Source organism: Neobacillus pocheonensis (assembly GCF_050477905.1).
GTDB lineage: Bacteria > Bacillota > Bacilli > Bacillales > Cytobacillaceae > Neobacillus > Neobacillus pocheonensis_A.
On record NZ_JBCNAD010000008.1, the window covers coordinates 1 to 230,686 of the forward strand.

General features: G+C 38.7%; 223 protein-coding genes, 11 tRNA genes, 3 pseudogenes and 1 riboswitch (1 of these 238 cut by a window edge). Of the genes and pseudogenes, 180 read left to right on the top strand and 57 right to left on the bottom strand.

Annotated features, from left to right (window positions below; all coding sequences use genetic code 11):
* The first annotated feature begins 31 nt into the window (after positions 1 to 31).
* From ABES02_RS04450 to ABES02_RS04500, 11 genes are all read left to right on the top strand, one after another.
* Positions 32 to 104, top strand: a tRNA-Thr gene (locus ABES02_RS04450).
* A 12-nt stretch (positions 105 to 116) separates the two neighbouring features.
* Positions 117 to 201: transfer RNA gene (locus ABES02_RS04455), tRNA-Leu, on the top strand.
* Between the two features lie 34 nt (positions 202 to 235).
* Positions 236 to 310, top strand: a tRNA-Gly gene (locus ABES02_RS04460).
* Positions 311 to 315: 5 nt separating this feature from the next.
* Positions 316 to 404, top strand: a tRNA-Leu gene (locus tag ABES02_RS04465).
* A gap of 36 nt (positions 405 to 440) precedes the next feature.
* Positions 441 to 517 (top strand) — tRNA-Pro (locus ABES02_RS04470).
* Between the two features lie 22 nt (positions 518 to 539).
* Positions 540 to 615 (top strand) — tRNA-Ala (locus tag ABES02_RS04475).
* A gap of 18 nt (positions 616 to 633) precedes the next feature.
* Positions 634 to 710, top strand: a tRNA-Met gene (locus ABES02_RS04480).
* An 18-nt stretch (positions 711 to 728) separates the two neighbouring features.
* Positions 729 to 821: transfer RNA gene (locus ABES02_RS04485), tRNA-Ser, on the top strand.
* A 15-nt stretch (positions 822 to 836) separates the two neighbouring features.
* Positions 837 to 921, top strand: a tRNA-Tyr gene (locus ABES02_RS04490).
* 3 nt (positions 922 to 924) lie between these two features.
* Positions 925 to 995: transfer RNA gene (locus tag ABES02_RS04495), tRNA-Trp, on the top strand.
* Between the two features lie 12 nt (positions 996 to 1,007).
* A tRNA-Leu gene (locus ABES02_RS04500) sits at positions 1,008 to 1,089 on the top strand.
* 453 nt (positions 1,090 to 1,542) lie between these two features.
* Here ABES02_RS04500 and ABES02_RS04505 read toward each other — a convergent pair.
* Positions 1,543 to 2,364: a Cof-type HAD-IIB family hydrolase gene (locus tag ABES02_RS04505; RefSeq protein WP_430131332.1), complete on the bottom strand. Its 822-nt coding sequence runs from the start codon at positions 2,362 to 2,364 to the stop codon at positions 1,543 to 1,545.
* A gap of 153 nt (positions 2,365 to 2,517) precedes the next feature.
* Positions 2,518 to 2,787: a hypothetical protein gene (locus ABES02_RS04510; protein ID WP_430131335.1), complete on the bottom strand. Its 270-nt coding sequence runs from the start codon at positions 2,785 to 2,787 to the stop codon at positions 2,518 to 2,520.
* A gap of 240 nt (positions 2,788 to 3,027) precedes the next feature.
* Between ABES02_RS04510 and ABES02_RS04515 the strand changes: the two genes are divergently transcribed.
* The 12 genes from ABES02_RS04515 (at position 3,028) to ABES02_RS04570 (ending at position 19,482) form a co-directional block, all read left to right on the top strand.
* Positions 3,028 to 4,281 (top strand): esterase/lipase family protein, encoded by a 1,254-nt coding sequence (locus ABES02_RS04515; RefSeq protein WP_430131338.1) that lies wholly within the window; start codon positions 3,028 to 3,030, stop codon positions 4,279 to 4,281.
* Positions 4,282 to 4,486: 205 nt separating this feature from the next.
* Positions 4,487 to 5,296 (top strand): Fpg/Nei family DNA glycosylase, encoded by an 810-nt coding sequence (locus ABES02_RS04520; protein ID WP_430131341.1) that lies wholly within the window; start codon positions 4,487 to 4,489, stop codon positions 5,294 to 5,296.
* Between the two features lie 202 nt (positions 5,297 to 5,498).
* On the top strand, positions 5,499 to 6,140 hold the full coding sequence (locus ABES02_RS04525; protein ID WP_430131344.1) for a helix-turn-helix transcriptional regulator: 642 nt from the start codon (positions 5,499 to 5,501) through the stop codon (positions 6,138 to 6,140).
* Positions 6,141 to 6,157: 17 nt separating this feature from the next.
* The gene (locus ABES02_RS04530) at positions 6,158 to 6,973 is read left to right on the top strand and encodes a pyruvate, water dikinase regulatory protein (RefSeq protein WP_430131346.1); all 816 of its coding nucleotides are present in this window, start codon (positions 6,158 to 6,160) and stop codon (positions 6,971 to 6,973) included.
* 2 nt (positions 6,974 to 6,975) lie between these two features.
* Positions 6,976 to 9,645: a pyruvate, phosphate dikinase gene (gene ppdK, locus ABES02_RS04535; protein WP_430131349.1), complete on the top strand. Its 2,670-nt coding sequence runs from the start codon at positions 6,976 to 6,978 to the stop codon at positions 9,643 to 9,645.
* A gap of 107 nt (positions 9,646 to 9,752) precedes the next feature.
* On the top strand, positions 9,753 to 9,944 hold the full coding sequence (locus tag ABES02_RS04540; protein ID WP_430131352.1) for a YbxH family protein: 192 nt from the start codon (positions 9,753 to 9,755) through the stop codon (positions 9,942 to 9,944).
* 99 nt (positions 9,945 to 10,043) lie between these two features.
* Entirely contained in the window at positions 10,044 to 10,133 is a 90-nt protein-coding gene (locus ABES02_RS04545; protein WP_373463196.1) for a putative holin-like toxin, read from the top strand.
* Between the two features lie 190 nt (positions 10,134 to 10,323).
* Positions 10,324 to 12,894, top strand: coding sequence for a DEAD/DEAH box helicase (locus ABES02_RS04550; RefSeq protein ID WP_430131355.1), 2,571 nt, complete (start codon positions 10,324 to 10,326; stop codon positions 12,892 to 12,894).
* A 147-nt stretch (positions 12,895 to 13,041) separates the two neighbouring features.
* Positions 13,042 to 14,388: a 3' terminal RNA ribose 2'-O-methyltransferase Hen1 gene (locus ABES02_RS04555; RefSeq protein WP_430131358.1), complete on the top strand. Its 1,347-nt coding sequence runs from the start codon at positions 13,042 to 13,044 to the stop codon at positions 14,386 to 14,388.
* Between the two features lie 2 nt (positions 14,389 to 14,390).
* On the top strand, positions 14,391 to 16,985 hold the full coding sequence (locus ABES02_RS04560; protein WP_430131360.1) for a polynucleotide kinase-phosphatase: 2,595 nt from the start codon (positions 14,391 to 14,393) through the stop codon (positions 16,983 to 16,985).
* A gap of 245 nt (positions 16,986 to 17,230) precedes the next feature.
* Positions 17,231 to 18,664 carry a D-alanyl-D-alanine carboxypeptidase/D-alanyl-D-alanine endopeptidase gene (gene dacB, locus ABES02_RS04565; protein WP_430132357.1) on the top strand — a complete coding sequence of 478 codons (1,434 nt, stop codon included), beginning with the start codon at positions 17,231 to 17,233 and terminating at the stop codon, positions 18,662 to 18,664.
* 89 nt (positions 18,665 to 18,753) lie between these two features.
* Entirely contained in the window at positions 18,754 to 19,482 is a 729-nt protein-coding gene (locus tag ABES02_RS04570; protein ID WP_430131362.1) for a CBS domain-containing protein, read from the top strand.
* A gap of 38 nt (positions 19,483 to 19,520) precedes the next feature.
* Here the strand turns inward: ABES02_RS04570 and ABES02_RS04575 are convergent, their stop codons facing one another.
* Positions 19,521 to 20,246: a hypothetical protein gene (locus ABES02_RS04575; protein WP_430131365.1), complete on the bottom strand. Its 726-nt coding sequence runs from the start codon at positions 20,244 to 20,246 to the stop codon at positions 19,521 to 19,523.
* 171 nt (positions 20,247 to 20,417) lie between these two features.
* Between ABES02_RS04575 and ABES02_RS04580 the strand changes: the two genes are divergently transcribed.
* The 3 genes from ABES02_RS04580 to ABES02_RS04590 all read left to right on the top strand — a co-directional run bounded on the left by ABES02_RS04580 (position 20,418) and on the right by ABES02_RS04590 (position 26,815).
* Positions 20,418 to 23,426, top strand: coding sequence for a PD-(D/E)XK nuclease family protein (locus ABES02_RS04580; RefSeq protein ID WP_430131368.1), 3,009 nt, complete (start codon positions 20,418 to 20,420; stop codon positions 23,424 to 23,426).
* On the top strand, positions 23,419 to 26,619 hold the full coding sequence (locus tag ABES02_RS04585; protein ID WP_430131371.1) for a UvrD-helicase domain-containing protein: 3,201 nt from the start codon (positions 23,419 to 23,421) through the stop codon (positions 26,617 to 26,619). Before ABES02_RS04580 ends, ABES02_RS04585 begins: the two co-directional genes overlap by 8 nt.
* Positions 26,620 to 26,716: 97 nt before the next feature.
* On the top strand, positions 26,717 to 26,815 hold the full coding sequence (locus ABES02_RS04590; protein ID WP_430131374.1) for a putative holin-like toxin: 99 nt from the start codon (positions 26,717 to 26,719) through the stop codon (positions 26,813 to 26,815).
* 151 nt (positions 26,816 to 26,966) lie between these two features.
* On the opposite strand, the gene ABES02_RS04595 is transcribed toward ABES02_RS04590, so the two are convergent.
* Together ABES02_RS04595 and ABES02_RS04600 are read right to left on the bottom strand one after the other, a co-directional pair.
* Positions 26,967 to 27,470 carry an SRPBCC family protein gene (locus ABES02_RS04595; RefSeq protein ID WP_430131377.1) on the bottom strand — a complete coding sequence of 168 codons (504 nt, stop codon included), beginning with the start codon at positions 27,468 to 27,470 and terminating at the stop codon, positions 26,967 to 26,969.
* A 112-nt stretch (positions 27,471 to 27,582) separates the two neighbouring features.
* Entirely contained in the window at positions 27,583 to 28,383 is an 801-nt protein-coding gene (locus tag ABES02_RS04600) for a GNAT family N-acetyltransferase (protein WP_430131380.1), read from the bottom strand.
* Between the two features lie 200 nt (positions 28,384 to 28,583).
* Between ABES02_RS04600 and eutL the strand changes: the two genes are divergently transcribed.
* The 6 genes and pseudogenes from eutL (at position 28,584) to eutC (ending at position 33,891) form a co-directional block, all read left to right on the top strand.
* Positions 28,584 to 29,237 carry an ethanolamine utilization microcompartment protein EutL gene (gene eutL, locus ABES02_RS04605; protein WP_430131382.1) on the top strand — a complete coding sequence of 218 codons (654 nt, stop codon included), beginning with the start codon at positions 28,584 to 28,586 and terminating at the stop codon, positions 29,235 to 29,237.
* Between the two features lie 50 nt (positions 29,238 to 29,287).
* Complete coding sequence (gene eutS, locus ABES02_RS04610) at positions 29,288 to 29,629, top strand: ethanolamine utilization microcompartment protein EutS (RefSeq protein WP_430131385.1); 342 nt, start codon at positions 29,288 to 29,290, stop codon at positions 29,627 to 29,629.
* Positions 29,626 to 30,066, top strand: a complete 441-nt coding sequence (locus tag ABES02_RS04615; RefSeq protein ID WP_430131388.1) for a EutP/PduV family microcompartment system protein — start codon at positions 29,626 to 29,628, stop codon at positions 30,064 to 30,066. Before eutS ends, ABES02_RS04615 begins: the two co-directional genes overlap by 4 nt.
* Positions 30,067 to 30,219: 153 nt before the next feature.
* The gene (locus ABES02_RS04620) at positions 30,220 to 31,632 is read left to right on the top strand and encodes an ethanolamine ammonia-lyase reactivating factor EutA (protein ID WP_430131391.1); all 1,413 of its coding nucleotides are present in this window, start codon (positions 30,220 to 30,222) and stop codon (positions 31,630 to 31,632) included.
* 18 nt (positions 31,633 to 31,650) lie between these two features.
* Positions 31,651 to 33,011, top strand: a pseudogene (locus tag ABES02_RS04625) (ethanolamine ammonia-lyase subunit EutB).
* Between the two features lie 16 nt (positions 33,012 to 33,027).
* Positions 33,028 to 33,891: an ethanolamine ammonia-lyase subunit EutC gene (gene eutC, locus ABES02_RS04630; protein ID WP_430131393.1), complete on the top strand. Its 864-nt coding sequence runs from the start codon at positions 33,028 to 33,030 to the stop codon at positions 33,889 to 33,891.
* Positions 33,892 to 33,976: 85 nt separating this feature from the next.
* On the opposite strand, the gene ABES02_RS04635 is transcribed toward eutC, so the two are convergent.
* Positions 33,977 to 34,627: a glycoside hydrolase domain-containing protein gene (locus tag ABES02_RS04635; RefSeq protein WP_430131396.1), complete on the bottom strand. Its 651-nt coding sequence runs from the start codon at positions 34,625 to 34,627 to the stop codon at positions 33,977 to 33,979.
* Positions 34,628 to 34,759: 132 nt separating this feature from the next.
* Between ABES02_RS04635 and ABES02_RS04640 the strand changes: the two genes are divergently transcribed.
* Positions 34,760 to 35,482 (top strand): DsbA family oxidoreductase, encoded by a 723-nt coding sequence (locus ABES02_RS04640; RefSeq protein ID WP_430131399.1) that lies wholly within the window; start codon positions 34,760 to 34,762, stop codon positions 35,480 to 35,482.
* 246 nt (positions 35,483 to 35,728) lie between these two features.
* On the opposite strand, the gene ABES02_RS04645 is transcribed toward ABES02_RS04640, so the two are convergent.
* The gene (locus ABES02_RS04645) at positions 35,729 to 35,974 is read right to left on the bottom strand and encodes a hypothetical protein (RefSeq protein ID WP_430132388.1); all 246 of its coding nucleotides are present in this window, start codon (positions 35,972 to 35,974) and stop codon (positions 35,729 to 35,731) included.
* Between the two features lies 1 nt (position 35,975).
* Positions 35,976 to 36,026, bottom strand: a pseudogene (locus ABES02_RS04650) (hypothetical protein); the annotation flags it as partial.
* Positions 36,027 to 36,228: 202 nt separating this feature from the next.
* Between ABES02_RS04650 and ABES02_RS04655 the strand changes: the two are divergent.
* From ABES02_RS04655 to ABES02_RS04670, 4 genes are all read left to right on the top strand, one after another.
* On the top strand, positions 36,229 to 37,320 hold the full coding sequence (locus ABES02_RS04655) for a CotH kinase family protein (RefSeq protein ID WP_430131402.1): 1,092 nt from the start codon (positions 36,229 to 36,231) through the stop codon (positions 37,318 to 37,320).
* Positions 37,321 to 37,548: 228 nt separating this feature from the next.
* The gene (locus tag ABES02_RS04660; protein ID WP_430131405.1) at positions 37,549 to 37,716 is read left to right on the top strand and encodes a hypothetical protein; all 168 of its coding nucleotides are present in this window, start codon (positions 37,549 to 37,551) and stop codon (positions 37,714 to 37,716) included.
* A gap of 29 nt (positions 37,717 to 37,745) precedes the next feature.
* The gene (locus tag ABES02_RS04665; RefSeq protein ID WP_430131408.1) at positions 37,746 to 38,093 is read left to right on the top strand and encodes a YkgJ family cysteine cluster protein; all 348 of its coding nucleotides are present in this window, start codon (positions 37,746 to 37,748) and stop codon (positions 38,091 to 38,093) included.
* A gap of 97 nt (positions 38,094 to 38,190) precedes the next feature.
* On the top strand, positions 38,191 to 39,117 hold the full coding sequence (locus tag ABES02_RS04670) for an alpha/beta hydrolase (protein WP_430131411.1): 927 nt from the start codon (positions 38,191 to 38,193) through the stop codon (positions 39,115 to 39,117).
* A 92-nt stretch (positions 39,118 to 39,209) separates the two neighbouring features.
* Here the strand turns inward: ABES02_RS04670 and ABES02_RS04675 are convergent, their stop codons facing one another.
* On the bottom strand, positions 39,210 to 39,842 hold the full coding sequence (locus tag ABES02_RS04675; protein WP_430131414.1) for a diguanylate cyclase domain-containing protein: 633 nt from the start codon (positions 39,840 to 39,842) through the stop codon (positions 39,210 to 39,212).
* On the opposite strand from ABES02_RS04675, the pseudogene ABES02_RS04680 reads away from it, so the two are divergent.
* Positions 39,798 to 40,022: pseudogene (locus tag ABES02_RS04680) on the top strand (PAS domain-containing protein); the annotation flags it as partial. The gene ABES02_RS04675 and the pseudogene ABES02_RS04680 sit on opposite strands and share 45 nt — an antisense overlap.
* A gap of 91 nt (positions 40,023 to 40,113) precedes the next feature.
* Complete coding sequence (locus ABES02_RS04685; protein ID WP_430131417.1) at positions 40,114 to 40,896, top strand: HAD family hydrolase; 783 nt, start codon at positions 40,114 to 40,116, stop codon at positions 40,894 to 40,896.
* Positions 40,897 to 40,929: 33 nt separating this feature from the next.
* On the opposite strand, the gene ABES02_RS04690 is transcribed toward ABES02_RS04685, so the two are convergent.
* The 3 genes from ABES02_RS04690 to ABES02_RS04700 all read right to left on the bottom strand — a co-directional run bounded on the left by ABES02_RS04690 (position 40,930) and on the right by ABES02_RS04700 (position 43,594).
* On the bottom strand, positions 40,930 to 42,117 hold the full coding sequence (locus ABES02_RS04690) for an MFS transporter (protein ID WP_430131420.1): 1,188 nt from the start codon (positions 42,115 to 42,117) through the stop codon (positions 40,930 to 40,932).
* Positions 42,118 to 42,286: 169 nt separating this feature from the next.
* On the bottom strand, positions 42,287 to 43,054 hold the full coding sequence (locus ABES02_RS04695) for a sulfite exporter TauE/SafE family protein (RefSeq protein ID WP_430131423.1): 768 nt from the start codon (positions 43,052 to 43,054) through the stop codon (positions 42,287 to 42,289).
* Between the two features lie 147 nt (positions 43,055 to 43,201).
* Entirely contained in the window at positions 43,202 to 43,594 is a 393-nt protein-coding gene (locus ABES02_RS04700) for an SET domain-containing protein (RefSeq protein WP_430132359.1), read from the bottom strand.
* 168 nt (positions 43,595 to 43,762) lie between these two features.
* Here ABES02_RS04700 and ABES02_RS04705 point away from each other — a divergent pair, with 168 nt between their 5' ends.
* A complete protein-coding gene (locus tag ABES02_RS04705) occupies positions 43,763 to 44,728 on the top strand; it encodes a quinone oxidoreductase family protein (protein WP_430131426.1) in 966 nt (321 codons plus the stop codon).
* 82 nt (positions 44,729 to 44,810) lie between these two features.
* Here the strand turns inward: ABES02_RS04705 and dapA are convergent, their stop codons facing one another.
* On the bottom strand, positions 44,811 to 45,692 hold the full coding sequence (gene dapA / locus ABES02_RS04710; protein ID WP_430131428.1) for a 4-hydroxy-tetrahydrodipicolinate synthase: 882 nt from the start codon (positions 45,690 to 45,692) through the stop codon (positions 44,811 to 44,813).
* Positions 45,693 to 45,820: 128 nt separating this feature from the next.
* Positions 45,821 to 46,001, bottom strand: a riboswitch (Lysine riboswitch).
* A 177-nt stretch (positions 46,002 to 46,178) separates the two neighbouring features.
* Between dapA and ABES02_RS04715 the strand changes: the two genes are divergently transcribed.
* The 4 genes from ABES02_RS04715 to hpt are packed head-to-tail and all read left to right on the top strand — an operon-like array spanning position 46,179 to position 50,394.
* A complete protein-coding gene (locus ABES02_RS04715) occupies positions 46,179 to 47,264 on the top strand; it encodes a GerAB/ArcD/ProY family transporter (protein ID WP_430132361.1) in 1,086 nt (361 codons plus the stop codon).
* The gene (locus tag ABES02_RS04720; protein WP_430131431.1) at positions 47,230 to 48,690 is read left to right on the top strand and encodes a spore germination protein; all 1,461 of its coding nucleotides are present in this window, start codon (positions 47,230 to 47,232) and stop codon (positions 48,688 to 48,690) included. The genes ABES02_RS04715 and ABES02_RS04720 overlap by 35 nt, the downstream gene beginning before the upstream one ends.
* A complete protein-coding gene (locus tag ABES02_RS04725) occupies positions 48,687 to 49,841 on the top strand; it encodes a Ger(x)C family spore germination protein (RefSeq protein WP_430131434.1) in 1,155 nt (384 codons plus the stop codon). The genes ABES02_RS04720 and ABES02_RS04725 overlap by 4 nt, the downstream gene beginning before the upstream one ends.
* A 25-nt stretch (positions 49,842 to 49,866) precedes the next feature.
* The gene (gene hpt / locus ABES02_RS04730) at positions 49,867 to 50,394 is read left to right on the top strand and encodes a hypoxanthine phosphoribosyltransferase (RefSeq protein WP_430131437.1); all 528 of its coding nucleotides are present in this window, start codon (positions 49,867 to 49,869) and stop codon (positions 50,392 to 50,394) included.
* Between the two features lie 60 nt (positions 50,395 to 50,454).
* Here hpt and ABES02_RS04735 read toward each other — a convergent pair whose 3' ends face one another.
* Positions 50,455 to 51,276, bottom strand: coding sequence for an HAD family hydrolase (locus ABES02_RS04735; protein ID WP_430131440.1), 822 nt, complete (start codon positions 51,274 to 51,276; stop codon positions 50,455 to 50,457).
* A gap of 310 nt (positions 51,277 to 51,586) precedes the next feature.
* Here ABES02_RS04735 and ABES02_RS04740 point away from each other — a divergent pair, with 310 nt between their 5' ends.
* The 12 genes from ABES02_RS04740 (at position 51,587) to ABES02_RS04795 (ending at position 63,559) form a co-directional block, all read left to right on the top strand.
* A complete protein-coding gene (locus tag ABES02_RS04740) occupies positions 51,587 to 52,519 on the top strand; it encodes a D-2-hydroxyacid dehydrogenase (protein ID WP_430131443.1) in 933 nt (310 codons plus the stop codon).
* A gap of 109 nt (positions 52,520 to 52,628) precedes the next feature.
* Positions 52,629 to 52,754, top strand: a complete 126-nt coding sequence (locus ABES02_RS04745; protein WP_430131445.1) for a hypothetical protein — start codon at positions 52,629 to 52,631, stop codon at positions 52,752 to 52,754.
* A gap of 412 nt (positions 52,755 to 53,166) precedes the next feature.
* A complete protein-coding gene (locus ABES02_RS04750) occupies positions 53,167 to 54,360 on the top strand; it encodes a glucose-1-phosphate adenylyltransferase (protein WP_430131448.1) in 1,194 nt (397 codons plus the stop codon).
* A 129-nt stretch (positions 54,361 to 54,489) separates the two neighbouring features.
* Positions 54,490 to 55,389, top strand: coding sequence for a formyltetrahydrofolate deformylase (purU, locus tag ABES02_RS04755; protein ID WP_430131451.1), 900 nt, complete (start codon positions 54,490 to 54,492; stop codon positions 55,387 to 55,389).
* 218 nt (positions 55,390 to 55,607) lie between these two features.
* A complete protein-coding gene (locus ABES02_RS04760) occupies positions 55,608 to 55,970 on the top strand; it encodes a DUF3147 family protein (RefSeq protein ID WP_430131454.1) in 363 nt (120 codons plus the stop codon).
* 15 nt (positions 55,971 to 55,985) lie between these two features.
* Positions 55,986 to 56,396, top strand: coding sequence for a DUF3147 family protein (locus tag ABES02_RS04765; protein WP_430131457.1), 411 nt, complete (start codon positions 55,986 to 55,988; stop codon positions 56,394 to 56,396).
* A 157-nt stretch (positions 56,397 to 56,553) separates the two neighbouring features.
* Positions 56,554 to 57,828 (top strand): serine dehydratase subunit alpha family protein, encoded by a 1,275-nt coding sequence (locus ABES02_RS04770; protein ID WP_430131460.1) that lies wholly within the window; start codon positions 56,554 to 56,556, stop codon positions 57,826 to 57,828.
* 116 nt (positions 57,829 to 57,944) lie between these two features.
* Positions 57,945 to 59,087: a hypothetical protein gene (locus tag ABES02_RS04775; protein WP_430131463.1), complete on the top strand. Its 1,143-nt coding sequence runs from the start codon at positions 57,945 to 57,947 to the stop codon at positions 59,085 to 59,087.
* 76 nt (positions 59,088 to 59,163) lie between these two features.
* Positions 59,164 to 60,144, top strand: a complete 981-nt coding sequence (locus ABES02_RS04780; RefSeq protein ID WP_430131465.1) for an aldo/keto reductase — start codon at positions 59,164 to 59,166, stop codon at positions 60,142 to 60,144.
* A 138-nt stretch (positions 60,145 to 60,282) separates the two neighbouring features.
* A complete protein-coding gene (locus ABES02_RS04785) occupies positions 60,283 to 61,386 on the top strand; it encodes a threonine aldolase family protein (protein WP_430131468.1) in 1,104 nt (367 codons plus the stop codon).
* A 194-nt stretch (positions 61,387 to 61,580) separates the two neighbouring features.
* Complete coding sequence (locus ABES02_RS04790; RefSeq protein WP_430131471.1) at positions 61,581 to 63,173, top strand: long-chain-fatty-acid--CoA ligase; 1,593 nt, start codon at positions 61,581 to 61,583, stop codon at positions 63,171 to 63,173.
* A 116-nt stretch (positions 63,174 to 63,289) separates the two neighbouring features.
* Positions 63,290 to 63,559 carry a CGCGG family rSAM-modified RiPP protein gene (locus ABES02_RS04795; RefSeq protein ID WP_430131474.1) on the top strand — a complete coding sequence of 90 codons (270 nt, stop codon included), beginning with the start codon at positions 63,290 to 63,292 and terminating at the stop codon, positions 63,557 to 63,559.
* 137 nt (positions 63,560 to 63,696) lie between these two features.
* Here the strand turns inward: ABES02_RS04795 and ABES02_RS04800 are convergent, their stop codons facing one another.
* A complete protein-coding gene (locus tag ABES02_RS04800) occupies positions 63,697 to 64,089 on the bottom strand; it encodes a hypothetical protein (RefSeq protein ID WP_430131477.1) in 393 nt (130 codons plus the stop codon).
* Between the two features lie 202 nt (positions 64,090 to 64,291).
* On the opposite strand from ABES02_RS04800, the gene ABES02_RS04805 reads away from it, so the two are divergent.
* From ABES02_RS04805 to ABES02_RS04820, 4 genes are all read left to right on the top strand, one after another.
* Positions 64,292 to 64,633, top strand: a complete 342-nt coding sequence (locus ABES02_RS04805) for a flagellar basal body rod protein (protein ID WP_430131479.1) — start codon at positions 64,292 to 64,294, stop codon at positions 64,631 to 64,633.
* Between the two features lie 23 nt (positions 64,634 to 64,656).
* Positions 64,657 to 65,304: a PspA/IM30 family protein gene (locus ABES02_RS04810; RefSeq protein WP_430131481.1), complete on the top strand. Its 648-nt coding sequence runs from the start codon at positions 64,657 to 64,659 to the stop codon at positions 65,302 to 65,304.
* Positions 65,305 to 65,773: 469 nt separating this feature from the next.
* A complete protein-coding gene (locus ABES02_RS04815) occupies positions 65,774 to 65,968 on the top strand; it encodes a hypothetical protein (RefSeq protein ID WP_430131484.1) in 195 nt (64 codons plus the stop codon).
* A gap of 138 nt (positions 65,969 to 66,106) precedes the next feature.
* On the top strand, positions 66,107 to 67,543 hold the full coding sequence (locus ABES02_RS04820; protein WP_430131487.1) for a PLP-dependent aminotransferase family protein: 1,437 nt from the start codon (positions 66,107 to 66,109) through the stop codon (positions 67,541 to 67,543).
* Positions 67,544 to 67,583: 40 nt separating this feature from the next.
* Here ABES02_RS04820 and ABES02_RS04825 read toward each other — a convergent pair whose 3' ends face one another.
* Both ABES02_RS04825 and ABES02_RS04830 read right to left on the bottom strand, forming a co-directional pair.
* The gene (locus tag ABES02_RS04825; protein WP_430131490.1) at positions 67,584 to 68,117 is read right to left on the bottom strand and encodes a GNAT family N-acetyltransferase; all 534 of its coding nucleotides are present in this window, start codon (positions 68,115 to 68,117) and stop codon (positions 67,584 to 67,586) included.
* A gap of 18 nt (positions 68,118 to 68,135) precedes the next feature.
* Positions 68,136 to 68,915 (bottom strand): Cof-type HAD-IIB family hydrolase, encoded by a 780-nt coding sequence (locus tag ABES02_RS04830; protein WP_430131493.1) that lies wholly within the window; start codon positions 68,913 to 68,915, stop codon positions 68,136 to 68,138.
* A gap of 284 nt (positions 68,916 to 69,199) precedes the next feature.
* On the opposite strand from ABES02_RS04830, the gene ABES02_RS04835 reads away from it, so the two are divergent.
* Positions 69,200 to 70,936, top strand: coding sequence for a putative bifunctional diguanylate cyclase/phosphodiesterase (locus ABES02_RS04835; RefSeq protein ID WP_430131496.1), 1,737 nt, complete (start codon positions 69,200 to 69,202; stop codon positions 70,934 to 70,936).
* A 52-nt stretch (positions 70,937 to 70,988) separates the two neighbouring features.
* On the opposite strand, the gene ABES02_RS04840 is transcribed toward ABES02_RS04835, so the two are convergent.
* Positions 70,989 to 71,309, bottom strand: a complete 321-nt coding sequence (locus ABES02_RS04840; RefSeq protein WP_430131499.1) for a hypothetical protein — start codon at positions 71,307 to 71,309, stop codon at positions 70,989 to 70,991.
* Positions 71,310 to 71,587: 278 nt separating this feature from the next.
* On the opposite strand from ABES02_RS04840, the gene ABES02_RS04845 reads away from it, so the two are divergent.
* Positions 71,588 to 71,893, top strand: coding sequence for a BC1872 family protein (locus ABES02_RS04845; RefSeq protein WP_430131502.1), 306 nt, complete (start codon positions 71,588 to 71,590; stop codon positions 71,891 to 71,893).
* 25 nt (positions 71,894 to 71,918) lie between these two features.
* Complete coding sequence (locus ABES02_RS04850) at positions 71,919 to 72,650, top strand: gamma-glutamyl-gamma-aminobutyrate hydrolase family protein (RefSeq protein ID WP_430131504.1); 732 nt, start codon at positions 71,919 to 71,921, stop codon at positions 72,648 to 72,650.
* A 44-nt stretch (positions 72,651 to 72,694) separates the two neighbouring features.
* Here ABES02_RS04850 and ABES02_RS04855 read toward each other — a convergent pair whose 3' ends face one another.
* A complete protein-coding gene (locus ABES02_RS04855; protein WP_430131507.1) occupies positions 72,695 to 73,495 on the bottom strand; it encodes a S1C family serine protease in 801 nt (266 codons plus the stop codon).
* 136 nt (positions 73,496 to 73,631) lie between these two features.
* Between ABES02_RS04855 and ABES02_RS04860 the strand changes: the two genes are divergently transcribed.
* The 4 genes from ABES02_RS04860 (at position 73,632) to ABES02_RS04875 (ending at position 77,216) form a co-directional block, all read left to right on the top strand.
* On the top strand, positions 73,632 to 75,425 hold the full coding sequence (locus ABES02_RS04860; protein WP_430131510.1) for a S9 family peptidase: 1,794 nt from the start codon (positions 73,632 to 73,634) through the stop codon (positions 75,423 to 75,425).
* A gap of 76 nt (positions 75,426 to 75,501) precedes the next feature.
* On the top strand, positions 75,502 to 75,681 hold the full coding sequence (locus tag ABES02_RS04865) for a DUF2187 family protein (protein ID WP_430131513.1): 180 nt from the start codon (positions 75,502 to 75,504) through the stop codon (positions 75,679 to 75,681).
* A 134-nt stretch (positions 75,682 to 75,815) separates the two neighbouring features.
* Positions 75,816 to 76,931 (top strand): cysteine desulfurase family protein, encoded by a 1,116-nt coding sequence (locus ABES02_RS04870; protein ID WP_430131516.1) that lies wholly within the window; start codon positions 75,816 to 75,818, stop codon positions 76,929 to 76,931.
* Positions 76,932 to 76,946: 15 nt separating this feature from the next.
* On the top strand, positions 76,947 to 77,216 hold the full coding sequence (locus tag ABES02_RS04875) for a hypothetical protein (protein WP_430131518.1): 270 nt from the start codon (positions 76,947 to 76,949) through the stop codon (positions 77,214 to 77,216).
* Between the two features lie 59 nt (positions 77,217 to 77,275).
* On the opposite strand, the gene ABES02_RS04880 is transcribed toward ABES02_RS04875, so the two are convergent.
* From ABES02_RS04880 to ABES02_RS04890, 3 genes are all read right to left on the bottom strand, one after another.
* Positions 77,276 to 78,037: a YoaK family protein gene (locus ABES02_RS04880; protein ID WP_430131520.1), complete on the bottom strand. Its 762-nt coding sequence runs from the start codon at positions 78,035 to 78,037 to the stop codon at positions 77,276 to 77,278.
* Positions 78,038 to 78,138: 101 nt separating this feature from the next.
* On the bottom strand, positions 78,139 to 78,285 hold the full coding sequence (locus ABES02_RS04885) for a hypothetical protein (protein WP_430131522.1): 147 nt from the start codon (positions 78,283 to 78,285) through the stop codon (positions 78,139 to 78,141).
* A 184-nt stretch (positions 78,286 to 78,469) separates the two neighbouring features.
* On the bottom strand, positions 78,470 to 79,315 hold the full coding sequence (locus ABES02_RS04890; protein WP_430131524.1) for an EcsC family protein: 846 nt from the start codon (positions 79,313 to 79,315) through the stop codon (positions 78,470 to 78,472).
* 200 nt (positions 79,316 to 79,515) lie between these two features.
* On the opposite strand from ABES02_RS04890, the gene ABES02_RS04895 reads away from it, so the two are divergent.
* The 3 genes from ABES02_RS04895 (at position 79,516) to ABES02_RS04905 (ending at position 81,323) form a co-directional block, all read left to right on the top strand.
* A complete protein-coding gene (locus ABES02_RS04895) occupies positions 79,516 to 79,686 on the top strand; it encodes a hypothetical protein (RefSeq protein WP_430131527.1) in 171 nt (56 codons plus the stop codon).
* Between the two features lie 118 nt (positions 79,687 to 79,804).
* Positions 79,805 to 80,185, top strand: a complete 381-nt coding sequence (locus ABES02_RS04900) for a GntR family transcriptional regulator (protein ID WP_430131531.1) — start codon at positions 79,805 to 79,807, stop codon at positions 80,183 to 80,185.
* A 43-nt stretch (positions 80,186 to 80,228) separates the two neighbouring features.
* On the top strand, positions 80,229 to 81,323 hold the full coding sequence (locus ABES02_RS04905) for a DUF1648 domain-containing protein (protein ID WP_430131534.1): 1,095 nt from the start codon (positions 80,229 to 80,231) through the stop codon (positions 81,321 to 81,323).
* A 50-nt stretch (positions 81,324 to 81,373) separates the two neighbouring features.
* On the opposite strand, the gene ABES02_RS04910 is transcribed toward ABES02_RS04905, so the two are convergent.
* Both ABES02_RS04910 and ABES02_RS04915 read right to left on the bottom strand, forming a co-directional pair.
* Positions 81,374 to 81,856: a DUF2231 domain-containing protein gene (locus tag ABES02_RS04910; RefSeq protein WP_430131536.1), complete on the bottom strand. Its 483-nt coding sequence runs from the start codon at positions 81,854 to 81,856 to the stop codon at positions 81,374 to 81,376.
* A gap of 298 nt (positions 81,857 to 82,154) precedes the next feature.
* Positions 82,155 to 82,751 (bottom strand): hypothetical protein, encoded by a 597-nt coding sequence (locus ABES02_RS04915; RefSeq protein WP_430131539.1) that lies wholly within the window; start codon positions 82,749 to 82,751, stop codon positions 82,155 to 82,157.
* A gap of 311 nt (positions 82,752 to 83,062) precedes the next feature.
* Here ABES02_RS04915 and ABES02_RS04920 point away from each other — a divergent pair, with 311 nt between their 5' ends.
* Together ABES02_RS04920 and ABES02_RS04925 are read left to right on the top strand one after the other, a co-directional pair.
* Positions 83,063 to 83,512: a YfmQ family protein gene (locus ABES02_RS04920; protein ID WP_430131542.1), complete on the top strand. Its 450-nt coding sequence runs from the start codon at positions 83,063 to 83,065 to the stop codon at positions 83,510 to 83,512.
* A gap of 216 nt (positions 83,513 to 83,728) precedes the next feature.
* Positions 83,729 to 84,394: an AraC family transcriptional regulator gene (locus ABES02_RS04925; protein WP_430131545.1), complete on the top strand. Its 666-nt coding sequence runs from the start codon at positions 83,729 to 83,731 to the stop codon at positions 84,392 to 84,394.
* Positions 84,395 to 84,450: 56 nt separating this feature from the next.
* Here the strand turns inward: ABES02_RS04925 and ABES02_RS04930 are convergent, their stop codons facing one another.
* Positions 84,451 to 85,278, bottom strand: a complete 828-nt coding sequence (locus tag ABES02_RS04930) for a GNAT family N-acetyltransferase (RefSeq protein WP_430131547.1) — start codon at positions 85,276 to 85,278, stop codon at positions 84,451 to 84,453.
* A 325-nt stretch (positions 85,279 to 85,603) separates the two neighbouring features.
* On the opposite strand from ABES02_RS04930, the gene ABES02_RS04935 reads away from it, so the two are divergent.
* The 10 genes from ABES02_RS04935 to ABES02_RS04980 all read left to right on the top strand — a co-directional run bounded on the left by ABES02_RS04935 (position 85,604) and on the right by ABES02_RS04980 (position 97,965).
* On the top strand, positions 85,604 to 87,028 hold the full coding sequence (locus ABES02_RS04935; RefSeq protein ID WP_430131550.1) for a sigma-54 interaction domain-containing protein: 1,425 nt from the start codon (positions 85,604 to 85,606) through the stop codon (positions 87,026 to 87,028).
* Between the two features lie 240 nt (positions 87,029 to 87,268).
* The gene (locus ABES02_RS04940) at positions 87,269 to 88,033 is read left to right on the top strand and encodes an SDR family NAD(P)-dependent oxidoreductase (protein WP_430131553.1); all 765 of its coding nucleotides are present in this window, start codon (positions 87,269 to 87,271) and stop codon (positions 88,031 to 88,033) included.
* Between the two features lie 25 nt (positions 88,034 to 88,058).
* Entirely contained in the window at positions 88,059 to 89,648 is a 1,590-nt protein-coding gene (locus tag ABES02_RS04945) for a class I adenylate-forming enzyme family protein (protein ID WP_430131556.1), read from the top strand.
* A 31-nt stretch (positions 89,649 to 89,679) separates the two neighbouring features.
* Complete coding sequence (locus ABES02_RS04950; RefSeq protein ID WP_430131559.1) at positions 89,680 to 91,005, top strand: MFS transporter; 1,326 nt, start codon at positions 89,680 to 89,682, stop codon at positions 91,003 to 91,005.
* Positions 91,006 to 91,053: 48 nt separating this feature from the next.
* The gene (locus ABES02_RS04955; RefSeq protein WP_430131562.1) at positions 91,054 to 91,605 is read left to right on the top strand and encodes a polyhydroxyalkanoate biosynthesis repressor PhaR; all 552 of its coding nucleotides are present in this window, start codon (positions 91,054 to 91,056) and stop codon (positions 91,603 to 91,605) included.
* Between the two features lie 20 nt (positions 91,606 to 91,625).
* Complete coding sequence (locus tag ABES02_RS04960) at positions 91,626 to 92,663, top strand: alpha/beta fold hydrolase (protein WP_430131565.1); 1,038 nt, start codon at positions 91,626 to 91,628, stop codon at positions 92,661 to 92,663.
* A gap of 69 nt (positions 92,664 to 92,732) precedes the next feature.
* Positions 92,733 to 93,917, top strand: a complete 1,185-nt coding sequence (locus ABES02_RS04965) for a M20 family metallopeptidase (RefSeq protein WP_430131568.1) — start codon at positions 92,733 to 92,735, stop codon at positions 93,915 to 93,917.
* 382 nt (positions 93,918 to 94,299) lie between these two features.
* Positions 94,300 to 95,730 carry an amidase gene (locus ABES02_RS04970; protein ID WP_430131570.1) on the top strand — a complete coding sequence of 477 codons (1,431 nt, stop codon included), beginning with the start codon at positions 94,300 to 94,302 and terminating at the stop codon, positions 95,728 to 95,730.
* Positions 95,731 to 95,740: 10 nt separating this feature from the next.
* A complete protein-coding gene (locus ABES02_RS04975; protein ID WP_430131573.1) occupies positions 95,741 to 97,465 on the top strand; it encodes a CocE/NonD family hydrolase in 1,725 nt (574 codons plus the stop codon).
* Between the two features lie 95 nt (positions 97,466 to 97,560).
* Positions 97,561 to 97,965, top strand: a complete 405-nt coding sequence (locus ABES02_RS04980) for a hypothetical protein (RefSeq protein WP_430131576.1) — start codon at positions 97,561 to 97,563, stop codon at positions 97,963 to 97,965.
* A 65-nt stretch (positions 97,966 to 98,030) separates the two neighbouring features.
* On the opposite strand, the gene ABES02_RS04985 is transcribed toward ABES02_RS04980, so the two are convergent.
* Positions 98,031 to 98,669, bottom strand: coding sequence for a cell wall hydrolase (locus ABES02_RS04985; RefSeq protein ID WP_430131579.1), 639 nt, complete (start codon positions 98,667 to 98,669; stop codon positions 98,031 to 98,033).
* Positions 98,670 to 98,950: 281 nt separating this feature from the next.
* Positions 98,951 to 99,157 carry a hypothetical protein gene (locus ABES02_RS04990; protein WP_430131582.1) on the bottom strand — a complete coding sequence of 69 codons (207 nt, stop codon included), beginning with the start codon at positions 99,155 to 99,157 and terminating at the stop codon, positions 98,951 to 98,953.
* A gap of 187 nt (positions 99,158 to 99,344) precedes the next feature.
* Here ABES02_RS04990 and ABES02_RS04995 point away from each other — a divergent pair, with 187 nt between their 5' ends.
* Complete coding sequence (locus tag ABES02_RS04995) at positions 99,345 to 100,295, top strand: ribose-phosphate diphosphokinase (RefSeq protein WP_430131584.1); 951 nt, start codon at positions 99,345 to 99,347, stop codon at positions 100,293 to 100,295.
* Positions 100,296 to 100,333: 38 nt separating this feature from the next.
* Here the strand turns inward: ABES02_RS04995 and uvsE are convergent, their stop codons facing one another.
* Both uvsE and ABES02_RS05005 read right to left on the bottom strand, forming a co-directional pair.
* On the bottom strand, positions 100,334 to 101,299 hold the full coding sequence (gene uvsE / locus ABES02_RS05000) for a UV DNA damage repair endonuclease UvsE (RefSeq protein WP_430131586.1): 966 nt from the start codon (positions 101,297 to 101,299) through the stop codon (positions 100,334 to 100,336).
* A gap of 124 nt (positions 101,300 to 101,423) precedes the next feature.
* The gene (locus ABES02_RS05005; protein WP_430131589.1) at positions 101,424 to 101,570 is read right to left on the bottom strand and encodes a hypothetical protein; all 147 of its coding nucleotides are present in this window, start codon (positions 101,568 to 101,570) and stop codon (positions 101,424 to 101,426) included.
* A gap of 210 nt (positions 101,571 to 101,780) precedes the next feature.
* Here ABES02_RS05005 and ABES02_RS05010 point away from each other — a divergent pair, with 210 nt between their 5' ends.
* The 5 genes from ABES02_RS05010 (at position 101,781) to ABES02_RS05030 (ending at position 105,777) form a co-directional block, all read left to right on the top strand.
* Positions 101,781 to 102,497, top strand: coding sequence for a TIGR02206 family membrane protein (locus tag ABES02_RS05010; RefSeq protein WP_430131592.1), 717 nt, complete (start codon positions 101,781 to 101,783; stop codon positions 102,495 to 102,497).
* Between the two features lie 158 nt (positions 102,498 to 102,655).
* Positions 102,656 to 103,492, top strand: a complete 837-nt coding sequence (gene ypfJ, locus ABES02_RS05015; protein WP_430131595.1) for a KPN_02809 family neutral zinc metallopeptidase — start codon at positions 102,656 to 102,658, stop codon at positions 103,490 to 103,492.
* Between the two features lie 132 nt (positions 103,493 to 103,624).
* On the top strand, positions 103,625 to 104,053 hold the full coding sequence (locus ABES02_RS05020) for an SRPBCC family protein (RefSeq protein WP_430131598.1): 429 nt from the start codon (positions 103,625 to 103,627) through the stop codon (positions 104,051 to 104,053).
* 546 nt (positions 104,054 to 104,599) lie between these two features.
* The gene (locus ABES02_RS05025) at positions 104,600 to 105,427 is read left to right on the top strand and encodes a formate/nitrite transporter family protein (RefSeq protein ID WP_430131601.1); all 828 of its coding nucleotides are present in this window, start codon (positions 104,600 to 104,602) and stop codon (positions 105,425 to 105,427) included.
* Positions 105,428 to 105,582: 155 nt separating this feature from the next.
* Complete coding sequence (locus ABES02_RS05030) at positions 105,583 to 105,777, top strand: YwbE family protein (RefSeq protein ID WP_430131604.1); 195 nt, start codon at positions 105,583 to 105,585, stop codon at positions 105,775 to 105,777.
* Between the two features lie 81 nt (positions 105,778 to 105,858).
* Here ABES02_RS05030 and ABES02_RS05035 read toward each other — a convergent pair whose 3' ends face one another.
* The gene (locus ABES02_RS05035; RefSeq protein ID WP_430131607.1) at positions 105,859 to 106,113 is read right to left on the bottom strand and encodes a hypothetical protein; all 255 of its coding nucleotides are present in this window, start codon (positions 106,111 to 106,113) and stop codon (positions 105,859 to 105,861) included.
* Between the two features lie 139 nt (positions 106,114 to 106,252).
* Positions 106,253 to 107,350, bottom strand: coding sequence for a 3-phosphoserine/phosphohydroxythreonine transaminase (gene serC / locus ABES02_RS05040; protein WP_430131610.1), 1,098 nt, complete (start codon positions 107,348 to 107,350; stop codon positions 106,253 to 106,255).
* A gap of 239 nt (positions 107,351 to 107,589) precedes the next feature.
* On the opposite strand from serC, the gene ABES02_RS05045 reads away from it, so the two are divergent.
* Together ABES02_RS05045 and ABES02_RS05050 are read left to right on the top strand one after the other, a co-directional pair.
* Positions 107,590 to 107,727 carry a hypothetical protein gene (locus ABES02_RS05045; RefSeq protein ID WP_430131613.1) on the top strand — a complete coding sequence of 46 codons (138 nt, stop codon included), beginning with the start codon at positions 107,590 to 107,592 and terminating at the stop codon, positions 107,725 to 107,727.
* Complete coding sequence (locus ABES02_RS05050; protein WP_430131616.1) at positions 107,724 to 108,335, top strand: hypothetical protein; 612 nt, start codon at positions 107,724 to 107,726, stop codon at positions 108,333 to 108,335. Before ABES02_RS05045 ends, ABES02_RS05050 begins: the two co-directional genes overlap by 4 nt.
* A gap of 229 nt (positions 108,336 to 108,564) precedes the next feature.
* Here the strand turns inward: ABES02_RS05050 and ABES02_RS05055 are convergent, their stop codons facing one another.
* Positions 108,565 to 108,783 (bottom strand): hypothetical protein, encoded by a 219-nt coding sequence (locus ABES02_RS05055; RefSeq protein ID WP_430131619.1) that lies wholly within the window; start codon positions 108,781 to 108,783, stop codon positions 108,565 to 108,567.
* A gap of 204 nt (positions 108,784 to 108,987) precedes the next feature.
* Complete coding sequence (locus tag ABES02_RS05060) at positions 108,988 to 109,491, bottom strand: N-acetyltransferase family protein (protein WP_430131622.1); 504 nt, start codon at positions 109,489 to 109,491, stop codon at positions 108,988 to 108,990.
* Positions 109,492 to 109,868: 377 nt separating this feature from the next.
* On the opposite strand from ABES02_RS05060, the gene ABES02_RS05065 reads away from it, so the two are divergent.
* Together ABES02_RS05065 and ABES02_RS05070 are read left to right on the top strand one after the other, a co-directional pair.
* Positions 109,869 to 110,438 carry a class I SAM-dependent methyltransferase gene (locus ABES02_RS05065; protein WP_430131624.1) on the top strand — a complete coding sequence of 190 codons (570 nt, stop codon included), beginning with the start codon at positions 109,869 to 109,871 and terminating at the stop codon, positions 110,436 to 110,438.
* A gap of 106 nt (positions 110,439 to 110,544) precedes the next feature.
* Positions 110,545 to 111,045 carry a hypothetical protein gene (locus tag ABES02_RS05070; protein ID WP_430131627.1) on the top strand — a complete coding sequence of 167 codons (501 nt, stop codon included), beginning with the start codon at positions 110,545 to 110,547 and terminating at the stop codon, positions 111,043 to 111,045.
* Between the two features lie 34 nt (positions 111,046 to 111,079).
* Here the strand turns inward: ABES02_RS05070 and ABES02_RS05075 are convergent, their stop codons facing one another.
* Positions 111,080 to 113,392 carry a thiamine pyrophosphate-dependent enzyme gene (locus tag ABES02_RS05075; RefSeq protein WP_430131631.1) on the bottom strand — a complete coding sequence of 771 codons (2,313 nt, stop codon included), beginning with the start codon at positions 113,390 to 113,392 and terminating at the stop codon, positions 111,080 to 111,082.
* An 18-nt stretch (positions 113,393 to 113,410) separates the two neighbouring features.
* Complete coding sequence (locus tag ABES02_RS05080) at positions 113,411 to 114,421, bottom strand: 2-oxoacid:acceptor oxidoreductase family protein (protein ID WP_430131634.1); 1,011 nt, start codon at positions 114,419 to 114,421, stop codon at positions 113,411 to 113,413.
* Positions 114,422 to 114,766: 345 nt separating this feature from the next.
* On the opposite strand from ABES02_RS05080, the gene ABES02_RS05085 reads away from it, so the two are divergent.
* The 7 genes from ABES02_RS05085 (at position 114,767) to ABES02_RS05115 (ending at position 120,120) form a co-directional block, all read left to right on the top strand.
* Positions 114,767 to 115,342, top strand: a complete 576-nt coding sequence (locus tag ABES02_RS05085) for a hypothetical protein (protein WP_430131637.1) — start codon at positions 114,767 to 114,769, stop codon at positions 115,340 to 115,342.
* 338 nt (positions 115,343 to 115,680) lie between these two features.
* Positions 115,681 to 116,982, top strand: a complete 1,302-nt coding sequence (locus ABES02_RS05090) for an MFS transporter (RefSeq protein WP_430131640.1) — start codon at positions 115,681 to 115,683, stop codon at positions 116,980 to 116,982.
* Positions 116,983 to 117,060: 78 nt separating this feature from the next.
* Positions 117,061 to 117,993 carry an aldo/keto reductase gene (locus ABES02_RS05095; RefSeq protein ID WP_430131642.1) on the top strand — a complete coding sequence of 311 codons (933 nt, stop codon included), beginning with the start codon at positions 117,061 to 117,063 and terminating at the stop codon, positions 117,991 to 117,993.
* A 197-nt stretch (positions 117,994 to 118,190) separates the two neighbouring features.
* Complete coding sequence (locus ABES02_RS05100; protein ID WP_430131644.1) at positions 118,191 to 118,571, top strand: hypothetical protein; 381 nt, start codon at positions 118,191 to 118,193, stop codon at positions 118,569 to 118,571.
* Positions 118,561 to 119,040, top strand: a complete 480-nt coding sequence (locus tag ABES02_RS05105; protein WP_430131647.1) for an aminodeoxychorismate lyase — start codon at positions 118,561 to 118,563, stop codon at positions 119,038 to 119,040. Before ABES02_RS05100 ends, ABES02_RS05105 begins: the two co-directional genes overlap by 11 nt.
* A gap of 263 nt (positions 119,041 to 119,303) precedes the next feature.
* A complete protein-coding gene (locus ABES02_RS05110) occupies positions 119,304 to 119,477 on the top strand; it encodes a hypothetical protein (RefSeq protein ID WP_430131650.1) in 174 nt (57 codons plus the stop codon).
* Between the two features lie 103 nt (positions 119,478 to 119,580).
* A complete protein-coding gene (locus ABES02_RS05115) occupies positions 119,581 to 120,120 on the top strand; it encodes an NADPH-dependent FMN reductase (protein WP_430131653.1) in 540 nt (179 codons plus the stop codon).
* Between the two features lie 56 nt (positions 120,121 to 120,176).
* Here ABES02_RS05115 and ABES02_RS05120 read toward each other — a convergent pair whose 3' ends face one another.
* From ABES02_RS05120 to ABES02_RS05130, 3 genes are all read right to left on the bottom strand, one after another.
* Positions 120,177 to 121,031 (bottom strand): aldo/keto reductase, encoded by an 855-nt coding sequence (locus ABES02_RS05120; RefSeq protein WP_430131656.1) that lies wholly within the window; start codon positions 121,029 to 121,031, stop codon positions 120,177 to 120,179.
* A 91-nt stretch (positions 121,032 to 121,122) separates the two neighbouring features.
* Positions 121,123 to 122,274, bottom strand: a complete 1,152-nt coding sequence (locus ABES02_RS05125; RefSeq protein ID WP_430131659.1) for an SLC13 family permease — start codon at positions 122,272 to 122,274, stop codon at positions 121,123 to 121,125.
* Positions 122,275 to 122,402: 128 nt separating this feature from the next.
* A complete protein-coding gene (locus ABES02_RS05130; RefSeq protein ID WP_430131662.1) occupies positions 122,403 to 122,831 on the bottom strand; it encodes a GNAT family N-acetyltransferase in 429 nt (142 codons plus the stop codon).
* Positions 122,832 to 122,948: 117 nt separating this feature from the next.
* Here ABES02_RS05130 and ABES02_RS05135 point away from each other — a divergent pair, with 117 nt between their 5' ends.
* Entirely contained in the window at positions 122,949 to 124,352 is a 1,404-nt protein-coding gene (locus ABES02_RS05135; RefSeq protein ID WP_430131664.1) for a PLP-dependent aminotransferase family protein, read from the top strand.
* 25 nt (positions 124,353 to 124,377) lie between these two features.
* On the opposite strand, the gene ABES02_RS05140 is transcribed toward ABES02_RS05135, so the two are convergent.
* Positions 124,378 to 125,214 (bottom strand): SDR family oxidoreductase, encoded by an 837-nt coding sequence (locus ABES02_RS05140; protein WP_430131667.1) that lies wholly within the window; start codon positions 125,212 to 125,214, stop codon positions 124,378 to 124,380.
* Positions 125,215 to 125,339: 125 nt separating this feature from the next.
* Entirely contained in the window at positions 125,340 to 125,534 is a 195-nt protein-coding gene (locus ABES02_RS05145; RefSeq protein ID WP_430131670.1) for a small, acid-soluble spore protein, alpha/beta type, read from the bottom strand.
* A gap of 157 nt (positions 125,535 to 125,691) precedes the next feature.
* Here ABES02_RS05145 and ABES02_RS05150 point away from each other — a divergent pair, with 157 nt between their 5' ends.
* Positions 125,692 to 126,258 (top strand): hypothetical protein, encoded by a 567-nt coding sequence (locus ABES02_RS05150; protein ID WP_430131673.1) that lies wholly within the window; start codon positions 125,692 to 125,694, stop codon positions 126,256 to 126,258.
* A 2-nt stretch (positions 126,259 to 126,260) separates the two neighbouring features.
* Here ABES02_RS05150 and ABES02_RS05155 read toward each other — a convergent pair whose 3' ends face one another.
* Positions 126,261 to 127,853 (bottom strand): acetolactate synthase large subunit, encoded by a 1,593-nt coding sequence (locus ABES02_RS05155; protein ID WP_430131677.1) that lies wholly within the window; start codon positions 127,851 to 127,853, stop codon positions 126,261 to 126,263.
* 91 nt (positions 127,854 to 127,944) lie between these two features.
* Here ABES02_RS05155 and ABES02_RS05160 point away from each other — a divergent pair, with 91 nt between their 5' ends.
* On the top strand, positions 127,945 to 128,565 hold the full coding sequence (locus tag ABES02_RS05160) for a hypothetical protein (RefSeq protein WP_430131680.1): 621 nt from the start codon (positions 127,945 to 127,947) through the stop codon (positions 128,563 to 128,565).
* A 37-nt stretch (positions 128,566 to 128,602) separates the two neighbouring features.
* Here the strand turns inward: ABES02_RS05160 and ABES02_RS05165 are convergent, their stop codons facing one another.
* Entirely contained in the window at positions 128,603 to 129,736 is a 1,134-nt protein-coding gene (locus tag ABES02_RS05165; protein WP_430131683.1) for a CAP domain-containing protein, read from the bottom strand.
* 281 nt (positions 129,737 to 130,017) lie between these two features.
* Here ABES02_RS05165 and ABES02_RS05170 point away from each other — a divergent pair, with 281 nt between their 5' ends.
* On the top strand, positions 130,018 to 132,201 hold the full coding sequence (locus ABES02_RS05170) for a malate synthase G (protein ID WP_430131686.1): 2,184 nt from the start codon (positions 130,018 to 130,020) through the stop codon (positions 132,199 to 132,201).
* A gap of 113 nt (positions 132,202 to 132,314) precedes the next feature.
* Entirely contained in the window at positions 132,315 to 133,865 is a 1,551-nt protein-coding gene (locus tag ABES02_RS05175; protein WP_430131689.1) for an NAD(P)H-hydrate dehydratase, read from the top strand.
* Between the two features lie 355 nt (positions 133,866 to 134,220).
* On the opposite strand, the gene ABES02_RS05180 is transcribed toward ABES02_RS05175, so the two are convergent.
* Positions 134,221 to 134,625, bottom strand: a complete 405-nt coding sequence (locus ABES02_RS05180) for a DUF2243 domain-containing protein (protein ID WP_430131691.1) — start codon at positions 134,623 to 134,625, stop codon at positions 134,221 to 134,223.
* Positions 134,626 to 134,738: 113 nt separating this feature from the next.
* Here ABES02_RS05180 and ABES02_RS05185 point away from each other — a divergent pair, with 113 nt between their 5' ends.
* The 11 genes from ABES02_RS05185 (at position 134,739) to ABES02_RS05235 (ending at position 147,535) form a co-directional block, all read left to right on the top strand.
* Positions 134,739 to 135,650 (top strand): carbohydrate kinase family protein, encoded by a 912-nt coding sequence (locus tag ABES02_RS05185; RefSeq protein ID WP_430131694.1) that lies wholly within the window; start codon positions 134,739 to 134,741, stop codon positions 135,648 to 135,650.
* Positions 135,651 to 135,932: 282 nt separating this feature from the next.
* Positions 135,933 to 137,060: an NAD(P)/FAD-dependent oxidoreductase gene (locus ABES02_RS05190; RefSeq protein ID WP_430131697.1), complete on the top strand. Its 1,128-nt coding sequence runs from the start codon at positions 135,933 to 135,935 to the stop codon at positions 137,058 to 137,060.
* Positions 137,061 to 137,218: 158 nt separating this feature from the next.
* The gene (locus ABES02_RS05195) at positions 137,219 to 137,587 is read left to right on the top strand and encodes a hypothetical protein (RefSeq protein ID WP_430131700.1); all 369 of its coding nucleotides are present in this window, start codon (positions 137,219 to 137,221) and stop codon (positions 137,585 to 137,587) included.
* Between the two features lie 134 nt (positions 137,588 to 137,721).
* Positions 137,722 to 138,351: a DUF2238 domain-containing protein gene (locus ABES02_RS05200; RefSeq protein ID WP_430131703.1), complete on the top strand. Its 630-nt coding sequence runs from the start codon at positions 137,722 to 137,724 to the stop codon at positions 138,349 to 138,351.
* Between the two features lie 56 nt (positions 138,352 to 138,407).
* Positions 138,408 to 139,127, top strand: a complete 720-nt coding sequence (locus ABES02_RS05205; RefSeq protein ID WP_430131706.1) for a TIGR02206 family membrane protein — start codon at positions 138,408 to 138,410, stop codon at positions 139,125 to 139,127.
* Between the two features lie 366 nt (positions 139,128 to 139,493).
* Complete coding sequence (locus ABES02_RS05210) at positions 139,494 to 141,026, top strand: NCS1 family nucleobase:cation symporter-1 (RefSeq protein WP_430131709.1); 1,533 nt, start codon at positions 139,494 to 139,496, stop codon at positions 141,024 to 141,026.
* 106 nt (positions 141,027 to 141,132) lie between these two features.
* Positions 141,133 to 142,662 carry a DUF4145 domain-containing protein gene (locus ABES02_RS05215; RefSeq protein ID WP_430131712.1) on the top strand — a complete coding sequence of 510 codons (1,530 nt, stop codon included), beginning with the start codon at positions 141,133 to 141,135 and terminating at the stop codon, positions 142,660 to 142,662.
* A gap of 20 nt (positions 142,663 to 142,682) precedes the next feature.
* On the top strand, positions 142,683 to 143,681 hold the full coding sequence (locus tag ABES02_RS05220) for an asparaginase (protein WP_430131715.1): 999 nt from the start codon (positions 142,683 to 142,685) through the stop codon (positions 143,679 to 143,681).
* 255 nt (positions 143,682 to 143,936) lie between these two features.
* On the top strand, positions 143,937 to 144,164 hold the full coding sequence (locus ABES02_RS05225) for a hypothetical protein (protein WP_430131718.1): 228 nt from the start codon (positions 143,937 to 143,939) through the stop codon (positions 144,162 to 144,164).
* A 68-nt stretch (positions 144,165 to 144,232) separates the two neighbouring features.
* On the top strand, positions 144,233 to 146,839 hold the full coding sequence (gene adhE, locus ABES02_RS05230) for a bifunctional acetaldehyde-CoA/alcohol dehydrogenase (RefSeq protein ID WP_430131721.1): 2,607 nt from the start codon (positions 144,233 to 144,235) through the stop codon (positions 146,837 to 146,839).
* A 54-nt stretch (positions 146,840 to 146,893) separates the two neighbouring features.
* On the top strand, positions 146,894 to 147,535 hold the full coding sequence (locus ABES02_RS05235; RefSeq protein WP_430131724.1) for a hypothetical protein: 642 nt from the start codon (positions 146,894 to 146,896) through the stop codon (positions 147,533 to 147,535).
* Between the two features lie 305 nt (positions 147,536 to 147,840).
* Here the strand turns inward: ABES02_RS05235 and ABES02_RS05240 are convergent, their stop codons facing one another.
* Positions 147,841 to 149,418: a phytoene desaturase family protein gene (locus ABES02_RS05240; protein ID WP_430131727.1), complete on the bottom strand. Its 1,578-nt coding sequence runs from the start codon at positions 149,416 to 149,418 to the stop codon at positions 147,841 to 147,843.
* Positions 149,419 to 149,589: 171 nt separating this feature from the next.
* Between ABES02_RS05240 and ABES02_RS05245 the strand changes: the two genes are divergently transcribed.
* From ABES02_RS05245 to ABES02_RS05260, 4 genes are all read left to right on the top strand, one after another.
* Positions 149,590 to 149,730 carry a hypothetical protein gene (locus tag ABES02_RS05245; RefSeq protein WP_430131730.1) on the top strand — a complete coding sequence of 47 codons (141 nt, stop codon included), beginning with the start codon at positions 149,590 to 149,592 and terminating at the stop codon, positions 149,728 to 149,730.
* A 190-nt stretch (positions 149,731 to 149,920) separates the two neighbouring features.
* Positions 149,921 to 151,099, top strand: a complete 1,179-nt coding sequence (locus ABES02_RS05250; RefSeq protein WP_430131733.1) for an MFS transporter — start codon at positions 149,921 to 149,923, stop codon at positions 151,097 to 151,099.
* Between the two features lie 114 nt (positions 151,100 to 151,213).
* The gene (locus ABES02_RS05255) at positions 151,214 to 151,717 is read left to right on the top strand and encodes a DinB family protein (protein WP_430131735.1); all 504 of its coding nucleotides are present in this window, start codon (positions 151,214 to 151,216) and stop codon (positions 151,715 to 151,717) included.
* A 119-nt stretch (positions 151,718 to 151,836) separates the two neighbouring features.
* Positions 151,837 to 152,511: an NUDIX hydrolase gene (locus ABES02_RS05260; RefSeq protein ID WP_430131737.1), complete on the top strand. Its 675-nt coding sequence runs from the start codon at positions 151,837 to 151,839 to the stop codon at positions 152,509 to 152,511.
* Here ABES02_RS05260 and ABES02_RS05265 read toward each other — a convergent pair.
* Both ABES02_RS05265 and ABES02_RS05270 read right to left on the bottom strand, forming a co-directional pair.
* The gene (locus tag ABES02_RS05265; protein ID WP_430131740.1) at positions 152,500 to 153,321 is read right to left on the bottom strand and encodes an MBL fold metallo-hydrolase; all 822 of its coding nucleotides are present in this window, start codon (positions 153,319 to 153,321) and stop codon (positions 152,500 to 152,502) included. The two genes, ABES02_RS05260 and ABES02_RS05265, sit on opposite strands and share 12 nt — an antisense overlap.
* A gap of 129 nt (positions 153,322 to 153,450) precedes the next feature.
* Complete coding sequence (locus ABES02_RS05270) at positions 153,451 to 154,341, bottom strand: LysR family transcriptional regulator (protein ID WP_430131743.1); 891 nt, start codon at positions 154,339 to 154,341, stop codon at positions 153,451 to 153,453.
* Positions 154,342 to 154,575: 234 nt separating this feature from the next.
* Here ABES02_RS05270 and ABES02_RS05275 point away from each other — a divergent pair, with 234 nt between their 5' ends.
* Positions 154,576 to 156,387 (top strand): assimilatory sulfite reductase (NADPH) flavoprotein subunit, encoded by a 1,812-nt coding sequence (locus ABES02_RS05275; RefSeq protein WP_430131746.1) that lies wholly within the window; start codon positions 154,576 to 154,578, stop codon positions 156,385 to 156,387.
* Between the two features lie 27 nt (positions 156,388 to 156,414).
* Positions 156,415 to 158,133: an assimilatory sulfite reductase (NADPH) hemoprotein subunit gene (gene cysI / locus ABES02_RS05280; RefSeq protein ID WP_430131750.1), complete on the top strand. Its 1,719-nt coding sequence runs from the start codon at positions 156,415 to 156,417 to the stop codon at positions 158,131 to 158,133.
* A 64-nt stretch (positions 158,134 to 158,197) separates the two neighbouring features.
* On the opposite strand, the gene ABES02_RS05285 is transcribed toward cysI, so the two are convergent.
* A complete protein-coding gene (locus ABES02_RS05285; RefSeq protein WP_430131753.1) occupies positions 158,198 to 158,608 on the bottom strand; it encodes a hypothetical protein in 411 nt (136 codons plus the stop codon).
* A gap of 299 nt (positions 158,609 to 158,907) precedes the next feature.
* Between ABES02_RS05285 and ABES02_RS05290 the strand changes: the two genes are divergently transcribed.
* From ABES02_RS05290 to ABES02_RS05310, 5 genes are all read left to right on the top strand, one after another.
* Complete coding sequence (locus ABES02_RS05290) at positions 158,908 to 160,389, top strand: DHA2 family efflux MFS transporter permease subunit (protein WP_430132363.1); 1,482 nt, start codon at positions 158,908 to 158,910, stop codon at positions 160,387 to 160,389.
* Between the two features lie 206 nt (positions 160,390 to 160,595).
* Positions 160,596 to 161,783, top strand: coding sequence for a PLP-dependent aminotransferase family protein (locus tag ABES02_RS05295; RefSeq protein ID WP_430131756.1), 1,188 nt, complete (start codon positions 160,596 to 160,598; stop codon positions 161,781 to 161,783).
* Between the two features lie 79 nt (positions 161,784 to 161,862).
* Positions 161,863 to 162,360 (top strand): hypothetical protein, encoded by a 498-nt coding sequence (locus ABES02_RS05300; protein WP_430131759.1) that lies wholly within the window; start codon positions 161,863 to 161,865, stop codon positions 162,358 to 162,360.
* Between the two features lie 225 nt (positions 162,361 to 162,585).
* Complete coding sequence (gene yyaC / locus ABES02_RS05305) at positions 162,586 to 163,203, top strand: spore protease YyaC (RefSeq protein ID WP_430131762.1); 618 nt, start codon at positions 162,586 to 162,588, stop codon at positions 163,201 to 163,203.
* 77 nt (positions 163,204 to 163,280) lie between these two features.
* The gene (locus ABES02_RS05310; RefSeq protein WP_430131765.1) at positions 163,281 to 163,964 is read left to right on the top strand and encodes a GntR family transcriptional regulator; all 684 of its coding nucleotides are present in this window, start codon (positions 163,281 to 163,283) and stop codon (positions 163,962 to 163,964) included.
* Positions 163,965 to 164,020: 56 nt separating this feature from the next.
* Here the strand turns inward: ABES02_RS05310 and nadX are convergent, their stop codons facing one another.
* Positions 164,021 to 164,827, bottom strand: a complete 807-nt coding sequence (gene nadX / locus ABES02_RS05315) for an aspartate dehydrogenase (protein WP_430131767.1) — start codon at positions 164,825 to 164,827, stop codon at positions 164,021 to 164,023.
* A gap of 584 nt (positions 164,828 to 165,411) precedes the next feature.
* Here nadX and ABES02_RS05320 point away from each other — a divergent pair.
* Positions 165,412 to 166,854, top strand: coding sequence for a hypothetical protein (locus ABES02_RS05320; protein ID WP_430131770.1), 1,443 nt, complete (start codon positions 165,412 to 165,414; stop codon positions 166,852 to 166,854).
* A 151-nt stretch (positions 166,855 to 167,005) separates the two neighbouring features.
* On the top strand, positions 167,006 to 167,695 hold the full coding sequence (locus ABES02_RS05325) for an NAD(P)-binding domain-containing protein (RefSeq protein ID WP_430131773.1): 690 nt from the start codon (positions 167,006 to 167,008) through the stop codon (positions 167,693 to 167,695).
* 35 nt (positions 167,696 to 167,730) lie between these two features.
* Here the strand turns inward: ABES02_RS05325 and ABES02_RS05330 are convergent, their stop codons facing one another.
* Both ABES02_RS05330 and ABES02_RS05335 read right to left on the bottom strand, forming a co-directional pair.
* Positions 167,731 to 169,119, bottom strand: a complete 1,389-nt coding sequence (locus ABES02_RS05330; RefSeq protein WP_430131776.1) for a hypothetical protein — start codon at positions 169,117 to 169,119, stop codon at positions 167,731 to 167,733.
* Positions 169,120 to 169,506: 387 nt separating this feature from the next.
* Entirely contained in the window at positions 169,507 to 169,842 is a 336-nt protein-coding gene (locus ABES02_RS05335; protein WP_430131779.1) for a hypothetical protein, read from the bottom strand.
* A 258-nt stretch (positions 169,843 to 170,100) separates the two neighbouring features.
* Here ABES02_RS05335 and ABES02_RS05340 point away from each other — a divergent pair, with 258 nt between their 5' ends.
* From ABES02_RS05340 to ABES02_RS05400, 13 genes are all read left to right on the top strand, one after another.
* Entirely contained in the window at positions 170,101 to 170,433 is a 333-nt protein-coding gene (locus tag ABES02_RS05340; protein ID WP_430131782.1) for a 2Fe-2S iron-sulfur cluster-binding protein, read from the top strand.
* Between the two features lie 60 nt (positions 170,434 to 170,493).
* Positions 170,494 to 171,261: a creatininase family protein gene (locus ABES02_RS05345; RefSeq protein ID WP_430131785.1), complete on the top strand. Its 768-nt coding sequence runs from the start codon at positions 170,494 to 170,496 to the stop codon at positions 171,259 to 171,261.
* Between the two features lie 266 nt (positions 171,262 to 171,527).
* The gene (locus tag ABES02_RS05350) at positions 171,528 to 172,259 is read left to right on the top strand and encodes a TenA family transcriptional regulator (RefSeq protein WP_430131787.1); all 732 of its coding nucleotides are present in this window, start codon (positions 171,528 to 171,530) and stop codon (positions 172,257 to 172,259) included.
* Between the two features lie 124 nt (positions 172,260 to 172,383).
* Positions 172,384 to 173,862, top strand: a complete 1,479-nt coding sequence (locus tag ABES02_RS05355; RefSeq protein WP_430131789.1) for an aldehyde dehydrogenase family protein — start codon at positions 172,384 to 172,386, stop codon at positions 173,860 to 173,862.
* 22 nt (positions 173,863 to 173,884) lie between these two features.
* Positions 173,885 to 174,364, top strand: coding sequence for a GlcG/HbpS family heme-binding protein (locus ABES02_RS05360; protein WP_430131792.1), 480 nt, complete (start codon positions 173,885 to 173,887; stop codon positions 174,362 to 174,364).
* Between the two features lie 68 nt (positions 174,365 to 174,432).
* A complete protein-coding gene (locus ABES02_RS05365) occupies positions 174,433 to 175,059 on the top strand; it encodes a chromate transporter (protein ID WP_430131795.1) in 627 nt (208 codons plus the stop codon).
* A complete protein-coding gene (locus ABES02_RS05370) occupies positions 175,056 to 175,589 on the top strand; it encodes a chromate transporter (RefSeq protein WP_430131798.1) in 534 nt (177 codons plus the stop codon). The genes ABES02_RS05365 and ABES02_RS05370 overlap by 4 nt, the downstream gene beginning before the upstream one ends.
* Before the next feature lie 31 nt (positions 175,590 to 175,620).
* A complete protein-coding gene (locus ABES02_RS05375; RefSeq protein WP_430131802.1) occupies positions 175,621 to 176,325 on the top strand; it encodes a GntR family transcriptional regulator in 705 nt (234 codons plus the stop codon).
* Positions 176,326 to 176,483: 158 nt separating this feature from the next.
* On the top strand, positions 176,484 to 176,834 hold the full coding sequence (locus ABES02_RS05380) for a 2Fe-2S iron-sulfur cluster-binding protein (protein WP_430131805.1): 351 nt from the start codon (positions 176,484 to 176,486) through the stop codon (positions 176,832 to 176,834).
* A gap of 426 nt (positions 176,835 to 177,260) precedes the next feature.
* The gene (ftsZ, locus tag ABES02_RS05385) at positions 177,261 to 178,439 is read left to right on the top strand and encodes a cell division protein FtsZ (protein ID WP_430131808.1); all 1,179 of its coding nucleotides are present in this window, start codon (positions 177,261 to 177,263) and stop codon (positions 178,437 to 178,439) included.
* 418 nt (positions 178,440 to 178,857) lie between these two features.
* Positions 178,858 to 179,841, top strand: coding sequence for a proline dehydrogenase family protein (locus ABES02_RS05390; protein ID WP_430131811.1), 984 nt, complete (start codon positions 178,858 to 178,860; stop codon positions 179,839 to 179,841).
* A 341-nt stretch (positions 179,842 to 180,182) separates the two neighbouring features.
* Positions 180,183 to 181,181, top strand: a complete 999-nt coding sequence (locus tag ABES02_RS05395) for a VanW family protein (protein ID WP_430132365.1) — start codon at positions 180,183 to 180,185, stop codon at positions 181,179 to 181,181.
* Between the two features lie 133 nt (positions 181,182 to 181,314).
* Positions 181,315 to 183,054: a bifunctional metallophosphatase/5'-nucleotidase gene (locus ABES02_RS05400; protein WP_430131814.1), complete on the top strand. Its 1,740-nt coding sequence runs from the start codon at positions 181,315 to 181,317 to the stop codon at positions 183,052 to 183,054.
* Positions 183,055 to 183,128: 74 nt separating this feature from the next.
* On the opposite strand, the gene ABES02_RS05405 is transcribed toward ABES02_RS05400, so the two are convergent.
* Both ABES02_RS05405 and ABES02_RS05410 read right to left on the bottom strand, forming a co-directional pair.
* On the bottom strand, positions 183,129 to 184,178 hold the full coding sequence (locus ABES02_RS05405; RefSeq protein ID WP_430131816.1) for a sulfite oxidase: 1,050 nt from the start codon (positions 184,176 to 184,178) through the stop codon (positions 183,129 to 183,131).
* 137 nt (positions 184,179 to 184,315) lie between these two features.
* A complete protein-coding gene (locus ABES02_RS05410; protein ID WP_430131818.1) occupies positions 184,316 to 185,998 on the bottom strand; it encodes a hypothetical protein in 1,683 nt (560 codons plus the stop codon).
* Between the two features lie 220 nt (positions 185,999 to 186,218).
* Here ABES02_RS05410 and ABES02_RS05415 point away from each other — a divergent pair, with 220 nt between their 5' ends.
* From ABES02_RS05415 to ABES02_RS05440, 6 genes are all read left to right on the top strand, one after another.
* Positions 186,219 to 187,631 (top strand): sigma-54 interaction domain-containing protein, encoded by a 1,413-nt coding sequence (locus ABES02_RS05415; RefSeq protein WP_430131821.1) that lies wholly within the window; start codon positions 186,219 to 186,221, stop codon positions 187,629 to 187,631.
* A 267-nt stretch (positions 187,632 to 187,898) separates the two neighbouring features.
* Positions 187,899 to 188,996 carry an iron-containing alcohol dehydrogenase family protein gene (locus ABES02_RS05420; protein WP_430131825.1) on the top strand — a complete coding sequence of 366 codons (1,098 nt, stop codon included), beginning with the start codon at positions 187,899 to 187,901 and terminating at the stop codon, positions 188,994 to 188,996.
* 22 nt (positions 188,997 to 189,018) lie between these two features.
* Entirely contained in the window at positions 189,019 to 190,011 is a 993-nt protein-coding gene (locus tag ABES02_RS05425; protein WP_430131827.1) for an ABC transporter substrate-binding protein, read from the top strand.
* Positions 190,012 to 190,108: 97 nt separating this feature from the next.
* Positions 190,109 to 190,906: an ABC transporter permease gene (locus tag ABES02_RS05430; RefSeq protein ID WP_430131830.1), complete on the top strand. Its 798-nt coding sequence runs from the start codon at positions 190,109 to 190,111 to the stop codon at positions 190,904 to 190,906.
* A 1-nt stretch (position 190,907) separates the two neighbouring features.
* Complete coding sequence (locus tag ABES02_RS05435) at positions 190,908 to 191,741, top strand: ABC transporter ATP-binding protein (RefSeq protein WP_430132367.1); 834 nt, start codon at positions 190,908 to 190,910, stop codon at positions 191,739 to 191,741.
* A gap of 37 nt (positions 191,742 to 191,778) precedes the next feature.
* Positions 191,779 to 193,104 carry an aspartate aminotransferase family protein gene (locus ABES02_RS05440; RefSeq protein ID WP_430131833.1) on the top strand — a complete coding sequence of 442 codons (1,326 nt, stop codon included), beginning with the start codon at positions 191,779 to 191,781 and terminating at the stop codon, positions 193,102 to 193,104.
* Positions 193,105 to 193,150: 46 nt separating this feature from the next.
* Here ABES02_RS05440 and pepF read toward each other — a convergent pair whose 3' ends face one another.
* On the bottom strand, positions 193,151 to 194,965 hold the full coding sequence (gene pepF / locus ABES02_RS05445) for an oligoendopeptidase F (protein WP_430131836.1): 1,815 nt from the start codon (positions 194,963 to 194,965) through the stop codon (positions 193,151 to 193,153).
* Positions 194,966 to 195,200: 235 nt separating this feature from the next.
* Here pepF and ABES02_RS05450 point away from each other — a divergent pair, with 235 nt between their 5' ends.
* The 4 genes from ABES02_RS05450 (at position 195,201) to ABES02_RS05465 (ending at position 198,146) form a co-directional block, all read left to right on the top strand.
* Positions 195,201 to 195,581: a CidA/LrgA family protein gene (locus tag ABES02_RS05450; RefSeq protein WP_430131838.1), complete on the top strand. Its 381-nt coding sequence runs from the start codon at positions 195,201 to 195,203 to the stop codon at positions 195,579 to 195,581.
* Positions 195,562 to 196,254 carry an LrgB family protein gene (locus ABES02_RS05455; protein ID WP_430131841.1) on the top strand — a complete coding sequence of 231 codons (693 nt, stop codon included), beginning with the start codon at positions 195,562 to 195,564 and terminating at the stop codon, positions 196,252 to 196,254. The genes ABES02_RS05450 and ABES02_RS05455 overlap by 20 nt, the downstream gene beginning before the upstream one ends.
* Positions 196,255 to 196,475: 221 nt before the next feature.
* Positions 196,476 to 197,633 (top strand): lactate 2-monooxygenase, encoded by a 1,158-nt coding sequence (locus ABES02_RS05460; protein WP_430131844.1) that lies wholly within the window; start codon positions 196,476 to 196,478, stop codon positions 197,631 to 197,633.
* 30 nt (positions 197,634 to 197,663) lie between these two features.
* Positions 197,664 to 198,146 (top strand): PaaI family thioesterase, encoded by a 483-nt coding sequence (locus ABES02_RS05465; protein WP_430131847.1) that lies wholly within the window; start codon positions 197,664 to 197,666, stop codon positions 198,144 to 198,146.
* Positions 198,147 to 198,206: 60 nt separating this feature from the next.
* On the opposite strand, the gene ABES02_RS05470 is transcribed toward ABES02_RS05465, so the two are convergent.
* A complete protein-coding gene (locus ABES02_RS05470; RefSeq protein ID WP_430131851.1) occupies positions 198,207 to 199,100 on the bottom strand; it encodes a TetR/AcrR family transcriptional regulator in 894 nt (297 codons plus the stop codon).
* A gap of 185 nt (positions 199,101 to 199,285) precedes the next feature.
* Between ABES02_RS05470 and ABES02_RS05475 the strand changes: the two genes are divergently transcribed.
* The 5 genes from ABES02_RS05475 (at position 199,286) to ABES02_RS05495 (ending at position 207,090) form a co-directional block, all read left to right on the top strand.
* A complete protein-coding gene (locus tag ABES02_RS05475; RefSeq protein WP_430131854.1) occupies positions 199,286 to 200,815 on the top strand; it encodes a DHA2 family efflux MFS transporter permease subunit in 1,530 nt (509 codons plus the stop codon).
* 322 nt (positions 200,816 to 201,137) lie between these two features.
* Complete coding sequence (locus ABES02_RS05480) at positions 201,138 to 204,995, top strand: fibronectin type III domain-containing protein (RefSeq protein ID WP_430131857.1); 3,858 nt, start codon at positions 201,138 to 201,140, stop codon at positions 204,993 to 204,995.
* Positions 204,996 to 205,097: 102 nt separating this feature from the next.
* Positions 205,098 to 205,607, top strand: a complete 510-nt coding sequence (locus ABES02_RS05485; protein ID WP_430131860.1) for a hypothetical protein — start codon at positions 205,098 to 205,100, stop codon at positions 205,605 to 205,607.
* A gap of 138 nt (positions 205,608 to 205,745) precedes the next feature.
* A complete protein-coding gene (locus ABES02_RS05490) occupies positions 205,746 to 206,216 on the top strand; it encodes a branched-chain amino acid aminotransferase (RefSeq protein WP_430131863.1) in 471 nt (156 codons plus the stop codon).
* A gap of 106 nt (positions 206,217 to 206,322) precedes the next feature.
* Entirely contained in the window at positions 206,323 to 207,090 is a 768-nt protein-coding gene (locus tag ABES02_RS05495) for a cobalamin-binding protein (RefSeq protein WP_430131866.1), read from the top strand.
* Between the two features lie 207 nt (positions 207,091 to 207,297).
* Here the strand turns inward: ABES02_RS05495 and ABES02_RS05500 are convergent, their stop codons facing one another.
* Positions 207,298 to 207,594, bottom strand: coding sequence for a hypothetical protein (locus tag ABES02_RS05500; protein ID WP_430131868.1), 297 nt, complete (start codon positions 207,592 to 207,594; stop codon positions 207,298 to 207,300).
* A gap of 159 nt (positions 207,595 to 207,753) precedes the next feature.
* On the opposite strand from ABES02_RS05500, the gene ABES02_RS05505 reads away from it, so the two are divergent.
* From ABES02_RS05505 to ABES02_RS05620, 24 genes are all read left to right on the top strand, one after another.
* The gene (locus ABES02_RS05505) at positions 207,754 to 208,428 is read left to right on the top strand and encodes an oxidoreductase (protein ID WP_430131870.1); all 675 of its coding nucleotides are present in this window, start codon (positions 207,754 to 207,756) and stop codon (positions 208,426 to 208,428) included.
* 15 nt (positions 208,429 to 208,443) lie between these two features.
* Positions 208,444 to 209,256 (top strand): uroporphyrinogen-III synthase, encoded by an 813-nt coding sequence (locus ABES02_RS05510; RefSeq protein ID WP_430131873.1) that lies wholly within the window; start codon positions 208,444 to 208,446, stop codon positions 209,254 to 209,256.
* Between the two features lie 503 nt (positions 209,257 to 209,759).
* A complete protein-coding gene (locus tag ABES02_RS05515; protein ID WP_430132369.1) occupies positions 209,760 to 211,109 on the top strand; it encodes an NAD(P)-dependent oxidoreductase in 1,350 nt (449 codons plus the stop codon).
* A gap of 18 nt (positions 211,110 to 211,127) precedes the next feature.
* Entirely contained in the window at positions 211,128 to 212,414 is a 1,287-nt protein-coding gene (preA, locus tag ABES02_RS05520; RefSeq protein ID WP_430131876.1) for an NAD-dependent dihydropyrimidine dehydrogenase subunit PreA, read from the top strand.
* Positions 212,415 to 212,436: 22 nt separating this feature from the next.
* Positions 212,437 to 213,855, top strand: a complete 1,419-nt coding sequence (hydA, locus tag ABES02_RS05525) for a dihydropyrimidinase (protein WP_430131879.1) — start codon at positions 212,437 to 212,439, stop codon at positions 213,853 to 213,855.
* A 35-nt stretch (positions 213,856 to 213,890) separates the two neighbouring features.
* The gene (locus ABES02_RS05530) at positions 213,891 to 214,106 is read left to right on the top strand and encodes a hypothetical protein (RefSeq protein ID WP_430131883.1); all 216 of its coding nucleotides are present in this window, start codon (positions 213,891 to 213,893) and stop codon (positions 214,104 to 214,106) included.
* A 25-nt stretch (positions 214,107 to 214,131) separates the two neighbouring features.
* Positions 214,132 to 214,365, top strand: coding sequence for a hypothetical protein (locus ABES02_RS05535; RefSeq protein ID WP_430131886.1), 234 nt, complete (start codon positions 214,132 to 214,134; stop codon positions 214,363 to 214,365).
* Positions 214,366 to 214,446: 81 nt separating this feature from the next.
* Positions 214,447 to 216,063: a PucR family transcriptional regulator gene (locus tag ABES02_RS05540; RefSeq protein ID WP_430131889.1), complete on the top strand. Its 1,617-nt coding sequence runs from the start codon at positions 214,447 to 214,449 to the stop codon at positions 216,061 to 216,063.
* 171 nt (positions 216,064 to 216,234) lie between these two features.
* A complete protein-coding gene (locus ABES02_RS05545; protein WP_430131892.1) occupies positions 216,235 to 217,701 on the top strand; it encodes a CoA-acylating methylmalonate-semialdehyde dehydrogenase in 1,467 nt (488 codons plus the stop codon).
* A gap of 62 nt (positions 217,702 to 217,763) precedes the next feature.
* The gene (locus ABES02_RS05550; RefSeq protein WP_430131893.1) at positions 217,764 to 219,119 is read left to right on the top strand and encodes an aspartate aminotransferase family protein; all 1,356 of its coding nucleotides are present in this window, start codon (positions 217,764 to 217,766) and stop codon (positions 219,117 to 219,119) included.
* 325 nt (positions 219,120 to 219,444) lie between these two features.
* On the top strand, positions 219,445 to 220,389 hold the full coding sequence (locus ABES02_RS05555) for a sugar-binding transcriptional regulator (protein WP_430131896.1): 945 nt from the start codon (positions 219,445 to 219,447) through the stop codon (positions 220,387 to 220,389).
* A gap of 10 nt (positions 220,390 to 220,399) precedes the next feature.
* A complete protein-coding gene (gene pduL, locus ABES02_RS05560; protein ID WP_430131899.1) occupies positions 220,400 to 221,059 on the top strand; it encodes a phosphate propanoyltransferase in 660 nt (219 codons plus the stop codon).
* A 5-nt stretch (positions 221,060 to 221,064) separates the two neighbouring features.
* A complete protein-coding gene (locus ABES02_RS05565) occupies positions 221,065 to 221,811 on the top strand; it encodes a hypothetical protein (RefSeq protein ID WP_430131902.1) in 747 nt (248 codons plus the stop codon).
* A complete protein-coding gene (locus ABES02_RS05570) occupies positions 221,808 to 222,107 on the top strand; it encodes a EutN/CcmL family microcompartment protein (RefSeq protein ID WP_430131905.1) in 300 nt (99 codons plus the stop codon). The genes ABES02_RS05565 and ABES02_RS05570 overlap by 4 nt, the downstream gene beginning before the upstream one ends.
* A gap of 2 nt (positions 222,108 to 222,109) precedes the next feature.
* Positions 222,110 to 223,537: an aldehyde dehydrogenase family protein gene (locus tag ABES02_RS05575; RefSeq protein ID WP_430131907.1), complete on the top strand. Its 1,428-nt coding sequence runs from the start codon at positions 222,110 to 222,112 to the stop codon at positions 223,535 to 223,537.
* Positions 223,538 to 223,649: 112 nt separating this feature from the next.
* On the top strand, positions 223,650 to 223,928 hold the full coding sequence (locus ABES02_RS05580; protein ID WP_430132371.1) for a BMC domain-containing protein: 279 nt from the start codon (positions 223,650 to 223,652) through the stop codon (positions 223,926 to 223,928).
* Between the two features lie 11 nt (positions 223,929 to 223,939).
* The gene (gene tpiA / locus ABES02_RS05585) at positions 223,940 to 224,779 is read left to right on the top strand and encodes a triose-phosphate isomerase (protein ID WP_430131910.1); all 840 of its coding nucleotides are present in this window, start codon (positions 223,940 to 223,942) and stop codon (positions 224,777 to 224,779) included.
* On the top strand, positions 224,776 to 225,231 hold the full coding sequence (locus ABES02_RS05590) for an RpiB/LacA/LacB family sugar-phosphate isomerase (RefSeq protein WP_430131913.1): 456 nt from the start codon (positions 224,776 to 224,778) through the stop codon (positions 225,229 to 225,231). Before tpiA ends, ABES02_RS05590 begins: the two co-directional genes overlap by 4 nt.
* Positions 225,232 to 225,245: 14 nt before the next feature.
* On the top strand, positions 225,246 to 225,533 hold the full coding sequence (locus ABES02_RS05595) for a EutN/CcmL family microcompartment protein (RefSeq protein WP_430131916.1): 288 nt from the start codon (positions 225,246 to 225,248) through the stop codon (positions 225,531 to 225,533).
* Positions 225,534 to 225,809, top strand: a complete 276-nt coding sequence (locus ABES02_RS05600) for a BMC domain-containing protein (RefSeq protein WP_223590451.1) — start codon at positions 225,534 to 225,536, stop codon at positions 225,807 to 225,809.
* The gene (locus tag ABES02_RS05605) at positions 225,809 to 226,072 is read left to right on the top strand and encodes a EutN/CcmL family microcompartment protein (RefSeq protein ID WP_430131919.1); all 264 of its coding nucleotides are present in this window, start codon (positions 225,809 to 225,811) and stop codon (positions 226,070 to 226,072) included. The genes ABES02_RS05600 and ABES02_RS05605 overlap by 1 nt, the downstream gene beginning before the upstream one ends.
* Positions 226,073 to 226,246: 174 nt before the next feature.
* Positions 226,247 to 226,894, top strand: a complete 648-nt coding sequence (deoC, locus tag ABES02_RS05610) for a deoxyribose-phosphate aldolase (protein ID WP_430132373.1) — start codon at positions 226,247 to 226,249, stop codon at positions 226,892 to 226,894.
* 167 nt (positions 226,895 to 227,061) lie between these two features.
* Complete coding sequence (locus tag ABES02_RS05615) at positions 227,062 to 227,262, top strand: helix-turn-helix domain-containing protein (RefSeq protein WP_430131922.1); 201 nt, start codon at positions 227,062 to 227,064, stop codon at positions 227,260 to 227,262.
* Between the two features lie 100 nt (positions 227,263 to 227,362).
* Positions 227,363 to 229,609: an AAA domain-containing protein gene (locus tag ABES02_RS05620; RefSeq protein ID WP_430131925.1), complete on the top strand. Its 2,247-nt coding sequence runs from the start codon at positions 227,363 to 227,365 to the stop codon at positions 229,607 to 229,609.
* Between the two features lie 47 nt (positions 229,610 to 229,656).
* On the opposite strand, the gene ABES02_RS05625 is transcribed toward ABES02_RS05620, so the two are convergent.
* Positions 229,657 to 230,304: a hypothetical protein gene (locus ABES02_RS05625; protein ID WP_430131928.1), complete on the bottom strand. Its 648-nt coding sequence runs from the start codon at positions 230,302 to 230,304 to the stop codon at positions 229,657 to 229,659.
* Positions 230,305 to 230,375: 71 nt separating this feature from the next.
* A protein-coding gene (locus tag ABES02_RS05630) for an MFS transporter (protein WP_430131931.1) crosses the window boundary here: on the bottom strand, positions 230,376 to 230,686 show its 3' portion. It continues 925 nt past the right edge of the window; the window shows 311 of its 1,236 coding nt (coding positions 926-1,236); its start codon lies beyond the right edge, outside the window; it ends in the stop codon at positions 230,376 to 230,378.

The window sequence follows — 230,686 nt, forward strand, 5'->3', positions numbered from 1 at the left end:
AGAGTAGGACGTTGCCAGGCTGTTTTAATAAGCCGGTTTAGCTCAATTGGTAGAGCAACTGACTTGTAATCAGTAGGTTGGGGGTTCAAGTCCTCTAGCCGGCACCTTTATATTTTGCGGGTGTGGCGGAATTGGCAGACGCACCAGACTTAGGATCTGGCGCCGCAAGGCGTGGGGGTTCGACTCCCTTCACCCGCACCAAATTTTTTGTAATTGCAAAATAAATTTTCATAATGCGGAAGTAGTTCAGTGGTAGAACACCACCTTGCCAAGGTGGGGGTCGCGGGTTCGAATCCCGTCTTCCGCTCCAAATGTGCCGGGGTGGCGGAACTGGCAGACGCACAGGACTTAAAATCCTGCGGTAGGTGACTACCGTACCGGTTCGATTCCGGTCCTCGGCACCAAAGTTTTTTGCGAAAGCAAAATAAGTTTCATTATTTCGGGAAGTAGCTCAGCTTGGTAGAGCACTTGGTTTGGGACCAAGGGGTCGCAGGTTCGAATCCTGTCTTCCCGACCAGCCAAAAGTTTTTAAAAGTTATGGGGCCTTAGCTCAGCTGGGAGAGCGCCTGCTTTGCACGCAGGAGGTCAGCGGTTCGATCCCGCTAGGCTCCACCATAATCTAATATTCAATTTGGCGGTGTAGCTCAGCTGGCTAGAGCGTACGGTTCATACCCGTAAGGTCGGGGGTTCGATCCCCTCCGCCGCTACCAAATTGTTTTTTCTAAAACGGAGGAATACCCAAGTCCGGCTGAAGGGATCGGTCTTGAAAACCGACAGGCGGGTTAAACCGCGCGGGGGTTCGAATCCCTCTTCCTCCGCCATATTTTTTCCTTTTTGGAGGGGTAGCGAAGTGGCTAAACGCGGCGGACTGTAAATCCGCTCCCTCAGGGTTCGGCGGTTCGAATCCGTCCCCCTCCACCATTTAGGGGCATAGTTTAAAGGTAGAACTAAGGTCTCCAAAACCTTCAGTGTGGGTTCGATTCCTACTGCCCCTGTAGTTTTTATTTGCCGATGTGGCGGAATTGGCAGACGCGCACGACTCAAAATCGTGTTCCGTGAGGAGTGTCGGTTCGACCCCGACCATCGGTATCATGAAAAGCTATCAAATCAAGCTTTGCACTTAATTGTGTAAAGCTTTCTTTGTGTTTTCTTCACACGACAAAATAACCACAAAAAGTGTGTAAGGAATAGTGTGCCATGAGCAAACGAAGAATTCTCTTTTTTGAAGACGAGTTGAAAATTGCTACCAAAACCACGATTGTTACAACCGATAAAGTCCCTTTCAACCCGGCTATCGGTATCTTTAGATCAAACCGGGCTTATTTTAGAAATGTAAAAAACTCTCACAAATGTTGTTACAGCAATGTTTGTGAGAGTTTTTTTGTTATTGTGAGGTTCGTTCTTCACCTTGAAGATGGAAGAATGTTTTATTGTGTTATGTCTAAACTAGATAGTGGAATTCTACTAATTTGCGAGTTATTTTACAAGAATCCCAATGGATCCCATACCAGGATAAAATGCTCAAAAACTACAGTGTTTAGCCTAAACAACCACTGGCATTCCCAGCACAAATTTTTCTACAACCTTGGCTACACCATCATTCATATTCGTGTCGGTGACATAGTCGGCCTTATCCTTAATATCATCAGGAGCATTGCCCATTGCCACGCCAAGCCCTGCAAACTCAATCATCGCTAGGTCATTATAGCTATCACCGATGGCGATCACTTCTTCACGCGAAATTCCAACCTTTCCAATCAGGTGATTAAGGCTTGTACCTTTTGTTACACCTTCCTCAGTAAACTCCAAAAAGAATGGCTTTGAGCGCATGACACTAAGTTCCCCAGTAAATTGTTTCTGCAGCTTTTTTTCAACCAAAGCAAGCTTTTCAGGCTCCTCAAGCATTAACACTTTGACCACTGGTTCGTTAACCGAGTCAATAAAGCTATTTACTTCAAAAATTTCAAGGCCTGTAATGGCTGCTTCAACATCTGTATATTGATTCCCCGCTTCAGTAACAATATAGTCCCCAACATACGTGTGAATCCACACATCTTCATTACGGCTTACCTCATACAAGTAGTGGACCATGTTGGGTGATAAAGTGCTGCTAAACAGCTCTTCACCTGTTTGGCAGTTAGTAATTTTTGCACCATTAAAAGATAGAATAAAACTACCATAATCCTTTAAACGCAATTCTTCAGCAATATGAATCATCGCGGAAGTAGGGCGCCCAGATGCTAACACAACCTTTATACCAGATACCTGTGCATCCATTAATGCTTGTTTGGTGCGGGAAGAAATTGTGTGGTCGTCCTGTAATAATGTATCATCTAAATCTAGTACAATCATTTTATATGACATTCTGGATGTATCCTTTCTATAGTTTATTTCTACCATATCTTACTATAACTCTAGGGAAAAAACATGTAACAAATGAAGGTAAATAAAAAACCATGTGGATGCAAGCCTAATTTTTCGGAGTTGTAAGTGAGAATTCAGGCTTTAGTTATTTCATTAAAGCGCGGTATAATTTAATTGAGAGACTCTTGCATCTATTTGAAGGGATTTTTGCAAAGTAATAATCTCATTCTGTATACTTGGAAACTCTTCAATTTCAGGAACATTTTTTATTGAGGGTGACTGTTTTCGATTGGCGGCAGTTGCCATTGTTTCACAAACATAAAGCATTGTCATTGCAAAAACTAAAACGAAAAAGATTGCAGATGGTCCTGTAATTTTTAAAGCTCCAAAAATAAAAATAGAACCAGCTCCAATAACCCCCATTAAAATAGCTACTGCAAGTGGGTAAGGGGCAGTTGAATTGCTATTTTCATTCTGGAACAGAATCGCTAAAGCGATCTATTGATATCCCAAATGAAATTCCTAATGCAAATAAGACTGACAAAATGCAAAATATTTAGTGTGGGACTCCTACAAATGTAGGGTCCTTTTTTGTTTATTTTCATTTAAAATAAATGTGTGGTTCTGAAAATTACAAATATTAGCAAAGGAGGTAAAAAAGGGTTGAAATTAAATTTTCGATATTTCTTTCCAGCCTTTCTTTTATGTTGCTCTCTCATTCCAACTTATTCAACACGAGCAGAATCTCAGACAGGAACAGAAATTTCCGGGAATGATTATCCTATCGTATTGGTTCATGGTCTTACAGGGTGGGGACGAGATGAAATGTTTGGTTTCAAATATTGGGGTGGATTGAATGATCTTGAACAATATTTGAATAATAGCGGTCACAGAACTTATACTGCTGTGGTTGGTCCCATTTCTAGTAACTGGGACAGGGCAGTTGAACTTTATTACTATATTAAAGGTGGAACTGTTGATTACGGGGCCGCACATGCCAAAAAGTATGGGCATGAAAGGTATGGGCAGACATTTCCAGGCCTCTATAGCGAATGGAATGGAAAAAGTAAAATACACCTTGTTGGGCACAGTATGGGCGGACAAACCATCAGAACGCTCACAGAGCTTTTGGAAAATGGGAGTGAGACTGAACAAGAATATTATAAGGCACATCCAGAGGAAGGAATTTCACCTCTTTTTGAGGGAGGGAAGCATTGGGTTCATAGTGTGACCACTATCGCTACACCAAATAATGGTTCAACGTATGCCGATGCAGAAGGAGTAAAAACGCTTGTGAAAAGCATGGTAACTAATTTTGCTGCCCTATCTGGAGCAGGCGGGGAAAACATTGTTTATGATTTCAAGATGGACCAATGGGGGTTAAAGCGCTCCCCAGAAGAAACGTTCCTTTCTTATATGGATAGGGTCATGAATAGCCCTGTTTGGACAAGTAATGATATAAGTTCCTATGACCTTAACACTGAGGGTGCTGCAGAACTCAATACCTGGGTAAAAGCACAGCCAGATGTCTATTATTTCTCCTATACGGGCGATGCCTCCTATAAAGGATTATTGACCGACCATTATTATCCACTTTTAACCATGACCCCTCTGTTATGGGAACCAAGTCTATTTATCGGATCATATACTAGAAATAGCCAAACACCTCTAATTGATAAATCTTGGTGGCAAAATGATGGAATCGTTAACGTAGTTTCTTCGAAATTCCCATTTGGACAGGCAAATAAACCGTATGAAGGAACGATTCAAAAGGGGATATGGAATTATTATCCTGTTCAATTTACTTGGGATCACTTCGATTTTGTCGGGATCAGTGAAGCCCATGCAATTGGCATTAGAGAAATTAATGACTACTATTTTAAAATTGCCAATCAGCTGCATGGACTTCCGAAATAAGAACTTCATTTTCTTGAATATTCCCATCTCCCGCTCCATTTGGGTCTTGTTAGAGCGCACGCCTGATAAGCGTGAGGTCGATGCTTCGAGTCCATTTAGGCCCATTATCACGTATAGAATTAACCGAACAAGCACTTGTTCGGTTTTTTTGTGTTTTTGGGAACCATAATGATAGAAATGGTCATGATGTGGAGGTATTTGTTTTATGCCAGAGCTCCCCGAAATGGAAAACTATAAAGTTCTTTTAAACGAGAGGATAGCAGGTCAGGAAATTACAGAGGTCCAATTAAATCGTGAAAAATCCATCAATATAAATCCTGCTATCTTTATCAAAACCGTTTTAAATCAAAAAGTCCTCAACGTAAACAGGCAAGGCAAACATCTCCTTTTTCAGCTGCAAAACGGGCAAACTCTCCTCTTGCATTTAATGTTAGGTGGCTGGATGTTTTATGGAACAGAGGCGGACAAGCCAAAACGAACAGTGCAGGTACGATTATCCTTCGGCCCAAACCATTTGTATTTTATCGGCCTGCGGCTCGGATATCTTCATCTTCATAGTCAATCAGACGTCGAAAAGGAACTAGAACACTTGGGCCCAGACCCCTTGGCACTCGATTTCACACTAAAAGATTTTTTAAATAAAATTAGTAAAAAGCATGGACGCTTGAAAACAACCCTTCTTAACCAAGAGTTTATTGCGGGGATTGGGAATTGTTATTCGGCTGAAATATGTTTCCATGCTAGAATCTTACCAACTAAAGATATTGATGATATTAACGAAACGGAACTTGGACAACTATTCCATTCGATGAAAATCGTCCTTCAGGATGCCTTAAAACATGGTGGTTATCTAGAAAATCCACTATATGATGGAGACCATTTAACCGGGGGCTTTTATCCAAGACGTCAGGTGTATGACAGAGAAGGGGAAACCTGTAAGCGATGTGGAGACAAAATTACAATGGAAACGATTTCTTCTAGAAAAACGTTCTACTGCCCTAATTGTCAGAAATAATCCCGCTAGCAATAGCGGGAATTTTTTAAATTGAAATAATCTTAATTTTTTGAAAAAATTTATTTTCCATTTTGACACAAAAAAAGTATAAGTTATTGTTTCGGATTTTCGATAAATGTAATATACTATATACAAATAAGTATAACACATTTAAAATTATTGCAAAAAATAAACTACATTTTTGAAAAGCGAGGGGGTGTAAATGATTAAACTTACAAAACGTCAAGATGAGATTCTAGAAATAGTAAAGCACAATGGACCAATCACTGGAAAAGAAATCGCTGAGAAACTTTCCTTAACGAGAGCCGCTTTAAGGCCAGATCTCGCCATCTTAACCATGTCAGGAAATTTAGACGCAAGACCACGGGTTGGTTATTTTTTTAATGACAATTTTGAAGTCAAGCTTCAGGCCAAAGAATTTGTTCATCAGAAAGTGTCGGATTATAAGGCGCACCCGATTGTGGTTGAAAAATCAACTTCAGTTTACGATGCGATAGTCCAATTATTTTTAGAGGATGTTGGGACGCTTTATGCGGTTGATCCACAAGGGAATTTGGCTGGTGTCATTTCAAGAAAAGATTTGCTCAGAGCATCACTAGGAAACAAGAATCTTCATGAATTGCCAGTAAGTGTGATCATGACCAGAATGCCGAATATCATTACGATCAATCCAGATGAGACCTTGCTCGAAGCGGCGAAAAAGATGATTAATAACCACATAGATTCCTTACCTGTTGTAAAGGAAGTGGATGAGCAAAAAAATACATATTTGCTAGTGGGGCGAATCACTAAAACGACCATTACTAGAGCCTATTTAGAAATTATGGAAGAAAAATCACACTAAGGGGAGAGGCTGTCATTTTGGTACAGAAAGAGGTTGTCTATGTAGTTTCTGACTCAGTAGGGGAAACGGCTGAGTTTGTTGTAAAAGCAGTGGCTACTCAATTTAATGGAGGTCATGTTGAAATCCGCCGCAATTCCTATGTGGATGACTTTGAGGATATTGAAGATGTCATTTTACTGGCTAAAAGAGGTCACTCCATTATTGCTTATACGATTGTTGTTCCTGCTTTAAAGGAATATATCGATCAGCGTGCATCAGAAGAAGGAATTCTAGCAGTAGATTTGCTCAGTCCTTTGATGAATGCGTTTGTTTCTAGGTTTAACAAGCAACCGCACCATCGTCCAGGGTTAATGAGGAAGCTTGATGAAGAGTATTTTCGAAAAATCGAAGCGATTGAATTTGCAGTCAAATATGATGATGGCCGTGACCCAAGAGGGATTACAAAGGCAGATATCGTCCTTATTGGCGTTTCTCGGACATCTAAAACACCCTTGTCCATGTATTTAGCCCATCAGCGTTTTAAAGTAGCCAATGTTCCGTTGGTTCCAGAAGTTTCGCCGCCAGATGAATTGTTCCAAGTACCACGAAAGAATTGCATTGGACTCATTATTTCACCAGATAAATTAAATGAAATCCGAAAGGAACGCCTAAAAGCCTTAGGGCTAGCCTCTCAGGCGAATTATGCAAGTTTTGAGAGAATATTAGATGAACTGGACCATGCTGAAAAAATTATGAAGCGTGTTGGCTGTCCAATCATTGATGTTTCCAATAAAGCTGTAGAAGAAACTGCAGGGTTAATTTTAGACGTGTTGAAAAAAGAGAGGAGCTTTTAAAAATGGAGAAATTTGTTTACTTATTTCACGAAGGTAATGGCGATATGAAGGAATTGCTAGGCGGAAAAGGGGCTAATCTAGCAGAAATGACTCGTATTGGATTACCGGTTCCTTATGGTTTTACCATTACGACTCAAGCTTGTAATGCTTACTATGAAGCTAGCAAAACAATTCCAACCATCGTAGAAAAGCAAACATTAGAAGCTCTATGCCGTTTAGAAGAGAAGATGGGTAAGAAACTAGGCGACCCGCAAAATCCATTGCTCGTTTCTGTTCGTTCCGGTTCTGTTTTTTCTATGCCTGGGATGATGGATACAATTTTGAATCTTGGTATGAATGATGAAACTGTAGTCGGTATGGCGAAACTAACGAATAACGCTCGCTTTGCTAATGATTCCTACCGACGTTTTATACAAATGTTCAGCAATGTTGTTCTTGAAATTGATACGTATTTCTTTGAGCAATTTTTAGAAGAAACGAGAGAACATAAAGGTTACTCCTCTGATCCAGAGATGACCGCAGAAGACTGGCAAGAGGTTATTGTCGGGTATAAAGCAATTGTGAAAAAGCATACGAGGAAAGACTTCCCGCAGGATCCAAAAGAACAGCTTTTCCTTGCGATTAATGCCGTTTTTAATTCTTGGAATAACCAGCGTGCGATTGTTTACCGCCGCCTCAATAAAATTCCTGATCACTTAGGTACAGCTGTTAACATTCAAAGTATGGTGTTTGGGAACATGGGTGATGATTCCGGTACAGGCGTAGCGTTCACAAGAAATCCATCTACTGGTGAGCATATCCTTTATGGAGAATATTTAATTAATGCACAAGGGGAAGACGTGGTAGCAGGGATCCGCACTCCTCAGCCGATTGCCACTTTACAGGATGAAATGCCTGGGGTTTTTAAGCAATTTGCTGATACATCTAAACGGCTTGAACAGCATTATAAAGAAATGCAAGATATCGAGTTCACCGTTGAACGTGGCAAATTATTCATTTTGCAAACCCGTAACGGAAAGCGCACGGCACAAGCGGCGATTCGGATTGCCGTTGAAATGGTGGAAGAAGGCATTATTAATAAAAAGACTGCATTGATGCGTGTCGATCCAGATCAATTAAACCAATTGCTGCACCGTCGTATTGATGATAAATTCGAGAAAAGAATTCTAGCAAAAGGCTTGCCGGCATCACCAGGAGCAGCAACAGGACAGGTTGTCTTTGATGCCGATGAAGCAGAAGAATTAGGGAATGATGGTAAAAAAGTGATCTTAGTTCGCCCGGAAACAACTCCAGATGATATTCATGGAATTGTTGCTTCTCAAGCTATTTTGACAAGCCGTGGTGGAATGACGAGTCATGCTGCTGTAGTTGCTCGCGGGATGGGGAAAGCATGTATTTGCGGCTGTGAAGCGTTAAAGATTGATTTAAAAACAAAACAATTTACAATTGGAGAAACGGTCGTAAACTATGGCGATGTTATTACCATTGACGGTTCGACTGGAGAAATCATGCTTGGCGAAATTCCAATGATTGACCCTGAGCTATCTGATGAGTTCCAACTATTGCTAGCTTGGGCCGATCAAGAACGAAAATTAGGCGTTCGTGCCAATGCAGATAATCCAGAAGATGCGAAGAAGGCTTTCGAATTTGGAGCAGGCGGTATTGGTCTTTGCCGTACGGAGCATATGTTTATGGACCTTAAGCGTATTCCAATTGTACAAAAAATGATTTTAGCAGAGCACTACAGTGAAAGAATGGAAGCTCTAGGAGAATTGCTGCCAATGCAGCAAGGCGATTTTGAAGGGATTTTTGAAGCGATGCAAGGATTCCCTGTGACAATCCGGTTATTGGATCCGCCTTTACATGAATTTTTACCAGATAAAGAGGAGCTATTAGTAGAAGTAACAAAGCTGCAAATATTAGACCCTCAATCACCAGAATTAAAGAAAAAAGAGCAATTGCTTAAAAAGGTTCGTCAATTAGATGAATTCAATCCAATGCTCGGCCACCGTGGCTGTCGCCTAGGAATGATCCACCCGGAAATTTATGAAATGCAGGCAAAGGCAATTTTCTATGCAGCAGCAAAGCTTGCTGAAAAAGGCATGGAAGTTCAGCCTGAAATTATGATACCGCTTGTCGGCCATGTGAATGAGTTAAAGCAGATGCGTCAATTAGTCATTGATGCAGCAGTTCTTGTACAAGAAGAAACAGGGAAAACATTCCAATATACAATTGGTACGATGATTGAAATCCCACGTGCGGCCTTGACAGCTGACCAAATTGCCGCGGAGGCTGATTTCTTCTCATTTGGAACGAACGATTTAACACAAACAACTTTCGGCTACAGCCGTGATGATGCGGAAGGTAAGTTCCTTCAGGCTTATATCGAAAACAAAGTGCTTCCAGAAAATCCGTTTGCAGTTCTAGACCAAGAAGGAGTCGGAAAGCTTGTGGAAACAGGCGTGAAGCTTGGTCGTGGCACGAAACCAACTTTAAAAACAGGTATTTGTGGAGAACATGGTGGTGAAAAGAGCTCCATTGATTTCTGCTACAGAACGGGCTTAGATTATGTCAGTTGCTCGCCGTACCGCGTGCCGCTTGCTCGATTGGCAGCCGCACAGGCAACAATTCGTCATGAAATGAATAAGGAAGAGGTTTATACAACAGCTTAAACGTTGATTCAGGACGGTTCCCTTTAGGGTGCCGTCTCTTTTTATTGTGGGATTATCCTCCTCTTTTCTGCTTATACTAAAAAAAATTGTTTAAAAGGGGACTATTTATGGGGGCAATAGAACGAAACGGGTACCGGTTTGTGCCGGAATATAGTATTATTCAACAGAATGGTGCTATACATGTATATAACAAAGATAATTTTATCGAGGAAATTCAATTTCAATTTTCAGGAAAGTTCCCGGAATTGGATCAGATAGAAGACTTGGTTGATCAATACTGTATGAAACATGATATTTAATAGAACGCTTGTTCGATAAATCGATTAATGCTATAATTAAAAATGCAATAGAATAAGTAATCTCAAGGGTGGACGGCACACTCTCCGTGAAAGGAGGTGATGCTTTTGACAGTTTTTCAAGCATTGACGTTAGCTATTTCGTTTGCTAGTCTCATTGTCACGGTCCTGTCTTTCCACAAAAAAAAATAATCCACCCTTGAGCCGGCAAGCATAAGCGGTGGATTACTGCCTTATATGCCGATTCCCCTGAGGGAACCAACTATTGCATGACCGAGTGCGTCTTGTTATGCTCGGTCTTTTTTACTATATGAATATCTATACCCACATTATACATAACTTTTATGAAAAAAGAAAATCAAATATTTGAGGAGTGGAATTCATGAGCAAATTAATAGCCATTTACCCTCAAGCTATTGAACATACAAAAAAGAAGGTATATGAAGATATTGATCGATACCTAGAAACAAAAGCATCCCTGCCAGCCTTTGAGCAATACCTGGCCGATCGCAGCCATTATATCGAACAAATCTGGATCAATGTTTGGCTAAATAAATCCACTAATGATGTTCCAAAGAATGAAAAGAAGCAATTTTTGAGCGATAAAGGGTTTGAAGTTCAAGGGGTCGACCGCAAGCTGATCAACAAGCTTTTTCGCGATGAAATGAGAGCGTATCAGCCTTTTGACGTTATGAAATGGGTAAAAGAATCCTATCAAAAAGAGGAATGGGCAAAACGTTATCAAGATGCGAAGGAACTTTTTATTAAGCGAGAAGAGCAAAAGCAGTCCGAAGAACAGAGAATTATCATTCAGAAGGGAATTGAGGAAGAAGCAGCTCTCATCATCGAAGAGAATTATCAGAAATTCTATCTCTATGTCCGCCATTTCGTCGCCAAGCAGTTAGCTTCTGATATAAAAAACAATGTGAAGTTTAAATCGGTAGACACGTTTGCTCTCGAAGAAAAATTAGAGGACGAAGGTGGGTTTAACCCTTCTGCATATACAACAGTGGCTACATTTTTTGAAGAATTAACTGGGGATATTCATAAAACTTTTAATTGGGGCAGGAGCTACTTTGAATACCAAACCTATTTTTACGTCTATGAAGGCTTAATTTCTGAATACCTATCAGAATTCATCCCGCAAAAAGTATTAGAAGAGATTCCTAATCCAATAATTGAGGAGTTTTTTGAAACCTTCCACGAAAAATTATCTCCATCCTTTGTAAAAGGTAGCATTACAGAGCTTTTATATGATGTTGAGGGATATTTTATTGAAGATATTCAAGCAGAATACCTTTCAGATTTATTAAAACTAGCAGAAATGCCTTTCGACTTGGATGTTCATTTGGAAATCCTTGAAAAGGATCTTGGGGAACGGGAAAGGAAGCAAGCGGAGGAACAAGAGGAGCTTGAGCGTAAAAAAGCAGAAGAAGATCGAATGATGCAGGATATCTTTGGAGCGGAATATGATCCTTCCTTACAAAGACATGCCCGCTATGTCCTGCATATTGGTGAAACGAATACTGGGAAAACGCATCACGCATTAGAAAAAATGAAGGAGGCAAATAGTGGATTATACTTAGCCCCACTCCGATTATTAGCGCTGGAAGTCTATGATAAATTAAATGCCGAAGGAACACCGTGTTCGCTGAAAACCGGTGAAGAAGAAAAAGTAAATCCAAATGCCAATCATATTTCCTGTACCGTTGAAATGTTTCATGAAAAAGAATTTTATGAAGTCGTAGTTATCGACGAAACCCAAATGATAACCGATAAAGATCGAGGGTTCGCATGGTATAAGGCAATCACGAAAGCGAATGCAAATGTGGTACACATTATTGGCAGCAGGAATTCTAAAAATATGCTGTTGGAACTGCTTGGTGATTCAGATATCGAAATTCATGAATATACTCGGGATACACCGCTAGATGTTGAATCAAAAGAGTTTCATATTAAACATGTAAAAAAAGGTGATGCACTCATTTGCTTTTCAAGACGGAGAGTCCTTGAAATGGCTTCTCGATTGCAAAATGACGGTCACTCGGTAAGTATGATTTACGGAAGTATGCCGCCAGAAACAAGGAAAAAACAGATTGAACAATTTAATAAGGGAAAGACAAAAGTCATCGTAGCAACAGATGCGATTGGCATGGGGCTGAACCTGCCGATACGACGGATTGTGTTTTTAGAAAATGAAAAATTTGATGGAACCAAAAGACGTCTTTTATCATCCCAAGAAGTAAAGCAAATTGCCGGGCGTGCGGGACGAAAAGGGATTTATAATGTCGGGAAGGTTGCATTTACTAGTGATATTAAGAAAATGAGAAATTTATTGGACCAGGAAGACACACCGGTTCATACCTTTGCGATTGCTCCCACTAATTCTGTTTTCGAACGATTTCAGCGTTATTATCGCGATCTTGGAACCTTTTTTGAATTGTGGGGCAAGTTTGAAAGTCCTAAAGGTACAAAAAAGGCATCGTTGTCAGAGGAAAGATTGCTTTATGAAAAGATTGCTGGAACCGAAATTGAAGCACGACTTTCCTTAACGGACTTATACGGCTTTTTGCACCTGCCATTTGCGAAAAATGAACCTTTGCTCATTAACCAATGGGAAAATACAATGTATGCCATCATTCAGGGGAGAGAACTGCCAGAACCAATTTTAAGGGAGAAAAGTCTTGAGGAACTAGAACTAAGCTATAAGGCTGTGGGTCTTCATCTCTTATTTTTGTACCGCTTAGGTGAACGGACGGGAGCCCTTTATTGGGAAAGGCTGCGGGAAGAGATCAGTGATAAGGTTCAGGAACGGCTAAAAACTGATATAAAAAAATTCGTTAAAAAATGCAAAAACTGTGGAAAGAAACTCCCTTGGGATCATTCATTTCCGACCTGCGATGCCTGCTATCGAGCAAGATACAAAAAATATTGGCATGATGAAGAATTTTAAAGAAAGAAAATCCACCAAATGGTGGATTTTTTATGAACTTGATTAGTACATTACATACCCACCTTGAATTTTTCCAATAATTCCATAGAAATGAAATTATTGATAAAATAACACTATCCATTTCTAAAATGAAAGTGAAGTGATTTAATGCAACTTTCTTTATCTGTAAAAGGGCCCGGGGCAGAGGCTGTTTCCTATTTGTTAGCAAAAAATCCAAATAATCTTTATGAACGCAGCGAAAAAGGACTTACTGTTCGACTCGCTTATTCTACATTTTCGAATGACAAGGTTCAGGTCATAATTTATGTTAAACCAGATCCAATTGAATTAGTGAAAAATTCACCCGACATCTATGATATAACACATTACATAAATGACCGTGAATTTGCTGCCAGCAGTATTTTCGTTTCCGCTATCCGTAAGGCGTTGGGAACAGCCTTAAACGGCAAACCGAGAGAAGAATATGCAGGATGGGTGGAGCATTCATTTGAAATGGAAATGGCATTTGGACCAGTTGCTACTGATTTACGTGATGAGGAAATCGAAGCCTTATTTAAACCCATTGGTTATCAGGTTGAAATTGAACGTGGAAAAAGTTTTATCCGAGAAAAAAGCTCAGCTAGGATTATCACCATAAAAGGCAAGCAAACCGTGCAAAGGGCATTAAGACATGTTTCCATCTTAATGCCTGTAATGGACAACTATAAACATTATTATATCGATGAAAGGGAAATTGAAAAGCTTGACCGTTATGGTGAAGGATGGTTAAACTCCCATCCTTTAAAATCGATGATTTTAAAACGCTCGCTTCGTTTTCAAAACATGATTTCTCAATCAAGATTTTATGAAAAAGAAACGAAAAACCTAGGTGATGCTAAACCTACAAAGATCCGATTAAATGAACTCCGTTATGAAGCGATTGTAAAACATGTTAACGCATTGTCAAACAAAGCAACGATTGTCGACCTTGGTGCTGGGGAAGGAAAGCTTTCGGTTCTACTGGGTTTTGTGGATGGCGTTAAAGAGATATTTTCAGTTGAACCATCTAACAAATCACGGTTACGAGCAATGGAAAGATTTGAGCAGTCAAAGGAAAAACGAGGATTCCTGGAGCCAAAATCCATAACAGGATCTTTGTTTTACTTGGATGAACGCCTCAGCAATAAGGATGTCATAATTTTATGTGAAGTTATTGAACATATTGATGAACATCGATTGCCCAAAATATTTGAAACCATTTTTAAAGATTATCGGCCAGGCGTGCTAATGGTTACCACACCCAATCAAGAATACAATATCGTTTATGAAATGGATGAAGCAATGAGACATGGCGATCACCGATTTGAGTGGACGAGAGCCGAGTTTAAGGAAAGATGCGAGCAATGGTCAAGCCCTTTTTCATACCAGTTGAGTTTTCATGGAATAGGTGAAGAGCATCCATTCTATGGCCACCCAACACAAATGGCAATCTTTACAAGAGAGGAGGGGAAGTGAATTTGACAAAAATACATTTGCCATATTCAGGTATTGTTATATTTGTCGGCCCATCAAATAGTGGCAAGACAACATTATTAAATCGGCTGGTTAAGGAAAAGAACCTTTTACCATCTGAAGTCATCAGCTCGGACCAATTCCGGGTCCTTGTAAGTGATATTGAATTTATTAATTGGAATCAGAGGCCTAAGGATGAGGCGGATGCGTTGTTCGATGAATATTATCGGATCTCGAACGAAGCGTTTGAAGCGATGGATTATTTAATCGGCAAGCGCTGCCGTTTAAATAAATTAACACTGATAGATGCTACTCATTTAAAAGAAGATGATCGTGAACGTTATATTCGATTAGGGAAGAAATATCATGTACCCGTAGTAGCAATTGTCCTAAACGTGGCGGAAAAAGAACTCATAGCACGTGATGAGCAGCGCGATAACCCACGCGGAAAAAATCGCATAAAGCAGCAATATCAACAATTCAAAAGGACATTGCGGTTTATAAAAAAAGAAGGCTTTCATCGAACTTACATCTTAAATGAAGCAGAGTTGAAGGAACTTGTGATAGGACGCCAAATGAACTCCTTGCACGTTAACCTTGGCAATGGTATTGATTTTATCGGAGACATTCACGGTTGCTTCGAAGAATTTATCATGTTATTGAAAAAGTTTGGCTATGAGGAGAACGAAGAAGGTTTCTATATTCACCCTGAGGGACGAAAAATCCTATCTCTTGGTGATGTCATGAGTCGCGGACCACGTTCATTAGATTCCATGCGATTTTTCAAAAAACATGTAGACGCCGGTCTAGCTTATATGATCGACAGCAATCATGGTTGGAAAATTGCCCGCTGGCTGGATGGCCGCAGTGTCAAACTCGCACATGGCGATGAAAAGCTCGCAGCAGAATTTGAAGAATTTGAAAAAACGAATGGAAAAGAAGCGTCTGACCAATTAAAAAGCGAGTTCAAAGAATTGCTTTTAGCATCAAAATCGCATTTAATCATCCTGAAAAATGGAGTCAAGGTGGTCGTGGCCACACATGCTGGTATTAAAGATCATTATATTGGCAAGCAATCGCAACGGATATCTGATTTTTGCAGGTATGGCGATTCGGACGGCCTCGATGAAAATGAAAAGCCAATTCGCAAAGATTGGACGATTGGGCATCAATCAAGTGAATTGATTATCTGGGGTCATGATCCAAAACCGCAACCATTGCTTGTCAATAATACGCTTAACATTGACCAAGGTGTTGTGTTTGGCGGACGCTTAACCGCTTATCGTTATCCTGAAAAGCAATTTGTGTCGGTTGCAGCAAAAGAGGATTATGCCAATGTCCCAGATAATCCATTGTTTGAGTGGGAAAGAAAAAGACTGGCACCGCCGAATCTTGGTAAATTTATTAATGGCTATTCCGTCTTAACCGAGCAAATCGGAGAGATTGGCATTTATAAAGAGGGGATCAAAGCCGCCTTGGACGACCTTTCCCATTACACTTTACCACTAGAGGAAATCGTTTTTCTACCTCCTACGATGAGTCCAACGCCAAAACCATCGAGCTTGGAAGGTTATTTGGAGCATCCAAAGGAAGCCTTCGAATACTACCAGGCTAACAGTGTCGACACGATGGTCGTCGAGAAAAAACATATGGGCAGTCGTGGAATTTTGTTTCTTTTTAAAAATAAGGAAGCAGCTAAAGAGTATATTGGCAGGGAATCATTAGGGGCAATTTACACGCGGACGGGACGGGCATTTTTTCAGAAAAAACTAGAAGAGCAAATTCTTCAAGTATTGAATAAAGATCTAAGTGGATATTTTGAAAAATACAATACGGACTTCGTTTTGCTTGATGCAGAAATCCTCCCTTGGAATTTGAAAGCAAAAGAGCTGATTATGAAGCAATATGCCCACGTTGGAGAAATGGCACTGCTTGATAGGAGCAAATTAAGAGAGCAGTTGCAAACAGCCCTTGGAGATGGTCGAGAAGTTGAGGCATGGCTGCAGGAAGTTGATGAAAAGATTAGTAATGCCGTAGTTTTTAATGAGGTGTATCAAAAATACTATTGGGAGACGGAAGGGCTGGAAGGAATTCAAATCGCTCCCTTTCATACTTTATCCCATAGCACCGAGACTTTTTTTAATAAGCCGCATACGTGGCATATGGGAAAGAATAAAGAATTTAGCGAGCTCTCTTCGTTGTTTATTGAAACCGAATATCGGGTGGTAACAGATGAAGATTCCATGAACGCCGCGATTCAGTGGTGGGAAGAAATGACGGAAGATGGTCATGAAGGCTTTGTGGTTAAACCCGAATCATTTGTGGCGCGAAATAAAGGGAAGCTTTTGCAGCCTGCTATTAAAGTAAGAGGCCGCAAATACTTGCATATTATCTATGGAATGGATTATTTGCAGCCTGAGAATTTGTCACGGCTCAAGCTGAGAAACGCCGGTAAAAAGCAGCGGAATGCCCTGAAGGAATTTTCACTGGGCCTTGAAGCAGTAAACAGGTTTGTCAAAAGAGAATCTTTGGAACGCTACCACGAATGTGTGTTAGGAGTGCTAGCTTTAGAAGCAGAACCGATTGATCCGAGATTATAGTTGCAAAAAAGCATCGGTGTGTGAACCGATGCTTTTTTTGGACATACTTAAAAGAAAAGCTATGTAAAATAACGTTGTTGATTTTCGAAGTTCATTGATTGGAGCGAAGCGACGAGGAGGCTCCCCGGCACGCCCGCGAACCGCTCGCGCCTGAAGCGGAAATCAACAGACTAGTTTAACAGAGCCAAAAGAAAAAAGGGAAGGCTGGAACGAGTTTGTATAAAATCTGCTTCGTAATTTTATGTATGGTGATGGCTGTATTTGTTCCTAATAATCAACCAGTTTCTGCAAATGACAACAACACTTCGTTAAGAAACCAACTCGATCAACTGCTAACTGCCGAACCTGCCTTGCAGGGAGCACTAGCCGGAGTCAGTATCCGCTCTGCTTCTGATGGGAAACTTCTTTATCAGCATCAGGGCGATATTCGCCTACGCCCTGCATCCAATATGAAACTGTTAACTGCGGCCGCTGCTATTAACGTCCTGGGAGAGAATTATACTTTTCCGACGGAGGTATATGCTGACGGTCCGGTGAAAAATAAAACTTTACAAGGGAGCCTTTATTTAAGAGGAAAAGGCGACCCGACATTATTAAAATCAGATTTTGATAACTTGGCCGCCGAAATTCAAAAATCAGGAATCACAAAAATAAAAGGAAATTTGATTGGTGATGATTCTTGGTATGATGATGTCAGATATTCACTCGATCTGCCATGGAGTGATGAAATGACATACTATGGGGCGCAAATTTCTGCTCTTACGGCATCACCGACAACAGATTTTGATTCAGGTTCAGTAAGGGTTGAGGTTCGACCTGGCATACATAGATGGGACAAACCCGAGGTGATGGTCACCCCAAAAACAAAGTATGTGAAAATAGTAAATCAAGCAATAACGGTGCAAGCGGACGGTAAAAAGAAAATCATCGTTGAACGGGAACATGCCAAAAACACTGTCCTGATCAAAGGAACCATACCACTGAAATCAAAGGTTGAGAAAGAATGGGTTGGCGTCTGGGATCCAAGCAAATATGCTGTAACCCTTTTTCAACAGTCCTTAACCAATCACGGGATTTCATTGGCTGAGAAAATAAGAATGGGAAGGGTACCTGACACCGCCAGGATTTTGTCCATCCACCACTCCATGCCCCTTTCGCAGATGTTAGTTCCTTTTTTAAAACTAAGCAATAATGTACATGCGGAAGTCTTGATCAAGGAAATGGGGAGGGTGGTCAAAGGGGAAGGAAGTTGGGAAAAAGGGCTGGAGGTTATGAAATCGGGGGTGGTTAAATTTGGTGTTAGTCCGAATACGATGGTGATTAGAGATGGATCAGGCATATCACATGTCGATTTGATTCCTGCCAATCAACTTTCGCAGCTGTTATTTGCAGTCCAAAAGGAAAAATGGTTTTCTTCTTATCTAAATGCCCTCCCACTGGCAGGAGCCCAAGATAAAATGGTAGGCGGTTCATTAAGGAACCGGTTGAAAAGTCCAGAGATTCAAGGCAAAGTGAGAGCAAAAACGGGGTCATTATCAACCGTTAGTTCGTTGTCAGGTTATGTAAATACGAAAAGTGGACAGACTTTAATTTTTTCGATTCTGTTAAACAACCTGCTAGATGAATCGAAGGGTAAGAAGATTGAGGATAAGATTGTCACCATTTTAACCAATCAATGAAGGGGAAGGAAAATGAAAGATTTGATTTTCCTATAAAAATAATCGTTATATAATTAATATAAAAATGTGTTTGCAAATGGGAGAGGGAAATGAAACAGGTCAATAAAAATGGACATCCGCTATCAGAACGATTTGAGGTTGCCTTTAATCAAGTGCATGAGGCACTTCGAGATATAGTTCAAATTAATGATGACAGATTCGTAGTGCTAGTGAAGGTTGGTGCTAAAAAATATCAAATCATTGAAACCTTTAAGAAGGATTTAGAGCAATATGCAAGATTGAGAAATGCCATCGTTCATGAAAAAATGGAAGTTGGGTTTTATATTGCCGAGCCAAATGCTAAGGTGGTCAATCATATTGAAAAAATCGCTAATGTTTTGAACCGTCCTAATTATGCACTTTCCATTGCCACGAAAAATGTCGTGTTCTTCGATTATCAAGAAAGTATTTTAAAAGTGACATCAGCGATTAAAGAACATGGTTATTCTAAGTTTCCAATTTACAGAAATAAAAAATGCATCGGTCTTTTGACAGCAAGTTCCATAGTAAAATGGATGGCGCAAAATATGGAATGCAATCAAGTGAATTTATCGGATATTCATGTATCCGATATTATGAAATACGAAAAGGAACATCCAATTGACTTTGTCACAAAAGACACCAATATTTTTGAAGTAGAAAATATATTTGAAAAATACCATAAGAGAAAAAAGAAATTAGAAGGCATTCTGATTACGGAAAATGGAAATGCCGAAGAGAAACCACTTGGCATCATAACTGCATGGGACTTAATTGAGATCGATTATTCAACTGAATAAATAAAGGAGCATGCGCAAAAATGGCATGCTCCTCCTTATTATTGATAATCATCAAAATTGAATTCACTAAGTTGATCCATATGGCTCGCAATCATTGCAATGATGGTGCTTGCTTCTTCCCTACTAAAGATAATATGGGATTCATCTTTGATTAATTCATCTTCGGTCGTCCAAATGCGGTTTACCCGTTTGAGGACACCATCACCAGTCGCTTGAACGACACCAAATTGATAGGTGATTTCAACTTCATCTTCATGCTTAAAGGCGGTAACCTCAGGTGTTGACCAGTCGACATCAATTTCCTCAAAAATGTCGTCGCTGTTGATTTGCTCAGCTTGGTAGTACTCGTCTACATCATCAACGGTTTCACAATCGTCTTCATCATCATACACTTCCTCGGTTTGGAGATAGACTCCATCCTCTGTATAGTGATCATCGCCGTTCATGTAATCATGAAGACTCTCGTGAACCTCTTCGATAATCTCCTCAATGTCTGATAGGATGATTTTTGCGGTATGCCCGCTGTCAACATCAAAGGTATCAATATAAAACTCTTCGTTTTGCGGGTCAAAGAACAAGGTGCAGAAATATTCACGATCCAGTTCTTCGGTATCAACATCGGCTGTATCGATGAAAAATTCGATCCTTGGATGTTTAGCTGCTCTTTCAATGGTCATTTGGCCGACCTTATCATATTCTTCACAAATCGACTCCAGATGTTCCTGCAACTCCCCACAAACTCTGTCAAACCACTCTAACGACATCCTTTCATCCCATCCTCTCATTGTTAATCGAGGTTATTATTTCCAACTTTTCAATATATATGTTGAGTTTCTTTTTATTTGAACTCTACCATTTTAAGTGTTTATTGGAAAAAAATATGAGATAATTATTATCAAAAATAAGTTATTTTAATAATTTGTGGAGGGTATCACTTGAAATCCTTAATAGATGAATTAAACCGGTTATGCACTAGTTTCAGCTTGAAAGAAAAAATTGTCATTGTTGATTCTCACTCCATCGGCGAACAAATCAATGAGGCATTTGTTAAAGAAGGCCGTCAAGCGGTAAATCTTAAGTATAAAACCGTAAAAGAGCTTGCCCTAAATCTTGTCGAGTTGAATTCAGACCAGGAAGTTAAGCTCTTGGAAAATTCAATAGGAGTACAATTTACATACTCAATACTTAAGGATTTGAAGGAACAAGAGAAGCTTCACTATTTCAACGGGATGGAAATTACCCCTTCCTTTAGCCATGCCATCTATTCCACCCTAAAAACGCTGCGCCTTGCTAATTATAATACAGATACATTAAAGAGGGATGCGTTTATTACTTCAGTCAAAGCTGCCGATATCTTCGAAATTCTTGCTGCCTATGAGAATAAACTAAAAAGTCTGCAATTGACCGACAAAGCTGAGCTTTTGGCCAATGCAATGGTTTATGTACAAGTTGATAATCAAGTAATTTTTATCTTACAGTCAAATCTTCAACTATCGTATTTAGAAGAACAATTTTTAACTAAACTACTGCCAGAAATGCATTATAAACTTCCGCTTGCTGCGGTATTAGGAGCAAATACTCCTGAGGGAACAAGCCTTTGTTCGATTAGATGGGCAGATCCTACGGCTCTAAGCTATCTTTACCAACAGGATGAAGCAGAAGGTCAGGCGGATTTAAGTGTTTTTACAGCAAAAACAGAAGAATTGGAAATCAAGCAAGTATTGGAAAAAATAAAAATAGCACGAGCACCATTAGATGAAAGTGTTATTTATTATACAAGTTCCGAACATTACACGACTCTGTTATATCAGCTTTCACAAAAGCTTGACATCCCGATTACCTATGGCGAGGGGCTGCCAGTTATGTTTAGCCGCCCTGGCCGGTTGGTTTCGGGGATTTTGAAATGGATTCAGTCTAATTATAGTGTCCAAGCCTTTTTGGAGATGACGAATGAGGGTTTGTTTGAGCTAGGAAAAAACGTTCCAATTATAAAATCTGGTTTGTTTGATTTGGATGAAATGGACCTTTCCAATACAAGAATTGCGAAAATCCTTAGAGAGCTTCCAATTGGGTGGTCCCAAGAGCGATATCAAAAAGTTTTGGGTAATGAAATAGATCGTTTAGGCGATATATTTCTTGAAGATGAAAATAATTCTGCGCTTGAACACTATATTAAAGAAATTATATGGTTATATTATAGTTTTTTAGAAATTTTTAAATTCTTACCTCCCTTAGAGTCAACCATGAATTATAAAAGATGTTTAATTGGAATTAAGTATATTCTTATAAGGCATTGCAAGACGACCTCTGCCCTGGATGAATTATCAAAATCGGCCTTGCTTGAGGAGATTGATAAAATCCTTCCTTTTGCTGATGAATCAATGTCATCTTATGAGGCATTTGAAAAGGTAAAGGACTTGCTGCTCGCTATTCAAGTAAATCAATCCCGGCCGAAGCCAGGACATTTGCATGTTTCATCCTTTAAAAAGGGTATTTACAATAGTCGACCAAATGTTTATGTAGTGGGTTTGGATAATAAAAAATTCCCTGGAAACGCGAGTGAAGATCCGATATTACTGGATACTGAGAGGATTCAGTTGAGAAATAATTTGCCATTATTAAGAGAACAGGGGCAAGTTCAGTTATATAATTTGCTGCAGCTTCTAGCACAATCGACTGGAACGGTAACAGTCAGCTTTTGCAACTTTGAAATCAATGATAATCGCTCAATCAATCCTGCTTTCGTTGTATTACAATGCTACCGGTTCATGACAGGGAATAAAGATGCCGAATTTAAAGAACTAAAATCACTGCCATCCTCCCTGTTCGCAAATGATATTTTTGAAGAGAAAGATTACTGGAATGAAAAATTGATTAGTGAAGCGAACGGAAGGATAGAGGAAGCGGTTCTCCAGCAATTTCCGAATGTGAAAGCAGGAATGTCTGCTGAAAAAACGCGGAATTCTAGTAACTTTTCTGAATACGATGGACTTGTTCAAATCGATGCAGGACGATTTGACCCCCGCCTAAACCCTGAAAAAACCCTTAGTGCAGGGAAACTAGAAACATTAGCAAAATGTCCCTATTCTTATTTTCTAAAAGAAGTGTTACGTGTGAGGCCTGTAGAGGAAGTGGCGTATGATGCCAATAAATGGCTCGATGCTGCAACCCGCGGAAGCTTGCTTCACAGCATATTTGAAACTTTTTATAAAACCTTGCAGCAGGAAAACACCAAGCCATCAGTTGCCAATCATTTAAGTCAAATTCATGAGATTGCTAACAGCCTAATCGACCAGCAAAAGGAAATCCTTCTACCACCAAACGAGAGAGTCTATCAACGTGAAGTAAATGATATTTTGGCGTGCTGTGAAATCTTTTTAAAGGAAGAAGAGCGGTATAACGAAAATTATGATCCGCTTCACTTTGAATATTCATTTGGGATTGGCGATAAAGAGCCAGCGATTATTACCCTTCCATCAGGAGAGGTTAAAATTTCCGGTATCATTGACCGCGTCGACAAATCGAAGGATGGGAACTATCATATTATTGATTATAAAACAGGCAGTACCTACAGTTATTCGAAAAATGGGGCTTTCAAAGGCGGGCGCCAGCTACAACATTTCATTTATGCTCTAGCCATAGAACAGCACTTAGGTCTTGGTGAAGGAGCCGTTGAGGAAAGTACCTATTATTTTCCAACTGTTAAAGGAATGGCTGAACGGTTTTCACGAAGTCAGGATGCCGCCCTTAGGACGAATGGAGTCGACATTTTAGAAAAATTAATCGATGTGATAAAACATGGACATTTTGAGATGACGGATAATGAAGAGGATTGCAAGTTTTGTGAGTTAAAGCTTGTTTGCCGGCGTCATTTCTATTCAAAAGAGACCCTTGAAAAGAAGCAATCCAATCAAAAACTAAAGGGGGTCAGAGTATATGACTAAAAGGGTATCCGATCAAGATGCACGAGATAAGATAAAGTTTGAACTCGGCACCAATTTTCTCGTGGAAGCAGGGGCCGGTTCCGGAAAAACAACTAGTTTGGTAGACCGTATGGTTAACCTTATCTATACTGGGGCGGCCGAGATTCAGGAAATTGTGGCCATCACTTTTACAAGGAAGGCTGCGGACGAATTGAAGGTCCGTTTTCAATCAAAATTAGAGGAAGCGTGGAAAAAAGAAACAGACTTTGATCTCAAATTCCGTTTAGGAGAAGCCCTCCAAAATATAGAACGTTGCTTCTTGGGAACGGTTCATTCCTTTTGTGGCAAGCTTTTGCGTGAACGACCAATTGAAGCCCAGCTTGATTTGACCTTTAAAGAGCTTGAGGAAGAGGATGATTGGGACATTTTAGAAGAAGCTTGGCAGCAGCATTTACAGACCCTGATGAGCAAGGCACCTTCCCAATTCGATCAATTTGATGAAATGGGAATAGCCGTGGACCAACTAATACCATGGTTAAGGCGATTAAAAGAGTTTTCCGATGTGGATTGGGTAACAGACCTGGTTCATAAACCAGAGTTGCGTTCGAAGTACCAATCTTTTATGCTCCTTATCAATGAGGCGAAAAAATGCATCCCTGAAAAGGAACCGGAGAGGGGATACGATGCCCTTCAAAAGGCAATTTTAACCGCTATTCAAAAAGCACGTTTTATTGATCCTTCAAAAGAAAAGGACATCATTAGTATTTTCAGCTTATTTGATAAAAACCTCAAACCAACGTTTAACCGATGGGAATCAAAGGAAGAGGCTAATTTTTATTTTGATAAAATTGGAGCAGTATTTGAAGGGGAAATTAAGCCCCTTCTAAAAGCATGGAAAGAATACTGTCATCCCAAAATTGTCGATTTCATAAACCGAGCCTTACTTTCCTACGAAGGGCTTAAGAAGCAAAGGTCCATGTTAAACTTTCAGGATTTAATGATGCATACATCTAAATTATTGAGGGAGAATCCTGAGGTCCGCAGGTACTTCCAGGAGAAATATCGTTACCTGCTCGTCGATGAATTTCAGGATACGGACCCGATTCAAGCAGAAATTATGTTCTTTTTAACAGGTGAAGATAGTAACGAAAAAATATGGACTAAATGTAAGCCAAAACCGGGTTCCCTGTTTGTCGTTGGCGATCCTAAACAAGCGATTTACCGTTTCCGTCGAGCAGATATCGATACCTACAATCGTGTGAAGCTGCTAATGGAGGAGCATAGCGGGGAAGTACTGCAGATGACAACGAACTTTCGAACTCTAGATACGGTAACAATAGTTTTAAATAAGATTTTTGAAAAGCATTTACCTAAAGTTGAAACCGTTTATCAAGCTGCCTATCGTCCATTAATCTCCTATCACAAAGATCAAGGAAGTCAATTTTCAGGAGTAAAACGACTATCCGTACCAGCTAATTTCAAAATGAAAGAAGAAGTCATTTTAAAAGATGCAGAAAACATTGCTGCGACTATTCACGATCTTATCACTCAGGGTTATAAGGCAAAGGATTTTATGGTTCTGACGAGATATAACGATGGAGTGGCCGTTTATGCAAAAATGATCGAGGACATCGGAATTCCGGTTAGTATTAGTGGTGAAGTCATCATGGGTGAAACAAGAGAATTTCAAGACTTATGGATTCTATTAAAAACATTTATGGACCCTGCCGATGAAGTAAGCTTTGTTGCTGTTTTAAGAGGAATCTTCTTTGGTTTCAGCGATGAGGAACTATATCAGTGGCGGATGAACAATGGTAGATTCTCGATATATGCGAAAGTACCCCCTGAATTATCGCAAGAAATAAAAGCTAAATTTGAATTTGCTTTAGCTAAACTACAACTATGTCAGAAGTGGATTCGTACGCTTTCACCAACTGCCGCTATTGAAAAAATAATCGAAGAAATCGGCTTTTATCCATTGCTTCTGAAAAATGGGCATGGGAAACGTACGTATAAAAGTCTTCTGCAAATGATTGAAGCCCTTAGGAAACAGGAAGTCGCTGGAAATACAGGCTACAAGCAGATCGTAGGTGCATTAGCGGATAGGATTTTTGAAAGAACGGTTGTTGCGAACATTGAGGAAGAGGCCGATGCCGTCCGCATCATGAATGTCCATAAGGCCAAAGGATTGGAGGCGCCAATTGTCTTTTTAGCTCATCCACAAAAGTCTGTTAATCCGGAATCCTTTTTATCCCAGCACATTAAACGGGAAGACCAAGTATCAAAAGGGTATTTTACTTTTTCCACAGAAAATGGGTTTGGGGCTAAGGAGGTTGCGATTCCGCTTGAATGGGAGATCCATAAGGCAGAGGAATTGAAGTATTTGGTCGAAGAAGAACTGCGAATTATATACGTGGCGGCAACACGGGCTGAAAAGGCTGTAATTATTAGTTCAAACGGTGGGAACAAGAAGAATCCCTGGAACATTCTTTTTGAAACGGAAAACATAGAAGAGCTTGAGATTCCTGAATTAGTTGGTTCGGAAAATAATGATTCAACAACTGAAATCACACTAAGTGATTTTCAAGCTAAAACCGGTAGTAAAAATGCCTGGATCGAAGAAAGTATAATGAAAACCTACGAGCGCTGGACACCGACAATGGACAAGGATTATTCAGAAGTAACAATTGAAAGGGAAGCAGGCGGCGGTAAAGAGTGGGGGACACTTGTCCATGATGTTTTTGAAAAAGCCGTACAGGGTTATGATGTTTCTCATTTTATCAAAACTGCTGTGCACAAACATAAACTTCCTGTGGAGCGAGAAAAAGAAGTAATAGCCTATCTGAATAATTTACAGACTTCTTCCATTTGGGAGGAAATGCAAACAGCCGAAAAAGTGCTGACAGAAGTACCGTTTACCTTTAAGGTTGAAAAGGATCACCCGCTTTATTCATTTATCACCGATAATCAAGAGGACCATCATCCCTTCTTTGTAAAAGGAATTATCGATCTCATCTATCAAAAGGATGGGAGATGGACCATTGTCGATTACAAAACAGATCGTGCTAAACATATGGAAGACTATGAAAAACTACAGGATTTTTACAGAGGTCAGTTAACATTCTATAGACATGCTTGGGAAGCGTTGACGGGGGAAAAGGTGGCAAGGGAATACCTTTATTTCCTTGAGCCAAATAAATTGGCGGCTCTTTAGAAGTTAGACAATCGTTGTGACTGACATTATAATGAAAAGGTACAGCAAAAAGCTGGGTGGCAGTGGCACTCCTTTTTAGAAGGGGGGTGACGCTTGAATGCTATCTGTTTACGAAGGAATTAGCCTAATGATTGGTTTTGGCAGTTTAGTCGTGGCAGTGATTGCAGTTGTTATTTCTTCTAATAAAAAGAAATAACCCACCCCGCTCTTGGCTAAGTTGGGTGAGTTATTTTTCCCTGGGCCACTGCACTTCTTGCAGTATGCTGTACAAAGAGCTTCCGGCCCGCCAGCCGAGGCTCTTTTTTAGTATATGATATTCTAGTTAAATTATATCCACAAAGTAGCGTTTAGTAAAGAATGGTGGGGCGATTCGAAAAGTACTTTGATATTAACGTTGATTTTTCAAACTCTTCTTCAGCAGTACTTTTCACTCTCTCACAAAATTGAACGACAACCCTATCACTTGCAAAAAGCATGATTAATTTGAGGAATGATTTCAGTGGACGATTGGTACAGGTGTATTTAAATAGAGTTTTGCTTTCGTTGAGGCGGTTTAGTTCATATAAAGCTGTAATTTCGAACATTTTTGCAAGTGTGAATCCGACTGTCAGTTTCTTTTTATCAGGAGTATTGAGATATTCTAAGGTTTCCACATCGTATTCTTCAATCCGTTTTCCTTCTTTATATTTTTGCCGGTAAACACTCCCAACTCCTTCATCGGTTATTATTACTGGATTGTGTTCAATGACCTGTGGCATAATTTTTTGCAGATTTTCCGTGGGTCCATTTAATAAATCCCAAACAAAATCAATCGGAGCATCGATTTCAATTTCTTTGGTCCATTCCTTCAACAATCATCACCTCGACTAAACTTTTTTTATTAATACTTCTACTTTTTTTACTAGAAATCCTTTATAAAATGAAAAAACATCGGTTTTTGGCTGAACCGATGTTTTTCTATCATTAAGCAAATAAATATTGCTTCATATCGCCAAAAGTGTTGAATCCTAGCTTTTCATAAAGTCTTTTTCCTGCAGAAGTAGAATGAAGTATCGCCGTTTTATACCCATCGAGTTTGGCTTTTAACAGGATGGTTGTCATCATTTCTAAGCCAATTCCTTTTCCCTGATATTCCGTTAATGTTCCAATATTATAAATGCCGGCGATATCGTTGTGATAAAAAATCGACGCAGTAGCTATCGCTGTTCCATTAATAAAGCCAACATAATTAGTCGTATTTTGGTCCTGCTTTGCCATCAATTCTGCCATGGTATTTGTTAGGTTTGCTGGTATTCCAAATGCTCCTGAAGCACATATGGAAAACTTTAATCCATCTTGTTTATTTTTAACACGTTGAATCGTAAGGCCGGGGTATGGCTCTGTCAAAGGGTGAAAGAAATCTAAATCTATCGCCATTAACGTTGTACTAGGAATTTGCTGACCGCCATTTTCTAACAAAATTTCAGCTATATTAGCAGGTGTGTCATAGTCCCAAATTCGCCAAAGAAAAGGGACATTTTGTTCTTTGTAATCACTTATTATGTCAATTACAGACTTCGTTACGTCATGATTAATAGAGGTCCTTAGGATGTTGTTAAATAGTGGATGCGGTAAAGCTGATTTTACGCGAAAAATTTGTTCATCCTCCACAACATGAAAAGAATCAGAACATTGACTCCAAAAGCGCATAAGCTCAACCATATTATCCTGTGTAATACGCACTATTTCATCCTTTTTTAATTCGTTAAAGGAAAGTTTTTTCAAGCAAATATCCCCCTAGCTTCCATATAGTAATGATTATGTGAAAAATGAGTGTTTAGAACGAATGGACAACATTCCACCTTAATAAGTCATAGATTGAAAGATATAGATATATATATAAGTAAATAGATGCTGGCATTGGTGCCTTGAATGCAGTCTAGCACTGTTATCAGGGCATTTCTTTGTTTAAGTGGGGTATTCAAATGAAAATAAAAAAAGTTCCTGCCTTTGCTCTAGCAAGTCGAATTATTCCAAATGTCGATGCTGGATTAAGAGATTCACTAATGATTCCGAAACACATCCGAAGTCTCGGCTTAGTTACCAGCTCAAGTGATGATGTTGGGTACACAGCATTAGATGAAGCCACTAAGAAAACAGCCGTTGAAGTAATTTATGCAAAGTCCTTCTATGCTGGAGCCGCGCATGCTTCTGGTCCATTATCTGGTGAGTTTTTAGGCATATTAGGTGGTGCAACTCCTTCAGAAGTAAAGAGTGGTCTTGAGGTTGCAATTCAAATGATTAATGACGGGCCAGCGTTTTATGCGGTGGACGAAGCAGGGGAACATGCCTATTTTGCCCACACGATATCAAGGACAGGAACCTATTTATCAAAAATGGCAGGAATTAAACCGGGTGAACCCTTAGCATACTTAATTGCTCCACCGCTCGAAGCAATGGTTGGATTGGATGCTTCCTTGAAAGCAGCTGATGTAAAGCTCTGTGTTTTTTATGGTCCGCCAACGGAAACCAACTTTGGTGGAGGTCTTTTAACCGGTAGTCAATCAGCCTGTATGGCAGCTGCAGAAGCCTTTGCCTACACAATTCGTAAAATTGCGAACTCTCCTCTTTCATTTTAGTTGGATTGGGAAATGATAGCAATAATAGTTTTACAAAGGTGATGAGAAAAATGTCGGAGAAAAAACAGCGCGTCATTCAAGAATATGTTCCCGGGAAACAACTCACGTTGGCTCATATTATTGCCAATCCCGATGAGGCATTATATACAAAGCTAGGTATCGGACAGGCTGGTGCCATTGGAATTTTGACGCTAACACCAGTTGAAACAGCCATTATTGCGGCCGATATTGCCACAAAGGCAGCTGAGATTACGATCGGATATTTAGACCGTTTTACTGGTTCGCTGGTCATTTGCGGTACGGTGTCTAATGTTGAAATGGCTATTAAGGCAATTAATCAATTTTTAAGCCGGCATTTAAAATTTGAACCTGCGGAGATTACCCGGTCATGATTAAAGGGAAAGTAATGCTGATCGGTCCAATTGGTTCCGGGAAATCCACTTTAACGAAGAGATTATTGAAGGATCCGTCACCAGTCACGAAGACTCAAGCCCTTTCGTATTCCGACTGGATTATTGATACACCAGGTGAATATAGTGAAAACCCGATGTTCTATCGGTCCTTAATTGCGACTTCCTTGGAAGCCCGTGTGCTGTTGGTAATACAGGATGCAACCAAGGCATTGCAGTCCCTGCCACCGAATTTTTCAGGTGGATTTCCGATCGTTCCGTTGGGTGTAATTACAAAAATTGATCTTCCTGATGCAGATATTGTGCGTGCAGAGAGACTTTTGAGGCAGGTTCTGCCTCATCAAGCTATTTTTCGTGTGTCATCGGTTACTTTTGAGGGAGTTTCGGAACTGCGGGAGGAGATTTTGCGGCATCTATAGTTGTAAAGATTAATGTTTGGACATTTTTTTTAGGGTTTTGGACATTTAGACATTCTCTTCCAAAATCCTCCTACCCTTAATGGCAATTCCTAACATTGAAAAAGTAAAAATTGCAAATGTGACCAATTCTTAAGATTACTGGAGTGACGTCGCTTGAGTAACAAGGTAATTAAAAGTGTTGGAATCGATATCGGCACGAGTACAACCAAATTGATCATGAGCGAATTGACAATTGGAAGGGTTTCGAGTCATTTTGCTCTTCCACATTTCGGTATCATCGAGCGGAAAGTAACCTACGTAAGTGAAATGATAGAAACCCCCCTTAAGGAAAAAGAGGAAATTGACCTGCCGTCATTAGTTACCTGGCTAAAAAATGAATATCGTAAAGCTGGTTTTAACCTAGCAGATATTAAGTCTGGTGCCGTCATTATCACAGGTCAAACCGCTATTAATAAGAATGCCGATGCCTTGATTCATTATTTGGCGGAACGATCCGGGGACTTTGTGGTCGCGATTGCCGGTGCCAGCCTAGAAGGAGTTTTGGCGGGAAGAGGTTCCGGTGCCTATGAACACTCACAAAAATCAAAAGGTATAGTGGCAAATATTGATATTGGCGGCGGTACAGCCAACGTTGTTCTATTCCAGCAGGGAAAAGTGCTTGGAACAATTACCTTCCATGTTGGGGGGAGATTAATCGAAATCAATTCATTAGGAGAGGTCTTGGCTGTCTCACCTTCATTAAAACCGTGGCTTTTAGCTAAAAACTACCAAATTGAAAAAGGGGTGCGGCTGACGTTTGGGGAGTTAGGAGAAATTAGTTCGGCACTTTGTGTCGATATGCTTGACGTTTTAGCAGGAAAAAAATCAGTCGCATCACTAGAGTCATTGCTTCATAGTTCATCATATAAGTCATTGCCAAGGATTGAGGAAGTAATAATCTCTGGAGGAGTAGGGAGGCTAATCTTAGAATCACCGCCTACTACAATAGCAGAAGCAGCGAAATATAATGACATGGGTCCTCTATTAGCAAGCTGTCTGCAAAAAAAATTAGTAGAATACCCTTTCGAGATAGTAGGGGCAGTGCAAACCGCAAGGGCTACTGTCATTGGAGCCGGAATGCAAACCACAAAACTTAGTGGGGCAACGATTACCATTCAAGCGAATCTCCTGCCGTTCCGAAACATTCCCATTGTAGAAGTAACGCTAAACACCAAGGAGATGGAACAGCAATTTTTGAAAGGAAAGCAAATGTATGAAGGCTATGACCGTCTACCTTTCGCCATTGGGATAACAAGGACATCGTATCTCACTTATCCACAAATAAAAGAATTATCCTTAACGATTGGATCCTTATATGCGAAGCATTTTCCGCAGGCAGAGATTCTCCTGGTCGTTTGTGAAAATGACATGGCAAAGGCACTAGGGCAAGCATTATGCCTGGAAACTTCTCTCGATATAATTTGTATTGATCAAATCAATATTCAGCACGGTGATTACATAGATATAGGTGTACCTTTGAATGATTCGATCGTACCGGTTGTCGTTAAAACTTTGGCGTTTACTTAGGAGCTGGAGGTGATTCCAATGAAGTCCAAAATTACCTTGCTTAATAAAAGCTATCAATTTAGTGGTTTGAAAGAAATTCTCGCAAAAGCGAATGAAGAAAAGTCGGGTGACCAGCTCGCGGGCATTGCCGCAAACGATGCCCAGGAACGGCTTGCCGCACGGCACCTCCTGGCTGAGTTAACCCTTAGTGATATTCGAAACAATCCACTCCTCGCACCAGAGGAGGATGAGGTCTCCCGGGTGATCGAAGAATCGCTTAATGAAAAAATCTATCAAAGCATCGGGAACTGGACAGTCAGTGAATTACGTGAAACTCTACTATCTGAAAACACGACCAACATGGACATCAGCCGAATTAGGAGGGGACTGACCAGTGAAATGGCCGCTGCGGTTACAAAAATTATGTCCAATCTAGATTTAATCCAGGCTGCCTCCAAAATTGAAGTCATAACTCAGTGTAATTTTCCAATAGGATATAAAGGGACGCTTTCTGGGAGGGCGCAGCCGAACCACCCAACCGACTCCATTCAAGGAATTAAAGCATCCCTTTATGAAGCATTGAGCTATGGGGTCGGCGATGCCGTCATCGGTGTCAATCCTGTCATTGATACAGCTGAAAGTGTAAAGCAAATTTTACAAATGACAAAAGAGGAAATGGACCGCTTCCAAATCCCGACGCAAAACTGTGTGTTAGCCCATGTCACGACTCAAATGCGTGCGATAAAAAATGGTGCCCCGTCCGATTTACTTTTTCAAAGCTTAGCAGGCACGGAGTCGGGCAACAAAGCCTTTGGAATTAATATAGAACTTCTTAATGAGGCTAATGATTTAATTCAAAAAGAAGGAACTTCCACCGGCCCGAATCTTTGGTACTTTGAGACGGGCCAGGGTTCCGAGTTATCTTCCGATGCCCATCACGGCATTGACCAAGTGACGCTTGAAGCGAGGTGCTATGGTCTCGCGAAAAAATACAAACCATTTATCGTCAACACGGTCGTTGGATTTATTGGGCCAGAGTATCTTTATAACAGCAAGCAGGTGATTAGGGCGGGACTCGAGGATCATTTTATGGGGAAACTGCAGGGCATCCCAATGGGTGTCGATGTTTGTTATACGAACCATATGAAAGCCGACCAAAATGATATGGAAAATCTTGCTATTCTACTTGGCTCTGCAGGTGTCAATTTTCTTTTGGTGTGCCGATGGCAGACGATTGCATGCTTAACTATCAATCCACGAGTTTTCATGATATTGCTTCCGTCAGAAGTGTCCTTGGGCTGCGGTCAGCACCGCATTTTGAAAAATGGCTTGTCAAAATGGGTATTATGGAAGGCGGCAAATTAACGGAACGAGCAGGAGATCCGACGATTTTTATATAGAAGGGAGGAACCCAAAATGAAGGAAGGTCAAATTGAATTAATCGTCCAAAAAGTAATGGAGCAGCTTCAGAAGAGGTTTACACCAGATCACAATATTAATCCTGTGAATGTCAAAGAAATCATAGAAAAAGAACTTATTTTTTCCACAGAGGATTGGCGGACATCGATTCCGAATCCAGCCTCTCAGGAGCGGTTAGCGGAGATGGTGTTGTCAACCCCGGCGCGGATCGGTGTTTGGAGAACGGGCACCAGACCATTAACAAAAACGATGTTAAAGCTGCACTATGATCACGCTGCCGCCATCGTTGCGGTTGGCGGCGAGGTCTTGGAAACAAGCTTATCGGAATTTAATTTATTTACCGTAGAAACCTGCTATGAAAATAAAGAAATTTATCTGAAGAGACCAGATAAAGGGCGTGTGCTAACGGACGCCGCAATCGATATCCTCAACCGTCGATGCCAAAAGCGGCCGCAAGTCCAAATTGTTGTATCTGATGGACTGAGTGCCAGCGCCGTCGAAACAAATTTACAGGATGTCTATCCAGCGTTAATCGATTCGTTGAAAATAAACAATCTATCCATTGGAACTCCCTTTTTTGTCAAAGGAGGGAGGGTCGCCTGTATGGACCATATTGGAGAAATTCTTGAGCCTGATGTGCTTGTTCTCTTGATTGGTGAGAGACCAGGTCTTGTTTCGGCAAGCTCGATGAGTGCCTATATGTGTTATCAGCCCCGAAAAGGAATGATTGAATCAGACCGTAACGTCATCTCGAATATTCATCCGCTCGGAACACCGCCGGTCGAAGCAGGAGCTCACATCGGAACAGTTTTACGAAAAATGATCGAACAAAGAATTAGTGGCGTGAAACTAGAGTTATAATATTGAAGTCTTGGATTAATTTATCTGGCAAAATGGGAAGACAAAACGTAAACAGTGCCCTTGAAGGAGAAGGGCACTGTTGTTTTTAATGTAATAAATTAAATAGTTTTTGGTCAACTAACACGGTGTCTAAAGGACATGTTCTTGAATTTCTTCCATACTGCCAAGCCCATACATTGCTAGGACAGTTTGGTTTTTTAGGTTTAAAGCGAGGGGCATTTCGCTTATTTGTAATTCCTGTTTCGGGTTCAGCGCTCCAAATAATCGATTGATTTTTCACCATTGAACTTTCTGCAGCAGCCTGACAATAGGCTGTATTGAAATTACCAGTAACAGGGTCATTATAAAATCCAGGCCGATATCCACTTCCGAAAATGGCTTCCACCCAGCCGATAATCCAGTGGGCATCTACTTCAAGAAATTTCTCTATGTTTGCAAACAATACAGTGCCTTTTCGAATCCCTAGTCGTTTGGCATGAAAAATAGCGTTTTGGGCGGCAACAATGCCATTCCGTTTACCAACAGCTTCACGAAAATTATTAAAAATAGGTAAGATTTTAATTCCGTTGCTTTTTAAAAACCGAATCTCTGCTGCAGTTAATCCTTCACTAGCATCCTGAACTGTGGATAAATACCTTCCCCAAAAATCAGGACTTCCATATTGTCTTTTTACGGAAGTTAATAACTCTGCATCCGCAACTGCTGCCGAGTCGACTCCCCACATAACTGGACTCATGCTTACACCTCCATACCTGTTTAATGTATGCATCACAGCAAGGTCGACATGACATTTTTGTGAGCATCTTTTATTGGAAAACAAAAAGTGTATGGTAGTATAGTACTAATCAAGACAAATGAGGTGTTGAACATGAAAATTGAGGTTTGGTCTGATTATGTATGTCCATTTTGTTATATAGGGAAGCGTCGCTTAGAAGAGGCGATTGCACAGTTTCCAAATAAGGATCATGTTGAGGTTGAATTCAAAAGCTTCGAACTTGATCCAAATTCGCCAAAGAATATTGGTCAAAATATTCACGAGGTTCTTGCGAAAAAATACGGCATGAGTATAGAGCAGGCAAAACAAGCTAATCAAAATGTCGGTCAGCAGGCTGCAACGGTTGGCTTGACGTTTAATTTTGATGAGATGAAGCCGACGAATACATTTGATGCACATCGCTTAGCCAAATTTGCAAAAACCAAAGGGAAAGAAGCGGCAGTATCGGAAAAACTTTTACAAGCTTACTTCACGGATTCAAAGCATATCGGAGAGCATGAAACCTTGGCAGATATTGCCGAATCAGCAGGGCTTGAACGTCAAGAAGTCATGAACATACTTGCAGATAAAAACGCTTTTGCACAGGATGTGAGATTTGACGAGTCCTTAGCTCAGCAATATGGAGTTAGGGGAGTCCCTTATTTTGTTCTCAACCAAAAATATGCCATTTCTGGTGCACAGCCGATCGAAACCTTCAAGGGCGCGCTCCAAAAGGTCTGGGAAGAAGAATCCTCTTCACCAGTTTTGCAGGATCTCTCCACTGAACAAGATCTAAGTTGTGAAGATGGCAGCTGTGCGATTCCTGAAAACAAGTGATAAAAATAAAGATGGGAAAGGATTACAAAAATCCTTTCCCTTTTACTTTGATCAAATTTTATAAGAACATTTGACATCAGTATTAGAAGATTATTTACCTACATTTTCTCTTTCTGAAATAGGACTGATTACTGCCATCCCAACATTTTTTGATTTCATAATTACGATGGCAGGTAGTATGACATCTTCTTCTTGATGTTCGACGTCTTGATGTATTTCTACGTGATGTGTTGCGTCTAGACGTATTCATACGGGATGTGTTTCTTCGTGAAGTGTTTCTTCTGGAAGTATTTCTTCTGGAAGTATTTCTTCTGGAAGTATTTCTTCTGGAAGTATTTCTTCTGGAAGTATTTCTTCTGGAAGTATTTCTTCTAGAAGTATTTCTTCTGGAAGTATTTCTTCTAGAAGTATTTCTACGTCTTGAGGTTCTCCTCCTTGAAGTGCCGCGATTTGATCCTGGGTCTCTGAACATGAAATCCCACATCCCGCCACGTCTTGCTTCTTCGGCTGCGTTCTGAATATCATCCTGTGAAAATTCGCTCATTTTTGCACCTCCTTTTAAAATAGAAAAGGGAGCACGAAAACTGGTTGACAATGTTTGTCTATAAAACTCACTCTTCTTTTAACAATTTACGTATGTTAGTGAACTTTTGTTTGGGACAAACGCCTAACAAAGGAAAAAATGCTAGCCATTCGTGACATACACCTTTTCTTATTCATACGAATAAAGGAGGGAGGAATTACGCATGAACTCGGCCGCAAAAATACCCCAATATAAGCTTTTTATTAACCCTATTGATTTGAGGGAGCTCAAAAGAGACATTTGGATTGATGATCCAATCCCAGCTCAATTAAAACTTGATGGGAAAAGACTAGAAATTGATTTAAGTTACCGCGGATCGCATATTCGCGATTACATTAAAAAGTCGTATCAAATTTCATTTTATAAACCCAGCCTATTTAAAGGTTCAAAACAAATTCATTTAAATGCAGAGTTCAAGGATCCTTCATTAATACGCAACAAATTATCCTTCGATTTTTTTTCAGAGCTTGGGGTACTGTCTCCACAATCACAGCATGTTTTATTAACCCTTAATGGTAAAGTTGAAGGGGTTTATTTAGAAATCGAATCAGTTGATCAGCATTTTTTAAGAAGAAGGAATCTCACAACAGGTAGCATTTTCTACGCAGTGGATGGGGATGCGAATTTTTCATTAATGAGTGATTTGGATAAGGAATTAAAAAAATCACTGGAATTAGGATATGAAAGAAAGTTTGGAATTGCGTCAGATGATTATTATCTTCAGGAATTTATCATTAAGATAAATACGATTCCAGTCCCGGAGTTTGAGCGGGAAATCCCAAAATACGTGGATGTTGACAAATACCTCCGCTGGATTGCCGGAATTATTTTTACATCCAACTATGATGGTTTTGTCCATAACTATGCCCTTTACAGAAATGGTGAATCTGGTTTATTTGAGGTAATCCCTTGGGATTACGATGCAACATGGGGTAGAGATGTGAATGGGAAAGTGATGGAGGCAAATTATGTTCCGATTGAAGGCTTTAACACCTTAACAGCACGTCTACTTGATGTGAGGAATTTTCGGAAGCAATATCGAACCTTGCTTGAGGAGATTATGAATCATCAATTTACGATTGAATTTATAATTCCAAAAGTGGAAAATCTCCATCAATCGATTCGTCCTTACGTGCTGCAAGACCCGTATAAAAACCAAGCCATTGACCAATTTGATCAAGAAATTTACGTCATATCAAATTATATTGAAGAAAGAAGAGAATATTTATATAGGAAACTAGTAAAATTAATTTAGGGTGTCAGGCATCATGTGAAAAATTCAGATGGTGCCTGAACACCCATTTGTATGTATGTAATGAGATTTCTTTGAAGAGTAAAATCAGAGACAACTTGAAAGGCGCACAGATTCATAATTTACACTAGAGTATATATAAGAAAAATTTAAAAATTTATTGAAACAACTAGTAGAATAGATCGTCTAATTCTTAATAAGTGAAATCGAAATAAAAGGTGAGGGGAAACGATGCTCAGAAATGTGATTGTGGTGACGGATGATGAAGACAGCGTCAAACAGGCGATGAGGGAAATATTAAGGGCTAAGCATAAAGGTCATGAATTTGCCCTTGATTTAACAAGAATAAATGACAAGGACAGAAAAAAAGAAATTATGAAACAGTTAACGCGTTTCTAAAATAAATAGATAGAAAAGGGAGAAGAAAAATGGAGAGTCTTCCATGCCAAGGATGCAAAGGATTATGCTGCGGTCCCGTACCGATTACCGCAAAGGAATTTAAAAAAATAAAAACAAAAGTCAAATCCATGCCTTCGAAATTGCGATTTCAGCTACAAAATCAGAAAAGATTTTACGGAACTTGTATCTTCTACGACCTGGAAAAGGATAGATGTGGGATACATTCAGCACGGCCTGATACTTGCCGTAAGTTTGGCTATTATAAACATTTAGTTTGTTTTCGAAATCCAGCTGCAGCGAAAAAGGAACCGGAAGCAATGAAAGAAGAATTTGTTGGAATGCTAAGTGTTGATTTTACCTGGAAAGATTTTAATTAAAGACGATAAAGTACCAACTTCTTTGGAAGGAAAAAATTGGACATAAAGCGAATGTAATATATTGTAAGAATATTCTGAAATGAGAGAAGGCGAATACATGTCAGTTGATCCACAAACGAAATTGGTATTAGCGCAATTAGCGGCCGCTGGAGGACCCCCAATGGAAACATTAACACCAGTGCAGGCAAGACAAGCTTTTGTTTTGCCACAAGGCGAGTTAGAGGAAGTGGGCAGGGTTGAGGATAGAACAATTCCAGGTCCAGAGACTGATATTCCTGTCCGCGTTTATTACCCAAAGGAAATTCAAGCGAGCTATCCTGCACTAGTTTTTTATCATGGCGGAGGCTGGGTGATCGGAAATATCGAAACCCATGATAATGTTTGCCGGGCCCTTACGAATCTAGCAAATTGTGTCACCATCTCAGTTGATTATCGTTTAGCTCCTGAACATAAATTCCCTGCAGCTGTGGAAGATTCCTATGCTGCTGTCCAATATGTCTTCAATCAAGCAGAAGCTTTTCAAGTTGACCCTTCACGGATTGCTGTAGGAGGGGATAGTGCTGGTGGAAATTTGGCAGCGGTAGTTGCGAATTTGGCCAAGGATAAAAATCATCCCGCTATCCTCTTCCAACTATTAATCTATCCAAGTACAAATATAGGAGGGGAACCGACTGTTTCCATGCGTGAAAATTCCGAAGGCTACTTCTTAACCAAAGGAACAATGGAATGGTTTCGTGATTGTTATTTAAATAGTGAAGAAGATAAACAAAGCCCGCTAGTTTCACCCATTCTTCATGGGAATTTTAAAGGCCTGCCTCCTGCACTTGTGATTACGGCTGAATATGATCCGTTAAGAGATGAAGGTGAAGATTACGCTGAAAAGCTTGCAGAAGCTGGTGTGGATGTCGAATGTGTTCGCTACGACGGGACGATCCACGGATTCGTAAGTATGGCAGCGGTAATTGACCAAGGAAAGCGCGCTCTTGAGAAAGCGGGCAGTGCTTTAAAGAAAGCTTTTAATTAAATAATGTGGCAGGATAGTGGTCTGCCTCCAATAACTGTTTCCGTAAATATTTCAGCGAAACAATTTTTTCAGACCAATTTAGCAGAAGTTGTTCAAAAGGCTTTAACGGAGTCTGGCCTTGAGCCTGGAATAAAATCAATTGGAGAAACAATGCCTTTTTTAGGATGCTCCCAGCGAATGAGTGCTTCCGCGCCAATGATCTCATTTGTTTCCATGTCTATTTGCGGCTGGAAATATAAAACAAATTCATTCCGGCCAAGAGCCTTCCGTAATTTGATTTCTAAGTCTAATTCATAATCAAATTTTTTCATTAAATCACAATGGAAAAATTGAAAATTATTTTTCCCTAGGCTTTTCGCAAAATACATTGCTAAATCAGCTTTTTTTATTAAAGTATCAAAGTTATCTCCATGATCAGGGAAAATACTTATTCCGATACTAGGAGTCACAATAATCTCATGATGATTAAGAGAAAAAGGCTCTGGTAAGCTTGCTAAAATACTTTGCGCCACTTCATTGGCTCTTTTATCTGTGGAATCAGAAAGAAGAATGGTAAATTCATCACCACCGTATCTGGAGATGATATCCTTTTTATTGGTTAACCCAATCAGTCTCTCGGCAATTTCAATTAATAATTTATCGCCAATTTCGTGTCCTAAACTGTCGTTGACGGCTTTGAAATTGGCCGTTCTGTCCAAAACTGCCATCCCCCAAGAAGTGTTCATGTGGTGGAGGAATTGTTAAACGACTTTAAAGCAGGCAGGAAAGACAGTGAGGATTTCTGGATTAAGTTCAAAGATAAGTACGTCTATATTCGGTACTTTGCCGTTCGCGATGAAAACGGTGAATACGTTGGAACGCTTGAATTCACGCAAAACATTGCCCCAATCAAAGCGATTGATGGGACTTTTTTTAGTTTAGGTAATAAAAATATTACGAATTTTCATATAAAAATGGTAAACTATAAAAAAATCTTTTTAATAAGTGAGGACCGATATGATTAAAGCCATTTTTTTTGACCTAGATGACACCCTTCTTTGGGATCAAAGAAGTATAAAGGAAGCCTTTGTAGCCACGTGTAAATATGCTGAGGAAAAGTATGGACTTGACCCGATTCAGTTTGAAGAAGCCGTTCGTAAAGCAGCAAGAAATTTATACTCGTCTTATGAATTTTTCCCCTTTACTCAAATGATAGGGATTAATCCTTTTGAAGGACTATGGGGGAATTTTTTAGATGATCAAGATGCATTTAGAAAAATGAAAGAAACTGTACCTTCCTACCGAAAGGATGCCTGGACATTGGGATTAAAATCCATGGGTATAGATGACCCTGATTTTGGCTTTGAACTAGCAGAACGTTTTCCGCAAGAACGGAGGAATCTGCCATTTGTTTACGAGGAAACCTTTAATATTCTAGATAAATTAAAAGAAAATTATCAACTTCTGCTTTTGACCAATGGCTCACCGGATTTGCAAAACACTAAATTAGCGATTACCCCTGAACTCGTTCCCTATTTTGATCATATTGTGATCTCAGGGGATTTTGGCAGAGGAAAGCCAGATCCAACTATTTTTGAACATGCTTTGGAAAGGATGTCCTTACAAAAGGAAGAAGCTATCATGGTCGGGGATAATTTGATGACTGATATTCTAGGCGCAAATCGAGCTGGAATCAAATCAGTTTGGATAAACCGTCACAATAAAGAGCGAAATGAAGTGATTCCTACCTATGAAATAGAGCACCTGGAAGAGCTTTATATGATTTTAGAACAGTTTTGAAGAAAGCGCGGAATTATTTCCGCGCTTTTAAATTTATCCGAGTTTTACCAAGCGAGCCCGGCTATTTAGGTGAATCACAATAGCTCCACCAAGTAGGAATATAAACAATGTGATATATAGGGCATTGTCCCCGCCGATTTTATAAAGCGATGAGCCAAGAAGTGGCCCAATTGCAGCGCCAGTAAAGCGGATAAAGTTGTAAACACCCATAGCCGTTCCTTTTTCGTGTGCAAATAAATTAACCAATGAGGTTATTTGAGAAGGGAGACTGATTCCTAATAGCACACCAAACTCTAGTAAAAACACAATCAACGCAGGGATCGTTAATAGATTCAAGTATAGAAATGCCCAGAAGATGGAAACCACTAACCCAGTACCATACGCAGTATACACGAGGATTGTAGTGTGTTTTAGATAGGCTTGAATCCGTCCTCCTAGTATGGTTCCAATCACGATGCCAGCCGTAAGCGGAAGGAAAAATAATCCTTTCCATACTAAAGGGACAGAAAATAATTCATCAAGCAAACCAGGGATAAAGACAAGAAAGATATAATAGCCATAAAATTGTGTGAATCCGAGTAGCAAAATGGAAAAAGCAGCCCGATTTTTCAAAATACCTGTAAAAGTTTGAAAGGTAATTTTCTTCGGAGCAGCATCTTTTGGCAAGGTCTCCTTCAAGGTATAACGATTATATATGTAGGCAAAAAGGGCTCCTACTACAAGAAGAGCAAATGCTGAGTGCCATTCTGCATAAGCAGCTATCAAGCTTCCGACAACAGGACCTAGAACGGGCCCAAGAAATACCATGGTCTGATACACACTCATGGCTTTTCCCCGTTCCTGTGGGGCATAAATGTCCCCTATGACAGCGGCTGCTACCACAGATCCGGAAGTAATCCCAAACGCCTGCAATGCTCTTCCAAGCAGGAATAAATAGTAATTTTGAGCAAGGAAGCAAATCAGTGAACCAGCCAAAAAAATAAGAATGCCCGGTAACAAGGTGGCCTTTCTTCCGCGCGTATCCGCTAAGGGGCCAACTAGAAACTGGTTAGCAGCTAGTACAAAGGTATAAAGCGAAATCGTCAAATTTACCATGAATTGGTTTACTTCATAAAAATGTCCTACCTCCGCAAGACTAGGGGTATAAATCGTTTGTGTAAACGGTCCTAAAAAGGCAGCAATTGACAACCCAACTAAAATCTTAGTGTTCTGAGATTTCATCAAGTACACATCCTAACAAAAGGTGTTACATGTAAGTATATATCACTTGGGGAACCGTTCAAATTAAAATGGTTTAAAAATTATAAGTAACTATTTTTAGACGATTAAGAAAAGTACAACAAAAAAACCATTAGTTTAATTAGACTAATGGTTTTGTGCTTGGATAATTTTATGAAATCAGTTTGATCGCACTAATAAGAATGACGGTAGAGATGAGAGTACGAAGTGGTTTAGTCGGTACTTTTGAAGATAAAGAACTACCCACGAGGACTCCCGGTATCGACCCAATCAACAAATTCCCAACGAGGGTATAGTTGACACTACCGGCATTTGCATGGAGCAACCCAGCGACGGTAACTAATAAAAAGGCATGGGCTATATCGGTCCCAACTAATTCAGTTCCTTTCAAACGATAGAGAAATAACATAGCAAGTGCAAATAAAGAACCAGACCCAATTGAAGTAAACCCAACGATGAATCCGAATACAGCACCGATTAAGATTGTTAATCCGCGTTTTTCTTCGAGTGATTTTAGCTGCCAGCGGTTCGGTCTTATTTTTTTATCAAAAAAGGTCTTAATCAGGATAGCCGTCGCTACTAAAATAAGGACGTATCCAAGAGCGTATTTAATAATATGTTCTTGATTATGAAATGAGGATTCAAAAAATCTTAGAATAAAAATGGCTACCACGGCACTTGGAATGCTGCCTATTGAAAGATACATCATTAATTTGAAATTAATCGTTTTTTGTCTCCAATGCTGCGCAACACCAAACATTTTTGTTATGGAATTATAAACCAAGTCTGTACCAACAGCAATAGAAGGCTGAATTCCAACCATGATCAAAACAGGAGTAATAAGAGCTGCACCTCCGACACCTGTTAAACCGACTAAAAATCCTACCAGTAATCCCATCAATGCAATACTTAATGTCATGGTCTTATCTCCTTCTATCTTAATATCCGAGTAAATATATGTGAATTATAGAGTTTTATGAATCATTTGTAAATACTTTTCTGAATTTTTTATTTTTCAAAAATAAAAAAACTCTACTCACAAATGAGTAGAGTTAAACGACTAACTTTAATTATTTTCTTCTTTTTCCTTATCGAACCATAGAGGCTCTTGGTCATCCACATCACCATTATAATTAATAAGAATCTCTTCTCCTGCTTTAATGTCTTTGTATGCATAGAAATCAAAGGTATGATTCTGAAAATTAATATCATAGGTCGCATTCGGCGTATAGGAATGGTTAAACAGCATACCGTATCCTAACAAAAAAGCAGTATGGTTTTTCCCATACTCAAACGCATAATCTGCTAGCAGTGTTTTTTCAATGTGAACATGTTCTCTATTGGGATAGGGAATGACTGGAGCTTCATGAATAAGCGTCCCTTTTGGGATATCTATGGTTGCAAATACTCCTCTATTGAATTCTCCATCGCTTAAAGGAGATGTCTTAATTTCGATAATTTTAATCACCTGCTATTTCTTTAAAGTACCTTAATCTTGACGCTTTTTTATGAAGAATGCAACCTTTTTTGTAAAATTTGAATTAAAACCGTTTATTTGCATTTCTTTATTCACTACTATTTAATATAAAACGTATCGAAAAAAATTATTAAAGTTGAGGTCATACAATTGAAAGCACTAGTATTCAATAAATTTGGCGGGCCAGAAGTATTAGAGTATCGAGAAATTTCAGCACCAACAATCAGACCTGATGAAATACTTGTTAGAATGAAAGCGATCGGCTTAAATTTTGCTGATATTTATCGAAGAAAAGGTAACTATCATCTTGCTGGAGAACCTCCGTATATTCTAGGGTATGAAGGAGCAGGTATAGTTGAAAAGACAGGGGAAAATGTGAAGGGGATTGAAGTAGGTGAGCGAATTGCCTTTGCCGATGTAGCTTACGCGAATGCAGAGTTAGTAGCCGTTCCTTTAGATAAGACTATTCCAGTCCCTGAAACCATTTCGTATAATGAAGCGGCATCCGTATTATTACAGGGGTTAACCGCACATTATCTAACGCGGGACAGCTATTCTATTAAAAAGAATGACATTGTTTTAGTACATGCTGCTGCAGGCGGTGTAGGGCAGCTTCTTATACAAATAGTTAAACTGCTCGGTGGAAGGGTGATCGGCTTAACTTCTTCACCCGAAAAAGCCGCCGCAGCCAAAGATGCTGGAGCGGACTTTGTTTTTCTTTATGATGAGGACTGGAAAACGAGAGTGCTGGAAGCTACGAATCGTAGGGGCGTCGATGTTGTTTATGAATCCGTCGGTTCCACACTTCAAGATAGCTTTGCGGCAACTCGTATTGGTGGTACTGTTGTATTTTACGGAATGGCTGGCGGCGATCCGGCCCCAGTAGACCCAAGAATGCTGATGGATACGTCAAAAACGCTGACTGGCGGAGATTTATGGAATGTCTTAACATCCCATGAAGAAAGAGCTGCTCGTTCAAACGAATTGTTTCGCTGGATGGAAGAAGGAAAAGTTACGGTAGCGGAACCAAAGGTTTTTGCATTAAGTGATGGGCAGGATGCGCATCGTTATTTGGAGAGCCGAAAGAGTACCGGGAAAATTTTATTAATTCCATAAGATTGCCGACAAAAAACGATATGAAAAACAAAAAAGGGGCAGCCAATCATCCGAATTGGCTGCCCTTTTGAATCTGTATTCATTATGCCTCTATTTTGCTGCCTGGTAATACTTGTTGTAGTGCCGTTAGCTCTTTATCATTTAGAGCAACAAGCGGTAACCGGACCCCACCAACCTTAACCCCACTCAAATTTAGGGCCGCTTTTACAGGCGTTGGGTTTGGAGCCGCAAATAATGCTTTCATGATTGGGAGTAGCTGACGATGAGCCGCTGCCGCTTCTTGGACACGGCCATTTTTAAAGTTATTGACCATGTCTTGCATTTCGTTACCAATAATATGAGAGGCCACAGAAACAACTCCAGCGCCGCCGATAGCTAAAACAGGTATCGTTAAACCATCATCTCCACTATATAACGTAAAATCACTCGGTGTTTGGTTGATTATTTCTGCCATCGCATCTAAATTGCCGCTCGCTTCTTTAATGGCGACAATATTATCAATCGCTGAAAGACGAACGATTGTTTCGACAGACATGTTCACGACACTTCGTCCAGGGATGTTATATAGCATGACGGGTAAGGATGTGGATTCGGCAATAGCTTTAAAGTGGTGATACATTCCCTCTTGAGAAGGTTTGTTATAATATGGAGCAACAAGCATGATGCCATCTACACCAGCTTCTACTGCAAGTTTAGTCAAACTGATTGAAGCTCTGGTGTTATTGGAGCCGGTACCTGCGATTACAGGAATTCTGCCGCCTACAACATCAACCACAAATTTAAATAACTCTATCTTTTCCTCTGTTGTTAGAGTAGGAGACTCTCCAGTTGTTCCAGCCACGACTAATCCATCCGTACCATTGGCAATCAAATAATTAACTAAATTCTTCGTCTCGTTATAATCTACATCACCATTTTGATCAAATGGTGTCACCATAGCGGTTAAAACTTGGCCAAAATTCATTATTCTCACCCTTTAGATAATTTTTTTAAAATTAGAGGGAGTTTAGGCCGTTCAAAAATCTACGCAAAAAAGCAGCAACGAGGCAATCCCGTTACTGCAGTAGAAACATACATAAAACAAGTTCCTATGCGTGAGATAGCCCTCCATATAGTTTCCTATATGACAGTTCTGTATTTCTTCAATAGCAGAACCAGCTTCAAGACAAATGAGCATCTTGGAAGCTTCGGCAAATTCCCCTTTTCACAATCTTCACAGGACCTCATCATCCTCTAATTGTGTAGTAATGGTCTTTGCGCCTCTATCCTCACTTCAAAAGGTTTGAAGTAAGAAAATATTTAATTGATTGTAATATAACAGAAACGACCCTTTGTTTCAAGGGAATTTGGATATTTTTTAATAAAACAACAAAACATATCAATAAAATGAAAAAATTCGGTGATCTAATTGAAAAGTTTAGTAAAAATCCTAATCCCCAGACAATTATTCTTGCTCTTGATTCTATCGACGGGATTACTTAATCATGTTCTTCTTATACCCAATTTACTAACTGCGGCAGGAAGAGATAGTTGGTTATGTGTCATTATTGCATATCCGATAGCACTTCTATTTTTGTGGCCTATTTTTTTTATTATAAAAAATAGCCCAGATGAAGGTTTTTTTACCATGATTAGGAACCGTCTTGGCCGTACTGTCTCGATCATATTTTCAATTCCAGTGATGGTGTTTCTGCTGGCCAGTTCATATGTAACGTTTCGGGATTTAATGATTTGGCTGAAAGCCTACTTTCTAGCTGATACTCCTGTTTTTATGATTAATATTATCCTGATTGTTGTTTGTTTTTTCATCACGCTGGCTGGCGTCAAAGCAATGGCGATTTCAAGCGGTTTATTGCTGCCGCTTGTAATCTTATTTGGATTCTTTATTGCGATAACCAACACAAGTTTAAAGGATCCGAGTTTTTTATTTCCCTTATTAGCAAACGGATTTTCTCCTCTTCTAAAAGGGTTGATTTACGTTTTTTCTGGACTTCTTGAGATTTACATCGTTGTTTTGCTGCAGCCCTTTTCACAGGAACCGGTTAAATTTAGGCAATTGTTTATTTTATTGACGATCTTAACGGGTTTAATCTTTGGACCGTTGTCTGCATCCATCATGGAGTTTGGCCCAAGGGAAGCAGTCAACTTTCGTTATCCTGCTTATGAGCAGTGGCGGGTATTAAGCATAGGCAGGTATATCTCACATTTAGATTTCTTTGCCCTATATCAATGGCTTAGCGGAGGGCTAATTCGAATTGGTTTGTTTATGTATCTATTAGGGACATTTATTACAAGTAAAAAAAAGCATTACAAACTGAACCCAATCCTTGTTGGCATTTTGTATCTCTTATTATTCGGACTGATGTCGATTAAAGTAGAGACTTATTATTTCTATGGGGCTATTTATGATTATTTTTTGCCGGTTTGCATGATATTTTTCCTGATTCAAATCCTGTTATCAGCATTGATTCTGGCAGTACTAAAGAAAAGGGATGAACAACATGGAAAAAATAAGGAGCTCGAATCATCTTCGTAGGGGAGAACTTAAAGAAAAAGCGGAAAATTTAAAATTACAATTTAACAGAAGTCAAGACCTATTATGTAAAGAGCATCATACAGAAACGGAATCTTTTGAAATCATTTATTTTGAAAGCTTAATCGATAGACATTATTTAGATCAATATATTTTACCCAAACTTGGAGTTCATAGCGGAGACTTTGCCATTGATAAGCTCAAATCGTTCTTTCAAGCTCTTGAAGTTTCTGACCATTCTTTAGAGGATTTATCCAATTTACTTTTTGACGGAAACGTCTTATTTTTATTTAGAAGTTCGTTATTAAGTATTAATGCATGTTATTTAGCTAAACGTACACCAGAGGAATCAGCGCTTGAAACCTCCATTAGAGGTCCAAAGGATGGTTTTGTCGAGGATATTTGGACTAATATCTCCTTAATCCGAAGAAGGCTCCATACTCCCTCATTATGTATAGAGAAATATACAATAGGAAAAAGAAGCAGAACAAAAGTTATTTTGATGTATATGGAAGATTTAATTGATCAGAGAATTTTGGATGAAATCCATAAACGATTAGAAAAAGTGAACCTGGATATCTTAACCAGTATTTATGAACTTGAATCGTCAATCCGTGACAGACCATTTTCTATTTTCCCGAGTACAGACTACTCTGGAAGGCCAGATTTTATTGTTCAAGCCTTGAATCAGGGCCGTTTTGCTCTCATGGTTGATGGAAATCCAACTGTCTCCTATGCACCAGTGAATTTATTATTGCAGACCAAATCACCAGAGGATAATTACCTCAATTATGCTTTTGTGACAATCGAAAGAATATTAAGGATGTTAGGATTGATCACTTCCGCTTTTTTACCGGGATTATGGATCGCCTTTACAGCCTTTAACGTGGAACAGATTCCGTATTTACTTGTTGCGACCATTTCAGTCTCTCGTTTTGGGCTGCCTTTATCATCACCTTTAGAAATGTTCATTGTTCTGTTTTTGTTTGAACTGTTCAATGAAGCAGGGCTTCGGCTGCCAAGAGCGATTGGGCAAACGGTTGCCGTGTTAGGAGGATTAATCGTTGGGGATGCGGCGATTCGAGCCGGCTTAACGTCTCCAACGATGCTGGTAGTCGCTGCCATTACCTACATATCATCTTTTACTTTAGTGAATCAATTTTTAAGCACAGCTATTACCATTTTAAGGTTCTTCATTATTTTGTTAAGTACATTTTTGGGGTTATTTGGAGTTATTATTGGTTTGATTTTAACGATTTTTTACTTTTCCACTCTTACTTCATTTGGAGAACCATACCTAGGTTCTCTTGCACCCATTAAACTAAAAGAAATGATTAAGTCATTCATAATGGCACCTCGTCAGTTTTATAAAACGAGAACAACAACAACAAGTGCAGATGATCCTACACGAGGTGGGAATCCATCATGAGAAAGTTGTGGATTGTTTCTATTTTCTCTTGCTGTCTAGTGCTTAATGGCTGTTCAGGGATGAAAAATATTCAGGATTTAACCTATATTGTGGGTCTTGGCATGGATTATGATGTAGAAAAAGAGGAGTATACCGCCTATCTTCAAGCATTGAATTTTGCTAGTGTGGCAAAGACAGAAGGAGGACGACCGACTGAACCGATTCCGATTTTTGTCGCTTCGGCAAAGGGAGAAACGCTTAATTTAGCAGTAAGCCAACTCTATAAAAAGTCGGAACCTCCATTGTTTTTTGGACACACCGTCACTCTTGTATTAAGCGAAAATATGATTGCTGATCATATTGATAAAGTTATCGAGGAAGTAGGAAGAAATCGTTCGCTTCGCCACACCTTAAGAGTGGTCACAACAAAGGAAAATATTAAAAATGTTTTTAAAACGAAGGCATTATTTGAATATCCTGCTGTATACACGATCCTTTATAAAAAAAGTGGCAACGAGTTGTACCAGGATGCAATAAAGCCTATGACGTTAATGCAATTTTTAAGAGACTTTTATGAGCCAATGGGCGCAGCAAAAATACCAATTGTGAAAATCGATAAAGGGAGTTGGACGGCTGGCAAAAAGTATCCGATTTTATATTTTGATGGATACATGATTTTTCAGCAGCAAAAGTTTATAAAAGAGTTCAAATTTAAAGATGCTGTATTTATGAATTGGTTATTAGAAAAGAACGTTTCATTTACTCAAAAAGTGCAAGATGAGGGAAAGCTAGTTTCAGCCTTAAAGCTGGCGTCTCCAAAAATGAAAGTAAAATACAAGAAAGGTTCTGCAGTTCCAAAGTTTTCAATCGAAATTTCCGTACAGGCAGATTTGCTCGAAAAAGTGGAAGATATACCTTTAATGAGATTAAAAAAATTGGTCAACAAGGAAATTGAAAAGAAGGTGACGTCCCTTTATAATAATGGAGTTGAAAATGAGACAGATTTATTAAACATCGGTGATAAATGGTACAGGAAACACCCGAAATATTATAGAAATCTGCAAAAAACGAATAACTTTTATTTAAATAAGGACTCTTTAACTAACGTTAAGGTGGATGTGCAAATATTTCATTATAATGCCTATAAATATTTTCAAAAAAGCGACTTTTAGAATATAGGAAGGAAGTGCAGAAATTGTGGCGTATAAAATTAAAGACACGATGATTTCAGAACTAAAAATTAAGCAAAGAGTGAAAGAAATCGCAGAGGAGATTGAAAAGGATTTTAATCATGAACCCATTATCTTAATCATAGTTTTGAAAGGTTCATTTGTCTTTGCCGCCGATCTGATCCGCGAAATGAAAGAGGATATTAAAGTCGATTTTATCTCAGTTTCCAGCTATGGTGACGAAACGGAAACCTCAGGAAAGGTGAGGCTTTTAAAGGATCTGGATGCGAATATAACGAATCAGAATGTAGTCGTAGTGGAGGATATTATTGATAGCGGATTAACGCTTAACTTCCTCAGCGAGCATTTGAAAACACATAAACCAAAGCAAATTAAAATCTGCACACTGTTAGATAAGCCTGAGCGAAGAAAAGTAGATCTGCCAGTTGATTATGTCGGTTTTGTCATTCCCGATGAATTCATTGTTGGCTATGGAATTGATTATGCTCAGATGTATCGGAATTTACCTTATATTGCAACAGTGGAAGAATGTTAGCACCACTGTAAGGAAAAGCCTCCACTTCGGATAAAAGTGAAGGCTTTATCTATTTTTAATTTACCGAACTTCCTCGATTGGTTTTAACAATGGCAGTAGGTGACGAACAGCATAGGCAAAACCATCTTCGTCATTGGTCTTTGTGATAAGATCCGCTTGTTGTTGAATATGAAAGGGGGCGTTCCCCATTGCAACAGAAATATCGGCCACTTCAAATTGAGCGAGGTCATTGCCACCGTCACCAAACGCGATGATTTCCTCAAAGGAAAGATTCATCATTTTTTGGTAACGCAATAATGCCTTCCCTTTATGAGCTTCACTAGAGGTAATTTCTACATTATTCGGAAATGAGGATGCCATGGAAATATCGAATTTACCTGCTAATACTTCTTTTACAATTTCTACTTTTTCAAGTTGATCATAGTGGGTTAAAGCGATAAGTTTATAGATTTTAAGATTGTCTTTCTCCAAGATTTCATCATAATTAAATTCTTGAAAAAGTGTATCCAATTCTGCTTTCGTTTTACCATGTAACGGTGGAAGTGTAGATGGAAAGCCGCCATAATTAGTATAAATGAGAATTCCCACTCCTAACCCCTTTAATATCGAAAAGATTTCCTGATAATCTTCCTGTGATATAGTGGCCTCAAATAACAATTCCCTATTGCTGGAATATAAATTTGAGCCATTGATACAAAAAATAGGAACCTCCAAATTTTGCACAGCTTTTAATTTGATTACATCAGCATATGCCCGACCTGTGTTCAAAATAATACTATGGCCAAGTTCATGTAACTCGTTTAAAGCCTTCACATTAGCATCGGAAATTTCATGTTCAGAATTTAACAAAGTACCATCTAAATCAATTGATAAACATTTCATTGTCATATAAATTCCTTTCCATTCATTCTTAAAGACTACTATACCAGATAAACAAGCTAAGTAGATTGTCAATTTTTGTTTATGGCTCTGTTAAACGATATTGTTGTTTTTCAAACTCTTTTGATTGGAGCGGAAGACGCTCGACTCCTGCGGGAGTACGGGACTGGGGAGACTCCACAGGCGCAATAGCGCCGAGGAGGCTCCCCGGCACGCCCGCGGAAAGCGAGCGTCTGGAGCGGAAATCAACAGCCAAATTTAACAGTGCCTTGTTTATAATAATGGTACAATACAAAAAAAGAGGTGAGAGAGAATGATGATAGAACATATACTCGTTGTCAGCCCTATGTACAAGGAACTGAAGACCATATTAGAAAAAGAAAAACTACATAACCTTTTTCGCTTTTTACCAGAAGCAGTGTTAACCCAAGAGGATTTAGGATGGGCAGATGCTTTGGTTTCTTTTAATTTAAAAGCAGAATATGATTACAGTCATGTAAAATGGGTTCACTCCCTAGGTGCCGGTGTTGACCGATTTTTATTTAAAAAAAACTGGAATGAAGAGGTTTTATTAACCAGAACAGTTTGTTCGTTTGGACAAAGAATTGCCGAGTATTGTTTAAGCTATATCTTAAAAGATTTGCAGTTTCACGACCAATTTCAAGATTTAAAACGGCAAAAAAGTTGGCAGCCGAAAATTCCCAAATTATTAAATGAGCAAAAAGTGATGATTTTTGGAACCGGTGAAATTGGCCAAACAGCAGCAAAAATTTTTTCAATCCTAGGCATGGAAGTTTACGGGGTTTCATTAAGTGGAAACGAAAAAAAATATTTCAAAGAGGTCTTAACAGATGGCACCCAGTTTTCACGATTAAAAGAAATGAATTATATCATCAATACCTTGCCGTTGACGGAATTGACTTCTTACTTCTTTGATGAACGTGTTTTTAAACATTTAACCAATGCTGGCTTTATAAATGTCGGAAGAGGGGCATCACTTGATGAAACAGCGTTGTTGGAGGCAATAAATAAAAAACAGGTCAGATTTGCGGTCCTAGATGTCTTTGCTGAGGAGCCGTTACCTTTGGATAATCCATTATGGAATCATCCAAAGGTGTATATCACCCCGCATATATCGGCTGTTACCACACCTGAGGAAGGAATGGCCTGCTTTTTAGAAACGCTAAAAAATCTTGAAGAAAATAACCCCCTTCATAATCAAGTAGATATAAAAAGAGGTTATTAAAAAATCTGCTGACTGAAATTAGAATTATATGGTTGTCCTATACGAAAAGAACCGTATCTTCATATAATATTTTTACAATTATTTATTATTTTATATGGAGGTGAAAATAATGGACGATCAAGAACCAGACCAATTCCAGTATGAAGAAATAGAACCAATTGGGTTTGCAGCAAATTCTATTTTTTTTGTTATGTCCATTATCATTATTGCAATCGATTTAGTGGTGGGTAAGTAGGAATCTTATCATACAATTAGCTCCAGCACCTTAAAGGGCTGGAGCTTTTGCTAAGAAAATTAAGTTCATATACCGGAACTAACTGAGATGTTCCTTAGCAGGGATTGGAGTGTCAGCGGTCGCTGTAGTTGTAGCTTTCATTGTAATGTTTATAAGTTAGGATTCTTCAAAAGGGCTTACAATAGATAGGCCCTTTTTTTATTCATTTGCTTATTTCCCTAATGATCCGACAATTGTAGCCATTTCTAGCGTTTTTAACCTCCAGACATGTCGATGGAAAAACTGGAAACTTTCACAAGGCTGTAACAAGTACTCCGAGAAAATCGCTAAATTCGGGGATAATAGAAGTAGAAAGAAAATTTAAAAAACAAAAACCAATTGCATATTGAATTTACAAAAGAGGTGGAGGGAAATGGAAAAAAAGAAGTGGATTGCGATGCTTTTGGCAGGTGGAAGGGGAACGAGATTAGAGCAGTTAACCAACAACATCGTTAAACCGGCAGTTCCGTTTGGTGGAAAATACCGGATCATTGATTTTGCCTTGAGTAACTGTAAAAATTCAGGAATCGAAACAATCGGCATCTTAACACAATATCGCCCGCTTATCTTACATTCGCATTTAGGGAACAGTCAGCTTTGGAATTTGTATGACAGGGATGGCGGTTTAACGATTCTTCCTCCATATCAAAGAAATGATACCGGAATTGATTGGTATGAAGGCACCTCTCATGCAGTGTTTCAAAATATTGAATTTATTGATCAATACAACCCAGAGTATGTGGTTATTCTATCAGGCGATCAAGTTTATAAAATGGATTATTCGTTGATGCTTGAACAACATATGACCACAAATTCGGATTGTACCATTGCCGTTGTCGAGGTCCCATGGGAAGATGCCCGTCGCTTCGGACTTATCAAGATTAATAAGCCAACAAATAAAATCATGGATTTTGAGGAAAAACCGCTGCAACCTTCATCGAATTTAGCGTCGATGGGTATTTATATTTTTAATTGGCGGATTTTAAAAGAGTATTTGATACAGGATGAGCAAAAAGAATGTTCCCATAGAGATTTTGCCAAAGATATTATTCCTTCTATGCTTTCAGATGGATTGCAGTTATTTGTATACCATTTCCATAACTATTGGAAGGACGTAGGAACGGTGTATAGCTATTGGCAAGCTAACCTTGATCTTTTAAATAAAGAAAATAACATTTTCTTGCAAAATCCTGATTGGAAAATCTATACGGTCGAAAAAAATGCCCCACCTTTATATTTAGCAAAGAGTGCAAAGGTATATCATAGTATTTTAAGCGAAGGCTGTGAACTCGAAGGAACAATTGAGAAGTCTGTCCTATTTAGCGGGGTAAAAGTAGCAAAAGGCGCCTCCATAAAAAACTCCGTCATATTACCAGGAACAATAGTGGAGGAAAACGTCTGGATTGAAAATGCTGTAATTGGGAGCAATAGCTTTATTAAAAATGGTGTTATTATCGTCTCTAAGTCACCGGAGGAGCAATTAATGGTGGTTGGCAATTATCAAACAGTTGATCCAACAATTGAATCAAAAAAACTATTTTCAAGTAAAAAATCTGTTATGTCGTGAGTATACTTTGTAAATTACAATCTAACATAATTATATTATGTAAACCGTGTAATTAATTTAGAAAATTCTTAACAAGAAAGGATCCCTAATGTATAATATGTTTCATTAATTACTAGAAAGGTAAATATTATGAACGCATATTTTAAAGATCAAATTACACAGTTTAAACAGCAGAATCAAAATCGCGGACGACTTTTAGTCAGCTGCCCTGATCAACCGGGGATTGTTTCTGCGATCTCGAATTTTTTATTTTATTATAATGCTAATATCATTGAGTCCAGTCAGTATTCAACCAATCCTGAGGGTGGGGTTTTTTTCATCCGTATAGAGTTTGAATGCCCATTATTAAAAGAAAAAGCGGCTGAAATGAAACAAAAGTTTACAGAAATTGCTGCCAAGTTTTCCATGGAATGGAGCTTAACTCCTGTTTATAAAGTGAAAAAAGCAGCTATTTTTGTATCAAAAGAACTACACTGTTTACAGGAGCTATTATGGGAATGGCAAAGTGGCGATCTAATGACAGAAATTGCTTTAGTAATTGGGAACCATGAAGAGGCAAGAGATGTGGTAGAAGGCCTTAATATTCCATTTTATTATATTCCAGCGAACAAAGAAATTCGTGAGCAGGTGGAAGAAAAACAGCTGCAGTTGCTCCAGGATTATGAAGTAGATGTCATTGTTTTAGCGCGCTATATGCAAATTTTAACCTCGAGATTTGTGGCAGCGAATCCCAATAAAATTATTAATATCCATCATTCTTTCTTGCCTGCCTTTATTGGAGCAAGACCGTATGAACGGGCATACGACCGTGGAGTTAAATTAATCGGAGCCACTTCTCATTATGTGACCAATGATTTGGATGAAGGTCCAATTATTGAACAGGATATTGCTCGAGTCGACCACCGTGCCAACGTCGACACTCTTAAGAAAATTGGCCGCTCCATCGAACGTAGTGTTTTGGCACGGGCTGTAAAGTGGCATATAGAGGACCGGATTATTGTTCATCAAAATAAAACGATTGTATTCTAAAATAGGAAAGGTCTTTGTCTTTAAACTAATTGAGGCAAAGGCCTTTTTAATTTTTTTTTTTGATAGCGCTTTAAAAATGTTAAAGAATTGTTCACTTCTGAAGGAGAAATAAAGGAGTAAAATGAACATATGATAATAAATTGTGAAGAGATTCACAAATACAAATATCTCATTTGACTGAGCAGACAGCCCAGAATGATGAGCAGAGGTGATCAGCAATGGCTGGACTTTCTATTAGTGCGTTGTTAATTAGATTTCTTTTAGGGGGGCTCGCAGTAGTAGCTTCCACAATTGTCGCGAGAAGATTAGGTGAAAAGGCAGGAGGAATATTCGCTGCATTCCCTGCGGTCTTTTTAGCGGCCTTATTAACTGCAGGTATAGATTTAAAAGGTGAAGAATTAGTTTCCCAATCGATCATGCTATCCAAAGGTGCCATTGTCGGGATGGGAATCAATATATTTGTGGCTATCCTTGCCGGGTACCTGTTAAAAAAACACGGGTGGAAAATGGGACTGATTCAAGCACTAGGATGTTGGTTGGTTATGTCAGTAGTGGTTGTTGTCATCACGGCTTCACATTAAGAAAGGGTGTTACACATGAATAAAGATTTACTTTTACGTTTCCTATTAGGCGGCACAGCCGTCATGGCTAGCTATTTGATTATAGTGATTTCGCCTTGGGAAATCCTCGGAGGAATCTTTGCAGCATTTCCAGCTGTAATGATTACTGCCGTATTAATGGCAGGAATTTCTTCTGGAACCAAAAATGCGGCAAAAATTGCAAATGGATCCGTTTATGGAATGATTGGCGGAGTAATTTGTGCAACCACGGTTTTACTGTTTTTAAAACTTAGTCATAATTGGACGTTAAGCATGATTGTGGGCCTTCTTTTCTGGCTTGGCAGCTCGGTAATGGTGTCATCCTTAAGGGAGCGGCTAAAGGGCATCAAAATCAAACGCGGTAGTTTGATCATGGTATCGGAATCACGGTTAAGGCATCATAAATAAAATTCAGTTCTCTATATTCTTGCCAATTTATGTCCTCATGACGTCCACATGAGGACTATTTTTTATGTTTCTAATTGGAAGAAAATGAACAAAAAACCAAAGTCCTATTATGATAAAATGAAAGAAAAAGGTCTTTCATCTGGGGGGGACATGACAAGTGGGGAAGCACAAAATATTAGCTGTTTTAAAGAAAGAGTTAGTAATCGCCCTTGGGTGTACGGAACCGGTAGCAATTGCTTTAGCTGCGGCAACCGCTAGAAGCTATGCGAACGGTCAAATTCAAGCAATAATGGTAAAAGCGAGTGGAAATATCATTAAAAATGCAAAATCCGTTGGGATTCCAGGGATGACGGCAAAAGGTCTTGAGTTTGCAGCAGCATTGGGAGCAGTGGCGGGTGATGCAAATAAAAAGTTAGAAATTTTAGAAGGTCTTACATTGGATGATGAACAGTCAGCATTATTACTCATAGAAAAAGGAATTGTATCTGCTGGCCAAGCCGATACTCCCAAAAGACTTTATATTGAAGTTATAATAGAAACAGATCAGCAAACTGCAAAAGTGGTTATTTCTGATAATCATAGTAATATTACTTTAATCGAGGTAGATGGGAAAGCCGTGTTCCTAGGAGGATGTGAGAATATCGGCATCCAAACGGATGATGAAGAATTAGAAGCACTTACTATTGATGAAATTTATGATTGGGTGTTAACAACGGACGTAAACGACCTATTTCTAGTAAAAAAGAGTATCGATTTGAATCGTTTTATTGGCATAGAAGGACTTTCCGGGGACTATGGATTAAAAGTGGGTAAAACAATACAAGAAAATGTAAAAAAAGGCATTCTTTCGGACGATATTGCTACTGCCGCCATGTCATTAGCAGCCGCCGGCTCAGATGCCAGAATGGCAGGTTCAACCCTACCAGTGATGGCGAATACCGGGAGTGGAAATCAGGGAATTGCTGTAACACTTCCCGTTGTTGCCGCTGCTGAAAAGCTGCAAGTATCCGAAGAAAAAATGATTCGAGCGGTTGCACTTAGCCATTTAATTACCATTCATATCAAATCAAAATTTGGCCGCCTTTCTGCCTTATGTGGTGTAACTGCTGCGGGAATGGGTGCGAGTGGTGCGATTGTGTATTTACTTAATGGGGGACTTCAGCAAGTTAAAGCAGCGATTCAAAATACGATCGGTAACGTATCAGGAATGATTTGTGACGGGGCCAAGGCAGGCTGTGCGATGAAAGTCTCGACCTGTTCAAATGTTGCTGTCCAATCGGCACTGTTAGCGCTAAACCATCAAGAGATACAATCGACCGACGGGTTTATTCATGATGATGTAGAAAAGAGTATCGAAAGTTTCTGCAAACTTGGAAATGAAGGTACACGCCAAACAGATGAACTCATTTTAAAATTAATGATGGAAAAATAGAAGGTTAGCCATTTGGTTAACCTTTTTTTATCTGAAAAATGGAACATTTTAGAGGTTTAGATAAAATTTTGTTGAAATTGTAAAGAGGATAAAATTTTATTGGAGGGGTGGGCAATTTGGAAGATATTCAATATGCTTTTTTGGACGAATTGGGCGATTATAGTTTTGCATTTGATCACATGAATGTTTCAACCCACTTTTTAATCGTTGCCATTCTGGTAAAAGGTTCAAATAAAGTGTTACTTGAAACGGAATTGGAAAAGCTAAAACCCTTTATGAATGATGATAATCAAACTTTAGAAATATTAAACAGCCTAAAAGATCTACCATTCAGTATATATGCCTATGTAATTGATAAAAGAAAAATAAGAGAAGATTTCGGTATTATGCATAAAACACCATTTTTTAAATATTTAAATAGAATGGTTCATGAAGATTTAAATAGAACTTTTGATCAGCTTGATTTAGTTGCAGACGACCAAGAAACGAAACCTTTTTTGAGAGAATTTAAAAATTACATCCGGTCAAACAGTATTCCGGACTTATTCAATTATTCCACCTTTGGATTCAATAACAGTCAGTCCGATATCATACTTCAATTAGCAAACCAAATCGCGTCAGCCCTTTCAAAAGGGTATGATCGTACCCATTTTTCTGGACTGTACCGTTCTTATTTAAAAATCTTCAAAAACAAAATAGCTGCCATTAATTTATTACCCCGTGACTACAGAAACTTTCTTCATGATTACACTTCAGACAACTATGGCTCCAAACACGACGAGATCATTATTAGACAAGCTGTAAATCTAACTTATAAGTATATCGATAAACATCAAAAAACTGAAGAGGATGATGAAAGGCTCCGCATTGATTTTCTCAAGTTTCTATTATTTAATTTGAAAGAAAATCCTGATGAATACGTGTATACGGAAGAAATTTTAGAAAATCTTAATGCTATTCGAGACTTGAAAATGAATCCACATAACTTTAGATCCAATATTGTTTCAAAGCTTCGAGATAGTGGTCTATTAATTGCCAGCAGCAATAAAGGCTATAAATTACCGGTATGCTTAAATGACCTATATGACTTTGTAAATCTTTCCAGTTTAACCATTCATCCGATGATCCAAAGAATATCTAAGTGCAGAGACCAAATCTTGCATGCTACTAACAACGAAATCGATATCCTTGAACAAAAAGAATATGATTACCTGAAAAAAATCATTGAAATGCAAAAAGTGACCTCAGTACTAGGATAAATTGTTCTTGTTGGATGAATATGGAAAAATATATTATAATCTTGTAAGACTAAACACAGAAAGCAGGTTCAATGAAATGGATTATGTGAAGCTTGGCAATACTGGAATGGATGTATCACGACTTTGCTTAGGCTGCATGAGTTTTGGCGTTCCTGAACGCGGAGCTCATTCATGGGTTTTAAACGAGAATGAAAGCATTCCGCTGATAAAAAAAGCTCTTGAATCTGGCATTAATTTCTTTGATACGGCCAATGTTTATTCAGATGGTACGAGTGAGGAAATTGTTGGTCGAATTTTGAAAGAGCATGCAATACGAGATGAGATTGTGATTGCGACGAAGGTCCACGGCCGCATGCATGAAGGTCCGAATGGAGCAGGTCTTTCTCGTAAAGCCATTATGGCAGAAATGGATAATAGTCTGAAAAGGCTTGGAACTGATTATGTAGACCTTTATCAAATCCATCGATGGGACTATCAAACTCCGATCGAAGAAACGATGGAAGCCTTACATGATGTCGTGAAGTCTGGAAAGGCAAGATACATTGGCGCATCCTCCATGTTCGCATGGCAGTTCCTTAAGGCCTTACATATTGCTGAGCGAAATGGATGGACCCGGTTTATATCCATGCAAAACCACTTGAACCTCCTCTACAGGGAAGAGGAACGAGAGATGCTTCCACTATGCAAAGAGGAAAAGATAGGAGTTATTCCGTGGAGTCCACTTGCAAGAGGAAAGCTAACTCGAGATTGGGCGGAAGAAACGGCGCGATCGGAAACAGATGAATTCGGCAAAAAGCTCTATGCTGCAACAGACGAGGCAGACCGAAAAGTCGTTGAACGTGTAGCGGAAGTAGCCGAGAAACGAGGAGTGCCGCGAGCTCAAATAGCTCTTGCTTGGGTACTGCAGAAAGAACCTGTATCCGCACCTATTATCGGAGCAACGAAAATGCATCATCTGGAGGATGCGGTGGCCGCACTTTCGATAAAATTAACTCCTGAAGAAATATCCTACATGGAAGCACCGTATGTGCCTCATCCGGTTTTGGGATTCAATTAATATTTTTTCAAGCCATCCATTGTCAGGATGGCTTGAATTTTGCTCATCTACCTATATAATTGCCGATTTAAAAGATTTAAGATAATAATGGTATAGTAGTTACATAATCCATCAGTCATAATGGAGGGAGTCGGAAAAATGAATGAATTACTTGTGGCGTTTAAGCAAACAAAATATAAAGTACCTGGTCACGGTCCAAGAAACCTTCATGTTCTGAAAAAAGCATTAATGGATCTGGAAGATCAAATGGAAAGTGAAATGTATGGCAAGGGAAAGATAATTGTAGAATTCCATGAGAAAATGGCCAATTTTTTAGGGAAGGAAGCAGCGGTTTTTTTTCCGAGCGGTACCATGGCCCAGCAAATTGCCCTACGTATTTGGTGTGATCAAAAAGGCATCAAAAGGGCAGCCTATCATCCTTTAAGTCATTTAGAGATTCATGAGGAAAATGGACTAAAAGAACTTCATCAGATTGAAACAGTATTACTGGCGGATAAAAACAGAGTGATAGAATTCGAAGATGTTGTGGGTATGGAGGAGGAAGTTGCCTGTTTGCTGCTTGAATTACCGCAGCGAGAGATAGGCGGACAGCTCCCAGACTATTCAACACTGGAAGCCATTTCCGCTTATTGTAAGGAAAAAGGCATTAAATTACATTTAGACGGGGCAAGACTTTTGGAAATTCTGCCTTATTATGAAAAGACAGCTTCAGAGGTTTGCAGTCTATTTGATAGTGTTTATATTTCTTTTTACAAAGGAATTGGCGGGATTGCCGGAGCAATTCTTGCAGGAGATACATCCTTTATCGAGGAATCAAAAGTATGGAAAAGGCGCCATGGTGGGGATTTAATTAGCCTTTATCCGTATTTCCTTAGCGCAGATTATTATTTCGATAAACGGGTTGGCAAAATGGAACAGTATTATGCTGAGGCAAAGGAACTCGCGCATTTCTATAATCAATGTGATGGTGTTTCAACCATTCCTCAAGTGCCGGTTTCTAATATGTTTCATGTTCATTTTGATGCGCCCGCTAAAGTAATGGAGATTATTTTAGCAGATATCTATAAGGAATCCGGCATTGGTCTTTCTGCTTATGTTAGGGAAGTGAGCAAAACAGCTAGTTATTTTGAGATTGGTATTGGAGATTTATATGCCGAAGTTCCGGATGATGAATTAATAGAAGCTTTTAAACTCCTGGATAAAAAGATGAAAAGTAGAAATGAACTACATAAAAGAGATTAAGGACACTTTTGAAAGAAAGCCAATGTAAAGTGTCCTTTAGAAAAAGAAACTTGGATTAAAATTCTGAAAATTCAAATTAACAATTGACAATTTCCTATTTTTTGGACTAGATTTAAATTGTGATGTAAACATCAGAGGAAACAATTTGCGAATCATATCCATTCACTCTCAAATAAAGAAGAGGAGTTGGTTTTATGTTTGCCCCATTAACACCGTTAGACTGGAAACGGCGGGCGGTGAAATATTATCCGAATAAAATAGCCGTTATCGATGGAGACAAGGAATTTACATACCAAGAATTTAGCAGACGTGTAGATCGTTTATCTGCTGCCTTAGAGAAAGTGGGAATTGGAAAAGGCGACCATGTTGCGGTAATGCTGCCGAATACCCATTACATGTTAGAGTGCTTTTACGGCATCTGTCAGCTTGGCGCTGTAATGGTGCCTCTAAACTATCGGCTTTCAGACAGCGACTTGGAATACATCATCCTTCATAGTGATTCAAGAATGCTAATCGTTGATGAAGAATTTTGTGGACCAATAGAAAAAATTATCGATAATCTTTCTTTAGAACAAATTGTAATTGTACCCGTTCCGGGTCAGAAAACCTCATTAAATGGACTTGATTATGAGGCTTTTCTTGATCATGCACCCGAAGAAGTTGAAACTCCAGCGGTTGAGATTGATGAAAATCAGCTTCTTACACTAAATTATACCAGTGGTACCACTTCCAAACCTAAAGGGGTCATGCTAACCCATCGTGGTAATTATCTGAATGCTGCCAATTTCATGTACCATTTGAGAGTAAATCACGATGATGTATATCTTCACACCTTGCCGATGTTCCATGCGAATGGCTGGGGCGGCGTCTGGGCAATTACTGGTGCCGGGGCTACCCATGTGTGCTTACGAAAAGTTGATCCCCCTCTTATTCTCGAATTATTTGAGTCTAAAAAAATCTCACTATTATGCGGAGCACCAACAGTTGTCAATATGCTGGTGAATGAGCCAAAAGCAAAGGAAATTCAATTTAATACGAACCCACGGATGGCAACGGCAGGTGCACCACCAGCCGCAGCTTTGATTAACAAAGCCCAGGAGATTCTTGGCTTAAATATGATTCATGTGTATGGTTTGACGGAAACTTCGCCATTCATTTTGTATTGTGAGTGGAAAAAAGAATTTGATTTAAGGTCCGCCGATGAGCAAGCAGCGATAAAGGCAAGACAAGGAATTGAACTTGCTTTTAATGGAGAAACAAAGGTTGTTCATCAAGACGGGGAAGAAGTAGCTTGGAATGGAGAAGAATTGGGCGAAATCATTACCCGTGGAAACGTCGTCATGGCAGGCTATTACAAGGATCCTGTTACGACCGCGGCAGCCATTAAGGATGGTTGGTTCCATACGGGTGATTTGGCAGTGACACATCCAGATGGATTCATTGAGATTCGTGATCGAGCAAAAGATTTGATTATCTCCGGTGGTGAAAATATTTCTTCTACAGAGGTTGAGGGTGTTTTATATCGACATCCCGATGTATTAGAGTGTGCCGTAATTGCCATTCCTGATGAAAAATGGGGCGAAGTACCAAAGGCCATTATTGTTCTTCAGCCAGGGGCCAACGTGTCAGAAGAGGAAATCATTCAATTTTGCCGCTCGAATATGGCACACTTTAAAGCGCCAAAAGCAGTTGAATTTGTGAAAGCACTGCCAAAAACAGCTACCGGTAAACTTCAAAAATATCGTTTGCGGGAAATGTACTGGACTGGGCCAAAGCGAGTGAATTAATAGTTAGTGTTATAGCCTCGCTATTAAAAATAGCGGGGCGATTATTTTTTGAGGACAATGAGTGATGAATATCACCTCTAAATGGTTTTGGTCATTTTAAAATAAATTAAGAAGAGGTGATTGCTTTGGGGAAAAATTGGTCGATAGCATTTGAACATGATGAGTATGAAAATAATCTGGAATTAGTCATTAAGGATGCCATTGAAGCAGTTAAAAAAACAACAATAGGATTTTATGTCAACGTAGTCACGCCTGCCAACTTTGGAAATCCTGATGATTACTTAACTAAAGAATTGATATCCATCTTCGGGGATGAAATTAAGTTAAAATTTATTGATCAATGCGGCTGCGGAGGATATGTGCTAAGAGTATGGAAAAACAATTAGAGGATCTAACTTTTTTACAAAATTCCAATATTACGTTCTGCGGAACATCACGATCCATTTAGAAATTTATTTTCCTTAATTTAAAGGTCATTCCTAACTTATTTAAAAAGAGGAATGACCTTTTTGTATGACTTCCATTACTCCTCAACTGACAAATGTTTTATGTCCTCAATACTGTATACCGCCTGTTTAAACCATTCTAGGTTTCCAGCGAACCTTGCGGTACATGGAAATTGAAGGTTTTTTGCCCACTTGCCCTGGATGCATTTAATGGAACCCATATATACAGGCTGATTGTTTTCTAATTCCTGGTATGTTGCATAATTGGGAAGTAATTCGAAACGGTAGCCTTTTGCTAGGGAATCAAAATAATTTTTTGAAACGATTTCTTTCATATTCTCATAGGTATCTTCATCTAAACCGAATCGAATGACTGCCGAACCATCCGAGAGTGTAACTTTCATTTTGACAAAAGGATTATGGATGCCTTTAGAAACGGACAATATCTCATAATTTCTCTTTACATTCATCAAACATCCCCCCTAATAACATGTATATTACCAGCTTTGAGATCAATCACTATGTATTTTTTTGCAATGTCTTTATCTCTCTAAGTCTTAAGACTGATAGGAAAATCAAGCTCTAGCGCAATTATGAAACACATTGAAAAAAGGTAAGATGAAATCAAGAAAAGGAAAACTTACCAAAAAGCGCAATAAAGGAGGAAATAAAATGAAAAAGGTTGGATTATTTTTAGCAGGAGGTCTTGCAGCCATCATCTTACTCAATACCATTGCTCCAATGGTCGCATTACTCATTAGTCTTGTGATTCTATATTTCATCTATAAACAGTTTTTGAAGGTGGAATCACTAGGTTGGAAGATTGCATTAGTCGTTTTGGGCTTAGTGGTTCTTGGCTCAACAATCCATAACATCCCAGCTTTAATTGGAGTAGCGGCAGCATATGTTTTGTATCTTGTTTATAGAAACTGGAATGAGAACAAAAAGGCTGCTTTTAAGAATGAAGATCCATTCGCAAATTTCGATAAGCAATGGAATGAATTAAAAAAATAATAATTTCAAAGGAGATTATGAACATGTCAAACTTATTAACAAAAATAAAAGATATTATCGTCGCTGATTTGAATGAAACTCGTAATCAAAAAGGCAGCCAAAATCCGATAGCGAAGCTTAATCAATATCTACGCCAATGCGAACAAGAAACGGAAAAGGTTGGCAGGCTTGTGGAACGCCAAACTCGGTTGAAGGATGAATTTTTAAAAGAATTTAATGAGGCTGCTGAGTTAGCCGAAAAAAGAAAGCATCAGGCGGAAATTGCGTCAAATGCAGGGGAAATAGAGCTTTATCAATTTGCTATAACTGAGCAGCAGCAATATTCAGAACGTGCCGAGCGGCTAAGTGCTTCACTTGTTCAAGTAGCGGACCAACTCAACGAATTGGAAAGAAAATTTGATGAGATGAAACGAAAATTGAAGGATATGCATCTTCGTCGGATGGAATTGATGGGCAGGGAAAACGTAACACGTGCCAATCTAGGTATGAATCAGGTATTAGAATCTAGCTCTTACACAGACAAATCATATTCAAAGTTCAAGGACATTGAAAATTATCTTGATCGATTAGAACAAAAGGTGAAAAGTTCCTTAAATCGCAGCACCATTGATGATCAGATAGCAAAATTAGAAAAAGAAGTAGCTGAGAAATTGAATCTAAAAAAAGAATAAAAGTAATTGTTAAGAAAGGCCATATAAGCTATTAATGGTCTTTCTTTTATTTTAGAAAAGTTGATTAATTTTAGAATTATTCAAGTTGTGGGCAGCATAATGTTTGAATAGGAAGATCTAAAAAAGGGGCTGGTTGCTATGAATAGGAATAAAAATATGCCTCTAATCATTTTTTTGTGTAGTCTTTCATTGATCTATCTTGTTATCAATGCAATCCGCCATATTACCATTTACGTAGTGTATAGTTCAGGAGTAGGTCCAATTTTTATTTTAGGGATCATAATATTTATTGTTATTTTTCTTTATATTAAAGGAAAGGCTTGAGATTTGTAGAATTAAAAGTGGATGGTAAAATTCATTGAAAATTGGATGGTAAATAATTGGTTCATTTATTTTATACTATAATTAGAATCTATCATTAACACTCGTCCAATATAGGATAAATATAGAATGTCTTAAGAGGTGCACCATGAATGTAATGTATGCTTTGGTCATTTTGATTGTTGTTATTGCTGTTGTTTCAACACTTCTTACAACTGGAAAAGGTGATGAAAACTATAGGAGTTCTACAAGAAGAAACACTACTAATCTAACATTAATTTATGTGGTTATTATTCTCGTAGCACTTTTTGCTCTTGCCATATATATTAGGTTCTTTGCTTAATTCTATGAATTTTTACCTATTGTCACTTTATGGCGATAGGTTTTTCTTATTGAATGCTTACTTGTTTGACATAATGGATTAATAAGTAATAATAAGAAACAATAATGAGTATGAACTATCTAAGAAGGAATGTAAGATATGGATTGGAAACCAGATCGAAAAGCGAAAAAAGCAATCTATAAACAGCTTGCTGAATTTATTGAAAATGGAATTGCAGATGGTACATTTCCGCCAGATAAGCCATTGCCTTCTGAAAGGTTTTTGGCTAAAGAACTTTATATAAATAGAAGTACAGTCGTTGCTGCCTATGACGAGTTGGAATCAAACGGGCTTATTCAAAGAAATAGAGGAAGCGGGACGACCATTAGTAAGGATATTTGGGGGATTACCAAAAAACGAATTCCAAGCTGGAACAGGTATATTGAGGCTGGTTCTTTTTTACCTAATCTACCAGTTACCCAGAGGATTCGAAGAGAAGCAGCTTCACATAAACTGATTAATTTAGCTAGCGGAGAATTGTCAGAAGATCTTTTCCCACTTAAATCGTTAAGAGAGATAACTTCTACAAGGGCTTTTATCGGAAGCTTAGGATATGATCATCCACTGGGCAATGCGATTTTAAGAAAAACGATTTCACAGCATGTAAAGCAGTTTCGGAGAATTGATACTAATCCCTCATCAATCCTAATCACGTCCGGAGCACAGCAAGCTTTACATCTTGTTGTCCAATGTTTGTTAAAACCAGGAGATGCTGTTGCTCTAGAAGATCCTTCCTATCATTATAACCTGCCGATATTTAAATCTGCAGGACTTAAAACATACTTTTTACCAATGGATAAAGATGGAATGAATCCGGATGCTTTATTGACATTACATAAAAAACATCGAATCCGAATGATTTTTTTAAATCCAGCTTTTCAAAATCCGACTGGGGCATTACTTTCCAAGGATCGGCGAAAAACAATATTGGAACTATCATCTGAACATGGGATTCCCGTTGTGGAAGATGATCCATACAGTTTAATGTCTTTTACTGGAGAAGAAGTCTCCACTCTTAAATCCATAGACGTTCACGGGAATGTTTTATATATTAGTTCATTATCGAAAATCGTTGCATCAGGGCTGCGAATTGGCTGGATAATTGGTCCAAAAGCTGTTATCGAAAGATTATCTGATGCTAAACAACAAATCGATTTTGGCCATTCCAGCTTTACCCAATGGATTGCGAATGATTTTTTAGAATCAGCGGATTTTCAATCTCATATGAAAAATTTAATAAGACAATTAGAAAAGAGAAGGGATCAAATTGTCGCCAGTCTCCGATTTTATTTAAAGGACCAAGTAGATTTTTTCATTCCTCAAGGCGGAATTCACTTATGGTGCAAGATTAATAAAGATTTCAATGAAGTGGTATTGTTGGAAGAATCCATCAAAAGAGGAGTTATATATGCCCCAGGTTCAACACTAGGTTCTAAAAAGGAATTTGTCCGTTTTACTTTTTCCAGAGAGAAGGAAGAATTTATAGACGAAGGAATAAAAAGGTTTGCTGAGGCGCTTAATGCTGTAGAAAAATAAAGTTAGGCATGGACCACGTCCATGCCTATTATTTAATTTGCTATCCCTTCGTTTTTCGTAAAACAGTAATAAATCCATCTAATATCTCATGGCTAACATAGAAACCTTTGCGCTTATAAAACTCCAAGGCATCATCATTGCCATTGGAGACAAAAATGAAATAATCCTCGACACCCTCAAATTGCTGCAGCCACTTCATAGACATATTAAATAGTTTAGAACCAACCCCATATTGTCGGTACTCTTCTTTAATATAAAATTGAGATAAACAGCCTACATTTTCTTTCCTAACAGAAGATAAGTCAAAAAAAGTGGCAAAATCATTGGAATAGGTTTTTTTGGGAGAGACATTTGAATACACATAACCTGCAATTTTATCTTCATCTTTCACAATTACAGTATAATTGTGAAGCGCGCTTTTTATCGAAGGCACCATCCTTGTATCAAAATTCATAGTATCAAATAATTCCGGTGTTATGTTGGCCTTCGACTTTTGGAATGCCATAAGTTCATTACATAAATCGCGACAGTATTCTATATCGTCATCCGAAATGACTTCATAGGTTAAGTTCATTTTTTCACTCCTCTATGGCTAGATCAAACCAAGCCGCTCCAAACCGTGGCGGACTCCATCTTCCTCGGCGGCGAGCGTTACCATGTTAGCGGCACTTTTCACTTCATCCCGTGCAGCCCCCATCGCCACACCCATTCCAACCAAAGAAAGCATTTCAATATCATTCAATCCATCCCCAAAGGCAACGGCTTCATCAGGGGCGATTCCAAGCTTTTCAAATAGTTTCGTTATACCCACTGCTTTGTTTGACTGTGACAAATTCACATCACAAGTTTTGGCTCCAGAACTCCATCTTCTGAAATCTAATTCTGGTATCTTGGTTTGATATGATAACTCCTCCTCCATATCACAATGAAGGAACAATTGATAAATATCCTGGTCCATCCAATATTGAGGCGGGGCAAGTTCAGGCTTCCATGGTTCGTGGGAGTAGGCCTCCATTACGAAGGGATGGCTAAGGTCGGTAGCTTTAAAACTCGTTCCTCCTAAAAAGGTGAGCGGATGCTGATAATCATTTGACATAAGATGAACCTTTTTTAGCACATCTTTCTCAATGGCATTCTTGTATATTTCTTTTCCTTCATGAAATACATACGAACCATTAAAAAAGACCATTGAGTCGACCCCGATTTCCTTAAGGATGGATTCTGAAAAATAAGGGGCTCTTCCAGTAGCAATGACCACTTTCATGTTTTTTTCTCTTAACTGCTTGATTGCATCCCTTGTTGCAGGGCTAAGTGTTTTTCCATGCGGAAGTATGGTTCCGTCAATATCGAAGATGACAACTTTAAAATTCATTTTACACACTCCTAAGATGTAGATCTTTCTTTGTGAGCAAAAATATATAGCACATTATAACATGATTAATTAAAAAGGTTGTAATAATAGAGGTTTTGAAGTGTACGGCACTGTAAATGAATAGTCATTAAAGGTTCATAATTCATTTAAAAATATTTATTCAAACAATTGTATAATTTATAAAAGTTACACACATATATTTTTTTCTTATTTTTTGATTGTTAACAATTTGAATATTATCAAAGAGAATATAAGTGTATTTACGTAGGGAGGAGGGTGGCTGCATGAGTGGGAGCTTACAGCAAAAGCCTTATGAGGAAGACTTAACAACTTTACCTTTAATTACGAAAGAGTTAGCGGACCTCAAATTCGCGTTGGACCAATCCAGTATTGTGGCCGTCACAGATGCAGCAGGAAAGATCATTTACGTAAACGACCAATTTATTAAGGTTTCAAAGTATAGTGAAAAAGAATTAATAGGTCAAGATCATAGAATGATTAATTCAGGATATCACTCCAAACAATTTTTCCAGCAGATGTGGAAAACAATTCGTTCAGGGAAAGTTTGGAAGGGTGAAATTCGAAATAAGGCAAAAGACGGTAGTTTATATTGGGTACATGCTACAATTATTCCAATTATGAATTCAGAAGGTGTACCCGAAAGATATATTGCCATAAGAACAGAAATAACTGAACGTAAAGTTTTTGAAGAACAAGCATTATATCTCGCATATAATGACGAATTAACGAACTTGCCTAATCGGAGGAAATTCAAGAAAGATTTAAAAGAAAAAATGGAAACGTTAACAGATGATGACAATGGTTTATCTGTTATCTTTTTAGATTTGGACCGCTTTAAGTATATCAATGATACAAAAGGGCATGCGTTTGGAGATTATGTATTAAAATCAGTTGTGAGCAAAATGATGACACAATTAGATACCCAAGCAAGAATGTACCGCTTAGGTGGTGATGAATTTACGATTATTTTTGAAAGTTCCCATTATCAAGAAGTAGAGGAGCAAGCTAATCGACTTCTCCATTTATTCAATTCTCCATTCAGATTCGGTGATGATGATTACTTTTTATCCCTAAGTATCGGAATAAGTGTCTATCCCTTCCACGGAGAGAATTTCGATTCACTTGTGAAAAGTGCAGACATTGCCATGTATCGTGCAAAAGAATTAGGCGGAAATCGAGTGGAGTATTATACATGTGATTTAATAAAAGATATCGAACAAGAAATGATGTTAGAGAATGAGTTAAGGAAAGCAATCGATCGGAATGAATTTACTGTTGTGTACCAGCCGAAGGTCAATCTAGCCAATCAATTGATTGTTGGTGTAGAGGCTTTAATTCGTTGGAATCATTTGGAGCTGGGAATCATCCCGCCGATCCAATTTATTCCATTGGCAGAGAAAACAGGTCTAATTATCCCCATCAGTCAATTTATTCTGCAAAAAGTTTGTCAGGATATGATGAAATGGAAGAATGAAGGCCACGTGCCAATTAGGGTTGCCATTAATTTTTCTCCTACCTTGTTTGCGGAAAACAATTTAATAAATTTCGTTAAACAAGTTCTACAAGAAAGTAATATAAATCCTTGTGATTTAGAGCTAGAAATGACAGAAATTGTCATGATAAATCATGAGTCCGCACTTATAAAAATAAACGAGCTAAAATCGTTGGGAATTCACATTTCTATTGATGATTTCGGAACAGGATTTTCATCATTAAGTCACTTAAAACGGTTTCCAATCGATACATTAAAAATTGATATTTCGTTTATTAGAGAAATCGGAAACAGCCCGGAAGATAATGCGATGGTCAAAACCATTATCGACATCGCCAATAATTTAGGGCTTAATGTTGTGGCAGAAGGAATTGAGACAAAAGAACAATTTGAATTTCTTGCAAATAACAAATGCACGGAAGGACAGGGATATTTTTTCAGTTACCCTGTAACAAGCGAAGAAATAGAAGAAATAATTTTATTTCCTGAAAAAGTTCGAATGATATAACAAAAAGGTTGTTAGAATGAGATGAATTTATTCTAATAACCTTTTTATGTTCTTATAGAAACATCGTTCCCGCAACCATAAAGCTTACCAGCGAACCAAAAATTAAACCCACGGCAGCAAAGAACATTAAAATGGAGCCATGAAATTTACTTCTTTCAAAATAAGTTAATAATCCTATACAGAATGCAATGGCCCCGAACAGTAGAGGAATAAAAACGAGGGAAATCAGGAAGAAGGCCCACCCAACGATTGGATAGACAATTCCCAGTTTTTTGAGTGAACCATGTCCTTCATGTTGAATGGTTAAACTCCCACAATTTTGACAAACGTTGCTAGCAGCCATTTCGAAAGGTCCACCTTGCGAATGATTCATTTGTTCCACTCCATTTCATCATTTTTTAATTTCCGTAATGTGAAAGTCAAATAAGAATATTTTCTGGGGGTAGTTAACTGGCTAGGTGTGAAGACATTGGAGGATGTGTTCGTTGACTATTCTAAATATACTGAAAATTTACTCTTAGATTACCATAATTTTAAAAAATTTCAAGTAATGTGCAATAAAAAATAATTTTTCGAAAAATTATTTAGAAATAAAATGGTGATGCGGAAAATGGTAAAATAAAAAGACGTGGAGAAAAGGAGATAAGCGAAATGAACAATATTGAAATAATAGCTCGCAGAATACTAGGCTGGAAGTTAAATAGATGGGACAGATGGTATGATTTTGAAAAGGATCTTTTCATTTCTGTTTCTGACTTTCAACCTGAGCAAAACATTGACCATGCGATGCTAATCGTTGAAAGATTAAAAGAACTTGGGTTTACATACACGACAAATGGTGTTTCCGAAGTCCGTTTTAATAATGTCTGCGAAACCGGTGAGACACTGGCACAAGCAATTACTAATGCCGCCTTCTCCATCGCTGATAACAGTTCAATAGATGAAGGCTGGCTGTAAAAAGAGTCACAGGAGGAGAATTTTTTTGAAAAGGAAACCAATTATTGGCATCACAGGTGCCTATGTAAAACATAACGATTATATGGAAGGTGTCTATGTGCACCATGATTATCATAAAAGTGTGGCAGCCAATGGAGGAATTCCCATCATCCTTCCTTATATAAATCAAGAAATAGCAATAGAAATGCTGTCATTATGTGATGGAATTATCTTAAGTGGGGGAGAGGACGTTGATCCACAATTTTATGGGCAGGATCCACAGCTCCATCTAGGGCCAACTATACCTGAGAGGGATTTGGTAGAGATTGCCATTGTTAAGTATGCAATTCAAAATAATATCCCACTACTTGCGATTTGCAGGGGTGTGCAAATTTTAAATGTTGCTTTCGGCGGAACATTAATCCAGGATATCCCGAGTCTGTTGGAAGACCCAATCCAGCACTCTCAGAAAATCGATCGAAGTCGAGATACCCATTGGGTGACAATCTCTAAAGATAGTAAGTTATTTCAGGTAATTGGTTCTGAGCGAGTTCGGGTCAATAGTCTTCATCATCAGGCAATTGATAATGTAGCAAGCAATTTACGTATTGTCGCTCAGGCAGCAGACGGGGTCATTGAAGCAGTCGAGTCGATTCATCCTACTACTTTTATGGTAGGGGTTCAGTGGCATCCAGAATCGATGGCAAGCACAAATGAGCCGATGAATAATTTGTTCGTAGAATTTATAAAAAACTGCACGAAGGTTCCTGCACTTTAAGGATTAAAAAATGGACATTAACCCAATTGGTTGATGTCCATTTTTTAATCCTTTAATTTATCGAGAATTTCTTTTATATAATAGGCAGGAACAGCGGCTCCGATTATTTCCTTTGTTTTGATGGCAGGATTCTGCAGTGTGGCAAAGACTACTCCAACCACTTCTCCATTATGGTTAATAACTGGACTTCCGCTATTTCCTTTATAAATGGGAGCCTGGATCATCATAACTGGAACATTCCAGTCTTGTAAGATTACTTTTCCCATAATTGTCCCTTTTTTCGCGATTTGGTAATAGGCTAACGGGTTTCCGATAAAGGTAATTTTCTCGCCTTCCCATTTATCCCAATCTTCATCAACAGCAAGCGGCAAATAGGGGAGATTATTCTCCTTAATATCAATGATGGCAAGATCGAGGTCTGGATCACTTGCAATGACAGTCCCAATATAGGACTCTCCTGTTTTAAAATAAACATTTGCTTTTTGGGTATTGGCAACAACGTGTGCATTAGTCACAATGTATCCATCAGGCGTAATCGTGAAACCAGTTCCTTTTACTCCGTCCCATTTAATGGTTACGACTGATTTCTTGTATTCTATCACTTTTGGATTTTTCGATAACTCATTAGATACCTCGATAAATCGGATCGCGGGGATATTAAATACGTCAAACCACATGCCTAAGGTGCTTATTAGCATGGTAAAAACCATCAAAGAACTAATTATTTTAATGATAAATCGTTTATGCTTGCTTCTTTTGGCTTTTTCTATTTCCCATTCTCGGGCCTCTTCTTCACTAGGGAAAGCTGTCAAATCCATTTCTTCTTCGTTAAATTCTTTCTCCATTTGGAACCCCTCATAATAGGTTGTTTATCTCAATTATATCAAATTCCCTCAAAATTATTTCCACATTCAAACACTTCAAATGTGACCTTTACATAACTTACAGAAGAATATAAAAGCCATAAATAGGGGGAGGATTATGTCCGCTATTGGTTTAGATCCTTACATGCATGTTCGCTTTGCCAAAAATCCTGAGTACGATCCCATAGGCCATAAGCTAAGTTTTATTGCCGATTACACTGGTTTACCTCAGGTGTGGGAAATCAATCTAGGGGAAGAGTGGCCCGTTCAAACTTCCTTTACAAATGAAAGAATCACATTTATTAGTTACGTTACCGGGACTTCACATAAAATTATTGGCATGGATACAGGGGGAAATGAAAAGCAGCAATTGTATTTACTTAAAGATGACGGAACTTTGAAGGACCTGACTAATTCACCAGATCATATTCACCGTTATGGTGGAAACTCTCCGGATGGGAAATGGATTGCATGGTCGAGTAATCGCAGGAATCCCGCACATTTTGATGTCTACCAACAAAATCTGGAGACATTGGAAATTCGTCTTTTATATTCGGGTGATGGGATATTTTCGGCTGTTAAATGGTCACCAGATGGTAAATCGATTTTAATACAGAAAATAAATTCCCCACTTGATAATGATTTGGGGTTGCTTAATCTCTCAACAAGGTCAATGAACTGGTTAACTGAACATACAGGAGAAGCAAGTTTTAAAGATGTGCACTTTAATAAAGATGGAGACCATCTTTATTTATTAACAAATAAAGACAGAGAATTCTATGGGCTTGCTCTCCTAAACATCAAAACCAAACATTTCGTGTGGCTGGAGCAGGGACAATGGGATTTTGAGGATTTGGCGATGAATAAGGAAAAAAGTATGTTGGCGTACTCGATCAATGAGGGAGGAATATCCAAGGGGGTATTAGTAGATATAAATCGAAGTAATCTATATACATGGAAAACGCCAATGGGTGTTATCTCAAATTTGAAATTTTCCCCGGACAGTCAAAAACTTGCATACGTGTTTAAGGGACCTGCCCATCCATCAGATATTTGGGAACTTGACCTAAAAACGATTCAGGCAGAGCGGCTTACCTATGTTTCCCGTTCACCAGTGTTAGAGAAAAAATTGGTAGAGCCGGAGCTTATCTCCTTTCGTTCCTTTGATAACCTTGAAATTCCTGCTTTTTATTTCAAGCCGAAAGAAAAGCCAGGGAAATTTCCCGTGGTTATTTATCTCCATGGCGGACCTGAGAGTCAAGCCCGCGCGATATATAATCCTGTGCTGCAATATTTTTTGAACCAGGGTTATGCGGTTTGTACACCAAATGTTCGAGGAAGCACTGGTTATGGAAAAACGTTCACCCATTTAGATGATGTTCGAAAAAGAATGGACGCTGTAAAGGATCTTATTTTCTTAGTGGAATGGCTAAAGGAAAATGGGAACATTGATGCTAAAAAGATTGGAATCATGGGAGGAAGCTATGGAGGGTTTATGGTTCTAGCTGCCATCAGCCACTACCCTGAGCGATGGGCTGCTGCCATTGATATTGTAGGAATGTCCAGCCTTAGAACTTTCCTGCAAACCACAAGCCCTTGGCGTAAGAAAACACGAGAGATAGAATATGGAACCATCGAACAAGATGGACAGTTCTTTGACAGCATTGATCCATTGAATTATTCCTCTCAAATTTCCGCACCGTTGTTAGTCATTCACGGAGAAAGGGATCCACGAGTACACATTAAAGAATCTGAGCAGATCGTCAGCAAACTAAAAGAAAGGCAGCATACGGTTGATTTTATTCGTCTTGAAGATGAAGGCCATTCCATCGAAAAACAAAAAAATAAAACGACTGCTTATAAGGCCATGGTGGCGTTCATGGATCGATACCTAGGAGATGGATCCAATTAGTCTTTTCAAATACGCAAAACAAGTGAAAAGTATTTCATCACCATTTTTTGCACATTATAAAGGTGAGGTGATAGAAATGGCCAGTGCAAAAATTGGTGATGTTATTGTATTTAAACGAGAAGGAAAAAATCTAGAAGGAGAGGTTTCTGCCATAAGGGAAAATTCAGTTTTGGTCCAATATGGTTATTCAAAGGATAAAGGTGAACCACTTATCACCGTTGTGAATCATAAAAACTACAAAATAAAAAGTAAATAGGATGATAAGAAGTTCAAGGCATTATCCATAAAATTGGATGGTGCTTTTCTTCTATGGTGCTTGAAACGATTGAATTGTCATACTTTAATAGTAGAATAAGAGATAGTATATATAGGGAAAGGAAAAAAAGTATTATGCAAAAAATATATCTTGATTATAATGCAAGCACACCATTGGCTCCAGAAGTGGTTCAGACCATGACCCCATTGCTGCATGAAATGTTTGGAAATCCATCAGCCTTACATTGGGCAGGAGAACCTGTTAAAGAAGTATTACATAAGGCGAGAGAACAAGTTGCTAATTTAATTGGCAGTTCTTCAAGAGAAGTTGTTTTTACAAGCGGCGGCAGTGAAGCCAATAACCTGGCATTAAAAGGTTTTTATTTTAAAAATCGCAATAGAGGTAACCATATTATTACGTCAAAAATTGAACATCCTGCTATCGTTAATCCTTGTAAGTTCCTTGAAAAAATAGGGGCAAGGGTCACCTATGTGGGCGTTGATCAGTTTGGGAGAGTATCGCCAGAAGATATCGAAAAGGCGATTACAAAAGAAACCATTTTAATTACCATTATGCACTCCAATAATGAAACAGGTACGCTGCAACCGATCGAAGAGATTGGGAAGATTGCTGAAAGGTATGAAATTGCCTTTCATACAGATGCCTCTCAATCCGTTGGAAAGGTTCCTGTTAATGTGAATGAATTAAAAGTAGACATGCTCACGATAGCAGGTCATAAACTATATGCACCTAAAGGAATTGGAGCACTGTATATTCGAGAAGGAATTCAACTTGAACCGCTTATTCATGGTGCCGGTCATGAGTTTGGAGTTCGAGCAGGGACTGAAAATACGTTATTGGCGGCAGGATTAGGTAAAGCTTGTGAAATCGCCAATCAACTATCGGAAAATAGTGCTATGAAGGACTTGACTATCTATTTTTGGAGACAATTAAAGGAAGAATTCGGTGAGCAGGTTGTATTGAATGGACATTCTAAGGAACGGCTTCCGAATACACTGAATGTTAATTTTGTAGGAAAAATTGGCCAAGAATTATTATCTGCCATGCCTCTTTTGGCTGCCTCTACCGGGTCTGCCTGTCATGCTGGAAATGTCGAATTATCTCCCGTGTTAAAAGAAATGGGAGTTTCTGAAGAAGTTGGAATGGGGGCCATTCGTTTTAGTTTAGGAAGAAATACGACAAAGGAAGAAATCGATCAAGTGATGACATGGTTAAAAGAGATCATCTAGGACGGAGTTTTAACAATGCTGTATTTTTTGTTAGACTTATTAGGAGCATTGCTCGATGGAAGCAGCACGGGTTTAAATACAAGGAAAATTGACAATAACATTGAGCTATTAAAACAAGAAGGTTGGTTTAAAAAGATTTATGAGGATGAGAAATATCATAGATTGTTTTTCACCAATAGACACATTAGAGCATATTTACAAAGCACTTTTCGTGTTAAAAAAATAATCAGAAATAACAGCTCACAAAAAAAGTTATTGCGCTTGCTTGATAAACAATTACACTAGGGACTTTTCGTTCTCAAAAAACAACAATGCTCAGAGTGGAAATACTCTGAGCATTGTTGTTATGAGCAACTTTTCGTTAATAATGTTTTAGGATTGGCATTCAAAACAAGCATGGCACAAAGGAGAATGGCAGAAGAAATCCAAATTGCCTTTATTCCAAAATGTAAAGTGGACAAGGTGCCTATGAACGCCCCACAGAGAAATGAAACAATGATAATGGTGAAATCAAAAAATTGAAGGACACTCTGACGGTCATGTAGAACGAGGGCAGTGTAGGCTGCTTCTGCAGCTGTCCGCAAATTTCCAGTCACCATCGCTGAATTAAATTGCCATCTAACTAACGTCCGAAACGAAGAAATCTGCACTGATGAAGCAAACGCAATCGTGACTGTAACAATCATATCAGGAACATCTAGGGGCAGGGTTCCAACGAACATGAGAACAAGGCTCTCTAGAAAAAGAACACTGCGGGCTGGAAAGGGAAATGTCCTTGTAATATGTGGATGTTTCAAGCCTTCAGCTACGACAACCCCTATTACAAAAGCCACAATAGGGGGAATATGCTTTAACCCCTGTTGCCACTGTCCTTGTGCTGTTTCCACTCCTAATAGAACAAGGTTCCCTGTCTGGGATGTGGCGAAAACACCATCCCTGCTGACATAGGTATAAGCATCTAAAAATCCGCCAACTAAGGCTAGTAATACCCCTAATCCAATAGATTCAGGGGTAATTCGTGGAATTTTTGACATGCTTAGATTTATATACCTTCTTAAATAGGATAGAGCGATATTCTGTTGAATTTGCTCTTGTGTTTTTTCCATTGAATCTCTCCAAAATATCCATTTCTTTATTTAACAAGTATCCATACTTTAATCTACCCCTTTAATCCTATAACTAATGACTTCTCTAGTTTTTTTATTTATTAGATCAGATTTTTCAATTCAGATGAATGAACCAATTCAATATTATATAGGCTTCCTATTTCCTTGATTTCCCAATACCCTGAAGTGTATTTATAAAGGATTTCATATTTCTTGTCTTTATAAATAACATGAGTGTTGTTTTCCATATAATCTCCACCCTTCGATCATACTTAAAATAATTGTAAATTCCTTTTCCGTAGAATATATGACAATTACTTAAAGATTATGTAAATTATTTTGCCTATTTATCGAATATTGGATGATTATGACGTTAGAAAATGTACCCATGAAAAACTGCCTGTTTGTTGTCCATTTGGTAGTGATTTCGTTTCAGATTTCTAATTCACTCCTATTTTCTAATTGATGAATCTTCTCTAAAATTCTTCGCTTTCGGAATAACATTTTACCTGCCTCGGCGACATCTCCGATTGAGGATCGATTTATAAACGCTCCAAAAATGATTCCAGCAATCGGAATCATTTGAAATAGCTTTTTCCATCCGAAATTATCTCGATAAGTAGTGACAACTTCACGCCATCCTTGCAATTGTGAAATCATTTGATTGTTTTGATTGTTTTGATTGTCTTGATTCAATGTAGAAAGCTGTTCTAATATGGCTTTTTTTCCGACAATATCAGACGATGTAAATTGTAGACATTTTACAATGAAAATCCTTTCCGACTTTTCCTTCGGATCATACCCGTAACACAAAGCAATCTCTTGTAACACTTTCAGTGATAATCCAAGTAGAACAGGAATATCAATCGCGAGAGTAAAAAGCCCGCCAATTCCTGTTGTAGCACCTTGAATGGTTGCAAATTTGGTTCTAGATTTTATTATCTCATCTGCAACCTCATCCATTTTTCTAATCGGCACCTGGTCAAGTTGATTAATCGGGAGCAGTTCTTGGGTTAAATCGGATTCATTGCTGTTAAACTTTTTTAGAATATTTTTTTCGTTGATTAAATATTTTCCGCCTGTCTGTATGTAACTTCCTAATTCATCAATCGCAATTCCAATTTTATCCTGAATAAACTTTGGGGTGACCTTATCAAGCAACTTGAATGGTAAGCGGCCAATTTTTTCCCAAAACCATAAATCTTTTTGATCATTTTCCCAAACTTCAATCTTTTTTAATTCATTCAACAAAAAATCTGTTGATTCAGTCTCAATCAATTTATATCAACTCCGTTATCGTTATTTGAAAATAGGATTTACTATATATACGGAAAAAAATGCAACTAGTTTCAAACTTAATATGTGCATTTTCGAAAGCTCCCGATCGCTTATCATATACTTTGAATCTTTTTCTTGTTTGTCAGTGTTTTTAATACATGTAAGCGCATACATTGTAGAGAACACTGGAGGTGATGCAGTTGATTCACATTTATGGCAAAGATTATATTAAATACTTAAATGATGAGAGTTCAGGTCGGATCACCTATGACCAATGGAAAAGTAAAAATGGAAAAAAGGATTCTGATAAGTGCATACAATGCGGACACGATAAAATCCGCTATCAGCCTTGTCCTAAATGCAAATATTAAGCGCCTAAGGGCGTTTTTTTTTGAAATCGGCAAATCTTATTAAAAGTTCACCTATCTGTTATAGATAGTATATAACAATTTTGTTATAATAAATATAGAACAGAAGGGAGGAGAAAAAGTGATTATTCGAATTGAACCTGAGTCTGATATACCGATTTATACACAATTGACGAATCAAATAATCGAAGGCATCGCTAACGGCGAAATCTGTCCAGGAGATTCCCTTCCTTCCGTCAGGGCGTTTGCGGCCGATTTAGGGATGAACATGCATACTGTAAATAAGAGTTATCATGAATTAGAAAAAAGGGGGATAATTGAGATTGTGCCAAAATCAGGGGCTGTGATTTCTCCTATAAAAGATCTAAATCCGTCATCCTATCAGAGAATAGCAGCAGAATTTAGACCGATGGTTGCAGAAGCGCTAGTCCTTGGAATGAACACTGAACGAATTCAGGAGCTAATTTCTTCAATTATTCTTAATATCAAAGGACAAAATTAACGCTACTAATAATCACTAAAATATCTAAAGGAGGGGAAACTCTATGACCATAGCAATTTTTCTCATCATCTCGGTATTTTTAACAGCCATCCAAACAGCTATTCCGTTTTTAGTGAAACGGACCGTTGTGTTCGGAGTAACGATTCCGGAACCATTTATTAAGAACGAAAAACTCATAGCTTTCAAAAAAAGGTATGCTTTTACGGTTTCCTTGACGTCCATCACAGCCCTGGCTATCTACATCATATGGGCATTCATAAGTAACCCTGCGGAAGAAATCATTGTATTAACTGGAACCTTGATTCAATTTGGCATAATTTTGGTTAGCATGTCTTTATATTTTTATTTGCATGGAAAAACGGTTCAATTAAAGAAAATCCGGAAGTTTACGGAGAACTTAAAGCAAGTACAAATGACGGATTTATCTGTGCGTTCTCAGGATGAAATGCTGCCATGGTATGTATATATATTGCCGATTAGCATCACAATCGGTTTAATCAGTTATACCACTCATCAATATGAAATCCTGCCAGAACATATCCCGACCCATTGGGGCATCAATGGAAAAGGCGATCGTTTTACAGATAAAACGACATTTTCGGCTATTTCATTGCCATTAACTTTATTGGTCATGCAGGTTATGTTCCTCGGAATCAATATCGCAACAAAAAAATCAGGAATCAAATTAAGTGCAACTAATATGCAAGCTTCCCGCCAGCGTCAGTTAACCTTAAGGAAGTATTCAAGCTGGTTTATGTTCCTTACCATTCTCTTATTAACATTGTTGTTTACATGTTTTCAATTATCGACGATTCATCCGAATTTAATCTCTAATAATGCGATGTTAGGGATTCCCTTGCTATTCCTAATCGTAATGTTGGTTGGAAACATGGCATTTGTTGTGAAAGTGGGACGGTCTGATAAAATGACAAACGAACAGGATGAGGGGACAATCACGGATTTCGATGAGGATTCGTATTGGAAGGGTGGACTATTCTATTTTAATAGAAATGATCCATCAATCTTTGTAGAAAAGCGGTTTGGTATTGGCTGGACGATTAATTTTGGCAATCCAATGGGATATCTAATTGTAATTGTTCCACTTATAATCGTCTTTCTAATTTCATTTTTATCATAAAAGCAATGCTCTAAAGGGGCCGGCCTCAGTGGTTGGCCCCCTTTATTCAATTAATTGTTGTGATCGAAGGAACCAGTTTTTGGTGGATTAACATACTGTCCATTCATTTTGACTCCTACACCTTGATCATAGACCATTTTCCCGCCAAAATATCCAACTGCCAGGATGCTGGCAGAACAGGCTAAGGTAAGTAAACAGTAGGCCACAAGTGAAAGTTTGAGAAAATCTTTCTTATTAAAAATAAAGAAGGCGCGGAAAGCCACTACCACAAAAGCTAATATTGTGGAAATATCCGCCAGTCGTTCATGGTATTCAAATACATTCGTATTTCCTCTTGCATCATGCTCCGGTCCTGTGCCTACGGCAATCCAGGCACTAATAAACGCAACAACCCATAGCCTTAAGCCTTGCTTTGGTGAAACCTTTCGCTTTGTAACCATCCAAAATAAATCAAAACACATAGCAATAATAATTAATGCAATTGGAAAATGCACCATGATGGGGTGAACATGAGATAATACTTCTTGAAACATACTCTTTCCACCTCTTTTTCAGAGATTATCGATGTTATTTAAACTGCCTTACCAACTATAGTCTATCATAAGATTATTAAAATTATCTGAAAAAAGAATGAATAAACGCTGCTGTTATTATTAATTTGGTGAAAGAATACAAGCAATAGAAACATTCCCCAAGACGACTAACCAACAGCAGAAAAAGAGGAATCTATGCAGTTTTCATACGTAAGAAGGGGACTGTTGCGACAATCCCCTTTTATATCTCATCATAGTAATAATCCTGTATTGTTCGTCTTTTTTATAAAACAGTTTCTTAAAATGGTCTTTGAGGTAAATTTAAGCTTGGAGGAATGGGCGGGTTAGGGCGGAGTGAAAAAAATTGATTAAATAGGATCGTGTTGCCTTCTTGCGGAAATCCATCAGCATTCAACCCAAAACTACTGACTAAGAAATTGATAGAGTTAAAAAGAGTGAGACGAATCTCATAGATAGTAGGTTGTAAGGGGATAGTGTGAATTGGAGGTATGGCTAATACAGATAACCGATACTGCGAAGGTACAGTTAGTATGATTGGCTCATTAATAGGCGGATAGGTAATAAGTATATCTTTGAGTTGTAAAGAATTTTGAAAAATATTGTTCAAACTAGGGTCGTTATTCATTGCTGAAGGGTTATTCCCGTCATTTTCATTTCTTTTAATATCTTCAGGGTTAATTTGCTTCCCATTTTGAAAAACAAACTTGCCAATTTCCTCAGCGGGGAGGTTTGTCCAATTTTTTATTTCAATTATAACTTTTTTCATATCCTTCAGGTCAATATTCAAAATTTCTAGTAAAATTGCTTTCGTATTTGGATTTGTTATAATAGGTCCGCTGCTAAGTACTTTTAATGGTCTTTGTGGAATATCCAAATAAAATCCTCTCCTTTCAAATTTATTACTTTATATTATTTGGTTTGGATAATAATGAAACGGCATTTACCACGGGAACAGTTCTCCAGGTCACATTTGTCTGTCTTTTGGTAATCAATAATAGATCTTTTGAATGGATAATCTAACTAGCCAGAGGAACCGTCCCCTTGACTTCAGAGTGGATGGTCGTTTATTTAATCAATTGGAGGGTTAAAAGTGGATTCGGCTTCGCTATTATTTAATTATAAGGCTTTGCCGGTTAACTGGCATAATAGATTTTTAATGATAAATAGTAATGGAGATGATGGAATATGACATGGACTGTGCTTTCGATTATCCTTATAAGTGCAGTAAAAATATTAGTGACCTGTCTTCCTACCGGTCCTGTGGAATGGCTTATCCGCAAATTTGAGATTCATTCAAAACTAAGTGATGAAAATGTCAGCGTATCTTTTGGCGGGAATCACTTGGAAGGAAAAGAGAAACTTCAAGTTATTCATGATTTTAACGAAGCTATCTTTTTAAAGCAGCATTATATTTTTCCTGGAACGGAGGAATTATATTTACATCCAGAGAACAATGAAAATCCCTTAGTCATTGATACTAAAAGTGGCAAAAAGGATGTTAGAATATATGTGCACTGTTACAACGACCATGTTGATGTAGTCAAACAATATAAGAAAAAAGTCGTCGCATATAGTCTGTCCTCGGATCGCCTCCAAAAATGCCCTAAGTTAGTTAAAATGGAATTATTGGGCTAGAAGGTCTGATTTACTAGACCAATTATTTGAAATATCAAATTAAAAGCATCTCTTTTTCTAAAATTGGTTTAATTATGGAGACCTGATTTCATATATGGAATTAGGTCTTTTTTACTTTGGATTTAAAAACAAGCAGCACCTAATTAATACTCTTTTTAACTTCATTCTGATTGTAGGATATAATTAATCTAGTAAAAAAAGTTGGGGGTGTCAAAGATGATTGGAAAAAGTACATTACATATTCTTAATGGGCAAGCTATGTATAATTTTTTTAAAAAGACAAATTTTCTTGAACAAGAATTAATGGTTCCATTTAACGAGGCTATGTGTTATGGAAACACATGTGATGATGTATTTTCAGATGAATTCATCGAAATACGAGCGAAGGTCCATCACGTAACGCCAGCACAATATAATGAAATCACACTAAAACCATTGCAGCCTCTCTTTAGTGAAAAATTCACACATATAGCATTATGGTTTGATGCCGATATGTTTTGTCAAATTAATATTCTAACCATACTGGCATGGTTAGACCAAGCAGAGCATTTAGATGCTATTGACCTTAATATTGTGGGTGATCAGTTTGAACCTGTTAGCCATTTTACCCTAAAAGCGAAGGGATATTACGCTATTTTCAAGCAAGTGTTGATTGATAAAACGATGCCTGAAAATATCTATCCTGAACCTTTAAAAAAGGGGATTGAACAATATTTGAATTACCTTAAAAAAGATAGTGATCTTTTGAAATATATTCAAAAACATCAAGATGTTGCTGAGGAAGAACTTATGGTAGCACTACTCAAAAAATTTAAAGATTATGGATTAGGAGATACACAGTATTATGAAATTATAAGATCTCATCGCCAAAAGAGCCTATAAAGTCTATTAAAAAGTACTGGTCCATAGTAGTTGCTACGGACCAGCACTTCACGAAACTAATCTATATATTGATAATAATCTTGTGAATGGTAACTTCTAAACCCGCATGATTCATAGAGCCTCAATGCATGGGCATTTCTGGCTTCAACTTCCAGAAAAACGGAAAGTCCTTTTTGTTGTTCTGTTTTCACCACTTTTGTTAATGCTTTTCTCCCAATTCCTTTTCCCTGGAGTTCAGGAAATACAGCAAATCCATAAATCCAGGCTTCGCCATCCGCTTCGGAAACGCGCATTTTTCCGGCGGTTTTTCCCTCTGCTTCAATAATCAGATTTTGGTCAATGTGGTTTTCCCTGATTCTTTGATTAAACTCTTCCGCTTCCTTTTCACTAAATCCAAAGCATGAAACTTCCAGCTGTATTTCTGCATTCCAATCTTCAATTGAAACAGATGGCCTTAAGGTTACTTTCGGATCCTCGGTCAATTCGGTTTGCTGCCATTTCATTTGGTATTCTGATACCGAATATGTACACGGTATCGTTTTTAAAAACTCTTTTGCAGTGTGGGATCCAGTTGGAGCATTTAACAAAATAGTCTTGATTTCTCGTTTTTTTGCCTCCGCTAAACCCAGTTCTAGTAACCCAGTGAATATTCCTTTTCTTCGGAAGTCTGGGTGCACCATTCCACATAGCTCAACTTTATTTCCAAAACCATAACTTCCGAGGAAACCGACAAGTTTGCTGTCTTCATAATAGAAGAAGTCTTCCTGAAAATCCTCTGTTCGGTTTTCCAGCATATCGAAATTCAGCTTCAGCTGAAATCTTCCCTCTTTTTCACAAACCTCCTGAAGCGCTTTTATTTCATTGATTTGTTTCTCTTTCACCATTCTTTTCACCCCTGTTCATCATCCAACTATTCCTATTCTTTTCCTATCTTGTTTATTCCTGCTTTTTAAGTTGCTTCTCTTCTGTTTTTTGAAATAGCAATCCTACGATTAAACAGCAACGTCTCATTCTTCACCCTGGATATAGTCATTTTTCCCTAATTTTTTCAAAAAGTTAAGGGAAGAAAAGGAAGTTTAGAATTTTACGAGAATTATATAAATAGGTGATTATAAATCGAATCAGCTTAAAAATTTGATTCGAAATATCATCAACCGATTTTTTGAGATATTAATTCAAAAAAACCATCAGGGGGAGCTTAAGAGGATAATGGAGTACACAAATGCTGACTTATTTGAAAGCTTGATGCTGGGACGTGTGGACAAGTCCGATATTGAAAACATTTTAGTTTCTATTTTTCAATCCAGTTATGATGGAATTTATGTGGCCGACAAACATGGTGTTGGAATTATGGTTAATGTTGCCTATTCAAGAATTACGGGCGTAAAGAGCGAGGAATTACTCGGTAAGAACATGACAACTGTAGTAAAAGAAGGGATTGTTTCTGAATCTGTAACTGTAAAAGTTTTAGAAAAGAAAACACCTCAAACGATTATTCAAGCGGTTAGAGGAAAGGAATTATTAGTTACAGGAAATCCTGTTTTTGATTTAAATGGAGAAATTGTTTGTGTTGTAACTAATGTAAGGGATATTTCAGACTTAAATCACTTAAAGAATGAACTTTATCAATCAAAAAAAATGACCGAGATTTATATGAATGAGATAGAAGAGTTTAGAAAAAGAGAATTAATCCAGATGCATCTCGATGGAATTGTTGCGCAAAGTCAAGAAATCATGAAGGTTTTCCATCTTGCCAGAAAGGTGGCGAAGGTGGACTCAGGTGTCCTCATTTTAGGAGAGTCTGGTGTCGGGAAAGAAGTGATTGTCAATTATATGCACCAGGAAAGCGACCGGGCAGCAAAACCGTTGATAAAAGTGAATTGTGCTGCGATACCAAATCATTTGCTCGAATCTGAATTGTTTGGCTATGAAAAAGGAGCCTTTACAGGAGCAAACAGTCAAGGAAAGCCCGGTTTGTTTGAGTTGGCAAACGGGGGTACCATTTTTTTGGACGAGATTGGAGACATGCCCATCGACCTCCAGGTGAAGCTATTAAGGGTTTTACAGGAATTTGAAATCATGCGCGTGGGCGGAACAAAAAGCATCAAAATTGACGTCAGGGTCATTTCAGCAACTAATATGAATTTGGAAGAAATGGTCGACAAAAAAGACTTTCGGAGGGACCTTTATTATCGGCTGAACATAGTTCCCATCAAGGTTCCTCCTTTAAGGGAAAGGAAAGTTGATATTGTTCCACTTGCCTTCTACTTTTTAAATAAAACGAATAAAAAGAACCATTTAAATAAACGTTTTCATTCGGAAATCCTACAATTCTTTGAAGAGTATCGCTGGCCTGGGAATATTAGGGAACTTGAAAATTTGATTGAAAGACTGGCTGTGACGACCGATCAAGATGAAATATCGATAAAAGACTTACCTCCATATCTGTTAAAAAGCAAGGAAAGTAAAAAATCAGACAGTGGCAGGTTAAAAGAAACCCTCGCAAATGTGGAACGAAAAATCATTAAGGAGCAAATGGAAGTCTCTAAGACAACAAGACGTGCTGCCCAGGCATTAGGGATTAGTCAATCGGCGCTGGTTAAAAAAATGCAAAAACTAGGATTATCGATGTGATGAAAAAAGGAATCAAATTATTAAGAGCCAGCATTCCATTGTTGGTTTTTTTTGTTCGAAAATTCAACGTAATTACAATGTTTAGTGTGAAAAATTAATCTATTTTTGTCAAAAATTATCGAAAAATTATTTATTTTCTATTTTTATAGAAAATTGGCACGATATTTGCATGTAGAATATATGGATTCACCAAAAGCTTTGTACATTTTAAAAAATAATCCTGGGATGGTGGAGAAGAAAATGAACATACCTACTTTTGATCTCAAAGGGAAAGTTGCCCTTGTGACTGGGGGAAGTAAAGGAATTGGCTTTGGAATGGCACAAGCGTTAGGGCATTACGGCGCAACACTTGTCATTTCCAGCCGAGGAGAAGCGGAAGGAGAGAAGGCTGTTTCACAACTAAAGGAAGAGAATATTGAAGCCACTTATATTCCGTGTGATGTGACGAAAAAGGACCAAGTAGAACAGTTAATTCGTCAAATTGTAGAGCGGTTTGGATCGCTTGATATTTTAGTAAACAATGCCGGAATGAATATTCGCAAACCGCTTGTCGAGGTAGAAGAAAGTGATTGGGATACTGTTTTTAATGTCAATCTCAAAGGACTTTTTCTAGTTGGGCAAGCTTGTGCGAAGCAGATGATTAAACAAAACTATGGAAAAATCATTAACATTTCATCGATTCTCGGAACAATCGGTATGCAGTTTCAAACTTCTTACGCAGCCAGTAAGGGAGGCATTAACCAATTAACAAAAGTTTGGGCGGAGGAATTAGCACCCCATAACATTACGGTTAACTCCATTGGACCAGGTTATATCATTACTCCAATGACAAAGGAATGGCTATCTGATCCAGAAAGATCGGAAAAAATCATTAGTTCTACCATGATTAAACGAATCGGCGAGACTTCAGACCTTGTAGGACCAGTCGTATTCTTGGCTTCTGATACTTCAAAATATGTAACTGGCCAGGTACTGCATGTTGATGGAGGCTACACAGCACGATAATGCTAATGATTTAGGAGGTTTAACCATGAATATCGTCAAAGAAATCCACTTTAATCGTGAAGTAAAGGTGTTCCAAAATCGTCCCAAAAATCTCATATCGATGCTCGAAGAGTCAGTGCAAAACTTTCCAGACCAAGAAGCTCTTGTCATGGATGGAATACGGCTAACCTATAAAGAGATGAAGGACCGTGTTGAAAAGATTGCGGGACATTTGCAAAAATCCATGGGTGTGAAAAAAGGAGACCGAATCGCTCTTTTATTAGGAAACAGCATCGAATTTAGTCTTCTAGTCTTTGCTTGTGCCAAATTAGGGGCCATTGTGGTGCCGCTAAATACAAGATTAAAAGAAAAAGAACTTACCTTTATGCTTGAACAATCGGGCAGCGAAATTTTGTTTGTTGATGATGAATTCATACATAAGGTTGAAGCCATGAGAGATGAGGATTCTATTCCTGGTGTTCAATATTTCTTTTTAGTAGGCAACCAAATCCCGAAACGAAAAGACTATCTGCCTTATGAAATTTTGGAACAGACCTCTACTGTCGAGGACGTTAATGTGTCAGAGGATGATCCTTTATTTATCATGTATACCTCGGGAACAACCGGTCTTCCCAAAGGAGCAGTGGGCAGTCATTTGGGGGCCATCCACAGTTCGATGAATTATGAAATGGTGTTACACACCAATCATAAAGCAAAAACGTTAATTGCTGTTCCGCTTTTCCATGTGACAGGCTTAATCGGCCAGCTTTTTCACATGGTAAGAGTGGGCGGGACATCCGTTATTATGAGGAGATATAAAACAGAAGAATTCATTCAGTTAACTGCTGAGGAAAAGGTATCCTTCTTATTTAACGTTCCAACTATTTACATTATGATGATGTCCCATCCGAATTTTTCATTATACAGTTATTTAAATGTAAACTGTATCGCTTACGGTGGTGCTCCAATGTCTTCGGAAACCATCTATAAGCTGAAAAAGTATTTTCCGAATGCTTATTTGCAAAATGCTTATGGAGCTACGGAAACTTCATCACCAGCAACCATCATGCCTAGACTTTATAACGAAGAAAAAACGAGTTCGGTCGGACTGCCTGTTCCAGTAGGGGAAATGATGGTTGTCAACGAGGAGGATGAACCGTGTTCACCTGGTGAAGTGGGTGAATTATTAATTAAGGGCCCGATGATCGTAGAAGGATATTGGAACAATGAAACAGCCAACCAAGCGTCCTTTTTAAATGGCTATTGGCGCTCAGGTGATATGGCCAAAATCGACAAGGAAAGTTTTGTGTATATTGTTGACCGCAAAAAAGATTTAATCAATCGCGGCGGTGAAAAAATATTCTCCATCGAGGTAGAGAATGTCCTTTATAATCATCCGAAGGTATTGGAAGCGGCTGTTGTAGGTGTTCCTGATGAACTTTTTGGAGAAGTAGTCAAAGCCGTGATTGTCCCGAAGGAAGGGGAAATCCTTGAAGAAAAAGAAATAAAAGATTTTGTGGCCGAGAGATTAGCAAATTATAAGGTTCCTAAACTAATCGAATTTGTTTCAGAGCTGCCTCGAAACCCGGGTGGAAAGGTCTTAAAGAACGTATTAAGGAACCTTCAGACCAAATAAAATAATTTTTTCAATCGAAAGGAAGAAGAACATGTCAGCGATTATGAAAAAAGCTTGGGGATATCGTTATTGGGTACTTGTCATACTTTGGTTAGTCTATATTATTAACTATTTTGACCGGATGGCCGTCTTAACGTTTTTACCATTCATTCAGAAGGATCTACATTTAACACCTGTTGAGGTAGGCCAACTTGCTTCTGTATTCTTCTTTGCCTATGCAGCAGCCCAAATCAGCGCAGGTTTCCTTGCCGATAAAATTGGTTCGAAACGAGTTATGTATATTGCGATAACCGTCTTTACTTTCGTTACGGCCTTAACTGGGGTGGTTAAAAACTTTGGTCAGTTTATCGCACTCCGAATCGGTTTAGGTCTAGGGGAAGGACATCATTTTGCTCCTGCCATTCGTGCAATCAATAACTGGTTTCCATTTAAAGAAAGAGGAAGAGCCGTTTCCTTTTTTGCCACATCATGGGCAGTAGCTCCTGCCATCGTTCCTGTCATTGTTACAAGTATTTCAGTTTCCTTTTTTGGAGGTGCTTGGAGACCGGTATTCTATGTACTCGCTATCCCTGGTGCAATTGGAATCTTTTTATTATGGCGATTTATATCTGATTCTCCAAAAGAAATGATCGCTAAAGGTAAATTGAGTAAAGATCAAGATATCGAGGAAGAAAACGTTGCTCCTAAAAAGCTGTCGAAGGAAGAGAAAAGAAAAGCCTATGGAGTTTTCCTAAAAGATGCTAATTTTTATGTTTTTACATTATGTTTATTTTGTCAGTTGGCTGTTTATTGGGGAACTTCCACTTGGTTAACTTCATTCTTGGTTACACAGCATGGGCTTAATATTAAGGAAATGGGCTTTTTCGCCTCTGCACCCTATATCGTTGCGTTCTTTGCCATGATGCTTGGCGGCTGGCTGATGGATAATGTGGTTCATCGGATGAAGCCGGTTGCGTTGATTGGGTATATCGGAAGTATTCCTGTTCTATGGATGCTTGGTTCAGTAGAAAAAGGAAATACCGGTCTTTTACTTACGCTCTTATTGCTGGTTGGATTCTTTGTAAACTTAAACTTTGGTTCTATCTATGCTTATTTACCAAAGCGTTATCCAAAGGAGATTGTCGGTAGTGCGACAGGATTAGCAAATGGAATTGGTCAATTAGGGTCCTTTATTTCTCCGCTAATCGCTGGTTATTTAGTTACAGTAGGAGCAAATGGATCACAGGATTTCAGCAGAGTATTCATCTTTTTTGCTATCGTTTCAGCAGTAGCGGCACTTTGTGCGGTAATTCTCAAAGAAAAGAAAGTAACGAAAGTTCCTGCCAACACAATCGGCAGTGAGAAATCCGTTAGTTAAACTCTCTTCAATAAAATTCAACTTAAAAAGCGGGCAGGAGGAATGACAATGGCAGACCAAAAACAATTTGACCCATATAAAGCATGGCAAACCTATATGCTTCAATGGGAAAAACAAACGAATGAGATGATTCAATCCTGGACAAACAATCGTGAAGCAGTAAAGATCGCTTCCATTAGTTCAGATATCCAGGCACGTTTTCTAGAGATGCTTCAAAAAAATCAACAGGAAGCAGCCAATTTGTTAAATCTACCGACAAAAAGAGATATAACCAATGCAGCAAAACTAACAATCCAAACAGAAGAGAAGCTAGATGCCCTTGAAGAGCTGATCTGGAATTTACAGGATTTCATCGAAGCTTCCAATAATGAAAACAGTAGTATAGCAAAAATCACTAGTGAGATGCTTAAGCAAATGAAACAGCTTAAAACGGAACAGAAAAAAGAATCAGAAACGGTTAGGGAAATCTATAGCGAACTTCAAGAGATAAAAAGGGATTTAGCTGTAATGAATGGTTTAAAAGAAGAGATTGTCAGTCTTAAATTACTGATTGCTGAAAACACTCAAAAACACGAACGGGAATTAGTTTTAACTAAGTAAATGCTAGGAGGAGAGTCAGGTTGACATCAACTATTTTTGATATTGAAAAAGAAGTAGAGCGCTGGCGGGAATTCGTTAATTCTGTTAATGGTCAAGAGCCTAGCACCAATCATACCCCAAGAAAATCGATTTGGAAAAAAAATAAAGCAACCTTGTGGCATTATGCCCCTGTAAAGAAAAAATATGATATTCCCGTCTTTATGATATATTCCTTGTTTAACCGGCCTACTATTCTTGATTTTGCCCCTGGGTCCAGTGTCATTGAAGGCCTAGTCAACAATGGCTATGATGTTTATTTATTAGACTGGGGCATTGCTGGTGACGAAGATAAGGGTATTAATATTGAAGACTATATTGCTCAATATATTAAAAAAGCGGTTCAACGTGCTCTAAGGCACTCAAGAGCGGAGGAAGTTTCCGTTATTGGATATTGCCTTGGCGGAACCTTCGCAGCCATGTATGCAGCGATTGCCGAAGAACCAATTCGGAATCTGATTGTTGCCACCGTTCCAATTGATTTAAGTGTTGCTGCACTGCCGGATCAATGGGAGGAAGGACTAAAGGAAGGTGAGTTCAATCTAGACCGTATTATCGATGTATTTGGGGTTATTCCACCTTCTTATGTAGAGGCGATGTTCAGGTCCGTAACCTCTCCCATCTACAATAGTCCCTATGTTACACTTTTAACCCGCGCTAATGACAAGCGTTTTGTAGAAAAGTGGCGCCGTATGAACACATGGACGAAAGGACATGTTCCCTTAACAGGCGGAGCTTTCCGGCAATTAACGATCGATCTTTTTAAAGAAAACAAACTGGTAAAAGGTGAGTTTACGATTCATGGCCAAAAGGTAGATTTAGCGAATATCAAGGCCAATCTGCTCGTTGTTAGCTCGAAAAAAGATAACCTCATCCCTGAAGGCCAGAGCAAGCCATTAATGGATTTAGTGTCAAGTAAAGATAAAACTTACTTAAGTGTCGATGCAGGACATGTTTCCTTAGCCATGACCGGAAAGTTAAATGGAATCCTTGAAAAATGGCTTGGCGACCATTCAAAGTAATGTTGGATTAATTTGGATACTGCCTGTTTAGACTGGCAGTATCTTTGATTAAAGGGAGGTAGTATTGTTATGTCTATTTTGCAAACAACTATTTTTGATGTTATTAACGAAAAGGAAGCTATTCATTTATTACAGTCTCTAGTTCAGGTAGATAGTGTGAATCCACAAGGTAATGAAAAACGGGTCGCTGAGGCTATACTAGCTTATTTAAAAGCTACCAATCTTCAAGTTGAATTAGATGATCTAGGAAACAACCGAGCGAATCTATTTGTTACCTACCCAAATGGGACCACGGATGAACAATATTTAGTTTACAGTGGTCATTTCGATACAGTGCCTCCTGGTATGATCGAGTGGGAGCATGACCCGTTTTCTGGCGAAGTAGTGGACAACAAAGTATATGGCCGAGGTACAACTGACATGAAGGGCGGAGTGGCCGCCATGGTCCTTGCTTTAAAGTATTTAGAGCAGGCAGGAGTGAAACTTAAAGGCAGGCTTCAATTTGTAGGAACAGCGGGAGAAGAAGTGGATGGCTTCGGTGCAAAAAAAGTAGTCGAAAAGGGGCAAATTGACAAGGCTACTGCATTAGTTGTATCCGAACCTAGTGAAAACCAAATTTTTCATGCACATAAAGGCTGTTTATGGCTAGAGATTGCTACCTACGGAAAAACCGCACACGGTGCCATGCCAGACTACGGTATCAATGCGATTTTAACGATGAATGAATTTATCAATACTCTGAACACCTATCAATTTGAATACACACCACATCCAGTACTTGGCCATCCGACGATGAATATCGGAACGATTGAAGGCGGAGTCAAAACGAATGTGGTTCCCGATCAATGCAAGATGACGCTTGATATCCGAACCGTTCCTGGACAAAATAATGACCATATTATAATGGATATTGAGAATATGATTAAAATAGTTGCAGCCAAATCAGAAGCAACGTATGAACTAACGGTTATTAATAGTATGGAATCGGTTGGCACCAGCGAATCAGATGATTTTGTTCAACTGGCGATTGCTACAGGGAAAAATCAACTAGACCTGGATTTAAAGCCTTTAGGTGTCAACTATTATACCGACGCATCGGTTTATTGCCCGCATTTGCAGATCCCTGCCATTATCTTTGGTCCAGGGAAACCAACACTCGCTCATCAGCCAAATGAGTATGTAGAAATCGATAAATTCATCGAATCTATTCGTTATTTTATGGCACTTGCAATTGATTATTTAGGGGAAAAGTAATATTTATCTACAAAAACCGGCTAATATATGCCGGTTTCTTTATTTTATTAAAGGCTCTCTTAAATTTGTCTGTTGATTTCCACTCCAGGTGCTCGCTTTCCGCGGGCGTGCCGGGGAGCCTCCTCGGCGCATTAGCGCCTGTGGGGTCTCCCCTGCCCCGTACTCCCGCAGGAGTCGAGCGCCTTCCGCTCCAATCAACAGAGTACAGAAATCAACAATATCGTTTAACAGAGCCTTATTAACAAGTTGCTTTATTGAAATATTCAGAATATAAGCCTAATTTAATTCACATAAATTTCCTTTAATGTATAATAAAATTTAGAATGTGGTTTGATTTAATAGTTTTTTATAAAAATCCATTTTTAATAAGAGGGTGAAAATCTTGTCAGTAACTGATTTCACAGCAACCGAATTAGGAACATTAATCAAACAAAAGAATCTATCACCAGTGGAGGTTGTAAGCGCTTTTTTGGAACGAATCGATAAACATAACTCAAAATGGAATGCTTTTGTAACAGTCAATGAGCAAGCAATTGAAGAGGCAAAAAAAGCGGAAGAATCCATCATGAAGGGAGAGGAGCTGGGTAAACTGCACGGTATCCCAATTGCGATTAAAGACTTAACCCCGACAAAAGGGATGTTAACCACATATGGCTCTCCGCTTTTTAAAGACTACGTTCCAGACTATGACCCTATTTTTTTACAAAGAGTGAAAGCCGCCGGGGCAATTGTCCTAGGGAAAACGAATACGCCTGAATTTGGCCATAAAGGCACAACAGACAATCCTCTGTTCGGAGTGACGAAAAATCCTTGGAATGACCAGTTAACTCCTGGTGGTTCAAGCGGTGGTTCCGCTGCAGCGGTTGCCGTTAAATTGGCTCCTTTTGCGGAAGGAAGCGACGGGGGCGGGTCCATTCGGATACCGGCTGCCTTTACGGGGATTTTTGGCTTAAAGCCAACATATGGTGTCGTCCCTAATGATGGGGATCGCAATAATTACTATGGGTCTGAACATCCGTACCTACATAACGGACCAATGGCAAGAACAGTTGAAGATGCGGCATTGTTATTCTCTGTCATGCAAGGATTTGATCCTATCCATCCTAGCTCGTTTCCAGTTTTAAAAGGAGATTTCACAGATCTTAATGTAGACATGAAAGGTTTAAAAATTGCTTATACCCGGAATTTTGGACTTTATGAAGTTTCTGAAGATGTGGCCAAAGTCATTGATAAGGCGGTTCAGAATTGTACAGAGCTTGGCGCTGATGTGGAAGAGGTGGAAATCGATTTCGGCATAAGTTTAAAAGACCTCGTCCGTACGTTTTCAGGAATGTGGTGTGTCAAATTTGCTGTTGGTTATGGCGATCTTTATGATGGTAACCCTGCAAGCTTTTCTGAAGGAATGGCAAAGATGATTGAAATAGGCAGAAAATTTAGCGCCATAGACTATAAAACTCTTGAACTAAAACGTACCATTGTTTGGAAAAAAATCCAAGCCATCTTGAACAATTACGATCTATTACTTTCCCCAACAAATGCTGTAACCGCCTTTGAACATCACCTCCAAGGACCATCCATGATTAATGGGAAAAGTGTAAATCCATCTACAGGTTGGATGATGACCCAAATCTATAACCTCACAGGGCATCCTGCGGCCTCATTGCCAGTGGGATTGACAAATTCGGGCCTTCCAGTCGGATTGCAAATAGCTGGAAATCGATTTGCCGATAAAATTGTGTTACAAGCTTGCAGAGCTTACGAGAAATCATTTCAAACCTTTATTGAACCAACCCCAACTTTAATAAAAAAATAAGGAGGATTTTATGAGTAAAATTATTCATGAAAAAAATGTCCCTGCTGTAATGAGAGATGGCACCATCTTGTATGCAGATGTGTTCCGCCCTGAAGGAGATGGAAAATATCCCGTCCTCCTACAACGAACGCCCTACAATAGAACATTTCTCCCTCTAACTACAATGGTCCTGGATCCTATTGCGGCAGCCCATCAAGGCTATGTCGTGATTATTCAGGATGTCCGTGGACGATTTGATTCAGAGGGGGAGCCCTTTTATATTTATAAAAATGAATATAACGATGGGTATGATTCAGTGGAATGGGCGGCCACCTTGCCATACTCAGATGGAAATGTAGGTATGTACGGTTTGTCATATAAAGGAATGACACAATTTCAGGCAGCCGTCATGCAGCCGCCGCATCTGAAAGCGATCTTTCCAATCACCTGGGGAACCGATGTGTTTATGTATCGAGGAGGCGCGCTGGAACTTGGACTGATAATTTCCTGGACTTTAGCCACGATTGGCCCTAATGCCGTCATCAAGGCAAAGCAAGGGAAAGAGGATTTTATCAAAGAATTTATGACACTTGTTCATTCCATCGACCATATTGATGAGGCTGGATTTAATCAATTGCCTATTCAAGACAGCGAGTGGCTCAAACTTGGAGACGGTTTTGCCTCCTTTTTTCACGATATTTTGGAACATGAAACAAAAGATGAATACCACATGGATATTAGTATCCAAGAAAAATCAGAAATGTTGAATGTTCCTGTATTCGGTATTGCAGGCTGGTATGATCTATTATTAGGTCAAGACCTCGAACACTTTGAAAAATTAAAACAGAAAAAGAATATAAAATTGATGATTGGACCATGGGCCCATGCAGGTTTTTCACCAACAGTTGGAGATTTGAATTTTGGCTTAAGTGCTTCCAGCCTGATGCTGGATTATAAAATAGATTTAACTAGCCTGCAGTTAAAATGGTTCGATCATTGGTTAAAAGGAATCGAAAACGGAATTGAGGAAGAGGCCCCTGTGAAAATTTTTGTGATGGGTGAAAATAAATGGCGGAATGAGCAAGAATGGCCTTTGAAACGAACGGTTTATACGCCATATTATTTCAATAGTAAAGGGAAGGCCAATACAAAAGATGGAGATGGCACCTTAACTAAAGAACTGCCACAAGAAGAATTTTTAGATAGTTTTGTTTATGATCCATTAAATCCTGTTCCGACGCTTGGCGGCAACCATTTAATGCCTATGAATTACCCTCGTGGACCGATTGACCAGCAATACTTAGAAGCTCGGGAAGATGTGTTAAATTATACGACCGATGTTTTAGAGGAAGACATAGAAGTAACTGGACCAGTGAAGGTAATCTTGTACGCATCAAGCTCTGCAGTTGATACAGACTTTACAGCAAAGCTCGTGGATGTTCATCCTAATGGGAAAGCCTTTAACATTGTGGATGGTATTATTCGCTCAAAATACCGGGATGAAAATCAATCGCCTTCACTCATTACACCAAATGAAGTTTACCGCTATGAAATCGACTTATTGGCAACCAGCAATGTATTTAAAAAAGGACACAGGTTAAGGGTAGAAATTTCGAGCAGCAATTTCCCTCGTTTTGACCGGAATACTAATACGGGTGAATCAGGCAAAAATAGCAAAGACTTAATAACGGCAACACAACGAATCTTTCATAGTGAAAGGTATCCTTCTCATATACTATTACCGGTCATTCCATAATAAGGGCGGTTAAAAAATTTATTGGGAACCACGGTGTTTAATCTGCATACACTCTTCATTGTAATGATTAGTTTTAATAATGAGGAGTTGGAGAAATGGACTTCGAGATGCAAAAAGCGAATTTGTTGGCTGAAAATATAAAGGATTTAATAAAATTTATCTATAAAAGCCATCAAAATCAAAACAGTTTTCGTTTTAATCCAGATAAATTGTATCAGATTAAACTCATTATGGAGGATTTTAAGTTTCAAATCGTAGCTGATGAACTAGTAAGAATTAATCAGTTTGATTGGAATAAAAAGTACACTCATTTCTTGGTCGATCAATTTCAAGAAGGGCTCACCATTATCGATGAATTCGTTAAAAATAATTACAATGACCTCTACCTCCTTACGGCTAGACTACACACCTTAAACAGTCTTAGTCGTTCATTTAATAGGCTCTCTGTACCGCCAGTTGAATGCGAAGTGATTGGAGCGAAAATCAACAGCCATATTTAACAGTTCAAAAAACATAAAAAGCGTGTAAACAAGCCATATATGGACTTTGTTTACACGCTTTTTCATTATTTTGCAAATACATGATGCCCAATAGTTTTCACAACTGTTCGAGATTCTATCCAATGATCCGTCGCAATCTCTGGATTATAAAAATATAGTGAATTACTTAAACGGTCTGTCCGCGTAAGTGCTTCTTCAACTGCTCGCTTGGATTCATCTGAAGCAGGCTTATTAATTTCACCATTCTGGACAGGGGTGAAGGCATAACAGTCGCTTACCTTTTGTTTAATAACACCAGTAATCGTGTTTGGAAATTGAGGTGAATCCACTCGGTTTAATACCACTGTTGCAACGGCAAGTTTTCCTTCATAAGGTTCCCCTTTTGCCTCTGCTTCAACTAATCGAGCCATTAAATCCTTCTCATCATTTGAAATGGTTACAGCCGGTTTCTCAACTTCTTTCTTTGGTGCTTCTGCTTCAATTACATTTGGTTGTAATCCTGATTTTTGCGTTTTATTAGAAATCCCCATTTTAGGTTCATTGTTTTGTTTTGAATCATCAATGGTTTTTATAGGTTTCCAAAGACTTTCTTCTTTTATTACTCGATTTTCGGTAATCGCTTCAACCGGACTATTTTGTGCGACTAAAAATGTAAATGTAGCTACACAAGCTACAACTAGTGATTTCATTTTAGTTTTTTTCATGTGTGCTACCTCCTGTAATTTCGTATGATATTACTCTAACATGGGCTAGTCCCGATTTTACAGAACAGGACGGTTACATTTATTTATAGTTTGATGAATTAAATTACAGGGAGAATAGGAATATGACATTAATCCTATGTTAATGTCATATTCAAGCCAATTTAACGAAATAGAGGAATATAATACAAAAACTATTGGGTGTTTAATATGAAAAATGCTGCAGTTAATAATAGCCTGCAGCATTTTTCAATAAAAAAAGCATCCCAAAAGGATGCAAAATATCACTTTTCAATTACTTCAACGGAAGAGATATGCGTGGGATTAATGACTATTTTTTCATCACCATCTAAATAGACAAGCGTATTGTTCAATATTCTTGCTCCATTTGGAGAATCTGTATAAAAAGAACGGGTGAAGTCATTTAGTGAGAAATTTTTCTCGTAAATTACATATTCTTTACCACTATCCATCACTACTTTAATTTTCAACTTTCCCCACTCCCAACTAAATGTTATTACTATTCAGAATTCTACAATAATAACGAAAAATCCTTTAGAAATAAACAATTTTCGTTTTTTTTTGCCGAAGTATTTGTCCCGGCCCCACTCATTCATGTAAAATAAGAAAATGGACAGGAGTACATATTATTACTAAACAAAACATGGGGGATAAATAGTGTCTTATCAACTAAAAAAGAATTTTAAAATGTTTACCTTAAACTCAAATCGAGAACTAGCTAACGAAATGGCACAGCTTATGGGCTGTGAATTGGGAAAATGTTCAGTTAAAAGATTTGCTGATGGTGAAATTCAAATAAGTATAGAGGAAAGTGTCCGAGGAAGTGATGTTTTTGTAGTTCAATCTACTTCTGAGCCCAATAATGAACATCTTATGGAGCTTCTGATCATGATTGATGCCTTGAAAAGAGCTTCAGCTGGAATGATTAACGTGGTTATTCCTTACTACAGTTACGCTCGCCAAGACAGAACAGCAAGACCTCGAGAGCCCATAACTGCGAAACTAATTGCCAGACTTTTAGAAGAATCAGGAGCCACGAGGGTCCTTACCATGGACTTTCATTCTCCTCAAGCTCAAGGGTTTTTTGACATTCCAGTGGATCATCTAACTGGTGTTCCTATCCTTTCAGATTATTTTGAGAAAAAAGGATTAGATGATTTAGTCATTGTTGCACCACATAATGGTGGTGTAGTTAGGGCGAGAAAGTTAGCCGGGCTGTTACATGTGCCAATTGCCTTAATTGATCGACGACGTCCAGAGCACGATGTATCCGAAATCATGCACATTATAGGTAATATTGAAGGTAAAAATGCCATTATTGTTGATGATTTAATTGATACAGCCAGAACCATTACTACCGGAGCCAATGCTTTAATAGAGAACGGAGCTAAAGCGGTATATGCATGCTGCACCCACCCTGTTCTTTCTGGGCAGGCGATTAGTAGAATTGAGTCATCTGCTCTTAAAGAATTAGTGGTGACGAATACCATCGCGTTGCCAGAAGAAAAATTGATTAGTAAAATTACCCCTCTTTCAGTTGCACCATTGCTTGTAGAGGCGATTGACCGAATTCATAATGAAAAAGCAGTTAGTCCTTTATTTGAATAAGTTAATAAAACAAAGCACCCAATCGTTCGGGTGCTTTGTTATTTAAGTAGGAAAGTAGAACCATCTATGATCTCTATATCGTCTCTTTTTTTGACCTCTTCCATTAAGTTGAAAAGGGCTTGGTCCTTCATTTTCGCTTCTATCATGCAATCAATGTGTGGGATACTTCCCTTTATTTCTTTTAAAAAGTTGAAAAACATCGTGATGTCTACAAAATCTGAATGATGCCGAAATACTTTTTCGCTTTTTGGACTAGATATATGCATTTTGATTGGGAGCGGGGAATACTTCCATGTTTGCACGACTCGGTCCCAATGATCCGCCCAATTTTCATGATGATTGTGAGCTAGGTGATGATGATAATCAAATACAAGTGGAATGCCGAGTTTTTCACATAAATAGAGAGTATCTTCCAGTGTAAAAGAAGTATCATCATTTTCAAGCATAATCATTTTTTGAATAACGGACGGCACGTGCATCCAATTTTCTAAAAACCGTTCAAGCGAATTTTCCGTTTCCTTGTAGTTGCCACCAACGTGCATGACACATCGGTGGGTAGGAGCTATTCCCATTTTCTTTAATAATAAATAATGGAGCTTTAATGTTTTAATGGAGTTTTTCAAAATGTCTTCATTTGGAGAATTGATTAGAACAAAGTGATCAGGATGAAAATCGATTCTCATTTCATGGTCATTTACAAAATCACCGATACTTTGAAGAATTCCTTTTAAAGGTTTCAGATAATCCCAATCGAGGAGTGCTTCATGATTGGCCAAAGGAATAAGACGAGAAGAAAAACGGTAAAAATGGATTTCAGAAGCTGCATTATGCTTGAGCAGCCTTAATGTATTTTCTAAATTCGTGAAAGCAATCCGTTCCAATTTACGCAGTGCAGCATCCCGATCCTCTATTTTCTGGAATTGAGCATAAGTCATCGTTTTTGATGGGGATGCATTTTTAACCTCCATACTCATGGCAACATAGCCTAGTCGAACGATCGTCATTTTTTCCACCTCGTCTACAGTATGGAAAATAAGTAGGATTGTTAGCCAAAAAGTTAATAAAAAGGTTTAGTTTTTAGTGAGATGACTATAGAGTTGGTTATCAGTCTGAAAATTAATTGATTAGTTATTTTTTTAGACTCAATTCTGAGAAGTGAACAAGTATAATTTCCTGGTGGGGTGCTCCTTCTTCTGATATTTCACAGAAACCGGATGCGTATTGTTGGAGAATAACGTATTCTTTCCCATTATAAATGACAAGTAGTTTTTCCATGAAGTTCACATCCTTATTTTTTATTAATCATAATGGATGTGAACCCCCTTTGTCTGTGTCTTCCTTATGACATCTATCAGGGTATAAGTGGAAATTTGCTAATTTTTAAAAGGTTAATTGATTGTCAAAAAATAAAGTCGTAACTAGATTTTTTGTAGTTGAATACAATGGAGGGAACAGCTCTTTTATGCAGATAGAGGTGATGAAATCATGTTTTCTGTTACAGAAATGCGGGATTTCACGTTGTTTTCAACGCCCCATGTTGTTACGTTATTAATTTTCTTTACTACTTGTTTCCTTTTCGTGAATTACAGAAAGAAACTTAAGCAACACCAAGCCATAATAAAATGGTCATTATTTACTATTTTGCTTGTTTGTGAGATATCGATACAGTTGTATTTAATAATAGTAAAGGAATGGGAAGTCAGTGACCTTCCATTTCAAGTTTGTTCACTAAGTACCTTATTAGCGCTGTTCTTATGTTTGAAAAAAAGCCAAAAAATGTTTAATCTATTTTTCTTTATCGGTTCACTTCCTCCCGTTTTAAGTATGATTTCACCGGATATCGTCCATCAATTTCCTCATTTTCGATTTATTAGATACTTCCTTCGACATTCAGCCATTCCGTTAGCGGTATTGTATTTTATCCTATTTGAAGGTTACAGGGTTCCCAGGAAGGCCATTTTGTCCAGTTTTTTAACGATAAACATTATCGCAGTGCCGATTTTTTTCTTGAATCAACTACTGGGCACGAACTTTTTCTTCTTGGCGGGACCATCCGAATCAACAACGATCTTATCTTTGTTTGGGAGCGGAATTACCTATTATATTATTCTCGAGGCCCTTGCCCTGATTGTTTGTATTATCACGTATATTCCCATGGGTATTTTACTAAATAAAGAAAAGAAGAAATTAAGTGTTGATTGAAGAATCTGTGGAAGACCAAAATGAATCAGTTATATTCTTTAGAGGTGTGCCGTTTTTAGTGCACCCTTTTTGTATTGTAAATTAAATGAACCGGGATATTTTAAATGAATTTTACAAAGGTTATTTCTATTGGTTTTTACTTTTAGGGAGGTTTTAAAATGATTTGGAAAGGAAGACGGCAAAGTTCGAACGTTGAAGACCGGAGAGGCATGGGCATTGGTGGCAAAACAATGATTGGAGGAGGTATAGGAGGTCTGATTATCGTCCTCCTCATTACATTTCTTGGAGGGAATCCCGGAGATTTAATTAACAACACGTCACCGAATACTGAATCGAATATTAACACTCCATACAAAGAATCAGCCCAAGAGAAGGAACAATCTGACTTTGTCTCAGTAGTCCTTGCTGATACTGAGGATGTATGGTCAGAGGTATTCAAAAAGAAAGGGTTGACATACGAAAATCCGACGCTCGTTTTGTATAAAGACAGCGTCCAATCTGCATGTGGATCGGCCAGTTCGGCTGTAGGACCGTTTTATTGTCCAGGTGACCACAAGCTATACATAGACTTAAGTTTTTATGAGGAACTGCAACAACGATTCCAGGCACCTGGTGATTTTGCCATGGCGTACGTAATTGCCCATGAGGTTGGCCATCATGTACAGACTTTGTTGAATAGTGGAGGACAAGCTTCAGCAGCAGCGAAGCGTACAAATGATTATTCCGTCAGATTTGAGTTGCAGGCTGACTACTTAGCGGGCGTTTGGGCTCATTATGCACAAGGTAAGGGATACCTAGAAAAAGGTGACCTTGAGGAGGCATTGAATGCAGCCAAAGCGGTCGGTGATGATAACATCCAGAAAAAATCACAGGGCTATGTAGTTCCTGAAAGTTTTACGCATGGAACTTCCGCGCAGAGAAAACACTGGTTTAAGAAAGGATTCCAAAACGGCACCATAGAGGGAGGAGATACCTTTAAAGCTTCAAACCTTTAACGATACGTAAAAAATGAAGCGCTACCAAATGGCTGTTTTTTTAATACTAAATATGCTAATATGGATTACAACTTATATTGCCACTACAACTCAGATATGAAAGAAATTAGTTTAAGAGAGGCGGGTAATCAAATGGAAACAACGAATAATTCAAAAGTAACGGTAAAAACAACCGTTCAGGCACCAGTAGAAAAAGTATGGACATATTGGACAGAGCCAGTACATATTACAAAGTGGAACAGTGCTTCTGACGACTGGCACACACCAATTGCTGAAAATGATTTAAGGGCTGGCGGGAAATTTCATTCTAGAATGGAAGCTAAGGATGGCAGTTTTGGATTTGATTTTGGCGGGGTGTATGATGAAGTGAAATCGCTAGAACTTATTGCCTATACTCTTGGCGATGGAAGAAAAGTTCAAATCACTTTTAATGGTCAAGGAAACGAAACCGAGGTTATTGAAACATTTGATGCGGAAACCATGAACCCGGTTGAAATGCAACAACAAGGATGGCAAGCAATTTTGGATAATTTTAAGAAATATGCAGAGAACCAATCATAAAAAAATGTGCAGCGAGCCCAGTTATTTTGATAACTGGGTTCTTTATTTCGTTAAAAAAGTGCACATCACCCATTTTATAATCATTTATGTGAAAGTTCAAAAAATTACAAATAAGTGCTGTTTTTTTGTAAATACTTTTGTCCTGCTTTTTTGTACTTTTAAGGTAGTTCAAAAAGGAGGAATGAAGGATGGTTAAGAAGAAAAAAGCATTAATTGGTTTACTAGTTATATTGTCCTCGGTTATACAGGAACAAATGCCGCTGGCGGACCAAGTGATTACGATATGTACCTTTTAAAATTTAATAATTTACTTGAAAAATAATATTGGGCTGCCTCTCCGTTTTGGAGAGGCGGTCTTTTTTTGGAACGAACATTAATACACTTTTTTCTAGTTGAAAACAGACCATCATGAATGATATTGCTAAAATGATTATCTAATAAAATATTAAAATTTAAAAAACGTTCACATCGTTTTCCTTAAAACTGCGGTAAAATGAGTATGTTAAATATTTCACATAGTCTAAATTAGACGAGGGAGAACTAGTTATGGCGTATAGTAAACCAGAAAAAATTATGGAAATCACTGTAGAAAATGGTGTAAAGAAAACAAAATATGCTCCTTTGCAAACATTGATATTAGGGTTTGAGGCAGGAGCCTTCATCGCTTTAGGATATTTACTTTTTATCCGGGTTACGGCACCTCTGCCTGTCAATTTACAAGGACTTAGCAGTTTAATAGGGGCATCGATTTTCCCTATTGGACTTATATTAACGTTACTTGCAGGAGGAGAGCTTTTAACTGGGAATATGATGGCCGTTCCAATGGCAAAGTTGGCAAAAAAGATATCGGTAACAAAGGTCATTTGGAATTGGTCACTAGTGACGCTGAGTAATTTCGTTGGTGCTGTTTTTGTTGCTTATGTTTTCGGTCATTTGGTAGGATTGACGGAAACCGGGCCATTCTTGAATCAAACGATTACGATTGCCCAACATAAATTAGAGGCATCTTTCCTACAAGCCTTTCTCTCAGGGATTGGTTGTAACTGGCTAGTTGCGGCTGCTGTTTGGCTTTCTTATGGATCAGAAGATATGTCTGGAAAAATTCTTGGTATTTGGTTTCCAACGATGGCTTTTGTCGCTATTGGTTTTCAACACGTTGTTGCAAACATGTTTGTCATTCCAGCGGCCATCTTTGCAGGTCATTTCACATGGCTAGAATACCTACACAATTTTCTTCCTGTCTTTTTAGGAAATGCCGTTGGCGGAGTCGTGTTCATTGGTATGGCTTACTATCATGCTTATAAGAAGAAAGAAACTCCATTTAAGGGAGCTGCGGTTGTTCAACGCATGGTTAAGAGCGGAAGTGGTCGATAGATTCATATTTAGGAAAAAATGCTGTAGCCGAAATTGGCTAGAGCATTTTTCTTTTGCTACCCAAGGACTTTTGATAGTATTCCAGTAAATCATCAAAAGTACGATTCTTGTTAATAATACCTCTAATCAGTACAATTGGAAGGAGAAAAATTCATATGCCAGGAACTAAAAGAGAAAATATTAAGCTAGGTACAAAAGTAAGAGTTGTCCAAAAACAAGACCAACGTTCTGGAAAATTAACGGAGGGAACAGTTTCAAAAATATTGACCAATTCACCTACCCATCCACATGGAATAAAGGTCATGCTAGAGAACGGTATTGTAGGTAGAGTGAAGGAAATATTGGATTAAAATAAAACTAATACTAAAATTGAATAAGAGCAGCTAAATTTTGGCTGCTCTTATAAATTTGATTTCCACAAAAATATTCCTTCAGCGGTTAAAAAAAATAGGCAGGATTTCAGGGTTCTTTAAGGTGATTAGACCTAGTACCACAAATAAAAAGCCCATGACCCAAAAAATCAAAGCAACTGTTCGATAACTTGCAAAAAGAAATTCTGAGAATATATCCGCCAATGTTTCTAATAAAGCGACCCAGAAAGTTTCTCCATTTTCTCCCATCCCCCAAAAGATCCATCCTAACAGAAAGAAGAACAACCCAAATAAGAAGACTATGAGTACTCCCATCACAGTTATCACCAGCCTTTTTCTCATTTTATTAATCAACTGCTTGTTAGTTGAATAAGAAAAAGGCTGTAATAAAGTTCATTGATATTTAAAAGGAAAACGACCTTACTCCATGGAATCAGGCCGTTTTTTTAATAATTTAGTTGTTTTCCTTTTGGAATTGAATCATATACTCACTGAATGCCTGGCACGCCTCAAATGGTACGGCATTGTAAGTGGATACGCGGACCCCACCAATGGAGCGATGACCGTTAACTCCAACAAAACCTTTTCGTTTCGCCTGATCTAAGAAACGTTTTTCTAATTCTTCTGTTTTTAAATTAAAGGTTATGTTCATGAGAGAACGACTGTCCTTTTGAGCATGACCGATATAATAACCATCACTAGAGTCAATTGCATCATAAATCAGTGTAGCTTTTTTATCATTCAGTTCAGAAATGGCATTTAATCCACCTAACTCACGAGCCCAATTTAGGACTTCACCCAGCATGTATATGCCAAACGTTGGCGGTGTGTTATACAAGGAATTGTTCTTAGCATGAGTGCTGTACTTTAACATGGTTGGGATATTTGTGTTAGCTTTTTCAAGCAAGTCTTTACGGATAATGACAACTGTCACGCCGGATGGACCGAGATTTTTCTGAGCACCTGCGTAAATGAGAGCAAACTTGCTTACATCAATCGACTTGGACAGAATATCGCTGGACATGTCTGCAATTAATGGAACATCACCAGTATTTGGATATTCCTTCCACTGTGTACCGTAAATGGTATTGTTAGATGTTATATGCAAATAGGTATCTTCTTTTTTATAATTCAGTTCATCAAGCTTCGGAATGCTTCGATATTTGCCGTCTTTCGTAGATGCCGCTTGGTATACTTCACCGAATAGTTTTGCCTCCGAGAATGCCTTCTCAGACCAAGAACCGGTCATCACATATGCTGCTTGTTTACCAGCCTGTAAAAAATTCATCGGAATCATCGAAAATTGCAGACTCGCACCACCTTGTAGGAAAAGCACTTCATAATGGTCTGGAATAGACAACAATTCTTTTAAACTGGTAATCGCTTGATTATGTACATCCTCATAGGCTTTGCTTCGATGACTAAGCTCCATAACAGACATCCCAGTTCCCCGAAAATCAATCAATTCCTGTTGTGCCTTCTCTAAAACAGTAAAAGGTAATGCAGAAGGACCTGCATTAAAATTAAAAGTACGATTTACTTTTAGTTTCATTTTTCTCACTCCAATTTTGATTTACTTGAATATACCACGTTTTTCGAATTTTATGTTTTCTTTTAAGTGAATTTTTCAAAAAAATATTGACTTTTTTTATATAAAGCGCTTCCAAATCGTGTGTTAATACTTTAACCTACGGATGTCAGACCCGATAAGGAATTTTCGACAAAAAAAGGAGTTATGAAGATTTATGTCGAATTATTTTAGTCGATTTAAATGAAAGGATGATGTTAAGGATGGTAAAGCAAGAAACAGTTGAAAAGGTTGTGGATCTTGTCCAATCAGATGAGAGAGCAAAATCATTTCGGCCTGATTATCCCGTCTCTGAAAATTTGAGGCAATTGATGGTAGTGAGGTTTTTAAGGATTACATGATCTATGTACTAGATCAGTATTATGATGATGCAAACCTTTCGTTATTGAAGGAATATGTAGATGATCATGATCTAAGCTCAGAAAAACAGCAAGGATTACTTTACAATTTGTTTTGGTGGAAATTATTGTATGAATCGACTCAAACTATTACTGGAAACTCTATTGAAGCCTATATTTCAGAAAATTTCCATTCGCTAAGAAAAAAACCTTTGATTTCCTCCTGGTTAAGGGAATGTGATAAGGCGATACCTAAATTTTATTATGTTGGCTATAAATATAATAATCGAGTTCTTGTTGTTATTGATATGTTGACTGATACACCACTAGATGTAATTGTGTATGATCCAACCGCTATCCCGCCCAAAAAAGGGGAAATCGTTATGGGGACACTAATGCCGCTAGGCGGTGGATTGTATTTTCCGATAACGGATTTTTACCATTTCAATTTTGAGGCAAGAGAAGCAATAGCTAATTGCCTACACCACTACTATGACAAGTATCTAAAAAATTCTACCATGCATGAAGCATTTATCCACGTACTATCCGCTATGTTGCAAATAGAAAAAATAATCTTCATAGAAAATCAAGAAAAAACATCTTCAAAATAAATTCTTCTTTTATAAAAAATTATTCCACAACTGGGATCTTCACTAATTATTATAAAACAATAGAATGAAGGGTTACTGTTACTCTTTGCCGGGTTAAGGGCTGAACCCTTTGCACTCGCTATTCTTGCTGACCTTTATGCTTTATTAAGTAAAATAGATGTCAATACAAAATGCCAGAATGTATTCACTTATTCTGGCATTTTTAAACCGGGGATAGGATAATAATAAATTATCTTTTTTTATTTTTGTTATCTTTTGCTGCCAATTGTTTTTTTATTACTTGTTCAAACACTACATATACGTGAATAACATTATCTTCAATATTTTTTACATTTAATACTTTCCCTTTTCGACCTTTAATTTTAATATTCTCATCGATTGTAGGAATATCTGTTCGCAGTTGCGTTAATACCACTGTTTTATTTTCTAAAAAATGAACGACAACCATCTTTGAGTCTCTCCTCATTATTCTAATTTATTTACAAAAGTGCGGATGAAATAATGCATCATCACTTTATAAAATATTGAATAACATTAAGATTTGACCCTATTCACGTAAAAGATTTTTTGATTTCCTTATCCATGGGTTTTTTTAATTTTATGCTGGTTGGAGCTGTGTATAAGTGCTTTGTTAGTGCTGCAAAAATCAAGCTTAATCCATGCCAACCACGGTGCTTCTTCTTTCTAACAAAACCGTATCCCGCCAAATACCGTCCATTTTGCCGATACGCTCACGCATACCAACTTCTTTAAATCCAAATTTATAGTGTAATTTGAGACTGGAGATATTCTCAGGGAAAATACTAGATTGAAGCGTCCAAAACTTCTTCTGTTCACTTATTTCAATTAAAGATTTTAAAAGTGTACTGCCAATTCCTTTTCCGCTACTGATCCTACCAACATAAATACTGACTTCAGCGACGCCAGAATAAACTCGGCGACTTGAAATAGGACTTAACGCAGCCCAACCCAAAATATTGCCTTCTAAGCGTGCCACAATACGACATTCCATTATATGATTGTAATCCCAATCTTCCCAAGACGGAACCTCTTTTTGAAAAGTTGCATTACCAGTTGCGATTCCTTCTAAATAGATCGCTCTGACTTGTTCCCAATCTTCATTTTGCATTTTATCAATAAGTATTGAATTATCCACTTTTAATCCCTCTAAATAGTTTTATATAATTCAATTGTAACTTAATTTAAATGGTAAATTCAAAGATGGCAATACCGGGGGACTTTTTGTGAAAATAAAAGTAACTTATTTTAAATTAAGGCTTTGTTAAACGATATTGTTGTTTTTTTACACTGTTGATTGGAGTGGAAAGCGCTCGACTCCTGCGGGAGTACGGGGCTGGGGAGACCCCACAGGCGCAAATGCGCCGAGGAGGCACCCCGGCACGCCCGCGGAAAGCGAGCGCCTGGAGCGGAAATCAACATCCAAATTTAACAGAACCTAAATAAAAAATCCTTTTAAAAAGGCCCGCAAGAGAATTGAAAATGAATTTATCTAAGAGATAATAGGAGTTATTAATGGATTCAAAAACAAAATGGAATGATAAATATAAAGAACGCTTGAAATATCATAAGGAACCTGTGGCGAATTCAAGATTAAAGGACCTGTCTGCTTATCTTAAAGGTGGCACAGCGCTTGATCTCGCTTGCGGTCTTGGAGGAAACAGTATGTTCCTTGCTCGATTGAACTATCTCGTCGAGGCAATTGATATTTCAGACGTAGCAATTAACTTTGTTAAAGAACAGGCAAAAAGACATCATCTCTCCATCCACCCTCGCGTTGCAGATCTTACGGAAGTAAAGGATATTAATTTCCTAAACAGCCCTTTTGACTTAATTGTTATTTCTTATTACCTTGATCGCTCATTATATCCAATAGTAAAGAGCCTATTAAAAGAGGATGGGTATTTATTTATGGAAACTTATTTTCATTCACAACAGACCGAAAATCAGGGAGTATCAAATCTTTATAAACTGAAATCCAATGAGTTGTTAGCTGAATTTGGAGATTGGCAAGTTCTTTTTTTTGAAGAAAATGAACAAGAGGGACGGCAAACGATATTTGCCAAGTTTCGTATAGATGCATGAATACAGGAATTATCACCTTGCCATCGACTGATGGCTATTTTTTATAATGAAAACATGATAGTATCGATTATAAATCCTAATATTCAGCTGTGTGGGGGAACGGTTTATGGTTGATGTGATTTCTGTAAAAATTGATGGTGAAAGTATTCATGTATTCAAAAGTGCAATTTATATCTTTGAGTCTAGCTCAGGATTTACTTTAGAAATAGATCTGATTGTTAGTGAAGTTGCTGTGAAAAAATATAGGAACATGGAAAACCTTATAATGGAGATAGAGTTAGAAGATGGTAGAATCATAAACTCCATTATGCATTTAAAAGTCTTGGCAGGAGGATTGCCACAGCTAAATTTATTTTGTGAATTAGATGACACTCACGAATATGATGATTTCCAAAAGGTTCATGAAAATGATGCCTGGTTTCCAAATATCGAAGAGGGCATCACTTTAGAAGAAATCAGGAAAGTCGAAATGCCAATTGAAGAGATTAGTTTAAAGTTAAAGCTTCCAATTGACCAGGTGGAATGGGTAAAAAGTCAAAAAAAGAGCGCTTTAAATGAAATGTTGAAAAAATGGATCGACGAATATAGAAAAGTAAACAAAAGCTGAAGCCCAAATAGGCTCCAGCTTTTGTTAAATAGAATTAAAGATAAGGACTTTCGTGCTTTGCTTTGAGCCTCATCCAGCGGCGTTCTACCTCATCGTCAAACATTTGCAGCATGTCTTTACTGTCCTCAGTTAACATATGCTTGGTTTTCCCCATCAACTTCAACCATTCTGTGACAGCTAACCGCTTATTTTTAGCCTCTGGATCATAGGTAATGGTTGTAATTCCGCGTTCCACTTCGTAAAGAGGGAAGAAACAGGAATTAACCGCAGCTTCAACGATTGTTTGACCTAATTCATCCTTTGATTTCCAATTCAATGGACAGGTAATTAAAATTTTGCCGTAAACCAAGCCTTCATTTTGGGCATACCACTGAGCTTTGGCGGCTTTCTTTAAAAGGTCGCGGTCAAACGCTTCGGTTCCGGTAAATACATAAGGAATATGAGTTGCCGCCATAATTTGGGCGGTATCCTTATGATGAAACGGTTTGCCTTTTTGGAACGTACCTACACTTGAGGTACTAGTCATATGTCCCATTGGAGTCGAGTAGGATAGCTGGCTGCCTGTATTCATGTAGCCTTCATTATCATATTCAAGGATAATCATTTTATGGTTTCTTAGGGCAGTACCGATGGCAGGGCCCATGCCGATATCCATTCCACCATCACCAGTGACCATAACAAAGGTAAAGTCATCACTTAGTCCGAGTTCTACAAATTCACCGCGGCGTTTCCGTTCATGAAACATTTCCACAAGTCCAGATAGTGTAGCTGACCCATTTTGGAAGAGATTATGGATGTAAGTCGCTTTATGTGAGCTATAAGGAAACCCTGTTGTCACGACCATCGCACAACCGGTATGGAATAAAGCGACAATATCGCCTTCAATTCCTTTGAAGAAAAGCTCCAGCCCGGAGAAGATGCCGCAGCCTGGGCATGCACCATGTCCTGAAGCTAACCGTTTTGGTTTTTTCGTTAAGCTCCGCATCGGAGGAATTTTTACTTTTAGTTCACCGGTAGTTTCATCAGGAGTAACGGTAATTAAACCGGTGTTTAAATCTTCTTTTTTCATCGGATTTAATACTCGTTTTGGTGCAAAATCAGGGTTACCAGGATTATGCCCAAAATAATCAAACGTCTTTTCCACATACCCTTTATTAGCTGCAGTTAGAGCTAACTGGAAAAACTGTTCGGCGTCATCAGCATAAAAATCTTTGCCGCCTAATCCGTAGACTCGGTTAATCACTTTTGTGTGAGCATTTCCAACTGTTTGCAGGGCAGCTCGTAATTCTAATGCCATATTTCCTCCGTGCGCTCCGTACGAGTCTGCACGATCCCCAACCGTTACGGCTACCACATTTTCCAGTGCTTCCGCTAATTTCTTTTGAGGGAAGGGCCGAATCATATTAGGAGAAATGACTCCTGCTTTGATTCCTTGTAAGCGGAGCTTGTCGGCCACATCTTTACAAACCTCGGCAGCAGAATTTAACATAAATACGGCTACTTCAGCATCCTCCATGCGATATAGATCAAGTACTGGATATTCCCGCCCCGTTAATTTCGCATATTCTTTCGAAATCCTTTCAAAGACATGTTCCGCGTTATACATAGCTTCTGATTGTTGAAAGCAGTTATTAATATAGTCAGGTTCATTCATATATGGTCCGATGGTTACCGGATTTTCGCGATCTAACGCATGAGGAAAATTCTTAGGAAGTTCGCCGATAAATTTCTGAACATCCGCTCTATTTTTCACCACCTGGACACGTCTTTTTTGGTGGGATGTGAAGTAGCCGTCGAACGAAACGATGACAGGTAATCTAACCTCTGGGTCTTCAGCCAGTTTAATCGCGATAATGTTCATATCGTAGACGATTTGCGGATCACGCGCCATTAATATGGGCCATCCGGTATTCAATGCGAAATATAAATCAGAATGATCGCCGTGAATATTTAACGGACCGGAAACCGATCGATTAACTAAATTCAAAACCATTGGAAAACGGGTTCCAGATTGAACTGGGAGTTGCTCTAACATATATAGAAACCCATTGGCACTGGTGGCATTAAAAACTCGACCGCCGCCTGTTGATGCACCATAACATATACCCGCTGAGCCATGTTCACCATCTGCAGGAATCAACACGATATCGTGTTCACCTTTGGCCTTCATCCCATCAAGGAACTGGGCGACCTCTGTAGAAGGTGAGATTGGATAGTAACCCATAACATGATAATTTATTTGGTGGGCTGCATAGGCGGCCATTTCATTGCCTGATTCAAAAACAACACTTTGTTCAACTGTTCCTTTTGGAACAGATAGCTTATCTTGGTTTACTTCTATGGACATGAATATCCCGCCCTTTCTTTAATTTCGAATTGCCAAGTCAAATAAATGGGGCACACGGTTCTTGTCGGCGTAGCCGTCATTATATTCTCTTTCGCTTGAGAGTGCTTCAACTGGACAAGCTTGCACGCATTTTAAACAGCCTTTGCAATATTGGTAGTCAATCCCTTGAAGGAACATTTGTGCGCGGCCCCGTTTGTCTTCCTTTTCTTCCCAAACAAAGCAAAAGTCCGGGCAGGCAGTATCGCAGGCTGCACAATTGATACATTTTTCTTCATGAAAATGGGGGAGCATACCGGCTCGTGAAATGCTTAAATCTTTTAAAAAACTGTTTCCTGGATTTGTAATCATTCCGCCAATGGCCTGAGTTTTATATCCGAGCAGGGGCTCTTTCCTTTTATAAGGTTTAGGCTCAAAACCTTCATCAAGCTCATATATTTTGAATTCGACCTCATTGTACCCCCGGTTAAAGGTACGAATATTTGGTTCAACCAAGTGGGGATACTTCTTCTCGAACGTGCGTCGAATGGTCTGTTTCATAGACTCAGGATCTAAGAAGTCTAGAATCCGATAAAGCGCTCCGAGCATTGCGGTATTGGCTTTTGTTTGCTCTTCTAATGCGATTCCTGTCGCATCAATAATGGCAATGGTTCCACCAGAAATTTTCATTTGCGTTTTTAACTCGTCAGGGGATTTTTGGGAATTCACTAAGATGGTGCTGTCGGGATATATCCCGCTCGTGCAATCGATGGTTTTAAATAGGGCATCATGGAAAATGCCGACAACATGAGGTCGTTCAATGGGAGTGGTGTCACGAATATTGGTATCAGGGTCACAAAAACGAATATGGGCTTTTACTGGCGAGCCTTTTTTCTCGGAACCGTAGGATGAAAAACCGACTCCATTGAGACCGTTTCCAACAACGCCATCCTCTGAAAGCATTTTTCCCGCCAAATTAGCGCCTAATCCACCAATCGATTCTAGGCGGATTTCAAAGAAGCCTAATTCATTGACTTTGGGCAATTTTGACAAATGTATTCCTCCTATCTGAAAAACCGAGTTAACAATTAGAATTTTAAAAATTTTCAATAAATTATACGTTTTTATTGTAACAGGATATAAAAACGGTTACAACAGAATTTTTTCATAAAAAATTATATGGCGTATAAAAGTTGATTATGCTGATGTTATAAGATTTAGATCATGCTTGCGTTACATTTTATTTTAATTATTGATATAGTACAGTTTGTGCTTGTTGTATAACAAAAGGGAGGTAATTATTTTTAGGTTTTTTTGGAAATTTTTTAACAGGGACTTTATTACTATATTAACCTTGTATATAATAAGAAAATAGTAACTAAAGGGGGTTTAGTAGTTTTGTTGTACAACGTTATATTATTCTTACATATTTTAGGGGCAGTTCTTATGTTTGTTGCCGTAGGAATTACCTTATTGGCTATGCTTTCCATGCTTTTTTCTACTAAAACGGAAGGTATCCGGAATTGGTCTGCTTTAGCAGTGAAATTGGATGGATTGTTGCCTTTTAGCGTAATTTTGATTTTGTTTCCTGGTCTATATTTGGTGTTTTCAACATGGGGTTGGGGAAATTCATGGATCAATCTTTCACTCACAGCTATTATTATTATGACTTTTATGGGACCCATCATTAATTTACGTCGGTTAAAGTCCATTTTAAATGCGGCAAATGCTGAAACAAATAATGTTCCTTCAGTCTTATTATTGGAGAAGGTAAGGAACGGTGTTCTTTGGAATTCCGTGTTAATTATGACCATGATGACTTTTGCGATTTTATTTGTAATGACGGTGAAATTATCTATGATTGGTTCTCTTGTTACTTTTGTACTAGCGATTATTCTTGGTTTGATTGCTTCTAAAATTTTATTAGGCCGCGTATCAAAACAGAGTACTTTATCTACAAAAATTGGAATGTAATAATGTTAAGTAAGGGGAGAAGAACGGTTTAGAACTAATCTTCTCCCTTTTTTTTATCGGCTCTGTTAAACGATATTGTTGTTTTTTTATACTCTGTTGATTGAAGCGGAAGGCGCTCGACTCCTGCGGGAGTACGGGGCAGGGGAGACCCCACAGGCGCAAAGCGCCGAGGAGGCTCCCCGAAACGCCCGCGGAAAGCGAGCTCCTGGAGAGGAAATCAACAGCCAAATATAACAGAGCCTTTTTATCTAAAAATTTTCAGAATTTTCTTTGATGCTAGTTATGATTATCGTATAAAATGGAGTGAATCAGGAATTCCTTAGAAAGGCGGATAAGTGATGAATCAAAAAGCAGATGATTCAAAAGCTTTAGAAAGCCAACCGGCTTGGTTACAAAGCTATATTGATTCACCAGAAAAGCAGAAGCAATTATATAATCGGACGTTGATGGTCGTTGTCATTTCACAAATATTCGGGGGAGCTGGACTTGCTGCAGGCATTACAGTGGGAGCACTCCTGGCACAAGACATGCTTGGTTCAGATCGTTATGCAGGTGTTCCGGCATTCTTGCTCACGTTAGGTTCGGCTGGAGCAGCGATGCTGGTAGGCCGGATTTCCCAACGTTTTGGCCGTCGTATGGGATTAGGAGCTGGATTCTTGGCAGGCGGGCTTGGAGCAATTGGGGTCATAATTTCAGCATTAACTGGTAATATTCTTTTACTTTTCGCTTCACTACTAATCTATGGGGCTGGTTCCGCTTCCAACTTACAAGCACGCTATGCAGGTTCCGATTTGGCAACACCAACTCAACGTGCTACAGCCATCAGTATCGCCATGGTATCGACCACATTAGGTGCTGTAGCGGGGCCCAATTTGGTTGGTGTAATGGGACAGTTTGCAGTGTCAATCGGTGTTCCTGCATTAGCAGGTCCGTTCATATTAGGTGCTGGAGCCTTCATTCTCGCTGGTGTGGTACTGTTAGCTTTACTTCGTCCAGATCCTCTCGAAGTTGCGAAAGCCATGAGGGTTGTAACAAGAAAGGACGAGGAACATATTTCAATAGAGAATACCCCCCTTGATAGAATAAAAAATAGGGGAATTGTTGTAGGAGCTGCGATTATGGTCTTAACCCAAATGGTGATGGTTGCCATAATGACAATGACACCAGTGCAAATGAAACACCATGGACATGGATTGAGTGAAGTAGGACTGGTCATTGGTATCCATATCGGTGCTATGTATTTGCCTTCTCTTATAACTGGGATTCTCGTAGATAAAGTTGGACGGACAGCAATGGCGATTGCTTCAGGAGCCACACTACTGGCTGCTGGTGTTTTGGCTGCGATCGCACCAGCCGGTTCAATGCTGATTCTTATCATTGCGCTCGCGATGCTTGGACTTGGCTGGAACTTTGGTGTAATTAGTGGGACTGCACTTATCGTGGATGCCACTCATCCGTCCACGCGCGCAAAGACACAGGGAACGGTAGATGTTCTGATTGCTTTGTCCGGAGCGTCTGGAGGAGCACTTTCTGGAATGGTGGTAGCACAAACCAGTTATACCACACTTTCACTGGCAGGGGGAATTCTTTCACTGCTGCTTATTCCAGTTGTAATCTGGTCCCGCAGCAAATCAACATAGTTTTAAGTTAATTTATTTATATTTTCACACAATTGTTTGTTATCATGTTTATATGAAAAGAAAAGGAGATGAAGGAATATGACAAAGCAAACTCGAATCGGGAAAACAGATTTACTAGTTAATCCTATTGGTCTAGGAACCAATGCTGTAGGTGGTCATAATTTATTTCCAAACCTTGATGATGAAGCTGGTAGAGATTTGGTTCGCGCAGGGTTAGCGAATGGGATTAATTTCTTAGATACTGCTTTTGTTTATGGTCTAGGTCGATCAGAAGAAATAATTGGTGAAGTTGTAAAAGAAAGAGGAAATCGTTCTGAAATCATCATTGCCACAAAAGCGGCACATAAATTTGTTGAGAAAGACATGGTGTTGGATAACTCTCCCGCTTTTTTAAAGCACTCAGTGGAAGAAGGTCTAAAACGGCTGCAAACGGATTACATCGATTTATTTTATATCCATTTTCCTGATAACGATACGCCAAAGTATGAAGCGGTTGGAGCCTTGAAGGAGCTAAAGGATGAAGGGAAAATTAGAGCTATTGGTGTATCTAATTTTTCCATGGATCAGTTAAAAGAAGCTAATAAGGATGGCCATGTTGATGTGTATCAAGGCGAGTATAACCTATTAAGCCGAGATGCTGAGAAGGAATTATTCCCATATATGACGGAACACCGTATTTCATTTGTTCCATTCTACCCGCTTGCCTCTGGGCTATTAACAGGTAAATATAACAGGAATTCCGATATAACTGAAAAGAATCGGAAAAGACCTAATTTCCAAGGAGAAAAGTTTGAACATAATCTTGAAAGAATAGAGCAGGTTCGTAAAATTGCTTTGGCAAAAGGAGTGGAGGTTGCTCATGTCGTTCTTGCATGGTATTTAACAAGAGATGCGATTGATGTGATTATTCCTGGTGCTAAAAGAGCAGAACAAGTTTTACATAACCTAAAAACGTTAGAAGTCCATTTAACAAATGAAGAAATTCAAGAAATGGATCGAATTTTTTCATAAAACTGCATAAATATGGGGTCTTTCCTTCAGTGAGCTAAAGTTTTAAGGTGCTGGGGGTCAGACCCCTTTTTTCCTTTTTCCCCTCAATTTGTAAAATCTCCCCGACTTTTTACGTATTTTTAAAAATAGAAGAGAAAAGTTCACATTTTGGTAGTATAATAAAAACTTGTTATGTAAAGAAGAAGGGAATGACTTGAATGGAATGGACTTTAGCCGGATTGTTTGTAATATCCGCTTTGTTACTAATCTTTTCTATTTTAAAATCTACTCGTGCTGCAAAAGTAGAACATAATCAAATTGATATGATTCATATATCCACGATGAAAGAAATTAATTCCTTACAGGAATCCATTCGAAATCTGGAGCTTGACAATGAAGTGTTGATAAAGGAAGCAGGGATTCATCTCTCTTCTGAGGAAAAAATCCTCAAGCGTGAAGTACTAGATTTATATATGCGTAATTACTCGCTTGAAAGCATTGCTGAAATGAAACAAGTCGAAATCAATGAAATCGAAAAGATAGTTGCCCCTTATCAGGAAATGAAGGATGAAGGGAGAAAAGTTGTCAATGAGAATTAATTTATTAAGCAGCTTTGCAGCAGGAATTCTAATTACGACAACTATATGCGGCACTGTTTACTTAACTGATAACAAAAGCGTTGTCAAAGCATCTGCCAAACCACCTGAGATCCAGCCTTTATCTGAAAAAGAGATGAAGGAAAAGCTTGCGGCGGAAGGCTATGTCATTCAAACGAAAGCTGACTTTGACAAAACATTGAAAGCTGCAAAGGCATCTAATCAAAAACAAGCAACACCAGAACCAAATAATACTGCTAAACCTGTAACAAAAGTTATTGTTAATGTGAATGAAGGTATGACAAGCATTGATGTCGGCAACATGCTAGTCAAAGCAGGCATGGTTCCAAATGCGTTTAACTTCTCTAAGGATATTGAGAAAAAGGGACTCATGAATAAATTGCGCCCTGGTACATTTGTTGTAGATAGTAATATGACGTACGATCAAATCATCGCTTCAATTTTTAAATAATTCATAGGCTGGGCATGCTACTAGTATGCCTGGTCTTTTTTATTTTTGGCTCTGTTAAACGATATTGTTGATTTTTATACTCTGTTGATTGGAGCGGAAGGCGCTCGACTCCTGCGGGAGTACGGGGCAGGGGAGACCGCACAGGCGCTAATGCGCCGAGGAGGCTCCCCGGCACGCCCGCGGGTTTGCTGAGCGCATGGAGCGGAAATCAACAGACAAATTAAACAGAGCCTTATTTTTAGATGAGGAAGGGAGAAGATATAATGAATGAACCATTAAATTACTCGGACATTGCTTATAATGAGATTATTTTATATTTAGAAACAAAATGGGACCGTCGGTTAAGTAATCATGAGCGTCATGTTTTAATAGAAGGGTACCGGTATGGCAGAATGGTTGAGGCAGAGAATGAAATTAAAATCCTGTTTGCTGAATAATCATTTCTTCCCATTTATAAATCGAAGAGGCAGTTCTTTTGAACATTCATTTTTTTATCCCTATAATCATTATTATTACATAATTAAAAGGTGTGGATAGAAAATGAAAATTGTAGCGATTGTAGGAAGTTTGCGAAAAGGTTCTTATAATAGAATGCTTGCCAACACTATTATGGAACGATACGACAATAAATTTGATTTAGAAATCCTTGATGTTGGCCAGCTTCCGCATTTTGACCAGGATACTGAAACTGCCCCTGCTGAATACGTCCAGTTTTTTAAACAGAAGGTGAAAGAGGCTGATGGTGTCATCATCATTACCCCTGAATATAACTGGTCCATTCCAGGCGTGCTGAAAAATGCACTTGACTGGTTATCTCGTGTAGACAAAGTTCTCATTGGTAAGCCAGTGATGACAGCTGGCGCCGCAACTGGTTTAATGGGAACACTTCGTGCACAACTCCATTTGCGTCAAATTTTAACCGCTCTTCAAGTGAAGCTATTGCCACCTGTAGGGAATGAAGTTCTTATTAATCATGCTTCTGCTAAATTTGATGAGCAAAATGGAAGATTAACGGATGAAGCTACGATTAAATTTCTTGATGATGTCATCGAGCGCTTTGTTGCTCTTGTAGCAGAATAAGTATTTAAAATAAAATCCACAAAACATTCGCTGTTTTGTGGATTTTATCATCTTTATTAAAATGTAAAATTATCCGGATCTGCACCGAATCGTTTGTTTTCGTTTAGCGCATTAATTTTTTCCATATCACTTTCGCTTAACGTAAAATTAAAGATATCCGCATTTTCAATAATTCGGCTTTCTCTAATCGATTTTGGAATCGTTACAATTTCATTTTGAAGATCCCAGCGCAAAATAACTTGGGCGATTGATTTATGGTGGGCGGATGCGATTTCCTGTAAAACAGGGTGGTCAAGAAGTCTTCCTTGACCAAGGGGAGCCCATGCTTCAATTTGGATTTCTTGTTTTCTGCAATAATCGCGAAGCTCTGGCTGTGAAAACAGGGGATGCAGCTCCACCTGATTGACCATTGGTTTGATCTCTGCCACTGACATTAAGTCTTCGAGATGGTGGATGTTAAAATTGCTGACGCCAATTGCACGAACGCGGCCTTCCTTGTATAGGTTCTCAAGAACCTTCCATGTTTGTTTATACTTGTCTTTAACGGGCCAATGAACTAAATATAGATCGACGTAATCAAGCCCGAGCTTATTTAAGCTTGTTTCAAACGCTTCTAAAACAGAATCATTTCGCTGATCTGTATTCCATACTTTAGTGGTGATGAAAAGTTCTTCACGAGGAACTCCTGATTCTTTAATTGCTTGACCTACACTGTCCTCATTTTGATAAAGGGCAGCAGTATCAATACTTTGATAACCAGCGTTAATCGCCGCTTTCACGGAGGTTAGTGCTTCTTCACCCTCCTGAACTTTATAGACCCCAAGTCCAAACCAAGGCATTTTCACTCCGTTATGTAATGTGGTGGTGTCCTGTAAGGTTTTCAAATGAAATCTCCTCCTTAACTTTAACATACAACATTAAGTATAGTCCCCTACAAGGAGCAGAATCAAATGAATAGATTGATTAGACAAAAATAGAAAAGCGATGAGATCATTCCCATCGCTAAAAAATTTTAAAAGTTATTAAGATAATATACTGAATCAGGGTTAATAGCAGTAAAAAGGAAAAGTTATAAATGCTAAATTTGATGATATAACTTTTGCTCTCTTTTGGGCTAGACTGAATAAACAGTTTATAAGATATTACACTAGCCAAAGAGGCAATAATTGTCCCAAGTCCCCCGATATTTACACCCAACAGCAATGGCTGCCAATCGGACGAAAAGTTGGCCAGAAGGATAGAAGCAGGGACATTGCTAATCAATTGGCTTAAAAGAATTGAACCGAAAAAAACGGAAGAAGAGTCTTTCAGGCTTTCGCTTGCAAAGAATTGGACTGTATTTGTACTAGAAATATTTCCGATAAATATAAAAAAACAGATAAAAGTAATCAGTAGTAAATAATCAATTTTTAACAATAATTTAGCATTTAATATAAGTGCAGTTATTAATGTAACAATTAAGGCGATTTGAAAGTTAATGACTCCAAAAATGGAAGCAATAATGATGGCTAAAACCATACCCCAAGTGAAAGATTTGGTACGATTCTTAATGGTAATAGGGGTTAGCTGTACTTTGAGTTCCTTTTTATGAAGTCTTCGAATAACAATATAAAGCGAACAAATCCCCAGGATGGCCATTAGCAAAATGGTTGTAAAAAATGGAATTGGCGTTAATCCATAATGGGAATAAATAAACAAATTTTGTGGATTGCCCATTGGAGTTAAGCTGCTGCCGATATTAGCTGAAATCGTTTCTAAAATAATCGTTTCCATCATGTTCATGTTTGTTTTTTTACTTATTACAAGAGTCAGGGGCACAAAAGTAAGTAACGCAACATCGTTTGTAACGAACATCGCGCTAATAAAGCTTAACAAAATGAGAATGGCTGAAACGGATTTACTGTTTTGGCACTTATTCAGGAGCACAATTGCAAATTTATCTAGTAGTTTAAGATCTTCAAAAGCCTTAATGGCAATCATCAGATTAAATAAACTGATCAATACTTGAAAATTAATATACTCCAGTTTTGGAGGATGAATCAAACAGCTTGCAGCCGCTAATGTTAGTGATATCGTAAAGACGATGTCTTTTTTTAAGAAGCCTAATTTCAAGTTGATTCTTTTTTTTCGTTGAACTAAAACTGTTTCCTCCACGATCCACCACCTATTAATCTTTGATAGAGTCTTAAAGACAGACATAAATTACAATAAATTTAAATCAATCCTTTGTCAATGAAAAAAGGCCAGCCAGAAGAAGGTTCTAGCTAACCGTTATACTTAAATTAAAGCCTTTTTAAAAATTGGTAACTCACTTTGTCATATTTCATCTTATTTTCATAAAAACGATGTGCATCCACGCGTTGCAATCCTGAAGAGAGCGAGACTATCTTATAACCATTTTCCTTTGACCAATCATGGACATAATTAAGAAGTGCTTCACCATAGCCTTTTGACCGATTGGCTGAATCGGTAACCAAATCACATACCCAGATGAACTTTCCATTGTAAAGTGTCATCATCGGCATAAAACCTGTAACGGCTACTAATTTTTTATTTTCATATAATGCCGCCATCATATAGCCTTCCATTTGAACCGCTTCTTGAACTAATTCTAGGTAACTTTCTTCATCTAAATGAGTACGAAGCTGCTTCATTACTGGAAAAGCTTCCTTCCATTCATGTTGATTTTTCAATTCCTTTATTAGAACCATTAATATCCATCTCCTTCATGCGTTTCTTAAACATAATTTAATCGCAAACTGGTATAATCGAAAGTACCAGATTCGATGAATTTAATAGTACCAGACGAACTGCAGGGGGAGAATAAGATGATTGAACTAACACCTGTTTTGGATGATAAAGGTGATAAACCTTTATATATACAGTTAGCGAATTACATTAAACAAGAAATTTTATCAGGTAGAATAAAGCGGGAAGAAAAATTACCGTCTAAGCGGAATTTATCGCAATACCTTGGCTTGAGCCTTAACACGATTCAGTCTGCCTACGACCAGTTAAGTGCGGAAGGATATGTAGATAGCAGACCACGGAAAGGTCTATTTGTGGCAGCTATCGAGGAAGATATTAATTCAAACCGCTATTATCCACAAATATCGGAAGCAAAGTTCGAGCAATTAAAAGCTAATGTAAAAATTGATTTCAATTCAGGGAAGGTTGACTTAGAACACTTTCCATTTCCAATTTGGCGAAAATTAACCATGCAATCTTTGTACGCCGATCAAAGTGAGGTTTTTAATAACGGGGATCCACAAGGTGAACTGCTTTTACGCGAACAAATCGCCACACAACTATTTGCCTCAAGGGGAGTTAGGTGCAATCCCGATCAAATCATTATTGGTGCAGGAACTCAAGTTCTAATGTGTTTATTAGCTTTGATCATTGGTAAGGACAAGTTCTATGCACTGGAGAATCCAGGTTTCCATCGTACACGGACTGTCTTGCAGGATTTAGGTGTTGAAACCATCGCAATTCCGCTTGATGAAAATGGGATTTATGTTAAGGGGTTAAAAAATAGTGGTGCACATGTTGTTTATGTGACACCATCTCATCAATTCCCTTTTGGTATGGTCATGCCCATCTCACGAAGGATGGAATTGTTAAAATGGGCCGAGGATTATAAGGGTTATATTATTGAAGATGATTATGATGGTGAATATCGATATAAAGGGCAGCCTATTCCTTCATTGCAGGGGCTAGATACAAGGGGGAATGTGGTTTATTTAGGAACGTTCTCCAAATCTTTGATTCCATCTATTCGTATCAGTTATATGGTTTTACCAGCGACACTTCTTACTAAATACCAAGAGCACTTTACTATATATAAGCAAACAGTCTCGCGCCTTCACCAGAATACCCTTTATCATTTTATGAAGGATGGGCATTGGCAAAGTCATTTAAATAAAATGAGAACCTTGTACCGTAAAAAGCACGCAATCTTAATGTCATCGATTAAAAAGGATTTTGGTGATAAAGTAAATGTGATTGGTGAAAACTCGGGACTTCATATTGTTCTCGAACTGAAAAACAACATGCAGGAAAATGAGTTAATTAACTCAGCCTTGAAGGTCGGGGTAAAGGTATATCCATTATCGATGTATTATCATAATTCTCAAGAATGCATGGGTTCCAAAGTCATTTTGGGTTTTGGCGGTTTGTCAGAATCACAAATTGAAAAAGGTATTCGGTTACTTAAACAAGCATGGGAGCTGTAAAAATTAAGCTCCCATTCATAAAATGTTACGGTTTCAATTTCCTTAAAATTGCTGATTCAATAAGTTCCCATCCCAAAAAACTTTTCAGAAATAGATTCTTTTTGACGTCTTTTCCGATTGGATAACGGAGTTTTGGCGATTTCGGCTGTGTAGCAAGTTGCGCAGCCAGTTTCGCAACTTCTAACGGATTGCCGTGGTCTGCTTTTCCTCTTTCGATTTCATTAGTAAGACTCTTCATATAGGGAAAGTATGGCGATTCAGCATTAATTTCTAGCTGATCAACACGTGACCAAATATTTGTTTGATACGATCCTGGCTCGATTAAAGCTACATCAATTCCAAAGGGTTTAAGCTCCAGCCTTAAGCTTTCACTATATCCCTCAAGTGCATATTTAGAAGCCGAATAGGCAGACAATCCAGGAAATCCCATTCTTCCACTTATGCTGCTCATATTGATAATTCTGCCTTTGTTTCTAGCTCTCATAAATGGAAGCACAGCATTGGTTACAGCAATTACGCCGAAAAAGTTCGTTTCAAATTGCTGGCGATATTCTTCAATGGAAAGCTCTTCGCTAAACCCTCCGAGTGCGAATCCCGCATTGTTCACTAATACATCTAAAGAAGGATAGCTTGATAGATCGGTTTCAAACTGATTAATCGACTCGGTTGAAGTAACATCTAGTGGCTTAATATTTATGTAATCTGATACATTCTTTTCTTCCGCCAAGTCTAATAATGGTTTTGCTTTATTTACATCCCTCATAGTTGCAAGTACCGAAAAACCCTCCAAAGCCAGTTCAATTGCACATAATAAACCAAATCCGCTCGAGGACCCTGTAACGATTGCCGTCTTTCTACTCATGAATATCTCCTTTTATATCTTTTTTCTTTTATTAAAGCGTATTGCATAGATGATTGTATAGCAGAATTTTTGGCAAGAGAAAAAGGGTGCCCAAATTCCGGACACCCCAATTCTGAAATCAAAGATTAAAAATTCTGTTGATTTCGCAGTGTTTGTTCAGCATAGGCGACGAGACGCTTCGTCATTTCGCCGCCAACTGAACCGTTTGCTCGTGCGGTCGTATCAGCACCAAGCTGCACTCCAAACTCGTTGGCGATTTCTTCTTTCATTTGATCCAGAACATTATCTGCACCAGGAACCAATAGTTTGTTTCTAGCCATGATACATCACTCCCGACGAATGGTTTTTTTGAGCAATGAAAAAATTGCTCGTATATAATTTAACCATTATAAAAATCCTAATTCGTGGCGGATACTGATGGTGGAAAAGAATCATCGGTTTCACCAGTTAATATAATAAAAAATCGAGGTGAAACCGATGTATTTTATTAGGAACATTTCCGTTGAGATCAGAACTGCGCAATTAGCATTCATTCAAAAGTCCAAAACTAGACGTCTTATCTTAGCTGCTCTTTTGGCTAGTATAGCAGCTATACTCCAAGCAGCAGGCGGATTTTTGCCGGGAGTGGGGTACTTTATCAGTCCATTCGCAACCGCACCGATTCTCCTCTGTTCCATGCTTTCACTTCCACTAGGCTTAATGGCATATATCCTCACGAATTTATTGTTACTCATCCTTCAGCCCAGTGAGCTAATTATCTTCCCGTTTACGACAGGACTAATCGGACTCGGAATCGGTGCGGCCTTCTATTTTTTCAAAAAGAGATGGATCATTATCATAACAAGTGCATCATTATTAACCATAGGAATTATGATTCTATTATATGTTCTCAAGTTTCCGGTCCTAGGGCCCTCAATTTCAAAGACCTTTTCAATCTCCACAGCAGGCGGTATTTTTTTATTTTCCGTCCTTTATAACTGGTTTTGGGTAGATATCGGCTTAATCATTTTTAACCGATTAAAAATAATTATCGCTTCGAGGTAGAGTTAATTTTGGATTACAGCATTGATTAAGACAATTTCATCTAAAGATTGATATTTCTCTTTGAGAATATCTTCAAATTCAATAAGGTTATTAACTTGAACTCCTTTGATTCCAAAACTGGCTGCTAATTGCACAAAATCTGGATTTTGGAAGGTTACACCGAAATTTTGTCCAAACATTTTGTTCATTTGTTCCACTTCAAGCTTCAACATCGAGTCATTTAAAACAATGATGATGAATGCTAGTCCTAATCGCTTGGCCGTCTCGATTTCAGCGAAATTCATGAGTGCGCCGCCATCTCCAGTTATACAAATAACAGGGTCATAAGGACAAGCAAGCTTGGCACCAATAGCGCCAGGTAAGGCAATTCCCATAGAAGCAAGCCCGTTTGATATGATTATCCGATCGGGTTGTTTTGGTTGATAAGTACGTGCAAAGGAAACCTTATGATCCCCGACATCTGAAATCACAATCGTGTTATCAGTTGCAATTGTTTCGATACTATGAAGGACATTTTCAATGGTAAAGGACATAGTTCTAGTATCATGGGTATTGTTTATTTGATATGCTGTTTTAATTTTTTCTTGGAGTTCCCCCGAAGGTACCCAGGATTTTACAGGAATATCCTCTTGATTAAGTAATTGAAGCGTCTTTTTTATATTCCCGACGAGCTCAGCTTCGACAGGGTAATATTCATTTATTTCTGCTGCCACGTTATCAATATGTAAGATTGGCCGTTTCTTTTGATTCCAATCCTTTGGCAATTTTTCTACAAAATCGAAGCCAATGACAATTAGTAAATCTGCTTCATTTAGAGCGGGTAAAACTTCATCCTTCTCTTTAAAGCCAAAGGTATAAAAATTAAGAGGATGATCTTTGGGCAGTACTCCTTTCGCCATAAAGCTGTGTGTTACCGGAGTTTGAAGGTTTTCAATAAAGGCATGCAGCTCAGGGACTGCATCTTGCCTGATTACCCCGTTTCCAATAATCAAAAACGGTTTATTGTTTTTTTGAATTAGCGATGTTGCCTTCTGTAGAGCATCTGCTGCAGGTACACTCATTGGCAATGGGATGACAGGCAAAGGACTATTGGCAATCTTCTGTGCTGAAAAATTCTCCGGCAAGGTAATGGTCACAGCGCCAGTTTTCTCCATCGTGGCCGTTCGAAAAGCCTTTCTGATGATGGAAGGAATAGACGGCGAGTCTTTCAATTGGGTACTCCACTTTGTTGCAGGTTCAAATAACTTCACTAAGTCCAAAAATTGATGTGAATCTTTATGCTGACGCTCGATACCTGCTTGGCCAACTAGGGCCACTACAGGAGAATGATCGAGTTGAGCACTAGCAATACCTGTAATTAAGTTGGTTGCACCGGGTCCCAGCGTCGCTAAACAAACGCCTGCTTTCTTTGACAATCGTCCATAAACATCAGCCATAAAAGCAGCGCCCTGCTCATGCCTGACATTTACAAACTGAATTTGCTTAGATTTTGATAACGAATCAGCCAGATCCAATATCTCCGTGCCGACGATTCCAAACACATATTCTACTCCTTCGTTTTCTAAACACTGAACAAGTACATCTGTTACCTTCATTATTTCCTCCTAAATATTTGCTGTTACTAGTTTTAGCCAAATGATAAAATTAAAACCATAATGGAATTTAATAGAAAATAGGTGATAGATAATGAATGAAAAACAGTATGTCTGGTACGCAAGTTATGGTTCCAATATAAATACTGATCGATTTTTATGTTACATCAAGGGAGGTCGTCCAGAGGGCTCATCTAAAGTGGAAACAGGTTGTAAAGATCCTTCTCTTCCATTAGATCAGTCGACATTTACAATTAACTTACCCTTGTACTTTGCAAAAGAGGCAGAAAAATGGGAATCAAAAGGTGTTGCCTTTATTGGTTTAAACCAAATCTCAGAAGCTAAAACCTATAGTAAAAAATATTTAATCACTACTGAACAATTTTTGGAGGTCGTTAAACAGGAAAATAATGGCGTAGAACTTGAGATTGATTTAAACGAGGTCAGAAGAAATGTTTCAAAAATTTTTCGGCAGGCATGGTACGGTAATGTTTTATATTTAGGCGAAGATAAAGGATATCCAATCTTTACCTTCACCGCACCTTGGGATATCGAGGACGTGGAATGGAAAAAGCCGTCGCATTCCTACTTAACAACAATTGTTAAGGGATTAAAACAAGATTATTCAGTTCAAGAAATCTATGAGTATTTTAAATCAAAACCCGGTATTAAAGACAATTTTTCGGAAGAAGAGTTAGCTGGTGTTATATTTTAATAAAAGAGGTGTCCCAAACTGAATTCTGGGACACCATTTATTTTGCATAAAAATTTTCAGTATAGTAAGGCTGGGATTGATTATTAAAGGCCACACCGACACCTAAAAATTCATAATCCTTTTGTAAAATATTCTCCCGATGCCCAAGTGAGTTCATTAAGCCTTCATGGGCAAAAATACTGCTAAACTGTCCATATGCAAGATTTTCTCCGGCCAAATGAAAAATAATATCATCCTCTTTCATACGATCAAAAGGCGATTGTCCCTTAAGATTCGTATGGTCAAAGTATTGGTTTACGGCCATATCCGTGCTATGCTTACGGGCCGTTTCTCTGACGTGCTGGTCCCATGTCAGCACCGACAGATGATGTTCCACACGTGCTGCATTGGTCAAATCGAATAACTGATATTCAAATCCTTCCGTTAAGGAAGAACTCGCTTTTGTGTAAAAATCAATTTTATTTTGTTCAAAGTCTTTGCTGATAAGCTGCATCGCAGTTACGGTGTTATTTTCGTGTTTATCGTAAAAAATGGTTACATAATCGTTACCAAGTAAGTACACATCATAATCACTGTCCTGTTGCAATTCATATATAATATGCCCCTTTTGAATTCTGGTTAGGGGAGTACCTAATTTTTCACGAATCACTTGTTTCGAGATACCAATCTTAATTCCATTGGTCGAGGCAATTAAATTCTGGTTAGTATATAGTCCGGTTGCCTTATTGTTTTTATCATACATGACCATAAAAAAATTATGGTAATTCTCATGATAAGCATTCCAATATGTCCCATATTCATTAATGGATGAACGCTTTGGTGCTCCTAAATTCTGTTCAATATTTTCTTTTGTATCGCCAATTTCAACATTATGAATAGAGAATATTTGTTTAGTAGGAGGTGCCAACTCTACTTTTTTTGTTTCATTGTCTGGTTGTGTTTGTGGCTGTTTGTCTAACTGTTGGCCAATTTTGTTCAACATTTGTTGAACATTTTCACCTAGTGAGTTCATTACTGCAAGCACTTCAGGGTTATCTTTCAAGCTAGTTATTTCTGATTGAGCCTGTTGCTTCACTTTTTCAAAATCAGTAGTATCAAACTTTTTTTCCAGTGTGGGCCATAAAAAATATATAATAAATAAAATTGAGATAAGCTTAATAAGCCGAAACATTCGTTCCACCTCCATTTCTATTAGAATTGTAACCAATCTAGTTAAAATGTATAAGTAATATGCTTAGATTGGATAAACCTGTTAGTTGCTAAGATTTTTGTAGTAAATGTAATGGTTGATTCGTATTAATAGTAGAGGAAGATTTTATACAAATTTGTCATAATTTTTAAACGAGCTAAAACTTTTTTGTCTTTTGGTGATGTATAATAATGACAGCGTTATCATCCTGGTTTTTTAGTTACCAGCATGTCGGTAAGATTTTTACATAAGGGGGAAAATCGATGACAAAATATGTTAAAGTTGGAAATCTGAAAGTTGCAGACATTCTTTATCAATTTATTAACGAAGAAGCTCTGACTGACTCAGGATTAGACCGTACGAAATTTTGGAATGATTTTGAGCAGATTCTGGATGATTTAACACCGAAAAATAATGAACTTTTAGCACGTAGAGATGAAATTCAACAGCAAATCAACACCTGGCATCGTGAAAACCAAACCTTCGATTTTGAAAGCTATAAGTCTTTTTTAAAGGAAATTAACTATTTAGAACCGGAAGTAGAAGATTTCCAGATTACTACTGAAAACGTTGATGAAGAAGTGGCGTTAAAAGCGGGTCCTCAGTTAGTTGTTCCTGTAGACAATGCCCGATATGCGCTGAATGCAGCCAATGCCCGTTGGGGAAGCCTCTATGATGCTTTATATGGAACAGATGTTATCAGTGAAGAGGATGGTGCCCATCGTACAGGAGGCTACAATCCCGTTAGAGGGCAGAAAGTCATTGCCTTTGCAAGAAACTTCCTTGATCAAACTGCACCGTTAGAAAATTTTTCGCATAGGGATGCGGTTAAATATTCAGTTTTGGGTGGTCAATTAACGGTTTTACTCAGTAATGGAGTAACCGTAGGCCTACAAGACGTAACGAAATTAATAGGATACAAGGGAAAATCAGAGGAACCATCTGCGATTCTCCTAAAAAATAACGGGCTTTATTATGAAATCCAAGTAGATCGTAGTCATCCAATTGGTACAACCGATCAAGCGGGTATAAAGGATATTTTCGTAGAATCGGCATTAACCACGATTATGGATTGTGAGGATTCTGTTGCCGCGGTTGATGCCGATGACAAAGTTCAGGTATACCGCAACTGGCTCGGTTTGATGAAAGGCGATTTAACGGCGGAGTTTACAAAAAATAATAAAACTTTGACACGAGCACTTCATGCAGATCGGCAATATACTACCCCTAAAGGTGAGGAATTGTCCCTAAAAGGGCGGTCCCTCATGTTTGTCCGTATTGTTGGCCATTTAATGAAAAGTAATGCCATTATTGACAAGGATGGCAACGAAGTTCCTGAGGGCCTTATGGACACAGTTATCACAAGTTTAATTGCCAAGCATTCTCTTTTAGGGAATGGGAAATTCCAAAACTCCTCAAAAGGCTCGATTTATATTGTAAAGCCTAAAATGCACGGTTCCAAAGAAGTGGCGTTTGCCAATGAAACGTTTAATCGAGTTGAGGAAATACTTGGACTGAACAGAAATACGCTGAAAATTGGTGTCATGGACGAGGAGCGCCGGACATCTTTGAACTTGAAGGCAGCTATTCGGGAAGTAAAAGAGCGAATCGTTTTCATCAATACCGGATTCTTGGATCGAACAGGGGACGAAATCCATACATCCATGGAAATTGGACCAATGATTCGAAAGAATGACATGAAATTTTCTACATGGCTGCAAAGCTATGAAAAATCCAATGTTTTTAACGGGTTAGTCACTGGTTTCCAAGGTCGTGCCCAGATAGGCAAAGGGATGTGGGCGATGCCGGATTTGATGGCGGATATGCTGAAGCAAAAAATTGGCCATCTTCAAGCTGGGGGTACGACGGCATGGGTTCCATCGCCAACGGCTGCAACGTTGCATGCACTTCACTATCATCAATTGGATGTCACAAAAGTGCAGGATGAGTTGGCTAAAAACATTACTGATTTAAGAAATCATATATTAGAGATTCCTGCTGCCGAGAATCATACCTGGTTACCGGAAGAAGTTCAGCAGGAGCTTGATAACAATGCACAGGGCATTCTTGGCTATGTAGTCCGTTGGGTTGAACTTGGCGTCGGCTGCTCCAAAGTACCAGATATTAATCATGTTGGATTGATGGAAGACCGTGCGACTCTTAGAATTTCCAGCCAACACATTGCTAACTGGCTACACCACGGCGTATGTACCCAGGAACAGGTGCATGAAACATTAAAAAGAATGGCAAAAGTGGTCGACCAGCAAAATGCAGGGGATCCAGCGTATCGTCCGATGGCTATTGACTATGATCAATCTGTTGCGTTCCAGGCAGCATGTGACTTAGTTTTTAAAGGTTATGAACAGCCGAGCGGCTACACAGAACCAATTCTGCACCGTCGCAGGATTGAAGCCAAAGCGAAAATATCCGTAAAAAATAGCCATTGATTCACTAAACACTCAGTCTTGAATTGCAGACTGAGTGTTTTAATTTTTTTTCATAAAAAGGAATTTTCCTTATAATGAAATCAAAGGCAAGTGATAATGGAGGGAATAGATAGATGTATATTGCCGGCCAAAAAGAAATGCAGCAAATGGACCAGTATACGATGGAAGTGCTTGGTTTACCAGGTGTTGTGTTAATGGAGAATGCAGGGGCACGGGTTGTGGAGGAAATCTTTGCGAGTATCAGTTGTGAAAATCCGAAAGTTCTTGTGCTCGCAGGGAGCGGAAATAATGGCGGCGATGGGTTTGTTATTGCGAGAAGACTTTTTGATGAGGGTATAGAGCCACTTATATGTCTGTTGGGAAACCCTGAAAGAATGAAAGGAGATGCCAAGGTACATTTTGAGGTGTACCTAAAAAGAGGGCTGCCGTTATTCTCTCTTTATGAAAATTCACTCGAAGCACTCCAGAGTCATTTGGAGCGGTCAGATATTATTATCGACGCAATATTAGGGACAGGAGTCAATGGTGCTGTTAAAGAGCCCTATTCTCAAGTGATTTCTATAGTGAATAAATATGAAGGAAAGAAATTAATTATTTCAGTCGATATTCCCTCCGGTGTGAGCAGCGAGAATGGAAAAGTTGAAGGAGTAGCGATAAAAGCTTCAAAGACTGTAACATTTGTATTTCCGAAAAAGGGCTTCTTTTTAAATGATGGGCCGAAATATGTTGGGGAGTGGAAAGCAGTGGACATTTCCGTGCCACCTTCGATTGCTGAGGAATTGGGTCTGGTTATGCCAAATTTGATTACGGAAGAGCTTGTTAAAGATTCGATTCCAGTGAGAGCTAAACATGGCCATAAAGGAACATTCGGTCATGCTCTAGTCCTTGGAGGGTCACGACCATATGTTGGTGCCCCGATTTTTTCGGCAAAGGCCGCCTTGTATTCAGGGGCAGGATTAGTGACTTTAGCTGTCCCAAAAAGTATTTATCCATTGGCGGCAGCCCAAAATCCCGAGTCTTTATTTCTACCATTACCAGAAGAAAATGGATGTTTTGGGGAAAAAGCAATTGCTGAAATCGCCTCGCAGATACAGCTATTTGATATTGTTGCGATTGGTCCCGGAATGGGCAGATTTCCTGGCGGTGAAAATTGGATGAAAGCATTTTGGAATTCTTTATCGAATCAGGCGATTGTTGTAGATGCTGATGCTTTGTATTTACTCCGAAATGATTTGGATATGGTGCGCGAGTATAAGGGGAATGTTATTTTTACTCCTCATCCAGGAGAGATGGCGAGATTAGTCAATAAAACAGTAAAAGAAGTGGAGGCGGATCGAATTGAAATCGCCAAGACCTTTGCAAAAGATTACGGGTTAAATTTGTTATTGAAAGGTCACCGAACTGTAATTGCATCGCCTGATGGAGATATTTACATAAACCCATATGGAAATGATGCATTAGGAAAAGGCGGAAGCGGCGATGTCCTTACTGGGCTAATTGGTTCATTCCTTGCCCAGGGTGCATCTCCTGTCAATGCCCTAATTTCAGCAAGCTATTTGCATGCAAGGGCCGGTGAGGAGCAGGCCAAAACCTTATCCAACTATGGGGTAATGCCTTTGGATATTATCTCTGGGATAAGGGATCAACTTCTTGCTATTCTTTAAGTTTACTTATGGGAAAAATAGGAGATACCAATTATTTTGGTATCTCCTCTGACTGTCGAAAAACTCTCGATAGCCTTGTATTTTATTTGTTTCCCTAAACAATTCACTGCGTTAATTTAAATTAATTTAATTTAATATTATTCGTTTAGGCTTTGTGACATGTCTGGTGATTGGCGCTCCAGGCACTTCGCTTTCCGCGGGCGTGCCGGGGAACCTCCCCGCGGAAAGCGAGTGCCCGGAGCGGAAATCAGCAGGCCCAATCGCAGGGACAATCTATGAAATTGGTATTTAGATTCTGGCAAATAAAAAATTGCCGAGAAGAATTCCCTTTCTCGACAATCTGAGGAGGTACCAATTATTTTGGTATCTCCTTATTATTTAAGATAAATTCGTTTTTTGAAACTGATTTCTCTTTTGAAATTCCAAAACAAACTAAAACGATGCCAGCTAAAACAAAAAGCGGCTCGAGCCAGTTCGCTTCTGGTCCATTTGTAATCCGGTGAAGCTGAAAAATCCAATGAAAAACCACAATATCGAAGCTCAAGAAAAGGCCAGTAGCGACTGTGAATCCATTGAAAAATGCCTTTGAAAAAAAACGATGAAAAATAGCCATAAGAATCAAAAGTACACAAATACCAAAGAACACAGCCCCAATACGCTCGCCAGCTGTATCTGCTTTCATTCCGAAGGCAAGGGCATCAATTAAATGAAATAGAAAGTCGGTAAGAAAAAAAGCTATAATCGCTCCTAATAATTTCATGAATAAGCTCCTCGTATAAAATTTAGTTTCTTTAAAAATTATATTGTAATATAGAGATGTTGTTAACGTAAATTTAATTGTACTAACAAGTTTTGTATTAGGGGGAGCATTTGTTGAATAAACAAGGAGTCATTTCTCTTGGAGAAGCGTTTGTAGATTACATATCTTTAGATAAAACAAATTCAAAATACGAGAAGCTGCTTGGTGGTGCGACGGTCAATGTTGCAGTGGGGATGAGCAGACTAGGGATTCCATCCTATTATTTATGTAAATTAGGGACCGATGAAATCAGTCGATTTGTCGAGCAAGAATTAAATAAAGAAAATATCAATACTGAATTTTGTGTACGAACACCCCACAAAAAGATTTGTGGTGTGTATGTTCATATCGGTGAAAACGGGGAGTCTTACTTTCACTCTTATCTAAACCCAACACCTGATGAGGTTCTGACTGAAGCACAACTCGAAAAAGGACTTTTTGATCAAGCAAAAATCTTTTATTTTGGTTCGGGAACTCTTTTTCAGAAATCAGCCAATTCGGCAACTGAAACAGCAATCAAATATGCCAAAGAATCCAACACACTAGTGGCTTTTGATGCCAATATACGTTTAAAGCGGTGGGAAAATGAGGAACAATGCCGGGAGACAATACTATCATTTATACCATTTGCTGATATCGTCAAGTTTGCAGAAGATGAGCTTTATTTGCTAACAGAAACAAAAACAATTGATGATGCTTTAGAAAAATTAGCCCACTTAAAGATACCATTTGTATTTATTACCATGGGTAGTAAAGGGGCTTTTGCGGTTAGTAAGGGACGGAAAGCTTTTGTCCCCGGAGTAGAAGTTAAGGCCGTGGATACAACCGGTGCTGGAGATGCATTTATGGCTGCTTTATTGTATTGTTTTCATGAAAAAGGCAGCCCTTCAGACTTATCACAAATCATTGAATTTACTCAATATGCCAATCGAGCAGGGGCAATAGCAACAACTAAAATTGGCTCCTTAACAGCATTCAATGAATAATTGGTGCCAGTGAGTTTAAGAGACACTGGCACATTCATCGATAATTCGTTAGAAAAATGACTTGACAATTTCTTGCTGTCGATGGCACTCCTGACAAGTATATTCGATTTCTAATGCATCCTCTCTTACCATGTGTTCCGTCTCTTTTTGACATTGTTCACAATACAGGTTTCTAGGAATTTCTATCATGTTACCAACACCATTCTAAAATTTATTTATTAATAATATTGCCCATTATTGGAAAATGAATTAACCATTACAAAAAAGTAGAAAAGGTGTTATATGAAAAAAATAATTGTCATTGGCGCGGGGATTTTAGGGGCGTCAACTGCTTATCATCTTGTTAAATCAGGTGCTGATGTCACTTTAATAGACCGTGAGGATGCAGGACAGGCTACTGATGCTGCAGCTGGAATAGTTTGTCCATGGCTTTCACAGCGGCGAAATAAAGCATGGTATCAGTTGGCCAAAGGTGGGGCCCGGTACTATCCGGAATTAATAGCTCAATTGGAGGCGGATGGGGAAAAGAAAACTGGTTATAAACGTGTCGGGGCCATTAGTCTTCATACAGACATTCAAAAGCTCGAACAAATGGCAGAAAGAGCTCGAGAACGTAGAGGCGAAGCTCCTGAAATGGGTGAGATTACGATTTTATCGCCTTCTGAAACTAAGAAACTTTTTCCACCGATTTCTGAGGATTATGGATCCGTTCATGTTAGTGGGGGTGCTCGTGTAAATGGGAGAGAGCTCCGCAATGCTTTAATTAACGCTTCTAAAAAAAATGGAGCAAGATTTCGAAGTGGAGATGCTTCCATTTTAAAAAAAGAAAACCGGATCATCGGGATTAGTCTGTCAGATGAACCTATATTGGCTGACACAGTGATTGTTACAGCTGGTGCATGGTCGAAAGAGATATTAGAGCCACTTGGTGTTAAATTTCAAGTCAAACCGCAAAAGGCACAAATTGTTCATCTTGAAATGCCAGAAACGGATACAAGCACGTGGCCTGTTGTGATGCCACCCAAAAATCAATACATTCTTACTTTTGATAATGGTAGGATTGTAGTCGGTTCCACACATGAAAACGATGCGGGGTTTGATACCCGAGTAACCGCTGGAGGAATTAATGAGATTTTAAGCAAAGCACTAGAGGCTGCACCCGGCTTAGCGAATTGCACATTTCTAGAAACCAGGGTTGGTTTTCGGCCATTTACCCCTGGCTTTTTGCCAATAATTGGAGAGTTACCAAATTATGAGGGTATATTTATAGCCAATGGATTAGGGGCATCAGGGTTAACAAGCGGACCTTACCTAGGGGCGGAATTAGCCAAACTTGTATTAGGGAAACAAACCGAGATTGATCCCAGTAATTATGAGGTAGTTGGAGCGATAGGGAATTATAAATGGTGAAGAATACTTAATAAACTACTTAAAAATCAAGCAGATAGGGACATTATTGCCCTATCTGCTTTTATTAATTTTCTCTTGTCCTAGTATAAAAGCCGTTTCTAAAATCATTAATTTTTCATTTTATATTGGATAGATAGCAAGTTGGGAGTGGTATTTTATTGACAAAGACATTTTCAGAAAGCGATGTTATTGATATTTCCACAAGAGTGAATGGACAAGTTGATTGCAGAATTCATTTTCAGCTTACCACTGAATGTATAATGGAGGAAGGATTTACAAAAATAACCTACACAATCACAAATTTTCTGGATTCAACCGCTAGTATCGTATATCTTGTCATAGACGAACTTTTATTTCCATTTGATTCTGGTGTGAATCCCGGTAGTATTGGAAAAGTTCATTTTAAAAGAAATGGTTCGTGTGTTCCTACATTGGGTACAGTGTATATTGAGACTGATAGTCAAGGATTTGAATTTGGGAATTTATCCACTGCAGTAATTAAAAGGGAAGTAAATCCAACTGAATAACAAGAAAAGTTTAGAAAGACTTCTGAGTGGGGAGTCTTTTTAATTTGAATGTTTCTCATTCTAAAGTTTGATTTGTATTTTTTTCCTTAGACAAAGAAATAATGAAAAAAACATATCTTTTGGAGGAAGAAATAGTGGAAAAAGATAAAAGTACAAGCTTTCATGTATTGCTGTTATTGGTTGTCATAGCCGTTTTTATCTGGTCCGTTTATAAGCCAGCCGGTTATATTATTTGGACAATGGAAGTATTACCTGCTCTTGTATTATTAATGGTTGTACTTTTTACATACAAAAAGTTTCCTCTTACAACGTTATCTTATTTCATTATTGCTCTTCTTTCGATTTTGACGTTCATAGGTGGTCACTATACTTATTCAAAAGTGCCGTTGTTTAATTGGATCAAAGATTATTTTGATTTAAACCGGAACAACTATGATCGATTTGGACATCTGTTAAAAGGTCTGTTGGCAATCGTGATTAGAGAAATGTTTATTCGAAAAAGCGCGATTAAAAAAGGTCCTTGGTTAATATTTGTTATTTTAAGTACTTCACTTGCTATTAGTGCTTTGTATGAAATTATAGAATGGTTATCTACAAAAATAGGTAAGGGGGGAAAACCGACCAAAGAGTTTTTAGGAATGCAAGGCGATATATGGGATTCTCACTGGGATATGTCATTAACATTTGTTGGTTCCATTCTCGCGCTTCTTTTCCTTTCGAAAATGCATAACACGCAAATTGAAAAACAGAAAAATTATAATTAACCATAATAATATTATGTTAACTTAAATATTATTATAGATCGAAAAATGGTGATAAAATGGAAAAATACTTTCAAGCCGACGGATCAGAACCATTTATTTTGTTTTCACCAACACATTTATCAACGTTATTTTCAGTATTTTTCCTTATAATCATGATTTATTTCTTACGAAGACCGTTAAGAAACCAAGAGTTGAACTTTAAGGCAAGAACCTTTCTAGCTATGGTTCTTATTACATCGGAGATAAGTCTTCATATGTGGTTATGGAGAATTGGGGAATGGACGATCCAATATTCTTTGCCTTTTCATTTAAGCAGTATTTCTGTTATCTTATCAGCCGCATTGCTCTTATCAAGAAGCTATCAACTTTTCGAATTTACGTATTTTGCGGGTGTAGGTAGTGCTTTGCAGGCAATGATCACACCCGATTTAAGTTCCTACACATTCCCGCATTTTCGTTATGTCCACTTTTTTATTTCTCATGGCGGGATAGTCATTGCAAATATGTTTTTTGTTTTTGTGGAGAAATACAAACCATCATGGAAGAGTGTTTGGCGAGCATACTTGTATTTAAATCTCTATACATTCTTTGTCTTTTTATTAAACTATTTTGTCCATGGAAATTATATGTACATTTCTGAAAAGCCGGTAAATCCCTCGATATTAGATTATCTTGGACCGTGGCCTTTCTATTTAATTCCACTAGAATTGATGGCGTTGATTACTTTTATCTTCTTATACTTGCCATTTGTGGTTAGAGATTATTTAAAAAAATAGGATATTTAGGAGTAAACAAGCTTATTACCTTAAATAGTGTTAGAAAAACTAACACTATTTAGGACACATTCTTAACTTCGTATTATACTTTTAAATAATAGGTAATCGTGAATCATACATAACATATAAATTTTTTACCGAATGTTTTAACCTTTTGTCCAATGACAACATGATTTCGGCGTTTATAATATAGAATAGGAAGGTAGGTTTTTAATTCCCCAATATATTATGGTGGTGATGCCAGGGAAGAGATGGATAGTTACGATTTAAATTTTTGTAATATTCTTGCAAAACTGCGTCTTTTTTTACTAAGTAATCGCTTCTATTAAAATTAATTGTTAAAAACCAATGCAAGGGGGAATTTGGTTGAAAACACAAATTGAACAAAATGGGATTGTTACCCTGACATCTGATGCAGCAAATGGTTTGAGTAATAGCGGATTGTGGAATGATGACCTGCGTCCTACCACCATAAAGGAACATTCATGGAAAGGAATAAACTTTGCTACTTTATGGATCGGTATGTGTTTGTGCATCCCTGCCTATACCATGGCTAGTGGGTTGATTTCTTTAGGCATGAATTGGTGGCAAGCCATCGCCACTATTTTTCTTGGAAATGTTATTGTCCTTATCCCCATTCTATTAAACTCTCATGCTGGAACCAAATTCGGAATTCCGTATCCTGTTTTTGCGCGTTTATGGTTTGGCTCAAAAGGAGCTCATATTCCAGCGCTAGCTCGTGCGATTGTAGCCGCAGGCTGGTTTGGAATTAACACCTGGATTGGTACTGGCGCTATTGATACATTGTTGTCCGCTTCATTTTCAGCCTGGAGAAATTTACCAGGACACACAGCTATCGTTTTTGCCTTATTTTGGGCCCTTAATGTTGCCGTAGCTTATAAAGGTCCTCAAGCCATGAAGGTACTTGGCTTAATTGCTTCTCCTGTTGTTGGAATCGCTTCCATTATTCTTCTTGTTTGGGCATTTACACATGCCGGAGGCTGGGGTCCTATTTTATCAACTCCTTCTAAATTTGCAAGTACTGGTGAGTTTTTAAAAGTATTTTTCCCTGCACTAACTGGGGTAATTGCTTTCTGGGCCACACTTGCCCTGAATATTCCTGACTTTTGTCGATATGCTAAGAGCCAAAAATCACAGATGGTGGCTCAAAGCTTATCACTCCCACTTACGATGAGTATTTTCTCTTTTATAGGTATTGCTGTTACTTCCGCAACAGTAGTTATTTTCGGAACAGCCCTTTGGGATCCAGTCCAGTTGCTTGCTAAATTCCCACCATTTGTAATCTTTTTGGGTACTTTAATCATTGTTTTAGCATCTTTAACTATTAACGTTGGTGCTAACATCGTCGCACCGGCACGTGCGATTGAGAATTTAAATCCAAAACGAATTACCTTTGGTATAGGAGCGCTTATTACAGGAATTTTTGCCATCCTGATGCAGCCTTGGTACATTATGGAGAACTTTGGAAACTATATTTTTGGCTGGCTTGGAACATATGGAGCATTACTTGGTCCTATTGATGGCATTGCGATTGCCGATTACTGGCTAGTTCGCAAGCGACAGATGGCTCTTAGTGAACTTTATGATGTAAATGGCCGTTATAGTTATTCCTCAGGCTTTAATAAAAATGGTGTTTATGCTCTGATCATAGGTGTAGCAATTCCGGTACTTGGTCTTATCATACCTAGCCTCCGATTCCTATGGGATAATGCGTGGACATTTGGATTGTTTATCTCCATTTTCGCTTACACGTATTTAATGAGAGGTGACCAAAGTGTCCTAAAACCAGGAGAATATGAAAATATTACGAGTTTCAAAAACACAACTCCTGGAAATAAAAGCGAAGCCCCAGGAACTGAAACAGAATTTTATTATTAATAAAGTCCAAACCCCTTCACGAACAAAATGGAAGGGGTTTTTTTATCATCAAGCGGCTAGGCTATATGGTAAAATAAGTTTATTAATAGACCTTGGGGGAACATTTATGGACAAACATTCATACTTTTATCAATTTCTTGAGCCTATCTCAAAAGAACTAGCATTGGTTGCTCGTGAACTGGAAAATAGTATCTTCACAAGCCCGCGTACGATGCTTACACATGCTAGAGTCTTTGTTGAAAATATTTTGCAACAGGTAATACGTGCTGAAAAATTACCAGATAATCCACGGACCAATTTAATAGAACGTCTTGACATGCTGAATGATAAAGGATATTTAATTCCTGAAATTCGCGACGCTCTCCACCATGTTAGGCAGATAGGCAACCAAGCTGCCCACGATGCAAGAATGTTCCGTATATCGGAAGCGCTTATGTCATGGGAAGCCGTATATAAGATTGTCAGATGGTACGTTGAAGTATATGGTCCTTTTGAGGTAACAGTACCAGATTATCGAGATCCTTCGCCTCAGGTTGAGCAAAAATATGATATGACTGAAGTGGAATTAAGGCTAAAGGCATTAGAGGAGCTGTTAACCAATTCCAATCAAACGCATACTGAAGAGGCAGCTTTAGCTGAAACGGCTGCAACTGCTGAAGTGACTATCGAAGTGATGGAAATTCCCGGTTTCACAACCATCCGAACACTAGAATATAAGGGACGGAAGCTAGAAATTCCATATTTTCTTCGTGATGCTTTCCTTTTACCACAGCGATTTGTTAAATCTGAAACTTTCCTAATCAGATTGGGAGCGGAACAGAATGCGCGCATCATGAGTGAGCTGCCGAAAAACCTTGAAGGCCTTCACAAAAATGTAAAACGCTATAACGAAAAGAATGATGAAGTATTCTTTGAGGAATTAAAGATATTTATTGAAGAGGAGAAAATCAGGAGACAGCTAACACTTGAACAGCCTGGTGAATTATTTTTCTTCTATAAAGCGGACCATATTGTGGTAACAGAAGAACTATCAAAAGTACCGTTGACTGCCGAAGAGTTCACAGGGATTCCAAGCCTTTTGAGGCAACTAAACCAGGATCAAATCGAAACAATCGGTCAGCTGCCAAAGGAACTTGTCATTCTAGCAAAATATGAAAATGTTGGTATTGGAACAGTAGAAAAGCTGTTCGACCAACTAAAGAGGAAGCTTAACGAAAAAAACCAAGGTGTAAAGGTAAGTCATGATTTTCCAAGCAGTTATAAGAAATGGGAATCGCTTTTTGTCAACGTTAAGTTAGGGGAAGCTAAAACTGTTATTCGCGGTGAAAGTGTTCCCTCTCTTTGGAAGGAAGGATTAAAATGGATTGAAGCTCATCATCTGCCTCTTTATCCTTTAGTAGAGGAAGGAATTGTATTAGGTTCAACAGATAGAGGAGATCGCTATGCGGTGGCCCTAGAACCTATTCACAAAAATAAAAAGAATTTTACTTCTTTGCATACCTATGAATCTATCTTAACTGATAAAACATATTACCTGGAAACAAAAATTAACCCTAAATCTGGACTGGAGACATTGAAGAAAATATTAGAACAATTAGGCGTTGAAGTGAAGATTCCATTATTAGAGGAAAATTAATTTTATGAGGAGTATAAGATATGACACCCAAAGCAATTCAGGTATTTAGAGGTGAACATCTAGAAAGTACTCATGATTTACATGTAGCTGTGGTAAATAATGAAGGGAAGCTTCTTTATTCGTACGGAAATCCCAATAGATTGACATTTCCTCGTTCTTCCATGAAACCTTTTCAAGCGGTGCCATTAGTAGAAACGGGGGCAGCTTCTAGATTCCATTATTCCCAGGCAGATCTTTCGCTAAGTTGTGCTTCTCATAGCGGTGAAAAGATACATAGGGATACTGTGTTAAACATATTAAATAGAATTGGGCTTGCTGAAGAAGCATTGCAATGCGGAACCCATATTCCAAGGGATATGGAAAGTTACAAACAGCTCATTCGTGAAGGTAAAGAATTAACGCCAGTTTTCAGTAATTGTTCTGGTAAGCATTCCGGTATGCTTACGACTGCTGTTCATATGAATGAGGATGTGTCCACTTATCGTGAAATTTATCACCCTGTGCAGGAACGAATCCTTGAAGTGATTCAGGAAATTTGTGAAATTCCGAGGGAGCAAATCCAGCTTAGTGTGGATGGCTGCGGCGTTCCTGTCCATCAGTTGCCCCTAAACCGAGTTGCCTTGGGGTTTGCAAAACTTGCAAATCCTGTAGGAAAACACGCTACTGCATTAGAAATAATTAGGAATGCCATGATTCAACATCCAGAAATGGTCGGTGGTACAGAAAGATTTGATACCGATTTGATGAGAGGTTTCAATGCCCGGATTGTCGCTAAGGCAGGAGCTGAAGCGGTTCAATGTCTTGGTTTAGTTGAAGAAGGCATTGGAATTGCAATCAAGGTGGAAGATGGAGGAGCAAGGGCGACCAGTGTGGCTGCAGTGGGAGTTTTAAAACAACTACGTCTTGGTAATGAACAAATCTTTGAAGCTCTTAGGGATTACGTTCATGCTCCGGTTTTAAATGCAAGAAATGATAAAATTGGTGTAATAAAACCTAATTTTGTTTTAAATAAAGCCTAAACCATCCATCTTGGATGGCTTTTTTTGTTATCATAAAGATATATTAATATAATTATATTAATGAAAGCGGTTACTTAATTATCTTTAATACAATATAAAATAGGACTTTATAGTTATTCATTAATACTGATATATGTGGAAAAAGTACCATTTTTAGCAATTTGAATAACCTTTCACAGATTGTTCAATACTTCACAAACTATTATGTGAAATACATGTTATGATGAAATCACAAAGAACAAGGAGTGATAAGACATGATGATATGTGAATGGAAAACCTTCTCTACAGATTCAGAAACTTATACCCTAGAAGCGTTTGAAGAAAGAGTGGGTGATGAATTCGAAGCAATGCTTTTTAAAGAAAATGAAGAAATCCCGGCTTATATTTGGACAGTGAATTACGTCATCATCGTAAAAAAATATTCAAAAATACTTACAGACATTGCATTTGAAAAGATTCCGAGAAATCCAGTTTGCGAATAAAAGGAGTTTATTTTTTGAGCAAAATTGTGAAAAACTTCACAAACTAATAATAAATGGAGTGATTATCAATGGCAGTCGTAGAAAAAACAGTTACAGAAAAACAAAATGTGGCAAAAATGGTTGATGTTTTAGTTAAAAACGGATTGAAAGCATTAGAAGAATTTCGCAGCTTCGATCAAGAAACGATTGATGAAATTGTCAAACAAATGGCTTTAGCGGGCCTTGATCAACATATGCCGCTTGCAAAACTAGCTGTTGAAGAAACAAAACGTGGCGTCTATGAAGATAAAATCATCAAAAATATGTTTTCTACTGAATATGTCTATCACAATATTAAATACAACAAAACCGTTGGCATCATAAATGAAAACGAGCATGAAGGAATCATTGAAATTGCCGAACCTGTTGGGGTTATTGCTGGGGTCACACCTGTTACAAACCCTACTTCTACAACGATGTTTAAAGCCTTGATTTCCATTAAAACGAGAAACCCAATTATTTTCGCTTTCCATCCTTCTGCACAGAAATCCAGCAGTGCAGCAGCAAGAGTGCTTAGGGATGCAGCAATCAAAGCAGGAGCACCAGAAAATTGCATCCAATGGATTGAAACACCATCATTAGAAGCAACACAAGCATTGATGAACCATCCGAAAATTGCACTGATTCTGGCAACAGGCGGAGCAGGCATGGTCAAGTCAGCCTACAGTTCTGGAAAACCAGCCCTTGGTGTAGGACCTGGTAATGTTCCTTGCTACATCGAGAAATCAGCTAATCTTAACCAGGCAGTTAACGACTTAATCTTATCCAAAACGTTTGACAACGGAATGATTTGTGCATCAGAACAAGCCGTTATAATTGATAAAGAAATTTATGAAGATATCAAACAAAAGATGATCAGCAACAATTGCTACTTCTTAAATGAAGAGGAAAAACAAAAGGTTGAGAAATTAGTCATTAATGAAAATTCATGTGCGGTAAACCCTGATATTGTAGGGATGGCAGCAGCTAAAATTGCGGCCATGGCTGGAGTGACTGTTCCAGAGCACACGAAAATTCTCGTGGCTGAACTTAAAGGTGTTGGACCTGGTTACCCACTTTCAAGAGAAAAATTAAGTCCGGTGTTAGCATGCTACAAAGTAAGCGGACTTGAAGAAGGATTAAAACGCGCGGAAGAAATGTTAGAGTTTGGCGGGTTAGGACACTCCGCTGTTATTCATACCACTGATGAAAATACCATTAAACAGTTCGGTTTACGAATGAAGGCAGGTCGTATTATCGTAAATGCCCCATCTTCTCAAGGTGCAATCGGCGATATTTATAATGCTTATATGCCTTCCTTGACTCTTGGCTGCGGTACGTATGGAGGAAACTCTGTTTCCACAAACGTGGGTGCTATCCATTTAATCAATATTAAAAAAGTGGCGAAAAGGAATGTTAATATGCAATGGTTTAAAGTTCCGTCCAAAATTTACTTTGAGAAAAATGCGACTCAATATTTAGCGAAAATGCCTAAGATCTCTAAAGCATTTATCGTCACCGACCCTGGAATGGTGAAACTAGGTTATGTGGATAAAGTACTTTACTATTTAAGAAAACGCCCGGATTATGTTCATTGTGAAATTTTCTCAGAGGTAGAACCAGATCCATCAATCGAAACAGTCATGAAAGGCGCCGAAATGATGGCTAAATTCCAGCCGGATGTGATTATTGCTCTTGGCGGAGGCTCTGCAATGGATGCTGCCAAAGGTATGTGGTTGTTCTATGAATATCCTGATGCTGAATTCTTTGGACTTAAACAGAAATTCCTGGATATCAGAAAACGAATTGTGAAGTATCCGCATTTAGGTGAAAGAGCACAATTTGTCGCAATTCCAACAACCTCTGGTACAGGTTCTGAAGTAACATCGTTCTCAGTTATTACCGATAAAGAAGCCAATATTAAATATCCGCTTGCAGATTATGAATTGACACCTGATGTGGCGATTATCGATCCACAGTTTGTAATGACTGTTCCTAAAACTGTTACTGCTGACACTGGAATGGACGTGTTGACTCATGCAATTGAAGCGTATGTATCATGTATGGCTAATGATTTCACCGATGGACTCGCTATGAAAGCAATTCAGTTGGTCTTTGAGTACTTGCCAAGAGCCTATAAATTTGGCACTAAAGATGAAGAAGCACGTGAAAAAATTCACAATGCATCCACTATCGCGGGTATGGCATTTGCCAATGCGTTCCTTGGTATCAACCATAGCTTAGCCCACAAGCTGGGAGCTGAGTTCCATATTGCTCACGGCCGTGCCAATACGATTCTAATGCCGCATGTTATTCGCTATAATGCGACGAAGCCGAAGAAATTCACAGCGTTCCCTAAATATGCACACTTTATTGCGGATAAACGCTATGCGGAAATTGCTAGAACACTTGGGCTTCCTGCAAGTACAACGGAAGAAGGAGTAGAAAGCTTGGTTCAGGCTATTATTAAATTAGCGAAAGAACTAGATATCCCAATGAGCATTGAAGCCAATAATGTGGAGAAATCTCTATTTGATAGCAAGGTTGATTATCTTGCAGAAAAGGCATTTGAAGACCAATGTACTACAGCAAATCCAAAACTTCCTTTAGTAACCGAGTTAGCTGAAATTTACCGTCAGGCATTTAAAGGAGTTTAAAATTTAAGAAAATATATCTAGCCAAAGCCGTTTTCTATTCATAGAGAACGGCTTTTGTATGGTAAAATACGTCTTATCATAATAGGTTTTTTAGGGATATTACTATTTATTAGCTTTGGTTATTTTGACTGGCTTCATGGCCTTTTTTGGATTGTTCTTATTCCTTTTTACTTCAAAGGCTTTCGAAAAAGCCAAAATGCTAAACATTCTTTGAATTCGAAAAATCGGACCAACCATCCTGCATGGAAAAAAAGCTTATGGGGACAGCTATGCTTTGTTGTTCTTGGTTTCTCTTTTGTCATTGGTGGTTTATTCATTTCCTTAATTGGGGCAACAAATGTCTTTGTACCGACAGATTTAGATTTTATTTGTATTTCACCTGATCAAATGAATGAAATAAACAGTAGGCTCATTCCACTGATTGCGCATGATCGAGCAGGCTTTGGAAGTGCTTTGTTCAGTGTCGGACTACTCGTTCTCATGATTTCTTTGTGGGGATTTCATCAAGGGGAGAAATGGATATGGAATACATTGCTTATTGGAGGGATACCGGCTTTTAGCGCCGGCATTTTGACACATTTTGTTATTGGATATACTACTTTTATACATCTTTTGCCTGCGTATTTTGCTTTAGTCTTGTTTCTTCTGGGGTTATTTCTCTCGCGAGGATTCCTATATGAGGAAGGAAGAAAATAGGGGAGATGTTCCATGCTTGAGTTTAAGTTTATGAGGACAAAAGTGACATTGGAAAAGCGAAAGTTGTTCTCATGAGGTGTTCATGAGGACAAAAGAGGTATTGGAAAAGCGAAAGTTGTTCTCATGGAGTGTTTATGAGGACAAAAATCATGGTGGAAAAATGAAAGTTGTCCTCATGATGCGTTCATGAGGACAATAATCATGATGGACAAGGGAATGTTGTCCTCATGAAATGTACTTGTACCCCAACAGATCAAATTAATTGTTACTTAATTTTAACAAATAATAAATTTTAAACAAAAACCTTACTGTGTAAGCAGCTTCTGAGCGACAATATATCCTGAACCACCATTAACCCCATGACCTGGCCAAGTAGCAGCCCCAAGCATATAAAGATTCGAAATTTGGGTTTGGTGGCTCGGCTGTCCTGGCAGTGGCCGGAACAGATAGCTTTGAGCAAGATCGTGTGCTCCGCCGTAAGGATCACCAGGTCCTGCATTCGGATTAAATCGGGCGATTGTTTTCGGGGTCACAACATGTTTACCGATAACTGCACTAGGAATATTTGGAATATGTTTGCTTACAACCGAAAGGATTCTTTCAGTGAATCTCTCCGTTAAATCCTTCGTCCAAGTTCCATCCCCAACATTAATTTTACCAGCTGCATCTCCACGCGGTCGGCATGGCACTTCAAGCACTTGGATGCGCATAATTGCCTTACCTGCCGGGGCACGGGTTGGATCCAGATTGGTAGGACAATCGACAGTGAAGGTCGGCTTCTCGGGTAAAAGATCTGCCATCCCTTGGGCAATTGCCATAGTAAAACCGTCGAGCCCATCCGTTAAATGCGGTTGACCTACTCTGTTAAAGCGTTCATCATGCCATTTTGGCGGCTCGCTTAAAGCAAGGTTAATTTGTACGCAGCCACGTCCGTAACGATAATTTTTAGCTTGAGTCCGAATTAAAGGGCTTATCTCTGAATCTTTAAGAAGTGACAAATAGAGTTGATCTGGTGTTGTAGATGCAACTACAGATTCAGCTGCATGATATTTCTCTCCAGCATTCGTAACGACGCCAACGGCTCGGCCGTCTTTTACCAAAATCTTTTCAACCATTGTGTTTGTTTGGATAACCCCGCCATTATCCGTCACTAATTGTGCTAACGATTTGGAAAGCATTTCACTTCCGCCTTCAGGAATCGGCATCCCTCCGCCCATTAGTGCCATAACTGTAAGTGGGACCCAGATTCCACTTCCTACTTCATCAGGTGTACGGCCAAGATGGGTTACCCAGGAAGCAATCATTGCTTTTAAAACTGGTGATTTAAAAGAGCTAACTGCGTTTCTGGCAGTTGAGAAAAGGGTCGGGGCGAACGGTGAATAGCTGTGAACGTCTTCATTATGCATAAGTCTAGAGATTACCGCTGAAGCATCAGGACTCGAAAGGTCTACGTTAAATAATGAGAATACATCATTTACGTAAGGTTGAAATCCCTCAAACATTTTCGCAAGTTCTCCACCATCTCCAGGTGCAAGCTTCTCTGCTTCAGAAATGAAATCCTCAAATGAACGAGGGAGTACAGCGGTACGGCCATCCTCCATTGAAACACCCGTTGGCAAATCGGTATTTAAATATCGAAGTCCACGTGCTTCAAGTAACGGACCGAGATCCGCAAATGCAGGACCTGTTAAAAAGAGGGGATGGGCTGCAGAAAATACATCATGCTTAAATCCTGGTAATGTTAATTCTTCAGTACGCAAAAAACCGCCGGGCCGGTCGTTCTTCTCCAGAACTAAAACACTTCGCCCGGCTCTAGTCAAATAGGCTGCCGTAATTAAGGCGTTATGTCCGCTTCCGATAATGATTGTGTCGAAGTTCCGCAATGGGAATTCACTCCTTATAAATAATAAAATAGGAACAAATAGGACTTAAAGTTCATCCAAATAAAAATACGTCCCGAATTGCTTCTTTAGTACTAATTGAAGAATTAATTTGATGGTTTTAAAATAAATAAAAATTTTAATTTTACGCACCATAAAGTTGGAGGTGTTAAAATGGAAAAAAATAATTATGAAACCGATGAAAATCAATCCAGGGAAACGGATCAGGAAGACATTTTGAATAGAGTGAATCAGACTTTTGATAAAATTTCACAAGATGTAAAAAACATGATAAATAATAATCAAATGACCTAACGCCAGTTAATGGCGTTTTATTTTTCAGAATGAGTAAATATATTAATATTAAGAAAACTTGAAAAAGAGAGGGGGAAAACGGTGTGAATTTTGTTCGGCCACCTTGTTAATCTATAGAAAGAATAATCCGGCCGCCGCCATCTTTTTATATTTGTAATGACAGATTACAAGTATAAAAGGAGGAAGAATAATGGATTATTCGAAAAATGTCAACAAATTATATTTCATCATGTTTTTTCATAATCTAATTCCTGCATATGTCATCGAAAGGCTGTTTTGGGAGCAGAGGGGCATGACGGTATTTATGGTCGTCCTTTGTGAGATTATCTATGCGGTTACAATCGTCATATTGGAAATTCCGACCGGGATCCTGGCTGATAAGTTTGGTCGAAAAGTGCTGCTTGTCATTGGAGGAGCATTATCGATTTTGGAATTTATTATCTTGCTCTTTGCCAAGCATTTTTGGATATTTGCACTCGTGGTATTTCTGGCGGGGATTGCAGGTGCATGTATCAGCGGTGCTTTAAATGCCCTTTTATATGACACTCTTTTATTGGAAAATAGGGAAAAATCTTTTGAAAAGATTATAGGGAGACTTAATTCCATTGATTTTATTGGATCATTACTAGCGGCTCTTTCTGGCAGCGTTTTAGCTAAATTCTTTGGATTCGAAATTAACTATATGCTTTCTGCTGTAAGCATGTTCGTTGCCTTTGGATTTACCATTTTCTTAAAAGAACCCCCAAGGAAACACAATCCTGACGAAATAAAATACATGACAAACGGTATAAAGGATTATTTTTTCAGTTCCATTTCATTCTATCGAAATAATCCGAAATTGATAGTGATGATTTTTCACGCGATGGCGATTGCTGCTTGTGTCAATTATCTCGATGAGTTTTGGCAGTTGTATTTAGATAAGATAGGATTTTCGGTGATATTTTTCGGACTATTTTCAGCCTTAATCTCTATCTCGAGGATTCCAGGGAATTTAATGGCTGGTTATCTCACAAAATACTTCCCTGTAGAATTCATTCTTCTAATCGTACTTGGTGTCACGACGATAGGATTTTTAATTAGCGCCTTTTTTCATGGTTTAATTGGAGTGGCGATGATTATTATAATTTTCCTAATTAGCGGAGTGGTGGATCCTGTTGTAACGGGGTATCTGCATTATCATGCAAATTCGGAAATTAGAGCGACCATCGATTCCATCCAATCGTTAATTCAAAAATTGCTAGTATTTATTGTAGGGATCGGTTTTGGAATCATTTCCTCAGAGTACACTATTTTTTCGGGTTTTATCTTTCTGGGCACTTTTATGAGTATATTTTTTCTCCTTTATCTTAAAAATGTCAACATGAAGTAAGGGCTGCCTGAAAAAGTAAGCCCTTTTTTTAAAAAGTCACTTTGAAATATTCATCCATAATGCTATACTTTAATCGCCATAAATTGGTGAGATTTGAAAATGGAGGGAAAAATTATGTACACTTCAATTAATGAATTCATCCAGGAATGGAATCAAGAGGCCGCATCTACACAAAAGCTCATGGATGCTTTGACAGACAGTTCCCTGAAACAAATGGTGTCACAGGATGATCGCAGTTTGGGACGAATTGCTTGGCACGTCGTAACAAGTACGCCTGAAATGCTGAATGAGTTTGGCATCAAAGTTGATATGGTGGAAAATGCAAACACAGTTCCTTCCTCAGCTAAGGAGATTGCAGACGCTTTCCGTAAAGTAACCGCTGACACCATTGACGGAGTACAGAAACAATGGACAGACGAATCTTTAAAAGAAATGAAAAATGTCTTTGGAATGGATTTGCCCAAAGCGGTTACTCTCTCACTTTTCCTTAAACATCTCATTCATCATCGCGGTCAAATGACGGTACTCATGCGTCAAGCGGGATTAAAGGTTCCAGGTGTTTATGGTCCTGCAAGGGAAGAATGGATCCACATGGGCATGGAAGCACCAGTTATATAAAATTACATAGTTTTTCTTATGGGCATGCTGACAACAGTGTGCTTTTTTATTTTATGGGAGGGATATGCTAGAAGGTAGTTGAATATAAAATATAAGTAGAAAACGAAGGTGGTTTTAAAATGAGTGCGATTCCAAGACCTGCATCAACGGTCGTATTATTGGATCAAAAATCAAACGTCTATTTAACAAAAAGACCAGAAACGATGAAATTTATGGCAGGATTTTATGTGTTTCCTGGTGGAGCGGTAGACAAGAGCGATGAGATCAAAGAATTTAATAATGAAATAAAAGGAAATCGAAACACAAACTTTGATCTTGCTCATTATATTGCTGCTGCAAGAGAATTATTTGAAGAAGTGGGAGTGCTACTTTGCAGTACTGAAGGCGGATCCGCTTTTCAAATGGAGGAAGAAACAAAATTAGAATACCGCCGCCAGCTATTAGAAGGAGAAATCTCATTTTTACAATTATTAAAAAAGGAAAAGCTTATATTGAATCTAGATAGTTTCATATACTTTGGCCATATTATCACCCCAAACCCAAGTAGGATAAGGTTTGATACACGTTTCTTTATTGCGCAGCTTCCTGATGGTCAACAACCAGTTCCTGATCAAAATGAAATCAGTGACGCTTTGTGGATTTCCCCTGAAGAGGCATTATCAGATTTCAATATTGGAAAAATTTCTTTACCGCCGCCAACCATTCATGCATTAAAGACGATTTTGAACTATCAAAACGGCGTACCATTGAGCATGCCAGAATTTAACGTCAGCGATTACAAGTTAACCTTTTAGTGAATAATAGGAATCTTCATGCGTGACGAATCCTTCATTTAACAATTTGATTAAATGTGCTTCTGTGGTTCGTTTCGCCACCTCAAAAACGCTTGGGTGCGGTAATTTTTCATAAATAATGTTAGTTAGTTCGATTGAAGTCAGCCTCTTATAGCTTTTGAGTAGCTCTGTGATTTGGTTTTCACGATACAGTCTGCGGTTAATTACAAATTCAATTTGTTCAAATGGTTTAGTCACCCAACCCCCATGACCAGGGCCGATTTTCGTTAAGTCAAGTTTCCTTAATCGATTTAAGGTATCAATATAATCCGACATATCTCCATCAGGGGGGCCAATCCAAGATGTTCCTTCAGCAACGATATTATCCCCTGCAAGGAGAATTTTTTCAGACGGAATATAAATGTTTAACTGACCAGCCGTATGACCTGGAGCGTGAATAATCGAGATGTCTTCGCCGGCCACAGAAAAAATATCCCCATCATTCAACAATGATAGATTGCTAAATGGGTAAATGGCATCAAGTGTTGCTTGTTTTTCGAGAGGATGGCAATAAACTGTTGGATTCCAATCGACTAATTGACGAACTCCCGGTGCATGGTCTGGGTGTGAGTGTGTAAGAATAATAGTTTTAGGTTTGGCAAGTCCATTTTCTTTGATAGCTTTCTCTAAATCTATTATTGTATTGGGTTGATCAAATCCCGCATCGATTAAAATGCTTTCTTGATTGTTTCCTATTAAATAACAATTTGTAGTGGTGTGCGGTAACAGAGTAGGAGTGGAAATAGGAACACGAACAATTTTTAATCGCAAAGCTAAACATCCTTTCATCTTAGGGGCTTTTTATAATTGTTTATTAACGTATTCATCATGAAAAAGAAAAAATCCTTCAAACATATAAAAAAAGGATAGAATGTGCAAGATTACGCTCATTAATCCTTTTTACTTGTTTGGCCATTTTTTATCTAATGCACTGATAAACGTCTTAACATTACGTTTATCTTGCATAATGGGAGAATATATATAGGACAGGGTCCGGGTAAATCGATGATTTTTCACCTTTATAATAGAAAGAAGTCCATACTGAACGTCTCTTTCAATGATACTATTGGAAAGAAGGGATAGTCCTTTTCCATTTATAAGTGTTTCTTTTATTCCTTGGCTGCTGCTTATCGAGAGAAGAGATTTCACTTTTAAGCCATTAGAACGTATGACGTGATCAAGATAATCACGTGTCCCTGAACCAACCTCTCTAGAGACCCATGCTTGATTCTGAAGGTCCGTCATCGTAACGTCCCCCTTAAGTGCAAGCTCATGATTGTTTGATGAAACAATATATAACTCATCCTGCATAAAAGAGTGAACGGATATCTCTTTTTCATTGGTCTGACCTTCAATAAGGCCGATATCAACTTGGTATAAGCGGACAGATTGCACGATTTCTTCGGTATTGCCAATCACAACCTGGAGCTCCAATTCAGGATAGTCGTTTTGAATGTCAATAAGCAAAGAAGGTAAGATGTATTCACCGATAGTAAAACTAGCCCCTATCTTAAGCTCGCCTTTAATGGAATTATTATGTTCAAGAATATCTTGTTTTGTTTGTTCGTAAATTTTAATCATTTGCTTCGCGCGATCATATAAAATTTCTCCGGTTGGAGTGATTTGTAAGAATTTTGGAGACCGAAGGAATAACTTCGTTTGGAACTCTTTCTCCAAATTTTTTATATGTAGGCTGACACTTGGCTGGGACATCAGAAGTAGTTCCGCTGTCTTGGTGAAATTTTTAACTTCTGCCAGAGTAACGAAAGTTTTTAGTTCTTCATAATACATAAGAATCCCACCTTATTATTAGAAATCTTAATAGTTCTAATTACTAATATTTATTTTACTAATTCCAAGTATTTAGGTAAAGTTTTATTAGAAAGTAAAGAGGAAGGGATAAAATTATATTTTAAAACCGACTTGACTTATAGGAATAGTAAAACTATTATAATATTAATCAATTTTTTGTCAGATGAATCTTAAATTTCAAAAAATGACATTTACCTTTGTGGGGTGATCTTATTGCAACTTCAAGTATTGAACAGTCCGTTTAATCAGGAGCAGGCCGAACTCCTTAACCGTATATTGCCAACATTAACAGAATCTCAAAAAGTTTGGCTAAGCGGATATCTGGCTGCTTCATCATCAACATTAGCATTAGGCGCACAAACCGATGTGCTTTCTACTCAAAGTACTGGAAAAAATCTATCTAAAGAAGTGACCATTCTTTATGGATCACAAACCGGCAATGCCAAGGGTCTTGCGAATAAGACCGCTAAACAGCTTGAGGGGAATGGTTTTAAAGTCACCGTATCTTCCATGAGTGATTATAAAGCAAACAATTTAAAGAAGGTCCAGAACCTACTTATTATTGTAAGTACACATGGAGAGGGAGATCCACCTGATAATGCCTTATCCTTCCATGAATTTCTTCATGGTAAAAGGGCACCGAAACTCGATGACCTCCATTTTTCTGTTTTGGCACTTGGTGATAGCTCTTATGAGTTTTTCTGTCAAACAGGTAAAGAATTTGATTCACGTTTGGAGGAACTTGGTGGAACAAGGTTGTATCCGCGCTTTGACTGTGACGTTGATTACGATGAGCCGTTTTCAGAATGGCTTCAAGGTATTCTTAGCAGTGTAAGTGAAGCAGAGGCCAGCATTCCAGCGCCTGTTGTGGGTACAGCAGCGCAAGCTATAGAATCCGTGTATTCAAGATCAAATCCTTTTAGAGCGGAATTACTTGAAACTATTAATTTAAATGGCCGCGGTTCCAATAAAGAAACGCGTCACCTTGAAATATCATTAGAAGGATCTGGGCTTACGTATGAACCAGGAGATAGTCTTGGAATTTACCCGGAAAACGATCCTGAAATAGTTGAGCTTCTATTAGCTGAATTGAAATGGGATGCAGAAACCGTGGTAACTCTAAATAAACAAGGGGATATTCTCTCGCTTAAAGAAGCCTTGAAATCTTATTATGAAATTACGACTCTGACTAAACCACTTCTTCAAAAGGTCGCTGAGCTATCAGGGAATGAAACCTTACTGGAGTTATTAGCACCAGGTAATGAGGAAAAATTAAAATCGTATATTTATGGACGTGATTTAGTGGATTTCGTTCGTGATTTTGGTTCATGGGGTACCTCAGCACAGGAGTTTGTATCGATTCTTCGCAAAATTCCAGCAAGACTCTATTCAATTGCCAGCAGCTTATCTGCGAGTCCAGATGAAGTGCACTTGACAATCGGTGCGGTTCGCTATGATGCGCATGGCCGTGAGCGAAAAGGCGTTTGCTCAATCTTAACAGCAGAACGTCTGCAGCCTGGAGACACACTGCCTGTGTTTATTCAACATAATGAAAACTTTAAGCTTCCTGCTAACCCTGATACACCAATTATTATGGTCGGTCCAGGAACAGGTGTCGCTCCATTCCGCTCATTTATGCAGGAGCGAGAAGAAGCGGGAGCGGAAGGAAAAGCTTGGATGTTTTTTGGTGATCAGCATTTCGTGACCGATTTCCTTTACCAGACCGAATGGCAAAATTGGTTAAAAAACGGTGTATTAACCAAAATGGATGTTGCTTTTTCACGTGATACAGATAAAAAGGTGTATGTACAGCATCGCATGCAAGAACATAGTAAGGAATTGTTTGATTGGCTTGAAGCAGGAGCAGTGTTCTATATTTGCGGTGATGAGAAAAATATGGCGCACGACGTTCATCATACTCTCATTGAGATAATTGAAAAAGAAGGCGGCTTGAGCCGTGAAAATGCAGAATCGTATCTTGCCGATTTGCAACAGCAAAAACGTTATCAGCGTGATGTATACTGATTTTGGATTGAAAGGAGTTTTTTCAACATGGTTAATCAAACTTTAACAGCGCCAACAGGAAAGCCGAGTGATGTGGAGCGCATTAAAAAAGAAAGTAACTATTTGCGCGGAACGTTAAGGGAAGTAATGCTTGACCCTATAAGTGCTGGAATTCCCGATGATGATAATCGTTTAATGAAGCATCACGGCAGCTATTTGCAGGATGACCGTGATTTGCGAAATGAACGTGCAAAACAAAAGCTTGAACCAGCGTATCAGTTTATGTTACGTGTCAGGTTGCCGGGCGGTGTTGCGACACCTGCCCAATGGCTTGTGATGGACGAGCTTGCCGATAAAAATGGAAACGGTACTTTAAAGATCACCACACGTCAGACGTTTCAAATGCATGGCATTTTAAAATGGAATATGAAAAATACGATTCAGACGATCCATTCAACACTTATGGATACCATTGCAGCATGTGGCGATGTGAACCGGAACGTATTGTGTACTTCCAATCCCTATCAATCCGAAATCCATACAGAAGTATACGAATGGGCGAAAAAGCTGAGTAATGATTTACTGCCGCGGACCAGAGCTTACCATGAAGTGTGGCTTGATGAAGAAAAAGTAGCTGGAACACCGGAAGTGGATGAAATCGAGCCAATGTATGGGCCTTTATATTTGCCGCGTAAATTTAAGATTGCAATCGCTGTTCCTCCAACCAATGATATCGATGTTTTTTCAAATGATCTTGGTTTCATTGCTATTGTTGATGAGGGCAAACTAATTGGTTTTAACGTGGCAATAGGGGGCGGTATGGGAAGCTCCCACGGTGAGAAAGCGACCTATCCGCAGCTTGCTAAAGTCATTGGCTTCTGTAAGCCAGAACAGCTTTATGATGTGGCTGAAAAAACGATTACGGTTCAGCGCGATTACGGAAATCGTTCAGAACGTAAAAATGCCCGCTTCAAATATACTGTTGACCGCTTAGGACTGGAAACAGTCAAGGCTGAAATTGAAAACCGCTTGGGCTGGAGTCTGGAAGATGCCAAGCCTTATCATTTTGAGAGTAATGGCGATCGCTACGGTTGGGTTAAAGGTGTGGGAGGTAAATGGCACTTTACCCTTTTTGTTGAAGGTGGCCGGGTAGCTGATTTCACAGAATACAAGCTGAAGACAGGCTTACGGGAAATTGCTAAAATCCACAATGGTGAAATCCGTTTAACAACGAATCAAAACGTGATTATTGCCAATGTATCGACTCAGAAAAAGAAAAAGATTAACGAATTGATTGAACAATATGGATTAACGGATGGCAAACATTATTCTGCATTACGACGCAGCTCGATGGCATGTGTTGCCCTGCCAACATGTGGACTAGCTATGGCGGAAGCTGAACGTTATTTACCTGTCTTGATGGATAAAATTGAAGAGATAGTCGATGAAAACGGTCTGCGCGATAAAGAAATCACGATTCGCATGACGGGTTGTCCAAACGGATGTGCACGTCCAGGGCTTGGTGAAATTGCCTTTATTGGTAAAGCTGTAGGCAAATACAATATGTATCTTGGTGCTGGCCATGATGGCAGTCGTTTAAACAAAATGTACCGTGAAAACATTGGAGAAGAAGAAATCTTAAGTGAACTTCGTGTGCTTCTTTCACGCTTTGCGAAAGAACGTGAAGATGGCGAGCACTTTGGTGACTTTGTGATCCGTGCTGGAATCATTACTGCCACCACTGATGGGACAAATTTCCACGAATAATAAAGGTATTTAACAGACAGGGACATGTATCTCTGTCTGTTTTTTCAAGAGTTACGAATTTAATTCAAGCGCTCTGTGTAATAGGAATATAGGAAGAGTTTTTTTCATCCCATTTAAAAATTCCTTCCTGCAGTTTAATTTCTGTGTCAAAAGGGCAAGGAATTGAATCAATCCCTTGAGAATTAGGAACCATTTTCTCATTCAACTCTTTTTTTAATTGAAGTAATTCCTCCTTAGAAGCAATTCGGATAATCTTATCGAGAGTAATTCTCTTTTCACTAATTCCATTTATTTTACAAATACTTTGTTGAAAACTCCTGTTAAATTGAATCATCATGTGTAAATCTTCGATGCATGCCACTCCGAAAACCTCTTTGATTATATTTCCGTAGCGAAGTTGATAGTCAGTAGCAAAATTTATCGTTTTCTTTTCTGGATTTTCTAATATATAGACAGATTGGATTGTATTATCCATTTATAAACACCCTTTCGACCTGAAACTAGTTGTAAACTACACTCCAATAATAAATTAGGTACAAACCTTTTATCTCAATGATACCATGGTTTTTCAGTTTGCTGTTGTACGGAGGATTGGGCAATGTTGCCCTATGTCATTGTTATCAATGATGGGTTAGAGTTATTACTAAAATGACGGGTAAATAATCGAGTTTAGATGAAAAATATCATTAATTGTGATTAATAAGGGGGTACTATATATTGGACCAATCCAATAAACATGATCATCATCCGCCGTATGGAATTATTGCTGTATTGATGATTGGTGCATTTATTGCATTTTTAAATAATACATTATTAAATATTGCATTACCTTCCATAATGAAGGATCTTAAAATTGAGGCGTCGACAGTTCAGTGGTTGACAACAGGCTTTATGCTGGTAAACGGAATTTTGATTCCAACCACAGCCTTCTTGATTGAAAAATATTCAGTTCGCCAGCTTTTCTTAGCAGCAATGGGGCTATTCACCTTTGGAACCATTATAGCGGGTATTGCCCATATATTTCCTGTATTATTAGCAGGTCGTATGCTGCAAGCATCAGGTTCCGCTATTCTAATGCCACTACTCATGAATGTGATGTTAGTAAGCTTCCCGGTTGAAAAAAGGGGAGCTGCGATGGGCGTTTTCGGGTTAATCCTAATGTTCGCCCCAGCCATTGGTCCGACATTGTCGGGGTGGATTATCGAACATTATGATTGGAGAATGCTTTTCCATTTTATCACTCCAATTGCGATTGTCGTTGTTTTAATTGGAATCTTTTTGTTAAAAGATAAAAAGGAAAAAGTGGTGATGAGTCTGGACTTCGTCTCACTTCTTTTATCGAGCGTTGGTTTCGGTGGTATTCTGTATGGTTTTAGTTCGGCCGGTAAAAAAGGATGGGACAGTCCTGAGGTTTATGGAACGATTGCCATAGGTGTCATTTCGTTATTTGTGTTTATTATTCTTCAAATTAAGAAGGAACAGCCTTTGCTTAATTTCAAAGTGTATCAATACCCTATGTTTGCCTTATCATCTGCAATTGCAATGGTGGTTAATATGGCGCTGTTTTCAGGAATGCTGCTGCTTCCGATTTATGTACAAAACCTTCGTGGAATCTCGCCAATGGATGCAGGGCTCCTGCTTCTTCCAGGGGCACTTTTAATGGCAATTATGTCTCCGATTACAGGGAAATTATTTGATAAAGTTGGGGGACGAATTTTAGCTATTAGTGGGTTAACAATAATGGTAGTAACCACTTTTTTTTTCAGCAAATTAACACTGCATACTACCTATAACCACTTAATCATTTTATATTCTGTGCGGATGTTGGGAATGTCGATGGTAATGATGCCGGTATCGACAAATGGATTGAATCAATTGCCAAAGCGTTTTTACCCACATGGTACAGCTATGAACAATACCATGAACCAGGTTTCAGGAGCTATCGGGACTGCTTTATTGGTGACAATCATGACGAATCGTACGCAGTCAGAGGCAAAAACGCTCGGAGCAGCTGCTATGAAACATATGACCGAGCAACCAACTCCAGCTGTAGTCGCACAGATGAAACAGCAAATTGTCATGGATGCAACATTAAAAGGAATCAATTATTCCTTCTTAATTGCTACTTTTATTACTGCAGTTGCCCTTGTCCTTGCCTTCTTCATCAAACGTTCAAAACCAGCTGAAGATCCGATGGAAGGGACACCAGCTAAACCTGCACAAAAAAAGATTGTGCCTAAATTAGCCGAAAACTAAAATGGTGCTTCATATACTAAAAAACTCAGCCACGTTGGTAGGTTGAGTTTTTTAGTTTCACAATAATAATTCCAAACATTTAGAATATTTTGCTTGCTTACTTTTTTTTAATAATATAATATTAGCTTTAATATATTTTTCCTAATTGAATTTATAAAATGATTCAATATTACTAATCTAATATACTAAAAAGGAAGCGAATTACAATGGAATATCCATTTGCACCCCAAACTAAAACCTATGAATCTTCTGCGGTCAGAGACATCCTAAAAGTGACACAACAAGGTCACGTGATTTCATTTGCAGGGGGACTGCCAGCTGAAGACATATTTCCAATAGAGGAAGTAAAGAATGCTTATGAAAAAGTATTTGCATCTGGTAAATCTTCTTTACAGTATGGATTAACGGAGGGTTTTACGCCACTTCGCGAAGCTATTCAAGCAAAAATGGCTCAAAAAGGTATTTCTTCAACCCCGGAAAACATTTTGGTCACAACGGGTTCACAACAGGTTATTGACTTGTTCTCTAGGATCATGCTTTCTCCCGGTGATATAGTCTTAACAGAGGATCCAACCTATCTATCCGCCTTGCAGGTGTTCAGGTCATACGGGGCAAATGTTATTGCCGTCAGCAGTGATGAACATGGGATGGTTCCTGAAGATTTAGAAGCCAAAATGGGCCAATATCAACCTAAATTTGTTTATATAATCCCAACTTTTTCAAATCCAGATGGTAAGGTTTGGAGCAATGAACGACGTCAAAAGCTTCAAAGCCTTTCCTATGAATATAATGTACTCGTTCTAGAAGACGACCCTTATGGTGATATTCAATTTCATGATGAAGAGTATTATCAGCCAGTTGCTGCCTTTGATTATCAGCAGAGCCATGTCGTCTATACTAGTACTTTCTCAAAGTCAGTTGTTCCGGCTCTAAGAACAGGTTGGGTTACTGGTCCAGTAGAGGTGGTAAAAATGATGGCGAAAGCAAAGCAGATGAATGACCTGCATTCAAGCAGCATTGATCAACAGGCACTTTATTATTTATTACGCGACTTCAACCTTGATGGACATATCAAACAGATTCGAAGTGAGTATTATTATCGAATGACGATTATGAGGGATTTTTTGCATAAACTTGAGCCAGGCTTGTTTACGTGGAAAGAGCCTAAGGGAGGAATGTTTTTGTGGGTTGAAGGGAATAACCATTTAAATACAACTCGTTTACTTTCCAAGGCAGTTGATAATGGGGTTGCCTTTGTCCCAGGAGCACCATTCTATGTCGACCAGCCAAAGCACCATACGTTCCGATTAAATTTTAGCCACTCTACACCTGAAAAGATCCAGCAAGGAATGGATCGCTTAGTAGAGGTTTTAGTGAAGCCTGCTGTCGTTTAAGTAGAGAAATTTTGAATGAAACCAGCCTTTTATGTAAAGTTTATAAACGAACATTATTTATAATAAGGATGGTATAAAAATGTCTTTTATTGGAATCATTATCATTATTTTGTTGGTCTATTTTTTAATAATTCGCCCGCTTACTAAAAGAAATCGCCCGCAGGTCTATCAGTCTAGAAGAGATTATTATGAACCTAGAAGGGACTATTACGATCCTAGAGGACACTATGGTTCAGGCCCTGGAGGATTTGGCGGAATGGGATCGTTTGCAGGGGGAATCGCCGCTGGGGCACTCCTAACCTATTTGTTTAATCAAGGCAGGATTGGGTTTGATCAATTCCATGCCTTGCAACAATTACAGGACCATGAAATTATGCGAGAATTGATGGATCAAAATATCATTCAAGAACATGAAATTGACCAGTTACAGGAGGAACTCGGACAAGGCAGAGGTGACGATCCGTCAGATTGGGATGAAGATGGGCAAGATGTTCAATTTGACAGGGATGATCAAAATAATCCCCAAGATAATAATGATTTTGGAAATTGGGATAATGGCGATGATAATTGGGTTTAACTAGAAGTACCTTGGAACATCTTTAAGATGGTGTTTAAGGTACTTTTTTATTTGATTGTTACAAAGTTGTGAACGGATAAGTTCTAATTGATTATTTTTCTTATTTAGTATATAGATGGTTTTACACTATCTATAATAAAATAAGTGTATACGGAATAAAACTGATGAGAAGCAAAGGGAATCAAAATTACAGCCAGAGAAGGGTTGATGGTGATGTGGCCTTTTGTGAATAAGAAAATAAGTAAGGAAGAGGTAGAAAGACCTGGTTATATCTCTCTAAAAGATTTAACTGAGGAAAAAGAGATTGAAAAATTAGCGCTTAAACTTAAAGATGTTTTAAGCAAGACAAATAAAGAAGTGATTATCTTGTGTGTTGGTTCAGACCGTTCAACAGGAGACTCACTTGGTCCGATAGTGGGTTCAATGCTAAAAGAAATCAACTTCCCATTACCTGTATATGGAACATTAGAAGAACCAGTTCATGCGTTGAATATTCATAAAATTTTAAAAAATGTTAAAGAAATACACCATGAACCGTTTATTATAGGAATCGATGCTTGTTTAGGGGAACCGGCACAAATTGGTTCCATTTTGTTTAAAAAAGGTCCATTTTTTCCAGGGGCAGCCCTTAATAAAGTTTTGCCAGGTGTAGGGGATTATCACTTAAAGGCGATTGTGAATTGTCTTGATTCTTATTCACCAGTACAGTCGTTAAATAGCACAAGGCTATATACTGTAATGAAACTTTCTGAAATTTTGACAAAAATCATTTATCGGGCTGTATTAGATGATGATTCTTTCTCGAAAGGACCATTTAAAAAGTTGTTAACTGTGGAAGATTAATCCATTTCATTTGAAATGAGTAAATATAGTGGGTTATAATTATTACAGTTTATATTGTGAGAGAAAGCGTGATACCATTGGGGAATAATTGGACAGAGGAAAATTTAATATCACTTCGTGAAAGGGTCTATATTCACATTAAAGATCTCATTCTAGAAGGTGAATTTAAAACGGGAGATCGATTAGTCGAACGAGAATTGGCAGAAAGATTGAATATAAGCCGGACGCCGATTCGCGAAGCTTTATTTAGATTAGAATCACAGGGGTTTGTTAAAACAGTGCCGAGAAAAGGTGTCATTGTTGCAGATATTTCTGAGAAAGAAATTATTGAGGTTTTTACGATTCTTTCTTCATTAGAGGTTTTGGCAGCAAAATTAGCCGTGCAAAAATTAGATGATGAAACGAGTAATAAAATTTCTGACTATATCAAAAAGGCTGAAAATAGTTTGGGTAATGAAAATGATTCTACTTTTTCACAACTACATTCTGAATTCAATCATCTTTTATATAGTGCAGCAAAAAATAATAAACTTTATGAAATATTGAGTGGCTTGTCTGATTATATTAGTGCTTTTGCAAAGACTGGATTTAAAAACCCGGGCCGTGCAGCAAAGTCGATGGAAGAGCACTTGAAAATAATGGAAGCGATTGGTAATCAGGAAATAGAAATGGCCGAGTATTTAACAAAGATTCATATTGAAAATTCTAAAAAGGCATATATTGAAGCGGTCAACCAAGCAAAGGAAAAGCGAAACCGATAAAAGGGAAACTCCATCTATTGATGGGTTTCCCTTTTTATTTAGGTTTAGCAAAAATATTATAGACCAATAACGGTAGGGGCTGTCAGGTTTTTTAATACCTTTGCCACACTCATCGCAACAATTGGACTGGATTTTGGATTTTGTTTGTATGGTTTGTTTTGCACGGATATTTCGACTTTCCCAAATTCTCCCTCAGCAATAATTGTATGAGTATTCATCTGAATAGTAGGATCAACATAAACTTGTACCTTTGTATCATCAAATCCAACACCAGCAATACTTAATGCGGCAGAGACATTTACATTCTCCGGAAATAATTTGGCTGCATCTCTTGCATTACCTTCGAATATGCAATAAGGCTCTGTGATGGTGGCCAAATTTACTTTTTCCTCAGCAATAGTGCCATACCAACTTCTGGGATGTTTTCTTGTAATGAGTGTGATCTCGTCTATCTCACCTAAAACCCCAGCAGCAATTCGATCCAAACCAGCAATGGCAGCAGATGGGATAATCATTTGCTTTTGGTTTTTTGAAGCCGACTCTTGCAATGAATGATAAAGTTCATTATCTGATAAAGCCCCAACAGATAGTATGACCAAATCACTGCCGGAAGAAAGAGCTTTTTCCCCATATTGTTTGAGGGCATTATGGCCTGCAGCTTCTATAATGATATCTAAATCTTGTGTAAAAAAAACATCTTCATTGGTTGTGACAATACATTGATCGGATATTTCTTCTAATGAACTAGGCAGTTTTCTTACCAGAATTGATTTGAGTAAAACATCTCCAGCTTGTCCTGAATCAATTAATTCTCCAATGCTTTTTCCAAGCGTTCCGTAGCCAATAATCCCAGCTTTTAGCATATTTATTCTCCTCAGGTATTCATTTTGTTTGGTATACTATATACCATTTTGTTTTTATATTTTAGCGGAAGAGGGGAGTAAAATCAAGATTAATATTTCGAATATAAATAAACGTCTAAATTTTCAAAATATTGTTGCGTTAATTGGGCACTTAATGTTATATTAATTTCAACCTATATAGTTATTACTAGCTATGTAGTGAAAAGGAGGGGGTAATCTTCATCATTCCTACATATCAGCAACTTAAATGAAGAATTTATTGTATTGTAAAGTTATATCTATGTTTTAAGATTGATAGTTTCAGCTTATGTTTTATTGAGTAAAGTTTATTTTTTTATGCATTACCGGTATACAATCCACAATATACAAAGTTCACCAACTTATTTATTTTTTCCTATTAAACGTAATCGCAATTGTTTGCATTTTCGTGTTTAACAGTAAAAAGGTAATTGAGAAGAGAGAATAACAACTCTGGTGGAGCGCTTTCGAACTTTTTCTCCTCTCCATAGTATCTTTCAAAATTTCAAGCAAAACAATATAAAATTAATTGATGGAAAATTTTACAATTAAATGGAGGGGGACATATGGAGTTAACGTTAGCTCATTGGGTATACCTTTTTGTGACTGCAGCTGTTATTGTTATTATGCTATTTCGAAAAGGGGTCGTACTGCCTCTTATCATCGGGACCTTTATCGTAGCAGCGGTTTATAAAGGAAGTCTTATTTCAGGCTTTCAAGCGGTCTTTAATGCTAACCTTGTGGCCGCAAAGGAGTTATTCAGTATATTCTTAATTATTTCCATCATGATTGGACTCCTGAATTCTTTAAAGGATCTCGGAGCAGATAAAAGGATGGTTGTGCCGATACAGAAAATAATGGTTAACGGCCATGTCTCTTATTTAGTATTAATGGTGACAACCTATGTCATTTCACTCTTTTTCTGGCCAACCCCAGCCGTTCCATTAATTTGTGCTTTGTTAGTTCCTGCGGCAGTTAGTGCAGGATTACCAGTTATGACTTCCGCAATGGTTATTGTTATTGCAGGTCAAGGGATGGCGCTTTCATCAGACTATATTATGCAAGTGGCGCCTATGCTTAGTGCAAAAGCTGCCGGTATTGATAAAGCAGCTGTTTCAGATAAGGCATTCATCCTTTCTCTTATTACAGGTCTAACTTCCCTAGCGATTGTGTACGTAACACATCGAAAAGCAATTACCAAAAAATCTACTAGCAACGTCAATAATGAAGAAAAAGCATTCTTTGATGTGGCAGAGGAGCTCGCTGCTACGGCTGAAGAAACAGTCGATATTAACCATAGAAAAGAAACTTGGGGTAAAGTATTTGCTGTTATTGTTCCTCTAGCAATGTTAGCCGTTATGATTTTTATGTTCCAGACAAAACTCGGTAACGGATCTGGATTCGAGGGCGGGGACGGTGCAGCCTTTATTGGCGGTGTTGCTACAATTCTATTAGTATTAGCCACCATTGCTTTTAACCGAATTCATGCGCTTGATAAAATAAGTGAACATATCACGGAAGGCTTTGTATTCGCTTTTAAAGCAATGGCACCCGTGATTCCGATTGCAGGCTATTTCTTTATGGGAAGTGGTGACTTTTCAGGGGCCATTTTATCCTTAGGTGACAAAGCTGCAAAACCAGCCTTTCTGTTTGACTTAATTCAAGCTGGGCAAAACTATATTCCGCATAGCCCAATTTTTGCCGCGATTGGTATATTAATCGTGGGTGTCATTACCGGGTTAGATGGTTCAGGATTTGCGGGTCTTCCTTTAACTGGTGCTCTATCTGGTGCCATTGCTCCAGGAAGTCACATCGATCCTTCAGTTATGGCTGCAATTGGACAAATGGGAGCTGTTTGGAGTGGTGGAGGAACGCTAATCGCTTGGTCGTCTCTTGTTGCTGTTGCAGGCTTCTTGCAAGTATCACCGCTGGAACTGGCAAGGAAAAACTTCATTCCTGTAATATCAGGACTTCTTCTTGCCACGGTTTTAGCCGTCATAATTTGGTAAATAAAGAAAAAACATTCTAAAATGAAGGGGCTATCCTAAAAGTCAGTTAGGTTCTGATTTTAAGGAGCCCCTATTTTTTTAGTGCATGATTGTAATAGAAATGAATAGAATTAGGGTTGTAATTGAAAGTGAGGAGGGGATTAGTGTAATTATGAACCCATTGAAGGTTGGTTTAGTTGGTATTGGGAAACTTGGGACGGCAATGATGACTCATTGGCATAAACATAATATTCCGATCGGGATTTATCATCCTACCAAAATGAAAGCAGAACAGTTTGTGGAACAGTTTCAAAATGGTTCTTGTTTATCAGCAGAGGATTTAAGCAAACTAGATGTGTTAATAATGGCTTTGCCGGCAATGGATGTTATTCCGTTTATTTCCAATTTAGAGATTAAAGGAACAACTTATTTGATTAATATGGCCACAACACTTCCAACAAATCAAATAATCTCAACATTGCCTTCCTTGAACGTTCATGGCGTGAAGTTTATGGGCCATTGGAAAGACTTAAAGGAACATGGCAATGGACTTTTTATTACAGAAATCCGTTTACCACAGCACATAGAGGAACTCTATCGATATTTAGGGAAAGTTAAAATAGATAGTGAAGATTGTTTAACAGAAGTAAATAAACTAGCAACCTATTACGCTATCCAGGCAGCCATTGAATTAGAAAAGGTTTTTTCTGAGAAAGGCATTTCCCCTGAATATGTAAAAAGGGCATTAACTTCTTTAGCTCCCGAAGTAATTCGTTCCTATAGTGAAGGAAATCTAGGGCATTTTGCCATGGAAATCGTCAAGGAAATTCATGCAAAGCAAGGAGGAGTCAATCCTGATTGACTCCTCCTTGCTTTATTTTGTGTTACGCATTCCATTTATGAAAAGAACATTTGCAATATAAATAAATAGACCATCACACAGCCGATATAAAGACCGGCGAAAGATAGATTCCAATTTGATACTTTATAAGAACTTTCTTTAACGATATTAGACATGAGCCCTAATGTAGCATTATAAGGACCTACTAAAAAGGAAGCTACTGCGCCAGCTAGCATCGCAACCGTCAATATATATGGGGAAATCCCAATTACTGCAGGATTTAGGCCTTCGGTCATTAAAGCAAGCGAAACAGCAGGATGAAGGCCAAGGAAAGCGAAAGCCAAAGGAATTAACGGCAATAAAATTAAAAAGATTTCTACACCAGCTACATGAATAAACTTGATCACTAAGCTATCTAACCATTCATTTGTATGGGAAACATTTATGGTTGAGATAAAAAAGCCTGCTGACAAATAGATGAAAAACTGATCTTTCATACTAACAGAAAAGTTTTGGAAATGCTGCAGTAAATGGGCACCAAACTCTTTTCCTTGTTTCAAACATAAGGACCAACTAAAGGCAAATGGGATAACCATTAAGGATACCAGTGTCAAAAAAGGATAAGGAAACTTTTTCTCTATTAAAGAAATGATGACATTGAAAATAATGATAGCTAATAATATTTGAAAAACTCTTTTAGAACGGTCAACCTGCCCAGCCTTAACCTCAGCAGTTGCGGCTGTTTCATGGATGGAAGGGTTCTTTTGGGTTTGAATCATCATTTTTGATTTTCGTGCTCCTAAGTACCAATCCATCCCCATACCTACAACACTTAAAGGGATCACATAGGGAAGAATGGAAGCCCAGCTTACACCGGTCATGGTAATAACAATCCCCACAATCGGCGTTACAGGTGCCCACAATAGCGGCATTGCAAATCCTCGGGTTATTGCTCTGCTCATAAATCGTTCTTTATTTTGGACTGGAATGATATCTAATGATGGTCTTATGGAATAGTAAGTCATCGGCAGTGTAGCAAGATTCATAAAAATACTAAAAAAGTATGAAAAACCGGAAGTAATCATGTAAAGCTGTCCAGAGGTTTTAACCTTTTTTTGAATAATCGTTTGAATGCCGCCGCTGTACCCGCCTAGTTTAATCGGGATTCCTAAAATCGGTACTAAGGTAAACATGGTCAATAAGTCAAGCATAGGACCAAAGGAAAAGATATAGTCCTGCCAACGGGCTCCGCTTGTCCACAATAAAATCAAACCGAGGATTAAGAAGGTACTACCTAATATTTGGACAAATCGTTTTGCTTGGAATAATGTAAATAAGACAATGAGCAGACTCAAAACGGATAAAATAACCCCAATATCCAGTTGGGGGAATAGAACAGAAAGTAAATACAGTACAATCACCAGAAAAAACATCAATCTCAGCATATCAACACCCTTACTTATTAATATGGTATACCAATTATGAAAAACACACTGAATAATGACACAATTCCGCCATGTTTTAGATTATTTTTGGTATTTGGTATACAATAATGTTGTATTTTTTTATACTTCATAATAAAATAAATGTAACAAATAAAATAACTAGTAGGGGGAATAAAAATGTTTAACATTCTATTTGGCTCTAAAAAATCTGCAGAAAAAGCTGAGAAAAAATTAGCTTCGCTTAGAAAAATACTTAAGTTTTAAGGTAATTCCTTTACTTAATGAAGCCGTCACACCAATGTGGCGGTTTTTTATTTCCTTTACAAGAATATAAAAACCGGAGAGACTTTCTTTCTCTCCGGACTTTTTTTTTAACACCTTTCGAACTTATACAGCCACCTCATCTGATTTTACGAGTTTGGAGTTAACAGAGTCCTCACTGTTCCCTGATGCTTTTACAATCTCATTTAATTCCTCACGTGCAGCTTCGATTGTTTCAAATCTCTCAAAAAACTTAACAGCGATACGATTCACATATTCTTTTCCTTCGAACTCTTCGAACAATTGAATTTTCGCGCTCTCATCAAGAACTTTAGCAATCGTATATTTCGCCCTTAATTGATCAAAGAAATAGAAGTGGTAGGTTTCCACCGGCTCGAGGCCCTCGTTATCAAGAATGGTTTGGAAGCTTTCCTTATTTGTTAGCACAATATATTTTCCCAATTTGAACACTCCTTCAATTAATCTATTAATTTTCATAAGTTACTCGTTTTAAAGTATAGCCGTAAATTGACTCTCATCCCTCCTAGGAACATTGTATACCAAACTACTTATTTGTATTTTATATGAAGAAGGTAAAATATTCAACAATATATTCTAAATATTTAAATAATTAAAAAACAAGTTTGCTTCTCCAACAAAAAGAATGTATACTTCAGGAAAGAGTCTAAATTTTTCGAATTAACAGAAAGGGGTAATATTATGCCAAAAGTGATTCTCCATGTTGATGGAACAACCGTTGAACAAGAAGTGAAAGATAATGCCAATTTAGTAGTATTAGCTGCTACACGCCAATTACCAAAGCTAAAGTACGGCTGTGGAATGGGTCGGTGTACGAAATGCACTTGTATTGTAATTGACGGCGCAGACGAATTGGCTCCACCAAATTGGAAGGAAGAAAAAATGCTGGGGGAAAAGGTAAATGAAGGCTATCGTTTAACTTGCCAGCTAACGATAAAGCAGGATATCGAAATTTCTCAAGAAAATATTTCGATTCAAGCACCGAAAAAGCAATCAGCAATCCAAATAAAATAGGGATTTTCTTATTTAGTTTATTGGTATACAAAATACAAAATGATAAATAGGTGATAAATAATGGATTGTTACAATCTAACAAGCATGACATGGAAGGAAGTAGAAGAAGCATTAAAAAGTGTAAAGCTTGCTATTATCCCAATCGGTGCACATGAACAGCATGGTCCACATATGGTCGAAAGTTGTGATGCGGTCCTGGCCGAAAGGATGGCCAACAAGCTTGGTAAAAAAATGTTTCCATATGTTATCGTGACTCCAACCGTTAATATGGGGGTTTCGCAGCATCATTTAAATTTTCCAGGAACCATTTCATTGCAGCCGTCGACACTGATTGCGGTTTTAAAAGATATGGTCGCCTCATTAAAACATCATGGAATTGAAAAGTTCTTATTTTTAAACTCACATGGAGGCAACCAATCTACATTAAATGTGGCTTCGATGACTTTAACAAAAGAACTCGAAGTGGAAATTTACTATGCGAAAACCACAGCATCTGCTAAAAAATCGATTAAAAATAATGTGACCTCATCTTTATTTGGCCATAGCTGCGAGCGGGAAGTTTCCGAAGCCTTATATTTGGCTCCAGAGCTTGTTCGTCATAATGAAATACAAAAAGGCGATATTCAAGAAGATGGAAGATGGAAAATGCTAAGACCAGGGAATGCGATTCAAGGATTTTACTATTATGAAGAAATGACTCAAAATGGCTGTATCGGTGATGCGACAAAGGCCAGCTGGGAAATTGGCCAGCAGATTGTGGAAGAGGCTTTAGATAATCTTGCAAAAGATCTTTATAAATTGTTAAATCTGAAGGTAGAAGCGCTTTAATTAATAAGCCGTTGGCATAAAATCCTCGCGGATCCCAACGGAAAGTTTTCAGATTATATTAATCTTTTAAAAATTCTAAAAATTATATTTACAAACGATGCAAAATAGGTTACTATTTATTCAAGGGTATACCAAATAGAAAAAAACCTAAAGAATGCTAGATAAATTCTAACAATCTTTTATTTTTTACCTCATTTGGTATACAAAATATCAAATACCAAGTATTACTTGGGATTACCTACATAAAACTAGAGGAGATGATTATAGTGGCAGAATTACTATCAAAAGATGAATTTCGTAAACAACTGGAAGAAGCTATTAAAGGAAACCACAGCCAAAAGGCACCATTTACACTAGCATGGGCTGAAGGAAAATTAGAAAGAAAACACTTTGCTAGATGGGCAGAAAATCACTATCACTACGTTGGACCATTCGCTGATTACCTAGCTTATATTTACCACAACACTCCAACCGATCAAAAATTTGAAGCTGCAAAAGATTTCACTCTACAAAACATGTATGAGGAAGAAATCGCCGCAGACCGTCACACTGATCTGCTCATCCGTTTTGCTGAAGCTTGTGGAACTACTCGTGAGCGTGTTGTTAATCCAGATAATATGGCTCCAACTACATTAGGTCTTCAAAGCTGGTGTTTCGCAGTGGCTGCACGTGAGAATTTCGTTGTCGCTACTGCTGCATTAGTAGTAGGCTTAGAATCTCAAGTTCCTGATATCTACCGAAAGCAAACTCCTGCATTACGTGAGCAATATGGATTTACAGATGAAGAAATTGAATTTTTCGATTTACACATCGTTTCTGACGAAATCCATGGTGAACGTGGTTACAAAATTGTTCTCGATCATGCGGATACTCCTGAATTACAGCAACGCTGTCTTGAAGTAGTAAGAACTGGAGCAAAAATGCGCCGTATGTATATGGATGGATTATGGAGAGAGTATTTAGAGCAGGATTTGGGTGCTTTAGTTGAAGCGAAATAATCTTAAAGCTATTTAATATTAAAACGGATTCAAAAGTGTCAGCTTTTGAATTCGTTTCCTTTTACAAGCCGCCCTATTTAATCTTGCAGTGTAATGTTTAATTGGCGGCTATTTTTATAAAGAAATGAGTGTGATAAGCGTGCTTACTACAAAAGTTGAAACATTCAATAACTTAATAAATGGCCAGTGGCAGGAGGCTGTCAGCAAGAAGACATTTTTGAGCGTAAACCCGGCAAATCATGAAGATATTGTTGGGTCTTTTCAGGCTTCAAATGAGCAGGATGTTAAATTGGCGATTGAAGCTGCCAAGCAAGCTTTTCCAGCATGGTCGAAAACGGCTCCTTCTAAACGGGCATCCATCTTAAATCAAGCGGCCAGCATTCTCGAACAAAATGCTGATCAATTGGCGGAAGAGTTAACCCGAGAGGAAGGAAAGCACGTTGATGATGCAAAAAATGAGGTGTTACGATCTGCGCAAACTCTCCGGTTTTATGCCGTGGAAGGCCAAACCTTTACGGGCGAAACCTTTCCAAACGATGATCCCAATATGAAAGTTTCAACAGAAAGAGAACCGCTTGGTGTAGTGAGTGTGATTACTCCTTGGAATTTTCCGCTTTCGATTCCAGCAAGAAAAATTGCACCAGCTTTAATCACAGGAAATACGGTTGTATTTAAACCATCTTCTGATACACCGTTGATTGCCGTACGTTTAGTAGAGGCATTAGTTCAAGCAGGAATTCCGAAAGGTGTTATCAACTTCGTGACAGGAAAAGCGTCAGAAGTGGGCGATCTTTTGGTCACCCACCCAGCTGTAAGAGCCGTTACTTTTACAGGGTCAACAGCGGCTGGAGAAGATATTCATCGAAAAGCTTCCTTTACAACTCGGACACAGATGGAACTTGGAGGGAAAAATCCGCTCATCGTCATGGATGATGCAGATCTTGATCTTGCTGCCAGCTTAACTGTTAACGGTGGTTTTTCATTAACAGGGCAGGCGTGTACAGGAACAAGCCGAGTCATCGTATTGAAAGACGTGAAAGAGGCCTTTGTTCAAAAACTCATTGAAAAAACAAGCGCCCTCAAAATCGGAAATGGTTTTGAAAAAGGCGTAAAAATTGGGCCGCTGGCAAACGAAAAACAACTAAAAAATGTTTTAAAGTATATTCAATACGGTAAGGAAGATGGCGCAGCACTTGTCTTTGGCGGCGAGCAGTTAACTGAAGGGGAATACCAAAAAGGATATTATGTGCAGCCAGCCATATTCACAAATGTGGATCCAGACTCGCGGATTGCAAAAGAAGAGATTTTTGGACCTGTTATCGCCGTAATTGAAGTAGATACATATGAAGAAGCCATCGCTATTGCCAATGATGTCGAGTATGGATTATCTGCTTCGATTGTGACGAATAATTTAAAAATCGCCAACCAATTTACAAAGGATATTCAAGCAGGGACTGTAAAGGTGAACCGTACCACAACTGGAAATCTAATGAACGCGCCTTTCGGAGGACTTAAAAAATCAAGTACTTCCACGTTCCGTGAATCTGGAAGAGTGGGCCTTGAGTTCTTTACCCAATTAAAAACAGTCTATATTGGCTACTAATAATAAGCAGAGGAGAGCAAACATGAAAACTGTTTTAAAATTAGAACTAGAAGAAGCAAAAGTTATGATTGAAGCGGCTAAGAAAAAATCTGAAGAAATCAATGTCCTTGAAACGATTGCGATTGTCGACGATGGAGGAAACCTGATCGCGCTTGAACGTATGAATGGAGCGCGCATTACTGGTCCTGAAATTTCCATTGCAAAAGCCTATACGGCTTCTGGCCATAAACGATCTACTCATTTATTTAATAAAGAACCCAATGGTCCGGCACTCCCTGGAAATGAAGCATTTGGGATTAATCAGATGCTTCCTGGTAAATTCGCGATCTTTGTTGGCGGTTTCCCGATTGTTGTTAATGGTGAAGTGGTTGGGGGAATCGGCGTCAGCGGTGGCAACGGCGAACAAGATACGGCTGTAGGTACCGCTGCCTTAACAGCCTTGCAAAAGTTGGTGGAAGGTGATGGCCTAGAAGTCATCACAGAAGCGGATATAAAAAAATAATTGACTCCGGACCTCATTTCTTGTCGATTTGGCAGAATGGGGTCCATGTTAATCAACGGGAAAGTAAAATGTTTTGGTTTAAAAAGGGGGAGAATCAACTGAAACCATATGTTGAGTTAACTATTGGCTTTGCGCGTACAGGTGTGACTGGTTATGGAGGCGGTCCCTCTACTATACCGTTGATTGAATTTGAAGCAGTCCAAAAATATAAATGGATGACGGAAGAGGAATTCTCAGAAATATTGGCTTTGGCTAATACCTTACCAGGCCCAATCGCGACCAAAATGGCAGCCTATATCGGATATAAGGTGAAGGGTTCTTTGGGAGCTACTGTTGCCATCCTCTCGCACATCCTCCCTTCCATTGTAGCCATGATTGCTTTGTTGGGAGTGCTTTATTCATTTAGAGAATCTCCCATTGTGAGTGGAATGGTTCAAGGGGTTACACCTGTGATTGGATTTATGTTAGTGGAGATGGCCTACCGTTTCTTCCAAAATGGCAGGAAGGGATTAGGTTTGTCGAAAATGCTGACGCTCTCAGTTGTTTCATTAATATTTGTTCAATTTCTTGGATTACATCCAGGCATATTAATCGCGATTTTTCTGATTTCTGCCTATTTCATCGCTGATCGTAAAGAAAAGGCGGCTTCATCTCAGGCAAAGGTATTGGTTCAGAGAAAGGAAAAAAGCTCATGATTTATTTGCATATATTTTGGTCATTTTTTATAGCTAATTTATTAGGGTACGGGGGCGGCCCAGCAACGATTCCACTGATCCAAAATGAAGTAGTGAATAATTATCATTGGATGAGTGTATCAAAGTTCGGCGATATTTTAGCCATTGCCAACGCCTTACCAGGACCAATTGCTACCAAAATGGGCGGCTTTATCGGTTATCAATTAGCAGGAGTTCCGGGTGCGATTATTGCATTGGCCGCTACTATTCTCCCTTCTGCACTCGCTGTTATATTGTTATTTAAATTTGTGAATCTATTTAAAGATTCTCCGAAAATTAAACTGATGACAAAATCAGTTCAGCCAATTATTGCGATTTTACTTGCTGTAATGGCTTATCAATTCTTATTAACCGCATTTGAAAATAGTGGTTTCCTCCATTTATTACTATTAGTAGGAATCAGCTATTTGACGTTAATTCGGTTCAAAATTCATCCTTCCCTTGTTATTGTTTTCGCATTGGTTTATGGTGGAGTATTTCTATCTAAATAAAATACTTATTAATTGAATGGGTGGTATATATATGGATACAAGATGGGAGGAAAACAATCTTTTATCGATTCGAGAACATGCCTATCTATATTTAAAGGAAATGATTTTAGAAGGGGAATTTAAAGCAGGGGATCGTTTGATTGAAAGAGAGCTTGCCGGGAAACTGAACATTAGCCGTACCCCCATTAGGGAAGCTTTGTTCCGTTTGGAATCTCAAGGATTTGTTAAAACAGTTCCGAGAAAAGGTGTCGTTGTCACGAATATCTCTGAGAAGGAAGTTATTGAGGTATTCACGATTCTTTCCTCGCTAGAAGTTCTAGCTGTAAAATTAGCAGCACAAAAGATGGATAAGGGAACCCAAATGGAGTTGGATCAAAAAATCCAAGAGTTAATGGAACTAGAAGAGCAGGATTTAGAAAACTTTAATTTTGAACATATTCAAATGAATCGACTGATCAATAAGGCTTCAAAAAGCCCCAAATTATTTGAAATTCTTTCAGGCTTAATTGACTATATTCATATGGCTGCGAATATGGGGTACGAAACACCGGGCAGGAGAAAAGAATCCTTAAAGGAACATATCGATATTATGAAAGCCTTACGTGATAAAGAAACGGATATGGCAGAGTATTTAATGAGGATTCATATTGAAAATTCTAAAAAGGCCTATATTTCCTATATGGATAATTTGAAAGAAAAGCTAACAAAAAAAGATAAAGTGAAATCACCGATTTAAGATCGGCACTAGCTGGATAAGACCACACCATCATTAAGGTTGTGGTCTTTCGTTTTAATGTGATATAGAAAAATAAATTAAAAGTTTAGTATTGTCTGAAAATTAAAATTATGGTATATTGTATACCAAGAAGATAAAACAAGGGGAGGAACAACGAAATGCCTAAAATCAATTTTATTAACAGCAATAAACAACTAGAGGTACCAGAGAATTCTAATATATTAAGAATGTCACTTCGTTACGATGGAGAACTCCCAAATCGATGTGGTGGAGGGATTTGCGGCACTTGTGTTTTTAAAGCGGATCAAGGGTCTGAATTCCTAGATAACGTAAAGATTCAAGAAAAAAGAAAATTAGGGGAAGAGTGGTTAGAAGCAGGCTATCGTTTAGGTTGTCAAACCTTTGTGACAAACGGAGATATTTCCATCTCCTGGGACGAAGAAATCACAGACCAAGTTAAAAAAAGAAAGCCGGATAAACTACAAAAGGAAGTAACTTCAGCGAAATAATCTGCAAATAAATTTAAAACGGGGTGAGAACATGTGGGCCTGTAATAATCATATGAAAGAAGTTTTATCATTCTTGGATATTCCCCATATTAGCAAAGCATCTTATCAAATCAAGTGCACGTTTTGTGACAAACCTGCAGAGGCAAAAGTTTATTATGCTCACCAGCCATTAAAATATAAAAAGAAAAAAGAGCAAGTATCGACTATGATTTCACGTACATCTTAAAAAAGCTGTCACCGGACAGCTTTTTTTATTATTTTTGCATGGGAATGACCACAGGACTATATTAAAATAGCCATAATTTTGCTAAAATATTAAAAAGTATCTAGAAATACATAACAATAACCTTTTCTAGTCAGAAGGAATTATTCTATTATTTTCTGAGTAGCTGTTGTATGAGGTTTGGATAAATTGGAGGAATGAATATGTGGGAAATGGACATGGATATAGATCAAATTGCTAGGATAAAAGTAATCGGAGTCGGAGGCGGCGGAAATAATGCCGTAAACCGAATGATTGAAGCCGGTGTGCAGGGGGTAGAATTTATCGCTGTTAATACGGATGCTCAGGCTCTTAATTTATCAAAAGCGGAGATTAAAATGCAAATTGGAGCTCAACTGACAAGAGGTTTAGGAGCAGGAGCGAATCCGGAAGTGGGCAGAAGAGCCGTTGAGGAGAGCAGGAAGCAGATAGAAGAAGTATTAAAAGGATCTGATATGGTCTTTGTTACGGCCGGAATGGGCGGGGGTACAGGGACAGGTGCAGCACCAGCAATCGCGGAAATTGCCCATGATCTTGGGGCATTAACGATTGGAGTTGTTACACGTCCGTTTGGATTCGAAGGAAGAAAGCGTGCCCAAAATGCAGCCACCGGCATTGAGTTCATGCGGAATGCGGTCGATACGTTAATTATTGTTCCAAATGATCGTTTATTACAAATTGTTGATAAGAAAACCCCAATGATTGAAGCGTTCCGGGAAGCAGATAATGTACTTCGCCAAGGTGTCCAAGGTATTTCCGATTTAATCGCCGTCCCTGGATTGATTAATCTGGACTTTGCAGATGTAAAAACAATCATGTCAAATCAGGGAACTGCACTAATGGGGATTGGAGTCGCAAAAGGCCCAGACCGTGCTGTTGAAGCAGCTAAAAAGGCTATTTCCAGTCCGTTACTTGAAACTTCTATAGACGGTGCCCAAGGAATACTTATGAACATTACAGGCGGCAGCAATTTAAGTCTTTATGAAGTCCAAGAGGCAGCGGATATTGTCGCTTCAGCCGCCGACCATGAGTTAAACATGATCTTTGGTTCAATTATAAATGATAATCTTAAAGATGAGATTATGATTACAGTGATTGCTACTGGCTTTGATGATAAAAACACTGTCCCTCCTGTCCGTTCAAAAGAAGGACTGTTAAAACCAGTGTCTCCATCACGTCATAGTAGTGAATTGTTTAATGGACAGGAGACTAGTAAAGAACAAAACCGCCAATGGCAGGAGCCATCTGAACAAGTACGTAATTCTGGAGAGCAATGGCAAGAGCCAGAGGAAACATTAGATATCCCAACATTCCTGCGAAATCGGAATAAAAGAACTAGATAATTGAATTTTAATCTAAACGAAGGCTGTACGAGAAACTCGTTGCAGCTTTTTTCTTTTGATAAGCAGAAAAATCGACTTTGATAATTGTCCAGCTCCAGCGCCCAGCGACTAGTGTCCTTCGCTCTCCGCCCTACGATAAGTCAAGCACGAATGCTCTAAAGCTCTTTGTGTTTCCTTTATCTCAGTTGGAGCGCTCCAGGCCATACGTCGCGCAGAGGAAGCGGGCTTTTCTATGTATAATTTTTTTCTAAAAAGTATTATACTAGTATTTGGTGAATTTCATTTATAATGTTGATGGAATTTCATACATTTTCATTTTTGGATGATGAATTTATTATAGTGCAAATATTTGCAAAATAATTTTTTTTGAAAGCGTATGCTATAATGTTTGTATTAATACAACAAAGGAGTTTTTGCAATGTTAAAAGATTTCTTTATGGGTTTATCACAAAATCAATTTCTTAATACTGCTGCTAAGAAATACGGTCTTAAATTAGGAGCGCAAAGTGTTGTTGCTGGAACGACAATCGAAGAAACAATTAAAAGCATTAAAGAACTGAATGCCCACGGAATCTCTGCTACAGTAGACAACCTAGGCGAATTTGTCTTTGAAAAGGAAGAGGCAACAAAAGCAAAAGAACAAATCCTAAAGGTGATTGAAGCCATTCACGAGAATAAAGTGGATGCACATATTTCCTTAAAACCAACTCAATTAGGATTGGATATTGATTATGCTTTTTGCTTAAGCAATTTAAGAGAAATCGTCCATCTTGCCAACAATTACGGTATTTTTGTTAACTTTGATATGGAAGATTACGGCCATCTTGCGCCTTCGTTTGATCTATTGGACGAATTGTCAATGGAATATGGTAATGTTGGAACTGTTATTCAGGCGTATTTCTACGAAGCTCAAGAAAACCTCGAAAAATATAAAAATTATCGTCTCCGTATTGTAAAAGGCGCATACAAAGAGCCAGAGGAGTACGCTTACCAAGATAAAAAAGATATTGATAAAAACTATATGAAGCTAATCGAATGGCATTTGTTAAATGGAAAATTCACTTCGATTGCAACACATGATCATCGAATTATTAATCAAGTAAAGGAATTTGTTAAAAAGAATAACATTCCGAATGACAAATTCGAGTTTCAAATGCTTTATGGTTTCAGAAAAGAAATGCAGCTTGAGTTGGCAAAAGAAGGCTACAACTTCTGTACGTATGTGCCTTTCGGAAATGACTGGTATGGTTATTTCATGAGACGACTTGCTGAAAGACCGCAAAATTTAAATCTTGTTGCTAAGCAAGTATTTAATAAAAAGACAAACACCATTATTGGTGTAGCAGCAGGCGCATTTTTATTAGGAAGAATTTCTAAGGCTAATAACAAAAAACGCCGATAATTTTTATATATGAACTGTCAAAAGCCCCTGTGATTTCAGGGGCTTTTTGCATTCCGAGTACTTTTCCATATGCTCTTTAAACGATATTGTTGTTTTACATACCCTGTTGATTGGAGAGGAGGGCGCTCGACTCCTGCGGGAGTACGGGGCTGGGGAGACCCCACAGGCGCAAAAGCGCCGAGGAGGCTCACCGGCACGCCCGCGCGGCGCTGAGCACCTGGAGCGGAAATCAACAGCCAAATTTAACAGAACCTTTCCAAAAAATTAGTAATTTTGACTTGCCGAGCCGAATAGGATAGGTGAGTGAGAGTTTGAAAGCAAACGAGGAGAATCTATTAATTATGGCAAAGCAAAAATGGGTTGTTTCTTTATTACTAATTGGAAGTCTTATAGGGGTGGCTGGATGCTCGGAAAAAACAGTAAAGGAAAATCCTAAAGGAGAAAATGCTTCTGTTTCGAATAAACCGCCTGAAAAACAGCTCCAAGAACCTGTCAAGGAAGAAGAACAAAAGCCAACTGTGGTTAATGTCATTGATCCAAACACGAAAACGATTTTAAAGACCTTCCTTCCTGGCGAATTGGGATTTGATACAGATAAAGTAACCTATCAAAAAGAAATAGAGAAATTTGCAAAGGATTTGGCAAGAGGTACAGAAACAACTCCAGGATATGATCAAAGGATGATTCTTGACAAAATAGATTCAAATGGCAAGATCATAAAAGGAAAGCCTAAAATTATCTTAGAGGAAACCGAGTTGGTAGAAAAAGTGATGGCTGCCTCTGCTAACGGCGGTGACGTTGAGATGCCTCTATATGTCACAGATAGTGGATATAAGCCAGAGGATGCTGCCCATCTATCAGAAGTAGTTGTTGCGACCTATACGACAAGGTTTAACAGCGGCGTAATCGGCCGTTCCAAAAATATTGAGTTGTCAGCGCAGGCAATTAATAATGTAATTGTTGGAACGGGAGATAGTTTCTCATTTAATACAACTGTAGGGCCCAGTGATGCTGCACATGGCTATCAAAGGGCAAAAGAAATCGTCGATAAGCAATTGGTTGATGGCATTGGTGGAGGAATTTGTCAAACTTCTTCAACGTTATTTAACGCGGTTGACCAAATAGGGGTAAGTTATATTGAAAAGCATCACCATTCTTTATCTGTCGGCTACGTCCCTGCAGGAAGAGATGCAACCGTTTCATATGGTGGACCTGACTTTAGATTTCAGAATACAAAGGGTGTTCCCTTTTTAATTAAAACGATTTACGGAAAAGGTACATTAACCGTCGAGATTAGAACATCGACTGCTTATCAAAGTCTCTTAGCAAATGGAAATTAATATTTCAAGGCTGAATCGACTTGAAAATAGTAGATTCAGCCTTTTTATTTTTAGTGACAGAGTGAATATTCATCAAAGCATTTGCAAAAAATACCTTTGGATTTTTTAAAAGAAAAACCAAAGGAGGAAGATTATGGAGTGGATTTATAGGTTGTTTATATCATTGATTATCATAACCTTTTTAGGATGGCCAGGAAGTCTAAGTGGTTCGGCACGTATATTGGATGATGAGGACTTCAGTAAAGAAGTTCAAAATGTAGAAGCGAGCAGGCAACAGCCTTCTGAAGCAGGGGGCCAAGGTTTATCAGAGGAATATCATGGTCATAAGTCGAATCGTCCGGAAACAAAAATCAAAAAAGCAACACCACCGGCCCCTAATAATCGCTATAAACAAATTCAACTATTAGGTATTAATGATCTACATGGACAATTAAATGTTACAAGAAAGGTTAATGGAAAACCGGCAGGGCGCGTGGATTACCTTGCAGCCTATTTGAAACAAAGAGCAGCAGAAAATAAAAATACACTTCTTGTACAAGATGGTGATATGGTAGGCGCAAGTCCACCTGTTTCAGCACTGTTACAGGATGAACCAACTATTGAAATTCTAAATAAATTGGGTTTTGCCATTGGCACCGTTGGAAATCACGAGTTTGATGAAGGATTAAATGAACTCCTTCGGCTCATAAATGGAGGCACCCATCCGAAAACAGGTAATTTTGGCGGGGCTAATTTTCCGTGGATTGTTGCGAATGTAGTAAATGAGAAAACCGGAAAAACGATTTTGCCGCCATATAAAGTATTAAAAGTTGATGGAATGTCAATCGGCTTTATCGGTGTGGTTACCACTGAGACTCCGACCGTTGTGGTCCCAAGTGGTGTGGCAGGTTTAAAATTCACTGATGAAGTAGAAGCAATCAATCGGAATGTGGCGGAATTGAAAAAGCAAGGGGTTAAAGCGATTGTTGTTTTAGCTCATAATCCAGGTACTTCAGGTCCAAATGGAGAAAATCCAACAGGTCAGCTTGTCGATATCGCCAATCGCGTTGACGACGAAGTGGATATTATTTTTGGTGGACATAACCATGCCTATATGAATGCAACAATTGATAATAAATTAGTCGTCCAATCCTATTCATATGGAACAGCTTTTTCAGATGTAGATATTGAAATCGATCCTAAAACAAAGGATATTGTCTCAAAAAGAGCGGAAATCGTGACGACATTCCAAGAGGGAATTGAGCCAGACCCTGAAATAAAACAAATTATTGAGGGTTATGAAGCCAAAATTGCCCCAACCGTAAATCGGGTGGTCGGATCTACCTCAGGTCCATTAACGGCATTGCAAAATGGAAATGGCGAATCTGTCTTAGGAGACTTTATCGCCGATGCCCAGCGGCAAGCGATGGGTACTCAATTTGCCTTTATGAATCCTGGTGGTATTCGAGCGGATTTAGATGCTGGCGATATTACGTGGGGTGAAGCGTACACGGTTCAGCCATTTAATAACGAGCTTGTCAAAATGACGATGACAGGCCAGCAAATTCGTGAACTGCTTGAGCAGCAATGGGGAGCAAAAACGACCATGCTGCAAATTTCAGGATTAACTTATACGTGGGATCCGAATAAACCTATTGGACAAAGGGTAATTAGCATCAAACTTCCTGACGGAACTGTCCTTGATCCAAATACGCCATATACAGTGGCAGCAAATATCTTCCTATCAGGTGGGGGAGACGGGTTTACCGTATTTACGAAAGCACAAAGTAAAGAAGTTGGTCCTTTGGATTTAGATGCTCTCGTCAATTACATTGGTGCACAGCCAAAACCATTTACCTATAATATTCAGAATCGAATTCAGAAGGGGCAGTAAAATAGGAAAAGTGGGTGTCCTAAAAGCATTGCTTTGGACACCCACTTTTTCATGTTTGTGTAGTTTTTGCACCCTCATTCCACTTTAATAGTGATTTTATCATATGCATTGTAGCCATAGCCTTTTCGATTCCAAAAAGGGCTAGCAGGCTGTGTCCGATTGGTGGAATCAGTTGCTTTGGCCATAATGGTGTATTCGCCTTTAACATTAACGGTCCATTCATATGACCAAGGGAACCAGCCATAGTCTCCAGGACCAGAATTTCTAATATTAGCTAATCGCCAATTTTGCCCATTGTCCGTACTAATTTCAACTTTAGAAATTGATCCTTGTCCTGTCCAGGCAATTCCTTTAATCGTGTGTGTGCCAGTGTTGAGGATTTCTCGATCAAGTGGTTTTTGGATGGTTGAATTCACATTCATGGCAGTTACGGGAAAAGCCCCTTCATCATTATTCTTATTCGGGTAATAGACATAGTCGATTGATTGGAATGGTCCCTTGTAAATAGAATCGATTACAGTTATTTGCTTAATCCATTTAACAGATGCCATTGCATAAAAATTGGGGACGATTAATCTCAATGGGTAGCCGTGGAAAAATGGAATTGGTTGATTATTATACTCATAGGCAATAATGGAGTCAGGATGTAGAGCTTTTTCTAAAGGCACACTTCTGGTAAAAGAATAAACACGGTCTGTATCGGTTCTTTTTCCATAATCATAGCCTTCCACGATCACTTCCTTCGAATCCTCTTTTATTCCTACTAACTCAAGGAAAGACCTTAAAGACACACCTTTCCAATAGCCATGACTCATCGCACCCTTTTCCCATTGTTCCCCAAAGACCTTTGGTTCGAAAAATCCTCGCTTATTTCCGGCACATTCAAGGACTACTTTTATCGTTCTTGCAGGCAGTTTAAGAATCTCCTGCATCGAAAATATTCTAGGTGTATCAACATAACCATTTACAGGTAACCAATAATTTGAAAAGGTTAGAGTTGGAAAGGAGAAATGATTTCTTCGATAAAACAATTTGGGACCGAGAATGTCTGACTCAATAAACTGAATAGGTGTTTCTTTATTTTCTGGCTGCAAATTATGAACAATCAGAGATAGGTTTCGCATGGCAACCTCCTGTAAAATAGGTGCATTTACTAATATCTATGCTTCCATACCAAGTGTTTGAGAAAAATATTCATTTTTTTAGAAAAACCGCGCCAAAAAGGACTGCGATCAAAAAACGCAGCCCTTTTACCAGGGGACTATTGTAAACCTTCAATCATGAATTCCTTTACCGGAAGGAATTCTTCACCAGTTTCTAAATATCGAGCTGTTACTTTATCTCCTTCTCGTAAGTAAATGGCCATTGGTTCTTTTTCTGAAGATATCATATAGCTTTGGCGGTTATCTAATAAAAAGTAAACGACTGTATAATCACCGGATTTTTCCTTATACACTCTGAAGACGGTTCCCGATATTTGTTTTTCTTCCGCTTTAGAGCTGCCATCAACCCTGCCACCGCCCCGCTGCAAGGCTGTTTTATAAAGTCTCAATGCATCATTTGGAGTATTCCCATATACTGATATTTCCGGATTGGCAGCCGAGACGATAAAATAATTTTGCAGAAAGCCGTTTGAGTCGAGCACAGGTGTTAACCAACTTGCTTCGCCGTAAAAGTTATAGAGAATTGGCATTTTACCATACCATTTCTTTTCAATGAATTTCTTTTCAATTATTTGTAGAGCTCCCTGGGAATCCATGTAAGATTCTTCTGGATTTCCCGTATAGTACGTTGCTTTCCCTGTTTTTGCGTTGGTCAGAGAGTAACCCAGCATGGAATCCACGCCCTCTTTTGGGCTGGTGAAATCAGTAAAATAATACATTTCACCATTTTCATTAAAAATGGGACTAACATTTGCTTCCGTTCCTTCATCTGAAGGCAGTTTTACATCTGATTTTCCAAATATACTGTTCCAAAAGCCGTGGACGTAGTTTCCAAAGTAGCTGTTTTGTATGCTGACCACTTCAGGTGAGACCGCACCATCAATGTAATCGGGAATAGATGCTAAGCTATATTCTTTTGTTTCGCCGTTTTTAGAATCCACAACGACGACACCCTTAACTTTAAATCCATTACGGGCTGATACAAAATCTCCGAATGATTGAATATAATATGGTTTTCCAGCCTCATCAATCTCTAATTGGACATCCCCATAGAAAATCTTCTTCGGATATTTCATGCGAATATGACGCTCAATGTTTTTATTAAAAAAGGAGGAAGGGGTATACGCCATTTCTGATTTAATAAACTTAGGATTAGCTGAAGAATCAGTCGCACTTAAGGAAAAATAACCAGGAGTCTGTTCCCCCTTCCACCATTTAAAAAATCCAGAGAATTCAACAGGTGCAATATACACATATTCTCCATCCACCTTCTGAATTTGGAGGCTGCCAAGCTCATAGTAACTTGTATTGGGAACTTGACCGAAAGCCTTTTTCATTTTGTTCCGGGCAAACTGCGGTGGAACACTAGCAGGTGTTTCTTTTTCATCAAAACTTTTAATTTCCACTTTTTCATTCATTTTAGCGATTTCATATTTTTCATCTGCATTAAATAGAAATGCGGTTAGAAAGTAGATTCCCAAAATAATATTGCCTATAAAAAGAATTCCTTTAAAAATTCTTTCTTTCCCCGAAGAAAAGACCGCTCCTGCCGCTGTTATGAAGATGGCGAAAGGCCATAATGATGAAAGGTTTCGATCAAGATTACTAAAATAATAGAATCCGAACACTACTAGCAAAAGAATAACCAACAATGCTACAAGCAATCCCATTTGAATTGGTTTGTCTTTTTTACCCTTTACGAGTTCATTTTTATATATGGGAATGAGAATAAGAGCAGTTACGATCCCAATAATCAATGAAAAAAGAAAAATACCTCCCATAAAAATCACCTCTCTCAACAATAACTTTCTTATTTTCCATTATATACGAAATATTAAATCAAAAAGTTTCAATTTATTAGGACGATGGAGTGATGATTGACCTAATTTTAATTCAATTATAAATAAAATATTCAAAATTGTATAAAAACTATTATTTATTTGGTATAACTTAATAATAAGGGAATTTTTCATATAAATTATTCAAATTTGAATAATTTATATGGAATTGAAGTTGGAGATGGGAGGGGTATTTCTGATCGATGAAAAAAAACTTTGGAATGAAAATGAAGCAATTTTGAAATCATTGCAGGATGATATTCTAGTGACCAACACGGATGGAATTATTTTGAGGGTAACCGAAGCGACCGAAGGCATTTATAACTTAAAAGAAAATGAAATGGTTGGCAGATCAGTATATGAACTAGAAAAAGAAGGCGTATTTACACCTATCCTGACACCGATGGTTATAAAAGAAAAGAAGAAAATTACGATCGTTCAAACTACGAATGATGGAAAAAAACTACTAGTTACGGGTATTCCTGTTTATGATTCAGAAAATCAGTTGGTCAGAATCGTTAGTTATTCACATGATATTACTGAATTACTGAACATGCAAAAATATTTAACGGATATGGAAGATGAAATGGAAAGAGTAAAAAGTGAGCTTGAAATGCTAAGAAATCTCCATTTTTATACAGAAGGTATGATTGCAAGTGGCGATGAAATGAAAAAGGTACTACAGTTGTCCTTACAAGTAGCAGAAATCGATGTAAATGTTTTGCTCCTTGGCGAATCGGGAGTTGGGAAATCGCATATTGCCAAATTTATTCACAATAAAGGTCCTAGGAGGGACGGGCCATTTATTGAAGTAAACTGTGGGGCGATTCCGGAATCGCTTTTTGAGGCCGAGTTTTTTGGGTATGAATCCGGTTCGTTTACTGGTGCAAGCAATAAAGGCAAAGTCGGTTTAGCAGAGCTTGCAGAGGGTGGAACATTATTTTTGGATGAAATAGGAGAACTATCGTTAGCCAATCAAGTAAAAATATTGAAGTTTATCCAAGAAAAGCAGTTTTATCGAGTCGGGGGAACGAAGGTACGTACGGTTGATTTCCGAATATTAGCTGCAACAAATAAAGATCTAGAAAAAGCAATCGAAGAAAAAACATTTCGCCAGGATCTTTTTTTTCGGCTTAATGTGGTCCCCATTACCATCCCTCCATTAAGAAGGCGCGCAACTGATATTATTCCATTGGTTGAGTACTTTTTAAAGTATTTCTCTGAAAAATATAGCAGAGAACGAGCCCTTGATGAAGGTATCATTCATTTATTGCTGACAAATGAATGGAAAGGAAATGTGCGAGAGTTAATCAATTTAATTGAAAGGCTTGTGGTTACATCCTCTAAGCAGTTAATCGAAATCGAAAACCTGCCTGAACGTTACCGAAAAACCTACCATGAGGTTTCAACGATAGAAGATGGGAATCGATCATTGGATGAAATCCTTGATAGTGTGGAAAAGCAAGTTTTGTTAAAAGCTAGGAAACGCCACAAAACTACGACGAAAATGGCTAAGGCATTAGGGATTAGTCAACCGTCAGTGTTTAGAAAACTCAGAAAATATGGAATAGAATAAAAAATGGCATAAAAATTGCATAGTTTTATAGTGAAGATAAGCAGAGGGGGGAAGGAGAATCATAAAGCTAACTATTAATATTTATACAACGATAATAATTGATTAATATATTTAAATAACAGGTTTATTGTATTTTTATTTTCGAATATTTATAATCATTTAATTACTGAAAATTAAAAATCTATGTTGACGTAAGAATTTTGAATATTTATATTAAAAGAATGTTATTTGTTTTTTAATAATTTGATAATGAAAGGGGGATGGAAGATGAAAGTAACTGTAGGGCCAGCTCAATATATTAGAAACTTAGATTTACTAAATGAGGCCGGAACATACATAAAAAACTTCGGAAAATCGGCGGCACTTATTGGTGGACATACTAGTCTAGGAATTGTAGAGGACTCAATAAGAAAGAGTTTATCCTTAGTGGGCGCGAGTTTGCTGCCTTCCATATGGTATGGGGGTGAATCGTCTGAAACAAATATTAATAGACTAGCAGAACAATTAAAGAGTCAAAACATCGATGTGTTGATTGGTACAGGAGGAGGCAAAGCCATTGATACGGTTAAAGCAGTGGCATACAAGCTAAATAAACCATTAGTTGTCATCCCAACGATAGCTGCCACTTGTGCTGCCGCTACCCCTATTTCAATTCTTTATAGCGATGAAGGTGAATTTATTGGGATTGGACGGGAGTCGAAAGCTCCTGAATTAGTTTTAGTAGATTCGACGATTATTTTAAAAGCTCCTGTTCGCTTTTTGATAGCGGGGATTGGTGATACGTTGGCAAAATGGTTTGAAACGAGAGCTACTATTCAAAAAGCGGAACCAAATGCATTAAATCAGACGGCCATTGCCATCGCAGCTCAGGTTTATAAAACCTTACTCCAAATTGGTCATGAAGCAATTCAATCTGTTGAATCACAATCATTAACAAAAGCATTCGAAGATGTCGTGGATGCGATTATTTTGGTTAGTGGAAGTGTTAGCGGGTATGGCGGAGATGATTGCAGGACAGCTGGTGCACATGCGATTTATTCAGGCTTAACGATATTTCCAGAATGTCATCAAACCTATCATGGTGAAATCGTCGCTTTCGGAATCTTGGCGCAATTGTGTCTAGAAAGTAAAACCGAAGAGCTTACTGACTTAATTCAATACTACAAGGAAATTGGTCTTCCATTTACACTCGAACAAATGGGGATTAAAGAGTTAACCCAGCAACAATGGAAAAAGCTAGGGGAGATAACCGTCACGATTGAAGATATGGCGAATATGCCGTTTGAAGTCACACCAGAAATGGTAATTGAGGCTGTACAACAAGCGGATGAAATTGGAAAAGAGAGTTTAAGTGTTCCATTATAAATTAGATGAGGGGGAAATAGGAATGAAAAAATGGTTAATGGTAGTTTGTTCAATGATGTTGTTACTTGCGCTAGCGGCGTGCGGAAAAGAGGAAGTATCCGGCAATTCCAAAAGTGGAAAGTCATCTGAGCCTTTAAGAGTGACGCTTCCAACTTGGACTGGTTATGGCCCGTTATTTTTAGCAAAGGAAAAAGGCTTTTTCAAAAAGAATGGTGTCGATGTTGATCTTTCTATCGTAGAAGGATTAGGTGAACGCAAGCAAGCATTGGCAAGTGGGAAAATTGACGGGATGGCAACGGCTCTTGATGTCCAAGTATCTTTAGCAGCGTCTAATATTCCAGTTCAAGTTGTTTGGTTATTGGATGATTCCCACGGCGGAGATGGAATCCTTGTGAAAAATGGAATAAATAGTGTCAAAGACTTAAAAGGAAAAACTGTTGCCTTTGAAGTAGGTTCAACTAGCCATATGCTTGCCCTACAAGCATTAAAACAAGGTGGATTAACAGAAAAAGATGTTCAAGTCGTGCAAATGTCAGCTGGGGATGCAGGAGCCGCTTTTGCTGCTGGTAAAGTAGATGCAGCTGTTACGTGGGAGCCATGGTTAACAAAAGGTGCACAAGCAAACGGTAAGGTTTTGTTAACAACAAAAGATTTACCTGGAATTATCGTGGATACTGTCAGCTTTAAAGAAGATGTCATTAAAAATCGTCCTGAAGATGTGAAAGCCTTTGTCAAGGCGATGGGTGAAGCGATGACCTATTGGAAAGAGCATGAAAAAGAAGCTGACGAAATTATGGCAAAAGGTTTAAAAATTGATTTAAAAGAATTTGAAGGTACTGTAACGGGATTAAAATTCTTCTCAAAAGAGGATAATCTTAAACTTTTCGGAACTGAAAGTGCTAAAGGTGACATTTATCAATCAGCTGATAATGCGATTAAATTTTACATGGATCAAAAAATAATTGAAAAAGAACCAAAAGTGGAAGATGTCATCAATCCAAGCTTTCAAAAGTAGATAATAAGATGTATAGGAAGCCTGACTCATGAGATGTACTTTTGGCCTCATTGGTTAGGCTTTTTTAAAAAGATTATTAGAGAAAATAGGTGATTTAATGTTAGCTAAATTATTAACTCCTAATAAAGAAATATCTAAACCTCTTTATACTTCGGTAGGCTTTATTACGTTTCTTCTATTATTAGTGATTTGGTCAGTTTTAAGCTACGGCAAGCTGGTAAATCCATTATTTTTACCAAGTCCGACCACTGTTTTAACTACTGCCGTTGATTTGTTCGTAAATGGCAATATTCTCTCAGATATCGGAATCAGTTTTTCAAGGGTACTGATGGGCTTTCTGATTGCGGCCATTATTGGCATTCCTTTAGGGATCTTAATGGGGTCCTTAAGGATTATGGAAGGGGCGTTTGAGCCGATCATCGGTTTTATTCGTTATATGCCAGCATCTGCATTCATTCCACTATTGATTTTATGGATTGGTCTTGGTGAGGCCGAAAAAATGAGTGTTATTTTCTTAGGAACGTTTTTCCAGCTTACATTGATGGTCATGGACGTTACGAAAAACGTTCAAAATGATTTGGTGGATGTTTCGTATACTCTAGGGGCTAAAAAGGCTCAAGTTTTTACAAAGGTTATTCTTCCTGCTTCTTTACCAGGTATTGTTGATACTCTCCGCATTACCTTTGGTTGGGCATGGACATATTTAGTCGTAGCGGAAATTGTCGGTGCCTCAAGCGGTTTGGGTTATATGATAATGCAAGCATCAAGATTTTTGCAGCCAGATAAAATTATCGTTGGGATCTTAATCATTGGGATATTAGGCCTCATTACCGATATTATTTTTAAAGCCATATATCGCGCTTCGTTTTCGTGGATGAGAAAGGATGGGATGTAGAATGGTCACTCCAGTTGTCCAAGAAATAGAAAAAGTTACACCGTTAATTCCAAACATTAGTAAACCAAAGTTGGAGATTAAAGAAGTTGGAAAAATATTCAAAACAAAAAGTGGCGAAACAACTGCGCTAGAAAAGACCTCCTTTTCGATTGAAGAAGGGGAGTTCGTGACGATTTTAGGACCATCAGGCTGTGGGAAATCTACCGTCCTGCGAATAGTGGCAGGATTAGAGGAATCCACATCAGGACAAGTTCTCCTAGATGGGCAAGAAATAAAGGGACCTGGACCTGATCGCGGTATGGTGTTTCAATCCTATACCCTTTATCCATGGTTAACAGTAAAAGATAATATTACCTTTGGTTTAAAGTTAAAAGGAAATTCACAAAAAGAACGAGACGAGGTAGCGCGTCATTATTTGCAATTAATTGGTTTAGAAGGATTTGAAAAGCATTACCCGATTCAATTATCAGGCGGGATGAAACAACGTGTGGCGATTGCCCGTGCGTTAGCAAACGATCCGAAAATATTATTAATGGATGAACCTTTTGGCGCCTTGGATGCGCAAACAAGGAACATCATGCAAGAAGTGCTCCTGAAAGCATGGGAAGAGTCAAAAAAGACGATTTTATTCATCACCCACGATGTGGATGAATCAATCTTCTTAGCAGACTCTGTTTATGTGATGACGGCAAGACCGGGCCGATTAAAGAAAAAGGTGCCGATTACCTTAGAAAGACCAAGAGATTTCAGTGTGAAGGCGACAGTGGAGTTTGCAGAATATAAAGAAGAATTACTCTCCCTAATTAGGGAAGAAAGCTTGAAATCTATAAAATAAAATTTTTAACATGTAATACGAATGTGGAGGTCATTATATGGGAAACAATTGGGATCATCTTGTGAAAAATATGCCAAATCGTCTTGCTCCTAGTATGGCGAAAGATCATCCGAATCTGCCTGTCGTAAAAGAAGAAGGATGTTATTACTATGGTGTAGATGGAAAAAAATATCTTGATTTTACATCCGGCATTGCCGTTACCAATGTTGGACACCGGCATCCAAAAATTGTCCAAGCAATCAAAGATGCCGCAGATGGTTTAATGCATGGACCCTCGGGTGTCATAATGTATGAATCCATCCTACGATTAGCAGATGAGCTTGCCGAGATTTTACCGGGGGATTTGGATTGTTTTTTCTTTGCCAACAGTGGGGCAGAAGCAATAGAGGGTTCTATTAAGCTTGCAAAATATGTAACAAAACGCCCTTATGTAATTTCTTTTACTGGTTGTTTCCATGGTCGGTCATTGGGGGCATTAAGTGTTACCACTTCAAAAAGTAAATATCGTAAATTTATGCAGCCATCTGGGCTTACCTATCAAATTCCATATGCCAATGTGAAAGAATGTCCGTCTGGAAAAGATCCTGAAGAATTTGTCATTGAAAAATTAGAAAAAGATTTTGCTAGTCTATTTAGTCATCAAGTTACCCCAGAAGAAGTGGCATGTGTTATTTTAGAACCGGTTCTTGGAGAAGGCGGATACATTGTTCCACCGAAGGGCTGGCTAAAAAGAGTCCGTGAAATTTGTGACTGTCATAACATTTTACTTATTTTTGATGAAGTTCAAACTGGGTTTGGCCGTACGGGTGAATGGTTCGCTGCACAAACCTTTGATGTTACCCCGGATATAATGGCGATTGCAAAAGGGATTGCTTCTGGTCTCCCGTTAAGCGCCACTGTCGCATCGAGTGAATTAATGAAGCAATGGCCGCTTGGCAGTCATGGGACAACGTTTGGCGGTAATCCGATTGCTTGTTCAGTGGGACTCGCTACATTAGAAGTGATGAAAGAGGAAAATCTACTGGAAAACACAAAGAAAATGGGGAAATATGCAGTTGAACAGCTTGAGCGAATCAAAGACCGTCACTCTGTAATCGGCAGTATTCGTGCGGTAGGCTTAATGATTGGAATTGAGATTGTTGATCCTAAAACAGGGGAACCGGATGGCAAGGCATTGTTAAAGATTCTTGATCTGGCACTTGAAAAAGGGGTATTATTTTACCTTTGTGGTAATCACAGTGAAGTAATAAGAATGATCCCACCATTAATCGTTACAAAAGAACAAATTGATGAGGGATTACGTATTCTAGATGATGCATTAACAGAGTATGAAGCCTCAATTATGAATCTTGTAGAAAATTAAGAAATGAGAAAACCCATGGACATTCATGGGTTTTCTTATTTTGTCTTTAGTTATATGATTGTTCCAGTTCATCAATTAATGAACCTACATAAGCAACTGCTTTACGTATTGGATCTGGAGTCGACATATCCAGGCCAGCGTGTTTAATGAGGTCAAGAGGCTTCATTGTTCCTCCTGCTCGAAGAACGTCAAGCCATCTGTCTACAGCAGGCTGTCCCTCTTCTTGAATCATTTGAGCAACGGCTGTTGAAACTGTTAGTCCTGCAGAGTAGGTGTACGGGTATAAACCCATATAATAGTGAGGCTGACGCATCCAGGTTAGTTTCGCACCTTCATCGATTTCCACAGTATCACCCCAGAACTCAGTTAGCACATCACCAGTCAGCTCGGTTAATGTTTTTGCAGTCAAGGCTTTTCCTTCCTCTGCTGCAGCATATACCCTGCGTTGATATTCCGCTTCAAGCAAATGAGTGACAAAGTTATGATAGTAGGTTCCTAATAATTGCAGAATAACCCAGCGTCGCATTTGATTATCTTCAGTATTAGAAAGTAAATGCTGTCCTAAAAGCATCTCATTCATGGTTGAAGGGGCCTCCACAAAATATAAAGATGGACGAACATTCATGATTCTTTGGTTTTTATTTGCTAAATAAAAATGGCCGGCATGACCAAATTCATGTGCCAAAGTGAAGCATCCACGCATATTATCCTGCCAAGTGACGAGTACAAATGGATGAGAGCCGTATGGACTTGAACAAAAAGCCCCTGTTGATTTACCAACATTATCGGCACGGTCTACCCATCTTTCTTTAAAACCTCTTTCGATGATTTCACTATATTCAGGACCCATTATTTTTAAAGACTCCAAGATTAATTGGCTTGCTTCTTCAAATGTTGTGGCTGGATTAAAATCTGCATCTAATGGTGCTTTTAAATCACAAAATAGCATTTGATTAAGGCCTAAAAGTTTTTGTTTTAATTGAGTGTAGCGTCGCATATGCGGGGCAAGTTCTTTAAAAATAATATCGATTTGATTATTATACATTTCAAGCGATACCTGTTGTGGTTCAAGAAGCATATGGGTGACCGATTCATACTTGCGCAAACGAGCAAGGGTCACTTGTTTCTTGATTTCGGTAGCATATGTTGTTGCCATCGTATTTTTGTATTGCTGTAGTGTTGCGATAAAAGAATTGTAGGCTTTTCTACGAATATCAGTATCCGGAGAAAATTCGTAGCGGTTCTCAAATAAGGCAAAGGATACGGGTAATTCGTTTCCTTGTGCGTCTTGAATAGGGGAGAATTGCATATCAGCTAATTTGGACATTTGATAAATTTGATATGGTGCCCCTTGAAGTTCTCCTAGTGCAGCAAGAGCTTCTTCGGTTTCGGCCGAAAGCTGGTGTTTCTTCGTTTCAAGAAGTTCTAATAAATTTTTGCGGAATGGTTGGAGTTTAGTTTCTTCTTGAAGGTATTTTTCTACCGTACCTTCTGCAAGATCGAGAATTTCAGAATGGATAAAAGATAATGCCGCGATACTTTGTGTACGAAGGGAAGAGACTTTTGCCAAATTTGCTTGATTAACAGGGTCCGTTCCATCGGCAGATTGTTTCAAACTGGCAAATGTCCATGCTTTGATGATTCGCATTGAAAGCTGTTCCTGAGCTATTAAACAATCTAATAAGGCTTTTGAGCCAGTATGTATGGTTCCTTTATATCGTTCGAATCGGGCAATTTCCTTTTCAATCACCATTAATTCCGCTTCCCATACCTGCTCTGATGGAAATAAATCATCAAGATTCCAAGTCAGCTCTATCGGTACTTCTGAACGTGTCAAACGTTTTTCGGCTGTTTTTTTCATTCTTTTCTCCCCCTAAATATTTCCCACTCCTAAATTTCATCATATATTATGTGAAAATTAAGTCAACTATATTATTAAACTAAAAAATGTAAGTTTATCTAACGTAAATCTGTTTGGTAAATAAAATCTAAGTAAGATGTCCTGACAACTTTGCAGAAAAATAATATTTCGTATGCCATACTTACAAAAAGGCAAAACGAATCTAAAAGTTTTTATATGGATTGGAGGTAGAATAATGGTTCGTTTTATTGTTCAGTTCCTAACAATCCTCTTTTTTTATTTAATGGGTAATGGGCTGGTGAGATGGTTAAATCTACCGCTTTCTGGAAGTATCCTTGGTATGGCCTTATTATTCATAGCCTTGATGCTCGGAATTTGTAATCTTAAATGGGTTGAATCGGTGGCCCAGCTACACATCAAACATATAACACTACTATTTATCCCATTTGCCGTAGGAGTTTGGCATTTTACAAGAATTTTTCGCAATGATGGGATAAAACTGTCTTCAATTTTAGCGATAAGCAGTCTGGTTGTACTTTTTATAACAGCGATAATGGCTGAATTGATCGAATCTAATAGCAAAAGGAGCAAACGAAATGGTGAAAATGATAGATAATATCCTTCTTTGTACTTTGATTACTGTAGCAAGCTATATAATGGGGGTGATGGTATTTCAAAAGTTTAACAAGGCTTGGTTAAATCCTTTATACACATGTACCGTTTTTATTATCTGTGTCCTGACTCTTTTTCATCTCGATTTTACTGGTTACACATCTGGAACAAATATCTTCTCATTACTCATGGGGACAGCAACCGTATCACTAGCTGTTCCTTTATACAAACAGATTGCATTGGTTAAAAAATATTTCTTATTAATTATTTGTGCGGTTATGACAGGCACATTGTCAGGTGTGGCTTCCATTGTATCGTTAACAAAATTAATGCATTTGAATCAAGAAATGATGATTTCAATGATACCAAAATCTGTAACTGCACCAATAGCCTTATCCATTTCACAATCATTAGGTGGAATTCCATCACTAACGATATTGTTTGTTTTGGTTTCAGCCGTTTTTTCACTTGTAATAGGCCCTGCTCTCTTAAAGTATACGCGAATCAAGAGTAATATTGCCAAGGGGTTAGCATTGGGAACGTCAGCGCAAGCCATTGGCGCAAAACGGGCGTTTGATTGGGGAGAAGTTGAAGGAGCAATGGGAAGTATCGCTATGATAACTGCAGCACTGTGTATGGCATTAATAACACCGTTCATCATTTATTTTTACCTTTAATAAGAAAGCTATGTTAAGAAACATTGATTGATTTTCGAAGCGCCTGGAGTGGAAATCAACAGACCAGTTTTACAGAACCAATAAGAAAAAAGAAAACTTTTGAAACGAAGAAGTGATGCCCAATCACTTCTTCGTTTTTTTAATATTGTGTCTATTCGTTGACCAGCTATTTTTCTCAGTGATATCATAAAAAAGAAAGCGTTTACGCTGGAGAAGGAGGAATGAAATTGAGTTTCGGTAATCATGTCCAAGGTAGGGTGTACCAGCAGTTAGAAAAAAATATTATCCCGGTTTCCTATGAGGAGCTAGAAGCAAAGGCGAAAGAGCTTTTGGATGCAAAACCATATTATTATGTCGCTGCGTCAGCCGGTGCTGAGGTTACAGCCAAACAAAATAATAAGGCCTTCGAAAAGTGGCAAATTGTCCCGCGGATGCTGTGTGATACCTCTAAAAGAGACTTAAGTATCGAGTTGTTTGGGAAGAAACTTTCCTACCCTCTCTTGCTTGCGCCGGTTGGTGTTCAATCCATTGTCCATCCAGACGGGGAATTGGCAAGTGCTCGTGGCGCTGCAGCCATGGAGGTTCCATTTATAGCAAGTACAGCTTCTACATATAGCCTGGAAAAAATTGCAACTGAAGCCGGACAAGGAGACAGATGGTTCCAGCTATATTGGAGTAATGATCGTGAAATTGCAGCCAGCATGGTCAAAAGGGCTGAAGCTGCAGGCTATAGCGCCATTGTTATCACCGTAGATACACCGATGATGGCGTGGAGGGAAAAGGATATTGAGCATGCCTACCTGCCATTTTTGGAAGCAAAGGGTATTGGGAATTATCTCGAGGATCCCGTTTTTTGTTCAAGATTAGAACGTTCCCCTCAGGAGGATATTAATTCGGCCATCATGCTTTGGTCCCGAGTTTTCGGGAATCCTGCCTTAACTTGGAAGGATTTAGAGTTTATTAAGCGGCAAACTACGCTGCCCATTGTGTTAAAAGGAATATTACATCCTGAAGATGCCAAGGTCGCACTTGAACATGGGGTGGACGGACTGATTGTCAGCAATCACGGCGGAAGACAAGTAGACGGAGCGATTGCAGCCATAGAGGCCTTACCGGAAATCGTTGCTGCTGTTCAAGATGAAATTCCTGTTTTAATGGACAGCGGCATTCGCAGAGGGTCCGATATCATAAAAGCATTAGCATTAGGGGCAAAAGCGGTGCTAATTGGCCGTCCATTTATGTATGGACTAGCATTGGCTGGTGAGGATGGAGTTAAACAGGTGTTAAGAAATTTGCTTGCTGATTTTGACTTAACCTTGGCTTTATCTGGGAAGCGTTCTATAGCTGAGTTGAATCTTGATTTGTTAAGAAAAATATAAATCTATTAAAAAATGAAATGGGGGAGCACTTTGGAAGAAAAAGTAGTAAAGGCCATTCAAGATGAATATCCAGATGATTTTGCGTGGTGTTATGGCTGTGGACGATTGAATGAAGCTGGTCACCATTTTCGAACAGGCTGGCAGGGGGAACAGACAGTGACCATTTATACACCAGAAAGAGAGCACTTGGCACTGCCTGGCTTTGTCTACGGTGGCATCGTGGCATCGCTAATCGATTGCCATGGTACGGGCTCAGCCGCATTGGCGCTGCACCGAAAAAATGGACATGAAGCAGGGGATGGGGCAGAGCCGCCTCGCTTTGTGACAGCATCTTTGAATGTGAATTTCCTTAAACCAACCCCACACGGTGTACCGTTACAAGCAATTGGAACTGTGACGGAGATACACCCGAAAAAATTTAAAGTAGAAACGGAAGTTTATGCTGAAGATTCCCTTTGTGCCCGCGGTGAGGTCGTTGCCGTTGTCATGCCGAGTACATTCTTGAACAAGTAAATACGAAAAGCGCCTCTTCATCTAAATTTGATGGTGAATGGCGCTTTTTTTACTTTGAACCTATAAATAATACTTCTCGAAATATTCTACAACAAGCTGCTCGAGAAGGAGAATTTCTTTTTCGGAATCTTTTCTTCCATTTGTTTTTAAGGAAAGGAGTGCGCTTTCGATAAGGAATTTTCGCGGACTTTTTGATTCCAACAATTCCTCCTCAATAAAGTCTAATAACTCGAAATATTGTGCTTGCTCGTCATTCTGGGTCACTGAGCTTTTCAGTATGAAAATGGAGTGATGAAGCTGTTTCTGAAATGCATGATTTGGTCTTCTGCAGTCAGGTAGCCAGCTTTCCAATAACTCCGGATGAATTAATTGATCACCCGACTCCATTAATTCATCCACCATTTTCACCAATCGCCTCACAGAAAAACGAACCACTTGCCCAATATTGGCATTCGTTTTATTTGCCCGTTGATGATATTTAAGATTTTCACGGAGAATTCCCAAAAACATAATCGAACAATCCAATAAATATGGTTTCTTTTTTTCACCAAAAATGTCAATTAACCGGTTGTTTATCCAACTTATATTCTTCAATTGGCCATGTTGCATATATTCCTTAAGATCTGCATCATTTAAAACCATTACTTCTTCAAATAACGAAATTAAGTTATTCTTTCTATTTGTCTTTAATTGTATTTCCACTTGTTTTATAAAAAATTCTATATCTGACCGGTTTTGACCGATTAATAATTCATCCCGTTCTTTTTCCAATTCAGTATAGTTTGTTTTGAAAATGGCCATTAAAAGTTCGTTTTTTGATGAAAAGTAATTATAAAAAGTACCTTTCGAAATTCCACTAAAATCTAAAATATCTTGGATGGACGTGGCTTGAAATCCTTTATCAATAAATAGCTGGTGAGCTATTTTAACAACGCGCTGTTTACGGTCATTCATATAATCACCTTGGATTCATATTGTACTTAGTGTACAAAAATATAGTATCGCAAAAACGTTATCATTACAAACCTACAATTTTAGCAAATTTTTTTATTGCAAAAAATGAACTAGGAGTATATTATTATGTAAGTGTAAAACAGGGGTATAAAAAAATGAACCAGGAGTATACAGGGGGAAAGAAAATGGAAAATACCAAAAAGCAAACTAATCGTCCGCCGTACGGAATTATTGCCGTCCTGATGATTGGAGCATTTATAGCTTTCTTAAATAATACATTATTAAATATCGCACTGCCGTCAATTATGAAGGATCTAGATGTTGAACCATCTACCGTTCAGTGGCTGACGACAGGATTTATGTTAGTAAACGGTATACTGATACCAACAACCGCATTCTTAATTCAGAAGTATTCTGTCCGTAATTTATTTTTAACAGCTATGGGCTTATTTACAATTGGAACAATTTTGGCTGGTTTTGCCCATGTCTTTCCACTATTATTAGCGGGTCGGATGATTCAAGCATCAGGTTCTGCGATTATGATGCCGTTATTAATGAATGTTATGTTAACAAGTTTTCCTATTGAAAAACGTGGTGCCGCGATGGGGGTTTTCGGATTAGTATTAATGTTTGCCCCGGCCATTGGCCCAACGCTATCAGGCTGGATCATCGAACACTATGACTGGAGAATGCTTTTCCATTTCATCACACCAATTGCCATTATCGTCATTTTGATTGGCTTCTTCAAGTTAAAAGATAAAAAAGACAAAATTGATATGCGTCTTGATTTCCTTTCTGTTGTATTGTCGAGTTTAGGTTTCGGTGGAATCCTTTATGGATTTAGCTCTGCCGGTAAAGAAGGCTGGGATAGTCCGGAAGTATATGGCACCATTGCCATTGGAGTTATTTCACTTGTCCTATTTATCTTGCGTCAATTAAAACAAGAACGTCCAATGCTTAATTTCAAGATTTACAGATATCCTGCATTTGCCCTATCATCGGCGATTTCTATGGTCGTAACAATGGCGATGTTCTCCGGGATGCTTCTTCTGCCAATCTATGTTCAAACCATCCGTGGTATCTCCCCGTTAGATGCTGGACTGCTGCTGCTGCCAGGGGCGATTGTCATGGCCATCATGATGCCGATTACAGGAAAATTATTTGATAAGTTCGGTGGTAAGGCCTTAGCCATTATTGGTTTAACGATTACAGTGGTTACAAGTTATATGATGAGTAAATTAACACTTGATACGACTTATCCTTACCTGATTTTTTTATATACACTTAGGATGTTTGGAATGTCAATGGTAAATATGCCAGTTACAACTAATGGGTTAAACCAATTGCCAGCTCGTTTCTATCCACATGGAACAGCTATGAATAGTACAATGCAGCAAGTGTCTGGAGCAATCGGAACAGCATTGTTGGTAACGGTCATGTCAACTCGTGCAAAAACACATGCGACTGAGATTGGTGCAGCAGCGATGAAACATTTGACGAAGACGCCAACACCACAGGTAATTGCGGAAATGAAACAGCAAATTGCTATGAAGGCGATGCTAGAAGGTATCAACGATGCTTTCTATGTGTCAGTATTTATTGCAGCGCTAGCTTTGTTGCTTGCTTTCTTCATTAAACGTGCAAAACAAGCGGAAGACCCAGCTGACACACAGGCTATTAATAATAAGGTATCAGGTAAATTAGCAGAAAATTAATGTGAGAGGTGACTATCATGGTCACCTCTTTTTTTGCATTCTAAAAACAAAACAATATAACCACTATAGTAATAGTTAAAATTATATCAAAACAGGTTTTTACAAGCGATTTTCAAAAAAATCATTGATATTTGTAGATTATTCGATAATAATGCAAAAAATTTTTTATATAAAAATAATAAAAAATGAACATTTTTGTTCTTTATAAAGAAATATTATGGTATAATATTCCTTGTAATGAACCTCTTTTTCTACTTCGCAGGCCTGCACATTAAGTTTTAAGGCTCATTATAAAAAAATCAGGGAGAGATGCTGATGCCTTATGCTTAAGTTCAAAAAACTGAAAAAAGCCGGTCGCAAATTTCAAATGGTAATGGTAACAGGTTTAATGCTCGCGACTGCAATCCCATTTGCAGGAACTACTCAACTGAATAATGCAAGGGCTGCAATGGACCCTGGAGGGACGCCGGACTATTTCGGTACTCCTAACTATGCCAACAGTCAGCTGCCAGAGTTTGATGTAAATGGAAAAATCATTCCTAAAACTGGTATCAGGAAATTCGTTGATTCATTGCCAGGATTAGGAGCTGCAAACAAGAATAATCTTGGTCAGTACATGCCTATCGCAGTTCCTGATACGACAACGTACCCAGGCTCAGATTACTACGAAATCTCACTTGTGGAGTACACCGAGCAGTTACATAGTGATCTAGCGCCAACAAAACTGCGGGGGTATAAGCAAACGAACACGACAGATCCGACCGTCAGCAAACCGCACTATTTAGGACCAATGATTATTGCTCATAAGGATCGACCTGTCAGGGTGAAATTTACTAACGCATTGCCTACTGGCACTGATGGAGATTTGTTCCTGCCTGTTGATACTTCGCTAATGGGTGCCGGCATGGGTCCCGATGGTAAGAATATGTATACCCAAAACCGAGCTACGCTTCACTTACATGGCGGAATTACTCCATGGATTAGTGATGGAACACCGCATCAATGGATCACTCCTGCCGGGGAAAACACTCCATATCCAAAAGGGGTTAGTGTAAAAAATGTTCCCGATATGCCAGATCCTGGAGATGGTTCGATGACGTTCTTTTATTCAAATGAACAAAGCGCCAGACTTATGTTCTATCACGACCATTCCTATGGTATTACACGTTTGAATGTTTACGCGGGAGAGGCAGCAGGATATATTTTGCGTGATGATGTGGAGCAGAATTTAATCGATCGGGGAATTATTCCAAAAGATGAATTACCTCTAATTATCCAAGATAAAACGTTTGTGCCGACGGAAAATCAGTTAATGGCTACTGATCCTACCTGGAATACGGCTAAATGGGGTGGACAGGGAAATTTGTGGATGCCTCATGTTTATATGCCGAATCAAAATCCATATACACTTGAAGGTGCGAACCCAATGGGCCGCTGGGATTATGGGCCATGGTTCTGGCCGCCTAACACAGGCTTAAAGAATGGACCTGTGGATAATCCATTATACGGGCAGGAAGGACAACCGCCGAAGATGCCTGGTACACCTAATGTCTCGACAGTTCCAGAGTCTTTCGGTGATACACCTGTCATCAATGGTACCGCCTATCCAACCCTAACCGTTGATCCAAAAGCATATCGATTCCGGATCTTAAACGCGTCAAATGATAGATTTTGGAATTTACAACTTTACAAAGCGAAGTCTAATGCGCAAATGTGGAACGCAGACGGTACACTAAATGATGCGAATGCCGGTGAGGTACCAATCGTCGATGCTGTCAGGAACGCAAATTACCCTGCAACCTGGCCGCATGATGGCAGGGATGGGGGAGTTCCAGATCCTGCGGTTGCAGGTCCAAATATGTTCCAAATCGGCAATGAAAGTGGTTTCTTGCCACAGGTTGCCAACCTTGCCAATCAGCCAATTGATTATGAATATGGCCGAAGAAGCATTACAGTTCTAAACGTTTCCAGTAAAACGTTGTTTTTAGCACCTGCCGAAAGGGCAGATGTTGTCGTCGATTTTAGCAAGTATGCGGGCCAAACCCTTATCCTCTATAATGATTCACCAGCACCTGTACCAGCCTTTGACCCTCGTTACGATTACTATACAGGTGACCCAGATCAATCTGTTACTGGTGAAAACACTGGTGGTGCACCAACGACTCAGCCTGGCTATGGTCCAAATACACGTACCATTATGCAAATTAAGGTTGCCGATGTACCAAACACAACTGATACTACTCAAAAAACACTCGATAATTTAACAACTGAACTTCCAAAAGCGTTTGCTGCTGGACAAAACCCACAATTAGTACCAGATGGTAAATGGGTAAATATTCAGGATACTTCCACCACCTTTACTCCAAATGGGGACACGACACCACTTACATTAGATTTAACACCAAAGGCTATTGCCGAAGAGTTTGAACAAACTTATGGGCGGATGAATGCCACTCTTGGGGTAGAGATACCGAATACAAACTTCCAGAATCAAACAACGATTATGCTGGGATATGTCGATCCGGCAACAGAAATCATGAACGACTCGATGACACCGTTGACGCCAAAAGCGGGAGATGGAACGCAAATTTGGAAGATTACCCATAATGGTGTTGATACGCATGCCATGCACTTCCATTTATTTGACGTGCAGTTGATTAACAGGGTTGGCTGGGACGGCTCCATCCGTTTCCCAGACGCTAACGAAAAAGGCTGGAAGGATACGGTCCGGATGAATCCGTTAGAAGACTGTATTGTCGCTTTAAGACCTGTGGCACCAAAACTTCCATTTGGTCTGCCAGATAGTATACGTCCACTTGATCCAACCATGCCGCTCGGAACAACGACACAGTTTATGGGAATAGATCCGAAAACGGGTAATCCGATAACAGTCACCAATCAATTGACTAATTTCGGCTGGGAATATGTGTGGCACTGTCATCTATTAGGGCATGAAGAAAATGATATGATGCGTGCTATGATCTTCAATTTTGCACGAGTTAAGCCTAACGCCTCAGTTTTATCCGTCCAAAGAACGGGTGGAGGGGCTGCAAGCTTGTCTTGGACTGATCCAACCAATAAAGATAATCAAGCTACATTAGGAAACCCATCAAATGAGGTTGGCTACAAAATCATGCGGGCGCCAATGATAAATGGTACTGCCGGAACCTTTACACAAATTGGCGAGGCATTGGCTAACGCAACGGCATATACAGACAACACAGCCGATTTAAATACTAGTTATCGCTACCGGATAGATGCTTATAATGCTGCAGGTGATACAACCTCGAATACAGTGGATACAGCCGGGGTGCCGCTCGCACCAACAAACTTAAAAACGACACAGTCCGGCATGGCGAGTGTCCTCACTTGGACAGATAATGCCACAAATGAAACAGGGTTTACCGTAGAACGATCTACGGATGGTGTAAACTTTACAGCAATTGCCGCTCCTAATGCTTTAACCAATACAGGTACAATATCCTATACAGATACGAATGTGGTGCCTGGAACATACACTTACCGTGTCAATGCTGTGAATGGAACTCTGAATTCTATTTATTCGAATGTATCTAGTATTACAATCGTAAATGCTCAGCCAGCGCCGACCCCAGCAGCGCCGAATAATTTAAATGCGACCTTGCAAGCAGGGCCAAAAGTAAATTTAACGTGGAGAGATAATGCTTCAAATGAAACGGGATTTGTGGTTGAACGCTCTACGAATGGTGGTGGCTATTCGGTTATAGCCCAGCCGGGGGCTCGGACTAGTACTGGTAATGTGTCCTATACAGATACTACCGTACTGCCTGGAAATAGTTATTCCTATCGTGTGAAGGCAATGAATGGAACTGTCTCGTCAAATTATTCCGGCACAATCCAAATAACGGTTCCAAAAATCCCAACAGCACCAACAAATTTAAATGTCAGTGCAATAAGGGGTTCGACCACCGATACAATCACATTAACTTGGAATAAACCTTCAGGAACGATTACAAGTTACATGGTCCAATATGCAACAGACGCTGGATTCACCCAAAACGTAATAACCAGCACTGTTTCAAATAATGCCTTTATTAAAACAGGATTTACTAGAAACAGGACATTCTACTTTAGGGTCCAAGCAGTGAATCAGAGCGGTTCGTCTCCATGGTCAAGTTCTGTAAATATAAGGACCCCGTAAATCGAATAAACAATTAAATGTAATAGGAGTGCCGCAGCCATTTTTTAAAAATAATGCGGCCTTCTATACCTGATTTTCACTGATGAAAGAAGGAGGATTTGGATGAGAAAAAAATTTCTCAAACTGACTTCAATAATTGCTGTAGTTTTAATTCTCGGTTCAGCTCTAATTGTTTGGCAAAATCATTCGGTGTTTGCCAAAAAGCAAGAGACCAATAGTAAACTATCAGCTGAAGCGAGGATGGCAAAATATACTGTGAAACCGAAACAAAATGCCGACCCCAACGTTCGCAGGAGTCGCCTGAATCAAATAAATGTCGTCAATGAGGCTGCGGCCGTTCTCAATGTGTTACCAATTACGATTATGGAGGATATGACAAAGGGGAAGACTTTAGAGCAAATTGCAAAAGAAAAAGGATATATGAAAGCTAAGTTTTTAAAAAAATTAACCGATGTTGATACCAAAAATATTGATGCTGCTGCTACTTCTGGTACCATTTCAAAAGAGCAGGCAGCCGTATTAAAGGAAGGGCAAAAAGACCGATTAAACCATAATCTAATGCTAGAAGCAGTCGATGTTAATGATCATAAGGCCATGGATATGAATCACTAAAACAAGTTGATAATCTTTCAGGTAGGGGTGACCGTTCCGTTCGGTTGCCTCTATTCTTTTTCAGTAGAATATTTGCTATTTTCGGGACAATCCATCAATATTAATATCAAATATTTCTTAATTTAAGGAGGATTCATTGTGTTAAAAGAAAAGGATGCAAAAACGCTATTTTCCCATGCTTACATTGAACGAAGCAGTAAAGAAACAGAAACGATGATTGCAGAGGAATCTTCTTCTTTTTTAAACCAGCCAATCGAATATCTAAAAAAACATAAAAACGAGTTTATTTATATGGAATTAAGTTCATTTGAACAAATAAGGGTTGAAGCTGTTTCTTTAGAAGTCGACGATGTATTCGGTACCTATGATGTCATGTTGGGCTTAAAGCTTCAAAAGAAGTATGAAAAATACATAAAGAACTTTTTAAATACCAACTTAATGGGTGATGAAGCAAAATTTGATTTAATGTTTAGTCATGATGATGGACTTTGGAATTTAAATTTTACATTAAATTATGTAGAAGATTTCCACGAAGACCTTACAATCGGGGAGGCCTTTCAATTAATTTACAACTTTCTATCAAAGTTAGTTGAGCAGGCAGAAGCGTAAATAAAAAAACTAACCAGCTAATTTTGCTGGTTAGTTTTAGAAATAGGAATGTTAACTGTCCTAATCCAGGTTCCTATACTAAATTCGATGAGTGGGGGAGTGTTATTTGCGAGTAATTTCTTTGTGCCCTAGCAATACAGAGATAATGGAATACCTAGGGTTATCAGATTTATTGGTAGGAGTGGATGATTTTTCGGATTGGCCTGATTCTATTGCCACCCTTCCAAAATTGGGGCCGGATTTATCCATTAATATAGATCTTGTTGAGCAATTACAGCCGGACATGGTCCTTGCTTCCCTAAGTGTACCAGGAATGGAAAAAAACGTGGAAGCCCTACAGAAACGTGGGATTCCTCATATTGTTTTGAATCCGCAATCGTTAAAGGATATCGAAGAGGACTTAATCTTCGTTTCCGAGGTAATAGGGGAAAAAGAACGGGGGGTGGAGTCTGCACGGCAATTTCGGTTGAGACTTGAAAAGGTTCAATTACAAGGTGCCAACGTTTATCGTAGGCCATCTTTATATTGGGAATGGTGGCCAAAGCCTATTTTTACACCGGGAAAAATTAACTGGCTCACAGAGATTTCAGAGGCTGCAGGAGCCATTAATATCTTTCAAGATATAGAACTGGCAAGTGTTCAAACAGATTGGGAGGATGTCGTAGAGCGGAAACCAGATTTTATTTGTTTGGCATGGGTTGGGGTTAGAAAAGCCAAAGTTCAAAAGAGCGTTGTTAAAAAACGTCCAGGCTATGAAAAGCTAAATTATCCGGGTGATGATCACATTCTCATTTTAGAGGAGGAACTGTATTGTAGACCTTCTCCTAGATTACTAGATGGGTTGGAAAGGCTTGTTAATATTATTCATAAATGAAAAAATTGAAAATGGTAATAGAGTGGGATTCATGAGGACAAAAATCAGGGCTAGACTATAAAAACTGTCCTCATAGAGGGTCCATGAGGACAAAAATCAAATCAGGGTGGACTATAAAAACTGTCCTCATAGAGGGTTCATGAGGACAAAAATCAGGACCATTAGGCCAAAACTGTCCTCATGACTTATATGATATTTTAATAAGAACTAACTTAGTCCCTCATCGGTAATCGAAATCGCTGAACCGGTGGAGGTATGTTGGTTGACCCAGCCAAGTGAGGTTTGGGATACATCTGCCCAATTTGGAATTTCCGCTTTATGCTGCTCAACCCAACTCATACAGAACTGAGGGTCGATATTATAGTCCAAACATTGAGCTAAAAAGTATTGAATCGTGGCTTCATTACAATTTTCCCATGATCCGCAGGTATAGCTCCAAACATTTTCCATCTTTGTTTGAATCGAAAGTTCATTTATGAAATGACTAAATTGGTGTTCACTCATCATTAATTCCTCCTTGTCATAAATTTACATCTTTCAGTATGTCCAAGGAATAATAAACAATGTACATGGTTTTCATAAAAATCCTACTATGTTATTATATTCACTTGTTCTAATTTATGGGATTTATTATTAAAAATGAGGGGAAATTGGAGAATATTCATGCACACTAATGAAAAAACGGCACTCATCTTAGGGGCGAGTGGACTTATTGGAAGCGAATTACAAAAAACACTTATTGAACAAAACAACTATAAAAAAATACATTTGCTTATAAGAAGGCCGATTGAAATCCTTGATTCAAGGGTTGAACCGCATTTTGTTGACTTTGAACAACTTGAAGAATATTCTGAATTATTCAGAGTCACAGATGTGTTTTGTACCTTAGGTACAACCATCAAGAAGGCAAAAAGCAAAGAAGCTTTTAGAAAAGTAGACTATGAATACCCTATTAAGGCTGCTAAATTGGCAGTACATGGTGGTGTAGAAAAATTTCTCATCGTCACAGCAATGGGAGCTAACCCCAAATCGAACATTTTTTACAATCGAGTGAAAGGTGAAGTGGAGGATTCCCTAAAAACGTTACATATACCTTCCCTAAACATTTTTAGGCCATCTTTATTATTAGGAGATAGAGAGGAGTTTCGCTTAGGTGAAAGAATGGCGGAAAAGGCCAGTGGGATATTAAATTCTATCTTGGTCGGGCCTCTCCGTACCTATAGAGCTATTCCGGCAAAAAAAGTAGCTGCTGCTATGGCTGCTGTTGCAAGTTCTAATAAAACTGGTGTAAATATATTTCAATCCAATGAAATTGAACGAATGGCAGATATGCTATAAGAAAGGATATTTTCAATGCAGAAGGTTCTAGGATTATCAGGAAAAAGAGTGGTCATTTGCGGATCACGGAAAATTGAAGAAATTAGCACGTTAATTGAAAAACAGGGTGGAGTTCCACTTGTTCGTTCCCTACAAGGAACGGTTTTTTTAGCAGAGAAGGAAATAGAGGATGATTTACGGGAATTTGTTCAAACCGGTGCGGATTGGGTGATCTTCACAACTGGAATTGGAATCGAAACCTTAGTCCACTTATCGGCAAAACTAGGTTTGGAGGACCCATTTTTAAAGCAAATCAAAAAGGCAAGCGTTGCATCAAGAGGCTATAAAACTCGTGCTGCACTTAAGAAAATAGGGATTACGCCTGTTGCAGCAGCTGAGGATGGGACAACAAAAGGCCTTGCACTTGCGCTCGAAAACTTTGGTTTCACAGGAAAACGAGTATTGATTCAGCTTCACGGTGAAACAGCACCAGTACTAACCCAATTTTTTGAAGACAAGGGAGCGGTGGTGCAAAAGATTCTTCCCTATCAGCACATTGCCCCAGAAAAAGATACCGTAGAACGCTTGTGTAAAGAACTGCAGAACCACGAGTGTGATGCGGTATGTTTTACCACAGCTACTCAAGTTCGGTCGCTTTTTGAATTCGCTCGGATAAATGGTGTCCACAGCGCGATTGTTGCTAGTTTTATGAGTAGAATATTAGCGGTTGCTGTCGGAAAAGTTACGGCAGAAGCGTTGAAAGAAGAGGGAGTCGATAGATTACTTGTTCCCGAAAATGAGAGAATGGGTGCTATGATCATCGAACTTTCTCAATTCTATAAGGTTTAATTCTTGAAAAGTGTACCTAAGATTGAGGTGCACTTTTTTCTATGGACAAAAACTGTCAATTTCTTTGGTGATGTCGAACATTTTTTTTATTTGCCATGTTTGGTATCATTCTGGATTATCGTAAATCAGTGGTTAATAAAGACTTCCTCGGATCAAAAAAGTATGTAAGAAAATTTGACACTTCGCTATTTTTTTACATTTTTTTTGGTATGATTATGATAAATTGAAAAAGAATTCAGAAAAATGAACAAGTTCACTTTCGAATATCTTTTTACATAATGGTTAATCAAATGCTTGCATCATTTTACAGGTTGTAAGGTGAAATGGCCTTTTACAGTCTGTAAAATAAAATAAGATGCAGAATTTTCTGCGAAATACATAAGCAAGAAAAAGGAGGATGGATTTTTAGTATTGAACACTTTATAAAGCGCTTTCATTTTTGAGTTTGATAAAAATTTAACCTTTAAATGAAAAGGGAGGGTTTCTCTTTGGCCATTGAAAAAATGCAGCGCATTTCCTTAAACAATCTTGAAAAGAACTTCCAAGAGGTCGAACGAGGATTGACAAATCGTGAAGCACTGGAAGAATCAAATCGATGCCTCTATTGTTATGATGCCCCATGTATAAAAGCCTGTCCAACTAGTATTGATATACCAACCTTTATAAAGAAAATTGCCTCAGGAAATTTACTGGGGTCTGCTAAAACGATTATGTCCTCAAACCCAGTCGGAGCAAGCTGTGCAAGGGTTTGCCCCACCGAAGAGCTTTGTGAAGGAGCTTGTGTTTTAAATCATTCAACCCAACCAATTATGATAGGCAATTTGCAGCGGTATGCTACAGATTGGGCAATACAAAATGAGCAAGCTTTATTCCAGCCAGGGGAATCCAATGGTGTCAAAGTCGCAGTGATCGGCGGCGGCCCTGCTGGATTATCCGCAGCTAGAGAACTTGCTAGATTAGGCTACGAAGTGACTATTTTTGAAGCAGCCGAACAGGCAGGCGGCTTAAATACCTTTGGAATTGTTTCATTCCGTCTCCCGCAGCGAATTTCATACTGGGAAGTAGAGCAAGTAAAACAATTAAATGTCACCATTAAAACCAACTCAGTGGTAGGAAGGGATGTATCCGTCCAAGAGTTGTTGGAAAATTTCGATAAAGTTGTTTTAGCCGTAGGAATGGCGAATGTACCTAATCTTGGCATTGAAGGTGAAGAGTTAGACGGCGTGTATGATGCAATTGAATTTGTAAAGGCCACCAAAAGCGGTCAGTTATCGAATGACTTTGTCGGCAAGCGTGTGGTTGTTGTTGGTGCGGGAAATACAGCGATTGATGGTGCGACATGTTCAGTGCGCTTAGGTGCTGAAAATGTAAAAATCCTCTACCGTAGAACGGAAGAAGAAATGACCGCTTATGATTTTGAATATGAATTTGCTAAACAGGATGGTGTGGAATTCCGCTGGTTAACAGCACCAAAACGAATTATCGGTGATGCAGGTAAGGTAACTGGTATTGAGTGTATTAAAATGGCGCTGGGCGAACCGGAAAAGGATGGGCGCCGTCGACCTGTTGCAGTGGAAGGCTCTGAGCACGTCATTCCGGTAGAAGTTGTCGTGAAAGCGATTGGTCAAACGAGACATGTGAAGCTGATCGAGTCCTTTGGGCTAAAACATGAAGGCGGTGTGGTTAAGGTCGACCAAGAAACATTGCAAACTTCTAACCCAAAAGTGTTTGCCTGCGGAGACGTTATTTTTGGTAAAGGACAAGGAGATGCCATGGTCGTTACGGCAGCACAGCAAGGAAAAGACGTGGCTTATGCGATTCATCGACAATTTACAGCTGTTGGAACAGCTTAATCTAAAGGGGGAATAGTGATGGCTGATTTACGTATTAATCTTGCAGGGATTAAATCTCCTAATCCGTTTTGGCTGGCTTCCGCACCTCCTACCAATTCAGGCTATCAGGTTCAGCGAGCCTTTGAAGCTGGATGGGGCGGAGCAGTATGGAAAACCTTAGGAGATCCCATTTTAAACGTTTCTTCCAGATTTGCGGCAATAAGCTTTAATGGGCAAAGAGTTGCAGGGTTCAATAATATTGAACTTATTACCGACCGTCCGTTAGAAGTCAATCTAAAGGAAATCTACGAAACGAAAAAACGTTTTCCGAACCATGCGATTATTGCCTCATTAATGGTGGAGCCCAAGCAGGAAAAATGGCATGAAATCGTAAAACGTGTAGAGGATGTTGGTGTTGATGGGCTTGAATTAAACTTCGGCTGTCCTCATGGTATGGCAGAGCGGGGCATGGGTTCCGCTTCCGGGCAAGTACCTGCCCTTGTAGAAAGGCAGACCTACTGGGCGAAGGAAGTAGCAAAAACACCAGTCATCGTAAAATTAACACCCAATATTACCGATATTACGGCAACTGCTGAAGCTGCAGTCCAAGGCGGCACAGATGCCATCAGTATGATTAACACAATTAATAGCTTGATGGGCGTAGATCTTGATTCGTGGAATACCATTCCCCATGTAGCAGGAAAAGGAGCGCACGGGGGCTATTGCGGACCAGCAGTTAAGCCAATCGCACTAAACATGGTGGCCGAATGTGCAAGGAATCCTCATATTAACGTCCCAATTTCAGGAATTGGCGGCATATCAAATTGGCAGGATACGGTAGAATTTTTGCTGATGGGAGCAACTGGTGTTCAAGTATGTACCGCTGCCATGCACCATGGATTCCGCATTGTGGAGGATATGATTGAGGGTCTTAGCAATTACTTAGACAGCAAGGGGATTGCTTCAGTCTCTGAGATTATCGGGAAATCCGTTCCAAAATACTCGGATTGGGGTAACTTGGATCTCAACTATAATATCGTCGCCAAAATCAATACAGATGTGTGTATTAATTGTAATAAGTGTCATATTGCTTGTGAAGATACTTCTCACCAATGCATCGATATGCTGACAGATGCTAATGGAAAAAGCTATCTTAAAGTACGGGAAGAAGATTGTGTAGGCTGTAATTTATGTTCAATCGTTTGTCCAGTGGACGGTGCCATCGACATGGTAGAAGTACAAAACGAACTGCCAGTAATGACTTGGAATGAGCGTCAAGCGGCACTAAAAGTGGCTGCAGATTGCAAAGTTGACGTAACTAAATAGATAAATAGGGAGGAAAACTCAAATGAAGAAAATTATTAAGAACGGAACGATTGTCACTGCAACAGATACGTATCAAGCGGAACTATTAATCGAGGATGGAAAAATTACGCAGATTGGCTCAAACCTTTCAGCCATTGGTGCTGAAATCGTAGATGCAAAAGGCTGTTTAGTTTTTCCAGGAGGAATTGACCCTCATACTCACCTAGATATGCCATTTGGAGGAACGATTACAAAGGATGACTTTGAATCTGGAACCATCGCAGCTGCCTTTGGAGGAACGACATCAATTATTGATTTTTGCTTAACGAATAAAGGTGAACCCCTCAAAGATGCGATTCAAACTTGGCATTGCAAGTCAAAAGATAAAGCCGTTATTGACTATGGTTTCCATTTAATGATAGGGGAAATCAATGAAAATGTATTGAACGAACTTCCTCAAGTGATTAATGAGGAAGGAATTACTTCCTTTAAGGTCTTCATGGCTTATAAAAATGTATTGCAAGCAGATGACGAAACCTTATTCCGGACACTGGTGACTGCTAAAGAACACGGCGGATTAGTTATGGTTCATGCAGAAAATGGTGATGTCATCGATTACTTAACAAAAAAGGCTCTCGAAGAAGGTAAAACGGAACCGATTTATCACGCCTTAACAAGACCTCAAGAATTAGAGGGAGAAGCAACAGGACGCGCAGCGAGATTGACTGGTTTGGCAAATTCTCAACTATATGTAGTCCATGTATCCTGTGCAGATGCAGTTGAACAAATTGCTGAAGCACGCAGTAAAGGATTTAATGTATGGGGTGAAACTTGCCCGCAATATTTAGTCCTTGATCAAAGCTATTTAGAAAAACCGAACTTTGAAGGAGCTAAATACGTATGGTCTCCTCCACTTAGGGAGAAATGGAATCAAGAAGTTCTTTGGAACGCCTTGAAAAACGGAACGCTGCAAACCTTTGGTTCTGATCAATGCTCATTTGATTTTAAAGGGCAAAAGGATTTAGGTCGTAATGATTTTACAAAAATCCCGAACGGCGGACCGATTATTGAAGATCGGTTAACGATTTTATTCTCAGAAGGTGTGAAAAAAGGACGAATCAGTCTAAACCAATTCGTTGATCTTACTTCAACTAGAATTGCCAAGCTATTCGGCTTATTCCCGAAAAAGGGAACGATTGCGATTGGCGCCGACGCAGACCTTGTCATTTTTGATCCGAATATTGAACGTGTGATTTCGGCAGAAACTCATCATATGGCCGTAGATTATAATGCGTTTGAAGGGATGAAAGTGATGGGAGAACCAGTTTCTGTTTTAGTGCGCGGTGAATATGTCATCCGTGATAAGCAGTTCGTTGGTAAACCAGGTTCAGGGCAATATTTGAAGCGGGCGAAATATAACTTGAATACACCTTTAAATCAAAGCGAAACCTTATCAATCTAACAAAATATAGTTTGAATTCAAAGGGGACCGATTAGATGTCAGAATATCAACAATTTCTAAATGAAAGAGATAAAATTGATTTTTTAATCGAGAAGGGCTATCGAATTAATGCTGTAAATGAACATTTAAACGGGGCAACGGTCGATTTTTTACATCCGAAGGGAAATGTAACGGAAACACTCTTAATCGGTACGCCCAATGGCCGCAAATATTTTTCGAGTCTATTAATCAAACAAAATCAAAGGAAATAGAGACGCTTTAAAGGGGGTGGGTAGTATGGAATTTTATTTAAAATCAAAGGACAATGCCTATCCATGTGAAGTTACCATTGATGAAGATAACGGGCGTTATATGATTCGGAAATCAGATTCAAGCGGTGAGTTTTTCAATTCTCCTGAAGAATTAGTGGTTTGGATTAGGGATAATTGGAAATCTGAAGATTTTCTAGATCGTGAAGAATTTGAATCAATGCTGAATGAGATCAAGATTTATTTTCCGATTATTCTTTAAGGCCTAATGTAGAAGAAAAGGATTGGTTGACGAGACAATCCTTTTTCTTCCAATATTTTTTTCTTTTAGGAGAGCTAAACGATGAAAGAACATTTTCAACTGAAGGTCGCAGATATTTTGAATCGTAAACACTTTGAACATGCACGTGTTATTGCAGGTCATGAAGGCGTTCAGCGAATTGTTAAATGGGTTCATGTTGTAGAGGTAACGAGTATTCGAAATCTTTTAAACGGTCATGAACTTATTTTATCAACAGGCGTTGCCTGGAAAGATAATGTGGATTTATTTATCTCCATGGTGAAACAGTTTTATAACATTAATGCGGCTGGTCTTTGTATTGAAATGGGGACGTATGTGTCAGAAGTTCCTGATGAGGTCATTGATTTTGCGAATGAAAATCATTTCCCTATCATTATTTTTGAGCAGGAAGTGCCTTTTGTTGAAATCACACAGGATATTCATTCCAAAATCATTAACCAGCAATATCAGAAAATATCAGATCTAGAGGATTATTCACAAAGTCTGAATAAAAGACTGCTTACGATTGAAACGTACGAGGATATCCTGCAATTTTTTTTCTCCGCTTTGGATGTCCAAATCATTTTTCGCTTGAAAAATCAGGAATATGAATTTGTTCCAGAAATCAATCGAAATGACCAAGCTGTTATTCTTGGGCAGATTAATGATGCCAAAAAAAATCCCAGTCAACAAATTGCTATTGCCCCCATCTTTTTGTTCGGTCAAGAATATGCAGAGATAATTATCTTCTCTAAGGATATTCCCATCAGCGAATACGATCTATTAATATTGGACCGGACAGCTACAGCGCTAGCCCAACATTTATTAAGAGATTTATATGTTGAAGAAAAAAAGCGGGTGGAAGAGTTTGAGTGGTTGCACGGATGGCTCGAAGGCGAGCATTCGACCGAGGACATTCAAGAATATTTAATAGAAAATGGAATTAAAACGAAAACGACCGACGCAGCGGTGCTGATTACGAAGCTATTTCCAATCAAGGATAAATCGATGAATGATGTGACATATCTGAAACTTCTGTTTCGTTCCGTTTTTGAACAGAATGGCTTTGTTGTTTTTTCCGTTGAAAAAAGAAACGAGATTACGTTTATTCTTTTAAGTAGTCGGGCGAAAAAAAATTTAAAGGAACGAATAAAAAAAGCTGTCGATTCACTTCAAGACTCAGAGTTTATTAGAAAACAAAGTTCAGCCAAGTTCATGATTGCCGCCGGTAAGTTTACTGAATCATTAAGTGACGTACATAAAAGCTATCGAACAGCCAAGGAGACCATTCGCATTCAACAAAAAATGACGAACAAACAAATCTATCATTTTTATGAGGATTTACATTTATACCGCCTCATTTCACAAATGAGTAAACATACGGATTTACAGGAGCTTGCATCAGAATACTTATATCCCGTTATACAATATGACCAAAAATATAATGGAAAACTGCTAGAAACATTAAAAGCCTATTTAGAATGTAACGGTTCTAAGCAGGAAACCTCAAATAAGCTATTTATCGTTAGGCAAACGCTGTACCATCGGCTGCAAAAATTGGAGAACTTGCTCGGAGAGAATTTTATGGATCATGAAAAACGTGTGGCAATTGAATTTATGCTGCTTGTTCATGATTATTTATCCGCTACTAAACCAGGCATAGTCAATCAAGTCCGATAATTTTAATCCTAAACTACCTATTTTGAATGAAATGTTAAATGAATGTTCAATTTGTCGAAGAAATTCTTGAAGACATTTTACAGAATGTCTAATGAAAGCCATTCATGGTTACGAGATAATGAATTTATAAGGTTAAATCAATATTTATTTTTATATAAGGGAGGCAAAATGATGAGCGTAACAAAAAACGACACTGCCATTTTAAAAAATTATATTAACGGTGCATGGGTGAGCTCCAATAGTACTCAGGTCTTAGATGTTCCGAATCCAGCGACAAATGAAATCTTGACAAAGGTTCCTGTTTCTACAAAAGAGGATGTAGACTTAGCGGTTTCGGCAGCAAAAGAAGCATTTAAAAAGTGGAAGAACGTTCCTGTACCAAAGCGAGCTAGGATTCTTTTTAAATATCATTACCTATTAACGGAAAACCATGAAGAGTTAGCAAGATTGATCGTATTAGAAAATGGTAAGGCTTACAAAGAAGCGTACGGGGAAGTTCAGCGTGGAATTGAGTGCGTGGAATTCGCTTCGGGTGCTCCGACGCTGATCATGGGTGAAACACTGTCAGGTATTGCTGAAAATATTGATTCTGAAATGTTCCGATATCCTCTTGGTGTTGTGGGGGGAATCACACCATTTAACTTCCCAATGATGGTTCCTTTATGGATGTTCCCACTTGCAATTGCCTGTGGTAATACGTTTGTGTTAAAGCCATCTGAGCGGACACCAATATTAGCGAATCGATTAGCAGAGTTATTCACGGAAGCAGGTGCACCTCAAGGTGTTTTAAACGTCGTCCATGGTGCGCACGATGTCGTGAATGGATTGCTCGAACATAAGGATATTGCCGCTATTTCTTTTGTCGGTTCACAGCCCGTGGCCAAATATGTCTATGAGCAAGCTGCTGCGACAGGAAAACGAGTTCAAGCACTCTCAGGGGCGAAGAATCATCATATAGTCATGCCGGATGCCGATTTAGATAAGGCCGTTCAAAATATTATTAGTTCTACTTTTGGAAGTGCCGGCCAGCGTTGTATGGCCTGCAGTGCTGTCGTGGTGGTTGGGGATAATGAACCTTTTATAAAAGCATTAACGAAACAAGCAGATGAATTGATAATTGGAAACGGTATGGACGATGAAGTGCTGTTAACTCCAGTCATCCGTAAGGAACATCGTGATAAAGCCCTTGGCTATATTGAAAAAGGCCTAGAGGAAGGTGCTGAATTAATCAGGGACGGTCGCAAAGAAATGGATGAACTTCCGGAAGGGAATTTTTTAGGACCAACTATTTTCGATCACGTTACACCAGAAATGACGATTGCGAAAGAGGAAATTTTCGCCCCAGTATTAAGTCTTCTTCGTGCAAACAACTTAGATGAAGGTTTGGAATATATTCGTAGATCCAGATTCGGAAATGGTGCAACGATATATACGAATAGTGCAAAGGCTGTTAGACAGTTCCGTGAAGAAGCAGATGCTGGAATGCTCGGCATTAACGTTGGCGTACCAGCGACAATGGCGTTTTTCCCATTCTCCGGCTGGAAGGATTCCTTCTACGGCGATATGCACGTCAACGGTAAAGATGGGGTAAATTTCTACACCCGCAAAAAGATGATCACCTCTCGTTTTGACGCTTAAGAATGATGTTTAAGTGATTAATGGTGTCAGGCACCGACCAGGAAATGGAGGGAATTTTTAATATGGTACAAACTAGTCGTTCTCAAGAGAAGTTATCTGAGCAAGATGATAAGTATGTATGGCATTCAATGAAGCCTTATAATCCTAATGCGACGGTTATAGCAGAAAGGGCTGAAGGATCTTGGGTAACGGATGTCGATGGCAAACGTTACTTGGATGCGATGGCTGGATTATGGTGTGTAAATGTTGGGTATGGAAGAACGGAGCTTGCGGAGGCCGCATATGAACAATTAAAGGAAATGGCTTATTTTCCGCTTTCACAAAGCCATGTACCTGCTATTAAACTAGCTGAAAAGTTAAATCAAATGCTCGGTGATGAGTACGTTATCTTTTTCTCCAACAGTGGTTCAGAAGCGAATGAAACAGCCTTTAAGATTGTTCGTCAATACCATCAGCAAAAAGGGGAGAATAACCGTTTCAAAATTGTTTCCCGTTACAGGGCCTATCATGGTAATTCGATGGGAGCGCTAGCTGCTACTGGCCAGGCGCAACGAAAATATAAATATGAGCCACTGGCTCCAGGATTTATCCATGTGTCCCCGCCGGACTCCTATCGTGATGAGACCGATGTGAATGACCCTATGGAATTGTCTTCCGTAAAAGAAATCGACCGCACGATGACATGGGAGCTCAGTGAAACAATCGCAGCCATGATTATGGAGCCTATCATAACAGGTGGAGGAGTCCTAATCCCTCCCGATGGGTATATGAAGGCTGCCAAAGAGGTATGTGAAAAACATGGTGCCCTCTTAATCGTCGATGAAGTCATTTGTGGTTTTGGCCGTACTGGGAAACCATTTGGTTTTATGAATTACGGAGTAAAGCCAGATATTATAACCATGGCCAAGGGGATCACTAGTGCGTATTTACCATTATCCGCAACAGCGGTTCGCAAGGACATTTACGAAGCCTTTAAAGGGTCTGAAGAATATGATTATTTCAGGCACGTTAATACATTTGGTGGAAATCCTGCTGCATGTGCACTAGCGTTAAAAAACCTCGAAATCATGGAAAGGGAAAATCTATTTGACCGTTCCAGAGATTTGGGTGAACATGTGCTAAATGATTTATCAACCATCCTTCAAGACCACCCATATGTAGGCAATGTCCGTGGAAAGGGACTCTTAATCGGGATTGAACTGGTGAAGGATAAAGCTACGAAGGAACCGTTAGATTCCACTCTTGTCAATCAAGTAATAGGTACTTGTAAAGAAAAGGGCATCATTATCGGGAAAAATGGAGCAACAGTGGCTGGCTACAATAATGTGTTAACCTTGGCACCGCCGTTAAATATCGAACAAAAGGATTTGAACTTTTTAATCAAGACTCTCACAGAATCACTCAATAAATTAATCTAATAATTAATTTGGAGCATTCGTCATTACATTTTGTTAATGGCGAGTGCTCTTTTTTTCATGCATATGACCATCATAAAATCGACAAAATTAACAATACTGCATAAATTCTGATAAATCAGCAGAAAAATGTCGAAATTTTTCGATAGAGTGATTGACAGATAGAAATGGCGGGGTATAATTAGCTTAACAAACGTTCATCTAAGATTTACATAATTTCAGTCGAATTTTACATAATTTAAATTTTTTTTTACAAAAGTTTGTAACCGTTTTCTTTTTGTAAAAATGATTTTCGAGAATCATAATTTCCTAAAAAGGTGAGTTGATTATGGCGGATGAAAAGATTTCGCGCCTTGTTGAGGTAGCTAAAATGTACTATCAATTAGACTACAGCCAACAGGAAATAGCGAAAAGGTTAGGTATTTCCCGCCCCACCGTTTCAAGGCTTCTATTGCAAGCTGTTCAAGAAGGTGTTGTCCATATCAAAATCTGTGATCCGGCTGAAGATGTTCAGGAGCTTGCTTTGCAAGTAAAGGATAAATTCCAATTAAAGCATTGCATTGTCGCTTCGATTCCCAAGTATGAGGATGAACTAATAAAAGAGAAACTAGGAGAAGTTTCTGCCGATTACTTGCATAAAATTGTACAAAGTGGCGATACCATCGGAATTACTTGGGGGACAACTCTTTATCAACTAGTGAAAAAGCTTCAGCCTAAAAATGTAAAAGATGTTACGATTGTTCAGCTTAATGGCGGGGTGAGTTACTCAGAATCAAATACGTATGCATCGGAAATCGTAAATGGTCTTGCGAATGCGTTTCATACCACACCGCATTTCCTACCTGTCCCGGCGGTCGTTGATCATATTGTCGTAAAGCAAGCCATAGTGGCAGACCGACATGTGAAAAAAATATTGGAATTAGGCAAACAGGCCAAAATTGCCATTTTTACGGTAGGGGAGCCAGGTGAGCAATCCACACTGATGCACGCAGGTTATTTTTTAGACACTGACATTGATATTTTACGGAAGAATCGAACGGTGGGGGATATCTGCTCGAGATTTATAGATATCGAAGGGAAAATAAGTCACGAAGCTCTAAATGATCGCACCATTGGAATCGAACTCTCCGACTTAACAGAAAAAGAATATGGCATTCTTATTGCGGGCGGTAATTCGAAAGTGGACGGAATTTCTGGTGCCCTTCTTGGTCGTCATGCAAATGTCCTCATTACCGACCAATATACTGCCAAGGCTTTACTCGAAATGGGGTGATTAATCAATAATGGATCAAGAGAAAATTAGAGAGCTAGTTAAAGAGATTGTCAAAAATACACTCCAAAAAGAAAAGCAGGTTCCCATTGCGGCTTCAAACCGACATATTCATTTATCACCTGAACATGTGGAACGACTTTTCGGGCGCGGCTATCAGTTAAATAAACTGAAGGATTTATCCCAGCCAAACCAGTTTGCTGCTAAAGAAACCGTGACACTTATCGGTCCAAAAGGGAAAATCCCGAACGTCCGTGTCCTAGGGCCGGCAAGAGGGAGCACGCAGGTTGAGGTCTCGTTATTCGACGGTTTTACAGTAGGTGTTAAACCACCGATTCGCAGCTCGGGTGATATAAATGGTTCAGAATCAATAACCATTCAAGGACCAAGAGGACAAGTCACGATTAAAGAAGGATTGATTTGTGCGGCACGTCATATTCATATGCATACCAGTGATGGTGAAGCATTTGGTGTGGCAGATGGAGACTTGGTACAAGTAAAGGTAGACGGAGAGCGCGGGGTTATTTTTTCAAATGTGCTCATCCGGGTTTCACCTAAATATAAGCTTGAGATGCATATTGATCTTGATGAAGCCAATGCCGCTAATCTCAAGAATGGACAATTGGGAGAAATCGTTGCAATTGAAAGTCGAAAAAAAGTGAGCGGAGGCTGAATCTGGTGGATGTCAAAACGAAGGTGAAAATGCTTGTCCAGCAGGTAGTCGAAGCCTACTTAAAAGAACAATTGCAAGTGAAAGAAAAACAATCGATTGCCATCCTACTAGGCTATCAATCTCAAGATCCATCGATTGTTTTGGAAGCGGTTACTCCCCTGATTGAATCACACGATGTGACGTTGATTTTATCAAAAGAGTGGTTGCCTATTCCTTCAGAATTAAGCGGAAATAAATATGTTTTGTTAGAAGAGTCGACGCAGACGGAATTGGTGAAAATCGTTGAAACTTCCAGCATCCTCGTAGTCCCGGTTGCAGCCTACCGTTTAGTTTCCAAGCTTGCATTAACAATCGATGATGAATTAGCCGTTTGGCTTGCTATTCAATATCAATTACTTGGAAAGCCGATTGTGATAGCCAAGGATTTAATTGAGCCAACTGTTTACCAGCAAATCCATTCACCGCATTCGGTTCAGGAACGCTTACAGTCATACATTAGACAAATACAAGCGGACCAGGTGAAATGGGTATCGCTCAGCAAACTTGCACAAACCGTTAAAGACCAGCAAGTGTTGCACAATGAAAAGCAGTCACTTATTCTAGCAAAACATGTTGAAAAAGCTTATCAGGATGGTCTTAAAGAAATAGCTGTTCCGGAAAAAAGCAGGGTGACGCCTTCTGCCAAGGACTTAGCGAAAGAACTTAAAATTCATATTAACAAAAAGACTCCTGGAAAGGAGGGACGCACTTGATCATTTGTAAAGTGGTTGGTTCCATTGTTTCAACCACCAAAGCCGAAAAGCTAAAAGGGAAAAAGCTTCTCATCGTTCAGCCTCTTGATATGAAAACAATTGAAGAAGATGGGAAACCCCTTGTTGCCATAGATACTGTAGGTTCAGGTGTTGGTGAAGTTGTCTTGCTGGTGAGCGGAAGCTCGGCAAGGCAAACAGACATTACAAACGGTGTTCCTGTTGATGCGGCAATTGTAGGTATTGTCGATCAAATCGAAATCCAGGGGACCCTCACCTTTAATAAAGGAGGTAGCTAAAATTGCAAATAAATGAAACCGATATCAAAAAAATGGTTGAACAAGTACTGCAGCAGTTAGGTCAAAGCGGGACAGCGAGCAGTCCAGTTTCTTCCATACCGGATGACAGCTTTGGTGACGGGGTATTTGCAACCGTTGATGAAGCAGCCGCAGCGGCAAGACTTGCCTGGGAAAAATTGCGTAAGCTTCCAGTTGCAACAAGAAGACAGATGATTGAAAATATGCGAGAAGTAAGCCGAAATCATGTCAATGAGCTAGCAAAGCTTGCTGTTGAAGAAACAGGCTTAGGTAAAGTGGCCGATAAAGTTGCCAAAATCTTACTTGCTACCAACAAAACACCTGGCGTTGAAGACTTAGTCAGCACAGCATATTCTGGTGATGACGGTTTAACCCTTGTGGAATATGCACCTATTGGCGTATTTGGGTCGATTACTCCGTCTACAAACCCGGCAGCAACCATTATTAATAATTCAATTTCTCTTCTTGCCGCAGGGAATACGGTCGTTTACAACCCGCACCCAAGTGCAAAACGAGTATCTATTAAGACCATGCAGTTACTTAACCAAGCGATTGTGGCTGCAGGAGGGCCTGAAAATACCTTGACTTCTGTGGCAGCACCGAACCTAGAAACGTCGGCACAGGTCATGAATCATCCTGAAGTAAACGCTCTTGTTGTTACTGGTGGAGGTCCTGTTGTAAAAGCAGCGATGGCTGTTGGTAAAAAAGTCATTGCAGCCGGTCCTGGTAACCCGCCAGTTGTTGTCGATGAAACAGCGATTATTTCAAAAGCAGCGGCTGATATTGTTAAAGGAGCAAGCTTTGACAATAATGTCTTATGTACAGCTGAAAAAGAGGTATTTGTTGTTGAGAAGGTGGCAAATGTCCTTAAAGCGGAAATGGTAAAGCACGGAGCAATTGAACTCAAAGGCTTCCAATTTGAAAAGCTGCTAGAAAAAGTTCTTGTAAAAAAAGGCGAGAAGTTTTATCCGAACCGTGACTTTATTGGTAAGGATGCCTACGTGATTTTACAAGCAGCAGGCATTCAAGCTAGCCCAAATGTGAAATTGATAATTGCTGAAACAACCAAGGATCACCCATTGGTAATGACAGAAATGTTAATGCCAATTTTACCAATCGTCAGAGTTCCGGACGTTGATAAAGCCATTGAGCTTGCGGTCATCGCTGAAAAGGGCAACCGCCACACAGCAATTATGCACTCACAAAACATTACTAATTTAACAAAAATGGCGCAGGAAATTCAGGCTACGATTTTTGTTAAAAATGGACCTTCTGTATCGGGATTAGGTTTTGAAAGTGAAGGCTTCACAACACTTACAATTGCCGGACCGACAGGGGAAGGTTTAACTAGTGCCAAAACATTTACACGCCAGCGCCGCTGCGTATTAGTAGATGGATTTCGAATTATCTAGTGGGGTGAATTAGTTGGCCAAGTCAAAAGAAGATAAAACAGACACTTCACTTTCAGAAAAACAAAAAAAGCAAGTTAAACAAAAATCAGAGGTTCCAAGAGGAGGAAATATCATGGGTCAAGAAGCATTAGGTATGATTGAAACAAAAGGATTAGTAGGGGCAATTGAAGCAGCAGATGCAATGGTTAAAGCAGCAAATGTAACATTAGTTGGCAGAGAATTGGTTGGTGCAGGTATTGTTACCGTAATGGTTCGCGGAGATGTAGGCGCTGTGAAAGCGGCAACAGAAGCTGGAGCAGAAGCTGCACAGCGCGTTGGAACACTTCTTTCTGTACACGTAATTCCACGTCCAAACGGTGATGTAGAAGGTATTTTACCGAAGGCAGAATAAGGTGATCTCGAATGGAACAATCCATTGAAAGCTATATCAAAAATCTTGTAAGAGATACAATTGTTCATACAATAGGTGAGCTGCAGGTGCAAAAGGACCGTCAGACCTATATAATTGCCAATTGGAAAATGAACAAAACTCTTGCTGAGACAGCAGAATTTTTTCAACAAATTAATAGCAGTCAGGATGTGGCGGTAGTGGTTTGTCCGCCGACCCAGCTTCTTTATCCAGCCCACCTTTTCATTCAACAATCGAAAAAAACGATTGGCCTAGGCGGGCAAAATGTCCACTGGGCTGAAAAAGGCGCCTATACTGGCGAGACTTCTACGAGTATGTTAAAGGATGTTGGCTGTGAATATGTGATTATCGGCCATTCCGAAAGAAGACAATATGCTAACGAAGATGACGAGTTAGTGAATAGGAAAGTGAAACAGGCTCTTAATGACGGACTCACCCCGATTGTCTGCATAGGTGAAACGCTTGGTCAGAAAAATTCGTTGCAAACAGAACACGTATTATCGACGCAACTATTAGGAGCATTAAAAGGGATCGATTCGAGCAAGTTTATTATTGCTTATGAACCGGTTTGGGCCATTGGAACAGGGCAGTCAGCAACGGCTGAATTGGCTCAACAAACCCATGCTTATATAAGAACGGTCTTAAAACAAATTCTGGGTGAAAAAGCAGACAACATCTCAATTTTATACGGCGGATCTGCAAATGAAAGTAACGCTGCTGAATACAGTGCGATGCCGGATATTGATGGCGTCCTTGTTGGAGGCGCGAGTTTAAACGCCCAGTCTTTTGATGGAATTATCAATGTATTTGCCAAAGGAGAACAAAGTGAATGAAAAAAGTTGCGATTGGTTGCGACCATGGTGGATACGAACTGAAAGAAAAGCTAAAAGTCTATTTAACGGAACTAGGCTATGAATATCTTGATTTTGGCTGCAAGGCGGGCGAATCTGTAGACTATCCTGATATTGCCTTCTTAGTGGGTGAAACTGTTGCCACTAATGAGGACTATGTTGGCATCATGATAGATGGTGTCGGCGTCGGAAGTGGTATGGTATTAAATAAAATACCGGGTGTCCGGGGGGCAGTCTGCTGGGATTTATCTTCAGTCATAAACAGCAAAGAACATAATAACGCCAATGTGTTATCAATTGGCGGGCAGTTTATCGGCGAAGGCCTTGCTAAGCAATTAGTAAAAACCTGGTTGGAGACCGATTTCGCCGGCGGACGTCATGATCGCCGAGTAACGAAAATTATGGAAATAGAAAGCCGGTTCTTACACCGATAAAGGCAGGTTAGAACATGTTTGTAGCCAAAGTGATAGGCAATATGGTTTGTACACATAAAAATGACAATTTAAGAGGTTTAAAGCTTCTGATTGTTCAACCAGTTGATGACCAGTTGAAGGATAAAGGCAAACCACTTGTGGCTATAGATACCATTGGACAGTCAGGAGAAGGAGATCTCGTATACCTTGCAAAAAGCAGAGAGTCATCCTTACCGCTTAACAAAGATTTAGTCCCATCAGATGCGGGGATATTAGGAATAATAGATTACTATAATGTGACCAAACGAATGGAGGAAATATAAATGAGCAACGCATTAGGAATGATCGAAACTAAAGGTTTAGTAGGGGCAATTGAAGCAGCAGACGCGATGACAAAAGCAGCAAACGTTACATTACTTGGAAAAGTGAATGTTGGCGGCGGTTTAGTTTGTGTTATGGTACGCGGTGATGTTGGTGCGGTTAAAGCAGCTACTGAAGCAGGTGCTGATGCAGCACAACGTGTTGGTGAGTTCTTATCTGTCCATGTTATTCCAAGACCACACTCAGATATCGAAAAAATTCTTCCAGTAGTAAAATAATGAAACTAGCAAAGGTCGTTGGGAATGTCGTATCAACGATAAAGACACCCAGCCATCAAAGCAAAAAACTAATGGTTGTCATCCCGGTTGATGCGTCAGGAAAAGAAATCGGCGAACCGATCATTGCGTTTGATCGTTTCCATGCCGGGGTTGGCGATTATGTGCTTTTACTTGAGGAAGGTGGTTCAGCACGTGACATATTAGAAGATCCAAAAGGTTCTTTTGACGCCGTCATTGCTGGAATTGTTGATCGATTAGAATAACGTGAGGTGAACAGCATGCAAATTGAAGCATTAGTTGAACAAATTACCAATCAAATTATGCAGCAATTAACGAATAAACAGGAGTTGAAGGAAGTTAAGCCAGCTGCTTCTGGAAACGTAACTTATAAAGAGGGTTCAGCATCAAACATTATCACTGGTCCGTCTGTCGCTCGTATGATTGACCATACTTTATTAAAGCCAGAAGCATCAAAGGAACAGATTGTTAAGCTTTGTGAAGAAGCAAGTGAACATAAGTTTGCTACCGTATGCGTAAATCCATATTGGGTTTCTACCGCAGCAAAGGAACTTAAAGGTTCTGGCGTAGGTATTACTACAGTGGTCGGTTTCCCATTAGGGGCAACCAGCACGTTTGTTAAAATCGCTGAAACTCGTGATGCGATTGCAAACGGCGCGACTGAAATTGATATGGTGATCAACGTGGGTGCCCTTAAATCTGGTGACTTTGAAACGGTCAAAAAGGATATTGAAGGTGTTGTTTTAGCTGCAAAGGGTCATGCACCTGTTAAAGTAATTATTGAAACAGGACTGCTTGAAATTGAAGAAAAGAAAAAGGCTTGTATTTTAGCAAAAATGGCTGGAGCTGACTTTGTTAAAACGTCAACCGGTTTTGGACCAGGATGTGCGACGGCTGAAGACATCAAGTTAATGCGCGAAGCCGTGGGTCCAGATATGGGTGTCAAAGCTTCTGCATGTGTAAGAGACCTAGATACTGCTAGAAAACTTATTCAAGCGGGTGCGACAAGAATTGGTGCAAGCTCAAGTATTGCGATAATTACTGGCGGGCAAGGTACGGGATATTAATTCTAATATTCTATGGAAAAATTGAGTTTTTCATATAGGGTTTACTGCTATATGAAAAACTCAAATTTTTTTTATCTCCCATTATAAAAGTATTGAAAATATTAAAATATTTTACTATAATGATAGTAACGAATTGTAATCGCTTACATAATTAAGGGGTGTTTTGAATGAACAATATTGGACATCAATTAAAGAAAATTAGATTAAATCGTGAAATTGAAATAGATAAACTTGCCTCGTTATCTGGTTTAAATGCAGAGACCATCGCTGCCATTGAAGAAGGCGATCTTGACGTTCAGGTTTCTATTTTAGCAAAGATTTCCAACGCATTGAATTGCTCCTTCTCAATTGGGGACGTATCTATTTAATATTTATTGGAATAACAAAAAGTAACGTGTTATAGTAATTCCATTAGCAGAAGTTCAATCTTAATAAGGTTGAACTTTTTTTAGTTAAAGGAAGAGATATATGCTTAGCACAACAACCTATATCAAAGAATGGCAGCAGGCTCTGCAAAATGAAGTAAGCTATTTAAAAAAATACGGCAGTAATAAAATTCTTGTTTCCAATGGAAGACTCCTTTTCAGTGAAGGGTCGTTTAACTATTATTTTGATGCCGCTGAGAATTTGCGGATCCCGGTCGGTTCCTCGATTAGACTAGAATGGGGAAGTATGAAAAATTCAGGTCGTGTCCTATCCTCTGAGGGGAAAGGAATCATGCTGGCTTTAGAGCAATCATTCGGTGATTTAATTGATGAGGCCCATCTTTTCCATGATCCATGGGAATTACTCGAGCAGCTCATCCAACGACTGGATGAAATCAAAAAAAATAAGCTGAAACGCATGCGAGTGAAAAAATTGATGGATCCATCGATGCCAGCCAAGCATCCTCAGGAAAAAATAAAAAGTAATGTTCACGAGGTTCTATTACGTTCAAAATACAATCCTGTAACCTTTGTCTGGGGCCCGCCTGGGACTGGTAAAACCTATACACTTGCACGGGTTGCCGCTAATAAATATTTCCAGGAAAAGCGAGTGCTCATTTTATCACATAGCAATCAAGCGGTTGATGTCCTGATTAGTGAAGTTTCGAATTTTATTATCAAGAAAAATCGATTCAAAGAGGGTGATGTCCTTCGCTACGGTTCACAAAGCGGAGAGCAGCTTTCCAATCAAGAGATGGTTACGACTAGTCAGTTGATTCAGAAACAAGATCCACAGCTTGCAGAGGACAAGGAAATATTAATCAAAGAAAGACAAAAATTAAAGCAAGATATAGCTCGTTCTTTTAGTAAGAGAGATACTGAATCATTGCTCGAGCTGGAGACAAAGATTGCCAAGGTACTTGAAAAGATTCGTCAAAAAGAAATTCAGTTTGTAAAGGATGCATTTGTTATTGGGACAACGCTAGCAAAGGCCGCAAGTGACCCAGCGATTTATGAAAAGGAATTCGACCTGGTCATTTTGGATGAAGTAAGTATGGCCTATGTCCCCCAATCCGCGTTTGCTGCATCAATTGGAAAACGGGTAATCATTTGCGGAGATTTTAAGCAGCTGCCGTCGATTGCTTCATCAAGGGATGCATTAGTGACTAAATGGCTAAAGGAAGATATTTTTCACCGCGCTGGTGTGGTCGAGTGGGTTAAGGAAGGAAAATTACATCCCCATTTATTTTTGCTAAGAGAACAACGCAGAATGCACCCGGACATATCGTCTTTTACGAATCAATACATCTATCATTCGCTTGTTGGCGATCATGAAAGTGTCCGGAAAGCCAGAAATGCCATTGTTGAACAGGCTCCATTTGCTGGACAAGCATCAATTCTAATAGATACTAGCTTTACTGGAGCTCATTGTATAACCGAAAGAACTTCAAATTCAAGATTGAATCCTTGGCAGCTGCTTTTATCCTTTCAATTAATACACGAGTCCTATTTGGCGGGGTCAACATCAATCGGCTATGTAACACCCTACCGAGCACAAGCCAATTTAATGGATTTTTTATTAGAAGATTTATATGAAAAGGAACGCCAAACAGCTGATATCATCTCAGCGACTGTTCACCGATTTCAAGGCAGTGAGCGGGATGTGATGATCTTTGATACCGTTGATAGCGAACCGCAGGAACGAGTTGGGATGCTGTTAATTGGAGCGGACAGTGAACGATTGATTAATGTAGCAATTACAAGAACGAAGGGGAAGTTCCTACATGTAAGCAATAATGCATTTATTCGCAAGCATGTCTATAAGGGGAAAACGCTTAGACAGCTTGTAGAGCATCAAGAAAGACAACATCAAACGGTGAGGACGAACGAAATTGGCACCTGGATCAAAAATCAGCACCACAGTTTACAATGGATGCATGCTAGAAGGCTTGAAAAAGTATTCCATGACATCGAATTTGCCAAAAAATCTGTAGTGATCTCATTACCAGTCCGTACCATTTTGTCAGCGGAATGGAAGTCGAAACTGAAAAATAGGAAAAATCATGTTCAATTAATCATTTTTTCAGATGATGACTGGGATGAGTTACAACCAAATCGTTTATTTAAGGAAAGGGTGCCATTTCCTTTTCTTGTGATTGACAAGCAGATATTTTGGCTCGGGGTACCAATAGAGGGGGGAAATGCGGTGGAGCCTCCTTTCATTGCGGCACGGCTGGAATCGGAGAAGGTATCAGAATACTTTTTATCTCAGTTCCGAGAACAAGAATAAAGAGAAAAAGCATCAAAATCGATGCTTTTTTCTTTGTTTATAAATTGCTATCGATATCTCCGGAATCCGCGATATTCTTCACTTTCACTGCTGCTTTCATCTGGTTCATTGTTGCTCTCGTCACTGCTCCCAATGGTGTTAAAACGGTCACTGCTTTCAACGGTGTTATCATCACTTTCATTGTTATTTTCATCCTCAGTTGTTTCATTAGTAATTTCAGCTATAGTTTCTGCGTCTATTGAACTATTTGTTTGGATATTCTCCACTGACACGACAGCTGTAGTCACATTGGAAGCGGCTTCTACTGCATTGCTGCTCTCCTCTTCTTCCTCTACGGCAGCTCCTAGTCTATTGCGTTTAATTTTTCCAAGTGCCTCCATCCTAAGGTTTGCTATCCCAAGGATTTCATCTAATAAAGACGCGAATCTAATGAAATCCACATCGTTTTCCCCACTATTTTGAATTACATCAATAAAGTCATTTTCAAACATCTGATATTCTCTTTCGTATTGATCAGGATCCATATCTCTAAAGTTCACCCCGTTAATCCGAATAAACTCAAAGATAAATTTTGTAATGACTAGGTTTGTTGCATCTAATCCAGGAGTACCACCCAGAAAATTGTTCACATCACGAAGTGTTCTATAGTAACTAATAAAATTTGAATTTGCTTCTAAAAATTCCAGTTTACTCAAATTTGTTTTCTCCCTTCATTTTTAATCCTTTTGTATTAAAGATATGCAGGGAACCTGCTTCTAGAAGGAGATTATGATTGAGTAACACGTTCGTTAAATTCAGGTGTTACTTTTGTCACCGCAGGTGTCTGCTGAACGGAATTTTTAACTTTAAAGGTTAAGGCTAAACCTACAAGCAGGCATATAGTGCAAAATAGAAAAGCGCTTGTAAATCCACCCCAATCCTCGATTAACCAGCCAGCAATAGTTGGACCGATAAACTGTCCAACAGCAAAATAAAAGGTAACGTAACTAAATGCCACTGGCATGTCGGCAGGCTTGACATGGTCCATACTTGAGGCTTGGGTTAAGGTAAATAATCCAGTTGATGTGCAGCTTAAAA

Excerpts from the sequence above, each read along its gene's own strand:
- ABES02_RS05485 (WP_430131860.1), top strand. The coding sequence starts at position 205,098 with ATGAGAAAAAAATTTCTCAAACTGACTTCAATAATTGCTGTAGTTTTA.
- ABES02_RS05135 (WP_430131664.1), top strand. The coding sequence starts at position 122,949 with ATGATTGAACTAACACCTGTTTTGGATGATAAAGGTGATAAACCTTTA.
- ABES02_RS05555 (WP_430131896.1), top strand. The coding sequence starts at position 219,445 with ATGGCGGATGAAAAGATTTCGCGCCTTGTTGAGGTAGCTAAAATGTAC.
- ABES02_RS04655 (WP_430131402.1), top strand. The coding sequence starts at position 36,229 with ATGAACTCGGCCGCAAAAATACCCCAATATAAGCTTTTTATTAACCCT.
- ABES02_RS05550 (WP_430131893.1), top strand. The coding sequence starts at position 217,764 with ATGGTACAAACTAGTCGTTCTCAAGAGAAGTTATCTGAGCAAGATGAT.
- ABES02_RS04675 (WP_430131414.1), bottom strand. The coding sequence starts at position 39,842 with ATGAACACTTCTTGGGGGATGGCAGTTTTGGACAGAACGGCCAATTTC.
- ABES02_RS04685 (WP_430131417.1), top strand. The coding sequence starts at position 40,114 with ATGATTAAAGCCATTTTTTTTGACCTAGATGACACCCTTCTTTGGGAT.
- eutS (WP_430131385.1), top strand. The coding sequence starts at position 29,288 with ATGTCGGAGAAAAAACAGCGCGTCATTCAAGAATATGTTCCCGGGAAA.
- ABES02_RS05140 (WP_430131667.1), bottom strand. The coding sequence starts at position 125,214 with ATGAGTAGAAAGACGGCAATCGTTACAGGGTCCTCGAGCGGATTTGGT.
- ABES02_RS05095 (WP_430131642.1), top strand. The coding sequence starts at position 117,061 with ATGACAAAGCAAACTCGAATCGGGAAAACAGATTTACTAGTTAATCCT.
- ABES02_RS04590 (WP_430131374.1), top strand. The coding sequence starts at position 26,717 with ATGCTATCTGTTTACGAAGGAATTAGCCTAATGATTGGTTTTGGCAGT.
- ABES02_RS05130 (WP_430131662.1), bottom strand. The coding sequence starts at position 122,831 with ATGGTTCTAATAAAGGAATTGAAAAATCAACATGAATGGAAGGAAGCT.
- ABES02_RS05415 (WP_430131821.1), top strand. The coding sequence starts at position 186,219 with ATGGAATTGAAGTTGGAGATGGGAGGGGTATTTCTGATCGATGAAAAA.
- ABES02_RS05285 (WP_430131753.1), bottom strand. The coding sequence starts at position 158,608 with ATGGATAATACAATCCAATCTGTCTATATATTAGAAAATCCAGAAAAG.
- ABES02_RS05480 (WP_430131857.1), top strand. The coding sequence starts at position 201,138 with ATGCTTAAGTTCAAAAAACTGAAAAAAGCCGGTCGCAAATTTCAAATG.
- ABES02_RS05290 (WP_430132363.1), top strand. The coding sequence starts at position 158,908 with ATGATTGGTGCATTTATTGCATTTTTAAATAATACATTATTAAATATT.
- ABES02_RS05545 (WP_430131892.1), top strand. The coding sequence starts at position 216,235 with ATGAGCGTAACAAAAAACGACACTGCCATTTTAAAAAATTATATTAAC.
- ABES02_RS05410 (WP_430131818.1), bottom strand. The coding sequence starts at position 185,998 with ATGGGAGGTATTTTTCTTTTTTCATTGATTATTGGGATCGTAACTGCT.
- ABES02_RS05065 (WP_430131624.1), top strand. The coding sequence starts at position 109,869 with ATGGATTCAAAAACAAAATGGAATGATAAATATAAAGAACGCTTGAAA.
- ABES02_RS05100 (WP_430131644.1), top strand. The coding sequence starts at position 118,191 with ATGGAATGGACTTTAGCCGGATTGTTTGTAATATCCGCTTTGTTACTA.
- ABES02_RS04920 (WP_430131542.1), top strand. The coding sequence starts at position 83,063 with ATGACATGGACTGTGCTTTCGATTATCCTTATAAGTGCAGTAAAAATA.
- ABES02_RS04545 (WP_373463196.1), top strand. The coding sequence starts at position 10,044 with ATGCTTTTGACAGTTTTTCAAGCATTGACGTTAGCTATTTCGTTTGCT.
- ABES02_RS04945 (WP_430131556.1), top strand. The coding sequence starts at position 88,059 with ATGAATATCGTCAAAGAAATCCACTTTAATCGTGAAGTAAAGGTGTTC.
- ABES02_RS04670 (WP_430131411.1), top strand. The coding sequence starts at position 38,191 with ATGTCAGTTGATCCACAAACGAAATTGGTATTAGCGCAATTAGCGGCC.
- ABES02_RS05435 (WP_430132367.1), top strand. The coding sequence starts at position 190,908 with ATGGTCACTCCAGTTGTCCAAGAAATAGAAAAAGTTACACCGTTAATT.
- ABES02_RS05355 (WP_430131789.1), top strand. The coding sequence starts at position 172,384 with ATGAGTGTGATAAGCGTGCTTACTACAAAAGTTGAAACATTCAATAAC.
- pduL (WP_430131899.1), top strand. The coding sequence starts at position 220,400 with ATGGATCAAGAGAAAATTAGAGAGCTAGTTAAAGAGATTGTCAAAAAT.
- ABES02_RS05115 (WP_430131653.1), top strand. The coding sequence starts at position 119,581 with ATGAAAATTGTAGCGATTGTAGGAAGTTTGCGAAAAGGTTCTTATAAT.
- ABES02_RS05510 (WP_430131873.1), top strand. The coding sequence starts at position 208,444 with ATGCAGAAGGTTCTAGGATTATCAGGAAAAAGAGTGGTCATTTGCGGA.
- ABES02_RS04615 (WP_430131388.1), top strand. The coding sequence starts at position 29,626 with ATGATTAAAGGGAAAGTAATGCTGATCGGTCCAATTGGTTCCGGGAAA.
- ppdK (WP_430131349.1), top strand. The coding sequence starts at position 6,976 with ATGGAGAAATTTGTTTACTTATTTCACGAAGGTAATGGCGATATGAAG.
- eutC (WP_430131393.1), top strand. The coding sequence starts at position 33,028 with ATGAAGGAAGGTCAAATTGAATTAATCGTCCAAAAAGTAATGGAGCAG.
- ABES02_RS05170 (WP_430131686.1), top strand. The coding sequence starts at position 130,018 with ATGACAAAATATGTTAAAGTTGGAAATCTGAAAGTTGCAGACATTCTT.
- ABES02_RS05390 (WP_430131811.1), top strand. The coding sequence starts at position 178,858 with ATGTTAAAAGATTTCTTTATGGGTTTATCACAAAATCAATTTCTTAAT.
- ABES02_RS04740 (WP_430131443.1), top strand. The coding sequence starts at position 51,587 with ATGATGATAGAACATATACTCGTTGTCAGCCCTATGTACAAGGAACTG.
- ABES02_RS05055 (WP_430131619.1), bottom strand. The coding sequence starts at position 108,783 with ATGGTTGTCGTTCATTTTTTAGAAAATAAAACAGTGGTATTAACGCAA.
- ABES02_RS04950 (WP_430131559.1), top strand. The coding sequence starts at position 89,680 with ATGTCAGCGATTATGAAAAAAGCTTGGGGATATCGTTATTGGGTACTT.
- ABES02_RS04575 (WP_430131365.1), bottom strand. The coding sequence starts at position 20,246 with ATGTCGTTAGAGTGGTTTGACAGAGTTTGTGGGGAGTTGCAGGAACAT.
- ABES02_RS04735 (WP_430131440.1), bottom strand. The coding sequence starts at position 51,276 with ATGAAATGTTTATCAATTGATTTAGATGGTACTTTGTTAAATTCTGAA.
- ABES02_RS04870 (WP_430131516.1), top strand. The coding sequence starts at position 75,816 with ATGCAAAAAATATATCTTGATTATAATGCAAGCACACCATTGGCTCCA.
- ABES02_RS04880 (WP_430131520.1), bottom strand. The coding sequence starts at position 78,037 with ATGGAAAAAACACAAGAGCAAATTCAACAGAATATCGCTCTATCCTAT.
- ABES02_RS04550 (WP_430131355.1), top strand. The coding sequence starts at position 10,324 with ATGAGCAAATTAATAGCCATTTACCCTCAAGCTATTGAACATACAAAA.
- ABES02_RS04695 (WP_430131423.1), bottom strand. The coding sequence starts at position 43,054 with ATGACATTAAGTATTGCATTGATGGGATTACTGGTAGGATTTTTAGTC.
- ABES02_RS04825 (WP_430131490.1), bottom strand. The coding sequence starts at position 68,117 with ATGAACTTAACCTATGAAGTCATTTCGGATGACGATATAGAATACTGT.
- ypfJ (WP_430131595.1), top strand. The coding sequence starts at position 102,656 with ATGATTTGGAAAGGAAGACGGCAAAGTTCGAACGTTGAAGACCGGAGA.
- ABES02_RS05360 (WP_430131792.1), top strand. The coding sequence starts at position 173,885 with ATGAAAACTGTTTTAAAATTAGAACTAGAAGAAGCAAAAGTTATGATT.
- ABES02_RS04555 (WP_430131358.1), top strand. The coding sequence starts at position 13,042 with ATGCAACTTTCTTTATCTGTAAAAGGGCCCGGGGCAGAGGCTGTTTCC.
- ABES02_RS05190 (WP_430131697.1), top strand. The coding sequence starts at position 135,933 with ATGAAAAAAATAATTGTCATTGGCGCGGGGATTTTAGGGGCGTCAACT.
- ABES02_RS04865 (WP_430131513.1), top strand. The coding sequence starts at position 75,502 with ATGGCCAGTGCAAAAATTGGTGATGTTATTGTATTTAAACGAGAAGGA.
- ABES02_RS05535 (WP_430131886.1), top strand. The coding sequence starts at position 214,132 with ATGGAATTTTATTTAAAATCAAAGGACAATGCCTATCCATGTGAAGTT.
- ABES02_RS04840 (WP_430131499.1), bottom strand. The coding sequence starts at position 71,309 with ATGAATCATTCGCAAGGTGGACCTTTCGAAATGGCTGCTAGCAACGTT.
- ABES02_RS05430 (WP_430131830.1), top strand. The coding sequence starts at position 190,109 with ATGTTAGCTAAATTATTAACTCCTAATAAAGAAATATCTAAACCTCTT.
- cysI (WP_430131750.1), top strand. The coding sequence starts at position 156,415 with ATGGTTAATCAAACTTTAACAGCGCCAACAGGAAAGCCGAGTGATGTG.
- ABES02_RS04520 (WP_430131341.1), top strand. The coding sequence starts at position 4,487 with ATGCCAGAGCTCCCCGAAATGGAAAACTATAAAGTTCTTTTAAACGAG.
- ABES02_RS05220 (WP_430131715.1), top strand. The coding sequence starts at position 142,683 with ATGACACCCAAAGCAATTCAGGTATTTAGAGGTGAACATCTAGAAAGT.
- ABES02_RS05590 (WP_430131913.1), top strand. The coding sequence starts at position 224,776 with ATGAAAAAAGTTGCGATTGGTTGCGACCATGGTGGATACGAACTGAAA.
- ABES02_RS05295 (WP_430131756.1), top strand. The coding sequence starts at position 160,596 with ATGGAATATCCATTTGCACCCCAAACTAAAACCTATGAATCTTCTGCG.
- ABES02_RS05345 (WP_430131785.1), top strand. The coding sequence starts at position 170,494 with ATGGATTGTTACAATCTAACAAGCATGACATGGAAGGAAGTAGAAGAA.
- ABES02_RS05155 (WP_430131677.1), bottom strand. The coding sequence starts at position 127,853 with ATGAAGGTAACAGATGTACTTGTTCAGTGTTTAGAAAACGAAGGAGTA.
- preA (WP_430131876.1), top strand. The coding sequence starts at position 211,128 with ATGGCTGATTTACGTATTAATCTTGCAGGGATTAAATCTCCTAATCCG.
- ABES02_RS05615 (WP_430131922.1), top strand. The coding sequence starts at position 227,062 with ATGAACAATATTGGACATCAATTAAAGAAAATTAGATTAAATCGTGAA.
- ABES02_RS04985 (WP_430131579.1), bottom strand. The coding sequence starts at position 98,669 with ATGAAAAAAACTAAAATGAAATCACTAGTTGTAGCTTGTGTAGCTACA.
- ABES02_RS05160 (WP_430131680.1), top strand. The coding sequence starts at position 127,945 with ATGAATGAAAAACAGTATGTCTGGTACGCAAGTTATGGTTCCAATATA.
- hydA (WP_430131879.1), top strand. The coding sequence starts at position 212,437 with ATGAAGAAAATTATTAAGAACGGAACGATTGTCACTGCAACAGATACG.
- ABES02_RS05440 (WP_430131833.1), top strand. The coding sequence starts at position 191,779 with ATGGGAAACAATTGGGATCATCTTGTGAAAAATATGCCAAATCGTCTT.
- ABES02_RS05540 (WP_430131889.1), top strand. The coding sequence starts at position 214,447 with ATGAAAGAACATTTTCAACTGAAGGTCGCAGATATTTTGAATCGTAAA.
- ABES02_RS05620 (WP_430131925.1), top strand. The coding sequence starts at position 227,363 with ATGCTTAGCACAACAACCTATATCAAAGAATGGCAGCAGGCTCTGCAA.
- ABES02_RS05165 (WP_430131683.1), bottom strand. The coding sequence starts at position 129,736 with ATGTTTCGGCTTATTAAGCTTATCTCAATTTTATTTATTATATATTTT.
- serC (WP_430131610.1), bottom strand. The coding sequence starts at position 107,350 with ATGAAACTAAAAGTAAATCGTACTTTTAATTTTAATGCAGGTCCTTCT.
- ABES02_RS04665 (WP_430131408.1), top strand. The coding sequence starts at position 37,746 with ATGGAGAGTCTTCCATGCCAAGGATGCAAAGGATTATGCTGCGGTCCC.
- ABES02_RS05110 (WP_430131650.1), top strand. The coding sequence starts at position 119,304 with ATGAATGAACCATTAAATTACTCGGACATTGCTTATAATGAGATTATT.
- ABES02_RS05045 (WP_430131613.1), top strand. The coding sequence starts at position 107,590 with ATGGTAAAGCAAGAAACAGTTGAAAAGGTTGTGGATCTTGTCCAATCA.
- ABES02_RS05010 (WP_430131592.1), top strand. The coding sequence starts at position 101,781 with ATGTTTTCTGTTACAGAAATGCGGGATTTCACGTTGTTTTCAACGCCC.
- ABES02_RS04785 (WP_430131468.1), top strand. The coding sequence starts at position 60,283 with ATGAATGAATTACTTGTGGCGTTTAAGCAAACAAAATATAAAGTACCT.
- ABES02_RS05145 (WP_430131670.1), bottom strand. The coding sequence starts at position 125,534 with ATGGCTAGAAACAAACTATTGGTTCCTGGTGCAGATAATGTTCTGGAT.
- ABES02_RS05025 (WP_430131601.1), top strand. The coding sequence starts at position 104,600 with ATGGCGTATAGTAAACCAGAAAAAATTATGGAAATCACTGTAGAAAAT.
- ABES02_RS04855 (WP_430131507.1), bottom strand. The coding sequence starts at position 73,495 with ATGGAGAAAGAATTTAACGAAGAAGAAATGGATTTGACAGCTTTCCCT.
- ABES02_RS04505 (WP_430131332.1), bottom strand. The coding sequence starts at position 2,364 with ATGTCATATAAAATGATTGTACTAGATTTAGATGATACATTATTACAG.
- ABES02_RS05270 (WP_430131743.1), bottom strand. The coding sequence starts at position 154,341 with ATGTATTATGAAGAACTAAAAACTTTCGTTACTCTGGCAGAAGTTAAA.
- ABES02_RS05320 (WP_430131770.1), top strand. The coding sequence starts at position 165,412 with ATGGAGTTAACGTTAGCTCATTGGGTATACCTTTTTGTGACTGCAGCT.
- ABES02_RS05375 (WP_430131802.1), top strand. The coding sequence starts at position 175,621 with ATGGATACAAGATGGGAGGAAAACAATCTTTTATCGATTCGAGAACAT.
- ABES02_RS04510 (WP_430131335.1), bottom strand. The coding sequence starts at position 2,787 with ATGGGGGTTATTGGAGCTGGTTCTATTTTTATTTTTGGAGCTTTAAAA.
- ABES02_RS05105 (WP_430131647.1), top strand. The coding sequence starts at position 118,561 with ATGAGAATTAATTTATTAAGCAGCTTTGCAGCAGGAATTCTAATTACG.
- tpiA (WP_430131910.1), top strand. The coding sequence starts at position 223,940 with ATGGAACAATCCATTGAAAGCTATATCAAAAATCTTGTAAGAGATACA.
- ABES02_RS05400 (WP_430131814.1), top strand. The coding sequence starts at position 181,315 with ATGGAGTGGATTTATAGGTTGTTTATATCATTGATTATCATAACCTTT.
- ABES02_RS05515 (WP_430132369.1), top strand. The coding sequence starts at position 209,760 with ATGCAGCGCATTTCCTTAAACAATCTTGAAAAGAACTTCCAAGAGGTC.
- ABES02_RS04570 (WP_430131362.1), top strand. The coding sequence starts at position 18,754 with ATGAAACAGGTCAATAAAAATGGACATCCGCTATCAGAACGATTTGAG.
- ABES02_RS04815 (WP_430131484.1), top strand. The coding sequence starts at position 65,774 with ATGAATGTAATGTATGCTTTGGTCATTTTGATTGTTGTTATTGCTGTT.
- uvsE (WP_430131586.1), bottom strand. The coding sequence starts at position 101,299 with ATGACGATCGTTCGACTAGGCTATGTTGCCATGAGTATGGAGGTTAAA.
- ABES02_RS04585 (WP_430131371.1), top strand. The coding sequence starts at position 23,419 with ATGACTAAAAGGGTATCCGATCAAGATGCACGAGATAAGATAAAGTTT.
- ABES02_RS04725 (WP_430131434.1), top strand. The coding sequence starts at position 48,687 with ATGAGAAAGTTGTGGATTGTTTCTATTTTCTCTTGCTGTCTAGTGCTT.
- ABES02_RS04930 (WP_430131547.1), bottom strand. The coding sequence starts at position 85,278 with ATGGTGAAAGAGAAACAAATCAATGAAATAAAAGCGCTTCAGGAGGTT.
- ABES02_RS05365 (WP_430131795.1), top strand. The coding sequence starts at position 174,433 with ATGTTTTGGTTTAAAAAGGGGGAGAATCAACTGAAACCATATGTTGAG.
- ABES02_RS05075 (WP_430131631.1), bottom strand. The coding sequence starts at position 113,392 with ATGTCCATAGAAGTAAACCAAGATAAGCTATCTGTTCCAAAAGGAACA.
- ABES02_RS04760 (WP_430131454.1), top strand. The coding sequence starts at position 55,608 with ATGGCTGGACTTTCTATTAGTGCGTTGTTAATTAGATTTCTTTTAGGG.
- ABES02_RS05175 (WP_430131689.1), top strand. The coding sequence starts at position 132,315 with ATGTATATTGCCGGCCAAAAAGAAATGCAGCAAATGGACCAGTATACG.
- ABES02_RS04810 (WP_430131481.1), top strand. The coding sequence starts at position 64,657 with ATGTCAAACTTATTAACAAAAATAAAAGATATTATCGTCGCTGATTTG.
- ABES02_RS05090 (WP_430131640.1), top strand. The coding sequence starts at position 115,681 with ATGAATCAAAAAGCAGATGATTCAAAAGCTTTAGAAAGCCAACCGGCT.
- dapA (WP_430131428.1), bottom strand. The coding sequence starts at position 45,692 with ATGAATTTTGGCCAAGTTTTAACCGCTATGGTGACACCATTTGATCAA.
- ABES02_RS05325 (WP_430131773.1), top strand. The coding sequence starts at position 167,006 with ATGAACCCATTGAAGGTTGGTTTAGTTGGTATTGGGAAACTTGGGACG.
- deoC (WP_430132373.1), top strand. The coding sequence starts at position 226,247 with ATGATTGACCATACTTTATTAAAGCCAGAAGCATCAAAGGAACAGATT.
- ABES02_RS04885 (WP_430131522.1), bottom strand. The coding sequence starts at position 78,285 with ATGGAAAACAACACTCATGTTATTTATAAAGACAAGAAATATGAAATC.
- ABES02_RS05150 (WP_430131673.1), top strand. The coding sequence starts at position 125,692 with ATGTATTTTATTAGGAACATTTCCGTTGAGATCAGAACTGCGCAATTA.
- ABES02_RS04860 (WP_430131510.1), top strand. The coding sequence starts at position 73,632 with ATGTCCGCTATTGGTTTAGATCCTTACATGCATGTTCGCTTTGCCAAA.
- ABES02_RS05605 (WP_430131919.1), top strand. The coding sequence starts at position 225,809 with ATGAAACTAGCAAAGGTCGTTGGGAATGTCGTATCAACGATAAAGACA.
- ABES02_RS04805 (WP_430131479.1), top strand. The coding sequence starts at position 64,292 with ATGAAAAAGGTTGGATTATTTTTAGCAGGAGGTCTTGCAGCCATCATC.
- ABES02_RS05205 (WP_430131706.1), top strand. The coding sequence starts at position 138,408 with ATGGAAAAATACTTTCAAGCCGACGGATCAGAACCATTTATTTTGTTT.
- eutL (WP_430131382.1), top strand. The coding sequence starts at position 28,584 with ATGAAAATAAAAAAAGTTCCTGCCTTTGCTCTAGCAAGTCGAATTATT.
- ABES02_RS05225 (WP_430131718.1), top strand. The coding sequence starts at position 143,937 with ATGATGATATGTGAATGGAAAACCTTCTCTACAGATTCAGAAACTTAT.
- ABES02_RS05595 (WP_430131916.1), top strand. The coding sequence starts at position 225,246 with ATGTTTGTAGCCAAAGTGATAGGCAATATGGTTTGTACACATAAAAAT.
- ABES02_RS05215 (WP_430131712.1), top strand. The coding sequence starts at position 141,133 with ATGGACAAACATTCATACTTTTATCAATTTCTTGAGCCTATCTCAAAA.
- ABES02_RS04540 (WP_430131352.1), top strand. The coding sequence starts at position 9,753 with ATGGGGGCAATAGAACGAAACGGGTACCGGTTTGTGCCGGAATATAGT.
- pepF (WP_430131836.1), bottom strand. The coding sequence starts at position 194,965 with ATGAAAAAAACAGCCGAAAAACGTTTGACACGTTCAGAAGTACCGATA.
- ABES02_RS05245 (WP_430131730.1), top strand. The coding sequence starts at position 149,590 with ATGGAAAAAAATAATTATGAAACCGATGAAAATCAATCCAGGGAAACG.
- ABES02_RS05450 (WP_430131838.1), top strand. The coding sequence starts at position 195,201 with ATGGTTCGTTTTATTGTTCAGTTCCTAACAATCCTCTTTTTTTATTTA.
- ABES02_RS04690 (WP_430131420.1), bottom strand. The coding sequence starts at position 42,117 with ATGAAATCTCAGAACACTAAGATTTTAGTTGGGTTGTCAATTGCTGCC.
- ABES02_RS04975 (WP_430131573.1), top strand. The coding sequence starts at position 95,741 with ATGAGTAAAATTATTCATGAAAAAAATGTCCCTGCTGTAATGAGAGAT.
- ABES02_RS04660 (WP_430131405.1), top strand. The coding sequence starts at position 37,549 with ATGCTCAGAAATGTGATTGTGGTGACGGATGATGAAGACAGCGTCAAA.
- ABES02_RS05455 (WP_430131841.1), top strand. The coding sequence starts at position 195,562 with ATGGTGAAAATGATAGATAATATCCTTCTTTGTACTTTGATTACTGTA.
- ABES02_RS05250 (WP_430131733.1), top strand. The coding sequence starts at position 149,921 with ATGGATTATTCGAAAAATGTCAACAAATTATATTTCATCATGTTTTTT.
- nadX (WP_430131767.1), bottom strand. The coding sequence starts at position 164,827 with ATGCTAAAAGCTGGGATTATTGGCTACGGAACGCTTGGAAAAAGCATT.
- ABES02_RS05020 (WP_430131598.1), top strand. The coding sequence starts at position 103,625 with ATGGAAACAACGAATAATTCAAAAGTAACGGTAAAAACAACCGTTCAG.
- ABES02_RS05330 (WP_430131776.1), bottom strand. The coding sequence starts at position 169,119 with ATGCTGAGATTGATGTTTTTTCTGGTGATTGTACTGTATTTACTTTCT.
- ABES02_RS05460 (WP_430131844.1), top strand. The coding sequence starts at position 196,476 with ATGAAATTGAGTTTCGGTAATCATGTCCAAGGTAGGGTGTACCAGCAG.
- ABES02_RS05050 (WP_430131616.1), top strand. The coding sequence starts at position 107,724 with ATGATCTATGTACTAGATCAGTATTATGATGATGCAAACCTTTCGTTA.
- dacB (WP_430132357.1), top strand. The coding sequence starts at position 17,231 with ATGGTGATGGCTGTATTTGTTCCTAATAATCAACCAGTTTCTGCAAAT.
- ABES02_RS04640 (WP_430131399.1), top strand. The coding sequence starts at position 34,760 with ATGAAAATTGAGGTTTGGTCTGATTATGTATGTCCATTTTGTTATATA.
- ABES02_RS04980 (WP_430131576.1), top strand. The coding sequence starts at position 97,561 with ATGGACTTCGAGATGCAAAAAGCGAATTTGTTGGCTGAAAATATAAAG.
- ABES02_RS05470 (WP_430131851.1), bottom strand. The coding sequence starts at position 199,100 with ATGAATGACCGTAAACAGCGCGTTGTTAAAATAGCTCACCAGCTATTT.
- ABES02_RS04720 (WP_430131431.1), top strand. The coding sequence starts at position 47,230 with ATGGAAAAAATAAGGAGCTCGAATCATCTTCGTAGGGGAGAACTTAAA.
- ftsZ (WP_430131808.1), top strand. The coding sequence starts at position 177,261 with ATGTGGGAAATGGACATGGATATAGATCAAATTGCTAGGATAAAAGTA.
- ABES02_RS05120 (WP_430131656.1), bottom strand. The coding sequence starts at position 121,031 with ATGTTAAAGTTAAGGAGGAGATTTCATTTGAAAACCTTACAGGACACC.
- ABES02_RS04845 (WP_430131502.1), top strand. The coding sequence starts at position 71,588 with ATGAACAATATTGAAATAATAGCTCGCAGAATACTAGGCTGGAAGTTA.
- ABES02_RS04955 (WP_430131562.1), top strand. The coding sequence starts at position 91,054 with ATGGCAGACCAAAAACAATTTGACCCATATAAAGCATGGCAAACCTAT.
- ABES02_RS04830 (WP_430131493.1), bottom strand. The coding sequence starts at position 68,915 with ATGAATTTTAAAGTTGTCATCTTCGATATTGACGGAACCATACTTCCG.
- purU (WP_430131451.1), top strand. The coding sequence starts at position 54,490 with ATGAACGCATATTTTAAAGATCAAATTACACAGTTTAAACAGCAGAAT.
- ABES02_RS05425 (WP_430131827.1), top strand. The coding sequence starts at position 189,019 with ATGAAAAAATGGTTAATGGTAGTTTGTTCAATGATGTTGTTACTTGCG.
- ABES02_RS04935 (WP_430131550.1), top strand. The coding sequence starts at position 85,604 with ATGGAGTACACAAATGCTGACTTATTTGAAAGCTTGATGCTGGGACGT.
- ABES02_RS04905 (WP_430131534.1), top strand. The coding sequence starts at position 80,229 with ATGACCATAGCAATTTTTCTCATCATCTCGGTATTTTTAACAGCCATC.
- ABES02_RS04875 (WP_430131518.1), top strand. The coding sequence starts at position 76,947 with ATGCTGTATTTTTTGTTAGACTTATTAGGAGCATTGCTCGATGGAAGC.
- ABES02_RS05420 (WP_430131825.1), top strand. The coding sequence starts at position 187,899 with ATGAAAGTAACTGTAGGGCCAGCTCAATATATTAGAAACTTAGATTTA.
- ABES02_RS04800 (WP_430131477.1), bottom strand. The coding sequence starts at position 64,089 with ATGAATGTAAAGAGAAATTATGAGATATTGTCCGTTTCTAAAGGCATC.
- ABES02_RS05180 (WP_430131691.1), bottom strand. The coding sequence starts at position 134,625 with ATGAAATTATTAGGAGCGATTATAGCTTTTTTTCTTACCGACTTTCTA.
- ABES02_RS04940 (WP_430131553.1), top strand. The coding sequence starts at position 87,269 with ATGAACATACCTACTTTTGATCTCAAAGGGAAAGTTGCCCTTGTGACT.
- ABES02_RS04780 (WP_430131465.1), top strand. The coding sequence starts at position 59,164 with ATGGATTATGTGAAGCTTGGCAATACTGGAATGGATGTATCACGACTT.
- ABES02_RS04790 (WP_430131471.1), top strand. The coding sequence starts at position 61,581 with ATGTTTGCCCCATTAACACCGTTAGACTGGAAACGGCGGGCGGTGAAA.
- ABES02_RS05255 (WP_430131735.1), top strand. The coding sequence starts at position 151,214 with ATGTACACTTCAATTAATGAATTCATCCAGGAATGGAATCAAGAGGCC.
- ABES02_RS05260 (WP_430131737.1), top strand. The coding sequence starts at position 151,837 with ATGAGTGCGATTCCAAGACCTGCATCAACGGTCGTATTATTGGATCAA.
- ABES02_RS04635 (WP_430131396.1), bottom strand. The coding sequence starts at position 34,627 with ATGAGTCCAGTTATGTGGGGAGTCGACTCGGCAGCAGTTGCGGATGCA.
- ABES02_RS05380 (WP_430131805.1), top strand. The coding sequence starts at position 176,484 with ATGCCTAAAATCAATTTTATTAACAGCAATAAACAACTAGAGGTACCA.
- ABES02_RS05030 (WP_430131604.1), top strand. The coding sequence starts at position 105,583 with ATGCCAGGAACTAAAAGAGAAAATATTAAGCTAGGTACAAAAGTAAGA.
- ABES02_RS04910 (WP_430131536.1), bottom strand. The coding sequence starts at position 81,856 with ATGTTTCAAGAAGTATTATCTCATGTTCACCCCATCATGGTGCATTTT.
- ABES02_RS04525 (WP_430131344.1), top strand. The coding sequence starts at position 5,499 with ATGATTAAACTTACAAAACGTCAAGATGAGATTCTAGAAATAGTAAAG.
- ABES02_RS05475 (WP_430131854.1), top strand. The coding sequence starts at position 199,286 with ATGGAAAATACCAAAAAGCAAACTAATCGTCCGCCGTACGGAATTATT.
- ABES02_RS05405 (WP_430131816.1), bottom strand. The coding sequence starts at position 184,178 with ATGCGAAACCTATCTCTGATTGTTCATAATTTGCAGCCAGAAAATAAA.
- ABES02_RS05530 (WP_430131883.1), top strand. The coding sequence starts at position 213,891 with ATGTCAGAATATCAACAATTTCTAAATGAAAGAGATAAAATTGATTTT.
- ABES02_RS05600 (WP_223590451.1), top strand. The coding sequence starts at position 225,534 with ATGAGCAACGCATTAGGAATGATCGAAACTAAAGGTTTAGTAGGGGCA.
- ABES02_RS05340 (WP_430131782.1), top strand. The coding sequence starts at position 170,101 with ATGCCAAAAGTGATTCTCCATGTTGATGGAACAACCGTTGAACAAGAA.
- ABES02_RS04745 (WP_430131445.1), top strand. The coding sequence starts at position 52,629 with ATGGACGATCAAGAACCAGACCAATTCCAGTATGAAGAAATAGAACCA.
- ABES02_RS04835 (WP_430131496.1), top strand. The coding sequence starts at position 69,200 with ATGAGTGGGAGCTTACAGCAAAAGCCTTATGAGGAAGACTTAACAACT.
- ABES02_RS05505 (WP_430131870.1), top strand. The coding sequence starts at position 207,754 with ATGCACACTAATGAAAAAACGGCACTCATCTTAGGGGCGAGTGGACTT.
- ABES02_RS05395 (WP_430132365.1), top strand. The coding sequence starts at position 180,183 with ATGGCAAAGCAAAAATGGGTTGTTTCTTTATTACTAATTGGAAGTCTT.
- ABES02_RS04965 (WP_430131568.1), top strand. The coding sequence starts at position 92,733 with ATGTCTATTTTGCAAACAACTATTTTTGATGTTATTAACGAAAAGGAA.
- ABES02_RS05035 (WP_430131607.1), bottom strand. The coding sequence starts at position 106,113 with ATGGGAGTACTCATAGTCTTCTTATTTGGGTTGTTCTTCTTTCTGTTA.
- ABES02_RS04750 (WP_430131448.1), top strand. The coding sequence starts at position 53,167 with ATGGAAAAAAAGAAGTGGATTGCGATGCTTTTGGCAGGTGGAAGGGGA.
- ABES02_RS04820 (WP_430131487.1), top strand. The coding sequence starts at position 66,107 with ATGGATTGGAAACCAGATCGAAAAGCGAAAAAAGCAATCTATAAACAG.
- ABES02_RS05580 (WP_430132371.1), top strand. The coding sequence starts at position 223,650 with ATGGGTCAAGAAGCATTAGGTATGATTGAAACAAAAGGATTAGTAGGG.
- ABES02_RS04925 (WP_430131545.1), top strand. The coding sequence starts at position 83,729 with ATGATTGGAAAAAGTACATTACATATTCTTAATGGGCAAGCTATGTAT.
- ABES02_RS05370 (WP_430131798.1), top strand. The coding sequence starts at position 175,056 with ATGATTTATTTGCATATATTTTGGTCATTTTTTATAGCTAATTTATTA.
- ABES02_RS05300 (WP_430131759.1), top strand. The coding sequence starts at position 161,863 with ATGTCTTTTATTGGAATCATTATCATTATTTTGTTGGTCTATTTTTTA.
- ABES02_RS04765 (WP_430131457.1), top strand. The coding sequence starts at position 55,986 with ATGAATAAAGATTTACTTTTACGTTTCCTATTAGGCGGCACAGCCGTC.
- ABES02_RS05005 (WP_430131589.1), bottom strand. The coding sequence starts at position 101,570 with ATGGAAAAACTACTTGTCATTTATAATGGGAAAGAATACGTTATTCTC.
- ABES02_RS05070 (WP_430131627.1), top strand. The coding sequence starts at position 110,545 with ATGGTTGATGTGATTTCTGTAAAAATTGATGGTGAAAGTATTCATGTA.
- adhE (WP_430131721.1), top strand. The coding sequence starts at position 144,233 with ATGGCAGTCGTAGAAAAAACAGTTACAGAAAAACAAAATGTGGCAAAA.
- ABES02_RS05500 (WP_430131868.1), bottom strand. The coding sequence starts at position 207,594 with ATGAGTGAACACCAATTTAGTCATTTCATAAATGAACTTTCGATTCAA.